Source organism: Primorskyibacter marinus, assembly GCF_003313245.1.
Lineage (GTDB): Bacteria > Pseudomonadota > Alphaproteobacteria > Rhodobacterales > Rhodobacteraceae > Primorskyibacter > Primorskyibacter marinus.
In genome coordinates, this window is the sequence record NZ_QJSD01000003.1 from 1 (window position 1) to 224,112 (window position 224,112).

Below are 224,112 nucleotides of genomic sequence, written 5' to 3' on the forward strand. Positions count from 1 at the left end.
TAGGCAGCACACCCATTAATTCTTGTTTAGGAGCATAAGTTTGTGATTCATTTCGTCTAAACAACGGGCGGGAGGATGGAAGTGGCACGATCAGACATGAGCGATCTGGAATGGGAATTCATCAAAGCTGTCTTACCTAACAAAACGCGCGGCAAGAAGCGGGTGGATGACCGCCGCGTGATCAACGGTATTTTCTACGTCCTGCGCACCGGCATCCCTTGGGCCGATCTGCCCAGCGAATATGGCCCACCGACAACGGTCTATAATCGCTTCAACCGGTGGAGCTATGCGGGCCACTGGGACCGGATCATGGACGCCATCGCCGACGCGCATAACGTGGACACAGTGATGGTCGACGGGACCAGCGTGCGCGCGCATCATTCCGCCACGACTCTCAAAAAAAGACCCGCGCCGCTGTTTAGGTCGCTCACGGGGCGGATTAGGAACGAAAATACATGCACTTACCAATCAGGATGGGCTGCCGATCCGATATGAATTGACACCCGGCCAAGCTCATGACGCGCCGCCGTGCAAGGCGCTACTGGACAATTTGCAACCTGGCCAACATGTGCTCGCGGACAAAGCATATGACGCAGACTGGATCAGAGACTTGATCTGGGAACAGGGCGCTATCGACGTGATCCCTCCCAAGGCCAACCGCAAACTACCCGCCGAATTTGATGCTGCAATCTACCGGGAACGCAACAAAATCGAGCGTTTCTTTGGCAGGCTGAAAGCCTCGTTCCGCCGTATCGCAACCCGATACGAGAAGACGTCACGCAATTTCCTGTCGATGATCAAATTGGCATCGGTCAGGCTGTGGATCGAGTTTTATGAGTCGGCTGCCTAGTTGATGCGCGCAATGAGACGGTGAAGTCGGGTGTCAAGAAAATGCCGCTGATTGATATTGCACTGGCTGCCGCGAATGTCGTGTATGTTGATACATCTGTCGCACATGACGAGGCAAGTTTGCTGGCTCTGGGTGTTCTAGATGCCGATACCGTGGTTTACCATGGTGGTGGAAATGTCGACATTACCGATATTCTTGGCGTGAATGCCTTGAATGGCGCCAACATCGTCGCAACGGGTGGCAGCACCGTCACTATTGATGCCGGTCTTCTGGATCTCAATGTGCTAACCCAAACAAATCTATTGATTGATGGCGATAGCAATATTTCTTTGTCCGCTGGGGATGTTGGCTTACCGGGCCTATTAACCAACCTTCTCAGCAACGTAACGGTCGCTTTTTCAGGATCCGAAGATGGTACGTTTACCTACGTTCCTCCTACATTAGGCATCCTGGCAAGCACAGGTATCACGATAGATGAAATGGACCCCGGGGATGCAATCGTCGTCCCTTTTCCGGGCAGCGGCCTGCTTGGAGTGAATGAACTTAGAGAAAACGATACGTCTGGAATATTTAGTCCCGACAACTCATATCGGGATGGTTATCTACACCTCAAGAACGGAGGGGCTCTTAACCAAGTCGACTTTCGAATTAAGATGTCGCCAGAAGAATACGCCATATATTCAGCAGATAAAGACGCGTATCTTTTAGCAAGCCAAGACAAGTTTATTTTTCCCGGAGACGACAGTGACGAGCCACCTTATGCGGTTTGCTTTACTATCGGGACCATGATCGCAACTCCAGATGGGTTGCGTGCGATCGAGGACTTGGTGCCCGGAGATCTGGTGTTAACACGGGACAACGGTGCCCAGCCATTGCGTTGGATCGGCGCAAGTAAGCTCGATATCATTGATCTGCGCCTGCATGAAAACTTGCGTCCCATTAGAATCAGGGCAAACGCGCTGGGTGACAACATACCAATAGAAGATCTGGTCGTTTCCCCTCAGCATAGAGTTCTGGTTCGCTCCATTATCGCTGAAAGGATGTTCGGGGTTTCCGAAGTTCTGGTGGCCGCAAAACAGCTGTTACATCTTGATGGGGTGGACATCGAAGTTGATATGACCGACGTGACTTATGTGCATATCCTATTGGACAGGCACGAGGTGGTGCTGGCGAATGGGGCCCCTGCTGAAACCCTGTATTTAGGACCGATGGCACGTCAATCAGTAGGTCCAACTGCGTTAGCCGAAATAGAAATGTTATTTCCAAAGCTTCTGGAAGATGCATTTGAGCCGGAGAGAGCGCGTTATTTCCCATCCGGACGAGAAGGGCGGCGGCTGGCGATGCGGCACTCAAAAAACCGCAAGCCGCTATATATGCAATAGCCTGATCCTGTGCCGACTTGCCGCGGATCGTGGTTTGGGGCGGGCATGTTGGACGGTTGGGCCACTCGCGCGGGACGCTGCCCGGCAAGGAAGTGCCCGTGCGCGGGTTATGCAGTTGAAACGCGGCGCGCTTCGCGGCAAACAGGGGGCATGCACCCTCAACAGGATTGTCCCGACGTGACCGCTCGCCTTTATCATGTTCCGCTGTCGCCATTTTGCAGAAAAGTGCGGCTGAGCCTTGCCGAAAAGAAGATCGAGGTTGAACTGGTCGAAGAACGCTACTGGGAAAAAGACCCGGATTTTCTGCGCCGCAACCCGGCCGCCAAGGTGCCGGTGCTGAAATTCGACGGGCGGATGATGGCGGAAAGTTCGGCCATTTGCGAATATATCGAAGAGGTCAGCCCGGAACCGCCGCTGATGCCGCGCTCTGCCGAGAATCGCTATGAGGTGCGCCGTCTGGTCAGTTGGTTCGACGACAAGTTCCACAATGAGGTGACCTCGAAGCTGCTATATGAGCGGGTGAACAAGAAGGTGATGAAGCTGGGCTTTCCCGACAGCCGAAACGTCAAGGACGGGGCCAAGGCGATCAAGTATCATCTGGATTATCTGGCCTGGCTGCTGGAGCATCGGCGCTGGCTGGCCGGTGAGACGATGACGCTGGCGGATTTTGCCGCCGCCGCGCATTTGTCGTCGCTGGATTATATCTCGGATGTGGATTGGAACCGGTCGGACGTGGTCAAGGACTGGTATGCGAAGATCAAGTCGCGCCCGGCCTTCCGGTCCATTCTGGCCGATCAGGTGTCGGGTTTCCCACCGCCTGCGCATTATTCCAACCTCGATTTCTAAGCGGCTTCGGGGGCGCTTCGGGCCGGTTGTCCGGCGAACCCGCTATGCCGAAAAGGGGGCCGCGTCGCGATGCAGGATCTCAAGGACAGGTTGATCGCGCAGGCACTGGCCGACGGGTTTGACGCCTGCCGGATTTGCAGGCCGTGGGATGTGCCGCAGGTGGCCGGGCGTCTGGCCGCGTTTCTGGAATCGGGCGCGCATGGGCAGATGGGCTGGCTGGCGGAGCGGTCGCATTGGCGGGGCGATCCGGCGGCTTTGTGGCCCGAGGCGCGGTCTGTCATCATGCTGGCGGAAAATTACGGCCCCTCGCATGATCCGCTGGAGGTGCTGAACCAGCGCGACCGGGCGGCGATTTCGGTCTATGCGCAGAACCGCGATTATCACGATGTGGTCAAGAAACGGCTCAAGCGGGTCGGGCGCTGGTTGATCGATGCTGCGGCAAAGTCGTCGTCAGAGGCGCCGGAAATCAAGGTCTTTGTCGATACCGCTCCGGTGCCGGAAAAGCCGTTGGGCGCGGCGGCGGGGCTGGGCTGGCAGGGCAAGCACACCAATCTGGTCAGTCGCGACTTGGGAAGCTGGTTCTTTCTGGGGTCGATCTTCACGACGCTGGACCTGCCTGCCGACGCGGCAGAGCGGGATCACTGCGGGTCTTGCCGGGCCTGTCTGGATGTCTGCCCGACCAATGCCTTTCCTGCGCCCTACCGGCTGGATGCGCGGCGCTGCATTTCCTATCTGACGATCGAACATCACGGCCCGGTGGATGAGGAATTGCGCCCGCTTCTGGGCAACCGGATCTATGGCTGTGACGATTGTCTGGCGGTCTGCCCGTGGAACAAGTTCGCGCAGACCGCCGCAGAGGTGAAGTATCACCCACGGGCCGAGCTTCTGGCACCAAGGCTGGCCGATCTGGCGGTGCTGGACGATGCGGCATTCCGCGCGCTGTTCAGCGGCAGCCCGGTCAAGCGCATCGGACGGGGCCGTTTTGTGCGCAATGTGCTGTATGCGATTGGCAATTCCGGTGATGCGGGATTGCGCGGCGTGGCGCAGGGGCTGTGCGACGACGCGGATGCCACGGTTGCCGATGCGGCGCTTTGGGCTGTCTCAAGGCTGGAATAGGGGGCTGGCCTGAAAGCGCCGACCGGAGTGATCCGGCCGACGCCCACAAGGTCGTGTCTTGGGTAACAGAGGGAAAATCTGCTACACTGAATTATGGGCGTATTCGGCTGATAATCAACCTGCCACGCGATTTCGTGATCGAGATTGCAGCAGAGTTTGAATTTCGCGCGGCTGCCCCATTTACCTGTTAGGAGCAATCCGCAATGGACAGGCCAGGAGGAAAGTCATGGCGAAGTATGAAAAGAACCCCGATGTGATCGCAACGCTCGACCCCGAGCAGTACCGCGTGACCCAGGAAGATGGCACGGAACGGCCCGGCACCGGGGCCTATCTGTCCAACAAGGAGCCGGGGATATATGTCGATGTGGTCAGCGGAGAGCCGCTGTTTGCCAGTTCCGACAAGTATGAAAGCGGCTGCGGCTGGCCCAGCTTCACCAAGCCGATAGAGCCTGCGCATATCGCGGAGTCGCGCGATGTCTCGACGGGGATGGTCCGCACCGAGGTCCGTTCGACCCATGGCGACAGCCATCTGGGACATGTGTTTCCGGACGGGCCGCAGGACCGGGGCGGCTTGCGCTATTGCATCAACTCGGCCTCGCTGCGCTTTGTCCATCGCGATGACATGGAGGCCGAAGGCTATGGCGAATATCTGGGTCAGGTGGAGGATGTGGCATGAGCGAACGCGCTGTACTGGCGGGGGGCTGCTTCTGGGGCATGCAGGATCTGATCCGCAAGCTGCCGGGGGTGGTGTCCACCCGCGTCGGCTATACCGGTGGGGATGTGCCCAATGCGACCTATCGCAACCACGGCACCCATGCCGAAGCGATCGAGATCACCTTTGATCCGGCGAAGACCAGTTACCGGCAATTGCTGGAGCTGTTTTTCCAGATCCACGACCCGACCACGCTGAACCGGCAGGGCAATGATGTCGGGCTAAGCTACCGTTCGGCGATCTATTACTGCTCCGAGGAACAGCGCGCCGAGGCGTTGCGCACCATCGCCGATGTCGAGGCGTCGGGCCTGTGGCCCGGCCGCGTGGTGACAGAGGTCGAGCCGGCGAGCGACTTCTGGGAAGCCGAGCCAGAGCACCAGGACTACCTTGAACGCATCCCCAACGGCTACACCTGCCACTTCCCCCGCCCCGACTGGGTGCTGCCGAAACGATCCGCGGCGGAGTGAAGCGCCAAGGTGACGACGCCATGCGCGCGAAAAACAGCGCGCATGGCTTAATGCGCTGATTGTCGGCGGTCAGCAAAAAAAGGACATTCGTCAGAGAATTTTTTACCGTATACGGCGCGAATGGCACCTTCCCTTCATATTCCTTCTTCCATAGAAATGATGCGTAAGAAATAGCTAAAGGTTCTTTTAACCTATACATGACTGAAGAGTTGCCCCCAGCCGCCCTACCAACGCTTTACATTTTTCTTGATGAAGGGGGAAATTTCGACTTTTCCAAGAGAGGTTCGAAGTATTTTACGTTGACATGCGTCAGCCTCTACCGTCCATTCAAGCTTCATACTGACCTAGACACCTATAAGTACAACCTCATCGAACATCGGATAGCGCCGCGCATTGCGATGGAGTATTTTCATTGTGCGGACGATAACAGATACGTTCGTGGTAAGGTTTTTTCTATGCTTGCGACTTCGGTTCCACACCAAGTCGTCGATTCAGTCATCGTTGAAAAAAGCAAAACCGGCCCAGCTTTACAGCCGCCGGAAAGATTCTACCCAAAAATGTTGGGCTATCTTCTGCGCTATGCTGTAGAAAGGGCTGCGCATGGTGTCGGTGAGGTTGTGGTGATTACGGACAGTCTACCAGTTGCAAAGAAGCGAAAAGCTATTGAAAAGGCAGTAAAGACAGTGTTGGCCAACATGCTTCCGGCAAGCGTACCTTACAGAGTGATGCATCACTCTTCCCGCGCTCATTACGGTTTGCAAATCGCCGACTATTTCAACTGGTCTATATTTCGCAAATGGGAGCATGGCGACGCCAACTCGTACACAGAAGTTGCATCACAGATACGAAGTGAGTTCGACATTTTTAGAAGTGGTGTTCGACACTATTACTAAAGTGTGACCCCCCCGACTACCTACCGGAGAACCCCTTGGGTTCTTATCATCGAGGGGGAACCTTTGCATTCGCAATATAGACACATGTTGGTGAAAATCAAGCGAAGAGGTGGCGCGGTTAAGGGCCGTGCGAAAATCCCGCCTCTTCCCGTCCCAAGCGCCCTACAGCGCGGCGGCGATTCTTGTGCCTTGGTTGATGGCGCGTTTGGCGTCGAGTTCGGCGGCGACGTCGGCGCCACCGATCACATGGCAGGGGGTGCCTTCGGCCTCCAGCGCGTCGGCAAGGCTGCGGTCGGATAGCTGGCCTGCGCAAAGAACGATAGTGTCGCAGGCGATCAGTTCGGGTCGCTCGCGCGCTTCGCCGTATGAGATGTGCAGGCCGTCCGCATCAATGCGTTCGTAATTCACGCCCGCCTTCATCTCGACCGATTTCATTTGCAGCCCGGCGCGGTGAATCCACCCGGTTGTCTTGCCCAGACGCTTGCCGGGGCGTTCGGATTTGCGCTGGAGCAGCGTGACCTGACGCGCGGCGGGATCGGGCTGCGGGCCTTCGGGGGCGAGGCCGGAACGGGCTTTTTCGGGATCGGTGACGCCCCATTCGCGCATCCATTCGGGCAGGTCTGTGGTGGGGCTGTCCGTTGTCACGAGAAATTCGGAAACGTCAAAGCCGATGCCGCCCGCGCCGATCACGGCCACGCGCTTGCCCACATCCGCGCCGTTCAGCACATCGATATAGCTAAGCACATTGGGGCCGTCCTGACCGGGGATCTGCGGATCGCGGGGGATGACGCCGGAGGCGATGATGACCTCGTCAAAACCGGCCAGGGTGGCGGTGTCGGCCTCGGTTTCCAGCCGGGTGGTGACGCCCACCTCTGCCAGCATGGTGCGATACCAATCGACGAGGCCCCAGAATTCCTCTTTGCCCGGCACCTGCTTGGCCATGTTGAGCTGGCCGCCGATTTCCGGGGCGCGGTCGAAAAGGGTCACGTCATGGCCGCGCTGCGCCGCCGTGATGGCCGCGGACAGGCCCGCGGGGCCAGCGCCGACAACGGCCACGCTGCGCGGGCGTTGCGTGGGGGTGACGGTCAGTTCGGTTTCATAGCAGGCACGCGGATTGACCAGACAGGTCGAGATCTTGCCGCCGAACGTATGGTCCAGACAGGCTTGGTTGCAGGCGATGCAGGGCGCGATGGTCTCGGCGCGGCCCTGGGCGGCCTTGTTCACGAAATCGGGATCGGCAAGGAAGGGCCGCGCCATGGAGACCATGTCGGCGCAGCCTTCAGCCAGCACGGAATCCGCCACATCGGGCATGTTGATCCGGTTGGAGGTGATGACGGGGATGCCGACCTTGCCCATCAGCTTTTTCGTGACCCAGGCAAAGGCGGCGCGGGGCACGGATGTGGCGATGGTGGGAATGCGCGCCTCGTGCCAGCCGATACCGGTGTTGAGGATCGTGGCGCCCGCCGCCTCGATGGCCTTGGCCAGTTGCACGACCTCGGCATGGGTAGAGCCGTTGGGCACGAGGTCGATCATCGACAGGCGGTAGATCAGGATGAAATCCGGGCCGACAGCCTGCCGCACGCGGCGCACGACCTCGACCGGCAGGCGCATGCGGTTCTCGTAGGAGCCGCCCCAGCGGTCCTCGCGCTTGTTGGTATGGGTGACAAGGAACTGGTTGAGGAAATACCCCTCGGAGCCCATGACCTCGACCCCGTCATAGCCCGCTTCGCGCGCGCGGGTGGCAGAGGTCACGATGTCGGCGATCTGTTTCTCGATGCCGTCCTCGTCCAGCTCTTTGGGGGGGAAGGGCGAGATGGGGGATTTTACCGCGCTGGGGGCCACACAGTCGGGGCTGTAGGCATAGCGCCCCGCATGCAGGATCTGCATGGCGATCTTGCCGCCCGCGTCATGCACCCGGTCGGTGACGATGCGGTGGTTGGCGATGTCCTGCGGCGTGTAAAGCCCGGCGGCTCCGGGGAAAACGCCGCCTTCGGGGTTGGGGGCCATGCCGCCGGTGACCATCAGCGCCACACCGCCACGGGCGCGGGCGGCGTAGAATTCGGCGACGCGGTTCCAGTCCTTGGTTTCCTCCAGCCCGGTATGCATGGACCCCATCAGCACGCGGTTCTTCAGCGTGGTAAAGCCGAGATCGAGAGGTGACATGAGGTGCGGATATTCGGTCATACGGAGGCTCCCTTGTTGCGGCGCATCACACCCGATCAGAAACGGGTTGTCACCGTCAAACGCTGCGTCACCGTTTGGGCTTCGGCGTTTCCATGTCGCGAACAATACATGCAATCAACATGGCATTGGCGCATTTGCGCCTGATTTGTTCTGCAAGACCGTTCCTGTCAAACACATAAGGGAACATCGCATGGACCGATTGTCGGAAATGGAGGCATTCGCCACGGTCGTGGATCAGGGCGGGTTCACCGATGCGGCGCGCAAGCTGGGCCTGTCAAAATCCGCGGTATCGAAACATGTGTCTTCGTTGGAGGCTCGGCTGGGTGCGCGCTTGCTGAACCGGACCACGCGGCGCGTCAGCCCGACAGAGATCGGCCTTGCCTATTACGACCGCGCCCGCCAGGTGCTGAATGACGCGGAAGAGGCCGATGTTCTGGTCACGTCGATGCAGTCGGCACCCTCGGGTCTGTTGCGGATCAGCGTGGCCACGGATTTCGGGGTCAATCGCCTGTCGCCCGTTCTGGGCGCGTTCCTGTCGGAATTTCCCGACATCACCGTCAATATGGTGCTGAGCAACCGCTATGTAGAGTTGATCTCGGAAAGGTTCGACATGGCGGTGCGGATCGGTGATCTGGAGGACGGCACCCTGCGCGCCCGCAAGCTGACGAGCACGGCGCAAAGCATGATCGCCAGTCCGGGTTATTTCCGAAAATACGGACATCCGCAAAAGATCGACGATCTGACCGAACACAAATTGCTGCATTATTCGCACCAGTCCGGGGGCAATGTCTGGAAGGTGACCGCGCCCTCGGGCGAAAAGCGTCAGATTCGCACCGCCGGTTGGCTGAGCGTCAATGACGGGCAGTCACTGCTGAACGCAGCGATTTCCGGGCTGGGCATCGCCTATCTGCCTGCCTTTCTTTACGCGGATGCGATGGCGCGGGGGCTGGTCGAGGATGCGATCCGGGATCTGCCCGCCGAAACGCTGGACATATACGCGGTCTATCCGCCGGGTCGGTTCACCCAGCCCAAGGTCCGCGCCTTCATGGATTTTCTTGTGCATGAGTTCGGACAGAAAGGTCCGACGGATTGGTGACAAAACCATGCCTGGGAGCGAAGTTTTAACGAGTGGCATGTTTAATAGTAGGAGTGGTGAAGAGTGATATTGAGTGATGAGTGGAATGGTGACGAGTGACCTGTTTGCAAGGTTGAGGTGCCCCGGTTCTGCCGGGGCACTTTCGCGCGCAATAGCCAAATTTCAGGCCGTTGCTGAAGATGCGCGTGCATTCTTATTTCGGCAGAAGCACGGCCTCCACGCGGCGGTTTGCTTCGCGCCCGCTATCGGTCAGGTTGCTGGCGATCGGCGCGAGGTATCCCATACCTTCGGCATCCAGCCTGCTTGCGGAAATTTCATACGCGCTGACCAGACGGTCCTTGACCGATGCCGCCCGCCTGCGGGACAGCGCAACATTGATCGCCAGTGACCCGGTGGCATCTGTGTGACCCACCAGCACGATCCGGCGGTCGGGATTGGCGCGAAGATATGCGGCCAGCGCTTCGAGAGAGGCGAAATTGCCAGTGCCAAGCGCGGCAGCGCCGGTGTCGAAGATCAGATCGGTCAGGATGACGTGACCATTCCTGTCCAGCCGGGTCGCGATGTCTCCGGGGGCGTCGGGGGGCGCGGTGACTGCGCCTGTCGTGGTCGGTTGCGCGGCAAACGTGCCGATCTGCGGCGCGGCGTCCGCCCCCGGTGCCGTGACGCGAATGACCTGCACGAAACCGGCGGCGGCGCTGCGGCTGACAAGCAGGCTGAGATGTTCGGTCTGATCGGGTGCGGCGGCGGCAAGAAAGCGGTAATCGGTAAGATCGACATACATGGCCGGGCCGGGCAGCACCTCTGTCCCGAAGCGGAAGTCGAACCCGCCACAGGCGGTTGCGGCGCATTCAAACAGCACATCATAGCCCTGATCCGCGATTTGCTGCCGCAACGGCGCAAGGATTTGCAAGGTGGTGGCACCCGCGCCGCCCACGCGGAATGCCTGCCGCGAGATTTGTCCTTCGAGCCGTTGCGCAGGCACGGTGGTTCCGTCCCAGGGGGCGGTCGGCAGGCGGTAACTGTCCAGCGTGGCGACCGTTTCAGCGGTGTTTCGGCTGCCCGTGGGCAGGTCGAGGACAATCGCGGCTTTGCCGGGCATGGCAAGCACGCTGGCTGCTGCGAGGATCAGGAGTGGCCAAAGAAGCCTAGCGCGATTGCGCGTGATAATCGTCATTCGGTCGCATATCCGTGGCGCTGGCCACACGGTTGGTCATGTTGAAGAACCCGGTCACATTGGCGATGTCCCAGATGTCACGGTCGGAAAAGCCGACATCGCGCAGGGTTTGCCGGTCGGGTTCCTCGATCTCGGCGCTGGCGGTTGTCGCCTTGGCGGCAAAGTCCAGCATGGCGCGGGTGCGCGCATCCAGCGGGGCCACGCGGTAGTTCATCACCAACATCTCGCCCAGCTTCGGGTCGCCCGACAGATCGCGGACGGCCTGCCCATGGGCCGTCAGGCAATAGTAGCAGCGGTTGATGGAAGAGACGACCACGGCGATCATCTCACGCTCCAGCTTGGTCAGGCCGCTATCCGCCAGCATCAGGTCGTTATAAAGCGCGGTGAAGGTGTTCAGCTTATCGATGTCGAACGCATGGGCGCGCAGCACATTCGGCACCATCCCCAGCTTTTCCTGGCAAATGTCGAAGTATTTCTGCGTTGCGGGTGGCAGCGGGTCGACCATGGGCAGGTCGAGGGCCGTGGGGCTGTCTGGGTCGGTCATGTGTCAGGGTGTCCGGTCGTCAGGGTGAATGCGATAGTGGTACTGTCCCACAAGCGCAAAGCCCATGGAAACATATAATTGGTTGGCGGCTTCGTTGGCCTGCACGCAAAGGGCCGTGATCTGCTCGGCACGCTGCGCGCGGGCCCATCGCGCAGCGTGGCGCATCAGCCAGCGGGCAGAGCCATGGCGGCGCTGGGCGGGACGCACATGCAGCGCGTGGACCATGGCCATGCCGTCATGCACCGCGACATAGCCGGTGCCGCAGGGGTGATCGTTGGCGCGCCCGAACAGGCCCGTCTTTGGGCATTTGCAACGTTCCATCACCGCAATCCGGTCGGCGGAAACCTCGCCCTCGGCCCAGATCTCGCGCATGATGGCGAGGGGGGGCCAGATGTCGAAGGTGGTGACAGGCGGGATCGGCCGGTCGTCAATCAGGTCGACCGGTGCCACATAGAGGTTCACCGGGTCGATGATCCGGTAGCCGCGCGCGTCAAGCGCGTCATCCAGCGCGGTCTCGGCCTGCCGGACCATGAACAGGCGCGGCTGGTTCAGCGCCTGCATGTCGGCCTCGGCGGTTTGGAAATCGGCACCGCTGAAGGCGGCCTGGGCCGTGGTGGCGCAGACGCGCTTGCCCCCACCTGCACCGTCGCGAATGGTCCAGGGGCCACGGCGCCAGTGACGCGCAGCGGGCCAGGTTGCCTCTGTCACCGCATGGATCCGCTGCGCCGCGTCGGTCATTCGGGAAACAGATCCGACAGTTTCGTCATGGCGGCATCGATCCGGGTGCCATCCGTGCCCCGGATCACGATGTTCGATCCGTGAGCGCCGTCCTTCTGGAACGGATAAGAGCCGATCATCAGGTCGGGATATTCCTGCGCCAGTTCAAAGAGCGGCCCCGCGATTTCGCCTTCGCCCTGATTGATCCGCAAGGTCTGGCTGAGCAGCGGCGCGCCCCCGGTCAGCGTGGGCAGGATGCTGGCCACCATCGACTCGAAAATCGAGGGGACACCGGCCATGACATGCACGTTTTCCAGCGTGAAGCCGGGCGCGACGGAGACTGGATTTTCGATCAGCGTCGCACCGTCGGGGATGCGGGCCATGCGCAGACGCGCCTGATTCAACGTAGAGCCGCTGCGCTCGTAATGCGCGGCCAGAAGGGCGCGGGCGTCGTCGCGGACATCAATGTTGCGGTCGAACGCGGCGGCGATGCAATCGGCGGTGATGTCATCATGCGTGGGGCCGATACCGCCAGAGGTAAAGACGTGATCATGCGTAGCCGACAGGTGCTTGACGGCCGCCACGATGGCCGCGTGATCGTCCGAGACCATGCGCGCCTCTTTCAGGTCGATGCCGTGTTTGGTCAGTTCGCCGGCCAGATAATGCATGTTGCTGTCGCGGGTCCGCCCCGAGAGGATCTCGTCCCCGATGACAAGCATTGCGGCGGTTGGGTTTGCCATGCGCAGGACTCCTTTGCTGGTGTTCATGCAGGTATAGGCCGCGCCAGTTGGCTTTCAAACCCCGCAAGTGTGACTGCGTCAAAAGCATGTTGTCGATGCAAGGCGCTGTGGTGTCTTGTTGACCTGTTTTCGGGGCTGAAGAGCGGTGGGTGAATCCCGGTTTTGTCGATAAACACGGTCCAGGTGTCAGATCGCGCCCGGCTTTGTCGGCAAGGGGCCGGCCCCCAAGAGAGGTGTTGATGTCACTGGCTTCAGGCAATATCAGCTTTTCAAACGTCCAGCCGGGGGATCTGTAGATGGCGCCAATACGACAGGCCCGTGCCCGCGAAACCAGCGTCGATCTGGTTTTCAATCACCTTTATGAACAGATCCTGACGCTGGAGCTTTTGCCGGGTGACAAGATTTCCGAAGCCGAGATCGCGTCGAAATTCGGCGTGTCGCGTCAGCCGGTCCGGGATGCGTTCAACCGGCTTGTCAGCCTTGATCTTCTGGTGTCACGCCCGCAGCGCGCGACAGAAGTAAAGCGGATCTCGCTGCGCGAGATTGCCAAATCGCGTTTTGTCCGGGCCGCGGTTGAGGCCAAGGTGCTGCGGCTGGCTGCATTGAACTGTGATAGCGAAGGTTCCAAGCTTCTGAAAACGCATATTGCAAAGCAGGTCAAGGCGGTTGAGGCGTCCGATATTGCCGCCTTCGGGGTGCTTGATTACGGCTTCCACGAGGCCCTGTGCGGTATCGCGAAGACGGATTTCGCCTTTGAGGTCATCGCGGAAGAAAAGGCCAAGGTTGACCGGCTGTGCCTGCTTGGCCTGACCACGGGCGACCGGATGCCGGAGCTTCTGAACGACCATAAAACCATTGCGCTTGCGGTGGAACAGGGCGATGCCGATGCCGCGGTCGAAGCCGGAATGATACATCTGACGCGGCTGGACGAGACGATCACCTCGGTCTGCGAAACGCGTGCACGGTATTTCGATCCGTAGCACACGCGTCTGCAAGTTGATCAAAGTTCTGAAATGCTGTTATTGCAGGCTGCGCAAACAAGGCGTGCCTCTGGCATTGCCGATATATTATGCTATATTGCCACGGCAATTTGGACATGACGGAGCAATGGCTTGAAAATGGACACACGCGGTCGGCTGACGCGGGACGGGATTCGCATTTATGATCACGGCGATTTCGCCGGGATGCACAAGGCGGGTGCCTTGGCCGCGCGCATTCTGGACGATGTGGCCGAATTGGTGCAGCCCGGCGTGTCCACGGGGGCGTTGGATGCATTTATCGAAGAGCAGGTGAATGCGGCCGGGGCGATTTCCGCCACCATCGGCTACAAGGGGTACAAGCACGCCAGCTGCATCAGCGTGAACCATGTCGTGTGTCACGGCATCCCCGGTGACAAACTGCTGAAGGATGGCGACATTCTGAACATCGACGTCACGGTGATTGTCGATGGTTGGTTTGGCGATACCAGCCGGATGTATGTCGCGGGCAAGCTGAACCGCAAATCAGAGCGGTTGATCCAGGTCACCCATGATGCCCTGATGAAGGGCATCGAGGCGGTCAAACCCGGCAATACATTCGGCGACATAGGCCACGCGATTCAGGCCTATGTCGAGGCGCACCGGATGAGCGTCGTGCGCGATTTCTGCGGGCACGGGCTGGGCCGGGTGTTCCATGCGCCGCCGAACGTGCTGCATTACGGCCGCCCCGGCACGCGTGAGCGGCTGGAGGAAGGTATGCTCTTCACGATCGAGCCGATGGTGAATCTGGGCCGTCCGGAAACCAAGGTTCTGTCGGATGAGTGGACAGCCGTGACACGGGACAAATCGCTTACCGCGCAGTTCGAACATTCCGTGGGTGTGACCTCTGACGGGGTCGAGGTGTTTACCTTGTCACCCGGCGGGCTGTTTCATCCGACCTACGCGGCCAGATGAACAGCCCATAAGGCGGATCACTCGGCTTCGTAGCTTACGGCGCGCCGGTACAGGTGCCATGTTGCGTGGCCCAGCACCGGCAAAACGACGATCAGACCCAGAAAGAACGGGATGCTGCCAAGTGCCAGCAGGACCGCGACTGTCAGCCCCCAGCCTGCAACCGCAACCGGATTGCGACGGCAGACAGCCACCGAGGTCATCACGGCGACGGGCAGGCCGATCTTTCGGTCAACGATCATCGGAAATGTTGTCAGGCTGACGACCAGAACGGCCAGCGCGAAGACAAAGCCCACAGCAAAGCCGAGAATGATCATCGTCCAGCCCGGACCCGTGCGCAGCACGTCTGTCAGAAAGGCGCTGGCAGAGACCGGGGCGGCCGGGCCAAGCGTTGCGTCATAGATGACCACGGCGGCGTACATCCACAGAAAGAACAGGCCCAGCAGATATGCGCCCAGCGTCAGGACGCGCCCCATGATGTCCGAGCGGAACAGTGACAAGACGTGGTTCCAGCCCGCATCCTGCCCGGCCTCGCGGCGGCGGCTCAGTTCGTAAAGCCCGATACCGGCGACGGGACCAAGCAGGGCAAAGCCGGCGGCCATCGGAAAGATCATCGTCATCAGGCCGCGATTGAAGGCCATATAGGCCAGCGCGATGCCGATCAGCGGGTACAGCACCACCAGAAACACCACATCGCTGCGGAAATGGGTGAAATCATCCATGCCGGATCGCAACGCCGCGCGGACATCACCCATGGTGATGTCGTTGACCACCGGGCGGGATTTGCTTTCGCCGCCGACGGATTCCGCCGCGTGGCCAAGGCTTTGGCCCGTGCCATGCAGAGCATTTGCAGCCCAGCTCAGGGGATTGCCGATTGTTTGCGCCATGATGTCCTCCTTCTTGCGGGAAAGAGCCTTTGGCGCGGTCCGGTCCGCCTGGTTTCAAGCGGGCGTGGCCGCGTTGGCCCTGACCTTGAAGATCAGCATATCAGAAATACGCTGCAAAAGCAGTCACGTTCCGGGGGGGACGCAAGTCAGTGATGCCGTCAGGCACCGCTTGGCGCGCGTCAGGGAGTGAATTGCCAGAGGGCGGGAATGAAACGGTGGGTGTCGCCCTCGCGCATGATGTGCCCGACGCCGGGGAAGGGAAAGTGGTAGCCCAGCACCGCCATACGATCTGCGGCGGCCATATCGGTCAGCCGTCGCCGGGTGGCCACGGTTGTCTCGCCGTCCATGTCAAAGGCGTTGTACCAGTCGGGATGCGTGAAATTCATATAGGCGTGGGTCATGGCATCGCCGAGCGCCATGAGTTGACGGCCGCCGCTTTCGACCACGACGCTCATATGCCCCGGCGTGTGGCCGGGCGTGTCGATGACGCGGATGCCGGGGGCGATCTGCTGGTCGTTCGAGGCCAGCGTCCAGTCCAGCCCGTCTGCCGTGATCGAGTTCACCGCGCCGAGCACGAATTGCTGCATCTCTGCCGGAACCTGATTCACCAGATCGTCCTGCATCCAGTAGGCGTGTTCCGTGTCGCCAATGATGTATTCCGCATCCGGCAGGATCGGTTCGTCGAAATCGTCCCGGATGCCCCAGATATGATCGGGATGGGCATGGGTGATGACAACATGGGTGATCGCGCCGGGGTCGATCCCGGCGGCCTCCAGATTGGTCAGAAGCCTGCCTGCGGTGTTGAGGAAACGGCTGCCAGAACCCGTATCCACAAGAACGCGCGCCTCGCCCAGTTCCACATAAAGATGGTTGGTGTGGGAATAATTCTCTTCTTGGGAAAGGAAGTGTTGTTCCAGAAAGGTCTGCACCTCTGCCGGGTCGGCATTCACGCCCAACCCGGTCGCGGGCGTGGTGAAGAACCCGTCCGACAGCACGGTGATGCGTGCCTCGCCCAGAGTAAAACTGAAATGGCCGGGATTGGTTGTTGCCGGTGCGCCAAGCTGCGCCCGCGCCATCGTGGCAGGCAGGGCAAAAGCGGGCATCGCCGCGGCGAGTCGAAACATGTCCCGGCGGGTGGGGCGGTGAAGCGTCATGGTATCCTCCCATTCATATCATTGAATGCATCTTGGCATGGCAGGCGCGCAGGGCCAAGTGTGTCGATGCCCTGTCAGGGCGGAAGCCTTGTGGCTGGGTTCGGGAGTGAGGGGCCGGCCCCTCACACTCCCCGGAGTATTTTCGCCAATGAGAATGGGAAGAGCCTTTGGCGGGCACCGTCAGGTGGGGGCCGTCAGCAGGGTGATGTGGCTGTCGCCATAGGGCCGGGATTCGAGCAGGGCGAAACCCGCAGGGGGGCTTTGTGGCGTGTTTTCCTCCCATACGATCAGCGCGCCGGGGGCGAGCCAGCCCTGCGCCTGCGCCGATGCAAGGGCGGCTTCGCCCATCGCTTTGCCGTAGGGCGGGTCGAGAAAGACCAATGCTGCGGGACAAGGCGCAGGCGGCAGGCGGCGGGCGTCGCGGGCAATGAGCGTGGTTTGCGGCTCTGCCTTGAGAAGGGTGATGTTCTGGCGGATCAGCGTCTGCGCCTTGCGGCCACTATCGGCAAAGCTGACATGGGACGCGCCGCGCGATAGTGCCTCCAGCCCCAGAGCGCCCGTGCCGGCAAAGAGGTCGAGCACATGCGCGTCGGAGATCGGATCGCCAAAGCGGCCGCCGGTCAGCATGCCGAACAGGCTTTCGCGGACGCGGTCGGTTGTGGGGCGCAGATGCGCGCCAGCGTCGCCCTTGCCAACGCTGGCCAGGGCGCGGCCACGGTGGAGGCCCGCGACGATCCTCACGCTTTCAGCAGGGCCTTGAGGTCGGATGCAGGATCTGCGACCGTCGCGGCATCCGGCGATTTCCCCATCTCTATCAGGCGTTTGCCGACCATGTAGGCGCGGGCGTCATTCATTGCGTCAATGGCCAGAAGCCTGTCGCCTGCGTAGTACCAGAATGACATGCCGTCGCCGGTTCCTTTGCGGGTGACGATGCGGTCGTAGCCGCTGTTCAATCCGGCGATTTGCAGTTTGCAATCGTACTGATCGGACCAGAACCAGGGTTTCGCCTGATAGGGGCGATCCGCCCCCATGATGTTATCGGCCACGCATTCGGCCTGATCAATGGCATTGCCAACGCTTTCCAGCCGTATGCGGCCGCCATCATGAGGGAAGGACGCGCAATCGCCGGCGGCCCAGATTGCCGGATCGGAGGTGCGGCCCAGTGCGTCGGTGTGGATGCCGTTGTCGATGGTCAGTCCGGCAGCCTTTGCCAGCCCGGTCGCGGGGGTGATGCCGACGCCGACGATCACGAAATCCACGTCGGGATGGCTGCCATCTGTCAGCTCTGCGCCGGTGACTTTGCCTTCGCCCGTCAGGCGGGTCAGGCCGATGCCTTCGCGAATGTCGACACCGTGGCTGCGGTGCAGGTCGCGAAAATAGTCGGAGGTTTCGGGGGCAGCGACGCGTTGCAGGATGCGGTCGGCCATTTCGACCAACGTGACGGTCAGGCCCAGTTTGGCAGCCACAGCGGCGGCCTCTAGCCCGATATAGCCGCCGCCGACAATCAGCACGCGGGCATGCTGGCGAAAGCGGGGTTCCATCGCGTCGACATCGGCCTTGGTGCGGACCACGCAGACACCGTCCAGATCGCCACCGATGCTGGCAGGCAGCCGACGCGGATCCGATCCGGTGCACAGGACAAGATGGTCATAGACCAGAACGCCATCTTCAAGCTGTACCGTGCGGCTGGCCGCGTCGATGCCGGTGACGGTGGTGTCGGTGCGCAGGTCAATTGCGTTTTCGGCATAATACGCCTCGGGGCGCAGCAGCAGGCGGTCGGCCCCCATCTCGCCCATCAGATAGGCCTTGGAGAGCGGCGGCCGCTGATAGGGGGGCACTGGTTCTGCGCCCAGCAGGGTGATTTTACCGTCGAACCCCTTGGTGCGCAGCCGTGCGACCAGGGACGATCCGGCCTGACCCGCCCCGATGACTACCACATGCGACATGATCCACCCTTTCAGAATGTGTTTGCTGCCTCAAGGGAGCAGCCTATAACGGCAGGGACCGATAACGCAATTCACGGAGACCACTCAAGATGGCTATTTCTCAAGGCGAAAACCTTCCCGATACGCGTTTGCTGCGGATCGGCGCAGAAGGGCCAGAGCAGGTCGCGTTGGCAGAGCTGACAAAAGGCCGCAAAGTTGTGCTATTCGCGGTGCCGGGTGCCTATACGCCGACCTGCCATTCCGCACATGTGCCCAGCTTCACCCGCAATGCCGATGCGTTGAAGGCCAAAGGCGTGGACGAGATCATCTGCGTCAGCGTCAATGACCCCTTCGTGATGAAGGCCTGGGGCGAGGCGACGGGTGCCGATGCGGCGGGTCTGGCGCTGCTGGCGGATTCCGACGGCAGTTTTACCAAGGCCATCGGCATGGATTTTGACGCGCCGCCTGCGGGCCTGTTGGGGCGCAGCCAGCGCTACGCGATGCTGGTTGAGGACGGCGTCGTCAAGGTGCTGCATCTTGAGGAATCGCCGGGCGTTTGTGAGGTCTCGGGCGGCGAGGCGATGCTCGCGGAACTCTGACCCGGATCAACGAATAGTGGAACGGCCCGGCATATCCTGCCGGGCCGCTTTCCGTTGGGGTGCCGGGCCGCGCTTTTGATCCTTGCGCGGCGCGTCAGAACCCTAGGCTGACGAACCTGTTCTATCGGCCCTATTCGGCGGCCTGTATCATGGTCCGCGTCGGGAAGGGGATAGAGATACCGGCACTGTCCAGCGCCTCTTTGACCTTGCGTTTCATATCCGCCTGATACTGGAAATAATCGTCTGAGGAGACCCAGACCCGAACCAGAAAATCGACCGAGAAATCGCCCAGATTGTTGACCTGAATGAACGGTTCCGGGTCGGTCATGGAGCGCGGATCGGCCATGATCGTTTCGCGAATGACCGTCTCTGCCGTTTTCAGGTCAGACCCGTAGCTGACCCCGAACACCCATTCCGACCGCCGCGTATCGTAGATCGAATAGTTGGTGATGATGTTTCCCCAAACCTCGGAATTGGGAACGATGATCTGGGTGTTGGACAGGCCGGCCAGTTCGATCGTGTTCAGCGTGATGTCCTTGACAGTGCCCATGACGCCTGCCACTTCGACAAAATCGCCCAGTTTGATAGGGCGGAAGATGATGATCATCACGCCCGCCGCCACGTTGGACAGCGTGCCCTGCAAGGCCAGACCCACGGCCAGACCCGCCGCACCGATCGCCGCCACGATCGAGGTTGTCTGCACGCCGAACGTGTTCAGCACGAACAGTGCGGCGAACCCCAGAATGATGTAACGCGCAATGTTGCCAAGAAAGTGAAACAGGGTTTCGTCAAGGCGCGCGTGCCTCTCGGACACTTTCACGATGCGGCGCTTGACCCAGCTGCCGATCAGAAGCCCGACAAACAGGATCAGGAAGGCGGCAAGGACGTTGCCGACGATACTCGCCAGAAATTCCAGTGTCAGCAGGTCCGACAGCGATTTGCCACCGTAGATTTCGGTGGTCATTAACGAATTGATCGAGTTCATGTCTTATCCGGCCAGTTGATCCATTTTGCGGGCAAGCTTGGCGTCCAGTGACGACAGGCCGTCCACGTCATGCGTTGTAAGCGTAACCTTGACCGTGTTGTAGGTGTTTTGCCATTCCGGGTGGTGATTCCATTTTTCGGCCCAGATCGCGGCTTGCGTCATCCAGCCGAACGCACTGACAAAATTGTCGAATTTGTAGGTCTTGGAGATTGCGTCGCGGTCCTCTTCCAGGGTCCAACCCGCTTCGGTGAGGGCGGGGAGCATGGTCTTGCGCCCGGTATCGCTGAGTTTCTCTGTCATTGCTGTTCCTCGATTTCGGTTTTTCTGAACGGACCATAGCTGGTCAGAATCTCGATATCCTCATTCACGGCGGCCCGTTCGGCGTCTAGGTAACGCGCGATTGCATCGGCAAACCCTCGGTCGCCCACCCAATGCAGGGAATGGGTTTCAACCGGAAGATAGCCACGCGCCAGTTTGTGTTCGCCCTGTGCCCCGGCCTCGACCCGGCTCAGGCCCAGAGCGATGGCAAGGTCGATGGCGCGATAGTAACACAACTCGAAATGCAGGCAGGGATGATGTTCCGTGCAGCCCCAATATCGTCCGTAAAGCGTATCCCTACCAATGAAATTCAACGCCCCCGCGATATCTTCGCCGTCACGGCTGGCCAAGATCAACGCCATATCGTCCCGCATGGTTGCATGCGCGATCTCAAAAAATTCGCGGGTCAGGTAGGGGGTGCCCCATTTGCGCGCGCCGGTGTCCTGATAAAACGTCCAGAACGCATCCCAATGATGCGGCTGGATGTCATCGCCGGTCAATGTGCGGATCTCGCCGCCAAAGCCCTGCGCCTGTTTGCGTTCCTTGCGGATCGCCTTGCGCTTGCGGCTGCTGAGACTGGCCAGAAAGCTGTCGAAATCCGCGTAATCTGCGTTCAGCCAGTGAAATTGCTGCGACGTGCGGGACATCAGCCCCATCTGTTGCCCGGCCTCGGCCTCTTTTTCGGTGCAAAAGGTGATGTGCAGCGACGACAGGTCATTATCCGCCGCCAGTTGCACAGCACCTTGCACAAGCGCCGCCATCCCGGCCTCGGCATGGCCGGGCCGGATCAGCAACCGCCGTCCCGTGGCAGGTGTGAAGGGCACCGCGATCTGGAGTTTGGGGTAGTAATGCCCGCCTGCGCGCTCATAGGCATGGGCCCAATTGTGATCGAAAATATACTCGCCCTGGCTGTGCGACTTGACGTAAAGCGGGGCGGTGGCGATCACGGTGCCGTCGATATTTGCCGCAAGGTAGCGCGGCTCCCACCCGGTGCGCGGCCCGACAGAGCCGCTATCCTCCAGCGCCTTGAGAAAGCGATAGGTGGTGAAGGGGTCGCGTGGACGCCCGTCGCGGGCCTCGGGGCAGGCGCAGGCGTCCCACGCGTCTTCGCCGATCTGCGCCAGCGATTCGACAACGTTGATCTCTATGGTCTGCCCGGTCATATCGTCCCCGTTTCAACCGCTTAGATGGGCTCGGGTGTCCGGCTGTCAAGCCAGATAGCCCTCGAAGGTGATGTTATGCGCTATTTCGCGGGCGGCGGCCTCTTGCTGGGCAGAACGGACGGTCCAGCACAGAATCGCGCCGCCGTCTTCGGCCAGCGCGGCGACGCGTGGGGCGGTCAGATCATTGCGGTCATGGCTGACAAAGCAGCAATCGGCCCGGTCATAATCGACAATCAAACGCAATTCGGTGCGCCGGGCGGCAGGGACCAGTTTCCAGTCCTCGGCGTCAAAGGCGCAGGTTGTCAGCCCGCGTGGGCGCTGGGGGGCAAGTTTGGCAAGCGTGATGACCGAATGCGGGTTGAAAGACATCAGCGCAGCGGCACCTTGATATGCGTGCAAATCCTGCGCGACCGCAGCCTCAAGCGCGCCGATATTCGGGCCAAGCGCGCTGTCCTGATCCTTCAGCTCGATCAGCAGCGGAACCCGGCCAGCCACCCGCGTCAGCACCTGGGCCAGCGTCGGGATGCAGGCACCTTCGCCATCCTTCAACGCGATGCGCCCCAGTTCCGCAGCCGTGCGGGTGGCCAACGCGCCTTGCGCCCCGGTCAACCGATCCAGCGCATAGTCGTGGAACACCATGGCCACACCGTCGGCCGACAGTTGCAGGTCAAGCTCTATCCCGTAGCCTGCGCTGATCGCCGCTTCGAAGGCCGTCAGCGAGTTTTCGGGCTGTCCGGCAGACAGCCCATGCAACCCCCGATGCGCGATGGGGCGATCAAGGAAGGCGGATGGCAGCGGTCGCATCAGGCGATCTCGAAAATGCCTTCGATTTCAACGGCAACGCCCAATGGCAAAGAGGCCGCGGACACCGCAGAACGGGCGTGACGCCCGGTATCGCCCAGCAACTCGACCATAAAATCAGAGCAGCCGTTGATCACTTTTGGCTGGTCGGTGAAATCAACGGTCGAGTTGACGAAGCCGGTCAGTTTGACCACCCGCTTCAGCCGCGTAAGATCGCCATCACAGGCGGCGCGGACTTGCGCCAACAGCGACAAGGCACAGTGCCGCGCCGCACGCGCGCCGTCCTCTGCTGTCATGCCATCCCCAAGCTTTCCCTTGATCAAGCCGTCCGGTCCGTTGGAAATTTGTCCGGAAACATACAATATGTTGCCCTGCTTCACGAAAGGCACATAGTTCGCGGCCGGTGCAGCCGCGTCAGGCAGCGTGATCCCCAGTTCATTCAAACGGTCTTCGATAGCATTGGACATGGCGTGCTCCTGCATTGGGTTTCTGGCCGCACGCTAGGCCTGATCCCGCGGATTGAAAAGCCTTTACCGTCGGTTTCGCGCTCTGTCTTCACGGTTGCCGTCCCGCGCCCAACCCTTTCCTTCCGCGCGGCGATTGCCCAGGCAATCGCATGGGGCGTCAGCGCCATTTGCTGCGTGCCAACGCAAAAATGAACGGCGCGCCCGGCAAGGGCGCACATTCAGGTCAAGCGTGGGCCGCAGGTCAGCTTTCGCGGAAGGCCTTCGCAAAATAATCCGCAAACGGTTTCACCAGATAGGCCAACGGGGTCCGGTCATCCGTGCGGATGAATGTCTCGACCGGCATGCCGGGGATCAGCACGGTGTCTTCAGGCAGCCGGTCGATTTCGCCTTCGCTCAGCACGATTTCCGCACGGTAATAGCTGGCCCGCGAATTTTCATCGGTGAATGCGTCTGCGGAAATCTGTGTGACGCGGCCAAACAATTCCGGTGTTTCGCGCTGATCCAGCGCCGAAAAGCGCAGGGACACGTTCTGCTCGACGAACAGCTTGTCGATATGGATCGTTTCAACCTGCGCCGCGATCACCAATGGCCGGTCCTGGGGCACAATATAAAGCACCGGGTCTGCGGCACGGATCACCGAACGTGGTGTGAAAACCTGCAAGCCGTAGATCACCCCGGACACGGGGGCCCGGATTTCCATCCGTGCCAGTTGCTCGACCAATGCGCGTCGCTGCTCGGCCAACTCGCGCTCGCGGTATCCAAGATCCCGTAGAGTGGTGATCGCCTCTTCGCGGCGGCGCGTGGTAAGTTTCAGGATCTCGATTTCTGTTTCGGTAATCCGTCCGGCAGCCTGCGCTTTCTGCGCCGTCAGTTCACCGACAGTGCCGGATAGTCGCGCGCGTTCACGTTGAAGCGACAGCACGCGGGTTGCCTGTGCCAAGCCACGGTCCAGCAATGACTGCTGATCTGCCAGTTCTTCTTCTATCAGCGCAAGCTGTTCGGTCAGGGCGTCCTGCTGCGCGTCAATGCCGATGATCTGGTCAGAGATCTGATCGCGGCGTTTGCCAAGCTGTTCAACCTCGCGGGCGATGGAGTCTCGCCGGGCGGCGAACAGTCTTTGCTGACCCTGGACCAACTCGTTGATTTCTTCGTCCTCGGCAGCGCGTGCCAGTAATTCTTCGGGAAAGTCCAGCGTGTCGCTTTCATCCCGTTCGGCGTCCAGGCGTGCGCGCCGTGCCATGAGTTCGAAAAGCTGACCTTCGATAATCGACAGTTCCGACCTCCGCAGGGTCGGGTCCAGGCGAATCAGAATATCGCCCGCCGCGACCGTGTCGCCCTCGTCGACCAGAATTTCCTCGACCACGCCCCCATCGGGATGCTGAACGATCTGACGGTTCTGATCGACCTCGATTTGTCCCGGTGCGATGATCGCGCCGGAAATCTCTGTCGTGGCGGCCCAATAGCCAAAGCCACCCACCAACACCACAAGTGCAAGGATGCCAAGGAACATGGGGCCTTTCAGCGGAAACTCATTCGAAGGTTTTTCCATTTAGCGCACCCCTCCGGCGGTCCCGGCTTTCTGGATCTGCTGGTGGTTCTGCACCATGGCTTTCAGAACCTCCTCCTTGGGTCCAAAGGCCGCGCGGCTGCCGCCCTCCAGCATCAACAGCATATCGCATTCCTTGATGGCGGCTGGCCGGTGCGCCATGATCAGCACCGCCTTGCCTTGTTCCTTCATCTGGCGGATCGCGGAGTTCAGCGCTTCAGAGCCTTCATTGTCGAGGTTGGAGTTGGGTTCGTCCAACACCAGAAGCACCGGGTTGCCATACATCGCACGGGCCAGTCCGATGCGCTGGATCTGACCGCCTGACAGCCGTCCGCCATTGGCGGAAACACGCGTGTCATAACCGTCGGGCAGCTTCAGGATCATCTCATGCGCGGCGGCTTTCTTGGCGGCTTCGACGACCTTTTCACTATCAGGTTGCATCGACAGCCGGGCGATATTCTCTGCGATGGTGCCATCAAAAAGCGTCACACGCTGTGGCAGATAGCCAATATGCTGCCCCAACGTGTCGGGACCGTATTGATCCAGCGAGGCACCGTCGAGCCGGATCTTGCCGCCCGCTGGCCGCCACACGCCTGTCAGTGCGCGTGCGAGCGTCGATTTGCCGGCACCCGAAGGGCCTATGACGCCCACCGCCTGACCAGGATTGACGTTGAAGCTGATCAGACGCAGCGACGCCTGTTGTTCGCCCGGCGGCACGACGGTGATCTGCTGGATGTCCAGTTTCGCGCGCGGTTGTGGCAGTTGTGTGCGCGGCGCTTCGGCCGGGATCTCTGTCAGCAGTTGGGCAAGGTTGTCCCAGCCCTTGCGGGCGCGCTGCACAAGTTGCCATTGCCCGATGGCCATTTCGATCGGTGCCAGCGCCCGGCCCATCAGGATCGACCCTGCGATCATCGCGCCCGGCGTCAATTCGCCTTTCAGCACCAGATAGGCACCCAGACCCAGCATTGCCGACTGCAAGAACAGGCGGAACGTCTTGGTCATGGAACTGAACGTCCCCAACAGGTCGGCGGATTTGATCTGACCCTTGAGCGAGGCATCCCGCGCCACCTGCCAGCGCCGGAACGCGGCACCGCGCATGCCCATGGATTGGACCATCTCGGATTCGTTGCGGATCTGGTCAGAGATCGTCTCGGCCTGATGCACGGCGATATTCGATTTCATCGTCGGATTGCGGGTGGTCATCTGGTTGACCACCGTGACAAGGATCAGAACCAGTCCGCCGCCAATGGCGAGATAGCCAAGCCAGGGGTGGAATATCATGATCCCCACAAGGAAAAACGGCGTCCAGGGAATATCGAAAACGGCCATCAGAACCGGAGAGGCCATAAGGCGCTGCACCGATTCCAGATCGCGCAGCCCGGTTGCGGCCAACTCGTCCGGCATGACCGCAGACCGTCGCACCACGGCGTCGAACACGCGCAGATCAAGCCGCGACTGGAACCGCGCGGCGACCCGGCCCATGATCCGACCACGGGTGTAATCGAGAATCCCCATCATGCCGTAGAGAAACGCGACCAGCACCGACAGCGCGATCAGCGTTGCAACGGACCGGCTGCCCAGAACCCGGTCATAGGTCTGGAGCATATAGATCGGCCCGGTCAGCATCAAAAGGTTCACAAAGAAGCTGAAAACTGCCACGAACCAATAGTAGATGCGGCTCTCGCGGCGGGCGGCCTTGAGCTCTTCCAGCCCTTTGTCATTTCGATTTCTTGTCATCAGCGAGTTTCCGCTCGTCCACAAATAGGTTAGGTGTTGGATACGACACAGGTCATTAAGTTATCGTCAATGTAGCCATTCTGCCACAAATGCCTGTGGTGAAATAGAATCGGTTGGGCAATGAGGACAGCCTACATAAGTAGGGGCCGCAAGACAGGTCATGAATTCCAGACTCGGGTTAACACATGAACAATCTTCGCATCTTACCGTTCTTCGCTCTTGGTTTTCTTGTCGCATGTTCCGTGCCGGGGCCGGGGGGCGCGCCAGACGGGATGCATGATCCGCATGAAGCGTCGAACCGACAGGTACATGAATTCAACCAGAACATCGATAAGCGGTTTTTCGGCGGCGGAAAAGAGCGCGCCCCGGCCAAGCCCAACGCGTTCCGCGATGGCGTGCAGGACAACGTGACCAACTTTGCCGGGAATTTTGCGACGCCCGGTTATGTGGTCAATCAGGTCATGCAGGGCGATCTGGCCGGAGCGACGCGCAATACGTTTCGCTTCGCCGTGAACTCGACGCTTGGCTTTGCTGGGCTGATGGATATTGCGTCAGATATTGGCGTCGGCGAGGACGAAACGGATTTCGGTGAAACATTGCATGTCTGGGGTGCGCCCGAGGGTGCCTATCAGGTGTTGCCCATCATCGGCCCGTCGACAGAGCGCGATACGGCGGGTCGGGTGGTCGATCTGTTCACCAACCCGCTGGGCTACGTTCTTGACAAGCCCGAGAAATACTCTGGTACGGTGGCCAAACTGGTGTCGCGGGCGGGCAAGCGTCGGCAATATGGCGCAACAGTGGATTCGGTGCTGCATGACAGCGCGGACAGCTACGCACAGACCCGGATCATCTACCTTCAGAACCGTCGATTTGAATTGGGTCAGGACGCGCCCGGAGGTGGCGTGGACCCTTATGAAGAGCTTTACGGGAGTGATGATGTTTCACAATGAACGGATGAATCGCCGCAATCTGATCGGGGGTCTCGCGGCCGGGGTGATGCTGCTGCCTGTTCCGGCGCTGTCATTGACGGATGCAGGTGCGCGGCGGCTGGTTGACAGTCTTGTGGGTGAAATCAACCGGGTCATCGGCTCTGGTCAATCCGAAAGCGCGATGATCCGCGCATTCGAACGCATTTTTGATCGCTATGCCGATGTTCCGACGATCGCGCGCTATGCTTTGGGTGTCGATGCGCGAAGCGCCAGTGCGGCGCAGATGCGCAGTTTTACCGATGCGTTCAAAGGCTACATCGCGCGGAAATACGGCAAGCGGTTTCGGGAATTTGTCGGCGGCCGGATCGAGGTTGAAAGCGTGTTTGTCGAGAAAACCTATCACGTCGTCCGCTCGACGGCTTTTCTGCGCGGAGAGGCACCGTTTATCATTGATTTCATGGTCTCGGACCGGTCAGGACGCGACCTGTTCTTCAATATGAAGGTCGAGGGCGTGAATATGCTGTTGACCGAGCGTACAGAGATCGGGGCGATGCTGGACCGCCGTCGCGGCGACATTGACGCCATGACCGCAGATCTGAGGCGGGCCGGTTAAAGCAGCGCGCAATCGGGTAGAAGCGGCTGCTGCTCGTCCGACCCGATTGCTTCTGCCGGGGCGGACGGGCAGGCGGGAGCGCCGCCGCCATCGGACAGTTTTCCCGCAGGCGTTCTGATTACAGAAAGCCGCCAAGCTTCCGCCCTAGTTTCCGCCAAGCAGATCCTGGAGCAACTGTTGCAATACGGTCGGTCTACGCTGTTGCTGCTGGCGCTGCGGGGCCGGTTGGGGCGCAGGTGCGGCGCGGGGCGGTTCCGGGATGATCATCGGCAGCGGGCGGGCGGGCAGGCCTGAATGGACACGCTCCATCGTTTCGCGCCAGATCTCGGCGGGCAGTCCACCGCCGGTCACGCCAGTCAGCGGCGTGTTGTCATCATACCCCATCCAGACGCCGGCGACGTAATCTGCGGTGAAGCCCACAAACCAGGCATCGCGCGCCGCCTGCGTGGTGCCGGTCTTGCCGGCGGCCTCGCGCCCCTCAAGGCGCGCCCGTCGCCCAGAGCCTTCGCTGACGACTTTCTCCATCATGAAGATCAGCTGCTTGGCTGCTTCCTCGCGGATCACACGTTCACCAATGCCGCCGCCGCTGTCCATCAGCGTCTCGGTCTCGCCTTGCAGGCGCAGTTCGACCAACCCGTAGGGCGTCACCGACGATCCGCCGTTCAGAATGCCCGCATAGGCACCGGTCATTTCCAGCAAGGTGGATTCCGATGACCCAAGCGCCATGGCCGGAGTGTTGGCGATATTGTTGCCGAAACCAAAATCCTCGGCCACGCGGATCACATTTTCCCGTCCGACGCTTTCAGAAATCTTAACCGCTGGGATATTGAGCGATTTTTTCAGCGCCTCGATCAGTGTCACGCGGCCCTGGAAGGTTCTCGTGTAGTTCTGCGGCGACCATTTCCCAGAGCCGGGAATGTCGAGCGTCAGTGGCTCGTCCACCACCGTGTCATAGGGGCTGTGGCCCAATTCCAGTGCAGTGGCGTAGATAAAGGGTTTGAACGCCGATCCGACCTGCCGCAACGCCTGTGTCGCGCGGTTGAAGGCACCGGTGACGCGGATCTTGCGGCCGCCCACCATGGCGCGCACCGCCCCATCCGAGGACATGACCACGATCGCCGCCTGTGCCTTGGACCCTTCGCGCACCTTTTCGGAAAAGACCGCGACCATCGCATCCTCTGCTGCCTTTTGCAGGCGCTGGTCCAGCGTCGTGCGGATAATGACATCTTCGGACGTCTTGCGGGTAAAGAAGTCTGGCCCGGAATCCATCACCCAGTCGGCAAAGTAGCCACCGGCCTTGGCCTCGGCGGCCTCGGACAGGACTGCAGGGTTGGCGCGCGCGCGGTCCGCCTCTGCCTTTGTCAGATAGCCCTGATCCTGCATGAGACCAAGCACGACGCCTGCGCGGTTCTGCGACCGTTCAAGGTTGTTTGTCGGCGACAGCGTGGTTGGGGCCGTCAAAAGCCCCGCGATCATCGCTGCTTCGGACGCGTTCAGCGCAGAGGCGGGCTTGCCGAAATAGCGTTGTGACGCGGCTTCGGCCCCGTAGGCCCCACCGCCAAGATAGGCGCGGTTGAGGTAGATCGACAGGATCTCGTCCTTGGTGAACTTGACCTCCATTGCCAGCGCATAGACCGCTTCCTTCAGCTTGCGCGCCAGCGATCCGCGGCGACAATCCTGCACATATTCGGCCTCGTCCTTCCATTGGGTAGAATCGTATTCGACGCCGAGGCACAGCAATTTGGCGGTCTGCTGCGACAGGGTGGATCCCCCATGCCCGGACAGCGGGCCACGGCCCTCGCTCAGGTTGATGCGGACGGCACCGGCAATGCCGCGCGGGTCGATGCCCGGATGCCAGTAGAACCGCTTGTCCTCTGTCGCGACGACGGCATTCTTGAGATGTGGCGACACGCTGTCAGCCGTCACGACCCCGCCAAACTGGTCGCCGCGCCACGCAAAGACATCCCCATTGCGGTCCATCAAAGTGACAGAGCCCCGCGCCCGCCCGTCCAGCAGGGCGTCTATATCGGGCAGCTTGGTATAGAAATAGCCGACGGACAGCGCCAGCAGAAGCACCACCACAATCCCGATGCGGAAGGTCAATCGCCAGAACAGACGCCATATCCAGGCGAATATGCCGATGACAAAAGCGACAATCGGATTGCGACGGCGGGTGGACGTCCGTTTTCTGACGGTCTTTTTCGATGCGGTCTTGCGGCGCACGGGTTTCTTGCCCGCCTTGGCGGGTGCCTTTGACTTCGAGTAGCGGCGGTCCGCCACAAGACGTCCGCGTCCCTTACCTGAATCACTCATTACTTGCTCTGCCCGGCATTGTTGTTTTCGGCCACATTACCCCTATCGGTCCGCAATGTTGACTGCAAACCCGACGCCCATCACATTTCAATGACGCGCAAAAATTAGGCACTTGTAGATATTCGCCTATAAATTACGCATGTATTGCGAAATTTGACGCGGCCATCGCGGCACATTCTTTCAAAACCCATGCTCCATCCGCCCTTCTGCAAATGCAAAGACGGGGTGCTGCCCCGATAACCGAAAGGGAAACGGGTGAAACTCATCATTGCAACGATCAAGCCGTTCAAGCTGGAGGAGGTCCGCGAGGCGCTGACCTCTGTCGGGGTGCGCGGCATGATGGTGAACGAAATCAAAGGCTTTGGCGCACAGTCGGGGCACACGGAAATCTATCGCGGCGCGGAATACGCGGTGAACTTCGTGCCCAAGATCAAGCTCGAAATCGTCGTGGCGGCGGCAATGGTCGATCAGGTGGTCGAGACCATCACCAGAACCGCACAGACCCGCAAGATCGGCGACGGCAAGATTTTCGTACTGGATGTGGAACAGGCCGTGCGCGTGCGTACCGGCGAAATGAACGAGGACGCCCTTTAAGGGCCGCCCGAGACAGAGGGAAACGAATACATGAAGTTTTTGAAAACACTTGCCCCGGCTGCCGCGCTGATTGCGCTGCCCAGTCTCGGCCTCGCGCAGGAAGCCGAGGCCGCCGCGCCCGGTTTCGACGAGATCGGCCCGTATATCATGACCACCCTGCTGTTCTGCATGGCGGGCTTTCTGGTGTTCTTCATGGCCGCTGGTTTTGCCATGCTCGAAGGTGGGCTGGTGCGGTCCAAGAACGTCACCATGCAGATGACCAAGAATATCGCGCTCTATTCCATCGCTGCGATCATGTACTGGCTTATCGGTTTCAACCTCATGTATCCGGGTGATGCGTGGATCATGCCCGGCTGGGTCGGGCCGCTCTTTGTGCCGACGACTCTGGATCCGGTCGGTGTGGCCGCCGCAGACGCTGCGTTGGATTATGCGTCGATCGGTTCGGACTTCTTCTTCCAGCTGGTGTTCGTTGCGGCAACCGCGTCGATCGTATCGGGTGCCTTGGCCGAGCGTATCAAGCTTTGGCCGTTTCTGGTGTTCGTCATTTTGCTGACCGGCGTCATGTACCCGATTTCCGGTTCCTGGCAGTGGGGCGGCGGCTGGCTGTCCGAGATGGGCTTCTCTGACTTTGCCGGTTCCACCGTTGTGCATTCTGTCGGCGGCTGGGCTGCCTTGGCAGGTGCCATCGTTCTTGGCCCCCGTATCGGCAAATATGCCAAGGATGGCCGGGTCACACCGCTTCCGGGGTCCAACCTTGCGCTGGCCACTCTGGGTACATTCATCCTGTGGCTGGGTTGGTTCGGCTTCAACGGCGGCTCGCAGCTGGCAATGGGCACCGTGGGTGACATATCTGATGTATCGCGCATTTTCGCCAACACCAACATGGCTGCTGCCGCCGGTGCCGTTACCACGCTGATCCTGACGCAAATGCTGTACAAGAAGCCCGACCTCACCATGGTTCTGAACGGTGCCTTGGCGGGCCTGGTGTCCATCACTGCGGAACCGCTCGCGCCGTCGCTGTTCGGGGCGCTGTGGATCGGTGCAATTGGTGGTGTGATCGTGGTTTTCGCCGTGCCGATGCTTGACAAGTTCAAGATCGACGACGTGGTTGGTGCCGTGCCGGTCCACCTGTTCGCAGGTATCTGGGGCACGATCGCAGTCGTGTTCTACAACGGCGATGCGCATATCGTCACCCAGATCGTCGGTATCGTCGCGTATGGTATCTTCACCTTCGGGGCGTCGCTGATCCTGTGGATGATCCTGAAAGCTGCCTTGGGTATCCGTGTCAGCGAAGAAGACGAGATCAACGGGCTCGACATGGCCGAGTTGGGGATGGAGGCCTATCCCGAATTCTCCAAGGGCTGAGTGCGTCCTGCTACCAGTTCCAAAAATCTTGTGTCCGGGCATTCGTGTCCGGACTTTTCGTTATCCGGACATGGGGTCGGGTGGCTTTCCATCGTTTCAGAATCACCGGACCCATGCTAGGACTAGTGGCATGAATACGCACACCCCCAATATCCGCCCTGTTATTCGACAGTTGGACGAATCCGCCATCAACCGTATCGCGGCGGGCGAGGTCGTGGAACGTCCCGCCTCTGCGGTCAAGGAACTGGTCGAAAACGCCATCGACGCGGGTGCGCGGCGCATTGACATCGCGCAGGCGGATGGCGGCAAGACGCTGATCCGCGTGGCGGATGACGGCTGCGGCATGACCGCTGCCGAATTGCCAATGGCGCTGTCGCGTCATGCAACGTCAAAGATTGACGGTTCGGACCTGCTGAACATCCATTCTTTCGGCTTTCGGGGCGAGGCGCTGCCATCGCTTGGCGCGGTCGGGCGTCTGACGATCACCAGCCGGGCCGAGGGCGCAGAGGCTGCCGAGATCGCTGTCGCGGGTGGTCAGATGTCGGGTGTGAAACCGGCCGCCCTGAACCGTGGCAGCGTCGTGGCGTTGCGGGATCTGTTCTATGCCACGCCTGCGCGGCTGAAATTCATGCGCACCGACCGGGCCGAGGCGCAGGCCATCGGGGATGTGATCAAACGGCTGGCGATGGCGGAGCCTTCGGTCGGCTTCACCTTGCGCGATGTGACCGGCGGTGGCGACCGGGTGAGTTTTCGCGCCGATCCGCAGACCGGCGATCTGTTCGACGCCTTGCGCGGCCGTCTTGGTCAGGTGATGGGGCGCGAATTCATCGAGAACGCGCTGGCCGTGGATGCCGAACGCGAAGGGTTCCGTCTGACCGGCTATGCCGCGCTGCCGACCTATTCGCGCGGATCTTCGGTCGCGCAGTATCTTTTCGTCAATGGCCGTCCGGTTCGCGACAAGCTGCTCATTGGGGCGTTGCGCGGGGCCTATCAGGATTTTCTCAGCCGTGACCGCCATCCGGCGGCGGCGCTGTTCATTGATTGCGATCCGCATAAGGTGGATGTCAACGTGCATCCCGCCAAGTCCGAGGTGCGGTTTCGCGATCCCGGTCTGGTGCGCGGGCTGATCGTGTCGGCGCTGCGTCACGCTCTGGCCGAAGCCGGGCACCGCGCCTCTACCACCGTGGCCGGGGCAACGTTGGGCGCGATGCGGCCCGAACAGACAGCGCCGCGCGTCTACCAGATGGATCGGCCCTCGGCGGGCGTGCGGGCCGCTGCCTTTCAGGCGCAGGCACCGGGCTTTGCCGAGTTGCGTGACAGCTGGTCCGCGCGGGTGGAAACCGTGGTGGAGCCTGAAGAGGCGCCCGCCCAGCCGACAGAGGCGTTGCCGTTGGGTGCCGCGCGCGGCCAGGTCCACGAAAACTACATCATCGCCCAGACCGCTGACGGTATGGTGATTGTTGACCAGCACGCGGCGCACGAACGGCTTGTTTATGAAAAGCTGAAACGGCAGATGGCGGAAAATGGCGTGGCCGTGCAGGCCCTGCTGATCCCCGAAGTCGTGGATCTGTCGGCTGACGATGCCGGGCGGTTGCTTGCCGTGGCCGAAGATCTGGGCCGCATGGGGCTGACCTTGGAGCCGTTCGGCGGGGGGGCTGTGGCGGTGCGTGAAACCCCCGCGATCCTTGGCGAGGTGAACGCGAAGGCGCTGGTGCTCGATATTCTGGACGAGCTTTCCGATCAGGGTGCCAGCGGGCTGGTGCAGGAAAAGATCGAGGCGATCCTCAGTCGCGTCGCCTGTCATGGCTCGATCCGCTCTGGTCGCCGTATGCGCGGTGAAGAGATGAACGCGCTGTTGCGGGAAATGGAATCCACGCCGCATTCCGGACAATGCAACCATGGCCGCCCAACCTATGTCGAGTTGAAGCTGGCCGATATTGAGCGGCTGTTCGGGCGCACATGATCACGCTGAACGGGCAAACCTATGACCTGAACGATTCCGTGGTGCTGGCCACATTGGCTGGCGCAGCGGTGGTGTTGCTGATCCTTTTCATGCTGGTCGTGACGATGCGGGCAGCGGGACGGTCGGCGCAGATGGCGCAGCCGCTGGAAATGCAGCTCAGCCAGCTTGGCGGGCGTGTGCAGGCGCTGGGGGACGGGCAGGAACGGCTGGCCGGCGGATTGCATCATGTGTCCGAGGCGCAGGCGACCCAGCAAACCAAGATGCTGCAACTGATGGAGCAGCGGCTGGCCGACGTGCAGGAGCGGATGAACGAGAACCTGCACGGATCGGCCCGGCGTACGGCGCAAAGCCTGGGCGATCTGCAACAGCGGCTAACGGCCATCGACAAGGCGCAGGACAATATCACCAAACTGTCGGGCGATGTGCTGTCGTTGCAGGATATTCTGTCGAACAAACAGACCCGTGGGGCGTTCGGCGAAATCCAGTTGAACGACATCGTCAGCAAGGCGCTGCCCTCGGACAGCTACAGCCTGCAATCGACCCTATCCAACGGGCGGCGCGTGGATTGCCTGATCCATTTGCCCAACCCGCCGGGGCCGATCTGCGTGGACAGCAAATTCCCGCTGGAGTCCTACGAGGCTCTGCGCCGCGCGGACACGAAAGAGCAACTTGCCCGTGCGGCGCAATCGCTGCGTCTGTCCGTGCGCAAACACATCCGCGATATATCCGAACGCTACATCATCGAGGGCGAAACCGCCGACGGCGCGCTGATGTTCCTGCCGTCAGAGGCTGTCTATGCCGAACTGCATGCAAATTTCCCGGAATTGGTGCGCGCCGGTTTCGATGCGCGAGTCTGGATCGTCTCTCCGACGACCTGCATGGCGACACTGAACACCATGCGTGCGATTCTCAAAGATGCCCGGATGCGCGAGCAGGCGGGTGCGATCCGCAAAGAGCTGGGGTTGCTTTTCGCGGATGTGGAACGGTTGGGAACACGGGTTGAAAACCTCGACCGGCATTTCAGTCAGGCGTCCAAGGACGTGTCGGAAATCAAGATAAGTGCCGATAAGGCAAGCCGTCGCGCCCGGCGGCTGGACAACTTCGATTTTGAGGAGCTGGCCGGCGATCCGGTCGAGCCATCCAAAATCGCACCCGTTTCCGTGGAATAGTCCAGTCAGGCCCATCGCGGCCCCGATAAGCTGGCCTTCGGCGCAATGCGCAATGTGCAATGCGTAATGTGCGATGCGCAATCGATTGCGTAACTGCGCCTTAATTCTCCGGTTGACGAATTGCCCATATCTGTCAACTTTCAAGACAGTGCATGGGAAACAGAATGAAATTTCTGGACGTAATGAACATGGCGGGCGGCAAATGTTTAGCTTTAAACATTAAGCCATGCGTCACGTGCAAAGAGGATATGCGTCAGCCCATCTTTTTACGGACACCATGCCTGTGCTACTCGATGTGCAGTTTTTACCCGACAGAAAAAGCCGCTGTTGGAGAAAATGGTTTAATGCTAAACGAAAATAGCGGCAACGCTGTTGCCGGGACCTAGGGAAGAGGATGCATGACCGAACATCAGAAAGATCTTGATCCGATCGAAAGCCAGGAATGGCAGGATGCCATAGAGGATGTGATACAGCGGGACGGTGCCGATCGCGCGCATTACCTGTTGGACAAGGCCGTAAGCCAGGCGCGCGCCGCGGGCGCGATGCTGCCGTTTTCCTCCACGACGCCGTATCAGAATACGATCGGTATGGACGACCAGCTTGAAATGCCGGGCGACCAGGAAATGGAGTGGCGGATCCGGACGATCAACCGCTGGAATGCCATGGCGACGGTCGTGCGCCGCAACAAGGAAAGCAGCGAATATGGCGGGCATATCGCCAGCTTTGCGTCTTCGGCGGCGATGTACGACATCGGGCTGAACCACTTCTGGCGGGCAAAATCGGCGATCCACGGCGGCGATCTGGTATTCTTTCAGGGCCATGTGATTCCGGGCATCTACGCGCGCAGCTTCATGGAAGGCCGCATTACCGAAGAGCAGTTGGAAAACTTCCGCTCCGAGGTGAACGGCAAGGGCCTGTCGTCTTATCCGCACCCTTGGCTGATGCCGGATTACTGGCAGTTCCCGACCGTCAGCATGGGCCTTGGCCCGTTGATGGCGATCTATCAGGCGCGGTTCATGAAATACATGCACAACCGCGGCCATATCGACATGGCGGACCGCAAGGTCTGGTGCTTCCTTGGCGATGGCGAGATGGACGAGCCGGAAAGTCTTGGTGCGATTTCGCTGGCGGCGCGCGAAGGGTTGGACAACCTGATCTTCGTGGTCAACTGCAACCTGCAACGGCTTGACGGCCCGGTGCGCGGCAACGGCAAGATCGTGCAGGAGCTGGAGGGCAACTTCCGCGGGTCCGGTTGGAACGTCATCAAGCTGCTCTGGGGCAAGGGCTGGGACGCGTTGCTGGAAAAAGACGTCTCTGGTCGTCTGCGTCAGTTGATGGACGAGACTGTGGATGGCGACTACCAGACCTTCAAATCGAAGGATGGTGCCTATATCCGCGAGCATTTCTTTGGCAAATACCCGGAAACCGCCGCGCTGGTCGAAGACTGGACCGACGAACAGATCTGGTCGCTGCGCCGTGGCGGGCACGACCCGCAAAAGGTCTACACGGCTTTCAAGCGCGCGACGGAAACCAAGGGGCAGCCAACCTGCCTGCTGGTCAAGACGATCAAGGGCTACGGTATGGGGACGGCTGGCGAGGGGCAAAACACCTCGCACCAGCAAAAGAAGATGGTCGAGGATCAGCTTCGCGCTTTCCGTGACCGCTTCAAGATTCCTGTCTCGGACGAAGACCTGCCCAAGGCGCCGTTTGTCAGCCTCAACAATGCGCAAAAGGCCTATCTGACCGAGCGTCGCACAGAGCTTGGCGGCGAATTTCCCAAACGTCACTGGCGCGATGTGCCAAGCCTTGAAATACCCGGTCTCGACAAGTTCAAGGCGCAGTTGGAAAGCACGGGCGACCGCGAAATCTCGACCACGATGGCGTTTGTGCGCATCCTGACGACGCTGCTGCGCGACAAGAAGATCGGCAAACAGGTTGTGCCGATCGTACCGGATGAGTCGCGCACATTCGGCATGGAGGGGCTGTTCCGCAGCGCCGGGATCTACAACCCGCTGGGGCAGAACTACACGCCCCAGGACGCCGACCAGATGATGTATTACAAGGAATCCAAGGACGGTCAGGTGCTTCAGGAAGGCATCAACGAGGCCGGTGCCATGGCTGACTGGATCGCCGCCGCGACGGCCTACAGCAACCACGGCGTTCCGATGATTCCGTTCTACATCTACTACTCGATGTTCGGGTTCCAGCGGGTTGGTGATCTGGCATGGGCGGCGGGCGACAGTCGCGCGCGCGGCTTCATGCTGGGCGGCACCGCCGGACGGACCACGCTGAACGGCGAGGGACTGCAACACCAGGATGGTCACAGCCATGTCCTTGCGAGCACGATCCCCAACTGTATCAGCTATGACCCGACCTTCAGTTATGAGGTTGCCGTCATCGTCCAGCACGGGCTGAAGCGGATGTATCAGGATCAGGAAGACGTTTATTTCTACCTGACTTTGATGAACGAGAACTATCAGCATCCCGAAATGCCGATGGGCGTCGAAGAGGGCATCATCAAGGGTCTCTACCGGATGAAGAAAACCGCGCGTCCGGGCAAGAAGCATGTCAACCTGCTCGGCTCTGGCACGATCCTTGTGCAGGCGATGAAGGCGGCAGAGATGCTGAAGGAAGATTTCGGCGTAACCTCTGACCTGTGGTCGGCCACCAGCCTGAACGAACTGGCGCGTGATTGTCAGGACGTGGCGCGGTGGAACCGTCTGAACCCGCTGTCGGAGCCAAGGCAGGCTTATGCCGCCAAGGTTCTGGACGGGGTCAAGGGGCCGATCATTGCAGCCACGGACTATATGAAGAACTACGCCGAGCAGATCCGCGCCTGTGTGCCGGGCCGGTTCACCGTTCTGGGCACCGATGGCTTTGGCCGGTCGGACAGCCGGGTGAACCTGCGGCGCTTCTTCGAGGTGGATGCAAATCACATCGCCGCCGCCGCCATGGTGGATCTTTTCCGCGAGGGTGCCGTGTCCGAGAAAGACCTGAAATCCGCGCTGAGCAAATATGACATCGACGGCGAAAAGCCGAACCCGCGCCTTGTGTGACCAGCGGGACGAGAGGAGACAAGTAATATGACAACCGAAGTCAAAGTACCCGATATCGGCGATTTCAACGATGTCCCCGTGGTCACGGTTCTGGTCAGCGTTGGCGATACCATCGCCGAGGAAGACCCGATCGTGGAACTGGAATCCGACAAGGCGACGATGGAGGTTCCGTCCTCCGCCGCAGGCGTCGTCAAGGAGATCAAGATTGCCGAAGGCGACAAGGTATCCCAAGGCGCGGTGATCCTGATCCTTGAAGGTGACGGTGCCGCCGACGCCCCCAAGGAAGAGCCGAAATCCGAAGCGCCTGCATCTGCTCCGGCTGGTGCGCCTGCATCCGCCCCGGCCGCCGCGCCTGCGGCTGCACCGGTGACGGATGCGGGATTTGGCAAGGTGCATGCCTCGCCATCCGTGCGTGCGTTTGCGCGCAATGTCGAAGTCGATCTGACGAAGGTCAACGGATCAGGCCGCAAGGGACGTATCCTGCGCGAAGACGTGATGAAGGCGCTTAAATCCACTGCTGCCCCGGCGGCGGCTGCGGCAGGTGGTGCGCAGGGCGGTATGGGCATCCCGCCGATCCCGGCTGTGGATTTCTCGAAATTCGGACCTGTCGAAGACGTGGAGATGTCGCGGATCAAGAAGCTGTCTGGTCCTGCGCTGCACCGGTCCTGGCTGAACATCCCGCATGTGACGCATAACGACGAGGCCGACATCACCGAGCTGGACAAGTACCGCAAGGAGATGGACACGCAGGCCAAGGAAGAGGGCTACCGTGTCACGCTGTTATCCTTCGTCATCAAGGCAAGTGTTTCGGCGCTGAAGCAGCATTGGGAATTCAACAGCTCGATCCATCCGGATGGGGACAAACTGATCAAGAAGGATTTCTACAATATCGGTTTTGCAGCCGATACGCCCAACGGTCTGATGGTTCCGGTGATCAAGGATGCCGATCGCAAGGGGCTGGTCGAGATCTCGAAAGAGCTGATGAGTCTGTCGAAGGCAGCCCGCGATGGCGAGTTGAAGTCCAAGGACATGCAGGGTGCCACCTTCACGATCTCTTCGCTTGGCGGCATTGGAGGTACATCCTTCACCCCTATCGTCAACGCGCCGGAAGTGGCGATTCTGGGCCTTGCACGGTCCAAGATGGCGCCGGTCTGGAATGGCGAGGAATTTGTGCCGCGCCTGATGCAGCCACTGTCGCTGTCTTATGACCACCGCGCGGTGGATGGCGCCTTGGCTGCACGGTTCACCGTGACGCTGAAGACCCTGCTCGGCGATATGCGCAAGTTGATGTGGTAAGGAGATCGCAAGATGGACATTAAAGTTCCCGATATCGGCGATTTCACCGATGTGCCCGTGGTCAGCGTTCTGGTCTCGGTCGGCGACACTGTCGCCGCCGAGGATCCGCTGATCGAAATTGAAAGTGACAAGGCCACGATGGAGGTGCCCAGCCCCGCGGCCGGCACCGTCAAGGAAATCAAGGTCAGCGAAGGCGACAAGGTTTCCGAAGGCGCTGTGATCATGGTCTTCGAAGGGGCCGATGCTGCCGACGATGCAGGGGCTGCCCCGGCGTCTGGCAAAGAGGCTGAGCCGAAAGGTGCCGGATCAAGTCCGGCACCGGAATCGGTCGCTGCGACCGGCACCGCGTCGGGCAAGGGCGATCTGCATGCCGAGATTGTCGTTCTGGGCTCTGGTCCCGGCGGCTACACGGCTGCCTTTCGTGCGGCGGATCTGGGCAAGAAGGTCATCCTGATCGAGAAATACCCCTCGCTTGGCGGTGTTTGCCTGAACGTTGGGTGTATCCCGTCCAAGGCGTTGTTGCATGTCGCCAAGGTCATCACCGAGGCCGAGGAAATGGGTGCGCATGGTATCTCCTTCAGCAAGCCGAAGATCAATCTGGACGACTTGCGCGGCTTCAAGGACAGCGTTGTCGGTCAGTTGACCGGCGGTCTGAAGGGGCTTTCCAAGGCTCGCAAGGTCGAGGTTGTGCACGGTTACGGTAGATTCACCGGGCCTAACATGATCGAGGTCACCGGCGATGACGGCGTGAAGAATGTCAGCTTCGATCAGTGCATCATCGCCGCCGGATCCGAGCCCGTGAACCTGCCGTTCATTCCGCAGGATGATGATCGGGTGATCGATTCCACCGGTGCCTTGGAACTGAAAGACATCCCGAAACGGATGCTGGTTCTGGGCGGCGGGATCATCGGTCTGGAAATGGCCTGCGTCTATGATGCTTTAGGCACCAAGATTACCGTAGTAGAGCTGATGGACCAGATCATACCAGGTGCCGACAAAGACATCGTCAAACCTCTGCACAAGCGCATTGAGGGGCGGTATGAGAAGATCATGCTCAAGACCAAGGTAACGGACGTCAAGGCCCAGAAAAACGGGCTGAAAGTCACGTTCGAGGATGCCAAGGGCGAAGAAAGCGCCGGCATCTTTGACAAGGTTTTGGTCGCCGTGGGTCGCAAGCCCAACGGCAAGCTGATTGATGCCGACAAGGCCGGTGTGGCCGTGGACGACCGCGGATTTATCGCCGTGGACGGTCAGCAGCGTACCGGCGTGCCGCATATCTTTGCCATCGGAGACGTCGTGGGCCAGCCGATGCTGGCGCATAAGGCCGTGCATGAAGGCAAGGTCGCGGCAGAGGTCTGTGCCGGTCAGAATCGTCACTTCGATGCGCGTCTGATCCCGTCGGTCGCCTATACCGATCCAGAGGTTGCATGGGCCGGCGTGACCGAAACAGAGGCCAAGGCCAAGGGCATCAAATACGAAAAGGGCGTGTTCCCATGGGCCGCGTCGGGCAAGGCGCTGTCGAATGGCCGCTCCGAAGGCATGACCAAGCTGCTCTTTGATCCCGAGGACGACCGGATCATCGGCGGGCTGATCGTCGGCACCAACGCGGGCGACCTGATCTCCGAGGTGGCGCTTGCCATCGAGATGGGCGCGGATGCTGTCGATCTTGGCCATACAATCCACCCGCACCCGACCCTGTCGGAAACGGTGAACTTCGCGGCCGAGATGTTCGAGGGCACGATCACCGATCTGATGCCGCCGAAGAAGAAAAAGCACTAGGCCTAATTTGGATCGAGCTTCAAAATACGAAAAGGACCGGGCATTCCCCGGTCCTTTTCCTTTGTCGGAAAGGATCGCAGAAGCAGTTTTCCGCGAAAAAGGCGTGCTGCGATTACTGCCGCATGAAGAAAATGACGGTCATTGTCAGGCCAACCATGACAATGCCTGCGCGCAACAGCGCCTTGTTTGTAATCCGTTGCGCGGCCCAGCCACCAAAGAAACCACCCGCCGTGGTTGCCACCGCCATCACCAGCGCCTGTGGCCACCAGATCAGACCGGCCAGTGCCAGAACTCCGGCTGAAATTACCGAAATTACCGCCGACATCAGGTTCTTCAGGCCGTTCATTCCATCCAGATTGGTAAAGCCGATCAACCCCATCGTCGCAAGAAGGATGATCCCGAGCCCCCCGTTGAAATAGCCGCCATAAGTGCTGACGACGCTGAAGGCAAAGATCGAAAGCGCCGGACCCGCCGCGCCAATCCCTGCCTTTTGCAGGCGCTTGACGAACCATGGGCCGACTGCGAACAGGACCGTCGCGACCAGCAGCAGCCACGGTACAAGGCCCGAGAACAGCTCTGACGGGGTGATCATAAGCAGGACGGCACCCACCAGTCCGCCAGCCAGTGCGATCAACAGGATGATACGGACCTTCAAAACGCCTTCTTTAGCAATGTTGCTACGATAGGCATAGGCGCTGGCGATGTAGCCGGGCAGGGCAGCCACGGTTGCCGTCGCATTGGCTGCGATCGGCGGGACGCCTGTAAAAACCAGCGCGGGGAAAGTGATGAACGTGCCACCGCCGGCAACGGCGTTCAGCACGCCGGCGGCAAATCCGCTGACGACCAGCAGAATGATTGTTTCAAATGTCATGAGTCCGTCCCGTGTTCGCGTCAACCCGGTCTAGACTGACCGGAGGTGCAAGGGCAAGCGCAGCGCGAAGTGACCGGTTTGCAACCTCGTGGCGGCACGCTGTGATGACATCGGGCCAAGCTGCCCGCCTGTCGGCGGTTAACGGTTTGCTTACGCTCTTTCCGGCATGCTCCATCTATGACACATCGCCAGAACTTCTCTGAACCGCCACTTCCGATCTTCTTTACGGATGAGGCCGAACCGGTCGCCATCCGCTCCGGCGGCAAGGTACCATCCTATCTGGCTGACCATCGCAAGCGGCTGCGTGACAGGTTCATGGCAGGCGGTGCGGATGCGATGCCGGATTACGAATTGCTGGAACTGGTGTTGTTTCGCGCCATTCCACGGCAGGATGTCAAACCCCTTGCGCGGCAGTTGATCGACGTTTTCGGCGATTTCAACCGGGTCGTTTCGGCACCCGCCGCGCGGCTGGAAGAGCTGAAAGGCGTGGGCCCCGCCGTGGTGCAGGAGTTGAAAATTGTCGAGGCCGCGGCGCACCGATTGTCGCGGGCGCGCGTCATTCAGCGCCCGGTCGTGTCAAGCTGGGATGCGCTTCTGGATTACTGCCACACAACGATGGCGCATCGCGAGACAGAGCAGTTTCGCGTTCTTTTTCTGGACCGCAAGAACGTGCTGGTCGCGGATGAGGCGCAGGCGCAGGGGACCGTCGATCATGTGCCGGTCTACCCGCGCGAAGTGGTCAAGCGCGCACTCGAACTGAATGCCAGCGCGCTTATCCTTGTGCATAATCACCCGTCGGGCGATCCGACACCGTCACAATCGGATATCGACATGACACGACAGGTTCAGGCGGCGGCTGATGCGTTGGGGCTTACCTTGCACGACCACCTGATCGTTGGAAAATCGCGCGAGTTGAGCTTTCGGGCGGAGGGATTGTTGTAGCTAAACCCGCCGCACTGCGTGCCTGTCAGGTCAGTTTGCCATGGCAATGCTTGAACTTGCTTCCCGATCCGCAAGGACAGGGATCGTTGCGGCCCGGATTGCCCCATGTTTCGGGATTGGACTCGTCGAACCCTGATATGGCGGCTGTGCCATCCTGCGCGTCAGGCGCGCTGTCAGGCTGCGGTGCGGATGCAGCAGCGGCAGCTTCGGCCTGACGCTGGATCATTGCTTGTTGCGCGGCGATCTGCTGGGCCATCGCCTTCTGCTCTTCCTCGGACATCGGGCGGACCTGGCCCAGCTTTTGCGTCACTTCGGCGCGCAGGCTGTCGAGCATCGATTCGAACAGCTGGAAGGCCTCGGTCTTGTATTCATTCAACGGGTCACGCTGCGCATAGCCGCGGAACCCCACGACCGAGCGCAGATGTTCCAGCGTCAGAAGATGCTCGCGCCACTTGCCGTCGATGGTTTGCAACAGGAGCTGCTTTTCGATCTGTCGCATCGTGTCTTCGCCAAAGGCCTCGGTCTTTTCGGCCATGCTCTTTTCGGCGGCTTCTTCCAGTCGCTCGCGGATCACCTCGTCGTCCACGCCTTCCTCTTCGCCCCAGCCAATCACCGGCACATCGAGGTTCAGCTCTGCAATCACAGCGGCATAAAGCCCCTGCATGTCCCACTGATCGGCATAGGTCTTGGGCGGGATATACTGGGTCACGAGATCGTCGATCACCTGTTCACGCATATCCTGCGTGATCTCCGACAGGTCTTCGGTTTCCATGATCTCGCGGCGCTGGCTGAAGATCACCTTGCGCTGGTCGTTCATCACATCGTCGAATTTCAGCAACTGTTTACGAATATCAAAGTTGCGGCCCTCGACCTTGGCCTGTGCGCGTTCCAGCGATTTGTTCACCCAAGGATGCACGATCGCCTCGCCTTCCTTCATCCCAAGGGTGGACAGCACTTTTTCCAGCCGTTCGGACCCGAAGATCCGCATCAGATCGTCCTCAAGCGACAGGAAGAACGAGGACCGTCCGGGGTCGCCCTGACGGCCGGATCGGCCGCGCAGCTGGTTGTCGATGCGGCGGCTTTCGTGGCGTTCGGTTGCCAGTACGAAAAGCCCGCCTGCTTCCTTGACCGCAGGCTCGTCGGCGGCGTGATCGGCCTCGATGCGGGCGCGCACCTCGTCGGGATTGGCATCGGGATCGGCGGCGATGGCTTCCATCACCTTGAAGTCGAGATTGCCGCCCAGTTTGATGTCGGTTCCGCGCCCCGCCATGTTCGTGGCGATGGTCACCGCGCCCAGCTTGCCCGCATCGGCGACGATCTGTGCCTCCTGCTCGTGCTGACGGGCGTTCAACACGTTGTGCTTCAGGCCCGCCGTGGTCAGCAGTTGCGACAGCATCTCGGATTTCTCGATCGAGGTCGTGCCCACAAGCACCGGCTGGCCCTTTTCATGCGCCAGTTTGATCTCTTCGACGATGGCGTCGTATTTCTCGCGGGCTGTGCGGAAAACCTTGTCGTCTTCGTCAATCCGCGCAATCGGCTGGTTGGTCGGAACCTCGACCACGCCCAGCCCGTAGATTTCGGCAAATTCCTCGGCCTCGGTGGTCGCCGTCCCGGTCATGCCTGCAAGCTTGTTGTAAAGGCGGAAGTAGTTCTGGAAGGTGACGCTGGCCAGGGTCACGTTCTCGGGCTGGATCTTGCAGCCTTCCTTGGCCTCGATTGCCTGATGCAGACCTTCTGACAGCCGGCGTCCCGACATCATCCGCCCGGTGAACTCGTCGATCAGCACAACATCGCCGTCGCGGACGATATAATCCTTGTCCTTCTGGAACAGTTTATGCGCGCGCAGACCCTGGTTGACGTGATGCACGACGGTCGTGCTTTCCGGATCATACAACGATTGCCCCTCGGGCAGGATACCGCGAGCCAGCAGCTGCTTTTCGAGAAATTCGTTGCCCTCATCGGTGAAGGTCACGTTGCGGGTTTTTTCGTCAATGGTGAAATGTTCGTCGGTCAGATCGGGAATCAGCCGGTCGATGCTGACATAAAGCTCGGACCGGTCCTGTGCCGGACCAGAGATGATCAACGGGGTGCGCGCCTCGTCGATCAGGATGCTGTCGACCTCGTCCACAATCGCGAAATTGTGTTCCTGCTGGTTCATCTGGCTCAGCTCTGACTTCATGTTGTCGCGCAGATAGTCGAAGCCAAGCTCGTTATTCGTGGCGTAGGTGATGTCACAGGCATAGGCCGCCCGCTTCTCGTCCTCGGGTTGCTGGGGATAGACAACACCGGTGGTCATGCCGACGGCCGCATAGACCTTGCTCATCCAGTCGGCATCGCGCCGTGCGAGATAGTCGTTCACGGTGACGATATGCACACCCTTGCCCGACAGCGCGTTCAGATAGGCCGGGAAGGTCGCGACCAGCGTCTTGCCCTCGCCGGTCTTCATCTCCGAGATATTGCCTTGATGCAGGAAAATGCCGCCCATCAACTGAACGTCAAAGGCCCGCAAGCCCAAGGCACGCCTGGCGCCCTCGCGGCAATTGGCAAAGGCTTCCGGCAAAAGATCGTCCAGCTTGGCACCGTCCGCCAGCCGTTTGCGCAGCTCTGCGGTTTTCTCGATCAGCCCCTCGTCGGACAGTTTCTCGAAATCCGGCTCCAGCGCGGTGATCTTTTCGACAAGCGGGCGTGTCGCTTTGATCTTGCGGTCATTCGGCGTTCCGAACACCTTCCGCGCGAGTTTTCCGAATCCGAGCATGGTCTCTCCGTCGCTTTCTGACGCCATCGTGTGTGGCATCCTGCTTGCCCGCCTCGCACACACCCCATATGAGTCGGGTGAATGATCGGTCTGGCAATAGCCCCTCGGCGATGTAAGGGTCGGTCGGAAAAGTGTCAACGCCGCCCAAGGGCGCATCCGCCCAGGAAGGACGAATCAATGCCAAAACACCTCACCAAACTGTCGACTATTGCGCTGATCTGCATGATGGGGATGCCTTTGCAGGCCCAGGATACCCCCAGCGCCGATACGGTCGTCGCCACGGTGAATGGCACCGAGATCACGCTTGGCCACATGATCATGGTCCGTGCCACGCTGCCCGAACAGTACCAGCAGATGCCTGCCGAGGCACTGTTCGACGGTATTCTTGAACAATTGGTGCAGCAGGAAACGCTTGCCCAATCAGATGACGCCACGGAAACCCGGCGTGTGAAAATCGCGCTTGATAATGAACGCCGGACCCTTCTGGCCAGCGAAGCGATCGAGATGGCCGCAACAGATGCCGTGACCGACGAAGCCATTCAGTCCGCGTATGACGCCAAATATGTCGGTGTCGAGATGGGCCCGGAATTCAACGCGGCGCATATTCTGGTGGAAACAGAAGAAGAAGCCACAGCCCTTGTGAAAGAGCTGAATGGCGGTGCCGATTTTGCAGAGCTTGCCCGCGAAAACTCCACCGGACCTTCCGGCCCGAATGGTGGTGAGCTTGGCTGGTTCAGCGCAGGCATGATGGTCGAGCCCTTCCAAGCGGCCGTTGAGGGTATGGAAAACGGGACAATTTCCGACCCGGTGCAAACCCAGTTTGGCTGGCATGTCATCAAGCTGATCGAGACCCGCACAAAAAGCGCACCTGAACTGGATGCCGTGCGCGAAGAGCTGTCGGGCACAATCCAGCGCGCCGCGGTCGAGGCAAAGATTGCTGAACTGGTCGACGCGGCAGAGATCACCCGCACCGACAAGGCAGATCTCGACACAGACGCGCTCAACGACCTCTCCCTGCTAGAGGACTGACCCATGGCGAAGACGCTCGCGGTTTCTCCGCTCGCACCGGCTGCATTTCCTAAACTCCCGGTGATTGGTGGCGTTGAATTCGCCGTCGCAGAGGCCGGCGTTCGTTACGCTGGCCGGACGGATGTGATGCTGGCACGGCTGGCGCCGGGCAGCACGGTCTCGGGCGTCTTCACGCGGTCGGCCACCCGCTCGGCCCCGGTGCTGGATTGTCAGGGCAAACTTGGCGGCGACCAGACGCCCGGCGCGGCAATCATCGTGAATTCCGGGAATTCCAACGCCTTCACTGGCCGCAACGGGGTCGAGGCGACGCAAGCCGTGACCTCCGCCGTGGCCGATGCGCTGGACTTGCCGGAGGCCCGCGTGTTCAGTTCATCCACCGGCGTGATCGGCGAACCGCTGCGCCATGACCGGATCACCGCCAAACTTGATGAACTGACGGCCTCCCTGTCTCCGGATGGCATCGCAGATGCGGCGGGCGCCATCATGACCACCGACACCTTCCCCAAAGGCAGCGCTGCCACTGTCGACCTTCCGGGTGGCCGCGTGCAGATCGCAGGCATCGCCAAAGGTTCCGGCATGATTGCGCCCGATATGGCGACGATGCTGGTCTACATCTTCACCGATGCGCAGATCGGCTTTGACGCCCTGCAACAGATGGTATCCGAGATCAACCATGCCACATTCAACTGCATCACCGTGGACAGCGACACATCGACCTCCGACACGCTGCTGATGGCCGCGACCGGCGCATCGGGCGTACAGGTAGAGGCGGGCAATGACGCCTTCCGCGCCGCGCTGCACAAGGTCATGCTGGACCTCGCACATCAGGTTGTGCGCGACGGCGAAGGTGCCACGAAATTTGTCGAGATCAACGTGACCGGTGCGGTCTCGGATGCCGATGCGCGCACGCATGCATTGGCAATCGCCAACTCGCCGCTGGTGAAAACCGCTATTGCGGGCGAAGATCCCAACTGGGGCCGCATCGTCATGGCCATCGGAAAATCTGGTGCCGCGGCGGATCGCGACCTGCTGACCATTCGTTTCGGCGATGTTCTGGTGGCGGAAAACGGCTGGGTTTCGCCCGATTACCGCGAAGACCAGGGCGCGGCGATTATGAAACAGTCCGAAATCTCGATTAATGTCGGACTGGGTCTCGGCCAGGGCGCGGCGACAGTCTGGACCTGCGATCTGACCCACGGCTATATCTCGATCAACGCGGATTATCGCTCTTAAGCTTCTTCTTGGCGAAAATACTCCGGGGTTCCAGGGGCTGGCCCCTGGCCCTGTCTTCAACACAAGGACGCCGATGAAAACCATTCTCGTTTCCGCCGTCGCGTTGATCGACCGTGACGGGCGCGTGTTGTTGGCACAGCGGCCCGAGGGCAAGTCGATGGCGGGCCTTTGGGAGTTTCCCGGCGGCAAGGTCGAACCCGGAGAGACCCCCGAAGCGGCACTGATTCGCGAGCTTCAGGAAGAGTTGGGCATCGACACTTGGCAAAGCTGTCTTGCGCCGCTGACCTTCGCCAGCCACAGCTATGATGATTTTCACCTTCTCATGCCGCTTTTTGCTTGCCGAAAATGGCAGGGCATTGCGCGTGCCCAGGAAGGTCAGACCCTCAAATGGGTGCGGCCGATAGAGATGCGCGACTATCCGATGCCTCCGGCAGATATCCCGCTGATCGCGATGCTGCGCGACTTTTTATAGGCGATTATCTGCCGTTAGGTCAGCTGTCTCCCGAAAATCTGGACAGGGCTGTTCAAATACTTTCAAATCGCTAAAACTTGTTTCTAGTTCATTAACCATTGCTTCGTACTTTCTATATGTCGTTGAAATCGGGAAGGAACTGACATGTTAAGAACGATTGTCGTTGGAAGCTGCGTCTCGGTACAGGGCACAGTCGAAAACACATTGCCTGACGGGCGCATCGCTGTGCGGGTCGGCGATCAGGTGTTCACAGGAATTCCTGTATAATACGCGGCCCGATTGTCGGCACCACTCGGCTGACAGATGACATGGCTTATACAAAAAGGGGAGGCATCTGCCTCCCCTTTTCCAATTGCTTATCCTGTCCGACGTCAGTCCAGCTTGCGCTCGACTTCTTCGCGTTCGAAAATCTCGATGACATCATCAGGACGAATGTCGTCGTAATTTTCAAAGGCCATGCCGCATTCCTGACCGGAAATCACTTCGGCGACTTCGTCCTTGAAGCGCTTGAGCGTCTTCAGCGTGCCTTCGTGGATCACCACGTCGTCGCGCAGCAGGCGCACACCGGCAGAGCGGCGGGCGATGCCTTCGGTGACCAGACAGCCTGCAACTTTGCCGACGCCGGTAACCTTGAAGACTTCCTTGATCTTGGCGTAGCCGATAAAGCGTTCGCGGATCTCGTTGGACAGCAGGCCAGAGGCCGCCGCTTTCACGTCATCCACAAGATCGTAGATCACCGAATAGTAGCGGATCTCCACACCCTTCTGGTTGGCGGTGTTGCGAGCAGTGGCATTGGCACGCACGTTGAAGCCCATGATCGGGGCCCCGGATGCTTCGGCCAGGCCGACATCGGTTTCGGTAATCGCGCCGACACCGTAGTGCAGCACGCGCACGCGCACCTCGTCATTGCCGATTTTTTCCATCGCCTGGAAAATCGCTTCGGCAGAGCCTTGCACGTCAGCCTTGAGCAGAATCGGCAGCTCGCTGACATTCTCGTCGTCCTTGGCCTTGGCCATCAGCTGTTCCAGCGTCGTCGCGGCACCGGCTGCGGCGCGCTTTTCTTTCGCGGCACTGGCACGGTACTCGGCGATTTCGCGGGCCTGCGCCTCGGTCGAGGTGACGTTCAGCACGTCGCCTGCCTCGGGTGTGCCGTTGAGGCCAAGAACCTCGACCGGAACCGAAGGGCCGGCTTCGGTAACGCGTTCACCCTTGTCGTTGATCAGCGCGCGAACCTTGCCGTATTGCTCGCCCACGACGAAGATATCGCCCTGGCGCAATGTGCCGTTCTGAATGAGGACGGTCGCAACCGGGCCGCGACCCACATCCAGCTGGGCCTCGATCACGGCACCTTGGGCGGCGCGATCCGGATTGGCCTTGATGTCGAGGATCTCGGACTGAAGCGCGATAGCCTCCAGCAATTCGTCCAGACCCTTGCCGGTCTTGGCCGAAACCTCGACGTCCTGCACGTCACCGGACATCTTCTCGACGACGACCTCATGCTGAAGCAGGTCCGTCCGGACCTTGTTCGGATCTGCGGCAGGCTTATCGATCTTGTTGATCGCAACGATCATCGGCACGTTTGCCGCCTTGGCATGGGCGATCGCCTCGATGGTCTGCGGCATGACCGCGTCATCGGCGGCTACCACTAGAACCACAATATCCGTGACCTGCGCACCACGCGACCGCATGGATGTAAAGGCGGCGTGGCCCGGCGTGTCGAGGAAGCTGAGCACAGTGCCGCTATCCGTCGTCACCTGGTAGGCACCGATATGCTGCGTGATACCGCCAGCCTCGCCCGCGACAACCTTGGCGTCACGGATTGCGTCCAGCAGAGAGGTCTTGCCGTGGTCGACATGGCCCATGATCGTGATGACCGGGGGACGCGGCTTGAGGTCTTCGGGCTTGTCGTCGACCTGTTCGATGACCTGCTCGACATCGGAATCGGACACGCGGGTTACCTTGTGGCCAAATTCTTCGATGATCAGTTCCGCGGTATCGGCATCAATGCTTTGGTTCTGGGTCGCCATGATGCCGTTCTGCATCAGCGCCTTGACCACATCGGCCGTCCGTTCGGCCATGCGGTTGGCCAATTCGCCGACCGAGATTGCCTCGGGCAGATTGACATTACGCACGATCTTTTCGCGCACGACCGGACCGCCCATTGCCTTCTGGCGGGCACGTTCCTGCTTGCGCTTCATCGCGGCCATGGATTTCTGGCGTCCGCCTTCGCCCGACAGGGCCTGGTTCAGCGTCAGTTTGCCGGAACGGCGGCCATCGTCGCGATTCTTGTTGCGGTTGGAGCGGTCATCGTCGTCGCGACCTTTCTTGCGAGCGGGCGAGGGGGCTGCCGGGCCACCTGCGGGCCGCGGTGTGCGTGCGCCAGCGTCGGCCTTCGGCGCGGCGGGTTCCTCGGCGGCCTTGGAGGCGGCTGCGGCGGCGTCGCGGGCGCGACGTTCTTCGTCCTCCGCCTTCTGGCGGGCCCTTTCCTCGGCCTCGCGCTGTTCGCGCTCTTTCTGTTCTTTTTCGGCACGCATACGTTCGCGCTCTTCGGCGCGGGCCTTTTCATCAGCCTCGCGCTTCGCGGCCTCTTCAACCTCGCGCGCCCGTGCGGCCTGAACGGCCTTCAGGCGGCGTTCCATTTCCGCATCGGAAATCCCGGCGGGGCGTGGGCCCTTATTGCCTGACGTGGCACCGCCGCCCGCGGGCTTGGACGCACCGGGCTTGGGGACCACAACGCGCTTGCGCTTGGTCTCAACCACGACGTTCTTGGTCCGCCCATGGCTGAAGCTCTGCTTCACATTCCCGGACCGGGGACCACCGCGCAAACCCAAAGTCTTTTTACCGTCGCTATCGCTCATGAAGTTCTCTTATCCTTTCCGACGGCCCCTGCCGCCGCGATCTGCATCGGATGCGCCGATGCGCATGCCCTTCAGTCGTTGGGCTTCCTCTACAACACGTTTGGTGAGTCCACCAGCGCCAAGCGCGCCATGTATCACAGTTTGTCGCCCAAAGGCCAAGCCCAACTCTTCAGAGGTGAGCCAACCGATAAAATTGCCATAGTGCGGCGTGCTGAGCTTGGACTTTCCGCGCTCGGACCCGTCGCTGGCCTGAATAAGGACTTCGGCCTCTTCTTTTGACAGCCAGTCCTTCACCTTTTCATACCCGGTGACTGCGTCTCCGGACTTTCGCGCGAGGCTGATCAGATCCACCACCCGACGCGCCAGTAATTTGTCGACCAGTTCGGCCAACCCTTCGGGCACCTGCACCGGTTGCTTTGCGGCGCGGGAAAACAATCCCTTGGCCGCGGCCTTTTCAATCGCCGCCTTGTCCGCGGACACATAGATCCCCCGACCGGGAAGCCGCCCCAGAATGTCGGGGACGACCTGATTGTCCGGCCCGATGACGAAACGTATCAGCCCCGACGCGGGCTGTGCTTCGCCCGTGACGATACATTTACGTTCCGGACCATCGTCATGGTCCTTTTGGCGTCCGCCGCGAGTCATGCCCGGCCCCAGTTCCCGGCGCCTTAAGCGCCAGTTTCCTCTGTAGCGTCCGTGTCATCCTCGGCGTCGTCACCGGCAGCTTCGTCCTCATCGACTTTCGGGTCCAATTCCGACGGATCGACCCAACCAAGCAGAACACGGGCTGTCATCACGAGGGTCTGCGCCTCTTCCAGCGACATATCGAAGGGTTCCAGAATGCCGTCATCCTTGACGCGTTCGCCATTGTCGGTGGTCCAGCCGCCTGCCAGTTCCCAATCGGCGCAGGTTGCAAAGTCCTCCAGCGTCTTCACGCCGTCCTTCGCCAATGCCTCTACCATTTGGGGTGTGAGGCCCTCAAAGTCAATAAGGCTGTCCTCGGCACCCAGTTCGCGTGCTGTTTCCAGCGCCTTGCGGGCCTGCGCTTCGAGGTTTTCACGGGCGCGGGTCTGAAGTTCCAGCGCGGTGTCGGCATCGACCCCGTCGATGACCAGCAGTTCGTCCTGATCGACATAGGCCACCTCTTCGAGGTTTGTGAAGCCTTCGGCGACCAACAGTTGCGCAAAGAACTCATCCAGATCGAGCGCGTCCATGAACAGCTTTGTGCGTTCCTCGAACTCTTTCTGGCGGCGCGCGGATTCCTCTTCCTCGGTCATGATGTCGATATCAAGACCGGTCAGCTGGCTGGCAAGGCGCACGTTCTGACCGCGACGGCCAATGGCCAGCGACAGTTGTTCGTCAGGCACCACGACCTCGATGCGCTCTGCATCTTCGTCGAACACCACCTTGGACACCTCTGCCGGTTGCAGCGCGTTCACAAGGAAGGTGGGAATATCTTCGTTCCAGGGGATGATGTCGATCTTTTCGCCCTGAAGCTCGTTGACGACGGCCTGCACACGGCTGCCGCGCATACCAACGCAGGCACCGACAGGATCGATGGAACCGTCATAGCTGATGACGGCGATCTTGGCGCGCGATCCCGGATCGCGGGCCACGGCCTTGATCTCGATGATGCCGTCGTAGATTTCCGGCACTTCCATCTTGAACAGTTCCGCCATGAATTGCGGATCGGTGCGCGACAGGAAGATCTGCGGTCCACGGACTTCGCGGCGCACATCCTTGATGTAGCAGCGGATGCGGTCGTTCGGGCGATAGCTTTCGCGGCCGATCTTTTCATTGCGGCGCAGGATTGCTTCGCCACGACCCACATCGACGATGACGTTGCCGTATTCCTCACGCTTGACCTGACCGTTGATGATCGTGCCTGCGCGGTCCTTGAATTCTTCGTATTGACGGTCACGCTCTGCTTCGCGGACCTTTTGCAGGATCACCTGCTTGGCCGATTGCGCGGCGATCCGGCCCATTTCCACCGGCGGGACTTCCTCGACAAAGGTGTCGCCGATTGCGGGATCTGCCATGTATTGCTTGGCCTGATCGACAGTCATCTCTGCCTGATAGTTTTCCAGCTCTTCTTCCTCGACCACGGTGCGGACGCGGGTGAATTGCGCACGCCCGGTCTTGCGGTCGATATGGACGCGGATGTCCATTTCGGCACCGTAGCGGCTCTTGGCGGCACGGGCGAGGGATTCTTCCATCGCCTCGACGACCAGACCGGGATCAATCATCTTTTCGCGTGCGACCGCTTCGGCGGTTTGCAAAAGCTCAAGCTGGTTGGCAGAGGTGATTGCCATCTATTATGTCTCCTCTTCGGGCGTTTCCGCCTCGATAGTGTCAAACTCGTCTTCGTTCACGGCCGTTGCCTTGCGGGCCTTCAGCATTTCCTTGATCAGATCATCGGTCAGCACCAGCTTTGCATCCGACAACCAGTCGAATTGCAGCCCCACAGTACCCTCGGCGATATTGATCAGCACTTCCGATCCCTCGACGCCTGCCAATTCGCCCTTGAAGCGGCGGCGGCCGTCGATCAGCTCGGTGGTCTCGATCTTGGCTTCGTAGCCCTCATATGTGTCGAAATCCTTGATCCGTGTCAGCGGCCGGTCGATGCCGGGACTGGAAATTTCCAGCGTGTAGCCATCAAGGATCGGATCCTCTACATCCAGTATTGCGCTGACCGCGGTGGAAATATCCGCACATTCGTTGACTTCGATGCCGCCCGCGGGACGTTCGGCCATGATTTGCAATGTAGGCGTGTTGCCGCCCATCAGACGGATGCGCACCAGCTCGAATCCCATGTCCTCGATGACAGGGGTCACGATTTCGGCCAGGCGTTTGTCCATGGCGGCTTTGGCGATCAGATCAGACATGCGTATCGGCGTTCCAGACACAAAAAAACGGGCGCGCGGCCCGTTCGGAAATCCCGGTGGTGCTTTCGGATCAGGACCCGAACGCGCCGCTGTTGAGGGCCATATACGCCCCTCGCCCCGAGTCTGCAAGGGCTTTGCGCAATCCGCGTGTCATTAGAAGATCTCGACAAGGCCATCCACCTTCGCTGCACGCCAAGGTCATGGCCGTCGCTTATTTCGAGGCCCCGCCAGTGCAGAGTTGCCGGCCCGCTGGACCGCCGGTGCAAAGGATGATGAAATAGTGAGACTCGACGACTTTGGGTTGATAGACAGCACAGCAGACAAATTGGGGAGGGGCCCAGATGCCCGACGACGCAAATCAGATGCCAGCAGGCGCGAAGAAGGCGGATGGCCAGTCCTTTGTCTGGGCGGATCCGTTCCTGCTTGACGATCAACTGACCGAGGACGAGCGGATGATCCGCGAGGCCGCCGCCGCCTTCGCCGCTGACAAGCTGGCACCGCGCGTGACGGATGCGTACCTGAATGAAATCGCCGATCCCGACATCTTCCGCGATATGGGTGCTGCGGGTCTTTTGGGCATTACCGTGCCGGAGGAATATGGCGGTTTGGGCGCGGGCTATGTCAGCTACGGTGTCGTTGCGCGGGAAATCGAGCGGGTGGATTCCGGCTACCGCTCGATGATGTCGGTGCAATCGTCGCTGGTGATGTATCCGATCCATGCCTATGGCAGCGAAGAGCAGCGCCGCAAATATCTGCCAAAGCTGGCCTCTGGCGAATGGATCGGCTGTTTCGGATTGACGGAACCCGATGCCGGGTCGGACCCCGGCGGAATGAAGACGCGCGCCAAGAAAACCGACGGCGGCTATGTGCTGAACGGGTCCAAGATGTGGATCTCGAACGCGCCAATGGCGGATGTTTTTGTGGTCTGGGCGAAATCCGACGCGCATGACGGAAAGGTGCGCGGCTTTGTGCTGGACAAGGGTATGAAGGGGTTGAGCGCGCCCAAGATCGGCGGCAAGCTGTCGCTGCGCGCCTCTGTCACCGGCGAGATCGTCATGGACAGTGTCGAGGTGCCCGAGGATGCGATCCTGCCAAACACCCAAGGCATGAGCGGGCCGTTCGGCTGTCTCAACCGGGCGCGCTATGGCATCAGCTGGGGCGTGATGGGCGCGGCCGAGGATTGCTGGCACCGGTCGCTGCAATATGGGCTGGACCGCAAGCAGTTCAAGCGCCCGCTGGCCGCGACACAGCTTTACCAGAAAAAGCTGGCCGATATGCAGACCGAGATCAGTCTTGGCCTGCAAGCCTCGCTACGCGTCGGGCGGCTGATGGAAGAAGGCCGCCACGCACCCGAGATGATCTCGATCGTCAAGCGCAACAATTGCGGCAAGGCGCTGGACATCGCGCGCATGGCCCGCGACATGCATGGCGGCAACGGTATCCAGATCGAATATCAGGTGATGCGCCACGCCCAGAACCTTGAAACGGTGAACACCTACGAGGGCACGCATGACGTTCACGCGCTGATCCTTGGCCGTGCGCAAACCGGTATTCAGGCGTTTTTCTGACCGCTTGCACGCATCCATGGTCCGGACGCTGCAAGCGCCCGGACGCCCTGCCTGGGCGGTCCGGGGCTGGCGCTTGCGCCATTGGTGAGCGAAATATACCCGGACTGGCGGACAAAATTTCTTGTGACGGGTGACGGTTTCAGCACAAAACGCTTGTAGTATGCTTGCGCAAGCCTCCGTGATTTCGCAATTTAACGCGCGCCTGTTTCGTCTTAATTCATCCGAAAGGTAGTTTATCCGGCCACATGGATATCGTCATCGTCACCACGATCATCGCGTCGTTATTTATCATTATCGGGGTGGCAGAGCCGTTGGCAGCGCGTTTGCGCCTGCCTTATACCGTGATCCTCGCCGTGCTGGGCATGATGATCGGTGCGGGCGCGATCTTTTTTCTTCGTACGGATATAATTGACGCGCTGAACCCGGTATCCGCGGCGATCTTGAACCTGCCGATCCGGTCCAATGTGTTCCTTTATGTGTTCCTGCCGACCCTGCTGTTTCAGGCCACGCTGGGCATGAACCTGCGCCGGATGCTGGATGACTGGGTACCGATCCTTGTTCTCGCCGTGGTGGCCGTGGTCGTGGCAACCCTGTCGGTGGGGTATGCGCTGGCCTGGGTCAGCTCTATCCCGCTGGTGGCGTGCCTGTTGATCGGTGCGATCGTGTCAACCACAGACCCCTCGGCGGTGGTCAGCATCTTCCGGTCAATCTCGGCGCCACGTCGGCTGGCCCGTATCATCGAGGGCGAAAGCCTGCTGAACGATGCCGCGGCCATTGCGCTGTTCGGCCTGTTCATGGGGTTTGTCATGCTGGGCGTGCCAAATCCGACCTTGACTGCGGCATTGGGGCAATTCCCGATGCTGATCTTTGGAGGGGCGCTGACCGGCTGGGTGGCAGCACAAATCGCGATATGGGTCATGTCCATGTTCGCGCGCTATGAACTGGCGCAGATCTCGATCTCTGTCGCGTTGCCCTATCTGGCCTATATCGGGGCAGAACAAAGCGTTGGCGCATCTGGCGTGATTGCCGTGGTCGCGGCTGGGTTGACGCTGAACCTGACCGGCCCCGGTCGGCTGCCGCCCGAATCCTGGGTCAACCTGCGCGAAGTCTGGGATCTTCTGGCGCATTGGGCCGGGGCCTTGATCTTTATCCTCGCGGCGCTGTTGATCCCGCGCATGCTGGAAGAGGTCCGCGTGTCGGATTTCGCGCTTTTGGGCGTGGTGATCCTGGCGGCGATCGCGGCGCGCGCGGCAATCATTTTCGCGCTTATGCCGTTGCTGACCGCGCTGCGCATATCACCGAATGTCGAGCGCCCCTACCGCGCCGCGATCCTTTGGGGCGGCTTGCGCGGGGCCGTGACCCTGGCGCTGGCACTCGCTGTCACCGAAAGCTTTCGTGTGCCCGGCGAGGTCAAACGCGTCGTGGCGATCCTTGCCACCGGTTTTACCCTGTTCACGTTGTTGGTGCAGGGGACGACGCTGCGCATGGTGATCCGTTGGCTGGGTCTTGACCGGCTGTCGCCTCTGGATCAGGCCCTGTCCCGGCAGGTCGTTGCCGTTGCCTTGCAGACCGTTCGCGAAGATGTGTCCCGCACCACCGAAAACTACGAGCTGACGCATGACATCATCCGGTCCGAGGCCAAAATATTTGGCGAAAGGCTCGACGATGCGGTGAAATCGGCGGAAGAAAGCGGTGAAATTCTGGATCGGGACCGCATCACGCTGGGCCTGATTGCGCTGGCGGGCGCAGAGCGTGACACGATCCTTGAAAGCATGCGCGAACGCACGATCTCGGCCCGGATGAGCGAACAGGTGCTGTCCCATGCCGACCGGGTGATCGAAGGGGCGCGAACCGGCGGGCGCAGCGGGTATCGCCGCGCCGCCAATCGAACCTTGACCTATGGCCGCATGTTCCGCGCGACCGTGCTTTTGCACAATCGGTTCTGGCTGTCGGGGCCGCTTGCCGCGCTGACCGCCGACCGGTTCGAACTGCTGCTGTCACAAAGGCTGATCCTGCGCGATCTGGGCGGCTTTATCGACGGGCGCATCCGCCGCATCCATGGTCGCCGGGTCGCGGAGCTGCTGCACGAGCTGCTCGGCCGCCGGATTGAAAACGTCGAGGCCGCCCTGGAGGGCCTTAGGCTGCAATATCCCGGCTATGCCGAAGAACTGGAGCGTCGCTTCATCCGCCGCACCGCGCTGCGTCTGGAGGAGCGCGAATATACCTTGATGCGTGAGGACGCCCTGATCGGGGCAGAGGTTTACACCTCGTTGATGCAGGATGTTGCCGCGCGCCGGGCCAAGGCGGAAGAACGACCCCGGCTTGATATCGCGCTTCAACGGTCGGAACTGGTGCAGCAATTCCCGCTGTTCGAGGATCTGGACAAGGCCGCGCTGAAACGGTTGGGACGGGCGCTTCGGACCCATTACGTCAATGCGGGCGATATTGTCGTGACCAAGGACAGCCCGGCCAAAAGCGTGTTTTTCATTTCGTCCGGCGCGGTGGAGCTGGAAAGCGCCGGCCAGACCTGGCGTCTGGGGCGGGGCGAGATGTTTGGGCAGATGGCGGTTCTGATGCAGCGGCCGCGCCGCGTCGAGGTTCGGGTCATGGCACCCTCGACCATCCTTGCGCTGGACGAAACCCGGTTTCGGCGGCTTTTGAAACGCAGCAAGGCCTTGCAGGATGCCGTGCGCGCCAGCGCTGAGAAACGCGGAATTGATGCCGCGATTCTGGTGCCGGAACTGGCCGAGGCCACATCTAAACACTGAAGGGCCGGGGTTGGTCCGCAGCGGATCAGCGGGACGTTTCGGCCTTGCTCAGCGTGATGATCGGGCCATTTGTGGCTTCGGCATCTTCCGGGTCATGGGTGACCATCAGCGTCGGGATCTCGCGCTTGCGGATATGGGTGAAGGTAAAACCGCGCATCTCGTCGCGCAGTCCTGCGTCCAGCTTCGAGAACGGCTCGTCCAGCAGCAAGGCCGCAGGGTCTGCAAGAAGGGTGCGCATCAGGGCCGCTCGGGATTTTTGGCCGCCTGACAGGCTGGCGGGATCACGGTCATACATGCCAGGCAGGCCCGCGTCAGTCAGCGCCTCCTGGACAGTGTCACGCCGCACCCGCCGCCCTTTGACAGTCCGCGACAAGCCAAAGGCCAGATTGTCCCCGACGCTGAGATGCGGAAACAGCACCGCATCCTGAAACATCAATCCGATGCGCCGCGCCTCGGCGGGCAGGGGGCTGATGTCGACGCCGTTCAAGGTGATCTGTCCCGACAGGATGAACGTGGGTGATAGCAGCCCCGCCACCGCGTCCAGCAACGTCGATTTGCCCACCCCGGAGGGCCCCATCACCGTGGCAACCTCGCCCGGTTCGATACACAGGGTCAGCGCCGGGAAAAGCGGCGGCGTTTTTTTCAGGCGCACCGTCAGGTCGGTCAGACACAGGCTCATGCCGAAGCTCCTTTCAGGACGGTTCGATCGCGGTGCACCAGCGCGGGGATCAGAAAGGCGGCGGCATAGGCGGCCAGCGGCAACCCGGCTTGCAGGCTGGCATAGACGCCCGTCACGCGCCGGTCGGACCCCGAGGACAAGGTGACGGCCTCTGTCGTCAGGGTGGCCACCCGGCCTGCACCCATGAACAGTGTCGGCAGGTATTGCGCGACGGACACGGCAGTGCCGATGGCGGCGGCTGTCAGGATCGGCATCGCCAGCACCGGCAGCTTCACCGCGAACAGGCGTCGCCACGGCCCCGCCCCAAGCGATGCGGCGGCGCGGGTCAGGCGCGGATCCAACGCGCGCCACGGATCGGACAGGGTGATCATCACATAGGGAAAGACGAACAGCGCCTGCGCCCAGATAACCGCGACGTGGCCGCCGCTGATTCCCAGTCGCAGAAACAGGATGTTCAGCCCGTAGAGAAAGGCAATCTGCGGGACCAGAAGCGGCAGGTAGATCAGCGCCTCGGCCCAGGCCGCTCGGCCACGCCGGGCGCGGTCCTCGCCCTCCAGCCAGGCGATGGCGAGGGTCAGCGAAATAGCGGTCGTCGCACCGGCCAGAAGCAGCGTATTGCCAAGCGCATGCGCCCAGCCAGCACCGGGGCTGCCCCAGGCCTTCAGCGACCAGCTTTGTGGCAGGGCGGCAGGCCAGGGCCAGCGCCAGGCCAGCGACCAGATCACCAGCGACAGCATCGCCAGCGTCCCGATTGCGAACAGCGCCATGACCAGCGCCGTGGCCGCCCTCAGCAGCGGTTCCGCAGAGCTGCCGCGCCCGCCACCGCGCACCCACCACAGGCCCAGCCTGCGCGTGGCAAGCTCGGCCAGCCACAGCAAGGCAAACGCCGCCGCGACCAGCAGCCCCTGCATCAGCGCCCCGGCAGAGGCGGGCAGGATGCGCGCGATGTCCGGATCGGAAAACAGCCGCGTCAGCAGCACCGCCAGCACCGGCGGGTTGGATGGCCCGAGGATCAGACCCATATCAACGGTCGACAGCGCATAGGCCAACACGACCATCACCGGCAGGCGAATGAGGGGCCAGACCTGCGGCGCAATGATCTTCATCCAGACCAGCCCGCGCCCGTAGCCCAGCATCCGCCCCGCCGCCATGTTCTGCCGCAAAGGGATCTGGGTCAGCGCCGACAGCATGACAAGCAGCAGAAACGGCACCTCCTTGACCATCAGGCCAAGGATCAGCGCGATGCCCCAAGGGTCGTTCACGATGGCCAGATCCGGCGGATTGCCCCATCCCATCAGCGGTGCCAGCAGGCGCGCGATCCAGCCAGAGGGCGCCAGCACGAAGGCCAGCCCGATGGCCATGGCGGCATGGGGAGCTGCCAGAAACGGCGTCAGCCAGCGCGCGGCGGCAGAATTGGACATGCGTTCATGCGCGACGGCGCAGAAGCCCACCGCCAGCATCAGTGACAGCAAAGTTGCCGCCAGGCCGGTCCACAACGTCAGTTTCACCGAGGTCCACAGCCCCGGAATGGACGATAATTCGCGCCACGGTCCCAGACCCGGATCAACCGCGCCAAGCTCCGGCATCACGCCAAAGGCGGCACGGGCCGTTTGTCCCAGCCCCGCCGCGATCGGCCCCAGAAGGCCGAGTGCAAGCACCGCCAGAACGGCGATGCGCAGCCCTCTGCCATCGCGTGCGGTCACCTTGTGTAGCGCTTTGCCCAGTCGGCGGTCAGACGCTCCATCCAACTGGCATGGGGTTCCAGAAGGGTTGGCCCCAGCGATGCCAGATCGGGTAGGGCAGGCGCCGTCGGCAGGGCGTCAAACGCGGCCCGTGCATCGGCGCTGAGCTTGGCCGGGTCGAGGACGGCGTAAGAGCCGAGAACCTCGATATTCTGCATATGCGCCTGCGTTGCGGGGTCCAGCAGGAAGTTGGCGACGACCATCGCACCTTCGCGGTTGGCCGCATTATAGGGGATGGCGACAAAGCTGACATTGCCGATGGTGCCGCCTTCGGGCACGAAAACGCGGGCGCTTTCGGGCAGCAACCCTTCGGCAATGGCACCGGCGGTCGAGGCGGGATCAAAGGACATCGCCATGTCGATTTCGCCGTCATTCATCAACTGTTGCTGAACGGATTGATTTTCCGGAAACGCCTTACCCTTGCGCCAAAGGTTGGGGCGCAGCGCGTCATACCACTGCCAAAGCGGCGCGGTGGCCGCGTCGTAATTGCCATCCGTCGCGGGCTGTTGCAGCACCGAGGCGTCGGGCGTCAACTCGATCAGCGCCTGTTTGAGAAACGTGCCGCCCATGAAGTTCGACGGATCGGGATGGGTGAACCGGCCGGGATTGTCCGCCGCCCAGTCGACAAATGCCGCCATGCTGGCGGGCGGCGCATCCACCCGCGCACTGTCATAGTTGAACACGAATTTCGCCAGCCGCCACGGGCTTTCCATGCCATCGACGGACGTGGTGAAGTCGACCGAATTGGCCGAGGTGGGCGACAGGTCGAGATATTGCGCATTCGGCAGGTCGGCCACGAAAGGCCCGTGCAGCAAGCCTTGTTCCTTCATTGCCAGAAAATTCGGCCCGTTTATCCAGATCATGTCGACCGATCCGCCCTGATCCTGCCCGGCCGCCTTTTCCGAGATCACGCGGGTGACGGCCTCTGCCGTATCGGTCAGCTTGACCTGCCGGACAGAGACGCCATGACGCGCCGATGTCTGCTCGCCCACCCAGGCGATAAAGGCGTTGGTCCGCTCATCCCCGCCCCAGGCGTTCCAATAGACGGTCTGGCCACGGGCCGCGTCCAGCGTGTCTTGCCAGCTATCGGCCAGAACCGGGGTGGCGAACAGGGCAGCGACAAGGGCCGCTGTCAGGGATGGGCGCATATGCAAAGTCCTTTATCGTGGTCGTCTATGTCAAAAAGTGCCCTGCGTCATACGGGCGGTTGGGCAAAAGCCTGCCACCCCTGCCACCAGCGTGTCAGGGTCGTGATCGCGCAGGCCGCAGCGAAGATCAATGCCAACACAGGGAACAGGTCCGGAAACAGGCACATGGCGACAAACAGACCGATGGTTTCGGCCCCTTCGGTCAGCCCGCCAAGGTAATAGATGCCTTTGGAGGGATAGGAATCGGGCCGCAGCCCGCGTTGGCCTGCGATGACGGCAAAGGCCAGAAAGGACGACCCGGTGCCAACAAAGGCTGCGATCAACACGGCGGCGGGCAAGGCGTTCTGCGTCGGATCGGCCAGCGCAAAGCCCAGCGGCACCAATGCGTAGAAGGCAAAATCCAGCGCGATATCAAGGAAGGCACCGCGATCGGTCGGGCTTGTCAGGCGCGCAACGGCACCGTCCAACCCGTCGAACAGCCGGTTGAGCGCGATCAGCGTCAAAGCCACGCCATAAGATCCGAAGGCCAGCGCGGGTATCGCCAGAAGACCGATCCCGAAACCCGCCAGTGTCAGATGGTCGGCACTGATGCCGCGGGCGGCAATGGCCTTGGCCAGCGGTTCAAGAAGACGTCTTTGCAACGGCAACAGGGCTGCGTCGATCATTCGCAGCCCACCTTGCGCGGCGGCCCTGCACGGTCGGCGCAACGCAACGCCGGGGCATCAAAGCTGGCCATGATGCCCAAAACGGCCGACGCGTGTGTGCAACGGCTTGCAGTCCGGCGCATGGCCGGTTCGCGTCCAACCGACGGCAAGGCGCAAAGCCCTGTGGATGTCATTGCAAGGCGTCTCAGACGTGCGGTTCCTTTTCTCGTTATGCCCAGCATTGGGCGACCTGTGCTATCATGTCTTGTCGAAACGGCGGGTCTTGCCGTGCCGGACCGGACAATGCCGCACATTGGCATGATCGGAGCCGTGCAATCCAGCGGCTTCACGACATGGTGTTCCGAGCGGAGGTGTGGTGAGCACTGTCGGCAAGGCATATGGACCCGGTTTGCCATGTCGTGCTAATTCGTCGGACCGGAACAGCAGTGCGGCCCCGCGAGGGACGTCGGACAAGGAAAGCGGCAGCCAAATGGAAATGATGATCCCCGCATGGGTGGACGGCACGCTGTGCCCTGTCGAAAAGCTGGAGGTGCATCGCCGTGGACTGCGCCACAAGGCGGTGTCGGTTTTCGTGATGCGTGGATCGCAGACGCTGATCCAACGACGCGCGCTGACGAAATACCATACGCCGGGGCTTTGGGCGAATGCCTGCTGCACGCATCCTTACTGGGACGAGGCGGCAGAGGATTGCGCGCCGCGACGGTTGCAGCAGGAACTGGGCATCGAGGGCCTGCCAATGCGCCATCGCGGGCAGGTGCATTATCGCGCCGATGTGGGCGGCGGCCTGACCGAGGATGAGGTCGTCGAGATATTCACCGCCGAGGCATCGGAGGACACTGTATGTGTTCCGAATCCGGCAGAGGTGGCAGAGGTCGCGTGGATCGATCTTGACGCATTGGTCGCGGACACCACCCGCAGGCCAGAGCGGTATACCCCGTGGCTGCGGATCTATCTGCGCGACCATATCAACGATATCTTCGCGGTCTGAAACACTGCGCAAAACGGCCGGAACAGGCCAGATCTTTCAAACGCAGTCCGAGGCTCTTTGCCCCAGGCACCAGTCAGCGACCGCCGTGACATTCGGTTCCAGCGGCTCTGCCAGATCCTCGGCATAGGTCAGGAACGCGTCAAGCGATCCGGGATTGACCGCAACCAGCACCGGTATATCGCGCGAAAGCGCCTCGGCGATCACCGGACGAAAGCCGCGCCCGTCCATTTCCTGCTTGCCGAATTTGTTCACCACCAACAGGTCCGCGCCATCGTCAAGCCCTGCGGTGACCAGGCCGACAGCCCGCTCCAGCCCGTCGGGATCCAGTCGGCAGCCTTGCGAGAATGTGCCAAGATCCTGACTGATCCGCACCACGTCTGTTCCTGAAAGGATATGCAGGTCCATGTGGCATTTATGCGCCGGTTTGCTCTCTGGATTGACCTGCACCGCCCCTGTCAGGCGCAGCCCTTTGTCCCGCAGCCGCACGGCGACATCCCGGATCAACCGATCCGCCGCTCCGCGCCCCTCAGCCACTACATAGCCCAGCATGTTACGTCCCTTGCAACTCTGCCGACCCGCATACATGATGCCCGCCGAACAGGAAAGTGACCGCATGATACAGCCGCCTGATTATCCCGTGCTGCCCAATCCCGGCGACCCGCGACTGACGCGCCGGATCACCGGGGTGGACCATACCGGCGCGGCCACGGAAATTGCCGTGGTCGAAGAACGCCCCCTGACCATGTATCTCAACCGGCAAGAGATCGTGACGGCAATGACCATCGGCGATCACCCGGAATATCTGGCGCTGGGGTTTCTGCGCAATCAGGGCATGTTGCGCGCCGACGATGTGGTCACTGGCGTCGATTACGATGAAGAGATCGAGACCGTGGTGGTGCGCACCGCGCGCGAGACGACCTATGAAGAGAAACTCCAGAAAAAGACCCGCACCAGCGGTTGCGCGGTCGGCACCGTTTTCGGTGACATGATGGAGGGGCTGGAGGGGCTGACCCTGCCCGCCGCCCGGATCCGGACAAGCTGGCTTTATGCGCTGGCGCGACAGATCAATACCACGCCGTCGCTATACCTTGAGGCGGGTGCGATTCATGGCACGGTGCTGTGTCAGCAGGATCGCCCGCTGGTCTATATGGAGGATGTCGGTCGGCACAACGCTGTCGACAAGATCGCCGGGTTCATGTTCCGCCATGACGTGCCAGCGGGCGACAAGATCCTCTATACGACCGGGCGGCTGACATCTGAAATGGTCATCAAGACCGCGCTGATGGGCATTCCTGCGCTGGCCTCTCGGTCGGGTTTCACCGCATGGGGGGTGGAGATTGCGCAGCAGGTCGGCCTGACCCTGATCGGCCGAATGCGCGGGCAGCGGTTTGTCTGCCTCAGCGGCGAGGATCGGCTGGTGCGCGATGTCGACCCTGCCAGCGTGCCAGAGGAAAGCGCCCGCTCGCGGCGCAAGTCAGCCACATGAAACAACCTTACGGGATCATTCTGGCGGGCGGGCAGGCGACCCGTATGGGCGGTGGCGACAAGGCGCTTCTGGAACTTGGCGGTGCGCCTTTGTTGTCGCATGTCATCGACCGGCTGGCACCGCAGGTGGCCGGGCTGGCCTTGAACGCGAATGGCGACCCCGCGCGCTTTGCGGATTTCGGCCTGCCGGTTGTGCCTGACAGCCTTCAGGGGTTTCTTGGCCCATTGGCCGGGGTGCTTGCGGGGTTGGACTGGGCAGCAGAGCAAGGGGCTGATGCCTTGATTTCCGTCGCCGCGGATACGCCGTTTTTCCCCTGTGATCTGGTGCCGCAGCTTTTGCTGGCCTCCGAAGGGCAGGCGCATCCGCTGGTACTGGCCGCAACAAAGGGCGATGCGCAGACCAAGTCAAAATCGCGCTCGGGCCTGATCCGGCATCCGACTTTTGGTCTGTGGCCCGTTGCGTTGCGCGATGATCTGCGCGCCGCGTTGCAGGATGGGCTGAAGAAGGTCGTTCTGTGGACCGATCGGCATAACGGCCGCGAGGCGCTGTACCCTTCGGACGGGCTTGATCCGTTTTTCAACGTCAACACGCCAGAGGATCTGGCCCGCGCGCAGGCGCTGGTATGAAGGTGTATGGCGTCACCGGCTGGAAGAATGCCGGAAAGACCGGGCTGATGGAGCGTCTGGTCGCCGAAATCTCGGGGCGTGGACTGACCGTCTCGACGGTGAAACACGCGCATCACGATACGGATGTGGACCAACCGGGCCGTGACAGTTTTCGTCACCGCGCGGCTGGCGCGCGCGAGGTGCTGTTGGCTTCGCCACATCGCTGGGCCTTGATGCACGAGTTGCGCGACATGCCAGAACCTTCGCTTGCCGACCTGATGACGCGGCTGTCTCCGGTCGATCTTGTGTTGATCGAGGGCTACAAGCGTGAGCCGCATCCCAAGATCGAAGCCTTCCGCGCACAAAACGGCAAGCCGCCGCTGGCGGGTCGGAATGACACCATACGCGCGGTGGCGTCGGATGTTCCGCATCCCGATTTGTCATTGCCCTGCATTGATCTGAACGACACCGCAGCGATTGCGGATTTCATCCTGCGCGAGGTCGGGCTGTGAAGGTGGATCGTGTCGCAATTCTTGATTGGTCCACGGCCGGCAAACCCCGGCTGGGCAAGGATTCGATCTGGCTGGGCATTGCGGATAACACGGGTGTCACAGCCGAAAACCTGCCAACGCGCGCGCAGGCCGAAGAGCGGCTGGTTTCTCTGATCGTAGACACAGTGGCCGCGGGTGAGCGGCTGCTGCTTGGCGTGGATTTCAATCTGGGCTATCCCGTTGGCTTTGCACAGCACCTGACTGGCGAAGCGCAGGCACAAGCGGTCTGGGCATGGCTGGCGGCCCGTGTGCTGGACGGGCCTGACAATGCGCATAACACGCCGCATGTCGCCGCCGAGGCCAACGCAGCTTTTCCGGGACTGGGGCCCTTTTGGGGCAACGCGCGCAAGGCCGACATACCTGATTTGCCACGCATGAAGCCCGCCCTGCCTGACGGGCTGGCCGCCGCGCGCAGGGCAGAAACGGCGGCTACCGGGCCGGGCGCGCGGCCAAAATCCGTCTGGCAACTGTCAGGTGCCGGGGCGGTCGGCGCGCAAGGCTTGATGGGCATGGCAATGGTCCATCGCCTGCGGGCGCGGTGTGCCGGGCAACTGGCGGTCTGGCCGTTCGATCCGGCCGATGCGGCCGTAACGGTTGCAGAGGTCTACCCTTCGATGCTGTCGGCCGAATGCAAGGCGCTGTGTGTTGCCAATCCCGACATGGTAATGGATGAAGCGCAGGTTCGGCTGCTCGCACAGGCGCTTTACGCGCTGTCTGCGCAGGGGGATCTGGCGTCCCTCATGGACCCGCCTCAAGACGCGGGCCTGCTTGCTGAGGAAGGCTGGATTCTGGGCGCAGGACATCAGATGGCGTTGCGTCAGGCTGTGCCTGCCACGCAAGAGCCTCCGCGTTTGCGGGATGATTGCTTTGCCATGCCGCAGGGGGTGGATTGGGTGCCGGTGGATGACGCGTTGGACCGGTTGCGCGCGGCGTTGAGGCCGATAACGATGCAGGAAACCTGCCCAACGACACAGGCCGCCGGGCGTGTCCTTGCTGCCGACTGCCTGGCCCGGCGATCCAATCCGCCCCGGCCGAACTCTGCCGTTGATGGCTACGGTTTTGCCCACGCCGCGACAGGGGACGGGCCACAGCGCCTGCCGCTGGTCGAGGGGCGCGCCGCCGCTGGCCAGCCGTTTGACGGGACAGTGCCGCAAGGTGCCGCCATCCGCATCCTGACGGGCGCGGTCCTGCCCGATGGCGTCGATACGGTGGTGCTGGAAGAAGACACTGCCAGCGATGGTGCGGCGGTCGTCTTTGACGGGCCGGTGAAGCCGCGCGCCAATACGCGCAAAGCGGGCGAAGACGTGGCCCAAGGCGCGCTTGCGCTGCCCGCAAGCCATCGTTTGCGCGCGCCGGATCTGGCGCTGCTGTCGGCGCTTGGCGTGGCCGAGGTGCAAACCTTCAGGCCGCTGCGCGTCGGGGTGCTGTCCACGGGTGATGAGATCATCGCCGCGCCCGACCTGCCTGCCTTGCCGCATCAGATTTGGGATGCCAACCGTCCGATGCTGCTGACACTGGCGCAGAATTGGGGGTATCAGGCCGTCGATCTTGGTCATGCAAACGACGACCCCGAAAAGATAGCAGCCCGGCTGAATGATGGGGCGGCGCGGGCCGACGTGATCCTGACCTCGGGCGGCGCGTCGGCAGGGGATGAGGATCACGTCTCGGCCCTGCTGCGTGCGCGTGGGGCGCTGTCCAGCTGGCGCATCGCACTGAAACCGGGGCGGCCGTTGGCGCTGGCGCTCTGGGGCGGCACGCCGGTATTCGGTTTGCCGGGCAACCCGGTGGCGGCGCTGGTCTGCGCACTGATTTTCGCCCGGCCCGCGTTTTCGCTGATGGCGGGGGCCGAGTGGCTGGTGCCGCAAGGCTTCACCGTTCCGGCGGCTTTCACGAAGTTCAAGAAACCGGGCCGCCGGGAATACCTGCGGGCCCGGCTGAACAAGGACGGCGCGGCCGAGGTCTTTGCCTCTGAAGGATCGGGCCGGATCAGCGGGCTTTCCTGGGCGGACGGATTGGTGGAACTGCCCGACGAGGCGATGCAGGTCACGCCCGGCACAGCGGTCAGATACCTGCCATATGCGAGCCTTGGATTGGTCTGAACGTTCAGACGCGGCGGATCAGGTAAACCTGTGGTTCGCTTCCCTCGTCCATGCCGATCAACTCATGCCCTGATTCTGCACAGAAATGCGGAACATCCACGACCGCAGCCGGATCGGTGGCGAGTATCTTCAAGACCTGCCCCCGCGCCATGCCTTGCAGACGTTTGCGTGCTTTCAGCACGGGCAGCGGGCAAAGCAATCCGCTGGCGTCGAGTTCGTCATCCCATTCCATGTGCACAGACATATGGCCGTCGGGTGGCGCTGTCCATCACTGCCATGAGAAATGAGAATCTTCTCGGAACAAGGATTTCCTCCCCAAGGGCAAGCTTTCAGTCCGGTCGGTGAAGTACGGCTGACCGAACAGGGGCTCAGAGTTGCAGGAGAAGAACTGTAAAATGTCCCGGAAGCCGACAGCGATATTCGACCTCAAGCAAATCATGCCGTTGCCCACCCCATGAATTGGATGAGGGTTGAGCAGTTCGGATGACTGCTGCGTGCAGGATGGCCGCCGTGATCGCAACCCGCCCCGGGCTTGACCCGGGGCCTTTGGACTGGCCGACCGCGAGGCCCCGGGTCACGCCCGGGGCGGGTCTGGTCCATCGTCGACCGTTTCCTCATCTGGATCCGCCGCCGGCAGCCAAACAGTGAATTCTGCACCGCCAGCGGATCGGTTGCGCACATTGATGCGGCCTCCCGCGCGTTGCACCAGCGTTTGAGAGATGGACAAGCCCAAGCCGGTGCCCAGCCCGCGCTTTGTCGTGAAGAATGGGTCGAATACCGAAGGCAGGATATCTTCGGGCACACCCGGTCCAGTGTCGCGGACGCTCAGGTAAGCTCCGGCGGTGCCATCGCGATGTTGTTGTCCAAGCTCCAACTCCAGCCGCCCGTGTCGGTTCATCGCCTGTATGGCGTTGACGATCAGATTGATGATGACCTGCTGCATTTCACCCGCGTCGACGCAGACCAGCGGGGCGGGATGAAACGTTGTGCAGACGGCGATCTCACCCTTTGAAATCGCGTGTCTGACCAACACCAGACAGTCAATCACCACGGGTTTCAGATCATTCACCTCGGCCTGGTCACCGCCTTCACCGGGACCGGCGAAATGCAGCAGCTTGCCGACGATCACCGCAATCCGGGTGACTTGGTCATCTATCAGGTTCAGCTCTGTTTGCACCTTCGCGCTGCCGTCGCCCAAAGTCTCGCGGATCACATCGACATTGCCCTGAATCACGGCAACCGGGTTGTTGATTTCATGCGCGACACCGGCGGTGATCTCGCCGATCGAGGCCAGTTTCTCGCTGACCACAAGCTGACGGTAGGTGTCCTCAAGCCTGTCATTCGCCTCGCGCAGCTGCGCGGTGCGATCATCGACGCGTTGGTTCAGTTCATCTGCCCAGGCGCGCAGGCGGCGATCCCGATCCTGTACCTGATCCAGCAGATCGTCGAGATGTCCCGCGACGGCACCGATCTCGCCCTTCGCGTTTACCTGCCCGATGCGGGCCGACAGGTCGCCCTCGCCCACGCGGCTCATCGTTTGGGTCATGCGTTCCAACGGCGCGAAAATACCCTTGGCCATCCATAGAAATACCGGCGCGGAGATCGCCAGAACGGCCGCAAACGCCCCCAGCATCCACAGAATCGCACCGCGTTTTGCTGCGGCGAAAGGGGCTTCCAGAAAGCCTACATAAAGCATGCCGACGCGTTCCCCGAAACTGTCGGTCAGGGGCATGTAGCCGGAAATATACCAGTCATTTACCACGAAGGCGCTGTCCAGCCAGGTGCGCCCCTCGTCCAGCACGGTGCCGCGCACGACGGCCGAGACGCGGGTGCCAAGTGCCCGCACGTTTTCAAACAGACGCACATTGGTCGAGATCCGCACGTCCTCCAGAAACAGCGTCGCAGTCCCTTGTCTGTCTCCGCCGGTCACGGCGTTGAGGTAGACCAGGTCGTTGATCGCATCTATGAAATCCAGGTTGCGGTTCAGAAGGATGCCGCCCACCAGCACGCCTTGCTGGCCGGCCAGCTGCACCGGGCTTGCCGAATGCACCACCATTCCGCGATCTTCGGCCGTGCGATCGGTGGGCACGGCGGCCTCGGTGTCGATCAGGTCGATCCGGGCGCGGCGGGTAAGATCACCGGGCAGGGCTGCCAGCGTTTCGACGTCAAAAATGTCGATGCTTGTCTTGGCCCTGCCAGCCAGCGCCTCTGCGATGACCGGCCAGCGGGTCGCCGCGTTCCGGGCGCTGTCGCGTGGCAAGTAGGACAGAAAATCCAAACCAAGTTCTGCGCGCTTTTGTGCAAAAAAGGAGTGCTGTGCAGATGATCCTTCCGCCAGCTTGCGTGCAAATTCGACAGAGCCCGCGATTCCCAATAATTCGTCGCCCGTTCTCTCGGTAAGCTGCGCGAGGTATTGCTCTGCGATCCGCAAGTCGCTTTCGACATTTGCGATCAGAAGCTTGTCGTAATCCGCCGTCCAGCGTGTCATGCCGATCACAAGCAGCAAGGGCATCAACAGAACCAGCGGGGCAAGCGCCAGAACAAGCAGGCGCAGGCGAACTGAGGTCATGCGGGGAACTCTCCTCGGGCCACCAAAGCCTACGCGTTACGGCAACCCGGTGCAAACCTGCGCTGGGGCGCTTCCGATCAAAGCCGAACGGGGCCGTTGATCCTGTCTTGTTCAATCAAAACACTTATCTCAAACTGGATGACCACGCGCAGAATGCGGCAAATGTGGGGTACGTTTGACAGTGCTTGTGCGTTGATCAAGGGATGCACGAGCGATGGTGAGACGCCGTTTTCGTCTCCCGCTGGGGCCGTCAGAAGCTTTTCAATGTGACCCCAAACTGGTCAGCCTTCGACATCGCCATGGATGGCGAACTGGTCCAGCCCGGCATCCTGAACCTCGATCACCCGGAATGCTTCGCGCACGCCTGCTTCGGTCAATTCGCGGGCGACGGTCAGCAGCGTGTTGGGCGCGTGATCTTCGCACAGGTCGGTCATCTGCGCGATTTCTTCGGCAGCAACAGGCCGCGCGGCCTCGGGCGAGGGGGCACCGTAATAGGTCACGAAATGCTGTGCCAGAAGGCCGGTCAGTGTCTCGACCTCGGACGGTTCAACCGCCGTGACCGCGACAAAGGTCACGCGCCCGCCGGTTTCCAGCCCCAGCCAGCCGTTGGCGAAGGCCTGGCGCGCTTTGCCGGACAGGTCGGCCTCGGTCCAGTTGGAAAACTCGAACCCGCCGGAGATGCACCATTCGCCGGTCCGGGCCGGGCTGGCAAAGACGCGTTGATCGCTTTCGTCGAAATGGATGGCGCGGGCGAGTTTCATGGCGGGCTCTCCAATAGCGTCGTTAGTGGGATCAGGCGGGTGTCGGCACCGGTGCGCAGCAGCATGCCGAAATCTTCGTCGATGCCCAGAAAAGTGCCGCTCTGGCCCTCGGGGGCGGCGGGCTCGCCGATGCCAAATGCAAGCCCGCGCCATTCGGCATGCAGAGGTTGCGGACCTTCGGCTTCCCATCGGTTGATCCAGCTGAGCGTGTGGCGCGACCAGCTTTCGATCAATGCGGGCGACGCAATATCGGCACATCCCTCTGCATAGAGCGCGGTCCGGTCCGGCGTGGCACCTGCATCGTCTTCCGGCAGCAGCGGGATTGCAAAGCCCACGACCAACCAGTCCACCACGGCGTCCGGATCGACATCCGAGGCCATGACGCGAAACCGGCCACAGCCCGCGCCGTTGACACGAATGCCGCCTTCCCATCCCAGATGCACGGCGACTTCGGGCGGGGCCAGCGCGCCAAGCGCGTTCTGCAACCCCACACCGCAGAGCGGCAGCATCGCCATGGCTTTGCCAAGCGGGACTTCGGGGGCGAAAACCAACGCTGCCTCGACCTGAAGGGGGCCAAGCACATAGGCCACCAGACCCGCGTCGCAGCCCATCGTCGCGCGCATGCAGGCGTGATCGAATGCGTTACCTTGCGCGGGCTCCCCCCACATCAGCGGCGGGAATGTCGGCGCGTCGTGCTCTGACGTCATGCCACGCCCTTTGCCACAAGCGCGGCGGCGATGTCGTGGAACGCGCGGGCCTGTTTGCCGTCGGGCTGGCTGACGGCAATGGGCGCGCCACCATCTGCGGCGAGACGGATTTGCAAGTCCAGCGGCACTTCGGCCAGCAGCGGTACGCCCAGCTTCGCCGATTCCGTCGCAACGCCGCCATGGCCGAAAACATGCTCCTCATGCCCGCAGGCGGAACAGATATGTGTGCTCATATTCTCGATCATGCCAAGGATGGGCACGTTTAGCTGGTTGAACATGTCGATCCCCTTGCGCGCATCCAGCAGCGCGATGTCCTGCGGCGTGGACACGATGATCGCGCCGTCGACCTTTGCCTTCTGGCTCAGCGTCATCTGCACGTCCCCGGTGCCGGGCGGCAGGTCCACCAGCAGCACATCCAGCGCGCCCCATTGGACCTGCATCATCATCTGCTGCAATGCCCCCATCAGCATCGGGCCGCGCCAGACCACGGCCTGATCCTCGTTGGTCATCAGCCCGATCGACATCATGGTGACGCCGTGGTTGCGCATCGGCAGGATGATCTTGCCATCCGGGCTGGCGGGACGCCCGGAAATGCCCAGCATGCGCGGCTGTGACGGCCCGTAGACATCGGCATCCAGCAAACCCACGCGGCGGCCCTGCTGGGCCAGCGCGCAGGCGATATTGGCCGCCACGGTGGATTTGCCGACGCCCCCCTTGCCAGAGGCGATGGCGATGATGTGATCCACCCCCGGTATCCGTTCCGGTCCCTTGGGTTCGGCGGGCCGTTGCGGGCGCAGATCGGGCGGTGCCTTTTCAGTATGCCCGGTCATCACGACAGAGACCTGAGACACCCCGTCAAGCGCCATCAGCGCCGCCTCTGCCTGCGTCTTGATTTGCGTATAGGCATCTGCGTGGCTTGGCGCGATCTCCATTATAAAGCGCACGGTGCCTGCGTCCACATTCAACGCACGCACCACGCCGCTTGCCACGATGTCGTCGCCTGCGACAGGGTCGTCGAAAGCCTTGAGGGCTGCCAGAACGGCCTCTCTGCTGGCGGTCATGGGGTCAGTCCTGATTGGTGATCTTGCCGGTGACCTCGTGGGTCACGTCCAGCTCTTCGATGGTTACAACGGCTTTGACGGCATAGGATTTTCCCGGCGCTCCCTTGTCGCGCATCGCCTCTTCGATGGCCTGCTGCGAGGTCACGCCAACCTGTTTAAGAAACTTCCGCATCGACATGTTGAAATCTTCGCTCATATCCTGATCTCCTTTGCTGGTGATTGACGCACCCCACAATGCAGGCCTAACCTGCCCTCATGCCGTGGCGCATCCTGATAGTTGCTCTGGTCCTTGGTATGACGCCAATGACAGGCCGGGCGCAAGACAAGCTGGTGCAGCTTTATGCTCCGCCCGCATTGGTCGAAACCGGCCTGCTGCGTCACATCCTGCCGCGCTTTTCGCTCAAAACGCAAGTCAAGGTCGCGTTGCTGGAGGGGGCCGAGGGCGCTGACATCGTTCTGGGCGATGAGGGCCGGGCGCTGTTTCATGGCGCGGGCCGGACATGGCACATGGGGGTGGGCCGCCCGGATCATCCCGGCACCAAGCGGTTGGCCGATTGGCTGACGTCGCAGGTGGGCCAGCGCACGATTATCGGTTTTGCGCCCGAAGGTACGCCGCTCTTCGCGCCGCCGAAAGTGGCCGCGCCGCAAGTTGCCCGCGTGGAATTGGCCGGGGATCCGGCACTGGGTCAGGCGGTCTCGCGTCGGGAATGCGGGCGTTGTCACGTCGTTGACGCGACGGCGCGTGGCGGCATCGGATCCACCCCCAGCTTTGCGGTGCTCCGCAGCCTGCCGGACTGGGAGGAACGGTTCATGGGTTTTTACGTCCTCAATCCGCATCCGGCCTTCACCCTGATTGATGGCGTCACCCCGGACTTCCCGATCGACAGACCGTCGCCCATCGTGCCCGTCACCCTGACACTGGACGAGGTCGAGGCGGTGCTGGCCTTCGTCGCCACAATGGCGGCGGCCGATCTTGGGGCCCCTTTGCAACATCAGTGATCGCGACGCTTGGACAGGTAATCCTCGGTGGTGCGCACACGCGGGCGTTCCTTGCCTGCAAACGGATTGTCGGTGGAATGAAACTGTGCGTTCACCCGGCAGTTGTCACACATCTGGATCATCTTGAGCTTGTCGCCCCCCGCGAACATCGCGTGATCTTGCAGCTTTTCGGTGATCCGGTCGATGGTGGATTTCACCCCGAATAACGCGCCGCATTCGATACAGGCAAAGGGTTCTTCTTCGTTGAGGACTTGCTGCGTCAGTGCGGTTTCCGTCAGGTCCAGCCGGGGCTCTAGGCGCAGCGCATCTTCGGGGCAGACTGTGACGCACAACCCGCATTGCAGGCAGGCATCCTCTTGGAACCGCAGTTGCGGCAGGTCCGGGTTGTCGGCAAGCGCCCCGGATGGGCAGAGCGACACGCAGGACAGGCAAAGCGTGCAGGCATCGGTATCCACCACAACCGCGCCATAGGGTGCGCCTTCCGGCAACGACAAGGATTGCGCGTCGGGATGCAGCGCGCGGGCGGCCTGACGGGTGATCTGGCGACGGGTTCCAATCGGGCGGACGGGCTGGTCCAGCGTTGCGGGCGCGGTTTCGGCATAAAGCGCATCCGACAGCGCATCGGGGTCCGCCAGATCAAGGATCTTTGTGCGGTTATCGCCAGCAATTTCCGTCGCCAGCGCGACCTGTGCCGCCAAAGCATCCATTTCGGCCCCCGGTCCGGGCAACAGACTGACCGAGGCGAAACCAGCGGCAAGGCCCGCGACAACTTCGGCATGGCCGAAAGCGCCGATCGCGGGCAGTTCCAGCGGGATCACATCGGCAGGCAGGCCACGCCCGTGCCGGGCCGATAGGCGGATCATCTCGGCCCCGTGCGCGTCATGCACCAGAAGGCGCGGCGCGGTGCCGCCCGCTGCCAGATAGGCCTGCGCCAAGGTCTGCACCCGGCGGAACGTCTCTGCCACCGGCGGCGCGTCATAGCTGACAGCGCCCGAAGGGCAAACCGCCGAACAAGCGCCACATCCGGCGCAGATCATCGGATCGATGCTGACATGGTCGCCATCGGGTGAAATCGCGCCTGTCGGGCAGATGTCGAGGCATCGGGTGCAGCCGGTCTGCTCGGCCCTTGAATGCGCGCAAAGCAGCGGCTCTGTCATCACATAAAGCGGCTTTTCAAACGTGCCCACCAGATGCGATGCTGCGAGGACCGCAGCCGCGACGCCGGAGGTATGGCCGGGATCGGCGCGCAGATAGCCTTCGCGCTTTTCATGGGCTGGAAACAGGGGCGTCCCACCCGTCAGATCAAGGATCACGTCGCATTGCGATACACCGCCATCGCGCGGCTCGGTGAGGGAAAACGCGCCGCGTCCGCCCGGTTCAATCTGTTGCAGCGCGTCGATCTCAACCTCGAATTGGCCAAGCGCGCCTTTTGCCTTGCGCAACCGGCCAGCAATCACGTCAAAGCTGCGGGTGTCGGGGATCTCTGCCGCGCCGTCGAGCAGGACGGTGACGCCCAAATGCGCGCATAGCTGATCTGCGGCTTGTAGGGCGATGTCGGTCGGCCCAAGGATCAGGCAAAGACCTTCGGACAGGATATCGACGGTTTTGTCGGGGGTCGCTGGCAACAGCGCCTCGGCGATCAGCGCGGACATTTTGGGCACGGTTGAGCCCTTGTCGGCGGTCCATCCGGCCCGGTCGCGCAGGTCCAGAAATGCAGGAGGTTCGGTGCCCAGTTCATCTGCCAGCGTCTCGAATACACGCGACTCCTGGGTGCAGCAGAAAATCGTATCACCGTGGGTCAGAGCGGCAGCGGCGCGGTCTACCTGGTGAGTGCAAAGCGCCGAACAGGGGGCCCGGACGTCCTGCCCGGTTGCCGCACTCAGGGCCTTGTGGTCGATGGCCTGGCTGCCCAGACAATCGCATGTTATCAATGTTTTGGACAAGTTTATGCCTCCCTTGCGCGGTGGCGTATTCCTCGTTTCGCCATGCCTCGCACGTCCAAAGCCTAGACCTCTTTGGCGGCGCGCGACAACCGCAATTCTATCCTTGTTCATCGTGTCGCCAGGAAATCGCCACGCCGCAGGAATGTGTTGAGTCGGTTGGTCGGGGGAGATCAGAAATCAGAGGGAAATACTCGGATTGGACAAATCGTCCCTTGATCTGCCATGTGCGGGCCGGACCTCCCCTTTTTGTCCAAAGCAAGCCTAAAGCGCGCATTTGCATGAAAAAAGCGTTTTGTCGGCACGTCTTGCTGGCGCATGGTAGGGGGGGGGGAGGCCAAGCGACTTGATGCACAATCCGAATAAGTATCGGACCATGCCGTTAGGAGTTGTTCTGCGCAAAGCGCCGGGCGTGACGCGCTGGGTGCCCTGGTGCTGGACGGCGACGGCAGTGTTGCCTGGCGCGGGACCAGCGCAATGGCACGAGTTGCGCCGCGAAGGCGACGCCGTGGAGTATCATGCTGCAACCGTTGTGCTGGAACTTCACGGCTCTGATACCGAAGCGTATCTGCACGGGCTGACAGCGGCGATTCCCAGTGTCTATGTGGTGATGCGTGAGGGCGAAAGCGATATGCCGTTGGATGTGCTGCTGGTCACGGCCTCACCTTACGAGGCGCAGGATTACACGGATAGCGGAGAAGAGATCGTCGAAAAGGTTCCGATGCCGCACGGGCTGGTGGCATGGGTGCGCGACTTCATTGAAGAATTTCATCAAGATGAGATTTTCGTCAAGCGCAAGCGTGACAAATTGCGGGTGGATCTGGTGCAGGACGGTGTTGGCGATCCCCGCATTGACAAAGAAGCGGATATTTACGCCTCGCCAACGCTGAAGCGGAGGCGTTTGCAATGAGTGATTTCTGGACCCGCCGAAAATCCGCTGTTCAGGCAGAGGAACGCGCCCAAGAGGCCGCACTGGCAGAGGCCGACGCGCTGGCCCGAGAGGCGGAGCTGGCTGAACGCACGGACGAGGAATTGCTGGCGGATGCCGGGATGCCCGATCCCGATGCGTTGATGAACAGCGCTCAGGTGCGGGCCTTCATGCAATCGACACTGCCGGATCGGCTCAAGACACGCGCGCTACGGCGTCTCTGGCGGCTTGATCCTGTGCTGGCGAATGTCGATGGTCTGGTGGATTATGGCGGTGATTTTACCGATGCCGCCAATGTGGTGGAGAAACTCCAGACGACCTATCAGGTCGGCAAGGGCATGCTGCGAGCCATTCAGGCGCGCGCAGCGGACGCTGAGCAGATGCGCGAGGAGGAGGGCGACGTCGCAACGGCGGCGGAGGTCCCGGATCAAGTCCGGGACGGGTTGGCTGTGCTGCCCGCGTCCGACGACGAAGCTCAACCTGTCGTCTCTGCCGACCCTGCCCCGGCCCCCGAGCCGGGGCCTTGCATCGACATCGCCGGAACATACGACACTGAACAGGCCGCACCAACAGCGCGGCGCATGGCGTTTTCCTTCAAGGAAAACGCCACATGACCGAGGAAGCAATGACCGCCACGCCCGACATCATCGCCATCAATGAAGAGGACCGCCTGCGCGCGGACCTGTACAATTTTCTTGGGCTGCTCCTGTCGCGCCCACCAGATGAGGGCTTATTGATACAGACCGCAGGATTGTCTGGCGATGACAGTGATTTGGGTCAGGCGATCTCGACCCTTGCCAAATTGGCAAAGCTGACGCGGCCCGCAACGGTCGAAAGCGAATACAACCGCCTGTTCATCGGATTGGCGCGTGGCGAATTGCTGCCCTATGCCAGTTACTACCTGACTGGCTTTCTGAACGAAAAGCCGCTGGCCACCCTGCGGCAGGACATGTCGGCGCGGGGGCTGGCAAGGGCCGATAACGTCTTCGAACCGGAAGACAATATCGCCAGCCTGATGGAGATGATGGGCGCGATGATCGTTGGCCGTTTCGGCGTGGCGGCGGATCTCGGCGCACAAAAGAGCTTTTTCAACAAACATATCGCGCCTTGGGCAGGGCATTTCTTTTCCGATCTGGAGGCGGCGAAAAACTCTGTCTTCTATGCGCCTGTCGGGACGGTCGGGCGTATCTTCATCGGGGTCGAGACTGACGCCTTTCGGATGAGCGGGGGCTAGTTCCCTCGACATAACATGTCTGCGGGGATTGCCTGCGGGCTCAGAGTGGCGGGAAACCGCCAGAACCAGTGAGGAGGTACTCACGATGACACGGAAACCCGAGGAGGCAACAAGCCGCCGCGATTTCCTGAAACTGGCCGGAACCACGGCACCGCTTGCAGCGGTGGCGATTGCGACCGGTGCGACGGAAGCAGAGGCCGCAGCGCCTGACCTGACATCGGAAAAGATGCAGGATACCGCGCATACCCGCGCTTACTACGCCAGCGCCCGGTTCTGAACCGGATGCAGGATTTGGCCTGAGAACGACTGGTTGCGTGACGCCCGACTGTTCCGGCCTTCTTGTAAACCAAGCGCGCAAGAGGCGCGTGAAGGGAGAAAACCATGCTTAGGAAAAAGACCAACGGGGTTGCGCGACGCCCCCAACGGACCAGTATCCTGTCGGATGTGACACAGACATCCGTCGACCGGCGCGCATTTCTGCGCGGGTCCGGTCTTGCGATCGGGGGCCTGACGGCGATTGCCGCCACGGGCGGAACGGTCACACAGGCCAGCGCCCAATCCGCCGTGAGCGGTGCAGTAGAGCTGCGCAAATCCGTCTGCACCCATTGTTCGGTCGGCTGTACCGTTCAGGCCGAGGTGTCGAACGGCGTCTGGATCGGGCAGGAGCCCGGCTGGGACAGCCCGTTCAACCTGGGCGCGCATTGCGCCAAAGGGGCCTCGGTGCGCGAACATGCGCATGGCGAACGCCGTCTGAAATACCCGATGAAAAAAGAGGGTGGAGAGTGGAAGCGCATCAGCTGGGAGCAGGCGATCAACGAGATCGGCGACGGCATGATGCAGATCCGCGAGCAATCCGGCCCGGACAGCGTCTACTGGTTGGGCAGTGCCAAGCACAGCAACGAACAGGCCTATCTGTTCCGCAAATTCGCCAGCTACTGGGGCACGAATAACGTGGACCACCAGGCGCGGATCTGCCATTCGACCACGGTTGCGGGTGTTGCGAACACATGGGGCTACGGTGCCATGACCAACAGCTATAACGACATCCATAATTCCAAGGCGATGTTTCTGATCGGGTCAAATCCGGCAGAGGCGCATCCGGTGTCGTTGCTCCACCTGCTGAAGGCGAAGGAAGAGAACAACGCGCCGCTGATCGTATGCGATCCGCGCTTCACCCGCACCGCGGCCCATGCCGACGAATATGTCCGTTTCCGTCCAGGCACCGATGTGGCGCTGATCTGGGGCATCCTGTGGCACATCTTCGAGAACGGGTGGGAGGACAAAGAGTTCATCCGCACCCGCGTCTGGGGCATGGATCAAATCCGCGAAGAGGTCGCCAAGTGGAACCCCGATGAGGTCGAGCGTGTCACCGGCACCCCCGGCAGCCAACTGGGCCGCGTCGCCCGGACATTGGCCAACAACCGTCCCGGCACGTTGATCTGGTGCATGGGGGGAACCCAGCATTCGACCGGCAACAACAACACGCGCGCTTATTGTGTGCTGCAACTTGCGCTGGGCAATATCGGAACCCAGGGCGGGGGTGCCAATATTTTCCGTGGACATGACAATGTGCAGGGGGCCACGGATCTGGGTGTTCTGTCGCATACGCTGCCCGGATATTACGGGCTTGCAAAAGGGGCGTGGCAGCATTGGGCGCGTGTCTGGGAAGAGGACTTTGACTGGTTGAACGGTCAGTTCCAGACCGTGAAGGGTGCCGACGGCAAGGACAAGAACCTGATGTACGAGACCGGGATACCGGTGTCGCGCTGGATCGACGGGGTGCTGGAGGACGCCGAAAACATCGACCAGCCCAACAACCTGCGGGCGATGGTTCTGTGGGGGCATGCACCGAATTCGCAAACCCGCATGGCCGAAATGAAGACAGCGATGGAAAAGCTGGACATGCTGGTCGTGGTTGACCCGTATCCCACGGTCTCTGCCGTGCTGCATGACCGGACCGACGGCGTCTACCTGCTGCCGGCCGCAACCCAGTTCGAGACCTACGGATCGGTCACCGCGTCCAACCGGTCGCTGCAATGGCGCGAGAAAGTGGTCGAACCGCTGTTCGAATCCAAGCCGGATCAGGAAATCATCGGCCTGTTCGCCAAGAAGTTCGGCTTTCACGACCGCATGTTCCGCAACATCGCGATCGAGGAGGACGGCGTCACACCCAATGTCGAGGATACGCTGCGCGAGCTCAATCGTGGCATGTGGACGGTGGGTTATACCGGACAAAGCCCCGAGCGGCTGAAACTGCATATGGCCAACCAGCACACGTTTGACCGCACCACGCTTCAGGCGATTGGCGGTCCGGCGGATGGCGATTATTACGGTTTGCCATGGCCTTGCTGGGGTACGGCAGAGATGAACCATCCCGGCACGCCGAATCTGTATGACATGTCCAAGCCGGTGGCGGAGGGCGGTTTGTGCTTCCGCGCCCGTTTTGGCGTTGAAAGGGACGGTGACAACATGTTGGCCGAAGGCGTGTTCAATCCTGGCTCGGAAATTCAGGACGGCTATCCGGAGTTCACCTATCAGATGCTGGTGGATCTGGGCTGGGATGGCGACCTGACAGATGCCGAGAAACGCTCTATCGCGGGGGTGGTCGGTGTCCAGATCGACGGTGGCGTTGGTGAAAGCGACGACGGCGACGATGGTGCCCCTGGGGGTTTGGCCGCTGCCGATGGAACGCAGGGCGCTGCCGAAGAGGTGGGCGAACAGTCCATGTCGCCCTTCCCGTCGGATTTCAACGCCAAGGCCAAGGGCGTCAACTGGAAGACCGACCTGTCGGGTGGCATCCAGCGGGTCGCGATCAAGCATGGCTGCGCCCCTTTCGGCAATGCCAAGGCCCGCACAGTGGTGTGGACCTTCCCCGATCCGGTGCCTGTCCACCGCGAGCCGCTTTATTCGCCGCGACGCGATCTGGTGGCCGATTATCCGACCTATGAGGACCGCAAGTTCTATCGCTTGCCGACCATGTATGCCTCGATCCAGAAGCAGGATTTCAGCAAGGATTATCCGATCATCCTGACCTCTGGTCGTCTGGTCGAATATGAGGGCGGGGGCGAAGAAACGCGGTCCAACCCATGGCTGGCGGAGCTTCAGCAGGACATGTTCGTCGAGATCAACCCGCGCGACGCCAACAATCTGGGTGTGCGTGACGGGGCGCAGGTCTGGGTCGAAGGTGCCGAAGGGGCAAAGGTCAAGGTGATGGCGATGGTGACACGACGGGTGGGCGAGGGCGTGGCTTTCATGCCTTTCCACTTCGGCGGCCATTTCCAAGGTGAAGATCTGCGGTCCAAATATCCGGACGGGGCCGACCCCTATGTGCTGGGCGAAAGTTCCAACACCGCCCAGACCTATGGCTATGACAGCGTGACCCAGATGCAGGAGACGAAATGTACTCTCTGCAAGATCATGCCAGCGTAAGGAGGAAAACAGAATGGCCAGAGCTAAATTCCTGTGTGACGCCGAGCGCTGCATCGAATGCAACGCCTGCGTCACCGCGTGCAAGAACGAGCACGAGGTGCCGTGGGGCATCAACCGACGACGGGTCGTGACCATCCAGGATGGCGACCCCGGTGAAAGGTCAATCTCGGTCGCGTGCATGCATTGCTCAGACGCGCCCTGCATGGCGGTCTGTCCGGTGGATTGCTTCTACCAGACCGAAGACGGCATCGTGCTGCATTCGAAGGATCTGTGCATCGGCTGCGGCTATTGCTTCTACGCATGCCCGTTTGGTGCGCCGCAATATCCGCAGGCCGGCAATTTTGGATCGCGCGGCAAGATGGACAAATGCACCTTCTGTGCCGGTGGCCCCGAGGAGAACAACTCGACCGCTGAATTCGCCAAATACGGGCGCAACCGGATCGCGGAAGGCAAGCTGCCGATCTGCGCCGAGATGTGTTCCACCAAGGCGCTGCTGGCAGGCGATGGCGATATCGTGTCGGCCATCTACCGCGAGCGTGTGGTGGCCCGCGGCTTTGGTTCGGGCGCTTGGGGTTGGGGCACGGCCTACGATCAGAAGGGCGGGTGATCCTTGCGACAGGCTGGCGGGGGCGTGGCTTTCGCCGGGGCTTGTTCGAACCAAGTTGCGCCATGGTTTCGCGACGGGCGTTTGATATGTCAGACGTCGGCGCAGGTTGAAAGTGACGGAAGCGAGGGGCCAGCCCCTCGCGCTCCCCGGAGTATTTTTACCAAGAAGAAAGGGTGGGGTCATTGATGGCTCTGCGGCCTGTTTTCTTTGGAGTCTGGAGAAGTGGACAATGTTGCGTCATTTGATGACCGTTCTCATGCTGGTTTTTCTGACCTTGCCCGCTGCGGTGCGTTCGCAGGAAGCTGAAGCACCCCCGATTGATCGGTCCGCCACGGGCGGGGCGCAGACGCTGGAAGATATTCTGCGACGCCAGAACGGCGAGCCGGTGGATGACATGTTTCGCCGTGAAGCGATTGGCGGGGATGCGGTGACCGCGCCCGGACTGGGGCCGTTGGGCGGCGCGTCCGATCCGGAGCTTTGGCGCGCTTTGCGCTATAACGAAGCGGACGTCACCACCTCGACGCGCGGTGATCTGGGTAAGGTGCTGGTGCAGGATGGCGGCATGCGGTGGTACGAGGTCCGTCGCGGCCCGCTTGTGACCTATGGCGGCTGGTTGCTGCTTGGCACGATCGCTGTTCTGGCGGTGTTTTTCCTGCTCCGTGGGCGCGTCCGCATCGAGGGCGAGCAAACCGGCAGGACGGTCACGCGGTTTCAGGCGTTCGAGCGGTTCTCGCACTGGCTGGTGGCCGGGTCATTCGTGCTGTTGGGGGTGACGGGTCTGGTCACCCTGATGGGCCGGATGTTCATTGCGCCCTATCTGGGGCTGGAGGCGAACGCGACCCTGCTGACGATTTCCAAGCTGATTCACAACAATGTGGCCTGGGCCTTCATGCTGGGGCTGATCCTCGTATTCGTCCTGTGGGTCTGGCACAATATTCCCAATCGGCTTGACCTGGTCTGGATTTCGCAGGCGGGCGGCATCATCGGCAACAAGCACCCGCCCGCGAAGAAATTCAACGCTGGACAAAAGCTGGTGTTCTGGTCGGTGATCATCCTGGGGGCGTCCCTGTCGGTTTCGGGCTTGTCCCTGTTGTTCCCGTTCGAAATGCCGCTATTTGCCAAGACGTTTGGCATCCTCAACGATATGGGTGCGCCCGGTTGGTTTGGTATGGCCCCCTTGCCTGCGTCGCTGGCCCCGCAAGAGGAAATGCAACTGGCGCAGCTATGGCACGCCATCGTTGCCTTCGTGATGATGGCGATCATTCTTGGGCATATCTACATCGGCACTCTGGGGATGGAGGGCGCATTTGACGCCATGGGGTCTGGCGAGGTGGACGAAGCCTGGGCGCATCAGCACCATTCGATCTGGCTGAAAGAGGTAAAGGCAGAAGAAAAGTCCCCGGCCAGCGACGCCACGCCAGCGGAGTAGGCAGGTGCAACGCGCGCTTATCCTCGCCATCTGGCTCTGTGCGACCTCTGCGGTGGCACAGGATTTCACCACGCTGAAGGGGCATGGCGGCCCGATCATGGGTATTGCCGTGGATGGTGACGGGCGCGTCGCGACTGCCAGTTTCGACAATTCCATAGGCATTTGGGAGGGTGGCATCCCTGATTGGCTGGAAGGGCACGCGGCTGCTGTCGGCGTGGTGGCGTTTCGCAGCGACGGGTTGCTGGTGTCAGGCGGCGATGATTTCAGCGTGCGTCTTTGGTCCGAAGATGGCGTGAGCCGCGTGCTGGGCGAGCATCAGGGAAAGGTCACGGATGTCGCCGTCTCGACCGAAGCCGGGCTGGTCGCGAGTGCGTCCTGGGACGGAACCATCGGATTGCTGCCGTTGGACGCAGACCGGGCGCCGGCGCTTTACCCGTCGCTGGACGAGCCTGAACCACGGTTTCTGGAGGCACCGGGCGCGGTGAATGCGGTGGCGTTTCACGGGCCGGATATGCTGTATGCCGGGACGTCCACCGGCGAGTTGATGCGCTATGACCTTGCGGGCGATGCGATGCTGCCTCTCGTCCGTCACGGCTTTGGTATCAATGAAGTGATCGTGACCGACGGCTGGATTGCTTATGGCGCGGTGGATGGTGCAACCCGGATTGTCGATCACGACGGAAGCGAGATTGCCGATTTCACGCTCGACCGCCGCCCGATCCTGTCGATGGCCTATCATGCGGACACGCATCAGCTCGCCGTTGGGGATGGCCATGGCTATATCATGATGCTGGATACAGCCGACTGGCGCATCTCGCGCGATTTTCGGGCCACGCGCGAAGGCCCGGTCTGGGCGCTTGCGTTTTCGCCCGACGGCGCGACAATTTGGGCGGGGGGGCTGGATGATGTGGCGTTCGGCTGGCCCGTCGCCGCATTGGATGCGTTCGAGCCGGGGATTTCCGGCGCGCGCAGTTTCCTGCGCCCCGCCGAGGACATGAGCAATGGCGAGCGGCAGTTCATGCGCAAATGTTCGATCTGCCACGCGCTTGGGGCGGACGCGTCCCGCAAGGCCGGGCCGAGCTTGCACGGGCTTTTCGGTCGGCGTGCCGGGACCGTGCCGGGTTACAATTATTCCGCGACACTGACCGGATCGCCGATCCTCTGGGATGAGACAACCGTGGACGCGCTGTTCGATGAAGGCCCGGACCACTATGTTCCGGGGACAAAGATGCCGATGCAGGTGATCGCAGCACAGCAAGACCGGACCGATCTGATAGAGTTCCTGAAACAGGCCACGCGCGCATCGGTCGAACATGAGGAGTAGGGCAAAATGAAATCGATGTTGACCGCCTTTGTCGCCATCGCCGTGATCGGTGTGGGCGCGCATTTCGCGCTGCAAGAGGTGGGGTTCTCGGCGCAAGAGGTCTTTTCCGGGCCGAGCGTCCGGCTTGACTGACCTTCACAGGCGTTACGAAGGGGGATCTTTGCGATGAAGGGTCCAATCAACGCGGCTGACGAATATAGCGCGCCATTGTCCGGGGCGTCGATTCTGGTGATCGACGACGAACCCGGAATGCGCAATTTCCTGAAGAAAATTCTTGAACCCAGGGTCAAGCGGGTGGAGCAAGCCGCGAATGCGAATGAGGCGTCGCGCAAGCTGGATGAGACGCATTTCGATCTGGTGATCGTGGATAACATCATGCCCGGAATGTCCGGGCTGGAATGGGTCACCGAACAACAACGGCTGGGGTTTTTCGCGGACACGATCCTGATGACCGCCTATGCCGATTTGGAAACCGCGATTGCCGCCCTGCGCGCCGGGGTCAGCGATTTTGTGTTGAAACCGTTCCGCGCCAATCAGATCCTTGGCGCCGTGGCGCGCACGCTGGATCGCAAATACCTGCGCCGGGACAACACGCTTTTGCGGCGCGAGCTGTTGTCGGATGTCGGTTACGGGCAGTTGCTGGGCAAGTCCGAGGCGCTTGGCGCCGTGCGCACGCTGCTGCACAAGCTGGCACCTTTGCCGACGCCGGTGCTGTTCACCGGGGCCAGCGGCACCGGCAAGGAGTTGGCAGCGCGGCATCTGCACAAGCTGTCGGACCGGGCCGAAAAGCCGTTTGTCACCGTCAATTGCGCGGCGATTTCCCTGGATCGGATTGCCGCGGAACTGTTTGGCGTGGTCGAAGAGAACGACCGGCTGCGCCCCGGTCTGTTGCTGCTGGCTGACGGCGGGACATTGTTTCTGGACGAGGTCGCCCAGATGCCCGAGCAGCTTCAGGTCGCGCTATTGCGGGTGCTGGAGGATCAGCGCGTCCGCCCGGTCGGTGCCGAGCGCGAGCTGATGCTGAACCTGCGGTTCCTGTTTGCCACGAATGCCGATCTGGAACAGGCTGTGGCCGATGGCAGGTTTCGCGCCGATCTTTACCACCGCATCAACGTGTTCGAGATTTCCATGCCACCTTTGCGGGACCGGTCAGAGGATATTGTCGAATTGGCGGCGCTGTTCATGGATCAGTTTGCCGTGACATTGGGCATGCCGGGGCTGGATCTTGATGCGGAAACGCTGTTGAAGATGCGGCGCTACGACTGGCCCGGCAATGTGCGCGAGTTAAAGAACCTGATCGAGCGGTCTGTGATCCTTGGCGCGTTCCCCAAGGGGTTCACGGGCGGTGCTGCCATCTCGGGGGCGCAGGCCATCGAGAATCTGGATATGGTCACGCAACGCCACATCCTGCATGTTCTGGATCTTTGCGATGGCAACCGGGCCGAGGCCGCGCGCCGTCTGGGCGTGTCGCGCAAGACCATCGACCGCAAGGTTGCCAGCTGGGAGGCCTGACCTCAGACGTTGTAGTAGTCGCGATACCAGCGCGCGAACCGGTCGATCCCCTCGCGAAAACCCGTTTGTGGGCGATAGCCGGTCAGCCTGTGCAGCAATGAGGCTTCGGCCCAGGTGGCAGGCACGTCGCCTTTCTGCATCTCCATGTAGTTGCGCTTTGCCTTGACGCCCAGGCTGTCTTCGATCGCCTCGATGAAATCCAGCAGCCGCACCTTGTCGGAATTGCCGATATTGACGACGCGGTAAGGTGCGACCGGTGACAGGCTGTCGCCCTCGGGCACCACACCATCTTCGGGCCGCACGGGTGCCGCGTCTATCAGCAGGCGAATGGCGCGGACCAGATCCTCGACATAGGTGAAGTCGCGATACATGTCGCCCTGATTGTAGATGTCGATCGGGTCGCCCTTCAGCATGGCGTTGGCAAATTTGAAATAGGCCATGTCGGGCCGTCCCCATGGGCCGTAAACGGTAAAGAACCGGAACATGGTCGTGGGCAGGTTCCACAGATGCGCATAGGAATGGCCCATCGCCTCTGTCGCCTTCTTGGTGGCGGCGTAGATCGTCATCGGCGTGTCGGCCTTGTCGGTCTCGCGGAAGGGCATTTCGGTATTGGCGCCGTAGACAGAGCTGGTCGAGGCCATCAACAGGTGATCGACCTCGTGCCGGCGCGCGGCCTCCATCACGTTGAACGTGCCGGTGACATTGGCATCGACATAGGCGCGCGGGTTTTCAAGGCTGTAGCGCACCCCCGCCTGAGCGGCCAGATGCACGATCACGTCGGGGCGGAAATCGTCCGCCGCAGTGTCGAAGGCGGTCACATCCTCCAACATCGCCTCGGTCATCGAGAATCGGTCCGATTGCAGCAGCATCGCGTTGCGGCGCTGTTTCAGGGTGACATCGTAATAATCGGTCATCCCGTCATAGCCGTGTACCGCGAACCCTTCGGCCAGCAGAAGCTGCGCGAGGTGAAAGCCGATGAACCCAGCGGTTCCGGTGATCAGGATGCGGCGCATAGTCAGGTCTCCACGGTCTGTTTCTCTGAAGGCGCATGAAGGATGCGGATCTGACGCGTATCTGCCAGAGGATCGGGCCGGTGTCGATGTCAGAGCGTCCGCAAGACGCGTGTTTATGCGCAACGGTTTTGGGACAACCACATGCACGCGGCACCTTTCAACCGTCCCGGCACCGCGCTAGGCTTTGTTCACCGGCATCTCGAAAAAGGACTACCTGGATGAAACCGATCCGCTCATTTCTGTTCGTACCAGCCAATAAGGAGCGGATGATCGACAAGGCCGCAGATGCGGGTGCCGATGCGATTATCCTTGATCTCGAAGACAGCGTGCCGCCCGATGAAAAAGCGCAGGCCCGCGCGCTGGTGGCAGGCAAGATCGAAGGCTTGGCGGTAAAGGGGGCGCGCGTCTGGGTTCGGGTCAACAAATCCGCGCATCTTTATGATTACGACGATCTGATGGCGGTGGTGCAGCCGGGGCTGGTGGGCATCGTCGTCTCCAAACCCTGGGGGCCGGAAGATGTGCACACCGCCGCCTGCATGGTGGCCGAGGCCGAGAGCCGCAACAATCTGGAGATCGGCTCTGTCCGACTGATCCCGATCCTTGAAACCGCCCGGTCGATGCAGCTGTGTTTTGAAATTGCCGAACATCCGCGGGTTGCCGGGATTGTCGGATGTACGGCCAAGAATGCCGATGTGGCCCGCGCGTTGGGGTTCATCTGGACCGTGGAGGGGCGGGAGACCGATTATCTGAAGTCTCGCGTGGTCATGGCTGCCCGCGCCGCCGGAAAGCTGCCGATTGGCGGGCTATGGCAGCAGGTCAAAGACCTTGACGGGTTGGAAAGCTTCACGAAATACGACCGCCAGTTGGGCATGGCGGGGGATTTGATCTTGCACCCCTCGAATGTGGAGGTGGTGAACCGCATCTTCACCCCTACGCCCGAGGAAGTCGCCCATTACAGGGGCATGGTCGATGCGCTGGACGCGGCACAGGCGGCCGGGCGGGCATCGGCCATGTATGATGGCGAGCATATCGATATTGCCCATGTGAAGACCGCCCGCGACATCATTGCGCTGGCAGAAGGCTTTGCCGAGAAAGGTTGAGTTAGGCCGTGGCCGCGGATGATTTCAGTTGCAGCCCGCTGCGTTTGCACTGGGCAACCAGCACGTCGTTCTGATTGTAGGCACGGTGGATGAAGGTGACAATCCCGGCATTGGGACGCGATTTGCTGTCGCGCAGTTCTGCCACCTCGGTCTCTATCCGCAATGTATCGCCGTGAAACACCGGGGCGGGAAAGCGTACCTCGTCCCAGCCCAGATTGGCAATGGCCGTACCCAATGTCGTGTCGCCAACGGAAATGCCGACCATCAGCCCCAGAGTGAAGCCGCTATTGACCATGCGCTGGCCGAACTCGGTCTCTTCCTGGCAGTATTTCTCGTCCAGATGCAGCCGCGCGGGATTATGCGTCATTGCGCAAAACATCACGTTATCCGTCTCGGTGACGGTGCGATGCAGCGCATGTTTGAAAACCTGCCCGACCTCCAGCTCATCGAAATATAGACCTGCCATCTGTTGCCCCTTATTTACGGTGCCGGTCGCGCGGATCACGCGGCCGGATTGGTAAATCAGACATTAGCAAGCGTCGCGCCGGTTGTCTTGTGGTGCGAAAGGCGACATGCGTAGCGCGCGCGTCAAGGCCCCGGTTCAGTTGACCGGGGCAGGTTGCGCAAACTTCGCGCGGGCTTGACGAAAGGTCAGCAGGCGGCGCGTTTCTTCATCCCACAGATGCATCCGCGCGTTGCGAAAGCTGTCGCGGATGGTCATGCGGTTGCCATCGGCCAGTTCTGCATGGTCACGCAGGACTTCGGGCAGCCGGTAGAACGGGATGCGGCTATAAAGATGGTGCACATGGTGGATGCCGATATTGGCGCTCAGCCATTGCAGGACCGCAGGCATGACATAATGCGAGCTTCCGTGCAGCGCAGCATCATGCAGTTGCCAGTCTTCGTCCGTGTCCCAGTGAGCCGTTTCAAACTGGTGCTGGACGTAGAAAAGCCAAACGCCCGTGGTGGCCGCCAGCAGGGTCGAGGGCAAAAAGATCAACAGAATCGGCATCACGCCGCCGAAATACAGGATCAGGCCCAACCCGATCAGCACTGCCGCGTTGTTGCACATCGCGCTGATCCAAAACCGCGCACGCCCCATCAGCCCAAGCGGCACGCGGTTCTGCACCAGAAAGATATATCCCGGCCCCAAGCCGAACAGGATGACGGGGTGTCGGTACAGCCGGTACATCAGCCGGTGGAATGGCGTCAGTGCGCGATATTCTGCAACTGTCATGGTATGGATGTCGCCCATGCCTCGCCGCCCCAGATTGCCAGAGCTGCTGTGGTGGACGGAATGGGTGTGTCGCCAGACGCCGTAGGGGGTCAGGGTCAGCACGCCGATCACCCGGCCCAGCCAGTCGCTCATCGAGCGGTTCTTGAAATAGGCACCATGCCCACAATCATGTTGAATGGCGAAAAGACGCACCAGGAATGCGGCATTGACCACCGAGATCGCCAAGGTCAGCCAATAGCTGATCCCCAGTGACCACCAGGCCAACGCCCATAGCAAAACGAAGGGACCAAGCGTCACGCCAAGTTCAAAAAGGCTGCGGGATGTGTCAGGCTCACGGTATCCTGAAAGGATTTTGACCCATTCTCTTGCAGGTCGTTTGGCGGCCTGAAGCCGGGTCGGGTCAGTTTGATCGAACATGTGCCTGCTTTTTTTTATCGTTGCCGGTCGATGCCATAGACCAATACATCGCAGTCGGAAACTGTGCATTTTAGCCATGATCGCAGAATCGCGCGCGTTGATGCCATATTTATCGCCGCTTTCGGGCATACATCGACATCTGGTTGAGTCCGCTGCCTGTAATACGCCTCAGGGTGCGGTCAACACCATGCGCCTTGGCCTTTGAGGATATTGCAACTAGCTCTTCAAGGCGGACAGAAACCGCGTGACATCTTGCTCTGACAGGGACCAGTCGCATACCAGTCTGGCGGTCAGGAATTCGTCGGGATCGTTACCATCCTGCGTGCCTTCCCACAGGTGATAGATCGCACCGGCGTCTTGCAGACGCTTATGCGTCGGGCGGGTCAGCTTTGCAAAGACCATGTTCGCGGCAGGCTCAAAGGCAAAGTCCACGCCGCGCTTGCGCAGCCCATGGGTCAGCTGTGTCGCCCTTTCGTTGGCCTGGCGCGCCAGGCGCAGCCACAGATCGTCCGTCAGATAGGCTGCCATCTGCGCTGAAAGATATCTGTGTTTGGAAAACAGATGCCCGCCGCGCTTGCGCCGATACTCGAATTCCTGTGCGCGCTCCGGATCGAACAGGACAACGGCCTCGGCACCCATCAGGCCGTTTTTGGTGCCACCAAAGGACAGCACGTCGATGCCCGCCCTCCAGGTCATCTCTGCCGGAGAACAATCCAGCGCCACCAGGGCATTGGCAAAACGTGCGCCATCCAGATGCACGGGCAGGCCGTAGCCATTGGCAACGGCAGAAAGCGCCTGCAACTCGTCCAGACTGTAGAGGGTTCCGCATTCGGTGACCGAGGTAAGCGAGACACATCCCCGCTGTGGTCCATGGACGCCGCGAGTGCCCTCGGCCTCGATTGCCGCCTGCAAGGTTTCCGGCGTCATCCGGTCCGCGTCGCCCACCAGCGTCAGCTTTGCCCCGCCGGTATAGAACTCTGGCGCATTGCATTCGTCCTGATGGATATGCGCCACCGGGGTGCAAAAGATCGTCTGCCAAGGCTGCGTGACTGTCGCCAGACCCAATACATTGGCCGCCGTCCCGGTTGCGACAAGATAGACCGCCGCATCGGGTGCCTCAAAAACGTCTCTGACGCGCGCCTGAACCTCTGCGGTCAGCGGATCGTCGCCATAACCCATCGCATAGCCACTGTTGGCCTGCGCCAATGCGTCCAGCACCTCTTGGGCCACCGGGCCGGAATTGTCTGATGCGAAATACATCTTCTAGATCGGCTCCTCGATGATGTGGTCTTCCCAGTCGTCCTCGTCGATTTCAAACTCGGGGACGGTGCGATGTTGCATGGACACGCCTGCGGCATGGACGGTGTCGGGATCACCTGAAATCAACGGATGCCAATCGTAAAGCGGCTTTCCCTCCCACAGCAGCCGGTAGGCACAGGTGCGCGGCATCCAATAGGCGTGGCTGTCGATGTTTTCGGGTTTGAGCACGATGCATTCAGGTACAAACTGGTGTCGGATCTCGTATTTTGCGCAGCGGCAGGTGGCGTCGTCAAACAGCCGGCAAGCAACGCGGGTCAGCTCTACATGGCCGGTATCCTCGTCCTCCAGCTTGTTCAGGCAGCACTTGCCGCACCCGTCGCAGAGCGCCTCCCACTCTGCGACCGTCATTTGCCGCAGGCCTTTGGTCTCCCAAAAGCGTGGAGCCAAACCAGTCCGGTCGATGGGGTCCTTGGACGGCTTCATGCCTGAACCAGAATTTCGCGTGCCCGGATGCAGTCCGTGTCCATTTGCGCGATCAAAGCGTCCAGGCTTTCGAATTTCTCTTCGCCACGCAGGAATTCCACCAGCCCGACGGACAGCGTTGCGCCGTATAGATCGCCTGAAAAATCGAACAGGAAGGTTTCCAGATTGGGCTTTTCGCCGTTGAACATGGGTCTGATCCCGATAGAGGCCGCGCCGTGATATTGCCCGGCATGAGGCCCGTCCAAGACATCGACCAGCACCGCGTAAACGCCGAATTTTGGCCGGTGCAGCCCGTCTATGGACATGTTGGCCGTTGGATAGCCCAATACACGGCCACGTTGTTCGCCCCCGATGACGCGCCCTTCGATGCGGTGCCAATGGCCCAGTTGCGCCGCGGCGTCACGCGGGCGACCCTCTGCCAAAGCGGCGCGAATCGCAGTCGAGGAGACCTGCCCGCCTGTGCCTTCCAGCAGTTTGGCCACCGTCACACCGAATCCCATTTCTTGTCCGAATTTTTGCAGATCGCTGACATTGCCAGACCTGCCCTTGCCAAAACAGAAATCGGCGCCGATCACGACATGCCGCAAGCCAAGCCCGTCATGGATGACCCGCCGGGCAAATTCGTCAGGCGTCAAGCAGGCGAGGGCGGCGTTGAAATTCAGCTCGTACAGCCGTTCAACCCCCAGTTTTTCCAGGCGCGACGTGCGCGCCGTGCGACGCATCAACCGGAAAGGCGGGCTTTCGGGGGCGAAATATTCACGCGGATGCGGCTCGAAGGTCAATACGCCCAAGGGCGCATCCGGCGCGGCCTCCTGTGCCATGCGGATCACCGCTTGGTGGCCAAGATGCACGCCGTCGAAATTTCCGATCGCGACGCTGGCGCCGCGATCTTCAGGGGCTACAAACTGATAGTCGCGGATGATCCTCATCCGGTTGGCCTATCCGCCCCGCGCGCCGTGTTCAAGCGAGAGATGTGGCGTCGCGGCCAACTATGGACGTCTGTGACGGGCCGGCTGCCATGTGTCATGCCGCAAAAGCTGTACCTTCGGTCAGTCGAACTTGCGGGACGGTGCCAAAACGACAGCCTCACCGATCAGGACTTTCTTGCCATCGACCGCGCAGTGACATTCCAGCGTCACACGCCGCTTGCCATGATCTATCCCGGCCACTTTGACCTCTGCATAGACCATGTCGCCGGGGCGCACAGGTGCGAGAAATTTCAGCGTCTGACCCATGTAGACCGTGCCATGTCCGGGCAATTGTTCGCCAATCACCGCAGAGATCAACCCGGCGGTCAGCATCCCATGTGCAATCCGACCCTCGAAAATCGTATCCTGCGCATAGTCATCATCCAGATGCACAGGGTTCCGGTCGGTAGAGACCTCGGCGAACAGCTCGATATCGCGATCCGTCACCTGTTTGCGCAGGTGGCGCGTCATCCCCATCTCGATATCTTCGATGCAGATGGTTCCGCGAGGCAAATTGTCGAACATCCGGCCCTCCATGGCAAGCTGCCTTGTAATATTCAGACGGTAAGTCGCCCTTCTGGGAAACTTTATTACTTCGCAGGCGCAGAAAAGCAAGTCTTTTTAAGGTCAGCGAAGCTGTCCAATAGTATAGGTTGGAGACACCTGTTCCTTTGAAAGATAGGTTTTCAGCGCCGATTCGTCGGGTTGATGAGAGGTTTTGGTCTCTTCTGCCGCAATCCCACCGGAAATGAACAGCGAATCGATATCCTCGCCCATGGCACCCTGAATGTCGGTCAACACGCCGTCCCCGACAGCAAGTATCCGGGAATCGGCCACATCCTTGCCAAGTTCCGCCAATCTGCGCCGCGCCAGATCATAGATCGGCGGGTAGGGCTTGCCGAAATAGAGGCTCTCGCCGCCCATTTCAGTATAAAGTCTGGCAAGTGCGCCTGCGCACCATTCGCGCTGGTCCCCGCGGTCAACGATGATGTCGGGATTGGCGCAAAGCAGCGGTAGCCCCTTGGTCTTTGCCTTCAGAAACGCGGGTCGCATGACGTCGGGATCGGCGTGGGGGTCTTCGGGCCCGCAACAGACTATGCCCTCGGCCTCGTCCAGTTCGACCTGAATGATCTCGACCGGATCATCGACCAGATGCAGAGGGTCGAAAAAGCTCAGGTCATGCGGCTGGCCGATGAACCAGACCTTGCGACCGACGGCACCACGGAACATCGCAGCCCGAGCGGAATCGCCCGACGTGGCAATTGTGTCATAGGCATCTGCCGGGACACCAAATTTCTCAAGCTGCTTTGCAATCTCGTTGCGAGCTCTTGGGGCGTTGGTCAGCAAAACCACCGCGCCACCACGCTGCCGGTAAGCCTGCAACGCCGCGACCGCGTCCGGCAAGGCCTTTATGCCATCATGCACGCATCCCCAAAGGTCCACGAACATCGCGTCATAGGTATCGGAAATCTCGGAAAGCGCAGAGATGATCTGGGTCATGGAAGGGGCCTTTCGGTGAAAGCATCATGTTCACCGATCTATGCCGTAGCCCGTGCGGTTTGACCACACCATTGCAAAAGTCCGCGCATAAGATGTTTTGTCTGAAACGCGCGCAAACCGTTCAGTAATCGTCAGAGCGGAGCGGATGGGTCCATCGACGTGCTGAAAACAAACAGGGCACCCGTGGGTGCCCTGATGCAATTCTGAAATCCTCGCGGTTCAGACCTTGAGGTTCGGAATGATCTGCTTTTTGCGGCTCATTACGCCGGGCAGCACGACTGTGTCACCGTTGACTGACGCGCCAAAGCTCTTTTCGGCCACGGCCTTCACCAGATCGTTCGGCACCAGCAGCGTCGCCTCTTCGTTCAGGATGTCCACGACGAAAAGCAGCACCTGATCTACGCCGTCTTCCTTGGCCACGTCGGTCATTGCAGCCATCAGGCTGTCCTTGCGCGACAGAACCTGAGCCGGCGCGGTGGTTTCCAGAACCGAGACCCGGAACTTGGTGTCGCCGACACCGTACTCCTTGGAATCCATGCGCAGCAACTCGGCATCCGAAAATGCGCTGACATCGGATTTGGCCGCGAACATTTCGGCGGCATATTCAGGAATGTTGACGCCGAGCTGCTCTGCCAGAGTTTCGGCCACGGCGCGGTCGTGATCTGTCGTGGTCGGCGAACGGAATTCCAGCGTGTCCGACAGGATGCAGCTGAGCGCCGCGCCCTTGATGGCGTCGGGCATCTTCGCGGCGTCTTTGCCCATCAGATCGACCATGATCGTGGCCGTGCAAGCCAGCGGGCGCACGGTAATGTCGATCGGGCCTTTGGTTTCCAGACCGCTGACCAGTTTGTGATGGTCGATGATGCCGACGATATCCGCCGCGTTGATGTTGTCGGGCAGTTCGGCGGGATTATTGGTGTCGACGATGATCACAGGCGCCCCTTCGGCCACGTCCGAGATGATCTCGGGTTTGTCGAGGTTCCAGCGTTCCAGCATGAAGGCGGCTTCGGTGTTGGGCTCTCCCAGAAGCTTGGGGGCCGCAGCCTCGCCCTTCACCTCATTGAGATACCAGGCCCATATGATCGGCGAACCGGTCGAGTCGGTGTCGGGAGATTTGTGGCCAAAAACCTGCGTGGTCATATGATGCGTCCTCTTGATGTCCCAAGGCAATTTGCGCGCCTTATAGGCAAGCGCTGGAGGCTTGTCACCCGTCGCCGGCGGGGTGCGACATCGCAGTGCGGACAGGTTTGTGATTGTGCAGGGGACGGAGCGAGGGGCCAGCCCCTCGCGCTCCCCGGAGTATTTTGGCCAAGAAGAAGGTTGGCCGTATCAGAAGGTTTGGTCATAGGCACCGACGTCCGGCTCTGTGCGGATAATTGCGTCGATATCTTCGAAGATCGCGCGCAGATCCGCCTCGCTTCTGGTGCTTTCGCAGACGACCACGAGATTCGGTGTATTGGAGCTGGCGCGGACCAGCGCCCAGCTGCCGTCTTCCAGCAATACGCGCGCGCCGTTCACGGTGACGATACCGGAGATTGGCCGCCCGCCCAAGGTGCCGCCTGTTTCTGTCATCTCTTCCAGTCGGGTGACGATGCGGGCGAGGATGTCGCGCTTTTGCGTATCGGCGGCGAAGGGCGACAGTGTCGGGGTCGTCCATGTCTGCGGCAGAGCGCGGCGCAGATCCGAGATTTTCTTGTCGGGGTTGCGGTCCATCAGCTTGCAGATCTCAACGGCGACGCGGAGCCCGCAATCATAGCCGCGGCCCAGGGGTTCGGCCAGAAAGTAGTGGCCCGATTTTTCAAAACCGGCCAGCGCGCCCAGCTTTTTCACGCGTCGTTTCATGTGGCTGTGGCCGGTTTTCCAATAGTCGGACCGCGCGCCATTCTTCTGGAGCACGGGGTCCGAGGCGAAGAGGCCGGTGGATTTCACATCTGCCACGAACATGGCGCCCGGATACAGCCCTGACAGATCGCGCGCCATGATCACGCCCATCTTGTCGGCGAAAATTTCTTCTCCTTCGTCATCCACGACGCCGCAACGATCGCCGTCGCCATCGAAACCCAACGCCAGGTCAGCGTTGCTGTCGCACAGGCAGGTTGCCATGTCATGCAACATCTCCAGCGCCTCTGGGTTGGGGTTGTAATGCGGAAAAGTATAGTCGAGCGCGCAGTGTCTTTCGACCACGTCGGCACCGATACGGCGGAGCACTTCGGGCGCGAAGGCACCGGCAGTGCCATTGCCGGTGGCGCAAACCACGCGCAGCGGGCGAGTGAGGCGGAAGTCGCCAGCAAGATCGTCGAGATAGGCCTCGCGCACGCCTTCAACCACCTCCCATGAGCCACCCGGAGATGCGATGCCGCGGCCTTCCAGCACGATGTCGCGCAGCTCTGCCATGTCTTCGGGACCATGGGTCAGAGGGCGTTCAAACCCCATTTTCACTCCGGTCCAGCCGTTCGGATTATGTGACGCGGTGACCATCGCCACCGCAGGCACATCCAGATGAAACTGTGCGAAATAGGCCATTGGTGACACGGCCACGCCAATATCCAGCACCTTGATGCCAGCCTGCACCAACCCCAGTATCAGGGCGTTCTTCACCTCTTGCGAATAGGCCCGGTAGTCGTTGCCCACGGCGATCACCGGCGCGATCCCGCGCGTGTGCATCTGCGTGCCCAACCCCAGCCCGAGCGCCGTCATGCCAGGCAGATTAATCTCTGACGGGTATTTCCACCGCGCGTCATATTCACGAAAGCCGGTCGGTGCGATCATCGGCTGGCTGAAAAAGGCCCAACAGTTGGGCGTTACGGTTTCCAATGGCTTCATGGGATCACTTTCTGGATGTCGGGTGCCGCATCGGGACCGCAGGTTCGGTTAAGAGGAAATCTGTTCGCGCAGAATCGACGCGGTAAGAGAGATCATCAGATAAATTCCGCCAAAGATCAGGAATGCCAGCACGGTGTTTTCGAATTTGCGTGGATAGCTGGGATCTTCGGAGGCGACCGGCACAACGCTGGTGGTCAGGTAGCGTGCCTGACTGCTGGCATCGCGCCGCGAAGTTTCCAGCGTGACCAATGCCGATTGCAGCACCTCGTTGGCGGCGGCCAGATCAGCCTGCGCCAGTTGAATTTGCACGGCCAGTTCGGCCAATGAGTTTTCGCCCGAAACAGTTGCCGTCATTTGTGACCTGAGGTCCGCCAGCAATGCTTGGAGCCGCCGCACATCGCCGCGCGTGCCCTCGACCCGGCTGCTGTTGGGACGATCGTTGTCCAGAAGCGCCTGAAGTTCCAGTTGCTTTTCCTGCAACAGCACCTCGACATTGTTGATCTGCCCGCGCAGAGCGGCAATGCGTCCCTCGGGATCAAGGATCTGCCCTTCGTTCTGCATTCGAACCAGCCGTTCCTGGGCGTTGCGCCGTTCGGCCTGCGCCTTTTCCAGGGCCTGCTCAGCATCCTGCACGGCGTTGGACCGCTTGCGCAAAGACAGGTTATCAACCCTTTCTTCGGCATAGGCGATCAGGGCGCGGCTGAATTCAGCGCCGAGGACCGGGTCTGCGGCCACCACCTCCATCCGGATCACGCCTTCTGTGGGATCATAGCCGATCTCGATGTTGCGCTTGTAGACCTTGTAGGCCTGTTCGTTCGATGGGTCCGCTTCCAACCTCTGGATCGGGTCGATGGCCGGATCGCTGAAATGCGCCTTGAACCCTTCATCCTCATTCAGTCGCAGCATGGCGTCCTTTGATTGCAGATAGGATTGCACCGCGATCGCGTCCTGGTTGGTCGCGAATTGCGTGCCGCTGAAAAAGCTTGATCCGCCACCGCCACCGCCATCGGATTTCAGGATCAGAAATTCGGATTTCGTCGAGTACATGGGCGTGGCGATATTGTAGAAATAGTAGCCCACCAGAATCGTCGGCAGCAGCACGAAAAAAGCCAGCCGCGTCAACAGCAGGGCGGTCCGCCGCCGCCGCCGTTTTGCGATGTCGCGCTGAACCTTCATGATCTCGCGAGAGCGGCGTTCGGCCGGGCTGATCTCGGTCGAGGGCAGGGTATTGCCTTTTTCGGGCAGGGTTTGAGGCAGGTGCACGCGGTCGTCCGGCGATTTTTTGTCGGATGGCGGCACGCCTGCCCCGCCATCGCCCTCTGCTTCCGGGGCGGTGCGGCCCGCCATCACCAGTTCCAGGGTGTTTGCGCGGGAAAACGGATCAATCCCCTTGATGCGCAGCAGACGCACGGCATCGTGGTCGGTGGGTGGCGCAAGCCCGTGTTTCTGCGCAAGACGACGTGCCATGCGCAATTGTCGCCCGGTCAGCCCTTCTTGGCGTATCTCTTCCAGATCGGTCGAGCCCAGCGGGTTTTCATTCTGCTGCTCTGTTGGCGAAGGGGCTGCGCCTTCGGCAACGGCCTCTGTCTGCGCCGGCGGCTCATCGCCGGGGACAGGTCGCTGTGGAATGCGAAATTTTCTAGCCTTGGGTTTCGTAGTCATAAAGCTGCTTCGCCTCTTCCAAGGTTTCAAACATATGTAGCTGGCCATCCATCAAGACGGCAGCCTTGCGGGCGAATTTCTCCAGCACCTTGGCCTGGTGCGAGACGATGATGATCGTGGTTGTGCGCAATCTTTCCGCCAGAAGATCGCCTGCCTTGCGATTGAACGCCACATCCGTCGAATTCGGCATGCCCTCGTCGATCAGGTAGATGTCAAAATCCAGTGCCAGCATCAATGCAAAGGTGAACCGCGACCGCATGCCCGATGAATATGTCCCCAGGGGCTGGTCGAAATATTCCTCCAGCCCGCACAGCCAGCGACAGAAGGCTTCGACATAGTCGGGGTCCAGCCCGTAAAGCCGGGCGATGTAGCGCGAATTTTCCATTGCCGAGTGTTTGCCCACCACGCCGCCCATGAAACCCAGCGGAAACGACACCCGGCAGCTGCGGCGAATTTCCCCCTCATCGGGTTTTTCCAGCCCTGCCATCATCTTGATCAACGTGGTCTTGCCGGTGCCATTCGGCGCAAGAATGCCCAGGCTTTCGCCCAAGGGAACCTGGAACGAGACCTTGTCGAGGATCACCTTGCGTTGCGTGCCTGTCCAGAAGGACTTGCTCACATTGTCGAATTCCAGCATCGAATGCTCCGGCGCAAATGCGCTTTGCCTGTAGGGTGCCTGACCATATTGCACGAAACAGGTGTGTACACGGCCCTTATATGACGGTTTGGTTGATCAATTGGCAACATCCTGACGAATTGTTTCGATTGCAGACGTACATAACGCGGCGCAGGCGACGTTGGCACGGGGTTCTTTCTTGCCTGACATTGAAAAAACCAGCCGGCGCGATACGATTCAGGACAAGAGAACCCAACGATGATCTGAAAATGCACCGCACAACGCCAGGCGCCCATATGGCCACTGACCCGCCCTTGACCGATCAGATCCGCAATTGCACGATCTGCAAAGAACGTTTTCTTGCCACTGCCACGCGCCACACGCCACGTCCCGTTGCCTGGTTCCAGCCGGGCGTTCGCATACTTGTTGCCGGTCAGGCACCCGGCAAGCGGGTGCACGAAACCGGCCTGCCGTTTTTTGACCGGTCAGGTGACCGGTTGCGTGACTGGATGGGGATCGACAAAGACACGTTCTATGACACTGACCGGATCGGCGTGCTGCCGACAGCGTTTTGCTTTCCCGGCTATGATGCCAGGGGCGCGGATCTGCCGCCACCGCCGATCTGTTGGGAAACATGGCACGACCGCGCCCTGGAAGAGATCGGCGAGGTCAGCCTGACCCTGATTGTCGGGGGCTACGCAATCCGGCGACATCTCGGTTCAACCGCGCCGATGACGCAAGTGGTGGCCGGATGGCGCAGCCACGCCCCGGCCACATTCCCTCTGCCGCATCCATCCTGGCGCAATAATGCCTGGATAAAGCGCAACCCATGGTTTGAGGCCGAACTTCTTCCGGAATTGCAGGCTGCGGTGAAAAATGTCCTGACTTAGGCGACCAGGCAACACCCGCGACTTGGATGCGCCGATGGATTTCAGGCGATCCTCAGGATTCCTGACGCGACGGCGTGTCAGACAGGTTCCTCTTGTCGCAAAGCCAAAGGCGGAATACATCGTCGCGAAGTAGTGTGCCGGTTCCACCTCCCTTGTCGGAACCGTGCCAAAGCAGAATGAGGTTCGGGATGACTGAGACCACTCCGCTCGACGTCGCCCATGCGACCATGCAGGCCGCACCGCAGGACGACACCTTGCGTCTGAGCTTCTTCGAAACCCTCGCCTCGACAGAGCTGTTCCTGATGCTGACTGAAGAGGCCCAGGGCGACTCGATCTCGCCAGAGATCTTCGAGATTTCAGACAACGCCTTCGTTCTCATTTTTGATCGCGAAGATCGGCTTGCGGGATTTGTCGGCCGGGCCGTACCCTACGCCGCCCTGCCGGGCCGGGCCATTGCCGGACTTCTGGCGGGCCAGAATATCGGGCTGGGCCTGAACCTCGAAACCGCGCCTTCATCCATGTTGCTTCCCCCTCAGGCGGTGGACTGGCTGGCGCAAACCCTCGCCCACGCACCGCAGACCGCGCAAGGCAGGCCGCGCCAATTCCACGCCCCCACGGATGTGCCCGAGGCGCTGAACACGGCGCTTGATACCAAGCTGGCCAGCGCGGCGGGATTGGCGCAGGCCGCCTATCTGGTCGGCGTCACCTATGATGACAACCGCAAAACCCACCTTCTGGCATTCGCGGGGGCAGCGCAGGGGGCCGAGCACGCGCTTGCAGGCGCGGTCAATCAGACGCTCACCTTTTCGGGGATCGAAGCCGGGGCACTTGATATCGTCTTTCTGGCGCAGGATGACCCGATGCTTGGGCGTCTGATACCGCTCGCCCGCCCGTTTGACCTGCCCGCAACACAACCTGCGCCGTCTCGCCGTCAAGATGCTCCGGCAGCGCCGGGTTCGGACCCTGAAAAACCGCCAATCCTGCGGTAACCAATCGCGCGCGGTCGCCCAGAATCTCCGATCATGCTGTCAAAATTGTAAAAAATTGCCACCCGCAATCTTCGCATCACCACTGCGGGAACGTAAGAACGCGGTTCCAGCCGCGCTCATCGGTCTCCTTCTTCTTGGTAAAAATACTCCGGGGAGTGCGAGGGGCTGGCCCCTCGCTTCGGCGGCCATTCTTGGGGCCTGTTCTTATCTGCGATAGCACGGCAGCGCGTCGCCCGGCTTCGGCTCGGCTTCGTAGACACCCCGTGCAATGGCCCGCGACAGGCAAAGCGCGGCGGCGTGTCCAATCTCGGCCAGCCCCCCAACCGGATCTTCGAGCGGCCGGGCAGCAGTGGACGCGGCGAATACCAAGTCGCCATCCACCGGCGCATGGGCCGGCACGATGGCACGGCCTATCCCGTCATGTGCGGCCAAGGCCATGCGTTTCGCCTGTGTCTTGGTCAGGGCGGCATCGGTGGCAACAATGGCAATGGTCGTGTTTGCCCCCTGTGCGCCGCCGATCAACGCAGTCTTTCGACTGTCGGTCTTTCGGCCCAACCCGCGACGCAGGTCCGGGCCCAGCCCGCCGAACTCTGTGCCAATCTCGAACGGGGCGGCCCAGAAATGCCGCTCTCCATCGGTGGTAACCGATCCCATCGGGTTCACGGCCACCAGCGCGCCCACCGTCACGCCGTTGTCCAGCACCAGCGAAGCCGACCCCAGCCCGCCCTTGTGCATCGCTGTCAGCGCGCCGGTTCCCGCACCAAAGCTGCCCAGATCAAACGCCTGGCCCGTTTCTGCGTAGGCCTGTGCTCCGAGTGCCGGATAGGGATTTTCGGTCCAATCCTTGCACCCGCCATTCACCAGATCAAAAATGATCGCCGCAGGCACCAAAGGCACCCGTGCCGGGCCGACGGCAAAGCCGCGACCTTCCGCGCGCAACGCTTCCATCACGCCGGTCGCGGCGGCAAGGCCGAAAGCCGATCCGCCCGACAACACCAGCGCATCGACGGCAGGGGCAGTCTTGTCAGGCTCCAGAAGGTCGGTCTCGTGGCTGCCGGGCGCACCGCCCATGACGGCGTAGGAGGTCACGAAAGGCGCATCGGCCGTGAGCACCGTGGTGCCGGATTTCAGCACCTCGTCCTGCGCGTTGCCGACCCGCAGGCCGGTGACATCGGTGATCAGGTTTCGCGGTCCGGGGATCATGGAACAGCTCCGTGATAGGCGGGCGATGGCCCGCTGAACAAAAGGCACCGCGTCAAGCGCGGTGCGGGTGTCTCGTGGTTCAGATACAGCGCCCGCCATCGACTTCCATGCAGATGCCGGTGATCAGCCCGGCCTCGTCAGAGCACAGGAAGGCCGCTGCATTGCCCATGTCTTCGGGGGTGGAAAAGCGCCCCATCGGGATGCTCGACAGAAATTTCGCGCGCATCTCTGGCGTGTCTTCTCCCATGAAGCTGGCCAAGAGCGGCGTCTCGCCCGCGACCGGGTTCAACGCATTGACGCGGACGCCTTTGGGGGCCAGCTCTACCGCCATCGCCTTGGTCGCCGTGTTCACCCAGCCCTTGGATGCGTTGTACCAGTTCAGACGGGGGCGCGGGGACAGACCAGCGGTGGAAGAGATATTGAGGATCACACCCGCCCCCTGCGTCTTCATCAGGGGCACCGATGCGCGGGCGGCCAGGTAGATCGCCTTGCAGTTTACGGCAAAGACGCGGTCGAAATCCTCTTCCGTCACATCCTCCATAGCTGCGGGCAGATGCGTGACGCCGGCATTGTTCACCAGAATGTCGACCTTGCCGAAACTGGCCTGAGCCGCCGCGATCATCGCGTTGACGCTGGCACCATCGGCCACATCGACAGTGTGCGCCTTGCCACCGATCTCCTCGGCAATTTTTGCGGCCGCATCCGTATTGATGTCGGCCACCATGACGCGGGCACCCTCGGCGGCAAATTTCCGCGCGATCCCGGTGCCGAAGCCGGATCCGGCACCGGTGACGATGGCAGTCTTGTCGCGAAGCCGCATGGAATCCTCCTTTGGTCAGGACAGGTCAGGGGCAGGGTGGCTCAGCCGATAAACGCCACGATGTTCCAAGCAAGCGCGAGGTTCAAGGGCGAGGCAAGCGGTTGCTTGCGGGTCTTGTGTTGAAACATCATCTGTGCGGCGGTCAGGGCGGGGTCACTCTTTGCGGCATCCCCGTGTGCCCTGTCGCACAGAATGCTGTTGTCCATCGCGGGCTGACGGCAAGGCCCCCAATGACTGGACGGCAGAAGCCTGGGATCGGTACAGGCGCGAGACTGTAAGCCATGTCAGGCAGGGGCATGGCGCATTTCCGGGGGGATGTCCGGCAGGCGCGGGGCGGCGTCCAGCAATTGCCGTGTATAGGGGTGCTGCGGCTTCGTGTAGACCTGTCCGGTCGGACCATCCTCGACGATCTTGCCTTGGCGCATGACCAGAACGCGGTCGGTGATCGTGCGGACCACGGACAGGTCGTGGCTGATGAACAGATAGCTGAGCCGATATTGTCGCGACAGATCGGCCATCAGATCGAGTATCTGCGCACGGACCCGGACATCCAGGGCCGAGACCGCCTCGTCGAAGATGATCAGTTCCGGCCGGATGATCAACGCGCGGGCGATTGCGAGACGCTGTCTCTGCCCGCCGGAAAAGGCGTGAATGTACTTATCTGCATCGTCGGGCGACAGGCCCACGGCGGACAAAGCCTGGGCGATGCGGTCTTTTCGTTCGGCTGCGCCGGGTTGCTTTTCCAGCAGATGAAACGGTTCGGTGATCAGCTTGCCGACCCTGTGGCGGGGGTTGAAACTGCCATAGGGGTCCTGAAAGACCACCTGCATCTTGCGGCGGACCTCTGGATTGGGCCGCCCGTGCGAGAAGACCGGCGCGCCGTCCAGCGCGATCTGCCCTTCCTGAACCGGTTCCAACCCGAGGATAGCGCGGGTGAGCGTGGACTTGCCGCAACCGCTTTCACCGACAAGACCGATACGTTCCCCTGCCCGCAGGGTGAAGCTGACATTGTCGACGGCGCGAAACGTCTGGCGCGGGGCAAACGGAATGTGGCGCGGCAAAGGATAATCGCGCGATACCGAGTGGACCTCTAGCAGCGGTCGGGCGGCGGATGGCTGCGGCGGCAGCGACGCGCGGTGGCCGGACGCTGCAAACAATTGCCGTGTATAGGGGTGCTCCATCCGCGCAAAAAGCTGGCGTGTCGGTCCGGTTTCGACCACCTGGCCGTTCTGCATGACCGCAATCCGGTCTGCCATGTCGCTGACCACGGCCAGATCATGGGTGATCATCAGCAGCGCCATGCCTTCCTCGCGCACGAGACTCTTCAGCAGGTCAAGGATCTGCGCCTGCGTCGTGACGTCCAGCGCGGTGGTCGGCTCGTCCGCGATCAGAAGTTTGGGGCGCAGGGCAATGGCCATTGCAATCACGACGCGCTGGCGCTGCCCGCCGGACAGTTCATGCGGATAGCGGCCAAGCGGAAAGCGGTCCTGCGGCAGGCCGACACGCGCCAGCACCTCTGCCGCGCGGCTCCGGGCGGCCCTGCGGTTAGCTGCCGAGTGGATCAGGATTGTCTCGGCCACCTGATCGCCGATGGTCTGCACCGGGTTCAGCGCTGTCATCGGTTCCTGAAAAACCATGCCGATGTCATTGCCGCGAATCCGACACATCTGCGCTTCGGTCCTGGACAGAAGGTCGGCACCATCCAGTCGAAGGGTGCCGGTCGCCCGCATCCGTCCGGGCAACAGCCCCATGACCGCTAGGGCGGTCATCGACTTGCCTGATCCGCTTTCACCGGTGAGCGCCAAAATTTCCTTTCGCCGGAGGGTCAATGAAACGTCTTTCAGGATTGTCTTGCCAAAGAACGCCACATTCACCCCATCAAGGATGAGCATAGGTGTCGCGGAAGACGCGGAACCGGTCATGTCCGTGTGACCCGGATGCGCGGATCAAGCGCGTCGCGCAGCCCGTCACCCATCAGGTTCAGCCCCAGCACGGTCAGCACGATGGCAAGGCCGGGCACCAGCGCCAGATGCGGCGCAAAGCTGACCATGGTTTGCGCCTCTGCCAGCATCCGGCCCCAACTGGGCGTCGGCGGCTGCGCGCCAAGGCCCACATAGCTGAGGCCAGCCTCGGCAAGGATGCCAAGGCTGAACTGGATCGTCCCCTGCACGATCAGCAGGTTGGTGACGTTGGGCAGGATGTGTTCCACGCTGATGCGGGTCCGGGACTTGCCGCAGACGCGGGCGGCAAGGATGAATTCACGCTCCCACAAGCTAAGCGCGGCACCACGGGTCAGGCGGGCGAAGACGGGGATGTTGAAAATGCCGATGGCGATGATCGCGTTGATGGCCCCCGGCCCGGCAATGGCGGTGATCAGGATCGCGATGACAAGGCTGGGGAAGGCGAAGATCAGGTCATTGCCGCGCATGATGACCTCGTCCAGCCAGCCGCCTTTGCGCGCCGCTGCCGTCAATCCCAACGGGACACCCACGCCCATGCCGATCCCCACTGCGACAAGCGCCACGGCGATGGAGGTCCGCGCGCCGACCATGATCATCGAAAACACGTCCCGACCGAAATGATCCGTCCCCAGCCAGTAGGACGCGCCCGGTGGCTTCAGCTTTGCACCGATATTCAGGCTTTCGACATCAAAGGGCGTCCAGACGAACGAAATCAGCGCCAGCGCCACGAAAAACAGGCTAAGCGTGGCGCCAAGCAGCAGGTTACGGCTGTACCATAGGGTCATGTCCGCGCCCTCAGCCGCGGATCAACGGCGGCATAGGTCAGATCGACGGCAAAATTCACGACGATCACCGCAAAAACCAGCAACATGACGACGGATTCCACGACGATCAGATCGCGCTGGGTGATGGCCTGAAAAACCAGCCGCCCAAGGCCCGGCAGGAAGAACACCTGCTCGATGATGATGGCACCTGCCAGCAGGAAGGAAAATTGCAGCCCGATGATGGTCAGGACCGGGATCAGGGCGTTGCGCAACCCGTGCCGCCAGATCGCCTGACGCGCGCTTAGCCCCTTTGCGCGGGCCGTGCGCATGAAATCCTCGCCCAGAATGTCCAGCAGCGCGGATCGCATCACCCGTGTCAGGATGGCGGCCTGTGGCAGCGCAAGTGCGATGGCAGGCAGGGTCAGCGCCTTGAGCGCCAAGAGCGGATCATCCCACCCCGGAAAGCCGCCTGCCGAAAACCAGCGCAGGTTGATGGCGAAGACCAGCACCAGCATCATCGCGAACCAGAAATTCGGGATGGCGACGCCCAGCTGCGTGGTCCCCATAACACCCATGTCGCCAGCACTGCCGCGACGAGCGGCGGCGAACAGCCCGGCGGGAAAGGCGATCAACGTCGAAAGCGCCAGCGCCATCAGCGACAATGGCATCGAGACCCAGAACCGGTCGGCAATCATCTGCGCTACCGGCGTCCTGTAGGTATAAGACATGCCAAAATCGCCCGAGATCATGCCCGACAGCCAAGCGAAATACCGTGCGTATCTTGGCACGTCCAGGCCAAGCTCGGTGCGCAGCGCCGCGACGGTATCGGGCTGGGCGTTCAGCCCCAGCATGAACGAGGCCGGATCGCCGGGGGCCACCTCGACAACCAGAAAGATCACCAGACTGGCGACCAGCAGCGAGATTACCAAAGATGTCAGGCGCTTGAGAAGGTAGGTCAGCATCGTGTCATGCGACGCCGGACCGAAGCGCCACGAGATTTTTCAGCGCGGTGGATGGATCAGGTTGCGCTGAATTTGCGAACAGGCCGCATCCGCGCGCAACTACACGCGAATGGGCGAAGTATCGGGTGGAAACCATGCGGGTCATTCCGTCCAGCGCACCCCGGTCAGGTCTGTGGCTTGCGTCGGCTGGTTCTCCCACAGCCCGTCGATCTTGGCATTGGCGATGGTGGGAAAAGCCAGTTGGAACAGGTAGCCGTTGACGTGATCTTCGGCAATCATGCGCTGTGCGTCTTTCAGCAGGGCAGAGCGGGCATCCGGATCTGTTTCGGCGTTGAGCGTCTCCATGATCGTCACGAAGTCCGGCTTGCCGTATTGGAAATAATAGTCGGGCCGGGCATAGATGCCGATATCCATCGGCTCGGTATGGCTGACGATGCTCAGTCCGAAATTCTTGCCGCGAAAGACCTCTTCCAGCCATTGTGCCCATTCCAGATTGGTAATCTCGGTCTGGATGCCGACCTCGCGCAATTGCGCCGCGATGATCTCGCCGCCGCGCCGCGCATAAGAGGGCGGGGGCAGTTTCAGCGTTGTGGTGAAGCCATCGGCCAGTCCGGCCTCTGCCAGAAGTTGCCGGGATTTTTCGGGGTCAAAATTCGACAGATCAATCAGATCGACATAATTCGGATTGTGCGGTGCAAAATGCGTGCCAATGGGCGTGCCAAGGCCAAACATCGCGCCGTCGATGATCGCCTGACGGTCGATGGCATGGGCCACGGCTTTGCGCACCAGCGGATTGTCGAAGGGCGGTTGCTTGTTGTTCATCGCCAGAATGGTTTCGCCCTCGGTGGACCCGACGATGACCTGAAACCGCGGATCAGCTTCGAATTGCGGCAGGTTTTCGGGCGCAGGGAAGCCGACGAAAGCGTCCACATCCTCGGCCATGACGCTGGCAAAGGCCGCTGTCGGGTCCGAGATGAAGCGGAACGTGGCCGTTTCCAGCGCAGGCGCGTCACCCCAGTAGGCAGAGTTGCGTTCCATCTCGATCCGGTCGCCTTGCACCCAGTTGACGAATTTGAAGGCACCAGTGCCGATGGGACGGGATTTGATGTCGTCGATGCTTTCGGGTGCCACCATCACCGCGTCGCCCCATGCGAGGTTGAACAAAAGCGCGCCGGTGGGTTGGCTGAGCGTGACGCGCACGGTCAGCGGATCCACGACCTCGACCGTATCCATCGACTCGAACAGGGCTTTTTGTGCGTTGGTGCTGTCCTCGGCGCGGGCGCGATCAAGGCTGAACTTGACGTCGCTCGCCTCGAACTCTGTGCCGTCGTGAAAGGTCACGCCCTCTTGCAGATGGAAGGTGTAGGTCAGCCCGTTTTCGGAAATCTCCCAGTCTTTGGCCAAACCGGGAATGACGGCCCCATCTGCGTCGAACCGTGTCAGCCCTTCGAAGACGTTGGAGTACAGAACCGAGTCGATGGCACCCGCCGCCGCACTGGTCGGATCAAGATGCGGAGGCTCCAATTGCATGGCAACGGTGATGTCGGTCTGGGCCGCATGGGCCGCCGCGCCCGCACAGATTGAAATGGCCGCAAAGGCCCCGAGGTTCAGTCGCTTCATCGTCGTTCACTCCGCTGTCTTGGGCCGTAAGATCCTCTGTCAGCAGTAAGTGTTGACGCGAATCGCAGCATGATCAAGCGGATGCTGCATTTGTGCAGTAGCAAGATGGTGCAGGATTTGCTATTTCGCACATGCAGCATCTCAGGCGGAGGAAACCAGGATGAGCGCTACAGCAGCCAAGAAAAGACCGTTGCCCGTTGATATCCGGGCACGCAAGGGCGGCGTACCACTGGTCAGCCTGACCGCCTACACCACCCCGATGGCGCAGGTCATGGACGCGCATTGCGACTTTGTTCTGGTGGGGGACAGCGTCGGTATGGTGCTGCACGGGCTGCCCTCGACACTGGGCGTGACGATGGAGATGATGATCCTGCACGGGCAGGCGGTGGAGCGCGGATTGGAACGGGCGATGATGGTGATCGACATGCCGTTCGGATCCTATGAGGAAGGCCCGGCACAGGCATTCCGCAACGCCGCGCGCCTGATGGCCGAAACCGGCGCAGGCGCAGTGAAGCTGGAAGGCGGGCAGGCCATGGCCGACACCATCGGCTTTCTTGTTACGCGCGGGATTCCGGTGATGGCGCATATCGGGCTGACCCCGCAATCGGTGAACACGCTGGGCGGTTACCGTGTGCAGGGGCGCGACACGGAAGGCGAGGCAGTGGTGGCGGATGCGCGTGCCGTGGCGGATGCCGGTGCCTTCGCGGTCGTGCTGGAAAAGGTGCCGCAGGGGCTGGCGGACCGGATCACGGCGGATATTCCGATCCCGACGATTGGCATCGGGGCATCGGCGGGCTGTGACGGGCAGATCCTTGTCGTCGATGACATGCTGGGGCTGTTCACGGCCTTCAAGGCGAAATTCGTGAAACGCTATGCCGCGCTGGGCGAGGATGCAGAGGCCGCCGTTGCCGCCTATGCCGAAGAGGTCCGCGCACGGGACTTTCCCGCGCCCGAGCATGTGTTCGCCGACACGACGCCCGTGAAGGCACGCCATTCATGAGCGGCGTGCCGATTCTTCGCAGCCGCACGGATTTGCAGAAGGCGGTGCGAGGCTGGAAGGCAGCCGGAGAGGTTGTCGGGGTGGTGCCGACCATGGGGGCGTTGCATCAGGGGCATCTCAGCCTTGTCCGCGCGGCAAAGGAAGTGTGCGACCGGGTCGTGGTGACTCTGTTCGTCAATCCCAAGCAGTTCAACAACCCCGAGGATCTGGAGAATTACCCCCGTACTGAAGCGGGTGATGCGGCGAAGCTGGCCCCCTTCAAGGTGGACGTGTTGTACGTTCCTGATGGCGGGCAGATGTATCCGGATGGTTTTGCCACCACCGTATCGGTCGAAGGGCTGACGAATGTGCTGTGCGGGGCGCATCGGCCCGGACATTTCGACGGTGTGGCAACAGTCGTGACCAAGCTGTTTTTGCAATCCGGCGCCGACAAGGCGTTTTTCGGGGAAAAGGATTACCAGCAATTGCAGGTCGTCACACGTCTGGCGCGCGATCTGGATATTCCGGTCGAGGTTGTGGGCTGCCCCACGATCCGCGAGGAGGACGGGTTGGCCATGTCGTCGCGCAACCTGTTGCTGTCCGACCGCGCGCGCATCCCTGCACCGGTGCTGCACGAGGTCATGCAGGATGTGGCCAAAGGCTTGTCGCGGGGCAAGGCCTTCGGTGAGTTGAAAGCCGCCGCAGAAGCCCGCATTCTGAGCGCAGGATTTACCAAAGTGGACTACTTCGATCTGCGCGCCTGTGACGATCTTTCGGTTCTGGATGCCCCGGACCGTCCGGCACGTCTGCTGGCGGCGGCGTGGCTGGCCGGCGTTCGGTTGATCGACAATATTGCGGTTCCGGCACTTCTGGACTGACGGCAAGTGTGGAAAGTCCGGGAGCGAGGGGCCAGCCCCTCGCGCACCCCGGAGTATTTTTGCCAAGAAGAAGGGCAGGGCGCGGGCCCTCTGTCAGGTTGCCTGGTTTGGTCGTGGCGGCGGCGGGGTCAGGGCACCAGCAGGGTTCGGAGGCTATGGGCCATCACCTTGGCGCTGTCGATCATGTCATCGACGCCGATCCATTCGTCAGGTTTATGGGCGAGTTCCAGCACGCCGGGGCCATATGCTATGCAGTTTTTCAGCTTGCCGATCCGGTCGATATGCTTCTGGTCATAGCTGCCGGGTGAGGCGACATAGGTCGGGTCTTTGCCCATCACCGTGCGGATCGCGGCCTCGACCGTGGTGACGACGGGTGCCGCACGGTTGGTCATGGACGGGATCACGCGGTTGATCTCGCGTAGGGCGTAATCAAAGTCCGGGCGCGTGGCTTTCAGCCCTTCAAGAAGGTCGGTGATTTCTGCCTGGACGGAGTCTGCGTTCTCCTCGATCAGAAAGCGGCGGTCGATCACGATGCGGCAACTGTCCGGGACACAATGAGCGGGCAAGCCGGTGTAATCGGACGATTGTTCGGGTTGCCCGCCATGGATCGAATTGATGTTCATGGTCGATTGTCTGGCACCATCCGGAACCACGGGCATATCAGTGTATCGCGCGGCCATGGCAGGGAAAAGCGTCTCCTCAAACGCATCAAGGATCGCCCCCATGTGTCGGATCGCACAATCGCCGAGAAAAGGCATGGAGCCATGCGCGATCTCGCCCTTGGTCTCGATTTCGGCCCACCAGCCGCCGCGATGCCCCAAACAGATCCGATCCTTGTTGAGCGGTTCGGGGATGATAACGTGCTGCACACGCGACGGGTCGAAAAAACCCTGTTCGGCGAGATAGGCCACGCCGCCGTAACCGCCGGATTCTTCGTCCGCCGTGCCCGAAATTTCGATGGCACCGGCGAAATCGGGGCATTCGGCAAGAAATGCCTCTGCCGCGATGATGGACGTGGCGAGGCCGCCCTTCATGTCGCAGGCCCCGCGACCGTAGATGCGCCCGTCGCGCAGTTCGCCGCCGAACGGATCGCAGGTCCAGCCCTGGCCGACCTCGACCACATCGGTGTGGCTGTTGAAATGCACGCAATCCCCGGCGCGCGCGCCTTCGCGACGGGCCACGATGTTCCAGCGTGGAAAGTGGTCGCTGTCTCCGGGTGCGCCGGTCGCGCGGATCAGTTGCGTTTCAAATCCCGAAGCCTTGAGGCGACGGTCCAGGTAGTCACAGATTGCGGCATAGTTCTCGCCCGGCGGATTCAGCGTGGGAATGCGGATCAGATCCTGAGCAAGCGCGATCAACGCGTCCCGCATGCCGTCGATCCGGTCAGAAAGGTGCACGCCCAGAACAATGTCAGTGCTGGTATCCGCCATGAAATGCCTCCCGAACGGTGGGGTGTGATGTCCAGTGTCTCTGCCTTTCGTGCAAGGTTCAAGAGGGGCATGTCTGGGAGTTGTTTGCCGGATGGGTTTGCGTTGACAGCTTGCGGTTCGCCATCGCCCCGGACTTGATCCGGGGCCTTGCGGACGGCCCTTGGAGTGTCGCGATCGAGCTTCAAGACGAACCTCGTTGGGTCGTCTTATAGGCCGAATAACGCGGGTGGAGGGACGTGCAAAACCAGGGGCGTTGGGCATTGTTGCAGCACGACAGGGTTGCTTGACAGCAATGGTGCTGGAGCTAAGGAAGCCTTGGAGCCGAACCGAGGGGGATCATTCCGAGCCAGGTTCGCCCGCGCTTGAAATCAAGCGTAAGATCCAATGTATTTTTATTGCCCGAAAGGTTGGAGGCCAGATCCAAAGCCTGTTCCAGCATTCCGGCAACCCCCTGCGGTAGAGTTCCCGATATCGACGAAAGGCGCATCATCTCGCGCCAGTTGACGGCGCGCACCGTCATCTGGCCATCAAGGTGGCCCGATGCGGTGACGTCGGCCGCGCCTGCCAGTTTCAGCTCCAGCCCACCCCAGATCGCCTCGGCAAGACGCAGGTCCAGACGGGTGGGGCGAGGCGGGCTGGCTTCAAGCGTCGTCAGGCCCAGCGGAGCGTTCAACGCAACGGTCAGGTCTGCACGCAGCGCCGACAGGCTGTCGGGTAGGGGCAGGTCTGCGGGAAGCGGGCCGCCGGGGGCATAGCCCGTTGCCGAGGCGGTGATCCGGTAAAGCTCGGGGCCTGTATCTGCCAGTGCGATGTTCAGCGCGGCCATGGCCGCCGCACCTTGGTCGGAAGTGAGGTTCAGCACCTCTGCCTCGAAATTGGCACGGGACAGGCTTTGTGCCGCGTCGCCCTCCAGAATGACGCTGGCGCGCATTCTGTCGCTGTCTATGGTCCAGTCGGTTCCCGAGAGCGTGAGCGTCTGGCTGTGCGGCCAGACCAGGATGGCATGGTCGGGTTTGTAGCTGAGCATCAGGACCTGAAACAGGGGCGCGCGCCAGACCGTGCCGTTTTCGGGATTGGCCAGCGTGAGCCCGGTAAAGGTGGCATCCAGCCGGTTGGGGAAGCCGCGGACCTGAAGGCTTTGATACTCGGCGGCCCAGCCATCGGCGCGGCGGGCTTCAAACCAGCCTTCCAGCGCGGCCTTGTGTTTATGGGCGGCGTAGAACCACCATCCCGACCATGCCAGCCCGGCAACGAGCACCGCGATCACCAAGCGTTTCATTGCCATCCCCTTTTCAGCCCGTCCGGAATGGTGTTTACAGCCGTTATGCCACAAGGACCAGATGACATGTCGCTATGGGTTTTCGCCTACGGATCGCTGCTTTGGAACCCCGGATTCAAGGTTCTGCGCCAGGAACCTGCGACGCTACCGGGCTATTCACGCAGCTTTTGCATGCGTTCCATACACCACCGCGGCACCGAAAAGGACCCCGGTCTGGTGCTGGCGCTGGACGAGACGACGGGCGCGGCCTGTTCGGGTGTTGCCTTGCAGGCGGGCGGCGACCATGACGCAGTTTTGGCCTATTTGCGGGAGCGGGAGTTGGTATCTTCCGCCTATTTGGAAAAAGTGCTGGAAGTGCAACTTCCCGGCGGCCAGCAGGTGACGGCAGTGACCTATGTGATCGATCCCGATCATGTGCAATATTGCGGTGCTCTGCCGTTGGAAGAACAGGCGCAGATCATCGCGCGCGCGGTCGGCGGGCGGGGGCCCAACAGCGAATATCTGTACAACACGGCCCGCCATCTGGACGAGATCGGCATTCGCGATGCAGAACTGCAATGGCTATCGGATCGCGTCAGGGTGCTATGTGGATAACCGCTTGGCTTGCAGGGGTATCCGCACTACGGTCTGGCCGATAAAAGCGTTGTAGAACAAAGGCAGGAACCGCCCAGATGAAGCAGCCGGACCTGGAGGCACAGGCACATTTCTCGCAGCCCGTCCGGCAGGTGATCCTGATGCTTGTGGTTCTGGGGCTGACCGGGGCAGGGGCGTTTCTTGCGTTGCCGCGGGTTCTGCCGGTATTCCAGTCGAACCTCTATCTGAACGGCTTTATCCTGTTTGTCTTTGGCCTGGGCGTGCTGGCGTGTTTCTGGCAGGTCGGACAGCTTGTCAACTCGGTCCGCTGGATCGAGGAGTTTGTTTCCGAGCGCGAGTCGCGCAAAGCCCCACTGTTGCTGGCACCATTGGCCACGCTGCTGCGGATGCGCGGGCGGCGGATGCAAATCAACACAACCTCAACACGCTCTATCCTGGATTCGGTTGCCACCCGCATCGACGAGGCGCGCGAAATAACGCGCTATATCGTCAGCCTGCTGATCTTTCTGGGGCTTCTGGGCACGTTCTACGGGCTTGCGACCACCGTGCCCGCGCTAGTTGACACCATTCGTTCGCTTGTGCCGCAAGAGGGCGAAAGCGGCGCGGACCTGTTTTCGCGGCTGATGAACGGACTGGAATCGCAGCTGGGCGGCATGGGCGTGGCGTTTGCCTCGTCGCTGCTGGGGCTTGCAGGATCGCTGGTGGTGGGCTTGCTGGAATTGTTCGCGGGTCACGGGCAGAACAGGTTCTACCGCGAGCTTGAGGAATGGCTGTCGTCGATCACCCGGCTTGGCTTCGCCTCGGGCGACAGCGACAGCGACGGCGAAGGTGCCGGAACATCGGCTGGCGGCGCTTACGCACTCGACCAGATCGCGGACCAGATGCTGGGCTTGCAAGAGATGTTCGCGGCCTCCAACGAGAGCCGCTCCGAGGTTGACGACAAGTTGGGACGGCTGGTGGATGCGGTGGAACGCATGACCGAACGTGTCGAAGCGTCAAGCCCGTCGACCACAGCGCTGCTGCGGGTCGCCGAGGGACAGGAAAGGCTGGTCGAAGCCATGCACGGACAAGGTGTCAGCGAAGGTCTGGATGCCGAAAGCCGGATGCGCCTACGCTCGATCGACGTGCAGATGCTGCGCATCCTTGAGGAAATCGCCGCCGGACGTCAGGAAAGTATGGCCGAGTTTCGCACCGATCTCGCAGGGCTGAATCGTACTTTGCAGCAGTTGGTCGCCCCGAAAGCCGATCCTGTTCAGGCCCGGTTCCGGCCCACGGACCCGGTGCCCAAACCGCGTGGCGGCACGGAGGAGAACTGATCCATGGCCCTTTCGCGTCGCACCGGACAGCGGTTTCAGGCCTCGATCTGGCCGGGATTCGTGGATGCGATGACGGGTTTGTTGCTGGTTCTGATGTTCGTTCTGACGATCTTTATGGTCGTACAATTCGTGCTGCGCGAAACCATAAGCGGTCAGGAGACGCAGCTTGACTCGCTGTCGTCCGAAGTGGCGGAACTGGCCCGCGCGCTGGGGCTGGAACGACAGACCACCAGCCGGTTGCAGGCCGATATCGGGTTGCTTTCGTCAACGCTGACCGATGCCGAAACCCGTGCCGAGGAGCAAGCCGCCCTGATCGCGTCCCTGACCAGCGAACGGGACGCGCAGGATGCGGCGCTGACACAGGCGCAGGGCCGGATCAGCAGCTTTGAGGCACAGGTTGCATCGCTGATCGCTGCGCGCGACGACGCGTTGGCAAATGTCTCGCAGCTTCAGGGCGATCGCGACGCGCTACAGGCAGAGCGTGCGGAGCTGCTAACTGCGCAGGAACAATTGAACCTTGCCCTTGCGACGGCGCGCGATGAGATCGACACGCAAGCCGAGGAAGCCCGCCTTGCGGCCGCCCGCCGAGAAGCGTTGCAGGCGCTGGTGGAAGATTTGCGGGCGCAGAATGCCGATGCCGCGCAGAGCAACGCCGCCTTGACCGCACGCTCTGAAGAGTTGCAGCAAGCACTGACCGAAGAAGAGGCGCAGCGACTGGCAGAGGCAGAGGCCGCCGCCGCCCTGCGCGCCCGGTTGGAAACCGCCGATGCAGAGTTAAGTGCGATGACGCTGGCATTGGAACAGCAACGCCAGAAGGCTGAAGATACGTTGACCCTGCTGGCGGCGTCCCGCAAGGCCAAAGAGGATCTGAACGTCCAGCTTGCCGCCGCCTTGCTGGAGGGCGAGGACGCGGCATCACAGTTGCGCGCGCAGACGCAGACGCAATCCGAAACGCAGGCCGCGATGGACGCACAGGCCGCCCGCGCTGCCGAACTTGCACAAAGCATCGAAGAGGCAGAGACGCAACTGGCTGACGAGCGTCAGGCCAATGCAGACATGCGGGCCGCATTGGCCGAAGCCCAAAGCGCGGGCGATGACGCCCGGTCGCGTCTGACGGAATTGCAAACCGCGCTGGCCGAGGCGTTGTTGCGCGCGGATGGCGCGCGGGACGAGCTTCAGCGTCTGGCGGATGTCGAGGCGCAAAACCGGCAACTGACGGCGCAGGTCGAAACGCTGACCGACCGCGACGCCCGCCGCGACACGATGGTCGGCGATCTGCGTGCCCGCATTGCCGAGGCCGAAAGCGCGCTGGCCTCTGCCCGGCAGACTGCGCTGGATCAAAGCGCGGCACAGGACGCGCAGGCCGAGGATATGCGCAGCCGACTGGCAGAGGCCTTGGCCCGGTTGGAGGCTGCAACCCGCGAAACCCAGACCCAGACAGCGCGCGCCGCAGAGGCGGAGGCTGCGCGGGATACTGCCCTAGCGGCGCAGGAGGCGTCAGCCGCGGATCTTGACCAGACCAATGCCGCGCTTGAGCGTGCGCAACAGGATCTGGCGGCCTTGCGCGACGGGCTGAAGACCACGGAATCCGAACTGATGGCCGAGAAGGCAGAGCTTGAAACCGCGCTGGCGCAGGCTTTGGGAGATGCGGCCACGCTGAAGACCCGGCTTGACGAGACCCGGGCCGCACTGTTTCGTGCCGAGGCGGATGCTTTGGCGCGGGCCGAAACGCTCGAAGATGACAACCGGACGTTGGAGGAACGCCTTGCCGCCGCGCTGGCCGCCAAGCTGACCGTCGAACAGACTGCCGCCGAAACCCGCGAGAAACTGGCTGCAGCGTTGGCGCAGAAACGTGCGGCAGAGCAGACCCTGAATGTTGAAATGACCGAGGCCGAAACCCGCGCGCAGCTATTGGCCACGGCCAAGCAGGAACTGGCCGATGAGCAACAGCGGGCGTCGCAGGCCACCCGTCGGACCGAAGCACTGTCCCAACAATTGACCGCCCTGCGCGACCAACTGGGGCGTCTGCAAACGATCATCGACGAGGCGAAAGATCGTGACGTTGCCTCGCAGGTGCAGATCCAGAATCTGGGGGCGGAACTCAATACCGCGCTGGCGCGGGCCGCGGCCGAACAAAAACGCCGGGCGGAACTGGAAGCCGCCGAACGTGCGCGCTTGCAAGCCGAGGCCGAGAACCTTGAACGCTATCGCTCGGAATTTTTCGGTCGGCTGCGCGACCTTCTGGACAATACCGAAGGCGTACGGATCGAGGGCGACCGGTTTGTGTTTTCATCCGAGGTGTTGTTCGCGCTTGGCCAGGCGGATCTTTCGCAAACGGGAGAGCAGGAAATTGCCAAGGTTGCCCAGATCCTGCGCGGCGTCTCGGATCAGATTCCGGACAGCATCGACTGGGTGATCCGCGTCGATGGCCATACCGATGACGTGCCGCTGCGTCCGGGGGCCGCCTTTGCCGACAACTGGGAGCTTAGTCAGGCGCGGGCGCTGTCGGTGGTCAAATACATGATCGATGTGCTTGGCATTCCGCCGGATCGGCTGGCTGCCAACGGGTTTGGTCAGTTCCAGCCGGTCGAGGATGCGGATACGCCACAGGCGCGGGCACGCAACCGCCGGATCGAAATGAAGCTGACAGAGAAATAGCCGCCAAACAGACAGCGCGCCGGGCAGCGATCTGCCCGGCGCGCCGATTGTATGGGTCAGGCTGCGATGGCCGCAACGCCCTCATTCGCCGCTTTCAACGAGCTGTCGGCATCAAGCGCGTAATGATCGGAGGCGACGAACTGCACATCGGTGATGCCAAAGAAGCCAAGCATGTGCCGGACATATGCCGATGCGAAATCGATGTCGGACCCCAATCGCGTGCCGTTGGAGCTGAAGGCGATAATGGCGCGGGTGTTTTTGACCAGGCCTTCCGGGCCGGTTTCGGAATATCGGAACGTCTCGCCGGCGCGGGCCATCTGGTCGAGCCATGTCTTTAGCTGTGCCGGGGCGGCGAAGTTGTAGATCGGCAGGCCGATCAAAATTGTATCGGCATCCTTGATTTCGGCAATCAACGTGTCGGAAAGCGCCACGGTTTCAGCCTGCGCCGGGCTGCGTTCATCAACCGGCGTGGCGAAAGACCCCAGCCAATGAGCATCCGTCGGGGGCAGCGGATTGGCCCCCAGATCACGGGTCACGACCTCTGTATCCTTGTAGGACGATTTCAGCCGGGCGAGAATATCGTCGGTCAACTGCCGGGAAATAGAGCCTTCGGATTTTATGCTGGAGTCGATGCGGAGTATTTTATGTGTCATGGGGTGGCCTTTGCGGAATGAATCACGAATTGCCTCATAAATAGACCTTGCAAAAACAAACTCAATCCCATCATATGCGCAGCACCTGTGAGCAGGCGCACAGATAAAAAAGGTTTGCAATGGAAAACTGGGATGAAATCCGGACGGCCTATCAGGTGGCGCGTTTGGGCACTGTCAGCGGGGCCGCAGAGGTGTTGGGCGTGCATCATGCGACCGTGATCCGACATATCGATGCGCTGGAAACCCGCATCGGGGTCAAGCTGTTTCAACGACATGCGCGGGGCTATACCGCCACAGAGGCGGGGCAGGATCTGGCCCGCGTGGCGCAGGCGACCGACGACCAGCTCAGCCAGCTTGCAGGCCGGATCAAGGGCCGTGGTGCCGAGGTTTCGGGAGAGCTTGTCGTCACCTCATTGGTTGGCTTCTCTGCCCTGATGACCCCGGTGATCGCTGACTTTCAACGCGCCTATCCGGATGTCACCGTGCGCTACCTGACCGGAGAGCGGCTGTTCCGGCTGGAATATGGCGAGGCCCATGTCGCCGTGCGCGCCGGGCGGGCACCCGACCAGCCGGATAATGTCGTCCAGCCGTTCTGTTCCGTAGTACACGGCCTGTTTGCGAGCCGTGACTATGTCTCGCGTCATGGACAGCCCTCCGGGACAGACGATTTTGCGGGCCATCGGTTTGTGGCCTTCGACGATCTGGATGTGCGGGCCGGATTCCAGCAATGGCTGCGTCAGCATGTGACGACGGATCAAATCGCGTTTCGGTCCAATGAAAAACGCGCCATGGATGCGGCGATCCACGCAGGTATCGGCATCGGTTTTCTGGATACGTCCAAAGCCGGGAATGATGACAACCTGGTCGAGATCATGCCACCCCAGGAAAGCTGGGCCTCGGCGCTTTGGCTGGTCACGCATGTGGATCTGCATCGCACGGCCAAGGTGCAGGCGTTCCTGGGCTTTCTCAAAGACTATGCCGCGGGCGCCAAGCGATGATGACCCGTGCCGCACAAGGGCATCTGGCGATGCTGGGATTCTCGGCGCTGGTCGCGGGGTCTTTTTCGCTGGGCAGCCTGGTGGCCAATGAGATCGCGCCTGCTGCCTTGAACACGGTGCGGTTCTTCATTGCCGGGGCGGCGCTAGGTGCAGTGGTGTTTGCCACCGGTGGAATCCCCAGAATGGCGCTTCGCGCGCCGTGGCGGTATCTGGTGCTTGGCGGGCTGTTCGCGTTCTACTTTGTGATGATGTTCGAAGGGCTGAAGACCGCAAACCCGGTCAGCACTTCGGCGGTCTTTACGCTTAATCCGCTGATGTCGGCCATATTTGGCTGGCTTATATTGCGGCAGGTAACGACGCCACGCATGGCGCTGGCGCTGGCCATCGGGGCTGCGGGGGCGCTTTGGGTGGTGTTTCGGGCAGATCTGGACAGGTTGCTGGCGTTCGAGGTCGGACAGGGCGAGTTGATCTTCTTTGTCGGCAGCATCGCGCACGCTCTTTATACGCCGATGGTCCGGCTGCTGAACCGCGGTGAATCCGCGTTTGTTTTTTCGTTCTGCACGGTTGCCGCAGGATTTTTCATGGTCAGCATCTGGGGATGGCGCGACATCCTTGCAACCGACTGGCTGGCACTGCCTTGGCTGGTCTGGTTCACGATCTTCTATGTGGCGATCGCCGCCAGTGCGCTGACTTTCCTGTTGTTGCAATTTGCGGCGCTCAGGCTGCCCTCGGCCAAGGTGTTGGCCTATACCTATCTCACGCCCAGTTGGGTGCTGCTGTGGGAATTGGGGCTGGGCCACGGCATTCCTCCCGCGCTGGTGATCTGCGGGGTCGGGTTGACAATCCTGGCGCTGGTTTTGCTTCTCAAGGACGAAGAGAGGGTGCCGCTCAGGGTTTGACGTTCAGGCCGTGTCCTCACCGTCAATCTCGCTGGCCAGAAACCGCTCGAACGCCTCCAGATTGACCGGCTCGAACTGGCCAAAGCCCTGCATCCAGACGCTTGCTTCGCGAAGTGCGTCCGGCTCCAGCTTGCACCATTTTACCCGGCCGCGCTTTTCCTGGGAAATCAGGCCCGCGCGGGTGAGGATGGCCAGATGCTTGGAAATCGCCGCGAGGCTGATCTCGAACGGCTCGGCCACATCCGTCACCGCCATGTCATCCTCCAGCAGCAACGACAGGATCGCGCGACGGGTTGGATCGGCCAGGGCCGCAAAGACGGTATCGAGATCAGTAACCATCCCCGCATAAGCCGACATCGCCCAAGCCGCGTCAAGGCGGTGATGATGCGCGGAGCGGCCAGAAAGTTCCATGCGATTTTGCACGCAGATCAGCATAGGCGAAGATTGGCCGCAAAAGCATCGACCCAAAAGCGAATTTGCGCCGATGTTGCGCGGTGCGCGGAACATTGACCTTTCCGGCGGAGTTTCTCCTACAGTAGCGTGGTAGCAAGCGTTCCAGCACTGACGTCGCGCGCAAGAGCCTCTGGCGCTGCGCTTTGTTGGTGCGGGGCGACTTTTGCCGCCGATGGGTGATCCGCAAGAGGCGGACTGGAAACATAGCATCGAATGGAGACTTTCATGTACAAACATTTTTTAGGATGCGCGACTGCCGCCGGACTTGGTTTGCTTACTGCCGGGGGGGCTGCGGCGCAGACCCAATGCGGTGTGATCCTTTTTTTCGCCAGCGGTCAGACAGCGTTGTCCGGCGCTGAACAGACAGCACTGGCGGCAAATATCGCTGCCAATCCCGGCGCGTATTCCTTGGTCGGATACACAGACTCCACAGGATCTGCCGCCGCGAACGCATCGGTATCGCAGCGTCGCGCCGAGAGCGTTGCTTCGATCGTCAGTGCCGTATCCGGTTCGAGCGTGACGAGCGCTACAGGAGAGGGCGAGGCGACTCGTCCCGGAACGACCGGCCCCGCAGACCCCCGCAACCGGCGCGTTGAGGTCATCAAGGATGGCTGTGTCGGTCCGGGTGCGCCCCAAACTGCTGGTGACGCGAGCGCAGGGCTGGGCGTCGCTGCCACTGTTGGCGCGTTGGGCGTGTTGGCCGTAATGACCGACGACGATTCGTCCTCGGGCAGCACATCGGGCACGGGCGGTGTAAACTAGTCTTGCGCGACTTCGTGCCTGCCTGACCGCCCGCTCCAGACCGGGCTTGGTCATGCAGAGCGAAAAGATCCGGGACACGCTGGTCGCGTCCCGGATTTTTTGTGTGTCGTGATGACATGCAGGGCCAATTTGTCACTCAACCATCTGGTTGAATGACGCCAGACGGGCCCGCAGCAGCAAACGGGCAGTGTGACAGGTTGTCCTTTGGTGGTGGATGGGTCAATAATATCATTATTTATCAACGCCGTATAGGCGCGTCGGCGCGGTGCCAAGGGCGCTTGACTCACTGACCCCCTCGACATAGCAACAGCGCAACCGATTGAAGGGGCACAGGTGTGACCGATCCCGATCAGACACGGCGTCTTGCCGAGCTGGAAAAGCGGATCGAGGCGGCGAAATCCGCCAAGGCACCAAAGCCTCATCAGGAAGAACACTACAGTCAGGCCAATATCGCCTGGCGCATGGTGATCGAACTTGTTGCCGGTCTTGGGATCGGTTTCGGCATCGGATACGGGCTGGACCATCTGTTTGGGACATCCCCGTTCCTCATGGTGCTGTTTGTAATGCTGGGCCTTGCCGCGGGCGTGAAGACGATGCTTCGCACAGCGCAGGAGATCCAGAAAAACACTGAGGCCGAACAGGCCCGCGACGACGAGAGGATAGAGGATGGCGACTGAAGCGCAGGGCGAAGAGGGCGGTCTGGTTTTCCACCCGATGGATCAGTTCATCGTCAAGCCGCTGTTCGGCGATGGCGCTGTGGGCATGTTCACCATCACCAACGTGACGCTTTGGATGGCGATTGCCGTTCTGGCAATCGTCGGCCTGATGGTTCTGGCAACCTCGCGCCGTGGTGTGATTCCGTCGCGCGGGCAGTCGATTGCAGAGCTTGCCTACGGTTTTGTCTACAAGATGGTCGAAGACGTGGCTGGCAAGGATGGCGTCAAGTTCTTCCCCTATATCATGACCCTGTTCATGTTCATCGTGACCGCCAACTTCCTTGGTCTGGTGCCAATGGCCTTCACCACGACTTCGCATTTCGCTGTGACCGGCGTGCTGGCGCTGCTGGTGTTCTTCACCGTGACAATCGTGGGCTTCGTCAAGCACGGCACAACCTTCCTGGGTCTGTTCTGGGTCGCTTCGGCCCCGCTGGCGCTGCGCCCGGTTCTGGCGATCATCGAGGTGATTTCCTACTTCGTGCGCCCGGTCAGCCACTCCATTCGTCTTGGTGGCAACCTGATGGCCGGTCACGCGGTGGTCAAGGTGTTCGCAGGCTTCGCCGCAATCGCAGTTGTCAGCCCGCTTTCGGTGGTCGCGATCACCGCCATGTACGGCCTGGAACTGCTGGTGGCCTTCATTCAGGCCTATGTCTTCACGATCCTGACCTGCGTGTACCTCAAGGATGCGCTGCACCCGTCACACTAACGACCGTGGTGGCGGGACAGCCCGCCCTACGCCCGACACTCTGACAATACTCAACTTCCAATCGTAAGGAGAATTCACATGGAAGGCGATCTCGCACATATCGGCGCAGGCCTGGCAGCAATCGGTTCCGGCGCAGCCGCTATCGGTGTTGGTAACGTGGCTGGCAACTTCCTGTCCGGCGCCCTGCGCAACCCGTCGGCAGCCGCTGGCCAGACAGCAACGCTGTTCATCGGTATCGCGTTTGCAGAAGCTCTGGGGATCTTCTCGTTCCTCGTCGCTCTGCTGCTGATGTTCGCAGTCTAAACCGCACGGATCTGATCCTTACGAGCGGGCGGAGCCACCACGCGTGGGCCGCCCGTTGTAGCGAAATTTCCGACGGAGGACGGTGACATGGCAACCGAAACGCATGAGGCCGTAGGCGAGGGCCTTGCGGACGCCACCGGGGTTGCGGCGCATGGCGCCGATGCCGCTCCGGGGATGCCGCAACTCGACTTCTCGACCTTCAGCAACCAGATCTTCTGGCTGATGGTCACGCTGGTCGTAATCTATTTTGTCCTCTCGCGCATTGCGTTGCCACGCATTGCCGCGGTTCTGGCGGAACGTCAGGGGGCAATCACGAATGACCTTACCGCGGCGGAGGATCTGAAACGTCAGGCCGTCGAGGCCGAGGACGCCTATAACAAGGCCTTGGCCGACGCCCGCGCCGAGGCGCAGAAAATCGTAGCCGAAGCCAAGGAAGAGATTCAGGCAGAGTTGGACGCGCAAATTGCCAAGGCCGACGCTGAGATCGCTGCCAAATCTGCCGAGTCGGAAAAGGCAATCGCCGAGATCCGCGCCACGGCGATGGAAAATGTCGAGGTTGTCGCAAAGGACACCGCAGGCGAGATCGTGCGTGCACTGGGTGGCAAGGCGGATGCCTCCACCGTGGATGCCGCCGTCAACAACCGGATCAAGGGGTAAGAGACATGCGCAAGCTGACACTGACTGCCCTTCTGGGACTGACCGCTGCTCCGGCACATGCCGCGACGGGGCCGTTCTTCTCGCTTCACAACACGGATTTTGTCGTGTTGCTGGCCTTCCTGCTTTTCCTCATCGTGCTGGTCTATTTCAAAGTCCCGTCGATGCTGGGCGGTATGCTGGACAAGCGCGCCGAGGGCATCCGCGACGATCTGGACGAAGCCCGCGCCTTGCGTGAAGAAGCGCAGACCTTGCTGGCCTCATACGAGCGCAAGCAACGCGAAGTGCAGGATCAGGCCGATCGTATCGTTGCCCACGCCCGCACCGAAGCAGAGCTTGCGGCGGAACAGGCCAAGGTCGATCTGGAAAAATCCATCGCCCGCCGTCTGCACGCTGCCGAAGAGCAGATCACCTCTGCCCAGGCGGCTGCCGTGAAGGATGTGCGCGACAAGGCAATCACCATTGCCGTTGCTGCGGCGCGCGATGTGATCGCCAAGCAGATGTCCGAAGCAGACAGCAAAAAGCTGATCGACGATTCCATCAGCGTTGTTGGGCAAAAGCTGCATTGAACGGACGCTTCACGCTGACAAAGATTGTGACAAGGCCCGCCTCATAGCGGGCCTTTTCGCGTTCTCACCATGGGATGTGAGTGATGGGTCAGAAGCCGCCAAGCCGCTTGAAGCTCATCGAGATATGGGCGCGCCGCAAAAGTGCTACGGCCCGAAGGTCGCCTGTGCTCAATGCCGTATGGATCTGCCAGATTTCGGCCGCGAAAATCTGGACCTCTGACAGCAGATCCAGATCCGGGATCGCGAGCAGCCAGATACGCGCTGTCTGGTAATACAGCCGGTCTGACACCTCACACAGCGCGGCGTTGCTTGTCAGGCTTGTCAGGAATTGATGCAGATGCATGTTCAGGACCGCAAAGGCGCGCGGGTCCGGCGTTGCAACCAGCGCCTCGGCCTGACGGCAAAGCGCATCAAGATGTTGCAGGTCGGCGGGCTGCACGGGGCGGGGTGAAAGCTGTCCTGCCAACTGCGCCAGTTCCATCCGCAATTCGTAGGTTTGGGCCATTGTCCGAATATCGGCATCGGTCACGATGGTGCCGATCCCGTGTCTGGTCTGGACCAGCCCTTCGTCTTCCAGCCGGGCCAATACACGCCTGACCGGGGTTCGGGAGGTCTTGAACTCTGTCGCCAGTTCGGCCTCTGACAGACGGGTGCCGGGCGTGTAGTCCAGAAGGCAAATTCGGTCGCGAAGGGCCGCGTGCAGGCGTGTGAACCGTTCCGATGCCTCGGTCACGCGGCGCAGCTTTCGCCAAGGCGCTCCAACATGGCCAGGCATTGCGATAGCTGGTCGAGGGCAACAAATTCATCGGGTTTATGGGCCTGTGCAATAGAGCCCGGCCCACAAATCACCACCGACATGCCCAGCGATTGAAACAGCCCTGCTTCGGTGCCGAAGGACACGACATCGGCGCTGTTGATCCCGGTCAGTTCGGCGATCAGGTGCCGCGCGGCGTTGTCGTCCACCGGCGCTAATCCCACGACCTCGCCCACCGTTTCGGTCGAGATGTCGGCATCCGGCCAGATCCGCCGCATTTCCGGCAGCAACTCCTTGGCCACCAGATCATGCAGCGCCTGTTTGACGAAGGCGGCATCCGCATCCCGCACCGGGCGCATCTCCCATTCCAGCTCGGCCTTGCCGGGGATGACGTTATGCGCGACACCGCCTGACAGACGCCCGACATTTACCGTGGACCAAGGCGGATCATAGCGGCTGGACGCAGGCGCGCGGGCGCGCAGTTCATCGGCCAACTGCATCAACCGCGTAACGTAGCGCACTGCGTATAACACCGCATTCACGCCGCGGTCGGGGGCGGAGCCGTGGCCCTCAAGTCCTGTGAACCGGGTGGTGTATTCGCAGCAGCCTTTGTGACCCTCGATCACACCCATCATCGTCGGTTCGCCCACGATGGCGACGGATGGCAGGGCGTCACGGCCACGCAGAACCTCGACCAGCGATTGCGCACCAAGGCACCCAACCTCTTCGTCATGGGTAAAGGCGAAATGGATCGGGCGGCGCAGATTGCGCGCCGCAAAGGACGGTGCCAGTGCCAGTGTGGCGGCGATGAAGCCCTTCATGTCGCAGGCACCGCGCCCAAAGAGGTGCCCATCCTTTTCCCACATGTCCCACGGATCGCCTGACCAGTCCTGATCGGTGACGGGGACCACATCGGAATGGCCCGACAGCACGACGCCGCCGCCGATATCAGGTCCGAGCGTGGCAAACAGGTTGCATTTGTGGCCCGTCTCGTCGTGCATCAGATCGACCCGCGCGCCAAATGCCTCCAACCGGTTGGCCATATAGGCCATCATGTCGAGGTTGCTGTCGCAAGAGACGGTCGGAAAGCCGATCAGGTCGCGCAGGATAAGTTGGGTGTGGGCGAGGTTATTCATGGTTTGACATATAGTTTGCGTGGTCGGTTGCAGAAGGTCTCGGCCGGGCCGTTATCGCGGATCAGGATCGACTCGGTGATCTCCAGCCCCCAATCCTCCATCCACAGGCCGGGCATGAAGTGGAATGTCATGCCTGCTTGCAAAACGGTTTCGTCTTCGGCCCGCAGCGAAATTGTGCGCTCGCCCCAGTCGGGCGGGTAGCTGAGGCCAATCGGATAGCCGCATCGGGCGCTGCGCGCGATCCCCGCGCGGTCCAGGGGGGCGGCAAGTGCCGCGGCGATGTCGCTGGCGCGGGCCCCGGGGCGCGCGACGTCCAGCCCGGCTTCCAAACCTTCGACCAATGCGGCCTCGGCCCGCAGGATGGTATCATCGGGTTGACCTAGAAAGATCGTCCGGCAGAACGGCGCGTGGTAGCGCCGATAGCAGCCGGAAATTTCAAAAAAGGTCGCCTCGCCATTGGCAAATGGACGCCCGTCCCATGTCAGGTGCGGGGCGGCGGCATCCGACCCGGAAGGCAGCAGCGGCACAATTGCCGGATAGTCGCCCCAATGCCCGTCGATACCGTGCAGCGCGTCACGGTACACCCCGGCCACGATCTCGTTCTTGGGGATGCCGGGTTCGACACGTTCCACCAGCCCGTCGATGATCTTTTCGGAAATCGCGGCGGCGCGGCGCATGAACAGGATCTCTTCGTCGGACTTGATGCCGCGTTCCCAATTCACCATCGCTGTTGCGTCAACCAGTGTCGCCTTTGGCATTGCGGCACTCAGCGCTGCGTGAGCCTTGGCGGAATAATAATAATTCTCCATTTCCACGCCGAGGCGCGCCCTTTCCAGACCGATATAGACCAGTCGTTCGGCAAGATCGTCCATCGGGTGGATCTCGGTGGATTGCACAAAACTGTCGGCATAGCCCCAGACGCGTTCGTCGGCCATCCAGACAGTCCGAACCGCGCCGTTGCTGTCCTGCCGTCGGCCCCACCAGACCGGATCAAAGTCGTGTTGAATGACGACGCCTTGATGCACATAGAATGACCAACCGTCATACCCGGTCAACCAAGCCATATTCGAAGGATCCGTGATCAGCAGCGCGTCCAATCCCGCACGGTCCATCGCGGCGCGCGTCTGGGCCAGACGCCGACCGTATTCCGCGGCGGTGAAGGGAAGTTCTTTGTGAAAACGGTGAAATGCCATTGCGGTGTCCATAGCCTGAGGTTTCACAAGTTTGCCGTACATGTACACAACCCCGATCATCCAAAAACGACATGAGGCTTCGAATTTGGCGGATTCGTGTTAAAATTTGCGCAAATCCACAAGCAAATTCAGGGTGTGCGCCTTTAAGTTGTGCGCATCAACTGAAGAATTGTGATTCTCGGACTGCCCTGCGGACAAACACGGCCAAAGATCGTCCGCCAATCGCAGAAATACGCCATGAATTGCGTACAAAACACGCAGAATCGGCCTGAATTGCGTAAGACTGACATACGCTTAGCCTATTTCCAGCCAAAGCAGTTGCAACGAAAGGCCTTAGCGGGTTTAGTTGAGGGAAGATAAAGCGGAACGAACCGCGAAAAAATATGGGGAGCCAAGTTTGGTTGATACAGCGAGCCGCGAGGCGTTCGTAGAATTTGAACGAGTGCAGAAGAGCTATGACGGCGAGACGCTCGTCGTCAAGGATCTGAACCTGGCTTTGCCCAAAGGCGAATTTCTTACAATGCTCGGGCCATCCGGGTCCGGCAAGACGACCTGTCTGATGATGCTGGCGGGGTTTGAAACCGCAACCCACGGCGATATTCGTCTGGACGGTGTGGCCATCAACAACATTCCGCCGCACAAACGCGGCATTGGCATGGTCTTTCAGAACTACGCGCTGTTCCCGCATATGACCGTCGCCGAGAACCTGTCCTTTCCGCTGGAGGTGCGCAAGATCGGCAAATCCGACCGCGAGAAAAAGGTCAAACGCGCACTGGAGATGGTGCAGATGGGCGACTTCGGGGGGCGCCGTCCGGCGCAGCTTTCAGGCGGTCAGCAGCAACGGATCGCTCTGGCGCGTGCGCTTGTCTTTGAGGCAGAGTTGGTCCTGATGGACGAACCGCTTGGCGCGCTGGACAAGCAATTGCGCGAACATATGCAATTCGAGATCAAGCGCATCGCGGACGATTTGGGCATCACGGTCGTTTATGTGACGCATGACCAGACCGAGGCGCTGACCATGTCGGACCGCGTTGCGGTGTTCAACGATGGCAAGATCCAGCAACTTGCGCCGCCCGACACGCTGTATGAAGCGCCGGAAAACAGCTTCGTCGCGCAGTTTATCGGCGAGAACAACACGCTTGAGGGCAAGGTTCGGGAAATCACCAACGGTGTTGCGCTGGTTGAACTGGATAATGGCGATCTGATCGACGCCAAGCCGATCAACGTATCACAGCCCGGCGAACGCACCCGCGTCTCGATCCGTCCCGAACGTGTCGAGTTCAATCTCGACCGGCTGGAAGAAGGCTCGCACACGTTGAAGGCCGAGGTGCAGGAATTCATCTATATGGGTGACATTTTCCGGACCCGCCTGAAGGTTGCGGGCAAGGATGATTTCATCATCAAGACACGGAACGCGCCCGATCAGGTTCGCCTGAAACCGGGCGAGGTCGTCGAGATTGGCTGGCAGGCAGAAGACTGCCGCGCGCTCGACGCGAACTAGGGCTGACAATCGCCGGAGACACCGCATTGGCGTGTCCGGCTGGTCCGGGGCCGGCTGTTGCCCGAGCACGAGCCCCCCCTTTACGAATTGGGCAAACTGGGAGATTCTAATGAAACTGACGAAAACCCTACTGGCAACTTCGGCACTTACTGTTGCCGCTGGTGCGGCATTTGCTGAAAGCCACATGGCCAGTGAAATGACACTCGTGTCCTGGGGCGGAGCCTACCAGAATTCGCAGCAAAAGGCCTATTCAGAGCCTTACATGGAAATGCATCCTGACGTTTCGATCGTTTGGGACGAAAGCTCCAACGAGGCCGTCGCCAAGCTGCGCGCGATGAATGAAGCCGGTAACGTGACCTGGGATCTGGTCGATGTGACAGCGGGCGACGCAATTCGCCTGTGCGACGAAGGCCTGGCGATGGAGTACGATCCCGAGGAACTGCTGGCCGCCGCACCCGATGGCACCAGCGCCGAGGACGATTTCGGCGACCTGCTGGTCAGCGATTGCTTCATCCCGCAGATCGTCTATTCGACCACTTTCGGATATCGCACCGATATGGTGCCCGAGGGCGTCGAGCCGCCGAATGACATTTGCGACGTGTTCGATCTGGAAACCTATCCCGGCAAGCGGTCGCTGGAAAAGCGTCCGATCAACACGATGGAATGGGCGCTGCTGTGCGACGGTGTGGCCAAGGACGACATCTATGACGTGCTGGAAACCGACGAAGGTCAGGACCAGGCGCTGGCCAAGCTGGACACGATCAAGGATCAGGTGATCTGGTGGTCGGCTGGTGCCGACACGCCGCAGCTTCTGGCAGATGGCGAGATTTTCATGGGTTCGACCTATAACGGTCGTCTGTTCAGCGTGATCGAAGAGCAGGACCAGCCGGTTGCCATGATGTGGGACGCGCAGGTCTACGATCTTGACGGTTGGATCATTCCCGCCGGGCTGCCCGAGGAACGTCTGGCCCGTGTGAAGGACTTCTTGAAGTTCGCGACGGACACTCAGCGTCTGGCGGATCAGGCCAAGTACATCTCTTACGGTCCGGCGCGCGCGTCTTCGGCTCCGCTCGTGGGTCAGCATGCCGAATTGGGCATCGACATGGCACCGCATATGCCGACGGATCCGGCCAACTCCGAGAACACGTTCCTTCAGAACTATTCATGGTGGGCTGACTACCGCGACGATATCGACGCGAAATTCCAGGCATGGCTGGCGCAATAAGCCGCCTGTAATACGGAAAGAGGCCGCGTGCCGGCCTCTTTCACGCCATTCGTTTTGACCTTTGATAACAAAAAACAACGGGGACGATATGAGCAACGCGAGCGAAGCACCGACGCCGGATGACGGGCTCAAATTGACCGACAGCGAAAACACCGGCCCCGTACTTGCCGCCGATGGTACGCCGCTGAAGCGCAGCCTTGGGCGCGCCTTGCGCAGACAAAAGCTCCGGGCGCTGATGTTGATAGCGCCGCTGCTGATATTTGTCCTTTTGACCTTTATCGCGCCGATCGCGGATATGCTGTTCAGGTCCGTCGAGAACCAGATCGTCAGTGAAACACTGCCGCGCACCGTCGTGGCGCTGGACGATTGGGACAGCACGACCGGCGATCTGCCCTCCGAGGCAGTTTATGAAGCCGCCTATTATGACATTTTCATTGCCGCCGAACGCAAGTTGCACACGCGATTGGGGTCGCGTCTGAACTATGAACTCACCGGCGCATCGTCGTTGTTTCGAAAATCCGGTCGCGGGTTGGACGATCTTGGCGAAGTCTACCAGGATCAATTCGAGGATCTGAACGAGGCCTGGGAGGACGGTGAAACCTGGGCGCTGCTGATGGGGTCTGGCGATTGGCAGGACAAGGCTTACGCATGGGAGAAAAGTTCCGGCGATCTCGCACCGAAATTGGAACTGCGCGAGGGTATTGAAGAACTGCTGCCGAAAACCGCCGCAGCCTATAGCAGTTTTGCAAACTTCGTCCGGGTAGATGACGGCGACAATCCGGCGACCGAGGATCCCTGGTCACTGGTCTACACGGCCTTTTGGCAAGACTTGACCGGCGGAGCGAATGTTGCCTCCTACTCTGGTCCAGAGGCGGAATTGCTTATGGAAGCCGCAAATGCGGCGAGTGGGTTCGAGTCCACGACATTCGCTGAGGGGTTCGCGGATATCGACAAAGATTGGGCAAGCACGCCAATCTGGCAGACGATCAAGACCTACTCGCCCAAATATACTTCCGGGTATTTTCTCAACTCCGTCGATATGCAAAAGACCCCGGACGGGCCAGAACTGCGCGACGCGAATGAGCGGATCTATGGCATCCTGTTCAAACGCACGATGTTCATGTCAATGGTCATCACGATCAGCTGCATCATGCTGGGATATCCGGTCGCCTGGATCCTGGCGAACCTGCCTGCGCGCACCGCCAACCTGCTGATGATCCTCGTGTTGCTGCCATTCTGGACCTCACTACTGGTGCGAACGTCGGCGTGGAAGGTGATGCTGCAACAACAGGGCGTAATTAACGATGTCCTTGTGTGGTTGGGGCTGGTCGGTGACGGGGATCGACTGGTGATGATCAACAACCAGTTCGGCACGATCGTGGCGATGACGCATATCCTGCTGCCCTTCATGATCCTGCCACTGTATTCGGTGATGCAGACCATTCCGCCAAGCTATCTGCGCGCGGCAAAATCACTGGGGGCAACAAACTGGACGGCTTTCTGGCGGGTGTATTTCCCGCAATCTGTGCCGGGTATTGGCGCGGGTTCGATCCTCGTGTTCATCCTGTCCATCGGTTACTACATCACGCCCGAGATTGTCGGCGGCACGACGGGTACGTTTATCTCGAACCGGATCGCCTATCACATCTCGTCCTCGCTCAACTGGGGTTTGGCGGCAGCGTTGGGAACCATTCTGCTGGCGGTCGTGATGATCCTTTATTGGGCCTATGACAAGATTGTCGGCATCGACAACGTGAAACTGGGGTAGAAACAATGGCTGCACTTACACCGATTTCACGCAAACCCCTGTCCTTCGTGGCACCTGTCATGGCGGCGGCGGGGGCGTTCTTCGGCATCTTCGTCGGCACGGCGAACGGATCGACCCTGCTGGGGTTCCTGATCGGCGGCGTCCTTCTTGCCGCCATCGCGGTTGTCATCATGAAGATGGATCTGCCGGAAAAACCGGTGCGGTGGGCACTGATAGTTGTCTTTGCCGTGCTGGGGTTCTTCCTTGCGGGTATTCCAAGCGCCGTGCTTGGCGGGCTTTTCGGCTGGTTTACCGGCTGGTTTGCCTACTGGCTGTACGAAGGCCGGTATCGCGCCAAGATTGCACCCTATCTGACCCCCGGACAGGTGTTGTGGCATTTCGCTTTCCGCGTCATTTGCGGTGCGATCTTCTTCTTCCTGATCACGCCCATCGTGGTCGTCATGCCGCTGAGCTTCAATGCCGAGAGCTTCTTTACCTTCACGCCTGAAATGCTGCGCTTTGACCCCGAGGGTTATTCGCTGCGCCATTATCGCGATTTCTTCACCTCTGATGCCTGGCAGCAGGCGTTGTGGAATTCGGTGACGATTGCGCCAATGGCGACGATCCTTTCCGTGGGGTTTGGCACATTGGCGGCGATCGGCCTCAGCCAGCCGCATGTACCGTTCCGGCGCGCGATCATGGCAATCCTGATTTCACCGATGATCGTGCCTCTGATCATCTCGGCGGCGGGGATGTATTTCTTCTACTCGCGGATCGGGTTGCAGGGCACCTATCTGGGCGTCGTCCTGGCACATGCCGCGCTTGGCATTCCCTTCGTCATCATCACGGTCACTGCAACGCTGGTCGGTTTTGACAATTCCCTGACACGGGCGGCGGCAAATATGGGGGCCGATCCGGTCACGACCTTCTTTCGGGTGCAGATGCCGCTGATCCTGCCGGGTGTGATCTCGGGTGGGTTGTTCGCCTTCATCACCTCGTTCGATGAAGTTGTGGTGGTGCTGTTTGTCGGCTCGGCCAGTCAAAAAACCTTGCCGTGGCAGATGTTCATCGGGTTGCGAGAACAGATCTCGCCGACGATCCTTGCGGTGGCGACCATCCTTGTGGCGATCTCTATCTGCTTGTTGACGGTTGTTGAATTGCTGCGGCGGCGTTCCGAGCGCCTGCGCGGGATGAGCCCCGGCTAAGAGCGGATAATTTCAGACAACAAGGCGGGCGCATTTGGCACCCGCCTTGTTTTGTTTTCCACTCTCACATTGTGTGGCAGAGGCGCCGGGTCAAAGCCCGGCGCGGGTGTCAGCTTCGCACCAGCTTTTCGTAGCTTTCGGAGATGTCGCGCGCCATTGCGCCAACCTCGAAATTGTAATCGCCGATCTGTCCCACGGGCGTCACTTCGGCGGCGGTGCCGGTCAGCCAGCATTGCTCGAAGCTTTCCAGCTCTTCCGGCATGATGTGGCGTTCATGCACGGGGATCTGACGGTCCTTGAGCATGCCGACCACGGTTTGCCGCGTGATACCGTTCAGGAAACAATCGGGCAGGGGCGTGTGGACCTCACCGTCCTTGACGAAAAAGATGTTGGCCCCGGTCGCTTCGGCCACATAGCCGCGATAGTCGAACATCATCGCGTCCGAACAGCCCTTGGCCTCGGCCGCATGTTTGGACATCGTGCAGATCATGTAAAGACCGGCGGCCTTGGCATGGCTGGGAATGGTCTCGGGCGAGGGGCGTTTCCACTTGGAGATGTCGAGCTTGGCCCCCTTCATCTTCGCGTCACCATAATAGGCACCCCACTCCCACGCGGCGACTGCCATACGCACAGGGTTTCGCGACGACGCGACGCCCATATCTTCGCCAGCGCCGCGCCATGCGATGACCCGCACATAAGCGTCATCCCAGCCATTGGTCTTCAACACATCATATTTGGCCTGTTCGATCTCTTCGACCGAATAGGGGATCGGCATATCCAGAAGGCCGCCGGAGGTGTGCAGCCTTTCCGAATGCTTGACCGATTCGAAGATCTTGCCGTTGTAGCAACGTTCGCCTTCAAACACCGAGGACGCGTAATGCAGGCCGTGCGTCAGAATATGTACGTTGGCACCGCGCCAATCGACCAGTTTCCCATCCATCCAGATCTTGCCGTCACGATCATCATATGCTGCGGCCATAGCTTGCTCCCGCTTTACCTTTTCAAATATTGCGCAGATTGCGACCGATGCGGACGTAAAATTACGCGAAAACTGAGATTCGCTACCAGTTGGGGCTTGGAATGTCAATAAGGCTGACTTAAAATTGCCAGCAGGAAACGTGCCCTGAATGCCGGAGAACAGCCATGTCGGAAATACGAAATCTAGGCGGACAAGGGGGGGAGGCATTGCTTTATCTGACGGATGAGCAACTCCGTCAGGGCATTGAGGCGATGTTCTTCGCCTATCGGGGGTTCACAGCCGATCCTGATCGCATTTTGCAGGGAATGTCTTATGGGCGGGCGCATCATCGCGCATTGCATTTCATCCATTGCGCACCGGGAACAACGGTCAACAATCTGCTGAACATTCTTGGCGTGACCAAACAATCGCTCAACCGGGTGTTGCGCACGCTTATTGCCGACGGTCTTGTTGAAAGCCGCGTCGGGCGCATGGACAAGCGCGAACGCCACCTGCACCTGACCGAGCAGGGCAAGGCGTTGGAGCAGAAATTGTCCGATGCCCAACGCGCCCGGATGCGTGCTGCATATCGCGATGCCGGGCCAGCGGCGGTGGCAGGTTTCCGTCAGGTTCTTGAGGCGATGATGGACAGTGACATGCGTCACAACTACCGTGCGCTCAGGGAGGGACGCCTATGAGTGATCCGGACGCGCATCTGCTGATCGTCGATGATGACGAACGCATTCGCGGATTGTTGCAAAGATTCTTGGTCCGGCACGGCTTTCTCGTGACGGCCGCGCGCGATGCCGCGCATGCCCGGCGCGTCCTGTCGGGGCTGGAATTCGACCTGATCGTGCTGGATGTGATGATGCCGGGTGAGGATGGCGTCAGCCTGACGCGTGACCTGCGCAAGACGTCGCAGACGCCGATCCTGCTGCTGACCGCCAAGGCGGATACGGATGACCGGATCGCTGGCCTCGAAGCCGGGGCCGATGATTATCTGTCCAAACCGTTTGAGCCCAAGGAATTGTTGCTGCGGATCAATGCGATCCTGCGGCGGATGCCGGAAACCGAAGCCGATGCCAAGGCACCAAAACTGCTGACTCTCGGCCCTGTCCGCTATGACATCGAACGTGGCGAGATGTGGCGTGGCGAAGATCTGGTGCGCTTGACCGCGACCGAAGCCCAGTTGATGCGGATTTTCTCGGCCAGTCCGGGCGAGGCCGTCAGCCGTGCGCAACTGGTCGAGGATCTGGGGCGCGATCGCGACCAAAGCCAGGAACGCGCTGTGGATGTGCAGATCACCCGCTTGCGCCGCAAGATCGAGGCTGACCCGAAGCAACCGCGTTACCTTCAGACGGTGCGTGGTGCGGGCTATATGCTGGCACCCGACTGATCGCCGATCCCTTGTAAGTATATGAAAAAGCGGAGGATGCCTTGGCCACTGCCCTGATTACCCATGCGGCCTTTCTGGAGCATGTCACACCCGAAGGACACCCGGAGCGGGTGGCGCGGTTGGAGCATGTCCTGCACGCGCTTGAAGGGGTGGAGTTGCAGCGGGTGACCGCGCCGATGGCGGCAGAGGATGATCTGCTGCGCATCCACCCCAAGGCCTATCTGGAGGAACTGCGCGCCGCCGCCCCGGACAAAGGTCTTGCGCAACTGGACGGCGACACGTTCCTGTCGCCCGGATCGCTGGAGGCCGCGACGCGGGGCGCGGGGGCGGTTGTGCGGGCGGTGGACATGGTGCTGTCGGGCGAGGTGGCGAATGCCTTCTGCGCGATCCGGCCTCCCGGTCATCACGCGGAAAAAGACACCGCCATGGGGTTCTGTCTGTTCGGCAATGCTGCGCTGGCTGCGAAACATGCACTGGATCATCATGGACTGTCGCGTGTCGCGGTGGTGGATTTCGACGTGCATCATGGCAATGGCACGCAGGACGTGCTGTGGGATGAAAAGCGCGCATTGCTGATCACCAGTCAGCAAATGCCGCTTTGGCCAGGCTCTGGCAAGCCGGACGAAACCGGCGCGTTTGACAATGTGCTGAATGTCACGCTGGCCCCGGACACGGATGGCACCGTGATGCGCGCTGCTTACGAGTCGCAGGTCTTTCCCCGGCTGCGCGCCTTCAAGCCAGAGATGATCGTGATCTCGGCAGGGTTCGACGCCCATCGCGATGATCCTCTGGCGGGGCTGAATTGGGACACGGATGATTTCCGCTGGTTGACCCGGCAGCTTTGCGCAATCGCGGCAGAGCTTTGCGATGGCCGGGTGGTCTCGACACTGGAGGGCGGCTATGATCTTGAGGCGCTTGCGCAAAGCACCCGTGCGCATGTCGAGGAATTGCTGGAGGCAGGCAAATGAGCGAAACCCCTGTGAACGAAATGAGCTTTGAACAGGCAATGGCCGAGTTGGAGCAGGTCGTGGGCAAACTGGAACGCGGCGATGTCGCGCTGGAGGATTCCATCAAGCTGTACGAACGCGGTGCCGCGTTGAAAAAACGCTGCGAGACAAAGCTGAAAGAAGCCGAGGAAAAGGTCGCGGCCATCACGTTGAACGCCGATGGCCAGCCGACGGGAACGACGCCGGTCGAAGGGCTGTAGATGTCCGGGATACGCGCACCGGGGCAACAGGACCGCGTGCCGGACACTGGTTTACTTCCGTTCAACCCTGCTTTGACGCGCGCGGCGGAACTTGCGCAAACACAGATCGCCACATCCCTTTCGGGCCTCGACAGCGATGTGGTGCAGGCGATGCTTTATGCGGTCGAGGGCGGCAAGGCGCTGCGCGCGTTTCTTGTGGTCGAAGGTGCGCGCTTGCACGGCATGGACCGGCAGGATGCAGCACCGGCCGCCGCCGCGATAGAGGCGCTTCATGCCTATAGTCTTGTGCATGACGATCTGCCGTGCATGGATGATGACGACCTGCGCCGCGGCAAGCCCACCGTACACCGGAAATGGAACGACACCGTGGCCGTTCTGGCGGGCGATGCGTTGCAGGCGCTGGCGTTTCAACTGGCCGCGCAATCGCCCTGTCCGGCCGAGTCTCGCGTGGCTTTGATGCACGGGCTGGCCGTCGCGGCGGGTGCGCACGGGATGGTTGGCGGGCAGGCGATGGATATTGCCGCCGAGACCGCGAAGACGCCGCTGACCCTTGATCAAACCACGCAGTTGCAGGCAGGCAAAACCGGAGCCCTGATCACTTGGTCGGCCACTGCCGGACCGGTGATGGCCGGGGCCGCGCCTGACAAGCTGCGTATCTACGGAGAATGCCTTGGCCTTGCGTTCCAGATCGCCGATGACATTCTGGATGTGATCGGTGATGCGGCGACCGTCGGCAAGGCGGTGGGCAAGGATGCGGACCGGGGCAAGGCCACCTTTGTCAGCCATCTGGGTCTGGACGGGGCGAAACGCCGCGCGCAATCCCTCGTGACCGAGGCCAGCGATGCGCTATCTGTTTATGGTGCAGCGGCGGAATGCTTGCGGGAGGCCGCACGTTTCGTTATCTCGCGCAAGAATTGACACAAGCCTCCGGAGGCTCCCCAATGTCGCCGAACCCTGAAACGCCGCTTCTGGATCGTGTTCACGCGCCGGCCGATTTGCATCATTTGTCGGATGCGGATCTTGCGCGTCTGGCAACGGAACTTCGTGCCGAAACGATCTCGGCTGTGTCGCAGACCGGCGGGCACCTTGGTGCGGGTCTGGGCGTGGTCGAACTGACCGTGGCGCTGCATGCCGTATTCGATGCGCCGCGCGACAAGATCATCTGGGACGTCAGCCATCAATGTTACCCCCACAAGATCCTGACCGGGCGACGCGACCGCATGCTCACGCTGCGCCAGAAGGACGGGCTGTCGGGGTTCACGAAACGCAGCGAAAGCCCCTACGATCCGTTTGGTGCTGCGCATAGTTCGACGTCTATCAGTGCCGCGCTGGGATTCGCCGTGGCGCGCGATCTGGGCGGTGCCTGTGACACTGGCCATGGTGACGCGATTGCCGTGATCGGTGATGGCGCGATGAGCGCGGGCATGGCCTATGAGGCGATGAACAACGCAGGCCACCTGAAAAAGCGCCTGATCGTCATCCTGAACGACAACGAGATGAGCATCGCGCCCCCCGTCGGGGCCATGTCCACATATCTCAACCGGCTTTATACCGAGGCACCGTTTCAGGATTTCAAACAGGCCGCAAAAGGCGCCGTCAGCCTGTTGCCGGAACCGTTCCGCGAAGGTGCCAAGCGCGCCAAGGACATGCTGAAAGGCATGACCTTGGGCGGCACGCTGTTCGAGGAGTTGGGCTTCAGCTATATCGGGCCGCTGGACGGGCATGATCTGGGCCAGCTTCTGCCGGTGCTGCGCACCGTCCGTCAGCGCGCCACCGGGCCGATCCTGATCCATGTGCTGACCAAGAAGGGCAAGGGCTATGCCCCGGCAGAGGATGCATCGGACCGTGGCCATGCGCGCGCCAAGTTCGACGTTGTCACAGGCCAGCAGAAGAAATCCCCCTCCAACGCGCCCAGCTATACCAAAGTGTTTGCCGAGGCGCTGTTGCAAGAGGCTGCCGATGATCCGCGTGTCTGCGCCGTGACAGCGGCAATGCCCGATGGCACCGGGCTGGACCTCTTTGCCGAACGCTACCCCAGCCGCTGTTTCGACGTTGGCATTGCCGAACAGCATGGCGTGACCTTTGCAGCCGGCCTTGCGGCGGGCGGTATGCGGCCGTTCTGCGCGATGTATTCGACATTCCTGCAACGTGGTTACGATCAGGTCGTGCATGACGTGGCGATCCAGCGTCTTCCGGTGCGGTTTGCCATCGACCGCGCGGGGCTGGTCGGGGCAGACGGTGCCACCCATGCGGGCAGTTACGATGTGGCCTATCTTGCCAATCTGCCCGGCTTTACCGTCATGGCCGCGGCCGATGAGGCGGAACTGAAGCATATGGTCGCCACCGCCGCCGCGCATGACGAGGGGCCGATTGCCTTCCGTTATCCACGGGGTGAGGGCACTGGCGTCGAGATGCCGGAACGCGGCGAAGTGCTGGAGATTGGCAAGGGCCGGATGATCCGCGAAGGCAAGGGCGTGGCGATCCTGTCCTTCGGCACGCGTCTGTCCGAAGTCATGTCGGCCTGCGAGGCGCTTGGCGCGCGCGGAATCACGCCCACCGTGGCAGATGCCCGCTTTGCCAAGCCGCTGGACCGGGCGTTGATCCTGCGTCTGGCCGCAGATCACGACGCATTGATCACCATCGAAGAGGGCGCCGTGGGCGGCTTTGGCAGCCATGTCGCACAGCTTTTGGCCGAAGAGGGCGTGTTCGACAGCGGTTTGAAATATCGCTCCATGGTGCTGCCGGATGTGTTCATCGACCAATCCTCCCCCGCGGATATGTATGCCACGGCTAAGCTGAGTGCGGCGGATATTGAAGCCAAGGTGCTGTCGGTTCTGGGGGTGGGCGCGATCCGGTCGGACAGCGCCTGAGCGCTACTGCGCCGCTGCCATACCCGCACTGACGAGGGTGACGGCAACAGCGACGACAGCGGCGGTAAACACATAGCCTGCCGCCACATAGATGCCGTCTCGTGTGACCATGCCGATGCACAGCAGTGACACGGCGAAGGCACCGATGCTGGTGACCATCGGCAGCAATTCAAGCGGTGGCCAGGCGGCGGTGATCAGAATGATGATCACCAATGCGACCTGACGAAACGGCGATCTTGTCAGCATCCGCAGCCTGTCGCCCGTGTGTCGGTCAACCCAGCGCGCAGGTTTTTCCAGCCAGGTCAGCGCGCTTTGCAGCTTGGCGACCGACAGCCGTCTTCGCATCAGAAAATCCGGCAGCCAAAGGTGGTCGCGCCCAAAAAGATCCTGCACGGCGATCAGCATGATCAGAAGGCCACCCAAGGTGGGCAATGTCGGGATGCCTGAAAGGGGCGAGACGAGGATCAATGCGGGAATCAACATCAGCGGGGCAAAGGCGCGTTCCCCGATCTTCTGGATCAGATCGCGGACTGACATGCTGTCGACGTCGCCTTCGGGCTCCAACGTGTTCAGCAGCGCGGTGAGCGTCTGGCGAGAGGCCGTTTCAGTCATGCAAGGTCTCCCGCAAGTGAAGAAGCGGTCAGCGGCTCTGCTCCTCTGCCTTCAGAAGTGCCGCCAAGCCGCTGCGATAATCCGGGTATCGAAGGCAAACGCCCAGTTCGGTCTTGATGCGGTCGTTTCGGACCCGCTTTGATTCAGCATAGAAACTCCGCGCCATGGGGCTGAGTTCCGCGTCCTCAAAAGGAATGGGTTTCGGCACCTCCATGCCCAACAGGCCCGCCGCATGGGCGATCACGTCCTGCGGCGGGGCCGGGTCGTCGTCGCACAGGTTGTAGATGCCACCCGGACGCGGCGTCGCGATGGACGCGGCAAGGGCTTGCGCGATGTCGTCGACATGAATGCGGCTGAACACCTGTCCGGGCTTGATGATCCGCCGTGCCGTGCCCGCGCGCACCTTGGAGAACGGGCCGCGACCGGGGCCGTAAATGCCGGCAAGCCGGAAGATGTGCAGTGGCAGACCGGGAATGGCGCTCCAGCCCGCCTCGGCCTGTTTGCGCCAGCGGCCGCGCCGGGTTGACGGGGCAAGGGGCGTGTCCTCGTCCACCCAGCCGCCTTGATGGTCGCCGTAAACGCCTGTCGTGGACAGATACCCGACCCAGTCGAGCCGCGCCGCTTCGGCCGCGAGTGCCGAGGCCAGCGCGCGCAGGACAGGGTCGCCATCTGCGTCCGGAGACACGGAGGACAGGACATGCGTTGCCTGCGCCAAAGCCTGTGTCAGATCCTCTCCCGGCCAGACCAGCGCTTCGATCCCGTCGGCCTTCAGTCGCGCGGCTTTTTCCGCGCTGCGGGTGGTGCCGATGATGCGCCATCCGCCCTGCGCAAGCAGAACCTTCGCCAGCGCCTGCGCACTATAGCCGTGACCGATGGAAAGAAGTGTGCGTGTCATGCCGGGCAAGGTGGGCCGCTGATGGCAAAATGGCAAGGGCAACCCCCGCGATCCGATGCGTCGTTTTGCCATTCGCCGTCTTGGCCAAAAAACGCTTATGCCGCGCGCTTTCGGCGCAAATCTGCCGCTGCGGGCGCGGCGTGCTTTGCCGGGCAGGAATTTCACGCTAAGCGGAGCGGGATCAACAAGCCATGAGCTGACCATGTCCCGCATCCCCAGCCTTTTGCTTTTAACGATGTGCCTCGCCCTAGCTGCCTGCGCCAGCCCCTCCGACCAGATGTCTTTTGCCGCCGCGTCCAAGGCACCGCCGCTCTATCCCAACGAAACACCGGAACTGCGCGAACTTATCAATGAATATGCCGACCACTATGACGTGCCGCGCCCATTGGTGCACAGGGTGGTCATCCGCGAAAGCACGCACCGTCCCGGCGCGCGCAACGGGCCTTACTACGGGCTGATGCAGATCCTGCCTGCCACGGCGCGTGGCATGGGGTTCCGCGGCCAGAACGCGGACCTTCTGGATGCCGAGACCAACCTCAAATACGCGGTGAAATACCTCCGCGGCGCGTGGATGCTGTCCGACGGCAGCTATGACACTGCCGTCAAATGGTACTCGCGCGGATATTACTACGAGGCAAAGCGCCAAGGCATGCTGGAAGAGACGGGCCTGCGCTGAACGCACCGCCTAATGCGCGTAGTCTGACCCTTCATCGTCCAGAATTGCCTTCAGTTCTGCCAGGTGGCGCAGATCCTGTTCCGGATATTCTTCGATCTCGCGCGCCGTTTTCTCGGCGATCTCGTCGGATAGCACGCTGAGCGGTTGGCCGGTTTGCAAGGCGCGGATATAGGTCTCGGCCGCGCGTTCGAAGTAGAACAGCCGGTTGAACGTGTCGGCCACCGTGTCGCCGATCACCATCACGCCATGGTTGCCCATGACCAGCACTTTCTGTTTTGGATCGCACAGCAATTCGGCACAGCGCGCGCCCTCATCCTCAAACGCCAACCCGCCATAATCACGGTCGATTGCGTGGCGGTTGAAGAAGGTGGCGCAGTTCTGGTCGATCGGGGGCAGGCGCGGGTCTTTCAGGCAGGCAAGCACCGTGGCATGGATGGAATGCACATGCATGGCGCAGCGCGCGTGCGGGCAATGCCGATGCAACCCGCCATGCAGCCCCCAGGCGGTGGGGTCGGGCGCGTTAGGCCCGCTTAGCGTGTCGGGGTCATCGGCATCCACCATGATCAGATCGCTGGCCTTGATACGCGAGAAATGCACCTGGTTCGGGTTCATCAGGAACCGCTTGCCATCGTCGGACACGGCCAGGCTGAAATGGTTGGACACGGCCTCGTGCATGTTCAGCCGGGCGGTCCAGCGAAAAGCGGCGGCAAGATCGACACGTTCTTGCCAGTGATCAAGGTTGGGGCGCAGGTCGGGCGCGTGCATGGCGGTCTCCTTTAGGCATGTGTTTGCGGCGCAGTCTGCGTCAGGGAGGCTTGATTGGCCAGAGCTTGCCGTGATGCTGCCGCTTGATCCCCTTGCCGGTTGGTGTCAGGTTGCGGCAACAACGGCCAAGGGGCGCAGAAGCGATGCAGGATCAGGGCAACGGAATCGATTTGGTGACGCCGGATCTGCCAAAGGCAGAGCTTTTCAGCGATGCGCAGGCGGCGGTGGATCGGCTGGTCGAACTGTATACCGGTGCGGCGGACTTCCTTTGCGTGCGTTTTCGCGAAGCGATGGAGACAGGCCATCCGGGCTGTCGGTACCGGGCCTTTTACCCCGAGATCCGCATCACCACCACCACCTTTGCCAAGGTCGACAGCCGCCTCAGCTTTGGCCATGTCGCCTCGCCCGGCACGCATGCCGCAACGATCACCCGCCCGGATCTGTTTCGGCACTATCTGGAGCAGCAGATCGAGTTGCTGACCCAGAACCACAAAGTTCAAGTTCAGATCGGTGTGTCCGACACCCCGATGCCGGTGCATTTCGCGGTCGCCAGCGATCAGACCATCACCGTGCCCCAGGAAGGGGCGGCGGATTTCATCCTGCGCGATGTGTTCGACGTACCGGATCTGAGCACGACCAATGACGACATCGTCAACGGCACGTTCCTAGCCAAGCCAGACGGAACAGAGCCATTGGCGAATTTCACGGCGCAGCGTGTGGATTACAGCCTTGCGCGGCTGGCGCATTACACCGCGACGGACCCAGCGCATTTCCAGAACCATGTTCTGTTCACCAATTACCAGTTTTATGTCAGCGAGTTCGAGGCCTATGCCCGCGCGCAGCTTGCCGACCCCGCCAGCGGATACACGGCGTTTGTCAGCACCGACAATACAGTTATCACGAAGGCCGATCAGCCGCTGCCGCCGGCTTTGAAGATGCCGCAGATGCCGACCTATCACCTGAAACGGGCGGATGGGCAGGGAATCACGCTGGTCAATATCGGCGTCGGCCCGTCAAACGCCAAGACTGCGACAGACCACATCGCCGTGCTGCGCCCGCATGCGTGGATCATGGTCGGTCACTGTGCCGGGTTGCGCAATTCGCAGTCGCTGGGTGACTTCGTTCTGGCCCATGCCTATCTGCGCGAAGACCGTGTGCTGGACGATGATCTGCCGGTCTGGGTGCCGATCCCCGCGCTGGCCGAGATCCAGATCGCGCTGGAAAGCGCCGTGGCCAAGGAAACCGAAATGGACGGCTATGACCTGAAGCGGGTGATGCGGACCGGCACCGTTGCCAGCGTCGACAATCGCAATTGGGAGCTTCGCGATCATACCGGTCCGGTGCAGCGTCTCAGCCAGTCGCGGGCCATTGCGCTGGATATGGAAAGCGCCACGATTGCGGCTAACGGCTTTCGCTTCCGCGTGCCTTACGGAACCTTGCTATGCGTCAGCGACAAACCGCTGCACGGCGAGTTGAAGCTTCCCGGAATGGCCTCGGATTTCTACAAAACCCAAGTCGCACGGCACCTGATGATCGGAATCCGGGCTATGGAAACATTGCGCGAAATGCCGCTGGAACGCATCCATAGTCGGAAATTGCGGGCGTTTGACGAAACAGCCTTCCTTTAACCTAGCGTAAATCGGCTAAAACCGCACTATTTTTGCCAGTTTTGTGCCACTATTCGTTGTGTTGCCCCGCAAGATGAAGTTAGATATGCGCCACGAGGCCCAAGACGTCGGGCGGATAAAGGAGACCATGAAATGGCGAAACCCATGACAAAGACCCAACTCGTCGCCGCCTTGGCCGATGAAATGGATACTGACAAGAAAGCTGCGGGCGCAGCGCTGGATGCGGTGTGTGCATTGATCACCCGCGAAGTCGCAGGCGGCGGTGCCGTGACCCTGCCGGGCGTTGGCAAGATCTATTGCCGCGAACGCCCCGAGCGTATGGTGCGCAACCCTGCGACCGGTGAACAATTCAAGAAAGAGGCCGACAAGGTGGTCAAGATGACCATTGCGAAGGCTTTGAAGGACAGCGTCAACGGCTGATCCGCCGGACCTGTTTGCACGCAAGACCAAGGGGGCGCATTCGCAGCCCCCTTTTTCGTGGCGCGATGTGATGATGTCATAAGATGCACGGCGCGCGGGGTGGTCCGAAGCCGACCGCTTTTGCCACCGCTATTTCGACTCGGCCTTCACGTTTGTCGGTCAGGCTCGCGGTTATCGCACTGGGACAGTTATCTTGGCATCGGATTTCGGGCCTTGTTGTAGGGCTCCCAATCGGTGATTTCGGGGTAGTAGCGCACGCGCCATTCCCGGACACGCGGGTTCATGATCCGTCGCCAGAGCGGTGGTATCATCGCGACCATGGTCATGACCGGATAGCCAAAGGGCAGTTGCGGCGCATCGACCCCGGAGTGGTTCTGCAAAAGAGGAAAGCGCCGGTCGGGTTTGTAGTGATGGTCTGAATGGCGTTGCAGGTTGATCAGCAGCCAGTTCGAGGCCTTGTGCGCCGCATTCCACGAATGGCGCGGTTTGACATGTTCATACTTGCCGTCGCCCAAATGTTTGCGGGTCAGGCCGTAATGTTCGATATAATTGACCAGTTCCAGTTGCCAGATCGCGACCCCGGCCTGCACCAGGAACAGCCCCAAACCCAGCCAGCCACCCAGCAGCGCCGCAAGCGACAGCATCGCGGCTTGAAGCGCCCAATAGCGCCAGAACGGGTTGGCACGGTCTGTCCAGGGTTTGCCTTTACGGGCCAGCATCGCCTTTTCCGCGCCGAAGGCAGAGCGCCAGCATTGGCGCAGGACACGCGGATAAAAGCGGTGAAAGCCTTCATTGTAGCGCGCCGTCACCGGATCACGCGGCGTGCCGATATAGCGGTGATGCACCAACAGATGCTCTGATCGGAAATGCGAATAAAGCACCATGGCCAGCAACAGATCGCCCAGCCAACGTTCCCACCGGGCCTTTTGATGCATCAGCTCGTGGCTGTAATTGATGCCGACTGTGCCGGTCATCACGCCCACCCCGAAGAACAGCGCAATCTTCTCGCCGCCCGACAGGTGGTCTGTGCTTGCGGCGTACCAGATCAGCGCAAATAGCGAGATGAATTGCGCAGGCACCCAGATCAGCGTGACGAGGCGATACCAGAACAGGTCAGCGTCGGACGTCTCCGGATCCGCGTTCTGGCTGTTCAGTCCGAAGGCCACATCCAGCGCTGAAAACAGGAACCATGACGACACGGGCGGCAGGATCAGCCACCACCCGCCTTGCGTTGCGGCCAGCCAGACTATCGGGATCAGCGCAAGCGAAAGCCAGAACGGCAATGCACGGCCGATCTTTGCCACCTCGGATGCTGGGAGTGTCGTCTGATCGGTCATGCCAAGCCCCTTGTCGCGCCAAGTCTAGCGTCTGGATACGGTCGGGCAAAGGCCCGGATCATGCATCTTTCGCAAGGTCAAACGCCTTGCGCATGACTGTTGGCAGGTCGGTCGGGCTGAAATCTGGCAATTCCACGAAGTCGCCGCGCAAGGGCGCGCGGTCCATTGGGACCAGCGCAGTCTTGACGGTCAGACGCAGGTGGAAATGCGTGAACGTATGGCGCGCCTCGGCTGGCACTTCACGCCATTCCGCGCGAATCGGCGGATCCTCTTGCGGGGCCTCGCCCCAATCCGAACCGGGCCAGCCCAGCATTCCGCCCAGCAGACCCTTGTCGGGCCGCCGTTCCAGCAGCCAGGCACCATCGACGCGCCGCGCCAGATAGGCGATGCCCAGCCGGGTGGGTTTGCGTTTTTTGGGCAGTTTCTTGGGGAGGTCTGCTGCGGTGCCTGCCTCCCACGCGGCGCAGGCCGTTCGCCAGGGGCAGATCCCGCAGGCAGGTTTGCGCGGGGTACAGATCGTGGCCCCCAGATCCATCACCGCCTGCGCATAATCGCCGGGCCGGTCCTGCGGTGTCAGCGCAGTGGCCATCTGGGTCAGGATCGGTTTGGCAGTGGGCAGTGGCGTGTGTTCGTCATGCAGGCGCGCCATGACGCGTTCGACATTTCCATCCACCACGGTTTCGGGCAGGTCAAATGCAATCGCCGAGACAGCCGCCGCCGTATATGGTCCGATGCCGGGCAGGGACAGCAGCCCTTCGCGGGTATCGGGAAACACGCCTGCGTGATCTTCCGCGACGGCGCGCGCGCATTTCAGCAGGTTCCGCGCGCGCGCGTAATAGCCAAGCCCGGCCCAGGCGGCCATGACATCTGCATCCTCGGCAGCGGCCAGATCGATGACCGTGGGCCAGCGCGAGGTAAACACCTCGTAGTAGGATTTTACAGCCGCGACAGTGGTTTGCTGCAACATTACCTCGGACAGCCAGATGCGGTAGGGATCGGGGCGGACGCCTGCGCGCCGATCCGACGGGCTGATGCGCCAGGGCATCCGCCGTGCGTTGCGGTCGTACCAGTCAAGCAGGTCGTGCACCGGGGCAGGATCACGCAAACTTTAGCCTCCTTCAGGCGGGTAGGGCAGAACGGGGCTGGTATGCGCCGCTCGGCCCACTACAATAGTGTCGAGGCAAGGGATTCAAGGCATGAGCCAACGCAACACCAGCACTTACGGATTCGCGCGCACATCGTCCTTGTTGCGCAGCCGGATCAGCAAGGCCAGCGAAAGCCGCGGTTTTGCGCAATCGCGGGTGCTGACCCATTGGGCCGAGATCGCCGGCGAGGATGTCGCCGCGATGTCCCGTCCGGTCGAGATCAGCTATGGCCGTGGCGGCATGGGCGCTACACTGACCTTGCTGACCACGGGCGCGCAGGCTCCGATGCTGGAAATGCAGAAGGAAACCATCCGGGGACGGGTCAACGCGGTCTACGGTTTCAATGCCATCGCGCGGATCCGGGTCACGCAAACGGCGGCCACCGGGTTTGCCGATGGTCAGGTGCAGTTTGCCCATGCGCCCAAAGCCGCGCCCAAGGCACCCGATCCGACCATCACCCGCGCCGCCGCAGAGACTGCGGACGGTGTCGCTGACGAGGGGCTGCGCGCCGCTCTCGAACGGCTTGGGCAGAATGTTCTGTCCCGGCCCAAACGCTAAAACACCAAACTGGAGGTCACGCATGACCCGTATCCTTTCCACCGCAGCCGCTGCGCTGTTTCTTGCAACCGCCGGGCTTGTCGCCGTTCTGCCCGGCGCGACACGCGCGCAGACCGCAGCCGAAGACCCCCAGATCGAGATTGTCGAAATGGTGCAGGGTGCCGAGGACGCGCCGGTGACCCTGATGGAATACGCATCCTTCACCTGCCCGCATTGCGCCAACTTTCACGAGGGTCCGTATAAGCAGCTCAAGAAAGACTACATCGATACCGGCAAGGTCAAGTTCGTCTTCCGCGAGGTCTATTTCGACAAATACGGCGTCTGGGCGTCGATGATCGCGCGTTGCGCGGGGCCAGAGAAATTCTTCGGCATTACTGAGCTGATGTTCAAGGGCCAAAGCGAATGGGCCCGTGCGGGCGGCGATGGGGCCATCGCCGGAGAGCTGCGCAAGATCGGTTTGCTGGCTGGCATTGAAAACGATGCGCTTGACTCCTGCCTGAACGATGCAGGCAAGCTGCGTGCGCTGGTTGCGTGGTATCAGGAAAACGCAACCGCCGATGATGTCAGCTCGACGCCCACGCTGTTCATCAATGGTGAAAAGCACCCCAACATGAACTACGCAGACCTGTCGGCCCTGCTGGACGAAGCACTGGCGGAATGAGCGTTTCGGCCCCCAACGGGCCGCTGGCCGGTCTGAAGGTCATCGAACTCGCCCGTATTCTGGCCGGCCCCTGGGCCGGTCAGACGCTTGCGGATCTGGGTGCCGACGTCACCAAGATCGAGGCTGCGTCCGGCGATGACACCCGCGCTTGGGGCCCGCCTTTCATCGACCGCGAAGGCGAGCTTACAGCGGCCTATTTCCATGCTTGCAATCGCGGCAAATCCTCTGTCGTGATTGATATTGCAAGCGCCGATGGTCAGGCGGAACTGCGCGAATTGGTCAAGGATGCCGACATCCTGATCGAGAATTTCAAGGTCGGCGGTTTGGCGAAATACGGGCTGGATTATGCCAGTCTTTCGCAGGTCAATCCCGGCCTTATCTATTGTTCGATCACCGGTTTCGGGCAGGACGGTCCCTATGCGCACCGGGCGGGCTATGACTACATCATTCAGGGCATGTCCGGTCTGATGTCGATCACCGGCGATCCCGATGGCCAGCCGCAGCGCGCGGGCGTGGCGATCACCGATCTGTTCACCGGGTTGTATTCGGTCACCGGCATTCTGGCGGCGCTGCACCAGCGCGGCCAGACCGGCAAGGGACAGCATATCGACATGGCGCTTCTGGATTGCGCGGTGGCTGCCACGGCGAATCAGGCAATGAATTATCTCGCGACAGGTACGTCGCCGGGGCGCATCGGCAATCTTCATCCCAACCTGACGCCCTATCAGGTGTTTGATTGTTCGGATGGTCATATCATCATCGCCACCGGCAATGACGGGCAATACCGAAGGCTTTGTGCGGCGTTGGGATTGGACGCGTTGGCCGAAGACCCTGCCTACCTGACCAACGCGGACCGCGTGCAAAACCGCGAGGAACTGACCCGGCACCTGACCGAGGCGACGCGCCGTTTCGACAAGCTGTCCCTGCTGGCGGCCTGCGAGGCTCAGGGCATACCGGCGGGCCCGATCAACGACATGGCCGAGGTCATGGCCGACCCCCAGGTCCAGTCTCGCGGTATGCAGATCGCACCCGATGGCATACCCGGCATCCGCTCGCCCTTCCGCTTCTCGGATGCCGATCTGGCGCTGGATCGGGCCTCGCCAAAGCTGGGCAAGTCCTGACGGACGGCCGACTGTAATCACCGAACCCGTTTAGTGCGGACCAGATGGCGCGACGCAAACGCATCATATTCGTGGCGACGCAGGTGCAAGACGCATGAACAGCAGAAGGCTGGGCGTAGGCAGACCCTAAAGATGCGTCTGTGCAAACTGGCGATCAGGGGTTTCCAGATGCGGCGTCGCGTTGAACTGTGTCAGCGCAAGACCGGTGGATAGCGGCTGCCACGCATGCAGCGACGTGTTCTTGATGGCCAGACAGGCATGCGAAAACGCCGCCATGTCCAGCCGCATCGTCACCCGCATTGCCATGCCGATCAGCCCGCCCGAGGTCACGACAATGGCCCGGCCGTCACCTGCGGAGATCTCGTGCAGCGCTTCACCGACGCGGTTTTCGAAATTGTCAAAGCTCTCCGGCGCGCCCTTCAGCATGCCATCTTTCCACGCCCCGAAAAGCTGTGGCAGGTGGTCAATGAACCGTTCGCGGTCCTCTGGCACCGTTTGACCGTGCTGTTCGGCAAATAGCTGCGCCATGGTGAAATATTCCAGCTCGTTCAGGCGCGGATCGCGGATTGTTTCCGCGACACAATCAGGGTCGATCCCCTTGTTGGTCTCGACATGCCGCGTCAGCGTCCCGGTATAGCTGCGGGCAAACCGCTCGCCCGATCCGCGCAGATGCGCGCCCAGCCACCGGGCTTGCTGCCAGCCCAGATCGCTCAGCCGATCATAGTTGCGTTCGTCGCGGGCGGCGGTGTTGGCCTGACCGTGCCGGATCAGAATGACATGCGACATATGGGTGCTCCGTTTCGTTGCGCTGACGCAATAGGGGAGCGTCGCGCGGAAGGGAAGGGTGGCAAAGGAATCCAGTTTCCGTTTGCGTCCCCACGGTCCGCCGGTGTTATGTCACACTCAGCAATCCGTCATGTTGGTTGTGGGTTGCGCTGTCAGCCCGGTGTCGGAACGCGTCCATAAGGAAAGTGCCATGAAACAGGATGTAACGCTTCTGGATGGCTCTATCGGGCAAGAGCTGGTCATTCGTTCGGCCGAGCCGCCAACGCCTTTGTGGTCTACCTCTGTCATGGCCGACCATCCGCAGCTTCTGCGAGAATTGCACGATGCGTATTTCAATGCGGGTGCCACCGTGGCCACGACCAACAGCTACCCGGTCGTCGCCGACCGTCTGCGCGCGGCGGGGATAGAGGATCAGTTGGACGCCTTGCTGTACCTTGCGGGCGGCACGGCAGCGGCGGCGCGCGATGCTTATGGGGCAGGGCGCGTGGCCGGTGCGTTGGGGCCACTGGCCGCGTCCTACCGTCCGGATCTGTGCCCGCCTGCGGCAGAGGCAGCAAAGGCGTATCGCCCCACCGTCGCGGGACTTGCGCCTTTCGTGGATCTGTTCATCGCCGAGACCATGTCATCGGTCGATCAGGCCGATGGGGCGCTGCGCGCGATTGCCCGCAGCGGCAAGCCCGCCTGGCTTGCGTTGAGCGTGATGGATGAGGACGGCACGCGCCTGCGCTCTGGCGAGCCATTGGAAGAGGTGGCACCGATTGTCGTTCGCCACGCCCCGCAGGCCGTGTTGATCAACTGCACACGGCCTGAATCCGTGGCCCCCGCGCTGGAAATCCTGCGTGGATTCGGCACGCCGTTCGGTGCCTTTGCCAACGGCTTTGTGCGGATCACGGAGGCGTTCCTGCAAGACCGCCCGACAGTGGATGCGCTTCAGGATCGCGTGGATCTGACACCCGCCGCCTATGCCGATTTTGCCATGGGGTGGGTCGATCAGGGTGCCAGTATTGTCGGCGGCTGCTGCGAGGTTGGTCCTGCCCATATCGCAGAGCTGGCCATGCGGCTGCGTACCGCAGGACACCGCATCGTTTGACAGAGAAATGATAATGCCCCGTGCATTTTTGACACGCTGACGCATTGGGGGCAGGACACAGGTTGTGAGGATGCAGGTGAACAGCGGCGTTATTCCGTGGGGCTGTTGACGGTGCCGCTGGACGCTGCTGACCATGCGCAGTAAGCACACGGCCATGGCCAGCGATTACACCCCCCCGACCGATCCGCTAAATATCCTGCATGAAGATCATCAGATCCTGGTCGCCGACAAGCCAGCGGGCCTGCTGTCTGTGCCGGGCAAGGGCGAACATCTTGCTGACTGCCTGCTTACCCGCTTGCAAGAGGCCTTTCCTCAGACGCTGCTGGTGCATCGGCTGGATCGTGACACCTCGGGCGTCATGGTATTTGCGCTGACCCCGCATGCGCAACGCCATCTTGGGCTGCAATTTGAGAAGCGCCAGACGAAAAAGACCTATCTGGCCCGCGTCGCCGGACGGCTGGAGCCAAAAACCGGCACGATTGACCTGCCAATCGGCGTTGACTGGCCAAACCGTCCGCGCCAGATGATCGACCATGAAAACGGACGCAATGCGCTGACCGATTGGCGGGTGGTGCGGGCAGATGATACCGAAACCCGCGTCCACCTGATGCCCAAGACGGGGCGGAGTCACCAATTGCGGGTGCATATGTTGTCGCTCGGCCACCCGATCCTTGGCGATCCGCTTTATGCCGCTGACAGCGTTGCAGAGCATTCCCGCATGATGCTGCATTCCGAAGAGCTACGTCTGCGTCATCCCGAAGGCGGCATCGGCATGAAATTCCGCAGCCCGGCACCGTTCTAGGCACGGCCTGCTTGTGGCGCGCCTTTGTCCTGCACGGTCCCTGACGCCGTCGCCGCGTAGGACGGGGGCATAACCCCCGTACCGGAACGCGAGTCGTTTATTCGGCAGCGTCGTTGGACCAGCCCCCGACGGCTTTGACCTCCAGGAAATCCTCGATCCCCCAGACGCCGCCTTCGCGGCCATTGCCGGATTGCTTCATGCCGCCAAAAGGTGCCCCGGCACCCCGGCTTTGGCCGTTCATCTCGACCATGCCGGACCGAAGCTGCCGCGCCAGGCGGTTGGCGCGTGTGCCATCCTGCGTCTGGACATAGTTGGTCAGACCGTAAGGCGTGTCATTGGCAAGACGAACCGCGTCTTCTTCGGTATCGAACTTCATCATCGACAGGACCGGGCCAAAGATCTCTTCGCGGGCGATGGTCATGTCGGGCGTCACGTCGGCAAAGACGGTGGGGCGCACGAAAAAGCCCCGGTTCATGCCATCGGGCCGTCCCGGTCCGCCTGCCACCAGCCGTGCACCTTCGTCGATGCCCTTCTGGATCAGATCCTGGATCTTGCCGAACTGGGTCTCGTTCACGACCGGCCCGATATGGCGACCCTCTTCCGATGCAGGCCCCACGGTGACGTTGTTGGCAACCTCTGTTGCGGTTTCGACAGCGCGATCATAGGCGGAGGCCTCGACCATCATCCGGCTGGGCGCGTTACAGCTTTGCCCGGTATTGTTCATCATGTGCAACACGCCGCGCTTCACGGCCGTCTCGTCCGCATCGGCGAAAATCAGGTTGGCACCCTTGCCGCCAAGCTCCAGATGCACGCGCTTGAGCGTATCGGCGGCGGATTTCGAAATCAGCTTGCCCGCGCGGGTCGAGCCGGTGAAGCTGACCATGTCCACATCCTCATGCGCCGAAAGCTGAGAGCCAACGCCCGCGCCATCGCCATTCACAAGGTTGAACACGCCTGCCGGGAACCCGGCCGCATCCACCATCTCGGCAAACAGCAGTGCGTTGAGCGGGCTTTCCTCGGACGGCTTCAGCACCATCGTGCAGCCCGCAACAGCCGCAGCGACCACTTTCAGCGTGACCTGGTTCATCGGCCAGTTCCAGGGGGTGATCAACGCCGCCACGCCCACCGGTTCATAGATGATACGGTCGTTCGGCGATTTGTCGTTGAGCTTGCGGACGAAATCGAATTCCTTCGCGGCCCGGATGAAATTCTGGGTGTGGAAGGTTCCCGCGCCAACCTGTTGGCTGCGCGCCATGTCAATCGGCGCGCCCATCTCGACGCTCATGGCCTGTGCCATTTCTTCCGCACGGTCGTTGTAGATCTCCAGCAGCTTCTCGACCAACGCGATGCGCTGCGCGGGATCGGTGGCCATCCAATCGGGAAAGGCAGCCCTGGCGGCGGCGACGGCGGCATCGGTGTCAGCCTGCCCCCCCAGCGAGATCACCGCGCAGGGTTCCTCGGTCGTGGGGTTGATGACCTGGTGATCGCGGCCTTCTTTCGGGTCTACCCATTCACCGTTGATGTAGAATTGTCTTTTCTCGATCATTGCTTGACCTCCTGATTTTCCGCGGCACTCTGTCACTGCAAGACATAACCCGCAAGCGGCCGGTTTTAACCCGGCTGCGGATAAATATATCATTGCTACAACGTTTCGCCTTCACACCCGCAAAGGAGTTTCCTCATGGGCTTGCGCATCAACGATACAGTGCCTGATTTCACAGCAGAAACCGATCACGGAACCATTCAGTTCCATGACTGGATCGGTGACAACTGGGCAATCCTGTTCAGTCATCCCAAGGATTTCACCCCGGTCTGCACGACCGAGTTCGGGGCCGTTGCTCAGCTTGCCGAGGAATGGGAAAAGCGCGGCACCAAGGTGATCGGCGTGTCCGTCGATGGCGTCGAAGAGCATAAGGGCTGGAAGAAAGACATCGAGAAGGTCGCGGGCACCGATGCCGGGTTCCCGATCATCGCCGATGAGGGGCTGGAAGTGTCCAAAGCCTTCGACATGCTGCCTGCCGAGGCCTATATGCCCGATGGCCGCACCCCGAATGACAGTGCCACCGTGCGCGCCGTCTTCATCATCGGACCGGACAAGCAGCTGAAACTGTCGATGACCTACCCGATGAATGTGGGCCGCAACTTTGCCGAAGTGCTGCGCGCGCTGGACGGGTTGCAGACAGCGGCAAAGCATACGGTCGCGACTCCGGCCAACTGGAATGTCGGCGATGACGTCGTCATCCCCACCAGCTTTGACGAGGCTGCCGCGAAAGAGAAGTTCGGAGAGTTCAAGACCGTCCTTCCCTATCTGCGCATGGCCAAGACACCGAGCTAAACCAAGTGTGACCTGACCGGCCCGAAGCGCGCAGAGAAGCACGCTTCGGGCTGTTTTGTATTGTGATTGCGGCATCGCCCTGATTCTATCCTCCGACCGATTGGGCCCACACGGAGGAACGCAATGACACGCGACAGCATGCAGCTTGGCGATGCGACGATCGCACCGGGAACGCGCCAGACGGTGGATCTGCCGGTCAGCGTGTTGTCGGATCACACGCCGGTCAATATGTCTGCGCATGTCATTCACGGGCGCAAGGATGGTCCGGTGATGTTCGTGTCGGCGCTGGTACATGGGGATGAGGTGATCGGCGCAGAGATCGTGCGTCGTCTGTTGCGCGCGGCCCCGGTGCAACGTCTGTCCGGCACGCTGATCGCGGTGCCGATCGTGAACGCATACGGGTTCATTTCGCAATCGCGCTATCTGCCCGACCGTCGCGACCTGAACCGCTCTTTTCCCGGCCATTCCGAAGGATCACTGGCCGCGCGACTGGCGCATCTGTTTCTGACCGAGATCGTTCAACGCTGCGATGTGGGCATTGACCTGCATTCTGCCGCTGTGGGCCGCACCAACCTGCCGCAGATCCGTCTGACGCCCGGCAATGACCGGCTGCGCGAATTGGGCGAGGCTTTTGCCGCCCCGGTCACCATGACATCGAAACTGCGCGATGGTTCGCTGCGGCAAGAGGCAGAGGCGCTTGGCGTTGACGTGTTGCTATACGAGGCGGGCGAGGGCCTGCGTTTTGACGAATATGCCGCGCGGGCAGGGGTGTCCGGCATCCTGCGGGTCATGCACAGGCTTGGCATGGTCGGGGCAAAAGGCGTGCCCCGTGCACGACGCCAGCCCGTCTATTGCGAGCGGTCAAGCTGGTCTCGGGCACCTATGGGCGGTTTGCTGCGGACGTTGAAGGCCAGTGGAGACTATGTCGAAGAGGGCGCGGTTCTGGGTCTGATCTCTGACCCGTTCGGCGAGGCCGAGACCGAAGTGATCGCCGATGCGCCGGGCATCGTGATCGGCCGAACCAACCTGCCGATTGTCAACGAGGGCGACGCGCTGTTTCACATCGGATTGGCGAAGAAGATCGCCCATGCCGAAGCCGCGTCGCAAGGCATTGCCGAGACGATGGACGCAGCACCGCTGTTTGATGAGGACGAGATTATCTGAACGCGCGGAGGTGGATTTAAGACGACCAGCAAGCCGATATTCATTGTTGTGGAAGTGTTTGGCCCCGGCGTGCCTTCCGGGACCAATGGCGCGCCCTTCCCTTGGGTGGAAGATTGCGCCGGTATCCTGCTGAGTGTTGGCAGACAACATGGCAGCATTTTCGAACATGAGTTCTGCCCCAACGTTGCGATGATTTGGTTAGCAAAGGGTTAGAAAACCGCATCCGTCGATGCAAAAAGGCCCCGGTTTTTCCACCGGGGCCTTTCGTGTCACTCAAACGGAGCGGCTTCAGCCGTCGGCGTTTTCGTTCTTTTTCTCTTCGACGACCTCTTCGCCGGTTTCCTGATCGACCATCTTCATCGCCAGACGCACCTTGCCGCGATCGTCAAAGCCCAACAGCTTGACGAACACTTCCTGGCCTTCCTTCAGAACGTCCGAAGGATGGTTCAGGCGGCGGTTTTCGATCTGGCTGACATGCACAAGGCCGTCACGCTTGCCGAAGAAGTTCACGAAGGCACCGAAATCGACGATCTTCACGACCTTGCCCTTGTAAACCTTGCCCTCTTCCGGCTCTGCCACGATCGAATGGATCATGTCATAGGCTTTCTGGATCGCTTCGCCATTGGGCGATGCGATCTTGATGATGCCGTCATCGTTGATGTCGACCTTGGCACCCGACACTTCAACGATCTCGCGGATAACCTTGCCGCCGGACCCGATCACTTCGCGGATCTTGTCGGTGGGGATCTGCATGGTCTCGATGCGCGGCGCGTGGACAGAGAATTCCGCAGCACCGGTCAGCGCCTTGGACATCTCGCCCAGGATGTGCATCCGGCCGTCCTTGGCTTGCGCCAGGGCTTTCTGCATGATCTCGGGCGTGATGCCCGCAACCTTGATGTCCATTTGCAGCGACGTGATACCGTTTTCAGTACCCGCAACCTTGAAGTCCATGTCGCCGAGGTGATCCTCGTCGCCAAGAATGTCGGTCAGGATCGCGTAAGAGCCGTCATCCTCAAGGATCAGACCCATCGCAACGCCGGCAACAGCCGATTTCAGCGGAACGCCCGCATCCATCATCGACAGCGAGCCGCCGCAGACCGACGCCATCGAGCTGGAGCCGTTGGATTCGGTGATCTCCGACACGATACGGATCGTGTAGGGGAAATCCGTCGCGGCAGGCAGAACCGCCTGAAGCGCGCGCCAAGCCAATTTACCGTGGCCAATCTCACGACGGCCCGGTCCGGACACGCGGCCCACTTCGCCCACCGAATAGGGGGGGAAGTTGTAATGCAGCATGAAATTCGACTTGTAGGTGCCGTGCAGCGCGTCGATCATCTGTTCGTCGTCGCCGGTGCCCAGCGTGGTCACGACAAGACCTTGCGTCTCACCACGGGTGAACAGGGCAGAGCCATGCGTCCGCGGCAGGAAACCGGTTTCGCTGACAATCGGGCGGACGGTGTCCAGTGCGCGTCCGTCGATGCGCTTGCCTGTCTTGACGACATCGCCGCGCAGAACCGACGCTTCCAGCTTTTTCAGCGCGGAACCGAGGTTCGCATCCTCAAGCTGCTCTTCACTCAGGGCCGCCTTGATCGCGTCCTTGGCATCGGCAACGGCTGTGGTGCGTTCCTGCTTGTCGGTGATCGCATAAGCGGCACGGATCTTGTCCTCGCCCGCCGCCTTGATCGCAGCATAAAGGTCCGAGTAATCCGGTGCCTGGAAGTCGAACGGCTCTTTTGCCGCCTCTTCGGCCAGGCTGATGATCAGGTCGACCACCGGCTGGATCTGCTCATGCGCGAAAGTGACGGCGCCCAGCATTTCCTCTTCGGACAGCTCATAGGCTTCCGATTCCACCATCATCACGGCATCTTTGGTGCCGGCAACAATCAGGTCGAGCCGCTGCTCGGGATTGTTGCGCAGGTTCTGCATGTCCTCGACTTCGGGGTTGAGGATGTAATCGCCATCCACATAACCCACGCGGCAGCCGGCAATCGGGCCCATGAACGGCGCGCCGGAAATGGTCAGGGCCGCAGAGGCCGCGATCATCGCAACCACGTCGGGGTCGTTGACCAGATCGTGGCTAAGGACGGTGCACATCACCAGAACTTCATGCTTGAAGCCCGGAACAAACAGCGGGCGGATCGGACGGTCGATCAGGCGCGCGGTCAGCGTTTCCTTCTCGGTCGGACGCGCTTCGCGCTTGAAGAAGCCGCCGGGCACTTTGCCCGCAGCGTAGTATTTTTCCTGGTAATGCACGGTCAGCGGAAAGAAGTCCTGACCGGGCTTGGGCGCCTTTGCGAAGGTGACGTTGGCCATCACGCTTGTTTCGCCCAAAGTGGCGATGACCGTGCCATCCGCCTGACGGGCAACCTTGCCCGTTTCCAGTGTCAGCGTTTCCTCGCCCCACTGCATTGATTTCGTCGTTACATTAAACATATATCGTTTCCTGTAGGGAGCACTCCCGGCCCTCCGGGTCTCCCGATTGCATAGCGGCCCCATTGCCGCCGACCCCATCATCATCGCATGCGCCAGGGTCAGGGCGTCACGTCTCAGATGCGCGGGCCATACATCAAGCGAGGCTTGATGGGAAGGGTTCATCGAAAGAGAGGCTTCAAAGGGCTTTGTGTCAGGCGCGGCGTGACAAGGATTGGGGCGGCATTGCCAACTACACTTGTCCGCTGGCTGGTTTCATGCGGTCGCGCTATGAGCATCTGCAAAGCTCGCAGTCAGAAGGTTCTGTATGCGTTTGATCCAGCGCAAGCTTCTGTAGTGCTTTGCCAAGGCGTATAATCAGCGAGTCGCTGGAGCCTGCCAATGCATGAACGTATCGATGCGCTTGGCAAGCCGGTTATGGAAAAGGCGCAGGCTTGGGCCAAGGACGCCGGGCACGAAGCGGACGCGACCAGTCTCCTGACCGGTGACACGACCGAGTCCATCCTCGGTTACGCCGAGCAGAACGGCGTGGACCTGATCGTTTCGGAAAGCCGTGGTCTTGGAAACCTCCGCGGCCTTCTACAGGGCGAATATCTCGCAGTAGCTAACTGCGCATTCGTCCTGTCCCGTTCTGACGGTCAGATAAACGATCTTGTGCAGATGTCGGAACGGCGGTCGGATGGGGTTTTTATCGCCGTTTTGATGCCACGCCTGACTTTCGGGGGGCGCTGTCAAGCAAACGCCCGCGCGGCGGCGGGCGTTTCCAATAGCAAATCCAGATTACGTCCGCTCGGCGAAGTGCCGACGGGGGCGTGCCTTAGCGGCGGATGCCCAGACGCTTGATGAGATCCTGATAGCGGGCCTCGTCCTTGGCCTTGAGGTAGTCCAGCAACTTGCGGCGCTGTGCAACCATCATCAGAAGGCCACGACGCGAGTGGTTATCCTTCTTGTGGGTCTTGAAGTGCTCGGTCAGCGTGGTGATGCGCGAGGTCAGAATGGCAACCTGTACTTCGGGCGAACCGGTATCGCCTTCCTTGGTCGCGTATTCTTTCATCAGGCGTGTTTTTTCTTCAGCAGTGATCGACATCGGGGTCTCCTTTAGGGTTTGTGTGAATGGCGCGAGCCGGGATGTCGTCCAGCAAGGCCCGTGGAGCAGTTTCGCCCAGACAGATGCCGGGGCGAATGCGCGCGTATAGGGCAGATCGAAAAGGATGGAAAGAGAAAACGCGAGGCTTTTCCTGTACCGTGACCGGCGGCCGGTCTATGTGCCGAACAAGCTGTTGGCGCTTGCCTCTGACATAAGGACGATTTGATTGACCGAAGGGGCGTCGTCACCGTTCATCCGGGCCACGACCACGCCGTTAATGGTCAGATTGACCTGCGAGGCATCCTTATCATCCGGTTCGATCTGTATGTCCGGATCGTCCTCCGCCACGTCGTCGTACAGAACAACCAGCATATCTTCGGCGGGGTCAAAATCCATCAGTTGGGCTGCGTCCTTGCCGGCCTCTATCTCTGAAAAGTAGAAGCTGTCCGCGCCTTCGCCACCGCTTGCGATGTCATCAGCCGCAGCGCGAATATGATCGTCGCCATCCCCGCCGTTCAAGTAATCACGCTGGTCGTCCCGCCCGTCGAGCGTATCGTCGCCCCATCCGCCAAACAGGGTATCTTCGCCTTCGCCGCCAGTGAGTCGATCGTCATCATGCCGTCCGTGCAGCGCGTCGTTGCCGCTTCCGCCGTCAAGCGTATCATTGCCAAGGCCGCCATTTACGGAATCGGCACCCTGTTCGCCGAATATCATGTCGGCACCGTCATTTCCGTAAAGATCGTCCGCCCCGGTGCCACCATGCAGCACGTCGTTCTCGTCGCCGCCATGAAGCGTATCGTCGCCTTCACCGCCGTTCAGCGTATCATCGCCGCCTTCCCCGCGTATCTGATCCTCGCCATCGGTGCCGTCTATCATGTGGTGCCCGGCGAAACCGTTCATGATTTGGTCTGCGTCCTTGCCGTCGATAACGTCGGCGGAACCTTCGTTGGCATAAGCTGGGGGTTCCGTGCGAATGCACTGATCGAGGATTGAGGTACCATCAGTCGAAGGTTCAGGAGTGTCCGTGCCGTCCTTGTTGACAACGACTGAAAACACATCCGCGCCGTCGGGTCTGTTAGTCTCTTCCTCTTCCTCATCATCTTCGGGCGGCTCCTGGTCGGTCAAACCGTCATCCGAAACCAAAACAACGGAACCAAGCACCATCATCCCCATCAAACCCGCCAACATAAGCATGACACACCCCGTAAATACCCGCTGACATGATTTCGCTGAGTGTCGAAAATTTCAACGCCCACTATATAAGCAGGTAAATAGCGCGTTTAGGTATTGGTCATCTGTCAGATTCGCGGGCGACCCGTTTGGGGTGAGAGATGGTCCGCCCATGTCGGGAACACTTCCAGGCCCGTTGGAGAAACCCGACATGCGCGCGCCTTTCTTTGGTGGTCATGGTGGAAGGCGTGGATGGGACTGGCCGGATTTCTTTGAGATCGGCTTGTCAGGCCTCGGGAAATGGAAAACGCTCGGTCGTGCTGCTGATATAAAGAGGATGGCCAGCGGACCCGTCCTTGTTCAGCTTCAAACAGTTGAGCGGCTTTCCGGTTTTTCTGAGCGCGTCCAGCGTCTTCCCGACGATTGGCGCGAAGCGTTTATGTAGTTTTCCGTAGGCCAGCAGAATTTCCTCGGCATCCTCCACTTCGCGAAGAATGGCCGCAAGATTTTCTTGGCTGCACGCCTGTCGGGGGTCGTGAGGAACGTTCTTCGGCTCGGTGGCGCGCCAGTCCAACATGTTGGTCTTCACATATCGGGTGAAGCCCCACCGTCTGGCAAAGCCAACTTCCCTGTCACAGGTCGGGTCCGAAACCTCGGCCGTGGCGACAGAGGGGTTTTGGCCGACGAACATGATGGTTCGCGGTTCTGTGCCCTCTGGCGTCCAGTCGCGGGTCAAGACCTGTCGGTATCGGCCACATGAGGAGTAGGTCGCGCCACCGATCACACCGTCCGGAAGAGTGATTCGTACCTTGCCGCCGGGATCGTGCAGCATATGCGCCTCGTCGCCGAGATGCTTTTTCTTCGATTTCGTCATTCTTTCCTCCAATGAAGGAAACAGTCAGTAGCACAGGGGTTTCGTTTCATGCCCATGAAATTCATGGAAGAAACCACATTTTGGTGCGTGGAATGCTTCGCCCGCCGCGATAGGGCGCGCCGTCAGAATAATTCGCCACTGACCGGCAGCCCGCAATATCGTGTTCACGGCGCAACATGGGTCAAGACCTGACCTGCGGGGCTGATAAATGCAAGCCGGAACGCGGAGTGATGCTCAGCGAACAAAAACGCGGCTTGGATGCAGTTCGCCGGATTTGTAACGGCCGACTGCGACGGCTTCGCCATCCATCGCCGCCCAGCATTCCTCGCCGTATTCCACGCCGCTGGCCAATACCAGGGCCGGATTGCCATTGCGCAGACGCGCGGCGGATTCGGCGGGGCAGGTCACGCAGGGCAGATCGGCCAGACCGACCTCCAATGGACGCAAATGCGCATCAAGCGCGGGATCCTGCGCCAGCTTTTCAACCTCTTCCATCGTCAGCGCGCCGTCCAGATCGAAGGGGCCGGACCACAGCCTGCGCAGGCTGACGACATGGCCGTGGCATCCAAGGGCCGCACCAAGATCGCGCGCGATCGAACGCACATAACCGCCCTTGCCGCAGGTCATTTCAAGCACCGCAGTATCGGCATCCGGACGGTCGGTCAGGAGCAGTTCCTCGACCCAAAGCGGGCGGGCCTCGATCTCCATCTCTTCGCCGTCGCGGGCACGCTTGTAGGCGCGTTCGCCGTCGATCTTCACGGCGGAGAATTGCGGCGGCACCTGCATGATGTCGCCGACAAAACCGCTCAAGGCGTCCTTGATGTCCTCGTCCGTGGGGCGCGCGTCGCTTTGCGCGATCACTTCGCCTTCGGCGTCGTCGGTATTGGTGGATTGACCCAGCCTGACAGTGAACTCATAGGCCTTGAGCGCGTCGGTGATATACGGCACCGTTTTGGTTGCCTCGCCCAGAGCCACGGCCAGCAACCCGGTTGCTTCGGGGTCCAGCGTGCCGGCATGTCCGGCCTTTTTGGCCTGCATCGCCCAACGGACCTTGTTGACCACGGCGGTCGAGGTCAGCCCGGCGGGTTTGTCGATCACCAGCCAGCCGGAAATATCGCGCCCCTTGCGTTTGCGTGCCATAAGTTCCTCAAGTCTGTGTGGACAGAAAACGCGGGCCTAGCGGATGCCCGCTGCGGCGTCAATTCCGTTCAACAACGCCGATGATGGGGCCAAGCCGCCAGCCAAAATCACTGCGGTCCAGCTGTGGTGAATACATCCGCGAAATGTTGCCATCCAGAAACAGCGCATTGGGCACGTCCAGCACATCCCGGAACAGCAGGCCGAATTCGTGAAAGGTGACGGCATTGTTGGAAATCGCAAAGACCACGCGCTTGCCGTCTGGGCCGGTGCCAACGCCGTTGCGGATATAGCGCGACGTGCTGTCCGGCAGAAAGCGTGGGTGCAGATCGCCGTCTATTACCAGCATCGGGCCGGATTGCGTGGCAAATCGGCACTCCGGAGCGTTGTCCACATAGTCCAGCGTTTCAAACACATCTGCACGACCGTCGCGGACGCAGAACACGCCATTGGGCAGAAGGCCAAAGTTGCCGGGACCGGCATTGGGGATGACGCGCATCTGTTCCTGCCCGTTTTCGACATAATGGCCGACGGGCGAACGGTCGTCATGGTACATGCCGCCATTCATCGCAAAGCCAAGTGTTGCGCCCTCTTTGGCCAAAGCGTCGGAGATGGTGGAGAAATGCCCGTAAAGAGACCCGTCAGGCGCGTTGAGAAACAGACGGATCTCGTCTTTCGACGCATCCGCCTCGCAGATCGTATAGTCATTGCCTTCATGCGACAGGTCGCTGCATTCCAAGGCCAGAGCCGGACCGGCGATCAGCCAGGTAAACAGTGCTGCAAGGATTCCGCGCTTAGTCTTCGACATCGCGACGCACGTCGTCCTGAGCAAACAGCCGGCGCGTGTCATCCATCCGGTCGAATGTCTCGTCCAGACGGAACCGAAGCTCTGGCGCGTATTTCAGCGTCAGCTTCTTGGAAACGGCGCGGCGCAGCTCGCCCTGATTGCGTTTCAGCAGGTCCAGCACCACGTCCTGCCCCTTGCCGCCAAGCGGCAGCACATAGGCTGTTGCCACTTTCAGGTCCGGGGATGTACGCACCTCGCCCACCGTGATCGACATGCGATTGAGGTCGGGATCGTGGATGTCGCCGCGCGCCAGCACGTCCGACAGGGTGCGCCGGATCAACTCGCCGACGCGAAGTTGCCTTTGGGACGGGCCAGCGCCCTCGGAGAAACGGTTCTTTGCCATGATTGGGCACATATGCCTTTCACGGGGCTTTGCCAAGCGGTCGCAGCTTCGATATGCAGGCGCAAAGCGAAGGAGAGCGGATGATGACGGACCTGCCGGGAATTGTGGTGACGGGGGCTTCTGGTCGCATGGGGCAGATGCTGATCCGGATGATCGGCGACAGCGACAAGATGAAGCTGGTGGGTGCGTTGGAACGCCCCGGCCACGACTGGGTGGGTCGTGACGTGGGCGAAGCGATGGGCGGTTCAGCGGTCGGCGTGCTGGTCGAGGATGATCCGCTGGAAGCGTTTGCCCGCGCGCAGGCGGTTGTGGACTTCACCTCGCCCGCCGCGACCGTGGAATTCGCGGGTCTCGCGGCTCAGGCCCGTGCGGTGCATGTGATCGGCACAACCGGCTTGGCCCCCGAGGATCTGGAAGCGATCAAACACGCCGCGCATCACGCGGTGATCGTGCGGGCCGGCAATATGAGCCTTGGGGTTAATCTTCTGGTGCAGTTGACCAAACGGGTTGCCGCCGCTCTGGATGAAGAGTTCGACATCGAAGTGGTCGAGGCGCATCACAACCGCAAGGTCGATGCGCCCTCCGGCACGGCCCTGATGCTGGGCGAGGCCGCCGCCGAGGGGCGCGGCGTGTCGCTTGATGATGTCTCGGATCGCGGTCGCGACGGCATCACCGGGGCGCGCAAAAAAGGCGATATCGGGTTTTCGGCGATCCGGGGTGGCGATGTCGTGGGCGAACATGACGTGATCTTTGCCGGGCCGGGCGAACGGTTGGTTCTGCGCCACCTCGCGTCGGACCGGTCGCTTTTTGCCCGTGGCGCGCTGCGTGCGGCGCTGTGGGGACAGGATAAGGCACCCGGTGAATATGACATGATCGACGTGCTGGGGTTGAACGACTGACGCCCAAACGCGATGCGCGCCGCCGTGTCGGGCGGCGCTGTATTTATGCGCGTTTTGGGCGGCCAACCGCCCCACGGTGTTGTGCCGCTTAGAACCAGTTCAGGCAGCGGGCCAGATTTCCTCGGGCCGTCCGGTCCCAATACTGCCGCAATCTGGCGCGCTCAGAAATCGACCGCCAGCCCCTTGTTTTCCCAGTCGCCATAGCGCACGGGTTCAGGCCCATCTCTGCCGCCAAGTTCCTTGGGAAATGAGTTGCCGCTTGCTTCCGCCGCCTTGCGACGTTCTTCCGCCTCTGCCAATGCGCGCAGCGCAGCGGGTGGCAGGTTTGGCTTTTGGGACTCGGTCATTGCATATGTTCCCTTGTGGTCTGCCCCCTGATATACGCCCGCTTCATCCGGGAGCAACCCCGGCCCTTGCCCGGAGAAAAGCCATGAGCCAGCCCCCAAAGCCGATGAGCGCGCGTCGTATGGCCTTGCGCCTGCTCGAACAGGTGTTGGAACACCGCAACCTTTTATCCGAAGCGACCCAAGGCCCGGCCTGGCAGGCGATGGCCCCGCAAGACCGGGCGACCGCGCAGCGGCTGGCCTTGGAGGTGCTGCGCGGATTGGAACGGGCCGACCGCCTTTTGAAGCCCCATTTGCGCAAGGCCCCGCCGGTTTTCGTACAGAACGTCTTGCGGCTTGCCGTTGTGGAACTGTGCATGGGCGGCGCGGCGCACGGCGTGGTCAACGAGGCGGTGACGCTGGTGGGGGGCAACGCAAAGACCCGCCACATGAAAGGGCTGGTCAACGCGGTCCTGCGCAAACTGGTCGACAAGGCACCGGAAGAATGGACCATCCTGCGCGTGCCGCGTCTGCCGAAATGGCTGCGCGGGCCACTGGTTTCGGCCTGGGGCGGCGAGGCGGTGCTGGCCATGGAAGCAGCGCATTTCGCGGGTGCCCCGCTGGATCTGACAGCAAAAGGCGACCCTCAGGCACTGGCCGAGGCGACGGGCGGCACGGTCTTGCCCACCGGGTCGGTTCGGTTGGCGTCAGGCGGGCAGGTCTCGGCCTTGCCGGGCTATGATGCGGGCGATTTCTGGGTGCAGGATGCTGCGGCTGCCTTGCCCGCCCGCCTGCTGAACGCGCAGCCGGGCGAGGCGGTTCTGGACATGTGCGCGGCACCCGGCGGCAAGACCATGCAACTGGCCGCGACCGAAGCTACCGTGACTGCATTGGATGCGTCGGAAACCCGGATGGGCCGGGTGCGCCAGAACCTTGCGCGCACCGGGCTGGACGCCACGATTGTTGTCGGGGACGGGCTGGAACATGAAGGCCGTTACGATGCCATCCTGCTGGACGCGCCCTGTTCCGCAACCGGCACCATCCGGCGTCATCCGGACCTGCCATATGCCCGTGAAGGCGACGACATAGCTGCGTTGATCGCGCTGCAATCGGCGCTTCTGGACCATGCCATCGGTCTACTGAAGCCCAATGGACGGCTGGTTTTCTGCACCTGCTCGCTGATTCCCGACGAGGGAGAGTGCCAGATCGAAGAGGCGCTTTCCCGCCATCCGGGACTGAAGATCGTCACGCCCGAAGGGCACGGTATCGACCCGGATTGGATAACAGAAGAAGGCGGGCTGCGGCTGCGGCCCGATTATTGGGCCGAACAGGGCGGTATGGACGGGTTCTACATGGCGCTTCTGACACGCGCCTGAATCGCGCAAATTTGCCCTGCATTCCAAGGTGACTTTACGGCGGCTCGCGGCTAGACTTCGCCCGGAAAGCGGCACGGTAGAGGCCGCCACGAAATTGAGCGCAGGGCGATCAATGGCCGACCCCGAAAGCTGGTCAGCGCGGCGAACGCGCTGGATGAACCAATTGCACGCGCGTCTGAGCGCGCGGGCCGCAGCAGCCACGGCATTTTCTCAAAAGCCAGAGCCTCGCACCATCGGCAGCTATGCCAAGGGACGCCAGTTGATCGCGGGGAACCTGCAATTCGCCGGTCATCTGCTAGAGGCCAAGGGCGCGATGCTCTGGGATCTAGATCCGCCCGATGCCGCCTTCGAGGAAGAAATCCACGGCTTCGTCTGGCTGGACGATCTGGCGGCGGTCGGGGATCCGGCAGCACGAGAGCTTGCGCAGCGTTGGCTGTGGGGCTGGGTCGCGCGCTACGGGCGTGGCAAAGGTCCGGGCTGGGTGCCGGAGCTGACGGGGCGGCGGCTGATTCGCTGGATACATCATGCGCTGTTCCTGCTGCACGGGATCGAGCGCCCGCAAGCGCAACAGTTTTATCAAAGCCTCGCGCATCAAAGCAATTTTCTGGGCCGTCGCTGGCAGGCCGCGCCCCCCGGCGTGGCGCGGTTCGAGGCGCTGACCGGGCTGCTTTATGCCGGTCTGGCGCTGGACGGCATGGGGCGCTACGTCCTGCCAGCCCGATCTGCGCTTGGTGTCGAATGCCGCAGTCAGGTTGATGCGCAGGGCGGCATTCCGACCCGCAATCCTGAAGAGTTGCTAGAAGTCTTCACCTTGCTGACCTGGGCAAGTGCCGCATTGGACGAGTGCGGCAAGCTGCCGGAAGCGCCGCATCTGGATGCGATTGATCGCATCGCGCCGACGCTGCGCACGTTGCGCCACGCAGATGGCGGGCTTTCGCGGTTTCATGGCGGCGGGCGCGGCCTTGACGGGCGGCTGGATCAGGCGCTGGCCACGTCAGGTGCCAAGAACCGGCACGCGGACGGGCTGGCGATGGGCTATGCACGACTGTCAGCCGGACGCACCAGCGTGATCGTCGATGCCGCAGCGCCACCCTCGGGGACCGCGTCGCTCAAGGCGCATGCATCCACCCTTGCGTTCGAGCTGACCTCGGGACGCCGTCCGTTGATCGTCAATTGCGGCTCTGGTGCGGTCTTTGGTGAGGATTGGCGGCGGGCCGGACGCGCCACCCCGTCGCATAGCACGCTGACGCTGGACGGCTATTCCAGCGCGCGGTTGGGCAAGGCGGGAAAGATCGGCGCGGCGCGGCTTGAGGCGTTGGCGGACATCCCGCGCGACGTGCCGATCCAGATCACGCACGCCCCCGATGGCATCCGGTTCGAGGGTGGGCATGACGGCTATCGCCGGACACACGGGCTGACCCATGCCCGCACGCTGGAACTGACCTTTGACGGAAGCGGACTTGTCGGCGAAGACCTGTTGATCGCCCTAGACGAAACAGACGAGCGGCAATTTGACAGGCGATTGAGTGCGGCGAAGGCCAAGGGCATCCCGTTCAGCCTGCGCTTCCACCTGCATCCAGAGGTCGACAGCGCCGTTGATCTGGGGGGATCTGCCGTGTCGATGGCGCTGCGATCTGGCGAAGTCTGGGTGTTTCGGCACGAGGGAAGCGCTGAATTGGCGCTTGAGGCGTCGGTTTATCTGGAAAAAGGTCGCCTGAGGCCCCGCGCGACGAAACAGATCGTTTTAACTGGCAGAAGCATGGGGTATGCGACGCGCATCCGATGGTCGCTGGCCAAGCCGCAGGACACCAAAGTCGCGATTCGCGATCTTGCCCGCGACGACATCGAGGTATCGACCTGAAGCTGATCTGGGACCGCTGACATATGACCGAACACGCCACTACCCTTGCCCCCGATACTGCCCCTGTGCAACGCGCATTGATCTCCGTTTCCGACAAGACCGGCCTTGTGGATCTGGCCCGTGCGCTGGCGACACGCGGCGTGGAGCTGTTGTCCACCGGCGGCAGCGCCAAGGCGATCCGCGATGCGGGAATTGCCGTCCGCGACGTGGCCGAGGTGACAGGCTTCCCCGAGATGATGGATGGCCGGGTCAAGACATTGCACCCGATGGTGCATGGTGGCCTGCTGGCGCTGCGCGACAATGCCGATCATGTGTCCGCGATGGACGAACACGGCATCGGCGCGATCGACCTGCTGGTGGTGAACCTCTATCCGTTCGAGGAAACCGTTGCCAAGGGGGCCGATTATGACACCTGCATCGAGAATATCGACATTGGCGGCCCGGCGATGATCCGCGCTGCGGCGAAGAATCACGGCTTTGTCACCACGGTCGTGGATGTCGAGGATTACGATGCGCTTCTGGCCGAACTCGATGCCAATGACGGCCAGACCACCTATACGTTCCGCCAGAAGATGGCCCAGATCGCCTATGCCCGCACGGGGGCCTATGACGCAGCCGTGTCCACCTGGATGGCCGATGCGCTGGGCGAGGCAACCCCGCGCCGCCGTGTCTTTGCCGGGACGCTGGCGCAGTCGCTGCGCTACGGCGAAAACCCCCACCAGTCGGCAGCCTTCTACAAGGATGGCGTGAACCGGCCCGGCGTGTCCACGGCCCGGCAACATCAGGGCAAGGAACTGTCCTATAACAATATCAACGACACCGACGCGGCCTTTGAACTGGTCTCGGAGTTTCTGCCCGAGGGTGGCCCTGCCTGCGCGATCATCAAACATGCCAATCCCTGCGGCGTGGCGCGCGGCGACACGCTGAAGGACGCCTACCAGCGCGCCTTCGACTGTGATCGCACATCGGCTTTTGGCGGGATCATCGCGCTCAACGGCGTGCTGGATGGGGACACGGCCGAGGTGATTTCCGAGATCTTCACCGAAGTGGTGATTGCCCCCGGTGCCGATCAGGCCGCGCGTGACATCTTTGCCAGGAAAAAGAACCTGCGTCTGTTGACCACCGAGGCGCTGTCTGACCCGGCGCTTGGCGGCCTGACATATCGGCAGGTCTCTGGCGGGATGCTGGTGCAGGACCGTGACAATGGCGCGATCACGCTGGACGATCTGAAGGTGGTGACGAAAAAGGCTCCCACGGATGCCCAGCTTGCCGACCTGCTGTTTGCCTGGAAAGTCGCCAAACACGTCAAATCGAACGCCATTGTCTACGTCAAGGACGGCGCGACGGTCGGTGTGGGCGCGGGCCAGATGAGCCGCGTTGACAGCACCCGCATTGCCGCGCGCAAATCGCTGGATATGGCCGAGGTTCTGGGGCTGTCCGCGCCGCTGACGCAAGGCTCTGTCGTGGCGTCGGACGCGTTCTTTCCCTTCCCCGACGGTCTGTTGACTGCGGCAGAGGCGGGTGCCGTGGCGGTCATTCAGCCCGGCGGGTCCATGCGCGATGATGAGGTGATCAAAGCGGCGGATGAGGCGGGCCTCGCGATGGTGTTCACCGGTATGCGGCATTTCCGGCATTGACGGGGTGCCGCGCATATCTGGCCAAACGAAAGGCGATGGCATGAAACTGGTGTTCTGGGCGGGATTCTGGACCTTTCTGCTGGATCAGGCCACCAAATGGCTGGTCGTGCATGTGCTGAACCTGCGCACGCTGGGCGAGATCGATGTGCTTCCGCCGTTGCTCAATTTCCGCATGGCGTGGAACCGGGGCGTCAACTTTGGCCTCTTTCAGGGCGACAGCGATGCAGGCCGGTGGCTTTTGATCGGTATCGCCGTGGCGATCGTCCTGTTCGTGCTGGTCTGGATCTGGCGCGACCCGCCGGCAAAATGGGGCAAGATCGCGGCCGGGATGCTGATCGGCGGGGCGCTTGGCAATGTCGTTGACAGGGTGCTGTATGGTGCCGTTGCGGATTTCCTGAACATGAGCTGTTGCGGGATCGAAAACCCGTTTGCCTTCAACGTGGCGGATATCGCGATCTTTGCGGGGGCTTTGGGGCTGGTGCTGTTTCCGGGAACACGCAAGCCCTCGGGCAAGTCTGGAAACGACACAGGCAACACAAGACGAAAAAACGCCCCGTGACCTTGGGCAAGCAATCGGATATGGCTGGCATAACGACGATCAGGAGGGTGGCGATGACAGGGCCGCGCATTTGGGTGATGCTGGGAACGATGGCGGCGCTGACCGCCTGTGGCGGCTATGAACGTGACATAACCCTGCACGATTTGCGGACCAATCGGGGCACGCCCGAGGAATTCGCGATCGAGCCGAAAAAACCTTTGCTCGCGCCTGAAAGCGTTGCGGCACTGCCCACCCCTACACCCGGCGGTGCAAATCGTACCGATCAGACACCCAAACAGGATGCGGTGGCGGCACTTGGCGGCAACCCATCGCGCCTGACGCCGACCGCAGGCGTTCCTGCGGGTGACGGTGCGCTGGTCAACCATGCCAGCCGCATGGGCCGCGATGGGAATGTCCGCGCCGACCTTGCGACCGAAGATCTGGAATTCCGAAAGCGCAAATCGCTGTTTTCCTGGCGGCTTTTCAAGGAAGACGAATATGACCGCGCCTATCGCCGCGAGTCTTTGGACCCCTACGGCACGCTGAATGCGTCTCGTCGGGCGGGCGCACGCACACCCACGGCCCCGCCAGGGGGCCGCTGAGGCAAATCCCGCCTGTCACAATGACGTGGCCCGGCTTGAATCCGGGCGCAATACGCGTAGCTTCCTGTCAAACCGATGGAGGAATTGCATGCGCATTGCCGTCAAGGGGGCCGCCCTGGCCCTGATGCTGGCCACGGGGCTTGCCCAGGCTGACACCGTGCCCACGCCGCAGGACGATGTAACCACGTTCGCACTGGACAATGGCATGGAGGTTGTGGTGATCGAAGATCACCGCGCGCCGGTCGTCGTCAACATGGTGTGGTACAAGGCCGGATCAGCGGATGAACCCGAGGGGGCCTCGGGTGTGGCGCATTTTCTTGAACATCTGCTGTTCAAAGGCACCGACACGCTGGACCCCGGAGAGTTTTCGCGCACCGTCGCGCGCAATGGCGGGTCCGACAACGCCTTCACCAGCTATGACTACACCGCGTATTTTCAGCGCGTCGCCGCCGACCGGCTGGATCTGATGATGCGGATGGAGGCGGACCGGATGGTCAATCTTCGGCTTGACGAAAAGGACATCCTGACCGAGCGTGAAGTGATTATCGAAGAACGCAACCAGCGGACCGAGAATGATCCCGGCGCGCTGTTTGGCGAACAACGCAACGCGGCGCTGTACATGAACCATCGCTACGGCGTGCCGATTATCGGCTGGCGGCACGAGATGGTGACGCTCGATCTTGATGATGCGCTAAGCTATTACCGGAAAAACTATGCGCCCAATAATGCCATTCTGGTGGTGGCCGGAGATGTGAAGCCCGATGATGTGCGCAGCATGGCCGAGCAGCATTTCGGCGTTCTGCCGCCCAATCCCGACCTGATGGATCGCGCCCGGCCCGATGAGCCGCCGCAAAGGGCAGAGCGGCGTCTGACCTACCGGGATGCCCGTGTCGCACAGCCCTATGTCAGCCGGGTATATCTGGCACCGTCTCGAAACCATGACGATCAGAAAACCGCCGCGGCTCTGGTGTTGCTGTCGGAAATCCTGGGCGGCGGACAGACGTCGAAACTGGTGCGTGCGCTCACTTTTGACAGCCAGACCGCCGTCTGGGCAGGCGCTTTTTACGATGCGACCCGCCTTGACGAAAGTAGCTTCGGCATTGCGGTCGTACCCAGCGAGGGCGTGTCGCTGCAAGAGGCAGAAGACGCGATGGATCGCGTGATCGCAGAGTTCCTGGTCGACGGCGTTGATGAAGCTCAGCTTGACCGCATCAAGATGCAGCTTCGCGCACAGGCGATCTATTCGCGCGACAACGTGGAACGTCTGGCCAACCGCTACGGAAAGGCGCTGGCAACCGGACTGACGGTCGCGGATGTGCAGGCCTGGCCCGACATTTTGCAATCCGTCACCGGAGAAGAGATTGTCGCCGCAGCCCGTGATGTGTTCGACCGTAATCAGGCCGTGACTGGCTGGCTGACCACACCAGAGGAGGTCACGCAATGAAGTTTGTAGCAACCCTGCTGACATCGCTTTTGCTGGCCTTTCCGGCATGGGCAGAGATCGACATTCAGGAAATCACCACCCCCGGCGGTTTTGACGCCTGGCTGGTCGAGGAACAGGATATTCCCTTCGTCGCGCTGGAACTGCGCTTCAAAGGGGGCGCGTCGCTGGACCGCGACGGCAAACGCGGCGCGACCAATCTGATGATGGCACTGCTGGAGGAAGGCGCGGGCGACATGGATGCGCGCGCCTTTGCCGAACGCACCGAAGAGCTTGCCGCGCGCTTCAGCTATGACGCCTATGACGACGCGGTGTCGGTCTCGGCGAAATTCCTGACCGAAAACCGTGACGAGGCCGTGGCCCTGCTGCGCGAAACGCTGATCAACCCGCGCTTTGACGAGGACGCCATCGAGCGCGTGCGCGCACAGGTCGCATCGAGCATCCGGTCCGATCTGAAAGACCCCAACAGCATCGTCAGTCAGGCTTTTGACGCAGCGGCCTTTGGCGATCATCCGTATGGCTCATCGGCTGACGGCACGCTGGACAGCGTCGCCGGGCTGACGCGTGACGATCTGACCGCGGCCCACAAGGGTGTGATGCGGCGCGACAACGTCTTTATCGGCGCGGCAGGCGACATTTCTGCCGAAGAATTGTCAACGTTGATCGACGATCTACTGGGCGATTTGCCTGAAACCGGTTGGGACATGCCCGCCCGTGCGGATTTCGCCCTTGAGGGTGGTATCGATGTCGTGCCCTTCGAGACGCCTCAGTCGGTTGCCTTGTTCGGCCACGAAGGCATCGAACGCGACGATCCGGATTTCTTCGCCGCCTATGTGATGAACGTGATCCTTGGCGGCGGTGGTTTCGAAAGCCGCCTGATGGACGAGGTGCGCGAGAAACGCGGCCTGACCTATGGCGTTTATTCCTACCTCGTGCCCAAGGACTATGCGGCCCTTTATCTGGGCCGCGTCGCCAGTGCGAATGACCGCATCGCCGAGGCGATTTCGGTAATCCGCGACGAATGGTCGAAGCTGGCGGAAAACGGTGCCACGCAGGAAGAACTGGATCAGGCCAAGACCTATCTGACCGGTGCCTATCCCCTGCGCTTTGACGGCAACGGCCCGATCGCGGATATTCTTGTCGGGATGCAAATGGACGGACTGCCGACGGAATATGTGGTCAACCGCAACGCCAAGGTCGAGGCCGTGACGCTGGAGGACGTGCAACGCGTCGCCAAACGCCTGCTGCGCCCCGAGGATCTGCACTTTACCGTCGTGGGCGAGCCCGAAGGTCTGGAGGCCGAAGCGCCGGGACAGTAGCCTTGTTCGTTACAGGGACAAGGCTGACATTTGCTCGTTGTTGGAAAACTCCCGCGAAGCTTGTCATCGAAACCAAAAAAAACGGCGCACGAGACTACCCGTGCGCCGTTTCGAATTTCCAGGCGTCGCGCCTTAACTCAGTTCAGCAAGCCCGCGTGCCGCAGACCGTAATCGACCAGTTCCTTGGTGCCGTCGGTCAGAGGCACCAGAGGTGAGCGAACGTCATCGCTGCACAGGCCCAGACGCGACATGGCGTATTTCACACCGCAGACGCCGGGTTCGGTGAAGATGGCACTGTGCAGCGGCATCAGGCGGTCCTGGATGGTCAGCGCTTTGGCATAGTCGCCCGCCAGCGTCGCCTCTTGCAGTTCGGCGCAAAGACGTGGTGCCACATTGCCGGTGACGGTGATGCAACCGACGCCGCCTTGGGCATTGAACCCGTGCGCGGTGCCGTCCTCGCCCGAGATCTGGATGAAGTCGGTGCCGCAGGTGATCCGCTGGGCACAGACCCGCGCCAGATCGCCAGTGGCGTCTTTCACCCCGACAATGCGCGGCAGCTTTGCCAGCAGACCCATGGTGACGGGGCTCATGTCCACGGCGGACCGGCCGGGGATGTTGTAGATGATGATCGGCAGTTCGCAGGCGTCATGCAGCGCGGTGAAATGTGCGATCAGCCCTTCTTGGGTCGGCCTGTTATAATAGGGCGTCACCACAAGCGCCGCGTTGGCGCCAACCGATTCGGCATGCTGCATGAAGCGCAGCGATTCGGACGTGTTGTTCGATCCGGCCCCGGCGATCACCGGAATGCGCCCGGCAGAGGCTTCGACAACGGCTTCGACCACGGCCATATGTTCGGCATGGCTCAGCGTCGGGCTTTCGCCTGTCGTGCCCACGGGGACAAGCCCGTGGCTGCCCTCATCCACATGCCAATCCACAAGTTTCTTGAGCGTCACCATATCCACTGCGCCGTCCTTGAACGGCGTGACCAGGGCAGGCATAGACCCCTTGAACATGACACGCTCCTTTTTCTGTTTCACTGTCGTCATCATTGACGGGTTCGGGATGGCGTTCTGCCGGGAATGTGAGTTGCAGGCGCGGCGAGCCACGCTATCCTGTTGCAGGTCTATCTATTTTCGGCAGGGAAATTGCAAGATCATGTGGCGCATTCTCCTGACAGTCGTGGCTTGTATGTGTGTGTCCTTGCCAGCCTTGGCGCAAACGCCGGGCGCTACGCGGCCTTTGCAAGGGGCGCTGGAGGCGATGCGCGCTGGCAACTGGGCGCAGGCGCGCATCACCGCGCGGGGCGAAGGCCAGCAGGCCGTGGATGTCATCAACTGGATGAATCTGCGGGCTGGCAATGGCAGCGCCGCCGAAGTGCAGGACTTCCTGAAACGCAACGCCGATTGGCCGGGCCTGCCCTATCTGCGCATGAAAAGCGAAGAGGCGATGGCCGACGCGAGCGATGCCGAAGTGCTGGCTTTCTTCGCCGATGATCTGCCGCAAACCGGGTCTGGCGCGCTTACTCTGGCGCGCGCGCTTGAAGCGAACGCAGAGCAGGGGGCCGCAGAGGCGGATATTGTCATGGCGTGGCGCACGCTGGCGCTGTCGCAAAGCGAGCATTTGACCTTTCTGGCGCAGTATGGCGACATCCTGAAACCGCACCACGTCGCCCGCATGGATATGGCCCTGTGGAAAGGTTGGGATGGAACGGCAAAAATGATGCGCGGCCTGGTCAGCGAGGATCGCCGCGCGCTCGCCGATGCGCGCATCGCACTTTATGCGCTGGGTCCGGCCGTCGATACGCTGATCGAACGCGTGCCGCAGGCGTTGCAGAATGATCCGGGACTCGCACATGCGCGGTTTGACTGGCGGGCCCGCAAGGGGCGTGACGATGCCGCGATTGAATTGCTGCTGCAACGCTCGGTCAGTGCCGCCTCGCTGGGCGAGCCCTGGGCCTGGGCGAACCGCCGTCGCCTTCTGGCACGCGGATTGATGCGCAAGGGTGACTGGGAAACGGCTTACGAGGTCGCCTCCAGCCATCATTTGCACGAGGGCAGCGCCTATGCAGCGCTGGAGTGGATCGCGGGCTATGCTGCGTTGAAACGCGAACGGCCAAGCGTGGCCGTGCAGCATTTCCAACAATTGCAATCGGGTGTCGATACGCCGATCTCGCTGGGGCGCGCAGGCTATTGGCTGGGCCGTGCCTATGAGGCGGCCGGCGACACTGCCGCTGCGCAAAAAGCCTATGCCCAGGGCGCGAAATACCAGACCAGCTTTTACGGATTGCTCGCGGCGGAACGCGGCAACGTGCCGTTCAATGCCGCCCTGACTGGCGGCGATCTGCCGGAATGGCGGGGGGCGGAATTCACCCAAAGCTCTGTGTTCAAGGCAGCGGTGCTGCTGCTCGCGGCAGGCGAGGATGATCTGGGCGAGCGTTTTCTGACCCACCTTGCCGAAACCCAACCGCCCGAGGCTATCGCGCAGATGGGCGCAATGATGGAAGAGCTGAACCGCCCGCATATTCAGGTCATGCTGGGCAAACGCGCCGCGCAATACGGGATCGAGGTGCCGCGCCCCTATTACGCCCTGCACGATCTGGTGAAAGGCGATTATCCAGTGCCGGCAGAGATCGTGCTGGCCATTGCGCGTCGGGAAAGCGAGTTCGACCCGAAGGTGGTCAGCAGCGCCGGTGCGCAGGGGTTGATGCAGGTGATGCCCGCTACGGCGCAGGCCGTAGCCTCGCGGCTCGGGATTGCGCATCAGACGGAGATGCTGACGCGGAACTGGAAACACAATGCCACGCTTGGGGCGGAATATCTTGCATGGATGTCGCGCCGGTTCGACGCCAACCCGGTGATGATGGCCGCCAGCTATAACGCGGGGCCGGGGCGTCCGACGCGCTGGATGGCCGATTACGGCGATCCGCGCAAAGGCGATATCGACGTGATCGACTGGATCGAAATGATCCCCTTCGATGAGACCCGCAACTATGTGATGCGTGTCACCGAAAGCCTGCCTGTCTACCGCGCGCGTCTGGGCAAGGCCCCGCATCCGGTGCCGTTCAGCAAGGAACTTGTCGGCTCAACCCTTCCGGCGCGCCCGCCAGAGGGTGAATAGCCCCGCCGCCACGATGATCGCCGTGCCGATGGCCACGTTCGGACGGATCGTCTCGGCAAAAAGAACCACGCCGATTGTCGAGGCAAAGACCAGTTGCAGATAGGCAAAGGGCTGGACCGCGCTGGCCTCGGCGACCTCGTAGGTCTTGATCAACAACCAGTGGCCGGCCACGCCCGTCAGGCAAAGCGCGCCCATCCAGATCCAGTCCGGCCCGGTCATCGGTTCCCAGAACCACAGGCCCGCAGCGGTCATGGCGACCGCGCCAGTCGTGCCGGTCCAGAAAAAGCTGGTCGCCGCCGTGTCGGCCCGCGCCACATAGCGCGTCAAGAGGCCGTAAAGCGCGAACATCGTCGCCGCAGCCAGCGGGATCAGCGCGAGGGGCGAGAAGACCCCGAAGCCCGGTTCCAGAATGATCATCACCCCGACAAAGCCGATCCCGATCGCCGTCCAGCGCCGCCAGCCGACGGATTCGCCCAGCACCGGCCCGGACAGCGCCGCGACCAGCAGCGGATAGCAGGCAAACACCGCATGGCTTTCGACAAGGCCAAGATAGGTGAAGGCCGCGACCATGACGCAGATCTCTGCGGCCAGAAGAAAGCCGCGAAACCCCTGCACCAGCGGCTGCGTTGTTGCGGCCGCCGCGCGCAAGCCACCCGCCTGACGGGCGGCGATGGTCATCACGAAGGCCGCGAAGAACCAGTAGCGGATCATCACCACCATGATGACGTTGTATTCGCTCGCCAGATGCTGCGAGATCCCGTCCTGCACCGCGAAGACAAGCGTGGTGGCGACCATGAACCAGATGCCAAGGGATGTGTCGTTGCGGGTCATGGGGCTTTCCGTGCGATGGTCATATGTCTCTTGCGGCCGTATCCCGGCACGCGCGTCGTCACAAGCCCCGCCGCGTCCAGCGCGCGCCGTACGGCCCCCGCCGCCGAATAGGTCGCCGCCGTGCCACCCGGTTTGGTATGCGCGGCAACCTCTGCCAACAGGGCAGGCTCCCAGAGTTCGGGGTTCTTCGCGGGGGCAAACCCATCCAGAAACCAGGCATCCGCCAGCCCGTCATGGGTGGGCAGGGTTTCGCGGGCATCGCCCTCGACCATGCGAAAGGCCAGATCAGGCAGATCGATCGCGCGTGCGTTCGCCTGCCAGAACGGTGCCAGTTCGGCCGCAATGCCTTGCAGTTCCGGGAAACCAGCCTGTGCGCGGGTCATGTCGGCACCGCTTAACGGGAACGCCTCGAATGTGGTGAAATGCAGCCTGCCTTGGATTTTGGCCTGCCGCCAGAGCGCCAGCGCCGCCAAAAGGTTCAACCCGGAGCCAAAGCCAAGCTCCATGATGTGGAACCCGTCCCGAAAGCGTTCCGGCAGGCGGTTTCCGGCCAGAAAGACATGCCGGGTCTCGGCCAGCCCGTCCTCCAGCGAGTAATAGGGGTCGTCAAACCGCAAGGACACGGGAATGTCGCCTGCGCGCCAGTCCAGAAAGTCGCTTTGGCTGTTCAGCGGATCGTCGCTCTGGCTCTGCATGGGTTCCTGCCCTAAAAGACATCGCTATGGCGACACCAATCAGAAGGGATGTGAATTGACAATGGTCGATGTCACGGTGCGCGGTGCGGGGATCTTCGGATTGGCCTGCGCCTGGGCCTGCGCAAAACGCGGCGCGAGGGTTCGCGTGGTGGATCCGCATGGCATAGGTGCCGGGGCAAGCGGTGGCATCGTGGGCGCATTGGCCCCGCATGTGCCGGAAAACTGGAACGACAAGAAGGCCTTTCAATTCGAGAGTCTGCGCATGGCAGAACCGTTCTGGGCCGATGTCGCGGAAGTCGGCGGTGGCGATCCGGGCTATGCGCGCACCGGCCGTTTGCAACCCGTCGCGGACGAGGCGGCGCTGGTCTTGGCGCGGACACGGGCGGCGGGGGCTGCGGATCTGTGGCAAGGCTTCGCGGATTGGTCAGTCGAGCGTTGTGAGGACGATTGGGCCCCGACCTCGGCCACCGGCTGGGTGATCCGCGACACATTGAGCGCGCGCTTGCATCCGCGCCAAGCCTGCGATGCGCTGGCCCGCGCGCTGGCCGCGAAAGGGGCCGAGATCGTCAGCGAAGCCCCCGATGAAGGTCTGGTTCTCTGGGCCGCTGGCTGGCAAGGGCTGGAGGCGCTGTCAGAGGCGTTGGGTCGCAGGGTGGGCAATGGTGTCAAAGGGCAGGCGCTGCTGCTGCGCCATGACGCGCGGGACGCGCCGCAACTCTTTGCAGACGGGCTGCATATCGTGCCGCATGCCGATGGGACAGTGGCCGTGGGATCGACGTCAGAGCGCGAATTTGTCGATCCGACATCAGTGGATGAGCAATGCGATGCGCTGCTGGGTCGTGCGTGTGAGGCATTGCCATTGCTGCGGAATGTCGAGGTTCTCAAACGCTGGGCCGGGGTGCGGCCACGGGCGCGGTCCCGTGCGCCGATGCTGGGACGGCATCCGCTGGCGGAAGGCGCTTTCATTGCGAATGGTGGGTTCAAGATCGGTTTCGGCATGACGCCCAAGGTTGCGGAGGTGATGGCCGATCTGGTGCTGGAGGGGCGCGACGGTATTCCAGATGGGTTTCGGGTCGAGGCGTCTTTATAGGGCGTGCAAGTCCGTGCGGGTGGAGGCGGCGGGAGCGAGGGGCCAGCCCCTCGCGCTCCCCGGAGTATTTTCGCCAATGAGAATGGGCAGGCTCAGGTCAGGGCGGCGGCGAGGCGGCTGATACCTTCCGGGATGAGATCTGCCTGGATGGAGGAATAGCCCAAGCGGCAGAAATTGGTGGGGGCATCCGCGCCGACAAAGAAGGGTTGGCCGGGTTCGATCAGCACGTCGCGGTGGCGCAGCGTTTCCGTGAGTTGGGCGGTATCAATGCCATCGGCGAGTTCGATCCAGACGCTTGAGCCGCCATGTGCGCTTTGCCCTGCGACGGTCAGGCCGTGGCGTGTGAGTTCGGCGTTCAACACCTGACGTCTTGCGTGAAGCGCCTTGGCGGTGCGCTTGATCAGGGCGTCGTAATGGCCCAGCCGCAGGAAATAGGCCGCGGTGCGCTGCATGTGGCCCGGTGGATGGCGCAACACGGAGGCCCGGAGGGCGCGCGCCTCCTGGATGAATTCCGCAGATCCGACGAGATAGCCCAGCCGCAGCCCCGGAAACAGCGATTTGGAGAAGCTGCCCGCGTAGATCACCCTGCCGTCGGTATCGAGCGATTTCAGCGCGGGGCTGGCCGGTGCGAGATATGCGGTTTCGAATTCATAATCGTCCTCGACGATCAGTGCATCAAGGTCGCGGGCGCGGGAAAGAAGCACGCGGCGTCGGTCCAGCGGCATGGTGACGGAGGTCGGGCAATGGTGGCTGGGCGTGGTAAAGATCACATCCGCCCCCTGTGGGATCGCGTCCGGGGGCAAGCCCTGCGCGTCGACGGGAACGGGAGCCAAGCGGCAGCGCGACAGGGTCAGGATATCGCGCAGGGCAGGATAGCAGGGGGTCTCTATCGCTGCGGTCCGGCGCGGGTTCAACAGCACCTGCGTGGTCAGCCAAAGGGCGTTCTGCGCGCCCATCGTCACGAGGATTTCGTCCGGTTTGGCGATGATGCCGCGCCGGGGCAGGGTGTGGCGGGCGATGAACTCGATCAGTTCGGGGTCGTCCTGATCGTAATAATCCGTGGTCAAGGCCCGGAAATTTGGCACCCCAAGCGCCTGAATGGCGCAGAGGCGCCAGTTGGCGTGGTCAAACAGCGTGGGATCGGTCTGCCCGTAGATGAACGGGTAGCGGTAGCGCGCCCAATCCGACGGTCTGCGCGGCGTCACCCCGCCTGAAAACCGCTGTCCGATGGCGCGCGACCAGTCGACAGTTTCATGCCGCTTTTGCGGCGCGGAAAACGCGGGCGGCTCTGGTGCGCTGTCGGAGACGTAATAACCCGACCGGCCGCGCGAGGTGAGATAGTCGTTGGCCTGAAGTTCCGTGTAGGAGAGCGTCACGGTGATGCGGCTGACGCCCAGATGACGGGCAAGCGCGCGGGTCGAGGGCAGGCGTTCGCCGCGCTGAAACCGACCCGACAGGATGCCCTCGGCCACCATCTGCTGGATCTGCGCCTGCAAGGTGCCTTGTGCGTCAGGCGTAAGGAAAAAGGTTTCAACGGGGATGGCCATGGGCGTCAGGATAGGCTGGCGCTATGGCGGTTGCAATCTGGACTTATCGCAATGGATTGGTCGCGCCTGCGGCCGGGTGGGCGGCCGCAGGCAGAGGTTTCAGCCGAACACCTTGGTCAACGCCTTGTCCACAGCATCGGTGATCTGGTCGATATCATCGGGCGTGGCGATCAACGCAGGCGAGAAGCACAACACGTTGTTGAACCTCGGCACCGAACGGTTCATCGCCCCGATGATGACGCCTTGGGCATTGCAGGCTGCGACCACCGCGCCAACCTGTTTTTCGGTCACCGGTTCCTTGCTGCTGCGATCCGCGACCAGTTCGGCCCCAAGAAACAGCCCCTTGCCGCGGACATCGCCAATCACCCGGTGCTTTTCCATCAGCGCCTGAAGATTGCCCAGCATCCGGTCCCCCATGGCCACGGTGTTGTCGAGCAGGTTCTCGTCTTCGATGATGCGCATGTTCTCCAGCGCGGCGGCAGGCCCGGCGGTGCAGCCGCCGAAGGTCGAGATGTCGCGGAAATAGTTCAGCGGATCGTCAACGTCATCCTTGAACATCTCGAACACGCGTTCCGTGGTCACGCAGCACCCGATTGCGGCATAGCCCGAAGCGACGCCCTTGGCCATGGTCACGAAATCCGGTTCGATCCCGTAATGCTGGTAGCCAAACCATGTGCCGGTCCGGCCGAGACCGCAGACGACCTCGTCGATATGCAGCAGGATGTCATATTTGCGGCAGATCTCCTGCACCTTTTGCCAGTAGCCTTCGGGCGGGACGATCACGCCGCCGCCCGCAGTCACCGGTTCAAGGCAGAGCCCGCCGACCGTGTCGGGGCCTTCGCGCAGGATCACCTCTTCGATGGCCTCGGCGGCGCGTTCCCCATAATTCTCGACATCCCATTGCGCGCGGTATTCCAGACAATGCGGGACGCGGATGAAATCGGGGGCGAGTGGCCCGTAATGTTCCACGCGCTGATCCTGGCCGCCCGCCGACATCGTGCCGATGGTGCCGCCGTGATAGTCGCGGTCGCGATACAGGATCTTGGTCTTCTTGCCGCCATAGCGCTTATGCGCGATCTGGCGGATCATCTTGAAGGCCTTCTCATTCGCCTCGGAGCCAGAGTTGGCGTAGTAGATCCGGCTCATCCCCGGCATCTTCTCCATCAGCTTTTCGGCGAAGATCGCACTTGGAATGGATCCTGCGGCACCGGAGAAAAAGTTGAGCTTGATCAACTGGTCGCGCACAGCGTTGGCGATGCTCTCGCGGCCATACCCTACGTTGACGGTCCAGACCCCGCCGGACACCGCGTCGAGATGTTCCTTGCCGTGCTGGTCCCAGACCCGCATGCCCTTGCCTTCGACAATGATCCGCGGATCGGTTGTCTCGAAGCCTTTGTGCTGAATCAGATGATGCCAGACATGCGCCTTGTCGGCAGCCACGACATGGCTGAGATCATTGTCTTTATACGTTCCGTCCATAGCGATTTTCATCCTTTCCTGACCGCGCGCGGTCAGGGCGCTGAGGTCAGACTGAAGCATCATGTTCTGAATATATCAAATGCCTCAAAAACTCATAAGCGCTAGGTCCAGAATGAGTATGTATATAATGCCAGAGGGCGTGGATGCCGGGTGACATGAAGCGATCCACGGCGTTTTGCACGGCTTCAGGTTGCGACAGCCGAAATTGGGCCAAGTTTCAGACCACCAGATTGCCCAAAAGTGCCGCTTTATTTTCCGCCATCTGCCCAGAGGCCGTGTTCGCAACAGGACTGCTGATGCAGAAAAAGGCGCGGTGATGAGGATCAAGGTTGCCTCCGGAGGTCTGCTGACTGATATTGCGCCGACGAGGATTGGTCCTATCGGTGTGATTGGCATTTTGATGCGCAAGGCGGAACGTATCCTCGTGCCGTAGAGAGGAAAGGGCTGAGCCAGTGGATCAAAACATAGAGAGCTTTCTGACCGACCTGTTCGAGGCGGCTGTAGATGCCGCCGATCCGCTGCGGGCACTTGGCCGGGCTTTGCCAGAGCGGCCATCGGGCAAGACTGTGGTGATCGGCGCTGGCAAGGGGGCGGCGCAACTCGCGCAGGCGTTTGAGAAGCTGTGGGACGGGCCGCTGGAAGGGGTTGTCGTCACGCGCTATGGGTACAGCGCGCCCTGTAAGCATATCCGCGTCATGGAGGCCGCGCATCCGGTTCCCGACGAGGCAGGGCTGGCCGCGACCGATGCCTTGTTCGGGGCGGTCGAGGGGTTGGGGCCTGACGATCTGGTGGTCGCGCTGGTGTGCGGCGGCGGGTCGTCCCTGCTACCCTGTCCGGCAGAGGGGCTGACCTTTGAAGATGAGATTGCGCTGAACGAATGTCTGTTGGCCTCTGGCGCGCCGATCGGTGTGATGAACATGATCCGCAAGCAGATCAGCGGCATCAAGGGCGGGAGGCTGGCGCTGGCAGCGCATCCCGCGCGGGTGGTGACGCTGGTCGTGTCGGACGTGCCGGGGGATGATCCGGCGCAGGTGGCCTCTGGCCCCACCGTCCCGGACCGCACCACGCGAGAGGCCGCAAAGGCCGCGGCGCGCACCTACGGGATTGATCTGCCACCGAAAATTGCGGCCTTTCTGGACGGAGATACGAACCTGCCGCCATTGCCGGACGATCCCGGATTTGATGGCAACGATGTGCGCGTGGTCGCGTCGGCGGCGCTGTCACTGGAGGCCGCCGAGAAGGCAGCCCGCGCGGCGGGGGTCGAAGCGGTGATCCTGTCCGACGCCATCGAAGGCGAAGCCCGCGAGATTGCCCGGATGCATGCCGCGATGGCACGCGAATGCGCGGCGAAGGCGCGACCTTTCCCGCCCCCTGTCGTGCTGCTGTCGGGCGGTGAGACGACCGTGACCCTGCGCGCCAAGGGGCGTGGTGGGCGCAACACCGAATTCCTGCTGTCCTTTGCGCTGTGTATCGACGGGCAGGCAGGCATATCGGCGCTGGCAGCGGATACGGACGGCATCGACGGGTCAGAGGACAATGCAGGTGCCTTTGCCGATGGCGATACAGCGGCTTCCATTCGCAAGGCAGGCGTCGATCCGGCAGAGATGCTGTCGAAAAACGATGCCTGGGGGGCGTTCGATGCGGCGGGCTCGCTGTTCGTGCCCGGCCCGACAGGCACGAATGTCAACGATTTCCGTGCAGTCCTGATTGGTGCGCTGCCCTAGCGCATCAGCCCTTTCCGGTCACGACAGCACCGGCGCGGCGAACCTTATTGCGGGTTCGCCTCAGAGGACATTCCGTCCAGCCATGCCAGCAGATCCTGTGTCACGCCGGCAAACCAGATACGCAAGGCGTCGATCTGGCCGACATAGGCATTCACGGCGTCGCTCAGGCCCGGCACGGCGTCCTTGATCTGCGGTGCCATCACATAAATCGCGATCAGGACGACCATCAGCAGCAGCATGGCAAAGAAGCCGCGTGCAAAGCCCGATCCGCTGTCTTTCAGCGTGCCTTGCGGGGTTTCCAGCGCCTGGGCGTCGGACCCCGCGCGCAGGGTAGAGTTGATCTCTTCAATATCCGGCAGCGCGGCGTTGCGCGTTCCGGCAGCGCCAACCCCGGCAGCCGTGGTTCCGGCGGCGATTTCCGCGCCTGCATCCTGATTGCGAATCCGCGCCATACGTTCACGCGCGATGCGGGCCCGTCTGCTGGCGGCATCATCATGCTGGGCAGCTTCAAGCCCCAGTTCCTGCTGGCTTTCCAGCCCTTCGGCAGAGCGGACGCGCGCTTCGCGTTCGGCTTCTTCGCGCAGCAGGTCCGCGACACTCGGATCAAGACTGCGGCGGGGCGGTTGCGGCGGCGCGGCCTTGTCGACCTCTTCGGCCTCATCCTCGAAATCATCGGCCCATGTGTCCGGGCTTAACGTTGCCGATGCGGCGGCATCCGGTTCATCCGGCGCATCGCCTGAAGAAGCGTCGTTCCGGGCGTCATTGTCGGCAGGTTCGGGCGCGTTCGGCATTTCATCTGCAAGGACGGGGGCATCGGTCGCGTCGCCCTGAAACCATGTATGCCCGCAGTCCGAGCATTGCACATCGCGGCCACCCTCCGGGATCACCTCGGCCGGTACTTCGTATTGCGCGCCGCAATTTGGGCAAATTAGCCGCATGGTTCCCCCAGTCTTGCCTGCTCGTTCCTTTACGGACCCTTGAACTTGCATCATAAGGCCGCCAATGCCCTTGGAAAAGGTCGAATTGGCCGCGAGACGCATTGAAACCGTTTCTATGCTCGGGCACAACAAGGCGTTTCGGGGCGAGCCGTGAAAGAGAGTATATTTTGATCGAGCTGGAGAACGTGGCCTACAGCTATGGCGGGGGCGAGTTGTTTTCGGATATCTCGCTAACGCTGTCGCGTGGATCGTTCCATTTCCTGACGGGGCCGTCGGGCGCGGGCAAGACCACCTTTCTGAAACTGTGTTACGGTGCGCTGGTTCCAACCGCGGGCCGTGTCGGCCTGTTCGGCACCGATCTGCATGGCATGAGCCGCGATGACGTCGCCCATTGCCGCCGCCGTATCGGCGTCGTGCATCAGGATTGCCAGTTTCTGGATCATCTGCCGGTGGCGGAAAATGTCGCCCTGCCATTGACCGTGTCCGGGCAGGACAAGCCGACCGAACTGGTCAACCTCAAGGAATTGATGTCCTGGGTCGGGATCACCTCTCGTGCGGGGGCCCTGCCGCCTGAACTGTCGGGCGGTGAGCGGCAGCGCGTCGCGTTGGCGCGGGCCCTTATCATGTCGCCGGACGTGATTTTGGCGGATGAGCCCACGGGCAATGTCGATTGGGAAATGTCCCAGCGGCTGATGCGCCTGCTGATAGAGCTGAACCGCATGGGCAAGACCGTGGTGATCGCCACCCATGACCTTGGCCTGATCCGCGCCACGAAAGCGCATGTCCAAAGCCGGGTTCTGCGGATCAGCGACCGGCGGATGCATTTGGCGGGGGCGGATCTGTGAAACAGTATCTTTCCGTGCTGAAGCGGGTGTTCACCCGCGATGCGGCCGCCGACCGGGTGGTTCCGCCCACCGGGATCACCGCAAGGCTGACCCTGTTCTCTGCCGGGGCGATGGCGTTTCTTGCGGTGTTTGCGCTGGCACTGTCACTGGCTGCTGGCCGGCTGGCGGACCGTTGGGGCGAAGACCTTGCACGCTCATCCACCATCCGCATTTCCGCCCCGGTAGATCAATTGCCCGCCCAGACCGCCGCCGCCTTGCGCGTGCTGGAGGAAACGCCGGGCATTGCCAGTGTCCGCGCGCTTGATGCCGAGGAACAGCGCGCCCTGTTGGAGCCGTGGTTCGGTCCCGATCTGCCGGTCGAGACGCTGCCCATCCCGCAACTGATCGAGGTGGTCGAGGCCGATGTCGGCCTTGATGCCGAAGGGTTGCGCCTGCGCCTGTCGGCAGAGGTTCCCGGTGCCGTGCTGGACGATCACACAAGGTGGCGGCGTCCAATGATCGCGGCGGCGTCTCGGCTGCGGCTGATGGGCTGGGTCTGCATTCTTCTGCTGGTCGGCGCGGTGGCGGCGATGATCACACTGGCCGCCAATGCCGCGTTGGCGGCGAATGCGCGGGTCATTTCCGTCCTGCGGCTGGTCGGCGCGACGGATGACTATATCGCCGATGCCTTCGTGCGGCGCTTTACTCTGCGCGCCTTGACGGGCGCGGGCCTTGGCACGCTTGCCGGTCTGCTGGCGATTATGGCACTGCCGGGCGTGGGAGAGACCGGCGGCATCCTGACCGGGCTGGGCTTTCAGGGCTGGCACTGGATCCTGCCGCTGCTTGTCCCGCCGCTGGCGGCAGGAGTGGCGTTTCTGGCCACCCAGATCGCTGCCCGCCGCGTCCTGACGGAGCTTGCCTGACATGTCACATGCAATCCAATGGCTCCGCTCGCTGCTTTTCGTTGTGCAGATGTATCTGATGATGGCCGTGCTGGCGGTGTTCTTCACCCCTTGGGCCATATTCAACCGCAGCGGGGCCTATGCGGGTGTACGGACCTATTGCCGCTGGGTGCGCTGGACGGCGGGTTGGATGTGCGGGCTGCACAGCGAAGTGCGCGGCGACGTACCCACGGAGGAGGTGCTGGTCGCCTCGAAACATCAAAGCTTTTTCGACATCATCATCATCGTCAGCGTGCTGCCGAAGCCCAAATTCATCATGAAAGCCTCGCTGCGCCGCGCGCCGATCCTTGGCTGGTATGCCAAGCGTATCGGTTGTATCGCCGTTGACCGTGGCAAACGGGCAGAGGCGATGCGCCAGATGATCCGCGACGTGACCCGTGGCGACGCGCCCGCTGGCCAGCTTATCATTTATCCGCAAGGAACGCGCGTCGCGCCGGACGCCACCAAGCCCTACAAGATCGGCACTGCGGTCCTCTACCGCGAAACAGGGCAGGATTGTGTGCCTGCCGCGACAAATGTCGGTGTGTTCTGGCCGCGTACCGGGATCTACCGCAAGCCGGGTCTGGCCGTGGTTGAGTTTCTGGAGCCGATCCGCGCCGGATTGGATAATAACAGCTTCATGGCGCAGCTTGAAGATGTGGTTGAAAGCCGATCAATCGCGCTGATGGCAGAGGCTGGGTTCGACGCGAGTCCCGTTGAAAAAAGAACCGACTGAGACGCACTAAGCCAGGTTGGGGGCTGCATCGTTGTGCAAGCGCGGGCCGATTGAGGGCACTCTTGCCGCGTTTGGTGGACGGGATTGCGTGACCGGCAATGCCTCTGAAATTTGCCGGGACGCAGGAAATGACGCCCCGGCAAAAGATCACATATGGATCGCACCGTCACCGCAGGCGAGCGCGGCCTCGCGCACAGCTTCGGAGAAGGTTGGGTGGGCGTGACAGGTCATGGCCAGATCCTCGGCGCTGGCGCCGAATTCCATAGCGACGCAAACCTCATGGATCAGATCGCCGGCCGCCGGACCGATGATATGCGCGCCAAGGATACGGTCGGTTTCCTTGTCGGCAATCAGCTTGACGAAGCCGTCCGCCGCGAACATCGCCTTTGCCCGACCATTGCCCATGAAAGAAAACTTGCCGACCTTGTAGGCGCGGCCGCTTTCCTTGACCTGCTCTTCGGTCTGGCCGACGGTGGCGACCTCGGGGTGGGTGTAGACCACGCCGGGGATGACGCCATAGTTCACATGACCGTGCTTGCCCGCAATGGTTTCCGCAGCGGCCATGCCCTCATCCTCGGCCTTATGCGCCAGCATCGGGCCTGCGATGGCATCGCCGATGGCGTAGATGCCCTTGACGTTGGTCTGCCAATGATCGTCGGTTTCGATCTGGCCGCGATCCGTCATATTGACACCGAGCGCGTCCAGTCCAAGGCCGTCCGTATAGGGTTTGCGGCCTGTGGCCACGAGGACCACATCGGCATCCAGAACCTCCTCGCTGTCGTCTTTCTTCAGCTTGTAGGTGACCTTGGCCTTGGTCTTGGTCGTCTCGACCCCCTGCACGGCTGCACCGAGGATGAAGTTCAGCCCCTGCTTGGCCAGGATCTTCTGGAATTGCTTCTGTACCTCGGCGTCCATGCCGGGGGTGATCGCCTCCAGATATTCAACCACGGTTACCTCGGTGCCGAGGCGGGCATAGACCGAGCCCATCTCCAGCCCGATGACGCCCGCGCCGATCACCACCATCTTCTTGGGGATTTTTGCCAGTTCAAGCGCGCCGGTGGAGGTCACGACGATCTTTTCGTCCACTTCGACACCCGGCAGGCTGCTGGCCTCGGACCCGGTGGCGATGATGATGTTTTTGGCGTCATGCACCTCGTCGCCGACCTTGACCTTGCCAGCCTCGGGGATGGAGGCCCACCCCTTCAGCCAGTCGATCTTGTTCTTCTTGAACAGGAATTCGATGCCTTTGGTATTCTGGCCGATCACCTCGTCCTTGTAGGAAATCATCTGCTTCCAGTCGACAGAGGGGGATTTCCCCTTCAGGCCCATCTTGGCAAAATTATGTTCTGCCTCATGCAGCTGATGTGTGGCGTGCAGCAGCGCCTTGGACGGGATGCAGCCCACGTTCAGGCAGGTGCCGCCCAGGGTGTCACGCCCTTCGACGCAGGCGGTTTTCAGGCCCAGCTGCGCCGCGCGGATTGCCGCGACATAGCCACCGGGGCCGGAGCCGATGATGATGACATCATAATTCGCCATGGGAAGTTCCTTTCTTATGAGGGGGGAGGGGGGCGCTGCCCCCCGTCGCCATACGGCGCCTCCCCCCGGAGTATTTTCGCCAAGAAGAAGGGTGGGGCCGGGTGTTGTGTCCGGCGGGATGGCGGTGTTGTTTCATAGCAGGGTCAAAACGAGCATAAGAGTTGTGGCCACAAAGCCGATGAACCAGATCAGCGAGCGCCAAGGAGTCCACCCGAGCAGATAGGCGGGGATATAGAGAAGGCGGGCGGCAAGGTAAGCGAGGGCGCAGAGCGCGGTCAGCTTGCCGCCCTTGTCGGCATAGGTGACGACGAGGCAGGCGATGGAGAAGAGGATCAGCCCCTCGAAATGGTTGTTCATCGCCCGCTGCGCGCGGCCTGCGAAGCCGGTGAGTTGGCGTGGCTCGTCGCGCGGGGAGGCCGCGTATTTGCGGCCGACCTGTTTTTGGGCGCTGATCGAGTAGATCAGGAAGTGAACGACCTGAAGCAGGGCTGCGAGAGTGAGGGCGGTGAGTTCTGGGGTCATGTCACTCGTCTTTGCTGCTTCCGGCGGAGACACCCGTGATCTTGCCCTGAAGGACAGCGCCAAGTATCGAGTTTGATGCCCCGTTTTCAATGAATTCTATCATGTCAGGTTGCATGGCTTGGATCTTCTGAATCAATTCCAGCTTTCGCTGTGCGAGTTCTAAATGCCGTTCGTCTCTCTCAAGATGCCTGTCATTCCGAGCGATCCAAAGATTGATCAAAAACTCCAAAAATAGCCTGATTTGTTCGATGATCTTCGCTGCTCCAAGCACGTCGAATGATCCAGGCGACGCATAGGAAAAACGAGAAAGATACAGGTGGTGTCGGAATATAGTGTTTGGAGCGAGGGTAGCACTTCCATCGAAAGGATCAACTTTCGGTGGATATAGTCCAAAACGTACAATACTCCCGTCGATGAAATAACCTGCGAGAGCTTCGAAGCTATCCAAAACCTCAGCAAGCTCTCGCACAGACCATTCTCCATCAATATCGATGGTTAGCAGCATTACAAATCCATCAACAACCGCCGAGGATCCTCCAGCGCTTCCTTGACGCGCACGAGGAAGGTCACGGCTCCTTTGCCGTCGACGATGCGGTGATCGTAGGACAGTGCCAGATACATCATCGGGCGGATCTTGATCTCGCCGTTCACAACCATCGGACGGTCCTGGATCTTGTGCATGCCAAGGATACCCGATTGCGGCGGGTTCAGGATGGGCGAGGACATCAGCGAGCCGTAGACGCCGCCGTTGGAGATTGTGAACGTGCCGCCCTGCATCTCTGCCATGGACAGCTTGCCGTCACGGGCGCGCTTGCCTTTTTCGCCGATGGCCTTCTCGATCTCGGCAAAGCTCATCTGGTCGGCATCCCGGATCACCGGGACCACCAGACCCTGCGGGGTGCCGGCCGCGATGCCCATATGTACGAAGTCCTTGTAGACAATGTCGGTGCCGTCGATCTCTGCGTTGACCTCGGGGACCTCTTTCAACGCGTGGCAGCAAGCCTTGGTGAAGAAAGACATGAAGCCCAGCTTGACGCCGTGCTTTTTCTCGAACAACTCCTTGTATTCCTTCCGCAACGCCATGGTCTCTGTCATGTCCACCTCGTTATAGGTGGTCAGGATGGCGGCGGTGTTCTGCGCGTCCTTGAGGCGGCGGGCAATGGTCTGGCGCAGGCGCGTCATCTTCACGCGCTCTTCGCGTGACGCATCGTCGGCGGAAACGGGGGCACGCGGGGCGGGCGCGGTCGCCGCAGGCGCCGGGGCCGATGCCGCAGCAGCAACAGCCTTTGCCACGTCCTCCTTCATCACCCGGCCGTCCCGGCCAGAGCCGCTGACCTGGTCGCGGCCGATGCCCGCTTCGGCCATGGCCTTCTTGGCAGAGGGCGCGTCCTCGACATCCTTGCCTGCTTTGCTGGCAGGTTCCTCTTTTGCGGGGGCTTCTTCAGAGGATGCCGCCGCGCCTGCGCTGTCGCCGATCACGGCCAGCTTGGCAGAGGCATCGACGGTGGTGCCTTCGGGTGCCACGATTTCTGACAACACACCGGCGGCCGGGGAGGGCACCTCGACGGAGACCTTGTCGGTTTCCAGCTCGCAGAGCATTTCGTCCTGCGCGACGCTGTCGCCGACCTTCTTGAACCAGGTCGAAACCGTCGCCTCGGACACAGACTCGCCCAGCGTGGGGACCATGACGTCAACAGACTTGCCGCCGCTCTTGGTCGCCTCCGCGGCCTTTCTCGCCGTCTCGGATGGGCGTTCCTCAGGGGTTTCGGGACCGGCTTTGCCCGCTTCGGCGATATTGGCCAGTAGCGCGTCAACGCCGACGGTCTCGCCCTCTTGTGCCACAATATCGGCCAGCTTGCCGGCAGCGGGCGACGGCACTTCGACCGTCACCTTGTCGGTTTCCAACTCGCACAGCATCTCGTCAACGGTCACAGTGTCACCGGGTTTCTTGAACCAGGTTGCGACGGTGGCCTCTGTCACGGATTCGCCCAAGGTAGGGACGCGTACTTCGGTCGTCATCGGTTATTTCCCTTCAATGGTCAGCGCCTGATCGACGAGCGCTTCTTGTTGTGCTTTGTGCTGGCTTGCCAGGCCGGTCGCGGGCGAGGCCGTGGCCGAACGGCCCGCATAGACCGGGCGCAGATGCTTGGCCTTGATCCGGCCCAGCACCCATTCGATATTGGGTTCGATGAAGTTCCAGCCGCCCTGGTTCTTGGGCTCTTCCTGACACCAGACCATCTCGGCCCCCTTGAAACGTTCAAGCTCCTTCACAAGGCTGATCGCCGGGAAGGGGTAGAACTGTTCGATCCGCAACAGGTAGATGTCGTCGATGCCACGGGCGTCGCGCTCTTCCAGAAGGTCGAAGTAGACCTTGCCGGAACACATCACCACGCGCTTGATCTTGTCGTCGGCGACCAGTTCGGTGTCCGAATTGCCCTTCTCGGCATCGTCCCACAGCACCCGGTGAAAGCTCGACCCGGTGATGAAATCTTCTCTGGTCGACACCGCCAGCTTGTGCCGCAACAGCGATTTGGGCGTCATCAGGATCAGCGGCTTGCGGAAACTGCGATGCAACTGGCGGCGCAGGATGTGGAAATAGTTGGCCGGTGTCGTGCAGTTGGCCACGATCCAGTTGTCCTGCCCGCACATCGTCAGAAAGCGTTCCAGTCGCGCGGAAGAGTGTTCCGGCCCCTGACCTTCATAGCCGTGTGGCAGCAGACAAACGAGACCTGACATCCGCAGCCATTTCGATTCACCGGAACTGATGAACTGATCGAACATGATCTGCGCGCCATTGGCAAAATCGCCGAACTGTGCCTCCCACAGGGTCAGCGCGTTGGGTTCGGACAGTGAATAACCGTATTCGAAACCCAGCACCGCATATTCCGACAACATCGAATCGATGGCGTCGAAATGTGCCTGCCCGTCGCGGACATGGTTCAGCGGATAGTAACGCTCTTCGGTTTCCTGATTGACCAGCCCGGAATGGCGCTGGCTGAACGTGCCGCGCGTGCTGTCCTGACCCGACAGGCGCACCGGATAGCCCTCGGTCAGCAACGAGCCAAAGGCCAGCGCCTCGCCGGTTGCCCAGTCGAACCCTTTGCCGGTCTTGAACATCTCGGCCTTGGAGTCCAGCAGCCGCCCCACGGTCTTGTGCAGCGGAAACCCCTCGGGCACAGCGGTCAGAGCCTTGCCGACATCGTCAAAGGTCTCTTCCTTGATCGCCGTTTTCCCGCGCTGGTATTTGCCCTCTTTATGCTTGTCGAGATGCGACCAGCGCCCGTCCAGCCAGTCGGCCTTGTTGGGGCGGTATTCCTTGCCTGCCTCGAATTCTTCGTTCAGCTTGGCCTGGAAGGCGGCCTTCATATCCTCGATCTCGCCCTCGGGGATCAAACCATCCTTGACCAGCCGTTCCGTATACAGGCTGAGCGTGGTCTTGTGACCCTTGATCTTCTTGTACATCAAGGGGTTGGTGAACATCGGCTCGTCGCCTTCGTTATGTCCGAAGCGGCGATAACAGATGATGTCGAGCACCACATCCTTGTGGAATTTCTGGCGGAACTCCGTGGCCACCTTGGCGGCGTGAACCACGGCCTCCGGGTCGTCACCGTTGACGTGGAAGATCGGTGCCTCGACCACCAGCGCGTTGTCGGTGGGATAGGGGCTGGAGCGGCTGAAATGCGGCGCGGTGGTGAAACCGATCTGGTTGTTCACCACGATATGCATCGTGCCGCCGGTGCGGTGTCCGCGCAGGCCGGACAATGCAAAACACTCCGCCACCACGCCTTGCCCGGCAAAGGCCGCATCGCCGTGCAGCAGCACCGGCAGAACCGTTTTGCGGTCGGTATCTTTCAACTGATCCTGCTTGGCGCGGGCCTTGCCCAGAACGACCGGGTTCACCGCCTCCAGGTGGCTGGGGTTGGCGGTCAGCGACAGATGTACATTGTTGCCGTCAAATTCGCGGTCGGAACTGGCACCGAGGTGATATTTCACGTCGCCCGACCCGTCGACATCCTCGGGCTTGAAGCTGCCGCCCTGGAATTCGTTGAAGATTGCACGGTAGGGCTTGCCCATCACGTTCGCCAGAACCGACAGACGCCCGCGGTGGGGCATCCCGATAACGATGTCCTGTACGCCAAGCGCACCGCCGCGTTTGATGATCTGCTCCATCGCCGGGATCAGCGACTCTCCGCCGTCCAGACCGAAGCGCTTGGTTCCCATGTATTTGACATGCAGGAATTTCTCGAACCCCTCGGCCTCGACCATCTTGTTCAGGATCGCCCTGCGGCCTTCACGCGTGAACTCGGTCTCCTTGCCGAAGCCCTCGATGCGTTCCTTCAGCCAGGCGGATTGTTCGGGATCGGAAATATGCATGTATTGCAGCGCGAAAGTGCCGCAATAGGTGCGTTTCACGATCTCCAGAATCTGCCGGAGCGACGCGATCTGAAGTCCCAGCACGTTGTCGATAAAGATCGGGCGGTCCATGTCCGCCTCGGTGAAGCCATAGGTTTTTGGATCAAGCTCAGGATGTGGGGTCTCGTCCCGGATGTCCAGCGGATCAAGGTCGGCGGCCAGATGGCCGCGGATCCGATAGGCGCGAATGATCATCAGTGCCCGAATGCTGTCGAGCACTGCGCGCTTGATCGCATCATCCGAAACCGCAACGCCGGTGTCGACCGCCTTGGATTTGATCTTGTCGCCCGCGCCTTTCAACTCGGACGTTTCAGGCCATTCTCCGGTCAGTGCCGATGTCAGGTCGTCGCCCGGTAGTGGCGGCCAGTCAGCGCGCGCCCAGGACGGACCGGCCGCATCGGCCTTGATGCTCAGGTCATCGTCCCCCAACTGTCGGAAAAACGCCTGCCATACCTCGTCGACCGCGGCGGGATCGTTGGCATAGCGGGCATACATCTGTTCAAGGTATTCCGCATTGTGCCCCTGCATGAAGCTGGAAGCGTGGAAAAGGTCGTTCGGGCTTTGGTCGGTCACTGGAGGTCCTCCAACCTTGTTATTGAAAGCAGCCAGAAAGAGGATCGCCTGCGATCCGCTGTCTAGCGGCTTTGGCTTTTGGCGGTCACGCGCCCCGGGCTTGACCCGGGGCCTCGTGGGTGTCGTGGTGCCCATGAAGGGCGAGGTCCCGGGTCAAGCCCGGGACGGGTATCCCTACCCTTTGCTGATGGCTTCCAGCACGGCTTCGCCCAGCGTGGCGGGGCTGTCGGCGACGACGATGCCTGCGGCTTTCATCGCTTCGATCTTGTCCTCGGCACCACCCTTGCCACCGGCGACAATGGCACCTGCGTGGCCCATGCGGCGGCCCGGAGGCGCTGTGCGCCCGGCAATAAAGCCTGCGGTCGGCTTCCAGCGGCCTTTCTTGCGTTCGTCGGCAAGGAACTGCGCGGCGTCCTCTTCGGCGGAACCGCCAATCTCGCCAATCATGATGATCGACTGGGTTTCGTCATCCGCCAGGAACATTTCCAGCACGTCGATATGCTCTGTCCCCTTGATCGGGTCGCCGCCGATACCCACGGCGGTGGACTGGCCCAGACCTGCATCGGCGGTCTGCTTGACGGCCTCATAGGTCAGCGTGCCGGAGCGTGACACAACGCCGACGCTGCCGCGCTTGTGGATATGGCCCGGCATGATGCCGATCTTGCAGGCATCGGGCGTGATGACACCGGGGCAGTTCGGCCCGATCAGACGGCTTTTGGACCCTTCCAACGCGCGTTTGACACGCATCATGTCCAGCACCGGGATGCCTTCGGTGATGCAGACGATCAGCTCCATCTCGGCGTCGATCGCCTCGAGGATCGAGTCCGCAGCAAAGGGCGGCGGCACATAGATCACGCTCGCATTCGCTTCTGTCACCTGCCGGGCCTCATGGACCGAGTTGAAGACGGGCAGATCCAGATGCGTCTGGCCTCCCTTGCCGGGGGTCACGCCGCCGACCATCTTGGTGCCATAGGCAATTGCCTGTTCAGTGTGGAATGTGCCCTGCGAGCCGGTGAGGCCCTGACAGATCACCTTGGTATTTTCGTCTACGAGTACGGCCATATCAGGCTTTCCCTTGGTTTTGCCTGTTCACCTCAGGTTGACAGCTCTTACAGATGTCATTGTGGTGATCAGGCTTAGTTTGATTGTGATAAAAGTCGTCCAAGCCCTTGTCGATCTTGCATCGCGAACAGACTTTTTGAGTGCGGCGGGATTGCCTTACCCCTTCACCGCCTTCACGATCTTCTCGGCCCCGTCGCTCAGGTTGTCTGCGGCGATGACGTTCAGGCCGGAGCTGTTGATGATTTCCTTGCCCTTTTCGACATTGGTGCCTTCAAGGCGCACGACCAGCGGAACCTGAAGGCCCACTTCTTTCACGGCTGCCACCACGCCCTCGGCGATGACGTCACAACGCATGATGCCCCCGAAGATGTTCACAAGGATGCCTTTGACCTGCGGGTCAGAGGTGATGATCTTGAACGCCTCTGTCACCTTTTCCTTGGTCGCACCGCCACCAACGTCCAGGAAGTTGGCAGGTTCCGCACCGTACAGCTTGATGATGTCCATCGTCGCCATCGCCAGACCCGCGCCGTTGACCATGCAGCCGATCTCGCCATCCAGCGCGATGTAGTTGAGGTCATATTTCGACGCTTCGAGTTCCTTGGAATCTTCCTCGGTCGTGTCGCGCAGCTCAGCAATATCGGCGTGGCGGTAGACCGCGTTGCCGTCAAAGCTGACCTTGGCGTCCAGAACCTTCAGATCGCCGCTATCGGTGACGATCAGCGGGTTGATCTCCAGCATTTCCATGTCTTTTTCGATGAATGCCTTGTACAGCAGACCCATCAGACCGACGCATTGCTTGACCTGCTTGCCGGACAGACCCAGCGCAAAGGCGATGCGACGTCCGTGGAACGCCTGATAGCCGGCTGCCGGATCAACGCTGAAGGACAGGATCTTTTCCGGGGTCGAGGCTGCGACCTCTTCAATATCCATGCCGCCCTCGGTCGAGCAGACAAAGGACACGCGGCTGGTCTGACGATCCACCAGAAGCGCCAGGTAAAGTTCGGTCTCGATGCCGGAGCCGTCTTCGATATAGATGCGGTTGACCTGCTTGCCCGCCGGGCCGGTCTGATGCGTGACCAGCGTGCGGCCCAACATGCGCTTGGCCTCATCGGCGGCTTCTTCGACCGATTTGGTCAGACGGACACCGCCTTTGTCGCCCGCGTCAGCCTCTTTGAAAGAGCCCTTGCCGCGGCCGCCCGCATGGATCTGCGCCTTGACCACCCAAAGTGGGCCGTCCATTTCGCCGGCCGCCGATTTCGCTTCTTCGGCGCGCAGTACAACGCGGCCATCCGAAACCGGAGCCCCGTAGCTGCGCAAAAGCGCCTTCGCCTGATATTCGTGGATGTTCATTGATAAACTGTCCCGTCTTGCTGCGATTACCCTGTTAGTGGCACAAGCTTTCACAGCTATTAAGTGCTTTCTGCCGAAAAGTGAGCATTTGCTACTGATTTGACGCGTTTGTGATCACAGCTCCGAATGGTGTGATCACAAAGTGTCGATCAAGGCTAATATGGTAGCGAGAACACCAGATCAGAATCATCCGCATGGCCTCCGTCATTTGTTGAATGCCGCTTCCCGTCAGGATTTGATGCGATCTCAGCGTGGCACCGCAACTGTGCGGTGTCAAACGCTGCAACACGCGGATCAAAGCGTTGGCCGACAGCGTTTATTGTCGGCAGCGGAACAACGACATGATTGCAAATCAACCGGCACCATACGTCGTCCGGCGATAGGCCTTCGCAGCCTGCGATGCCGGTTCTGATGATCTGTCTGTTGCTGTTTGCGTGCCAAAACGCATTGCTCTGCCAAACCCTTGTCAACGCCACAGAGTCGCGTGGAATCTCGCAGGGGTTTCAACCAGCCAAACGCTTTGACGACCCGCATGCCATGCGGCCCGCAGCATGGCGGGATTTGTGGGTTCTCATGTCAGGATATGGGGATTCTGGCGCGGCATATCGCAGCCAAAAAGGCGCGGATCTGCCAGAAATGGAACCGTCGGCGAAGCCTGTTCGCCGACGGCTTATTCAAATCGGCTCAGGCGAGCGAGGAGTCGATTTCCTTGCAGGCTTTGACAAGCCCCTTCACCGCGTTGACGGAATTGTCGAACATTGCCTGCTCGTCCTTCGTCAACTTGATGTCGATGATCTTTTCGATCCCGTTCGCCCCAATCACCGTCGGTACGCCGACATAGAACCCGTTCAGGCCAAATTCGCCGTCACAATAGGCCGCACAGGGCAGGACGCGCTTTTGGTCTTTCAGGTAGGCTTCGGCCATTTCGATGGCGCTGGTGGCAGGCGCGTAAAAGGCCGAACCGGTCTTCAGCAGGCCGACGATTTCGGCACCGCCATCGCGGGTGCGCTGGATGATCGCGTCCAGCTTTTCCTGCGTGGTCCAGCCCATGCTGACCAGATCGGGCAGTGGAATGCCTGCAACGGTGGAATAGCGCGCAAGCGGCACCATCGTATCGCCGTGGCCACCCAGAACAAAGGCCGACACGTCGCGCATCGACACGCCGAATTCGAGGCTGAGGAAATGGCGGAAGCGCGCCGAATCCAGAACGCCAGCCATGCCGACGACCTTGTTATGCGGCATTCCCGAAAATTCGCGCAGCGCCCAGACCATCGCATCCAGCGGATTGGTGATGCAGATCACGAACGCGTCGGGCGCATTGGCAGCGATGCCTTCACCGACGGATTTCATCACTTTGAGGTTGATGCCCAGCAGGTCGTCGCGGCTCATGCCGGGTTTGCGCGCGACACCGGCGGTGACGATGCAGACGTCTGCGCCGGCGATGTCTTCGTAGGACTGCGTGCCCGACATTGCCGCGTCAAAACCCTCGGAAGGGCCGGATTCGGCGATGTCGAGCGCTTTGCCCTCGGGTGTGCCTTCGGCGATGTCGAACATAACGACGTCGCCCAGTTCCTTGAGTGCAGCGAGGTGAGCAAGCGTGCCACCGATCTGTCCCGCGCCGATCAGCGCGATCTTGGGTCTGGCCATGGAAGGTCTCTCCGGTCCGTTGAAATTCTGCCGCTTGGCCTAGAACTTTCGGGCCGGGCTGGCAAGAGTGCGGCAATGGCGCATGATTTCGCTGAAATGCCGTGTTCGCGTGAGTGACGCCAATTAAGCCAATCACAATTGAGAGTTATGCCCACAAGACGGACGGCATTCAGCCCATGATTAATCTGCTGGCTGCCTTGTTTCGGCCGATACGAACCGCTCAAGCACGCCTCCAAACTGCGGAATGATGCCTTGATGATGCGTAGGCGATGCTGCGTAATCCCGATTTTTCTGCGATGCGGCGAAAATAGTCTTGCACTTATCGGCAAAAAATGCCCCATTCTGCGCAACATTCTTTCGCTAGGAGATTCAGATGGACATGCGTGCCCGCCCCTACCGTTCGGTACTCTATATCCCCGGCTCAAAGGGCCGGGCGCTGGACAAGGCGCGCAGCTTGCCGGTCGACGCGATCATCATGGATCTCGAAGATGCCGTTTCCGTCGATGAGAAACCCAATGCCCGCGCCACTCTGGCGGCGGCGCTTGCCGAGGGTGGCTATGGCGCGCGCATGCGGATTGTCCGGATCAACGGCCTGGACACTGAATGGGGGCAGGACGATGCCCGTGCCGCCAATGAGATGGAGTGCGACGCGGTTCTGCTGCCTAAGGTCGAAACCACCGAACAGCTGGATGCGCTGGCCGCCCTGACGGACAAGCTGCTTTGGGCGATGATGGAAACGCCCAAAGGCATGCTGAACGCCGCCGCAATCGCCGCCCATCCGAAACTTGCTGGCATGGTGATGGGCACCAATGATCTGGCGAAAGAGCTGCAATGCCGCTTCCGTCCCGACCGTTTGCCGATGGCCACCTCGCTTGGCCTGTGCCTGCTGGCCGCCAAGGCTCATGGCACGATCATCGTCGATGGCGTCTATAATGCCTTCAAGGACGAGGACGGGTTGCGCGCCGAATGCGAACAGGGCCGCGACATGGGCTTTGACGGCAAGACGCTGATCCACCCCGCGCAGATCGACATTGCCAACGCCGCCTTTGCACCGACGGACGCGGAGACCGACCTCGCCCGCCGCCAGATCGCTGCCTTTGAAGAGGCACATGCCGAAGGGCAGGGGGTGGCCGTGGTGGATGGCAGGATCGTCGAGAACCTGCACATCGTCACCGCCCGCGAAATCCTTGCGAAAGCGGATGCAATCAGCGCGCTGAACGGCTAGCAATAGGCCAACGCAGCTGACGAAAGGGCACCGCATGGCACTTCTCATTCTTGGCGTCCTGCTTTGGGCCGCCGCACATTTCTTCAAACGCGCCGCCCCCGATTGGCGTGCCAGCCTTGGTGACAAGGGCAAGGGGATGGTTGCCCTTGTCCTCGCCCTGTCGGTTGTCCTGATGGTGCTGGGGTATCGCATGGCCGATGGCGCGGTCTTCTGGGGCCGTCACCCGGCCACGGTGGGCATCAACAACCTGCTGGTGCTGGTCGCCATCTTCATGCTGAGCCCCGCACCCAAGAAAGGCAAACTGCTTGCCGGGATGCGCCACCCGATGCTGACCGGCTTTGCCCTTTGGGCGGCAGCGCATCTGCTGGTCAATGGCGATGTGCCGTCCTTCATCCTGTTCGGCGGGCTGCTGGTCTGGGCCTTGGCCGAGATGATCGTCATCAACCGGGCAGAGCCCGCATGGACCCCGCGCACCCCCGGCCCGATCTCGAAGGATCTCATCTTCCTTGGGGCCAGCATCGTGCTGCTGGTGGTGATCGGCTACATTCACGGCCTTCTGGGCTACCCCGTATTTGGATAACGCCATGAAACTCTATCGCTTTCTGACCGCTGACGACACATCCGCCTTCTGCCACAAGGTCACCGCCGCCCTGAACAAGGGCTGGGCGCTGCACGGCGATCCCACCTACGCCTTCGACGCGGCCAATGGCGTCATGCGCTGCGGTCAGGCCGTGGTGAAGGACGCCGACGGCACCTACAGCCCCGACACCAAGCTGGGAGAGCAGTGATGGTCAAGACCAATCCGGGATGGTTTTTCGAGGATTACACGCTGGGGCAGGTGATCCACCACGCGGTGCCGCGCACCGTGGGGCCGGGCGAACGCGCGCTCTATCATGCGCTTTATCCGGCCCGCCACGCGCTTTATTCCTCGGATCAATTCGCGCGCGCCAGCGGTCTGCCGCAAAGCCCGTTGGACGATCTGGCGGCCTTTCATGTGGTGTTCGGCAAGACCGTACCGGATGTGTCGCTGAACGCCGTGGCCAATCTGGGCTATGCCGAAGGCCGCTGGCTGAAACCGGTCTATCCCGGCGATACCTTGCGCTCCACCTCCGAGGTGATCGGGCTGAAGCAGAACTCCAACGGCAAGACCGGGGTGGTCTGGGTCCGCACGCGCGGGCTGAACCAGAATGACGAGACGGTCATTTCCTTCGTCCGCTGGGTCATGGTGCGCAAGCGCGACGTGGGCGCGCCCGCACCCGAAACCGTCGTGCCGGATCTCAAAGCCGCGCTTGCCCCGGCCGATCTGACAATTCCGGAGGGGCTGGATTTCAGCGATTACGACCTGACCCTCGCGGGTGAGCCGCACCGGATGGCCGATTACGAGATTGGCGAGCAGATCGACCATGTTGACGGCGTAACGATAGAAGAGGCCGAACACATGATGGCCACGCGCCTGTGGCAGAACACCGCCAAGGTGCATTTCGACGCCACCAATCGCGAGGACGGCAAGCGGCTGATCTATGGCGGACACGTCATTTCAATGGCCCGCACGCTCAGCTTCAACGGGCTGGCCAATGCGCAGATGATCGCCGGGCTGAACGGCGGGGCGCATGCCAATCCCTGCTTTGCAGGCGATACCGTCCGGGCGTGGTCCGAGGTATTGGACAAGGCACAAACCGTGGCACCGGGTGTCGGCGCGATCCGTTTGCGACTGGTCGCAACGCGCGGCGGTGCGCCTTTCGTGTTGAAGGGGGAAGACGGCAAATACCTGCCGCATGTTCTGCTTGATCTCGACTATTGGGCGCTGATGCCGGTCTGAGAGAAGCGAACCGTGCAGGTGCAGAATCAGCTGGGACGCGCAGCGTATCGGATCGCCCCTGTTAGCGCCAAAAATGTGATCACACCCGTCTATAGTGTGATCACAAATCCTTCACAATCCGCCTGATGCGCCAAAAAACCGCGTTTTGCATGGCGCTTGACGGGTGACACTGGCGCAAAAAAAGGTATCAACGATGGAAGAGAACCGAAAGGACTTGCACCATGGCCGAATTTAAACAGGGTGACCGCCCGCTTTCGCCATTCATGTTCGGGGCGTATTATCGCCCGCAAATGACATCGATGTCCTCGATCATGGTCCGTATCACAGGGATCGCCTCGCTGGGCACCGCGTTTCTGCTGGTGCTTTGGCTGCTGACGGCGGCCACATCCGAAACGGCCTTTGCCAGGGTGGACTGGTTTTTGACCAGCTTTATCGGCGATGTGATCCTGCTGCTGGCAACATGGGCCATCTGGTATCATGTGCTGGGCCGTCTGCGTCATGTGATCTGGGATCTGGGCTACGGGCTTGAGATCGGCATCGCCGAGAAAATGGGCATGGCCATGTTCATCGGTGCCACCGTCCTTGCCCTTCTGACCGCCATCATCGTCTAAGGAGACTTCGCATGCGTTATATCACCGATCGCAAACGCGCGCAGGGACTTGGCTCCGGACGCAGCGGCACGCATCACCACTGGCACATGCTGGTCAGCTCCATTTGTCTGGTCATCCTCGTGCCGCTTTTCGTGTTCACTTTCGGATCGGGTCTGGGCCGTGACTACGCCGATGTGCTGGCGTTCTTCTCGCGCCCCTTTCCCGCAATCGTCACCGGCTTGATGCTGATCGTCGGCATCAACCACTTCATGAACGAGGCGCGCGAAGCGATCGAGGATTACATGCATGGCGTCGCAGAGCGGCTGGCAACGGTTGCCGTCTCCGCCTTCGGCTACACATTGATTGCGGCAGGGCTGTTCGCCCTCGTGAAACTCGCCCTGTAACCGCGCCCCCAAGGACAAGAAAAAATGACAGCAGCATACGAATACGAGACGCATGAATATGACGTCGTGGTCGTGGGGGCGGGCGGTGCTGGCCTTCGCGCGACGCTTGGCATGGCCGAACAAGGCTTGCGCACTGCCTGCGTGACCAAGGTTTTCCCGACCCGGTCGCACACGGTTGCGGCACAGGGCGGCATCGCCGCCTCGCTGTCGAACATGGGGCCGGATCACTGGCAGTGGCATATGTATGACACCGTCAAGGGGTCGGATTGGCTGGGCGATACGGATGCGATGGAATACCTCGCCCGCGAAGCCCCCAAGGCCGTGTACGAACTTGAACATTACGGCGTGCCCTTCAGCCGCACCGAAGAGGGCAAGATCTATCAGCGCCCCTTTGGCGGCCACACCACCGAATTTGGCGAAGGCCCCGCCGTGCAGCGCACCTGTGCCGCCGCCGACCGCACCGGCCATGCCATCCTGCACACGCTTTATGGTCAGTCCCTGAAAAACAACGCTGAATTCTACATCGAGTATTTCGCGATCGACCTGATCATGTCCGAGGACGGGCAGTGTCAGGGCGTCGTCTGCTGGAAGCTCGACGACGGCACCATGCATGTCTTCAACGCCAAGATGGTCGTGCTGGCGACGGGCGGCTATGGCCGTGCGTATTTCTCTGCGACCTCTGCCCATACCTGCACCGGCGACGGCGGCGGCATGGTGGCGCGCGCGGGCCTGCCGCTTCAGGATATGGAATTCGTCCAGTTCCACCCCACCGGTATCTACGGCTCGGGCTGTCTGATCACCGAAGGCGCACGCGGCGAGGGCGGCTACCTGACCAACTCCGAAGGCGAACGGTTCATGGAACGTTACGCGCCGCAGTACAAAGACCTCGCCCCTCGCGACTATGTCTCACGCTCCATGACGATGGAGATCCGCGAAGGGCGCGGCGTCGGCAAGGACAGCGATCACATCCACCTCAACCTGTCGCACCTGCCCAAGGAAGCGCTGCATGAGCGTCTGCCCGGCATTTCCGAATCCGCCCGCATTTTTGCAGGCGTCGATGTCACCAAGGAACCGATCCCGGTCATCCCGACGGTGCATTACAATATGGGCGGCATCCCCACGAACTACTGGGGTGAGGTGCTGAACCCCACCGCCGATGACGCCAACGCCGTCGTGCCCGGCCTGATGGCCGTGGGCGAGGCGGGCTGCGCCTCTGTGCATGGGGCCAACCGTCTGGGCTCAAACTCGCTGATCGACCTCGTGGTGTTTGGCCGTGCTTCCGCGATCCGTGCGGGCAAGGTGGTGGACCCCGACTCCGCCAACCCGGTGCTGAACAAAGCCACGATCGACAAGGCGTTTGACCGCTTTGACGGGCTGCGCAACGCGGATGGTGGCACCCCCACCGCAGAGCTGCGGCTGGAGATGCAAAAGACGATGCAGGCCGATGCCGCCGTGTTCCGCACCGCCAAGACCATGGCCGAGGGCGTCGAGAAGATGACCGCCATCGCCGCGAAGCTGGACGATCTGAAAGTCACCGACCGCAGCCTTGTGTGGAACTCCGACCTGATGGAGACGCTGGAGCTGACCAACCTGATGCCCAACGCGCTGGCCACCATCGTCGGTGCCGAGGCGCGCAAGGAATCCCGCGGCGCCCATGCGCATGAGGATTTCAGCAAACGCGACGACGAAAACTGGCGCGTCCACACGATCAGCCGGGTGGATGGCAATAAGGTCGATCTCAGCCACCGCCCGGTTGTGACCGATCCGCTGACCACCGAGGACGAAGGTGGCATCGCGCTTAAGAGGATCGCGCCCAAGGAACGGACGTTCTGATGCACTTGGCCGGTGTCCTTGGCATGGCCCTTACGCTGTCAGGCTGCGCCGTCGCCAATGACGTGGCGGATCAGCTTGCGCGGGACCGGGCGAAATCGGTCGTCAATTCGGTCGTCGCGCGCAACCTTCCGGGCGTCGATGCCGCGCCGGTGACAGACTGCATCATCGATGCGGCCACGGCGTCTGAGATCATCGCCATCGCGGGCGATTCCGTCACCGGTGTCACCGACACCACCGCCGCCAAGGTGCTGGACATCGCGCAACGCCCGCAAGCGGTCGAATGCATCGCCTCGGTCGCCATAAGCGGCCTGCTGCGATGAACTGCACGCTTGACCGGCGCACAGACACATTCTGCGCGGGCGCTGGCCGCCCGCCGCTTCATCCACGAACGGCCCACCGGGGCCCTTGTTCATTGCACGGGGTAGAGACATGGTACAACTGACACTTCCCAAGAACAGCCGCATCAAGACGGGCAAGACATGGCCCAAACCTGCCGGTGCCACCAATGCCCGCAAGGTGCAGATCTACCGCTGGAACCCGGAAGACGGCGACAATCCCCGGCTGGATACCTATTTCGTCGATCTGGACGATTGCGGGCCGATGGTTCTGGACGTGCTGATCAAGATCAAGAACGAGATCGACCCCACGTTGACCTTCCGCCGGTCCTGTCGCGAAGGCATCTGTGGCTCCTGCGCGATGAATATCGACGGGATCAACACGCTGGCCTGCATCTACGGGCTGGACGAGATCAAGGGCGACATCAAGATCTACCCGCTGCCGCATATGGAGGTGGTCAAGGACCTGATCCCCGACCTCACGCATTTCTATGCCCAGCATGCCAGCATCATGCCCTGGCTGGAAACCAAGACCAACCGGCCCCAGAAAGAATGGCGCCAGTCGATCGAGGACCGCAAGAAGCTGGACGGGTTGTATGAATGCGTGATGTGCGCGTCCTGCTCGACGGCCTGCCCGTCCTATTGGTGGAACTCTGACCGCTACCTTGGCCCCGCAGCCCTGCTGCACGCCTATCGCTGGATCATCGACAGCCGCGACGAGGCGACGGGCGAGCGTCTGGACGAGTTGGAAGACCCGTTCAAGCTGTATCGCTGCCACACCATCATGAACTGCACCAAAACCTGCCCCAAGGGTCTGAACCCTGCAAAGGCGATTGCCGAAATCAAGAAAATGATGGTCGAACGCGCCGTTTGACCCGCAAGCGACAGCCCGCCGCAACGCGGGCTGTGATGCTGACGGATTGCGGCACCCTGCCTTGCATGTGGCACGCGGGGTGCCTTGTACCTGTTGTGCCGCAAATGCGCGCTATGCGTGTCAAAGCCCGAAATTACATCATAAAACGGGGCCGCCTTGCAGCCACGGCATGGCGGGGCTGTTCTTTTGGCCGATGCGCTTTGATGGCCGAATGCGCATATAGCGTGGCAAGGGAGAGCATGAGTAAGGCACAGAGGCACACATGTCACAAACAGCAAACACCCCAACCCGCAGCGCACAGGACGCGCTAAAGCACCTTGAGCAATCGCTGGCCTATTATTCCCCCGAACCGCAGACCGAGACCCAGCCTGCGGCACGGGCCCAGCCAAAGCCTGCATATGACGCTTTCGCTGCACGGCTGGCGTCATGGTTTTCGGCCTACAAGGCTGCCTGAGCCGTTGCCTTGATCCGGCGCGCCGCCTAAGTCCTGTACCAGGAGGTCAGGTTGTGGCGGGCGCATACAAAACACACGGAAGGCGACGACAGGCATGGTGATCGTACTCGGCCTGATCGTCGCATTCATCCTCGTGGCGCTGTTTTCCAATCGCGCGACACGGGGCTGTCGGTGGCGGGAATATCCCGGAGAGGACCACAGCGTCTGGCGCTGCGCATTCTGCGGAGAGCAGACCACCGGCCCGCGTGGAAAACCGCCGAAACTCTGTTTGCGTCCGCGTGACTGAGCATTGCTTGCCGGATGTGGCCGATGTCGGAGCGAGGGGCCAGCCCCTCGCGCTCCCCGGAGTATTTTTGCCAAGAAGAAGTTGGAACGGGACGGGGCGATAGTGTCGGGGGCTGTCTGTTATAGATTGCCTGACAAGGGTGGTATGTCTTGTTCCGGAGGCCGAAATGTCGAAAATACCTGAAGATGCCGCAGAGCGCCGCGCCATTGCGCCGGTGATCTGCTATCCGGTCGAGACGCTGCCTGCGCCCGATCTGGGGTTGTACCGCGCGGCGCGGGCCGGGGCGCGAAAACTGGCCGAGTGGCGCGTGCCGCCAAGAGAGGCATCGGATTTCAGCGTTTCAGCCGGGCAATTCTTTCGGATCAGCTGTATCGAAGGGCCGCAGGTCGGCGATCTGAACCTGTGGAACGCCGATGATCTGGCCGAGCGGTTTTATTCCGGCAAGACGCGGGCGCTGCATGGCACGCATGTGACCGAAGGCCATCGGCTGTGGTCGTCTTTTCCGGCGCTGCGCCCGATGGCGACGGTGGTGACGGACAGTCTGGCCTGGTACGGTGTGGATGCGTTTGGGGGTCGGGTGCATGACGTCATTGGTACGCGCTGCGATCCTTATACCGGCACTCTTTTATCGGGAGCGCAGTATCATCACTGCTGCCATTCCAACCTGACGCGCGCCGTGGCGGATGCGCGCGGTATGACATTGGAGGATGCCGAGACGCATGTCCACGATGTGCTCAACGTGTTCATGTGCACCGGCTTCACGCGCGACACCGGACAGTATTTCATGAAGGCCAGCCCGGTGCGGCCCGGCGATCATCTGGAGTTCTTTGCCGAGATTGATCTTCTGGGCGCGCTCAGCGCCTGTCCCGGCGGTGATTGCGGCGATAAGCATTCAAGCGACGCTGCCACCTGCCACCCGCTTCTGGTCGAGGTCTTTGCGCCGGAAGACGGGGCATTGCAGGGCTGGGTGCCGCCCGCGCGCAACGGATATGACCGCAGTCACGGGCGGTAGATCGAGGAGCCGTCAGGCGAAGGCGGATTCCAGCGCGATTTCGACCATATCGCCAAAGGATTTCTCGCGGTCCTCCGAAGGCAGCGCCTCGCCGGTCAGCAGGTGGTCGCTGACCGTCAGCACCGCCAATGCGCGCGCGCCGTGCCGGGCGGCAACATTGTAAAGTTCCGCCGCTTCCATCTCGACCCCCAGAATACCGTGGCGGGTCATCTGTTCATTCAGGTCGGGCCGTTCGTCATAGAAGACATCGGCCGAATATATTCCGCCGACATGGGTCGTGACGCCTTTGGCTTCGGCCGCCGCAACAGCCGCGCGCAGCAATGACCAATCCGCACAGGGCGCGAAATTCAATTCGCGAAAGATCCCGCGCGACGGTGTTGATACGGAACTCGCGGTCATGGCCACGATAACATCGCGGATGCCGACGCTTTTCTGCATTCCCCCGCAGGAACCGATACGGATCAGCGTCTTTGCATTGTAATCGCGGATCAGCTCATTGGCATAGATTGACAGCGAGGGCATTCCCATACCAGAGCCGTGAATCGTCACCTCATTGCCGCGCCATGTGCCGGTAAAGCCCAGCATCCCGCGAACTTCATTGACCAGTCGCGGAGAGTCCAGAAATGTTTCCGCCGCCCATTTCGCGCGATATGGATCGCCCGGCATAAGCACTGTTTCCGCAATGTCACCGGGTTTGGCACCGATATGGATTGTCATCTGTCTTGCGTCCTTGCCGGGTCAGAGTGCGAGGTCTTCCAAAGGCTTTCCCGCATCCAGATGAACGACAACCCAATTCGGCTTGCGCCCGCGCCCGGTCCAGGTTTGGCTGGGATCTTCGGGGTTCACGAATTTCGGGGCACCTTTGGTTTTCTTGCTGTTTGCAGTGGCGGTATTCAGTTCGCTCAGGGAGAACCCGAATTCCTTTGCCGCGTCTTCAGCCGCTTTCAGCGCTTCGGCCCTGCGGCGGGTTTCAAGCGTATCAAGGGCTTTATCGACATTCTTTCTCAAGGCCGTCAGTTCCTGGCGGGACAGTGCGGACAAATCAATAGTCATTCTTCTCTCCGTCTTTTTGGAGATGAATAAAAAGATTGGCTTAACAGAATACAAGAGCACATTTTGTGTCATCTCCCCGCTACCGCTATGAGTCTAGCCCGAAAAAAATGGCCGACACATCCAAAAGGAGATGTCGGCCAAAGAGATAACAATTATAGGCTGATTTTCGCCGATATGCCTATTCGGCGGCAACGGCTTCAGGATCTACCAAGGTCACTATATCCTGCATGATCGTATTCAATTCGAAATCTTTTGGCGTATAGACACGGGTCACGCCCATTTCCAAAAGGCGGCGGGCGTCATCAGTGGGAATAATGCCGCCAACAATAATCGGAATATCGCCAAGCCCTGCGGCCTGCATGCGCACGATCAGATCCTCGACCAGCGGGATATGGCTGCCCGACAGGATCGACAGGCCCACCACATGCGCGCCGTCCTGTGCCGCCTCGACAATCTGTTCCGGCGTCAGGCGGATGCCCTCATAGTCGATTTCCATGCCGCAATCGCGGGCGCGGAATGCGATCTGCTCGGCCCCGTTGGAATGCCCGTCCAGCCCCGGCTTGCCGACCAGGAAACGCAGCCGCTTGCCCAGCCGGTCGCTGACCGCATCCACGGCGGCGCGCAGCTCGTCCAGCCCCTCAATGCGGTTGCTGACCGACCGCGACACGCCTGTCGGCCCGCGATATTCGCCATGTACGGCGCGCATCTGCTGTGCCCATTCGCCGGTGGTGACACCTGCCTTGGCGGCGGCAATCGACGGCACCATGATATTGCGGCCCTCGCGCGCGGCGGTGCGCAGATCGGCCAGCGCCTTTTCCACAGCACCGGCATCCCGTTCGGCACGCCAGAGGGCCAGCCGGTCAATCTGTTCCTGTTCCACCGCCGGATCGACAACCATGATGCCGCCGTCTTCGTCCATCAACGGGCTGGGTTCGGTTTGTGTCCAGCGGTTCACACCCACAACCACGGTTTCATTCCGTTCAATCCGGTTCACCCGTTCGGCGTTTGATTCCACCAGACGCGATTTCATGTACTCAATCGCCCCGATTGCGCCGCCCATACTGTCGATATTGGCCAGCTCTGCCCGCGCGCCCTCTTTCAGCGCCTCGACTTTGCGTTCAACTGCCGGGTTGCCCTCGAACAGATCGTCATATTCCAGAAGATCGGTTTCATAGGCCATGATCTGTTGCATGCGCATTGACCATTGCTGATCCCACGGACGGGGCAGGCCGAGCGCCTCGTTCCAGGCAGGCAGTTGCACGGCGCGGGCGCGTGCATCCTTTGACAGGGTGACGGCCAGCATCTCGATCAGGATACGGTAGACGTTGTTTTCCGGCTGCTGTTCGGTCAGACCAAGCGAGTTTACCTGCACGCCATAGCGGAAGCGGCGGAATTTCGGGTTCTCGACGCCGTAGCGGTCCAGCAGGATCTCGTCCCACAGATCGACAAAAGCGCGCATCTTGCACATCTCGGTCACGAACCGAATACCTGCATTCACGAAAAACGAAATCCGCCCGCAGAGCGCCGGGAAATCCGCCGCCGGAACCCGTGTTTTCAATTCGTCCAATACGGCAACGGCCGTGGCCAGCGCGAACGACAATTCCTGTTCCGGCGTCGCACCCGCCTCTTGCAGGTGATAGGAACACACGTTCATCGGGTTCCATTTCGGCACATGGGTGTAGCAGTATTCCGCAACATCGCCGATCATCTTCAGCGACGGTTTTGGTGGGCATATATATGTGCCGCGCGACAGGTATTCCTTTATCAGGTCGTTCTGCACCGTGCCTTGCAGCTTCGACACATCCGCGCCCTGCTGTTCGGCCACCGCGATATACAGCGCCAGCAGCCACGGTGCCGTCGCGTTGATCGTCATCGAGGTGTTCATCTGCTCCAGCGGGATCTGGTCGAACAGCGCCGCCATATCGCCAAGGTGGCTGACCGGCACGCCGACCTTGCCAACCTCGCCGCGCGCCAACACATGATCGCTGTCATAGCCTGTCTGTGTCGGCAGATCGAACGCCACCGAAAGGCCGGTCTGGCCGCGCGAAAGGTTAGATCGGTACAACTCGTTCGAGGCCTTGGCGGTAGAGTGGCCGGCATAGGTGCGGATCAGCCAGGGTTTGTCCTTCGGGCGATCAGTCGGCTTATCGGTCATGCTTGATCCTCGCGTTTCGGGCGTCGCAAATTAAGCGCGTAACATTATTTCGTCAAAGGATGGTTATGCGAAACTTTATGGCAATGTCAATTCGCCGCGCCGCGGCATCATGCGAATTTTGGGCTTTTGTACGTTTCAAAGGTACAAAAAGCACAAAAGGCCCGAAACGCGGGCGCTATCTACGGGCTTGCCCTGTGACGCCGGGCCTGCAACTTTGCCAACATGACGCGCATTGTCGTGCTGCCGCTATGGCTTTTTCTGTTGATCCTCCTGTTCGCGGCCGTCACCGCGGCAAGCCATCTGCTGTTTCCGTCTGTGCGCTGGTTCTTGCGGCGGCGGATGGAACGCGCCGTTTCCAAATTAAATCAACGGCTTGCGCGTCCGATTGAGCCGTTCAAACTGCTGCGCCGCACGGATGCGATAAAGCGTCTGATCTACGATCCCGAAGTCACCAAAGCAATTGTCGAACATGCCCGTGATACCGGCGAAAGAGAGGACGTCGCCTTTCAACGGGCCACCCGTTATGCACATGAAATCATTCCATCTTTTTCGGCATTCGCCTATTTCAGCATAGGCATTCGCGCCGCGCGATGGCTGTCCAACGCCATCTACAACGTCCGTGTCGGGCAGTTCGACGAGGCGACGTTTCACAGTATCGACAGAGAATCGACGATTGTGTATGTCATCAACCACCGTTCCAACATGGATTATGTGCTGGTGACATATCTCGCCGCGCAACAATCCACGCTCAGCTATGCGGTTGGCGAATGGGCGCGGATCTGGCCTTTATCGTGGCTTATCAAAAGCATGGGTGCCTATTTCGTCCGCCGCAGGTCGCGCAATGCGCTTTATCGCAAGGTCATGGCCCGCTATGTGCAGATGGCGACGCAAGCCGGCGTCACCCAAGCGATATTTCCCGAAGGTGGCCTTAGCCTGACCGGCGCGCCGGCGCAGCCGAAACTGGGACTTCTAAGTTATATATCAGGGGCTTACGATCCTGATGGGCGCGATGTCGTCTTTGTGCCGGTGGCCCTGAACTATGACCGTGTGCTTGAAGATACCATTCTTGTTGCGGCAAATCGGTCCGGCGAGCGTCGGTTCCGCGCCAAGCTGTGGGAGATCGGCGGCTTCATTCTGCGGCAGGTCTGGCGCAAGCTGCGCGGACGGCTCAAACCATTTGGCAATGCCGTGGTGAATTTTGGCAAGCCATTGTCCATGCGGGATTATCTGACGCAGGAAGGTGCACAGAATACCGACGAGCTGGCCGAGATATTGATGGAACGTATCGCCCGCGCCGTCCCGATCCTGCCCATTCCCGCGATCTCGACCTGCCTTCTTGCGCATCCGCACAGCCGCGACGAATTGATCTCGGCGATCTCCACCATGCTGAAGGTCGAGCATGATGCGGACATTGGTTTATCGTCAGAAAACCTTCACGAAGAGGTGGATCTGGCACTTGAGCAATTGCTCGGCCGCAAACTGATCGACCTTCAGGGAAACCAATTCACCCCAACCCCCGACAGCATTGACATCCTTCGGTTCTACGCGAATTCCATCGCGCATCTGGTGCCTGCTGACGCTGCGGCTGCACAGTAGTTTCTGCGTTGGCTCGGTCATAAAGTTCCAAAATATACGCTAATGTTGTTGCATAATTTCGCGAAGGCCGATATTTCCGTGGAGACGCCGCGATTCTGCATTGCGGCACGGATATCAGCAGCGAAGGAGGCTCACATGGCTCTGGATACACAAAGCGGCATTGCGGCCTACGATGCCCCGGAAAAAGATCTGTATGAAGTCGGCGAAATGCCCCCGATGGGCTATGTGCCCAAGCAGATGTACGCGTGGAATATCCGTCGCGAACGTCATGGTGAGCCCGACGTGTCGTTCCAGCAGGAAGTCGTGGACACATGGCAAATCGACAGCCATGAGGTGCTGGTTCTGGTGATGGCAGCGGGCGTCAACTATAACGGCGTCTGGGCCGGACTAGGTCAGCCCATCAGCCCGTTCGACGTGCACAAGCAGGATTATCATATCGCGGGATCCGACGCCTCCGGCATCGTTTGGGCGGTGGGCGACAAGGTGAACACCTGGAAAGTCGGCGACGAGGTCGTGATCCATTGTAACCAGGATGATGGCGACGACGAGGAATGCAACGGTGGCGACCCGATGTTCTCGCCCACGCAGCGGATCTGGGGCTACGAGACCGGCGATGGATCCTTCGCGCAGTTCACCCGTGTGCAGGCGCAGCAGTTGATGCCGCGCCCCAAGCACCTGACCTGGGAAGAAAGCGCCTGCTACACGCTGACGCTGGCCACCGCATACCGGATGCTGTTCGGTCACCATCCGCACGAGCTTAAGCCCGGTCAGAATGTGCTGGTCTGGGGCGCGTCTGGCGGTCTTGGTTCTTACGCGATCCAGCTTGCCAACACTGCCGGTGCCAACGCGATCGGCGTGATCTCTGACGAAAGCAAGCGGCAGTTCGTCATGGACCAGGGTGCCAAGGGCGTCATCAATCGCAAGGACTTCAAATGCTGGGGACAATTGCCGACGGTGAACAGCCCCGAGTATAATGAATGGCTGAAAGAGGCGCGCAAGTTCGGCAAGGCAATCTGGGAAATCACCGGCAAAGGCGTCAGCGTCGACATGGTGTTCGAACATCCGGGCGAAGCGACTTTCCCGGTCTCGACCCTTGTGGTCAAGAAGGGCGGCATCGTCGTGATTTGTGCGGGCACCTCTGGTTTCAACTGCACGTTCGACGTGCGGTACATGTGGATGCATCAGAAGCGTTTGCAGGGCTCGCATTTCGCCAATCTCAAACAGGCTGCGTCAGCGAACCGTCTGATGATCGATCGCCGCCTTGATCCTTGCATGTCCGAAGTGTTCCCCTGGGATGAGATTCCCGGCGCGCATATGAAGATGCTCCGCAATGAGCACAAACCCGGCAACATGGCTGTTCTGGTGCAGGCACCGCGCACCGGTTTGCGTACCTTCGAAGAAGCGCTCGCCGCCAAAGGCTGAACTATCGGTCTTCGGACCGACAATAATCGCCCGCGAATCGGCTGCTGCCGTCGCGGGCGATTCGCGTTTTTGGGGGCCGGTGCTTGTCGTCCAGAGGGTTAGAATTTGCCGTCTCACCATTTTTGGGGAGTTGGAATTCGCGAATTTATTAACGTCAATTGCTCGTGGTATAGTTGTGTTAACCTTTCATTAACTGGCGTAAAAGAGAGTCAACCATGAACCACGACTGGATACTCGACGTACTCACGGATCTGACAACTTTCGCCCAGTCAAACGGACTGGACGGACTGGCCCAACAACTGGACGATACCCAGAAGTTTGCGTTGGCAGAACTGGCGTCACGCGCGAAAGGGAAACCGATTGGGCTATGCGGCAATGACGCAGCGGCTGGACACCATCCTGCACGGATTGGAGCAAGCCGATCAGCATGACGCGCTACAACGCGCAATCGAGGCATTATGCGCCTTCTACGGCGTTGACCACATGGTCTATCACTGGGTCAGCGGCAGCGGCGAGCAATACGGGTGCGGAACCTATGACGACGTCTGGGTGCAGCACTATATCGATAAGCAATACCTGCGCGTCGATCCTGTAATTTCCGGGTGTTATCAAAGGTTTCACCCGGTTGACTGGAAACGTCTGGACTGGTCGAGCAAGGCGGCACGGGCCTTTCAGAAAGACGCAATTGCACATGGGGTAGGCAACCAGGGTTTCTCTATCCCGATCAGGGGGCCGAACGGACAGTTTGCGCTGTTCAGCCTCAGTCATAATTGTACCGATGATGAATGGGATGCGTTCACCGAAACCAATCGTCGCGACCTGATCCTTGTCGCGCATTACTTCAACAAGAAAGCCCTGGATCTGGAGCCCGGGCGCAGCCCTGAACCATCGCAACCTCTGTCGCCCAGAGAGATTGATGCGATGACCCTTCTGGCGGTGGGGTACAGCCGCGCTCAGGTGGCCGAGACGCTGACGATTTCGGAACACACGCTGCGGGTTTACATCGAAAGTGCGCGGTTCAAACTGGGCGCTTTGAACACCACACATGCAGTGGCACGCGCCCTTGCAAGGGGCATTATCGTGGTCTGAAAGGTTAACGCCCCGAACAAGACGCAAAGCGCGTGTTAACGAATTGCGGACAAGGCTGATCCTGCTCAGACAGGAGAAGCTGCAATGATACGTTACATCTATGCCAACGATCTGGACCAGGAACCGAAGCTGCGCGACAGCATGTTCCGCGACCGTGCCGACCAGTTCAAGGCGCGCTTGGGGTGGAAGGTCGCCGTCGACGCGAAGGGCTATGAGCGCGACGAATATGACGACCTGAACCCGCTTTATGTGATTTGGCAGAAACCCTGCGGTTCGCACGGCGGTTCGATGCGGCTGTTGCCGACGACCGGGCGCACCATGGTCAACGACCATTTCAAGGACATCACCGATGGCGTTCATATCGAAAGTCCGCTGATCTGGGAATGTACGCGGTTCTGCCTGGCGCGCGATACGGCCCCCGGCACGGCTGCGGCGTTGATGCTGGCGGGCGGCGAGGTGATGAACGGTTTTGGTCTGCGCCACTATGTTGGTGTGTTCGACGCGCGCATGGTCCGCATCTATCGGCTGATCGGCGCGCAACCCGACGTGCTGGGCACGTCCGGATCGGGGCGCGATGCGATCAGCGTCGGCCTATGGGAATTCACGCCGGAATCGCAGGCTCGCGTCGCTGCGCGCGCAGGTTTGTCGCCCAGCGTTTCGCGTCAGTGGTTCGAAGCGGCGTTTGGTGCTGCTGTTCCGATCGCGCAACACTACGCAGCTTGACTCTGGTGCCTGTCCTGCGGGCGCTGTAGGGTCCGCCGCATGACCGTTCCAGCCCTGCAATTTTCCGATGATCAGGCAGAAGCCTATGACCGAGTGGCGGATATCCTCCGCGCCTCGGGGATCGACCTGACCGATGGCCTTGTGCTGCCCGCCCGCGATGCCGGCGACCGATTGATGGCGCTTATGGGCAAGGCCGGATCGGGCAAAACGCTTTTGCTGGCAGAGCTCTATAAGGCGTTGGAGGCTGCGGGGGTCGAGATTGTCTCGGGCGATTACGAAAGCCGCCGTCGCAAGGAACGCCGGACGCTGGCCATTCTGGCACCCACCAACAAGGCGGCGAGCGTGTTGCGGATGCGCGGTGTGCCCGCGACCACGATTCACCGCATCCTGTATACGCCGGTTTATGATCCGGAATACGAACGCATCGCCGAATGGCTGATGGGCAATGGGGAACGCCCCGACATCGAAGCGTTGACCGACGCGGCGCTGGACCGGGCCGCGACATCCTTTGCCGGTCACAAATCGGTGCCTGCCGCGCTTGCTGCGGCGGGGCTGCGCGGGTCGGACTTCATCACCGGATGGAAACGGCGCGAAGAGCCGCTGGATGTCGGGTTTGTCGACGAATCTTCGATGCTGGACGACCGCCAGTTCGACGATCTAAAAGAGATTTTCCCCACCCTCGTGTTGTTCGGTGATCCGGCACAGCTTGCCCCGGTGAACCAGTCCGGAACGATGGTCTTTGACAAGCTGAAAACCACCCAGAAGATGGAGCTTCACCGCATTCACCGGCAGGACGTCGGCAACCCGATCCTGGATCTGGCCCATGCGCTGTCCGACCCGGCGCTGGAGTTCCACGATTTCGAACGCATGATCCAGGAAAAGGCCGCGCAGGATGACCGCGTGGTCTGGGGCCAGCGGGTAGAGGTTGATCTGATGGCGCGCAGTCCGGTTCTGGTTTGGCGCAATGCCACCCGTATTCGCCTGATAAGCGCCTTTCGTGCCGTTCACGGCGCCCCGGAGACCGAGCTTCTGGAAGGCGAGCCGCTAATCTGTGACGGGATCGAACTTCCGCTCAAACATCGCAAGAAACGGCTGGATCTGGAAGCGCGCGGCCTGATCAAAGGCGCGCAAGTGGTCTATCTTGGCCCCGGTCGCAAGCCGGGGTTTTCCCGTTTGCATGTAATGGGTGCCGAAGACCCGCAGGTCAGTGCGGCCTCCATCGTGAAGATCGAAAAACCGGACGAGGAAGAACCGTTCATTCCCTTTGCCGCCCGCATGGGGGCCACCTTTCTGCATGGCGCTGCCGTTACGATCCACAAGGCGCAGGGGTCGCAATGGGAAACCGTGCAGGTCTTTGCCCCTGATCTGTTCGTCGCCGCCCGCATGGGCCGGGTCGAGGCGGGCCAGCCGCTTTGGAAACGTCTGGCCTATGTCGCCATCACTCGCGCGCAAGAGCGGCTGATCTGGGTTGTCCGCAACCGGCTGTCGCGTCCGACCGGGCCTTTGAGTGTCGCGGATCTGAAGGCCCCGGTCGTGCCGCTGGAATTGCAAATCGAGACGGACCCCGGAGCGGAGGTCGACGGCGCAAGTTAAAGGTTGGCAATCACCCTGCCAGTCCGCATGTTGTTCTCCACATGGCACGACAGGCAAGGGAGGGTCGGAAATGCTAGGCCAAATGATGACGCGTCCGCTATCGATCATCGAGATTTTGCGCTACGCTGCGGAGTGTCACCCGGGGGGAGAGGTCGTCTCGGTCCGCACCGAAGGGGACGTCCACCGCGAAACTTACGCCGAGGCTTTTGAGCGCGCCGCGCAACTGGCGCATGGGCTGGCAAAGCTGGGGGTGCAGGAAGGCGACCGTATCGCCACGCTGGCCTGGAACGGATATCGCCATTTCGAGCTATACTACGCTGTTTCGGGGATGGGCGGCGTTTGCCACACCATCAACCCGCGACTGTCGGGCGAGCAGATGGGCTATATCATCAACCATGCCGAAGACAGCGTGCTTTGCGTGGATCTGACCTTTCTACCGATCATCGAGGCATTGCGCCCGCATCTGCCAGACGGGCTGAAGCTGGTGGTGCTGACTGACCGGGCGCATATGCCGGAAAGTGACCTTGATTTGCTGTGTTATGAGGAATTGCTGGACGGCCAGCCCAGCTCATACGACTGGCCGGATCTGTCTGAGGACACCGCCGCCTCGCTTTGCTATACGTCGGGAACCACGGGAAACCCGAAAGGTGCGCTGTTTTCACACCGCTCCACGGTTCTACATGCGATGACCGTGTCCATCGCCCTGCAAGACGGGTTGAAAGAAGGCGCGCGCATATTGCCCGTCGTGCCGATGTTCCATGTCAACGCCTGGGGGCTGCCCTATTCCGCGCCATTGGTTGGCGCGTCGCTGATCATGCCGGGCGCGCAACTGGATGGCGCATCGCTTTACGATCTGATGGAGGATGAAGGCGTGACCGCGGCCTGGGGTGTGCCGACAATCTGGCAAGGCCTGCTGGCGGAGATCAAGAAACGCGGCAGCAATCCTTCGGCGTTTCGTCAGGTCGTGGTGGGTGGCTCTGCGGCGCCAGCCAGCATGATCGAAGCATTCGAGAAAAGCGGTGCCGAAGTGTGCCACGCCTGGGGAATGACGGAAATGAGCCCGGTTGGAACCCAAGGCCTGCTATCCGCGCCGATGAAGGATCTGCCCTGGGATGAACAGATGCGCCTGAAGACCAAGCAGGGACGGCGCCTCTTTGGTGTGGATCTCAAGATCGTTGATGATGACGGCAATACGCTGCCGCATGACGGCACCGCTTCGGGAGAGTTGTATGTGCGCGGCAACACGGTCGTGTCGGGCTATTTCCGCAATGACGCGGCAAGTGCTGCGGCGATTGACGCGGAAGGCTGGTTCGGGACGGGCGATGTTGCCGCGATTGACGAGCTTGGCTTTGTATCGGTGCAGGACCGCGCCAAGGATCTGATAAAATCGGGTGGCGAATGGATCAGCTCGATTGATCTGGAAAACATCGTCATGGGCAGCCCGAAGGTGGCAAGCTGTGCGGTGATCGCCGTGCCGCATCCGAAATGGGGAGAGCGTCCTTTGCTTGTGGTCGTGCCCGAGAAAGGCGAGACGCCGGAACTGGCAGAGCTGCACGAGCTTTTGATGAAACACGTCGCGAAATGGCAGTTGCCCGATGACATGGTCATTGTCGACGACCTGCCGCTGACGGCGACGGGCAAAGTGTCCAAGCTGGCATTGAGGGACCGCTTTGGCGACCATAAGCTGCCCGATGCAGACTAGGATCCCATTGGCGCAATTGCGCGCGATGGCGGGGACAGAGGTGGGCCGTTCCGACTGGCAGCTGCTGGATCAGGCCCGCATCACCGCCTTTGCCGAGGCGACCGGCGATCATGCCGACATCCACGTTCGGCCCGACAGCCCCGCTGCGCAGGAGCTGGGCAGCACCATCGCGCATGGGTTTCTGACGCTGTCGCTTTTGCCGTCAATGATCTACGCATTCCTGCCAGGGGTTGAGGGCTATACCGGATTGAACTCCGGTCTGGACCGTGTGCGTTTCGTCAGCCCGGTGCCCGTCGGATCGCGTGTGCGGGGACGGTTCACGCTGGATCGGCTGAAAGATGCGCCGACCGGGGGGCTGGCGCTGCGGTGGACCGCCACGGTTGAGATCGAAGGCCAGACCCGGCCCGCACTGGTGGCCATCTGGCTCAACCGGTTTATTCAAAACAAGAGCGCCTGAACACGGTGCCAAAGGAGGCAATACATGGATCTGGGAATTTCAGACAAGGTTCGTCCGCTGATCGCGCAGGTCCGCGCGATGGTCGAGACGGAGATCGCGCCGCTTGATGCAGAGTTTCACGCAGAGGTCGGCAAGCATCCTTCGGGCGACCGGTTCAAACATACCGACCGTCAGTTGGAAATCCTGAACGGGTTGAAGGCACTGGCGCGGGAGCGCGGCTTGTGGAACTTCTGGTTGACCGGCAGTGATCGCGGCTATGGTCTCAGCACCGTTGAGTATGCCTATCTGGCCGAGGAAATGGGCAAGGTCTCCATCGCCGCCGAAGTTTTCAACTGCAATGCGCCTGACACGGGCAACATGGAAGTGCTGGAACGCTACGGCACGCAGGCCCACAAGGACCGTTGGCTGGGACGGCTGCTGGAGGGCGAAATCCGGTCGGCCTATGTGATGACCGAACCCGGCACTGCCTCGTCCGATGCCGCGCAACTGTCCTTCGAGGCGCGGCGCGACGGCGACGACTGGGTGCTGAACGGCGAAAAATGGTGGATCAGCGGCGCAGGCGATCCGCGCTGTGGCTTGTATATCGTCATGGCCTGTTCTGACCCCGACGCCGCCAAGCATCAGCGCCACACGATGTTCGTGCTGGACCCCGACACGCCGGGAATAGAAGTTTTGCGCCCGATGCAGGTTTTCGGGCAGGACGATGCGCCGCATGGCCATATGCATCTGCGGTTCACCGACGTCCGGATCGGCGCGGATGCCGTTGTGCTGGGCGAAGGGCGCGGGTTCGAGGTGGCACAGGGACGTTTGGGGCCGGGCCGTATCCACCATTGCATGCGCGCCATCGGACAGGCCGAAAAGGCGCTGGAAATGATGTGCACGCGCGGGTTGCAGCGTGAAGCCTTTGGCAAGCCCTTGGTCGAACTGGGTGCCAACTACGACATCATCGCCGACGCCCGGATGGAGATCGAGATGGCGCGGCTGCTCTGCCTGAAGGCCGCGTGGATGATGGACACTGCGGGCGTGCGGGCCGCGCAGCCGTGGATTTCCAAGATCAAGGTCGTGGCTCCGCTGATGGCGGGGCGGGTGATCGACGAGGCGATCCAGATGCATGGCGCGGCCGGGATCAGTCAGGATTTCGATCTGGCCCATATGTGGACACATGTGCGGACCCTGCGCTTTGCCGACGGGCCGGATGCGGTTCACCGTCGACAGGTGGCGCGGGCGGAACTGCGCAAATATGCGGATCAGTAGCGATGGATAAGGCCGAACGTGACGCCGTGGCACAGTGGATGGCGACGCATATCGACGGCTTTCGCGGGCCTTTGACGGCGCGGAAATTCGATGTCGGACAATCCAACCCGACCTACCTGCTGCACGCGGAATCCGGTGCCTATGTGCTGCGCCGCAAACCGCCCGGTGTGCTGCTCAAATCCGCCCATGCCGTTGACCGGGAATTTCGTGTCCAGCACGCCTTGTCGGACAGCGAGGTGCCCGTGCCGCGCATGTTGGCGCTTTGTGAAGACGACAGCGTGCTGGGCGCGATGTTCTATGTGATGGAGCATGTCGAAGGCCGCAGCTTTCTTGATCCGACCCTGCCCGATATGTCGCCCACGCAACGTCGCGCGGTGATTGACGAGATGAACCGCGTTCTGGCCGCGATCCATTCGGTCGACATCACGGCGGTTGGATTGGCAGATTACGGCCCCGAAGGCAGCTATTATGCGCGCCAACTTCGCCGTTGGACCAAGCAGTATCGCGCCTCGGAAACCGGGTCACTGCCGGATATGGACCGGCTCATATCCTGGCTGGAAACGCATCTGCCGCCTGATGATGGCCAGCGCACGCTGGTGCATGGCGACTACCGGATCGACAATCTGCTGTTTGCGCAGGACGGCGCGGATATTCGTGCCGTGCTGGATTGGGAGTTGTCGACCATCGGACATCCCTTCGCCGATCTGGCCGGGGTTCTCATGCAGTGGCAACTGCCGCCGGGGCCAGAGGGGCGCGGGCTGGCAGGGGTGGATCGCGCCGCGCTCGGCCTGCCGACGGACGCGGAATTTGTCGCCGCCTATTGTCAGCGCCGGGGGATCGACCGGATCGACAACCTTGGCTTTTACGTCGCTTTCGCATTTTTCCGCATGGCGGCGATCCTGCAAGGCGTGAAAAAGCGCGCGCTTGACGGCAATGCGTCAAACCCTGACAAAGCGTTGAAACTGGGCGGGTTCGTCCCGCGCTTTGCCGAACTGGGGCTGGAGGCCGCCGAGACATGACAGCCGAAGATCCGCTTTTGGGCGAGACCACCTATGCGTTTTCGCGCCATCTGGGGCTGGAACTTGTGGGCTGGTCCAAGGATTACGCACGGATGAGCCTGCCGGTCGAGGCGTTTTTGCGCAACCGTCATGGCGCGATACATGGCGGCGTGCATGCCAGTATGCTGGACACGGTCATGGGCTATGCCGGGTGCTGGACCGGAGACCCGGATCAGCCGCAGATGTGCCTGACGCTCTCGCTCAATGTGCAATATCTGTCGCGACCGCTTGGCACCGTGCTGTTTGCCGAAGGCCGCAGAACCGGCGGCGGCAAAAGCACATTCTTCGCCGAAGCCGACATCAAGGACGACACTGGTGAGCTGATCGCCACAGGCACAGGCGTTTTCCGCTATCGCAGGCGCTAGGGGTTTCCACCCAAGTCTCGATCGTTTCGGCGTTAAACCGGGTGGGCTAGACGCTATGGCAGCAAGGTTTCCAGCGCCTTGCGCGCGGCCTCGGGCAGGGGGCTTGGACGGTTGTCAGCATCGGTATGAACCTGGGTAAAGAAGCCTTCGGCGCAGGCTATTGTGTCGTCGTTACGAAACAACCCGACCTCATACCGGAAAGAACTGCGGCCGATATGCGCCAGTCGCAGCCCGCAATGAATCAGGTCCGGAAACGCAGCCTCGGAATGATAGCGGCAGCCGTTTTCGACCACGACGAAGCGATAGGCATCCGGTCCCACAATCGGCAGGCCGTTGGCATTTTGCCACTGGCTGAGGGCCGTGTCGAACAGCGCATAGTAAATGGCGTTGTTCAGATGGCCGTAGGCATCATTGTCATGCCAGCGCGTCGGCAGTTCGACGAAAGCGCGATACTCCGTGCGTTTGCCGGGGGCGGTCCGTGCCATCAGCCATTCCTCAACATGCGAAACGCGGTTGAGGCACCCCAACCGGCAAGGATTGCGATGGTCAGAGATAACAGCCCGTAAGCCATCGGATTGCTGCGTGACAGGCTGAACAGCCAGCGTTCGAGGCCGACTTTCTGCACGTCGATCACCGTCTCGAACTGGTTGATCACGCGGCCTTCGCGGGTCAGAAAAATACGGGTCTGATACGCGCCTTCGGTCAGGTTGGCGGGCATTTCGATCGAGGTGCGAAACAGCGTCTGCTGATCGACGGCGACCGTATTTTCCAACAGTTGATACAGACCATTTTTTTTACGAATGCGAATGATCGCGTCGGAAAAGGACTGGGAATTCATCACTGACATCGGCGCGCCCACCGAACGGATCGCCCGCAGGATGGAGATCCGGTAACGCAGATCTTCTACCTGGGTAATGGTCTCGTTCCAGGGCGCGCTGGTGGCCACGGCGTAAAAACTGGGCGCGGCGTCCACGACAACGGACTCCGTGTTCACCCAGATGCCGAACCGCCGTTCCTTGCGGCGCACGGTTTCTTCCCTGGAAGGGCCGGCCAAGGACACGATGACCTGAAGCGGCGGACCTTCGGGAATTTCCGTTTCGCGTTTGATCGCGCCGAAGATCAGGATCTCGGATCCGTTGAAATCGGCGGTGATCGACACACGGTCATGGCTGAGCCCCAGCACGACCTCTTCTTCGGCCAGTGCGGGCAGGGCCATCAGCACAAAAAGGAACAGCCAGCGCATCATGCCCCCCCGACCCCGGCGATGGAGAACAGCTCATTGGGTTGCAGCACCAGTTCTAGACCGAGTTTGGCGCAGACCAGCATCACCAGAAGGGCCAGCAAGATGCGCAACTGTTCGGCCTTCATCCGCAATCCGATAACCGTGCCGATCTGTGCCCCCACGACCCCGCCCAGAAGCAGCAGAACCG

213 protein-coding genes (1 of these 213 only partly in view) are annotated in these 224,112 nt (G+C 61.2%); 116 read left to right on the forward strand and 97 right to left on the reverse strand.

The features are described 5' to 3' along the window. The first annotated feature begins 81 nt into the window (after window positions 1-81). From DMZ65_RS06815 to DMZ65_RS06845, 7 genes are all read left to right on the forward strand, one after another. A protein-coding gene (locus tag DMZ65_RS06815) for an IS5 family transposase (protein ID WP_114963763.1) occupies window positions 82-850 on the forward strand; the annotation gives its coding sequence in 2 pieces (ribosomal slippage) (window positions 82-404 and window positions 403-850; 771 coding nt in all). Window positions 851-891: 41 nt separating this feature from the next. Further along, window positions 892-2,232: a Hint domain-containing protein gene (locus DMZ65_RS19835; protein WP_232824915.1), complete on the forward strand. Its 1,341-nt coding sequence runs from the start codon at window positions 892-894 to the stop codon at window positions 2,230-2,232. 150 nt (window positions 2,233-2,382) lie between these two features. Next, entirely contained in the window at window positions 2,383-3,078 is a 696-nt protein-coding gene (fzlA, locus tag DMZ65_RS06825) for an FtsZ-binding protein FzlA (RefSeq protein WP_116598173.1), read from the forward strand. A 69-nt stretch (window positions 3,079-3,147) separates the two neighbouring features. After that, the gene (queG, locus tag DMZ65_RS06830; RefSeq protein ID WP_116598174.1) at window positions 3,148-4,194 is read left to right on the forward strand and encodes a tRNA epoxyqueuosine(34) reductase QueG; all 1,047 of its coding nucleotides are present in this window, start codon (window positions 3,148-3,150) and stop codon (window positions 4,192-4,194) included. 226 nt (window positions 4,195-4,420) lie between these two features. Further along, on the forward strand, window positions 4,421-4,870 hold the full coding sequence (msrB, locus tag DMZ65_RS06835; RefSeq protein ID WP_116598175.1) for a peptide-methionine (R)-S-oxide reductase MsrB: 450 nt from the start codon (window positions 4,421-4,423) through the stop codon (window positions 4,868-4,870). Continuing rightward, window positions 4,867-5,373 (forward strand): peptide-methionine (S)-S-oxide reductase MsrA, encoded by a 507-nt coding sequence (gene msrA, locus DMZ65_RS06840; protein WP_116598176.1) that lies wholly within the window; start codon window positions 4,867-4,869, stop codon window positions 5,371-5,373. The genes msrB and msrA overlap by 4 nt, the downstream gene beginning before the upstream one ends. Before the next feature lie 197 nt (window positions 5,374-5,570). Then, on the forward strand, window positions 5,571-6,266 hold the full coding sequence (locus DMZ65_RS06845; protein WP_116598177.1) for a DUF3800 domain-containing protein: 696 nt from the start codon (window positions 5,571-5,573) through the stop codon (window positions 6,264-6,266). Window positions 6,267-6,428: 162 nt separating this feature from the next. Here the strand turns inward: DMZ65_RS06845 and DMZ65_RS06850 are convergent, their stop codons facing one another. Then, window positions 6,429-8,450 (reverse strand): NADPH-dependent 2,4-dienoyl-CoA reductase, encoded by a 2,022-nt coding sequence (locus DMZ65_RS06850; protein WP_116598178.1) that lies wholly within the window; start codon window positions 8,448-8,450, stop codon window positions 6,429-6,431. A 190-nt stretch (window positions 8,451-8,640) separates the two neighbouring features. Between DMZ65_RS06850 and DMZ65_RS06855 the strand changes: the two genes are divergently transcribed. Beyond that, window positions 8,641-9,546, forward strand: a complete 906-nt coding sequence (locus tag DMZ65_RS06855) for a LysR family transcriptional regulator (RefSeq protein WP_116598179.1) — start codon at window positions 8,641-8,643, stop codon at window positions 9,544-9,546. 193 nt (window positions 9,547-9,739) lie between these two features. Here DMZ65_RS06855 and DMZ65_RS06860 read toward each other — a convergent pair whose 3' ends face one another. Genes DMZ65_RS06860 through DMZ65_RS06875 form a run of 4 tightly spaced genes read right to left on the reverse strand, consistent with a single transcriptional unit; the run spans window position 9,740 to window position 12,721 of the window. Beyond that, on the reverse strand, window positions 9,740-10,720 hold the full coding sequence (locus DMZ65_RS06860) for an OmpA family protein (RefSeq protein ID WP_232824916.1): 981 nt from the start codon (window positions 10,718-10,720) through the stop codon (window positions 9,740-9,742). Beyond that, window positions 10,692-11,264 (reverse strand): peroxidase-related enzyme, encoded by a 573-nt coding sequence (locus DMZ65_RS06865; RefSeq protein WP_116598181.1) that lies wholly within the window; start codon window positions 11,262-11,264, stop codon window positions 10,692-10,694. The genes DMZ65_RS06860 and DMZ65_RS06865 overlap by 29 nt, the downstream gene beginning before the upstream one ends. Window positions 11,265-11,267: 3 nt before the next feature. After that, a complete protein-coding gene (locus DMZ65_RS06870; protein WP_116598182.1) occupies window positions 11,268-12,002 on the reverse strand; it encodes a GNAT family N-acetyltransferase in 735 nt (244 codons plus the stop codon). Then, entirely contained in the window at window positions 11,999-12,721 is a 723-nt protein-coding gene (locus DMZ65_RS06875) for a competence/damage-inducible protein A (RefSeq protein ID WP_116598407.1), read from the reverse strand. The genes DMZ65_RS06870 and DMZ65_RS06875 overlap by 4 nt, the downstream gene beginning before the upstream one ends. Window positions 12,722-13,017: 296 nt before the next feature. Here DMZ65_RS06875 and DMZ65_RS06880 point away from each other — a divergent pair, with 296 nt between their 5' ends. Next, entirely contained in the window at window positions 13,018-13,701 is a 684-nt protein-coding gene (locus DMZ65_RS06880; protein ID WP_116598183.1) for a GntR family transcriptional regulator, read from the forward strand. Window positions 13,702-13,839: 138 nt separating this feature from the next. Beyond that, window positions 13,840-14,652, forward strand: coding sequence for a type I methionyl aminopeptidase (gene map / locus DMZ65_RS06885; RefSeq protein WP_116598184.1), 813 nt, complete (start codon window positions 13,840-13,842; stop codon window positions 14,650-14,652). Window positions 14,653-14,669: 17 nt separating this feature from the next. Here the strand turns inward: map and DMZ65_RS06890 are convergent, their stop codons facing one another. The 4 genes from DMZ65_RS06890 to DMZ65_RS06910 form a co-directional block, all read right to left on the reverse strand. Beyond that, a complete protein-coding gene (locus DMZ65_RS06890) occupies window positions 14,670-15,536 on the reverse strand; it encodes a DUF2189 domain-containing protein (protein WP_116598185.1) in 867 nt (288 codons plus the stop codon). A gap of 179 nt (window positions 15,537-15,715) precedes the next feature. After that, a complete protein-coding gene (locus DMZ65_RS06900) occupies window positions 15,716-16,690 on the reverse strand; it encodes an MBL fold metallo-hydrolase (protein ID WP_116598187.1) in 975 nt (324 codons plus the stop codon). A gap of 180 nt (window positions 16,691-16,870) precedes the next feature. Continuing rightward, window positions 16,871-17,431 carry a 16S rRNA (guanine(966)-N(2))-methyltransferase RsmD gene (gene rsmD / locus DMZ65_RS06905; RefSeq protein ID WP_116598188.1) on the reverse strand — a complete coding sequence of 187 codons (561 nt, stop codon included), beginning with the start codon at window positions 17,429-17,431 and terminating at the stop codon, window positions 16,871-16,873. Continuing rightward, window positions 17,428-18,636: an NAD(P)/FAD-dependent oxidoreductase gene (locus tag DMZ65_RS06910; protein ID WP_116598189.1), complete on the reverse strand. Its 1,209-nt coding sequence runs from the start codon at window positions 18,634-18,636 to the stop codon at window positions 17,428-17,430. Before DMZ65_RS06910 ends, rsmD begins: the two co-directional genes overlap by 4 nt. Before the next feature lie 89 nt (window positions 18,637-18,725). On the opposite strand from DMZ65_RS06910, the gene DMZ65_RS06915 reads away from it, so the two are divergent. After that, the gene (locus tag DMZ65_RS06915; protein WP_116598190.1) at window positions 18,726-19,214 is read left to right on the forward strand and encodes a peroxiredoxin; all 489 of its coding nucleotides are present in this window, start codon (window positions 18,726-18,728) and stop codon (window positions 19,212-19,214) included. Window positions 19,215-19,344: 130 nt separating this feature from the next. On the opposite strand, the gene DMZ65_RS06920 is transcribed toward DMZ65_RS06915, so the two are convergent. The 7 genes from DMZ65_RS06920 to DMZ65_RS06950 all read right to left on the reverse strand — a co-directional run bounded on the left by DMZ65_RS06920 (window position 19,345) and on the right by DMZ65_RS06950 (window position 26,231). Further along, the gene (locus DMZ65_RS06920) at window positions 19,345-20,199 is read right to left on the reverse strand and encodes a mechanosensitive ion channel family protein (RefSeq protein WP_116598191.1); all 855 of its coding nucleotides are present in this window, start codon (window positions 20,197-20,199) and stop codon (window positions 19,345-19,347) included. Window positions 20,200-20,202: 3 nt separating this feature from the next. Beyond that, entirely contained in the window at window positions 20,203-20,499 is a 297-nt protein-coding gene (locus tag DMZ65_RS06925) for a 4a-hydroxytetrahydrobiopterin dehydratase (RefSeq protein WP_116598192.1), read from the reverse strand. Beyond that, entirely contained in the window at window positions 20,496-21,680 is a 1,185-nt protein-coding gene (locus DMZ65_RS06930) for a GNAT family N-acetyltransferase (RefSeq protein ID WP_116598193.1), read from the reverse strand. Before DMZ65_RS06930 ends, DMZ65_RS06925 begins: the two co-directional genes overlap by 4 nt. Window positions 21,681-21,725: 45 nt before the next feature. Next, a complete protein-coding gene (locus tag DMZ65_RS06935; protein ID WP_198662647.1) occupies window positions 21,726-22,487 on the reverse strand; it encodes a glycerophosphodiester phosphodiesterase family protein in 762 nt (253 codons plus the stop codon). Continuing rightward, the gene (locus DMZ65_RS06940; protein WP_116598195.1) at window positions 22,484-22,948 is read right to left on the reverse strand and encodes a RidA family protein; all 465 of its coding nucleotides are present in this window, start codon (window positions 22,946-22,948) and stop codon (window positions 22,484-22,486) included. Before DMZ65_RS06940 ends, DMZ65_RS06935 begins: the two co-directional genes overlap by 4 nt. Window positions 22,949-23,189: 241 nt before the next feature. Then, window positions 23,190-24,497, reverse strand: coding sequence for an HlyD family type I secretion periplasmic adaptor subunit (locus DMZ65_RS06945; protein WP_116598196.1), 1,308 nt, complete (start codon window positions 24,495-24,497; stop codon window positions 23,190-23,192). Beyond that, complete coding sequence (locus DMZ65_RS06950) at window positions 24,498-26,231, reverse strand: type I secretion system permease/ATPase (RefSeq protein WP_116598197.1); 1,734 nt, start codon at window positions 26,229-26,231, stop codon at window positions 24,498-24,500. It abuts the gene before it with no gap. A 185-nt stretch (window positions 26,232-26,416) separates the two neighbouring features. Between DMZ65_RS06950 and DMZ65_RS06955 the strand changes: the two genes are divergently transcribed. Further along, window positions 26,417-27,181 (forward strand): MlaA family lipoprotein, encoded by a 765-nt coding sequence (locus tag DMZ65_RS06955; RefSeq protein WP_116598198.1) that lies wholly within the window; start codon window positions 26,417-26,419, stop codon window positions 27,179-27,181. Then, window positions 27,168-27,773 (forward strand): MlaC/ttg2D family ABC transporter substrate-binding protein, encoded by a 606-nt coding sequence (locus tag DMZ65_RS06960; protein ID WP_232824917.1) that lies wholly within the window; start codon window positions 27,168-27,170, stop codon window positions 27,771-27,773. The genes DMZ65_RS06955 and DMZ65_RS06960 overlap by 14 nt, the downstream gene beginning before the upstream one ends. A gap of 144 nt (window positions 27,774-27,917) precedes the next feature. Here DMZ65_RS06960 and DMZ65_RS06965 read toward each other — a convergent pair whose 3' ends face one another. After that, window positions 27,918-30,086, reverse strand: a complete 2,169-nt coding sequence (locus DMZ65_RS06965; RefSeq protein ID WP_116598200.1) for a transglycosylase domain-containing protein — start codon at window positions 30,084-30,086, stop codon at window positions 27,918-27,920. 255 nt (window positions 30,087-30,341) lie between these two features. On the opposite strand from DMZ65_RS06965, the gene DMZ65_RS06970 reads away from it, so the two are divergent. The 7 genes from DMZ65_RS06970 (at window position 30,342) to lpdA (DMZ65_RS07000) (ending at window position 41,308) form a co-directional block, all read left to right on the forward strand. Beyond that, on the forward strand, window positions 30,342-30,680 hold the full coding sequence (locus tag DMZ65_RS06970) for a P-II family nitrogen regulator (RefSeq protein WP_116598201.1): 339 nt from the start codon (window positions 30,342-30,344) through the stop codon (window positions 30,678-30,680). Between the two features lie 30 nt (window positions 30,681-30,710). Then, window positions 30,711-32,045, forward strand: coding sequence for an ammonium transporter (locus DMZ65_RS06975; RefSeq protein ID WP_116598202.1), 1,335 nt, complete (start codon window positions 30,711-30,713; stop codon window positions 32,043-32,045). 130 nt (window positions 32,046-32,175) lie between these two features. After that, on the forward strand, window positions 32,176-34,008 hold the full coding sequence (gene mutL / locus DMZ65_RS06980) for a DNA mismatch repair endonuclease MutL (RefSeq protein WP_116598203.1): 1,833 nt from the start codon (window positions 32,176-32,178) through the stop codon (window positions 34,006-34,008). Further along, on the forward strand, window positions 34,005-35,177 hold the full coding sequence (locus DMZ65_RS06985) for a DNA recombination protein RmuC (RefSeq protein WP_116598204.1): 1,173 nt from the start codon (window positions 34,005-34,007) through the stop codon (window positions 35,175-35,177). The genes mutL and DMZ65_RS06985 overlap by 4 nt, the downstream gene beginning before the upstream one ends. A gap of 398 nt (window positions 35,178-35,575) precedes the next feature. Next, a complete protein-coding gene (gene aceE, locus DMZ65_RS06990) occupies window positions 35,576-38,233 on the forward strand; it encodes a pyruvate dehydrogenase (acetyl-transferring), homodimeric type (RefSeq protein ID WP_116598205.1) in 2,658 nt (885 codons plus the stop codon). 27 nt (window positions 38,234-38,260) lie between these two features. Further along, window positions 38,261-39,529, forward strand: a complete 1,269-nt coding sequence (gene aceF, locus DMZ65_RS06995) for a dihydrolipoyllysine-residue acetyltransferase (RefSeq protein WP_116598206.1) — start codon at window positions 38,261-38,263, stop codon at window positions 39,527-39,529. Between the two features lie 12 nt (window positions 39,530-39,541). Beyond that, on the forward strand, window positions 39,542-41,308 hold the full coding sequence (lpdA, locus tag DMZ65_RS07000; RefSeq protein WP_116598207.1) for a dihydrolipoyl dehydrogenase: 1,767 nt from the start codon (window positions 39,542-39,544) through the stop codon (window positions 41,306-41,308). 112 nt (window positions 41,309-41,420) lie between these two features. Here lpdA (DMZ65_RS07000) and DMZ65_RS07005 read toward each other — a convergent pair whose 3' ends face one another. Continuing rightward, entirely contained in the window at window positions 41,421-42,179 is a 759-nt protein-coding gene (locus tag DMZ65_RS07005; protein WP_116598208.1) for a sulfite exporter TauE/SafE family protein, read from the reverse strand. A 177-nt stretch (window positions 42,180-42,356) separates the two neighbouring features. On the opposite strand from DMZ65_RS07005, the gene radC reads away from it, so the two are divergent. Continuing rightward, complete coding sequence (gene radC / locus DMZ65_RS07010) at window positions 42,357-43,121, forward strand: RadC family protein (protein WP_116598209.1); 765 nt, start codon at window positions 42,357-42,359, stop codon at window positions 43,119-43,121. A gap of 25 nt (window positions 43,122-43,146) precedes the next feature. On the opposite strand, the gene secA is transcribed toward radC, so the two are convergent. Next, window positions 43,147-45,876, reverse strand: coding sequence for a preprotein translocase subunit SecA (gene secA, locus DMZ65_RS07015; protein ID WP_116598408.1), 2,730 nt, complete (start codon window positions 45,874-45,876; stop codon window positions 43,147-43,149). 177 nt (window positions 45,877-46,053) lie between these two features. Here secA and DMZ65_RS07020 point away from each other — a divergent pair, with 177 nt between their 5' ends. The 3 genes from DMZ65_RS07020 (at window position 46,054) to mutT (ending at window position 48,610) form a co-directional block, all read left to right on the forward strand. After that, on the forward strand, window positions 46,054-46,905 hold the full coding sequence (locus tag DMZ65_RS07020) for a peptidylprolyl isomerase (RefSeq protein ID WP_116598210.1): 852 nt from the start codon (window positions 46,054-46,056) through the stop codon (window positions 46,903-46,905). Between the two features lie 3 nt (window positions 46,906-46,908). Further along, the gene (gene argJ, locus DMZ65_RS07025; protein WP_116598211.1) at window positions 46,909-48,138 is read left to right on the forward strand and encodes a bifunctional glutamate N-acetyltransferase/amino-acid acetyltransferase ArgJ; all 1,230 of its coding nucleotides are present in this window, start codon (window positions 46,909-46,911) and stop codon (window positions 48,136-48,138) included. A 73-nt stretch (window positions 48,139-48,211) separates the two neighbouring features. Next, the gene (gene mutT / locus DMZ65_RS07030; RefSeq protein WP_116598212.1) at window positions 48,212-48,610 is read left to right on the forward strand and encodes an 8-oxo-dGTP diphosphatase MutT; all 399 of its coding nucleotides are present in this window, start codon (window positions 48,212-48,214) and stop codon (window positions 48,608-48,610) included. A gap of 371 nt (window positions 48,611-48,981) precedes the next feature. Here mutT and infB read toward each other — a convergent pair whose 3' ends face one another. From infB to rimP, 4 genes are read right to left on the reverse strand one after another with little or no spacing between them, the layout of a single operon-like run. Next, on the reverse strand, window positions 48,982-51,468 hold the full coding sequence (gene infB, locus DMZ65_RS07035) for a translation initiation factor IF-2 (RefSeq protein ID WP_116598213.1): 2,487 nt from the start codon (window positions 51,466-51,468) through the stop codon (window positions 48,982-48,984). 9 nt (window positions 51,469-51,477) lie between these two features. Further along, a complete protein-coding gene (locus DMZ65_RS07040; protein WP_116598214.1) occupies window positions 51,478-52,113 on the reverse strand; it encodes an RNA-binding protein in 636 nt (211 codons plus the stop codon). Window positions 52,114-52,136: 23 nt separating this feature from the next. Continuing rightward, window positions 52,137-53,780: a transcription termination factor NusA gene (nusA, locus tag DMZ65_RS07045; RefSeq protein WP_116598215.1), complete on the reverse strand. Its 1,644-nt coding sequence runs from the start codon at window positions 53,778-53,780 to the stop codon at window positions 52,137-52,139. Between the two features lie 3 nt (window positions 53,781-53,783). Continuing rightward, a complete protein-coding gene (gene rimP / locus DMZ65_RS07050; protein WP_116598216.1) occupies window positions 53,784-54,353 on the reverse strand; it encodes a ribosome maturation factor RimP in 570 nt (189 codons plus the stop codon). A gap of 341 nt (window positions 54,354-54,694) precedes the next feature. Between rimP and DMZ65_RS07055 the strand changes: the two genes are divergently transcribed. Both DMZ65_RS07055 and DMZ65_RS07060 read left to right on the forward strand, forming a co-directional pair. Continuing rightward, window positions 54,695-55,921, forward strand: coding sequence for an acyl-CoA dehydrogenase (locus DMZ65_RS07055; RefSeq protein WP_232824918.1), 1,227 nt, complete (start codon window positions 54,695-54,697; stop codon window positions 55,919-55,921). A 245-nt stretch (window positions 55,922-56,166) separates the two neighbouring features. After that, entirely contained in the window at window positions 56,167-58,689 is a 2,523-nt protein-coding gene (locus DMZ65_RS07060; protein ID WP_116598217.1) for a cation:proton antiporter, read from the forward strand. A gap of 25 nt (window positions 58,690-58,714) precedes the next feature. Here the strand turns inward: DMZ65_RS07060 and DMZ65_RS07065 are convergent, their stop codons facing one another. The 4 genes from DMZ65_RS07065 to DMZ65_RS07080 are packed head-to-tail and all read right to left on the reverse strand — an operon-like array spanning window position 58,715 to window position 62,923. After that, window positions 58,715-59,368 (reverse strand): ATP-binding cassette domain-containing protein, encoded by a 654-nt coding sequence (locus DMZ65_RS07065; protein ID WP_116598218.1) that lies wholly within the window; start codon window positions 59,366-59,368, stop codon window positions 58,715-58,717. Continuing rightward, window positions 59,365-61,071: an ABC transporter permease gene (locus DMZ65_RS07070; RefSeq protein ID WP_232824919.1), complete on the reverse strand. Its 1,707-nt coding sequence runs from the start codon at window positions 61,069-61,071 to the stop codon at window positions 59,365-59,367. The genes DMZ65_RS07065 and DMZ65_RS07070 overlap by 4 nt, the downstream gene beginning before the upstream one ends. Continuing rightward, entirely contained in the window at window positions 61,068-62,258 is a 1,191-nt protein-coding gene (locus DMZ65_RS07075) for an ABC transporter substrate-binding protein (RefSeq protein ID WP_116598219.1), read from the reverse strand. Before DMZ65_RS07075 ends, DMZ65_RS07070 begins: the two co-directional genes overlap by 4 nt. 47 nt (window positions 62,259-62,305) lie before the next feature. After that, window positions 62,306-62,923: a CDP-alcohol phosphatidyltransferase family protein gene (locus tag DMZ65_RS07080; RefSeq protein WP_116598220.1), complete on the reverse strand. Its 618-nt coding sequence runs from the start codon at window positions 62,921-62,923 to the stop codon at window positions 62,306-62,308. A 469-nt stretch (window positions 62,924-63,392) separates the two neighbouring features. On the opposite strand from DMZ65_RS07080, the gene idi reads away from it, so the two are divergent. Next, window positions 63,393-63,911 carry an isopentenyl-diphosphate delta-isomerase gene (idi, locus tag DMZ65_RS07085; protein WP_116598221.1) on the forward strand — a complete coding sequence of 173 codons (519 nt, stop codon included), beginning with the start codon at window positions 63,393-63,395 and terminating at the stop codon, window positions 63,909-63,911. A 36-nt stretch (window positions 63,912-63,947) separates the two neighbouring features. Here the strand turns inward: idi and DMZ65_RS07090 are convergent, their stop codons facing one another. Continuing rightward, window positions 63,948-64,460 (reverse strand): DUF2478 domain-containing protein, encoded by a 513-nt coding sequence (locus DMZ65_RS07090; protein WP_116598222.1) that lies wholly within the window; start codon window positions 64,458-64,460, stop codon window positions 63,948-63,950. A 64-nt stretch (window positions 64,461-64,524) separates the two neighbouring features. On the opposite strand from DMZ65_RS07090, the gene DMZ65_RS07095 reads away from it, so the two are divergent. Genes DMZ65_RS07095 through DMZ65_RS19660 form a run of 4 tightly spaced genes read left to right on the forward strand, consistent with a single transcriptional unit; the run spans window position 64,525 to window position 68,652 of the window. Beyond that, a complete protein-coding gene (locus DMZ65_RS07095) occupies window positions 64,525-65,397 on the forward strand; it encodes a formate dehydrogenase accessory sulfurtransferase FdhD (RefSeq protein ID WP_232824920.1) in 873 nt (290 codons plus the stop codon). Further along, a complete protein-coding gene (gene mobA, locus DMZ65_RS07100; protein WP_116598223.1) occupies window positions 65,394-66,023 on the forward strand; it encodes a molybdenum cofactor guanylyltransferase MobA in 630 nt (209 codons plus the stop codon). Before DMZ65_RS07095 ends, mobA begins: the two co-directional genes overlap by 4 nt. Further along, complete coding sequence (gene mobB, locus DMZ65_RS07105) at window positions 66,020-66,514, forward strand: molybdopterin-guanine dinucleotide biosynthesis protein B (RefSeq protein WP_116598224.1); 495 nt, start codon at window positions 66,020-66,022, stop codon at window positions 66,512-66,514. The genes mobA and mobB overlap by 4 nt, the downstream gene beginning before the upstream one ends. Continuing rightward, window positions 66,511-68,652, forward strand: coding sequence for a molybdopterin-binding protein (locus DMZ65_RS19660; protein WP_198662643.1), 2,142 nt, complete (start codon window positions 66,511-66,513; stop codon window positions 68,650-68,652). The genes mobB and DMZ65_RS19660 overlap by 4 nt, the downstream gene beginning before the upstream one ends. A 4-nt stretch (window positions 68,653-68,656) precedes the next feature. Here the strand turns inward: DMZ65_RS19660 and DMZ65_RS07115 are convergent, their stop codons facing one another. From DMZ65_RS07115 to DMZ65_RS07140, 6 genes are all read right to left on the reverse strand, one after another. Further along, window positions 68,657-68,884: a sulfurtransferase TusA family protein gene (locus tag DMZ65_RS07115; RefSeq protein ID WP_116598413.1), complete on the reverse strand. Its 228-nt coding sequence runs from the start codon at window positions 68,882-68,884 to the stop codon at window positions 68,657-68,659. A 342-nt stretch (window positions 68,885-69,226) separates the two neighbouring features. Beyond that, complete coding sequence (locus DMZ65_RS07120; protein ID WP_116598225.1) at window positions 69,227-71,221, reverse strand: sensor histidine kinase; 1,995 nt, start codon at window positions 71,219-71,221, stop codon at window positions 69,227-69,229. A gap of 281 nt (window positions 71,222-71,502) precedes the next feature. Beyond that, window positions 71,503-71,982, reverse strand: a complete 480-nt coding sequence (locus DMZ65_RS07125) for a DUF6505 family protein (protein ID WP_116598226.1) — start codon at window positions 71,980-71,982, stop codon at window positions 71,503-71,505. Next, window positions 71,979-72,689, reverse strand: coding sequence for a biotin/lipoate--protein ligase family protein (locus tag DMZ65_RS07130; RefSeq protein ID WP_116598227.1), 711 nt, complete (start codon window positions 72,687-72,689; stop codon window positions 71,979-71,981). Before DMZ65_RS07130 ends, DMZ65_RS07125 begins: the two co-directional genes overlap by 4 nt. Further along, window positions 72,686-73,750, reverse strand: coding sequence for an Mrp/NBP35 family ATP-binding protein (locus DMZ65_RS07135; RefSeq protein ID WP_116598228.1), 1,065 nt, complete (start codon window positions 73,748-73,750; stop codon window positions 72,686-72,688). The genes DMZ65_RS07130 and DMZ65_RS07135 overlap by 4 nt, the downstream gene beginning before the upstream one ends. Window positions 73,751-73,754: 4 nt before the next feature. Further along, window positions 73,755-73,946: a DUF6494 family protein gene (locus DMZ65_RS07140; protein WP_084351345.1), complete on the reverse strand. Its 192-nt coding sequence runs from the start codon at window positions 73,944-73,946 to the stop codon at window positions 73,755-73,757. Between the two features lie 59 nt (window positions 73,947-74,005). Here DMZ65_RS07140 and DMZ65_RS07145 point away from each other — a divergent pair, with 59 nt between their 5' ends. Further along, the gene (locus tag DMZ65_RS07145; RefSeq protein WP_116598229.1) at window positions 74,006-74,749 is read left to right on the forward strand and encodes a cytochrome c family protein; all 744 of its coding nucleotides are present in this window, start codon (window positions 74,006-74,008) and stop codon (window positions 74,747-74,749) included. On the opposite strand, the gene DMZ65_RS07150 is transcribed toward DMZ65_RS07145, so the two are convergent. Beyond that, window positions 74,743-76,692, reverse strand: a complete 1,950-nt coding sequence (locus tag DMZ65_RS07150; RefSeq protein WP_116598230.1) for a 4Fe-4S binding protein — start codon at window positions 76,690-76,692, stop codon at window positions 74,743-74,745. The genes DMZ65_RS07145 and DMZ65_RS07150 overlap by 7 nt on opposite strands. A gap of 373 nt (window positions 76,693-77,065) precedes the next feature. On the opposite strand from DMZ65_RS07150, the gene DMZ65_RS07155 reads away from it, so the two are divergent. The 10 genes from DMZ65_RS07155 to DMZ65_RS07195 all read left to right on the forward strand — a co-directional run bounded on the left by DMZ65_RS07155 (window position 77,066) and on the right by DMZ65_RS07195 (window position 87,152). Further along, the gene (locus DMZ65_RS07155) at window positions 77,066-77,599 is read left to right on the forward strand and encodes a DUF3305 domain-containing protein (RefSeq protein WP_116598231.1); all 534 of its coding nucleotides are present in this window, start codon (window positions 77,066-77,068) and stop codon (window positions 77,597-77,599) included. Beyond that, window positions 77,596-78,231, forward strand: a complete 636-nt coding sequence (locus tag DMZ65_RS07160; RefSeq protein ID WP_116598232.1) for a DUF3306 domain-containing protein — start codon at window positions 77,596-77,598, stop codon at window positions 78,229-78,231. Before DMZ65_RS07155 ends, DMZ65_RS07160 begins: the two co-directional genes overlap by 4 nt. After that, complete coding sequence (locus tag DMZ65_RS07165; protein ID WP_116598233.1) at window positions 78,228-78,851, forward strand: TorD/DmsD family molecular chaperone; 624 nt, start codon at window positions 78,228-78,230, stop codon at window positions 78,849-78,851. The genes DMZ65_RS07160 and DMZ65_RS07165 overlap by 4 nt, the downstream gene beginning before the upstream one ends. 85 nt (window positions 78,852-78,936) lie before the next feature. Further along, window positions 78,937-79,128 carry a twin-arginine translocation signal domain-containing protein gene (locus DMZ65_RS07170; protein WP_116598234.1) on the forward strand — a complete coding sequence of 64 codons (192 nt, stop codon included), beginning with the start codon at window positions 78,937-78,939 and terminating at the stop codon, window positions 79,126-79,128. Window positions 79,129-79,232: 104 nt separating this feature from the next. Beyond that, window positions 79,233-82,280, forward strand: a complete 3,048-nt coding sequence (locus DMZ65_RS07175) for a formate dehydrogenase subunit alpha (RefSeq protein ID WP_116598235.1) — start codon at window positions 79,233-79,235, stop codon at window positions 82,278-82,280. Between the two features lie 13 nt (window positions 82,281-82,293). Further along, entirely contained in the window at window positions 82,294-82,887 is a 594-nt protein-coding gene (fdh3B, locus tag DMZ65_RS07180) for a formate dehydrogenase FDH3 subunit beta (protein WP_116598236.1), read from the forward strand. Window positions 82,888-83,116: 229 nt separating this feature from the next. Continuing rightward, window positions 83,117-84,316: a formate dehydrogenase subunit gamma gene (locus DMZ65_RS07185; RefSeq protein WP_116598237.1), complete on the forward strand. Its 1,200-nt coding sequence runs from the start codon at window positions 83,117-83,119 to the stop codon at window positions 84,314-84,316. Window positions 84,317-84,320: 4 nt separating this feature from the next. Continuing rightward, complete coding sequence (locus DMZ65_RS07190; RefSeq protein ID WP_116598238.1) at window positions 84,321-85,640, forward strand: c-type cytochrome; 1,320 nt, start codon at window positions 84,321-84,323, stop codon at window positions 85,638-85,640. Between the two features lie 6 nt (window positions 85,641-85,646). Beyond that, entirely contained in the window at window positions 85,647-85,772 is a 126-nt protein-coding gene (locus DMZ65_RS20010; RefSeq protein WP_269801541.1) for a hypothetical protein, read from the forward strand. Window positions 85,773-85,805: 33 nt separating this feature from the next. Next, window positions 85,806-87,152 (forward strand): sigma-54-dependent transcriptional regulator, encoded by a 1,347-nt coding sequence (locus tag DMZ65_RS07195; protein WP_116598239.1) that lies wholly within the window; start codon window positions 85,806-85,808, stop codon window positions 87,150-87,152. A 2-nt stretch (window positions 87,153-87,154) separates the two neighbouring features. Here the strand turns inward: DMZ65_RS07195 and DMZ65_RS07200 are convergent, their stop codons facing one another. Next, window positions 87,155-88,165: an NAD-dependent epimerase/dehydratase family protein gene (locus tag DMZ65_RS07200; RefSeq protein WP_116598240.1), complete on the reverse strand. Its 1,011-nt coding sequence runs from the start codon at window positions 88,163-88,165 to the stop codon at window positions 87,155-87,157. Between the two features lie 218 nt (window positions 88,166-88,383). On the opposite strand from DMZ65_RS07200, the gene DMZ65_RS07205 reads away from it, so the two are divergent. Continuing rightward, a complete protein-coding gene (locus DMZ65_RS07205; RefSeq protein ID WP_116598241.1) occupies window positions 88,384-89,265 on the forward strand; it encodes an HpcH/HpaI aldolase/citrate lyase family protein in 882 nt (293 codons plus the stop codon). A 1-nt stretch (window position 89,266) separates the two neighbouring features. Here DMZ65_RS07205 and DMZ65_RS07210 read toward each other — a convergent pair whose 3' ends face one another. The 11 genes from DMZ65_RS07210 to DMZ65_RS07260 all read right to left on the reverse strand — a co-directional run bounded on the left by DMZ65_RS07210 (window position 89,267) and on the right by DMZ65_RS07260 (window position 100,252). Next, window positions 89,267-89,731, reverse strand: a complete 465-nt coding sequence (locus tag DMZ65_RS07210) for a MaoC family dehydratase (protein WP_116598414.1) — start codon at window positions 89,729-89,731, stop codon at window positions 89,267-89,269. 135 nt (window positions 89,732-89,866) lie between these two features. After that, a complete protein-coding gene (locus DMZ65_RS07215) occupies window positions 89,867-90,919 on the reverse strand; it encodes a fatty acid desaturase (RefSeq protein ID WP_116598415.1) in 1,053 nt (350 codons plus the stop codon). A 216-nt stretch (window positions 90,920-91,135) separates the two neighbouring features. Then, window positions 91,136-92,179: a threonine aldolase family protein gene (locus DMZ65_RS07220; protein WP_116598242.1), complete on the reverse strand. Its 1,044-nt coding sequence runs from the start codon at window positions 92,177-92,179 to the stop codon at window positions 91,136-91,138. Window positions 92,180-92,182: 3 nt separating this feature from the next. Further along, window positions 92,183-92,662, reverse strand: coding sequence for a YcgN family cysteine cluster protein (locus DMZ65_RS07225; RefSeq protein ID WP_116598243.1), 480 nt, complete (start codon window positions 92,660-92,662; stop codon window positions 92,183-92,185). Next, a complete protein-coding gene (locus DMZ65_RS07230; RefSeq protein ID WP_116598244.1) occupies window positions 92,659-93,591 on the reverse strand; it encodes a bifunctional riboflavin kinase/FAD synthetase in 933 nt (310 codons plus the stop codon). Before DMZ65_RS07230 ends, DMZ65_RS07225 begins: the two co-directional genes overlap by 4 nt. Before the next feature lie 120 nt (window positions 93,592-93,711). Beyond that, entirely contained in the window at window positions 93,712-94,155 is a 444-nt protein-coding gene (locus DMZ65_RS07235) for a MaoC family dehydratase (RefSeq protein ID WP_084351392.1), read from the reverse strand. Window positions 94,156-94,257: 102 nt separating this feature from the next. Beyond that, window positions 94,258-95,130, reverse strand: a complete 873-nt coding sequence (locus tag DMZ65_RS07240) for a TIGR01459 family HAD-type hydrolase (protein WP_116598245.1) — start codon at window positions 95,128-95,130, stop codon at window positions 94,258-94,260. 219 nt (window positions 95,131-95,349) lie between these two features. Continuing rightward, window positions 95,350-96,270 carry a manganese-dependent inorganic pyrophosphatase gene (locus tag DMZ65_RS07245; RefSeq protein ID WP_116598246.1) on the reverse strand — a complete coding sequence of 307 codons (921 nt, stop codon included), beginning with the start codon at window positions 96,268-96,270 and terminating at the stop codon, window positions 95,350-95,352. Between the two features lie 189 nt (window positions 96,271-96,459). Further along, the gene (locus DMZ65_RS07250; RefSeq protein ID WP_232824921.1) at window positions 96,460-97,953 is read right to left on the reverse strand and encodes a phosphomannomutase/phosphoglucomutase; all 1,494 of its coding nucleotides are present in this window, start codon (window positions 97,951-97,953) and stop codon (window positions 96,460-96,462) included. Between the two features lie 48 nt (window positions 97,954-98,001). After that, complete coding sequence (locus DMZ65_RS07255; RefSeq protein ID WP_116598247.1) at window positions 98,002-99,615, reverse strand: KpsE/RkpR family capsule polysaccharide export protein; 1,614 nt, start codon at window positions 99,613-99,615, stop codon at window positions 98,002-98,004. Then, entirely contained in the window at window positions 99,593-100,252 is a 660-nt protein-coding gene (locus DMZ65_RS07260; protein ID WP_116598248.1) for an ABC transporter ATP-binding protein, read from the reverse strand. The genes DMZ65_RS07255 and DMZ65_RS07260 overlap by 23 nt, the downstream gene beginning before the upstream one ends. 275 nt (window positions 100,253-100,527) lie before the next feature. On the opposite strand from DMZ65_RS07260, the gene DMZ65_RS07265 reads away from it, so the two are divergent. Together DMZ65_RS07265 and DMZ65_RS07270 are read left to right on the forward strand one after the other, a co-directional pair. Then, window positions 100,528-101,121: a uracil-DNA glycosylase family protein gene (locus DMZ65_RS07265; protein WP_116598249.1), complete on the forward strand. Its 594-nt coding sequence runs from the start codon at window positions 100,528-100,530 to the stop codon at window positions 101,119-101,121. A gap of 188 nt (window positions 101,122-101,309) precedes the next feature. Further along, a complete protein-coding gene (locus DMZ65_RS07270; RefSeq protein WP_116598250.1) occupies window positions 101,310-102,110 on the forward strand; it encodes an SseB family protein in 801 nt (266 codons plus the stop codon). A 204-nt stretch (window positions 102,111-102,314) separates the two neighbouring features. Here DMZ65_RS07270 and DMZ65_RS07275 read toward each other — a convergent pair whose 3' ends face one another. From DMZ65_RS07275 to DMZ65_RS07300, 7 genes are all read right to left on the reverse strand, one after another. Next, window positions 102,315-103,313, reverse strand: a complete 999-nt coding sequence (locus DMZ65_RS07275) for a P1 family peptidase (protein ID WP_116598251.1) — start codon at window positions 103,311-103,313, stop codon at window positions 102,315-102,317. Between the two features lie 79 nt (window positions 103,314-103,392). Then, on the reverse strand, window positions 103,393-104,133 hold the full coding sequence (locus DMZ65_RS07280) for an SDR family oxidoreductase (RefSeq protein ID WP_116598252.1): 741 nt from the start codon (window positions 104,131-104,133) through the stop codon (window positions 103,393-103,395). 41 nt (window positions 104,134-104,174) lie between these two features. Then, entirely contained in the window at window positions 104,175-104,339 is a 165-nt protein-coding gene (locus DMZ65_RS19440) for a DUF1294 domain-containing protein (RefSeq protein WP_157960580.1), read from the reverse strand. 78 nt (window positions 104,340-104,417) lie between these two features. Continuing rightward, window positions 104,418-106,025, reverse strand: coding sequence for an ABC transporter ATP-binding protein (locus tag DMZ65_RS07285; RefSeq protein WP_116598253.1), 1,608 nt, complete (start codon window positions 106,023-106,025; stop codon window positions 104,418-104,420). Between the two features lie 26 nt (window positions 106,026-106,051). Next, complete coding sequence (locus DMZ65_RS07290; protein WP_116598254.1) at window positions 106,052-106,879, reverse strand: ABC transporter permease; 828 nt, start codon at window positions 106,877-106,879, stop codon at window positions 106,052-106,054. Beyond that, window positions 106,876-107,820 carry an ABC transporter permease gene (locus DMZ65_RS07295; protein ID WP_116598255.1) on the reverse strand — a complete coding sequence of 315 codons (945 nt, stop codon included), beginning with the start codon at window positions 107,818-107,820 and terminating at the stop codon, window positions 106,876-106,878. The genes DMZ65_RS07290 and DMZ65_RS07295 overlap by 4 nt, the downstream gene beginning before the upstream one ends. A gap of 141 nt (window positions 107,821-107,961) precedes the next feature. Further along, window positions 107,962-109,440: an ABC transporter substrate-binding protein gene (locus tag DMZ65_RS07300; RefSeq protein WP_116598256.1), complete on the reverse strand. Its 1,479-nt coding sequence runs from the start codon at window positions 109,438-109,440 to the stop codon at window positions 107,962-107,964. Window positions 109,441-109,600: 160 nt separating this feature from the next. On the opposite strand from DMZ65_RS07300, the gene panB reads away from it, so the two are divergent. Together panB and panC are read left to right on the forward strand one after the other, a co-directional pair. Further along, the gene (gene panB / locus DMZ65_RS07305; protein ID WP_116598257.1) at window positions 109,601-110,440 is read left to right on the forward strand and encodes a 3-methyl-2-oxobutanoate hydroxymethyltransferase; all 840 of its coding nucleotides are present in this window, start codon (window positions 109,601-109,603) and stop codon (window positions 110,438-110,440) included. Continuing rightward, on the forward strand, window positions 110,437-111,297 hold the full coding sequence (gene panC, locus DMZ65_RS07310) for a pantoate--beta-alanine ligase (RefSeq protein WP_116598258.1): 861 nt from the start codon (window positions 110,437-110,439) through the stop codon (window positions 111,295-111,297). Before panB ends, panC begins: the two co-directional genes overlap by 4 nt. Before the next feature lie 128 nt (window positions 111,298-111,425). Here panC and DMZ65_RS07315 read toward each other — a convergent pair whose 3' ends face one another. Both DMZ65_RS07315 and DMZ65_RS07320 read right to left on the reverse strand, forming a co-directional pair. Continuing rightward, window positions 111,426-112,727 carry an acetylornithine deacetylase/succinyl-diaminopimelate desuccinylase family protein gene (locus DMZ65_RS07315; protein WP_116598259.1) on the reverse strand — a complete coding sequence of 434 codons (1,302 nt, stop codon included), beginning with the start codon at window positions 112,725-112,727 and terminating at the stop codon, window positions 111,426-111,428. 304 nt (window positions 112,728-113,031) lie between these two features. Next, a complete protein-coding gene (locus DMZ65_RS07320) occupies window positions 113,032-114,006 on the reverse strand; it encodes a DUF2125 domain-containing protein (protein WP_116598417.1) in 975 nt (324 codons plus the stop codon). Window positions 114,007-114,072: 66 nt separating this feature from the next. Between DMZ65_RS07320 and DMZ65_RS07325 the strand changes: the two genes are divergently transcribed. The 3 genes from DMZ65_RS07325 (at window position 114,073) to DMZ65_RS07335 (ending at window position 118,574) form a co-directional block, all read left to right on the forward strand. Next, window positions 114,073-114,600 carry a gamma-glutamylcyclotransferase gene (locus tag DMZ65_RS07325; RefSeq protein ID WP_116598418.1) on the forward strand — a complete coding sequence of 176 codons (528 nt, stop codon included), beginning with the start codon at window positions 114,073-114,075 and terminating at the stop codon, window positions 114,598-114,600. A 77-nt stretch (window positions 114,601-114,677) separates the two neighbouring features. After that, window positions 114,678-115,916 (forward strand): biopolymer transporter ExbB, encoded by a 1,239-nt coding sequence (locus DMZ65_RS07330; protein ID WP_232824922.1) that lies wholly within the window; start codon window positions 114,678-114,680, stop codon window positions 115,914-115,916. 3 nt (window positions 115,917-115,919) lie between these two features. Further along, a complete protein-coding gene (locus DMZ65_RS07335) occupies window positions 115,920-118,574 on the forward strand; it encodes a peptidoglycan -binding protein (RefSeq protein ID WP_116598260.1) in 2,655 nt (884 codons plus the stop codon). 56 nt (window positions 118,575-118,630) lie between these two features. Here DMZ65_RS07335 and DMZ65_RS07340 read toward each other — a convergent pair whose 3' ends face one another. After that, window positions 118,631-119,227: an FMN-dependent NADH-azoreductase gene (locus DMZ65_RS07340; protein ID WP_116598261.1), complete on the reverse strand. Its 597-nt coding sequence runs from the start codon at window positions 119,225-119,227 to the stop codon at window positions 118,631-118,633. A gap of 119 nt (window positions 119,228-119,346) precedes the next feature. Between DMZ65_RS07340 and DMZ65_RS07345 the strand changes: the two genes are divergently transcribed. Both DMZ65_RS07345 and DMZ65_RS07350 read left to right on the forward strand, forming a co-directional pair. Further along, a complete protein-coding gene (locus tag DMZ65_RS07345) occupies window positions 119,347-120,225 on the forward strand; it encodes a LysR family transcriptional regulator (RefSeq protein ID WP_116598262.1) in 879 nt (292 codons plus the stop codon). After that, entirely contained in the window at window positions 120,225-121,124 is a 900-nt protein-coding gene (locus tag DMZ65_RS07350) for a DMT family transporter (protein WP_116598419.1), read from the forward strand. The genes DMZ65_RS07345 and DMZ65_RS07350 overlap by 1 nt, the downstream gene beginning before the upstream one ends. A 3-nt stretch (window positions 121,125-121,127) precedes the next feature. Here the strand turns inward: DMZ65_RS07350 and DMZ65_RS07355 are convergent, their stop codons facing one another. Beyond that, window positions 121,128-121,463 carry an ArsR/SmtB family transcription factor gene (locus DMZ65_RS07355; protein WP_116598420.1) on the reverse strand — a complete coding sequence of 112 codons (336 nt, stop codon included), beginning with the start codon at window positions 121,461-121,463 and terminating at the stop codon, window positions 121,128-121,130. 426 nt (window positions 121,464-121,889) lie between these two features. Between DMZ65_RS07355 and DMZ65_RS07360 the strand changes: the two genes are divergently transcribed. The 6 genes from DMZ65_RS07360 to DMZ65_RS07385 all read left to right on the forward strand — a co-directional run bounded on the left by DMZ65_RS07360 (window position 121,890) and on the right by DMZ65_RS07385 (window position 125,287). Further along, complete coding sequence (locus tag DMZ65_RS07360; RefSeq protein WP_232824923.1) at window positions 121,890-122,339, forward strand: OmpA family protein; 450 nt, start codon at window positions 121,890-121,892, stop codon at window positions 122,337-122,339. A 335-nt stretch (window positions 122,340-122,674) separates the two neighbouring features. Further along, window positions 122,675-123,016, forward strand: a complete 342-nt coding sequence (locus tag DMZ65_RS07365; RefSeq protein WP_116598264.1) for an AtpZ/AtpI family protein — start codon at window positions 122,675-122,677, stop codon at window positions 123,014-123,016. After that, window positions 123,006-123,761 (forward strand): F0F1 ATP synthase subunit A, encoded by a 756-nt coding sequence (locus tag DMZ65_RS07370; RefSeq protein WP_116598265.1) that lies wholly within the window; start codon window positions 123,006-123,008, stop codon window positions 123,759-123,761. The genes DMZ65_RS07365 and DMZ65_RS07370 overlap by 11 nt, the downstream gene beginning before the upstream one ends. A 78-nt stretch (window positions 123,762-123,839) precedes the next feature. Continuing rightward, window positions 123,840-124,064, forward strand: coding sequence for a F0F1 ATP synthase subunit C (locus DMZ65_RS07375; RefSeq protein ID WP_084351458.1), 225 nt, complete (start codon window positions 123,840-123,842; stop codon window positions 124,062-124,064). Window positions 124,065-124,151: 87 nt separating this feature from the next. After that, the gene (locus DMZ65_RS07380) at window positions 124,152-124,721 is read left to right on the forward strand and encodes a F0F1 ATP synthase subunit B' (RefSeq protein WP_116598266.1); all 570 of its coding nucleotides are present in this window, start codon (window positions 124,152-124,154) and stop codon (window positions 124,719-124,721) included. Between the two features lie 5 nt (window positions 124,722-124,726). Further along, window positions 124,727-125,287 (forward strand): F0F1 ATP synthase subunit B, encoded by a 561-nt coding sequence (locus DMZ65_RS07385; protein ID WP_084351463.1) that lies wholly within the window; start codon window positions 124,727-124,729, stop codon window positions 125,285-125,287. An 88-nt stretch (window positions 125,288-125,375) separates the two neighbouring features. On the opposite strand, the gene DMZ65_RS07390 is transcribed toward DMZ65_RS07385, so the two are convergent. Genes DMZ65_RS07390 through DMZ65_RS07400 form a run of 3 tightly spaced genes read right to left on the reverse strand, consistent with a single transcriptional unit; the run spans window position 125,376 to window position 128,370 of the window. Next, window positions 125,376-126,020: a GntR family transcriptional regulator gene (locus DMZ65_RS07390; protein ID WP_198662644.1), complete on the reverse strand. Its 645-nt coding sequence runs from the start codon at window positions 126,018-126,020 to the stop codon at window positions 125,376-125,378. Beyond that, on the reverse strand, window positions 126,017-127,177 hold the full coding sequence (argE, locus tag DMZ65_RS07395; protein WP_116598268.1) for an acetylornithine deacetylase: 1,161 nt from the start codon (window positions 127,175-127,177) through the stop codon (window positions 126,017-126,019). Before argE ends, DMZ65_RS07390 begins: the two co-directional genes overlap by 4 nt. Beyond that, on the reverse strand, window positions 127,174-128,370 hold the full coding sequence (locus DMZ65_RS07400) for a M24 family metallopeptidase (protein WP_116598421.1): 1,197 nt from the start codon (window positions 128,368-128,370) through the stop codon (window positions 127,174-127,176). Before DMZ65_RS07400 ends, argE begins: the two co-directional genes overlap by 4 nt. A gap of 397 nt (window positions 128,371-128,767) precedes the next feature. Between DMZ65_RS07400 and DMZ65_RS07405 the strand changes: the two genes are divergently transcribed. The 4 genes from DMZ65_RS07405 (at window position 128,768) to DMZ65_RS07420 (ending at window position 134,048) form a co-directional block, all read left to right on the forward strand. Further along, entirely contained in the window at window positions 128,768-129,871 is a 1,104-nt protein-coding gene (locus DMZ65_RS07405) for an ABC transporter ATP-binding protein (protein WP_116598422.1), read from the forward strand. A 109-nt stretch (window positions 129,872-129,980) separates the two neighbouring features. Further along, complete coding sequence (locus DMZ65_RS07410; protein ID WP_084351474.1) at window positions 129,981-131,096, forward strand: extracellular solute-binding protein; 1,116 nt, start codon at window positions 129,981-129,983, stop codon at window positions 131,094-131,096. Window positions 131,097-131,184: 88 nt separating this feature from the next. After that, on the forward strand, window positions 131,185-132,864 hold the full coding sequence (locus tag DMZ65_RS07415) for an ABC transporter permease (protein WP_116598269.1): 1,680 nt from the start codon (window positions 131,185-131,187) through the stop codon (window positions 132,862-132,864). Window positions 132,865-132,869: 5 nt separating this feature from the next. After that, entirely contained in the window at window positions 132,870-134,048 is a 1,179-nt protein-coding gene (locus tag DMZ65_RS07420) for an ABC transporter permease (protein WP_116598270.1), read from the forward strand. A gap of 109 nt (window positions 134,049-134,157) precedes the next feature. On the opposite strand, the gene DMZ65_RS07425 is transcribed toward DMZ65_RS07420, so the two are convergent. Beyond that, entirely contained in the window at window positions 134,158-135,027 is an 870-nt protein-coding gene (locus DMZ65_RS07425; RefSeq protein ID WP_116598271.1) for a branched-chain amino acid aminotransferase, read from the reverse strand. 164 nt (window positions 135,028-135,191) lie between these two features. Between DMZ65_RS07425 and DMZ65_RS07430 the strand changes: the two genes are divergently transcribed. The 6 genes from DMZ65_RS07430 to dxs are packed head-to-tail and all read left to right on the forward strand — an operon-like array spanning window position 135,192 to window position 140,479. Next, window positions 135,192-135,704, forward strand: a complete 513-nt coding sequence (locus DMZ65_RS07430) for a MarR family winged helix-turn-helix transcriptional regulator (protein WP_116598272.1) — start codon at window positions 135,192-135,194, stop codon at window positions 135,702-135,704. Further along, complete coding sequence (locus tag DMZ65_RS07435) at window positions 135,701-136,402, forward strand: response regulator (protein WP_116598273.1); 702 nt, start codon at window positions 135,701-135,703, stop codon at window positions 136,400-136,402. Before DMZ65_RS07430 ends, DMZ65_RS07435 begins: the two co-directional genes overlap by 4 nt. 41 nt (window positions 136,403-136,443) lie before the next feature. Continuing rightward, a complete protein-coding gene (locus tag DMZ65_RS07440) occupies window positions 136,444-137,370 on the forward strand; it encodes a histone deacetylase family protein (protein WP_116598274.1) in 927 nt (308 codons plus the stop codon). Further along, window positions 137,367-137,609, forward strand: coding sequence for an exodeoxyribonuclease VII small subunit (locus DMZ65_RS07445; protein WP_116598275.1), 243 nt, complete (start codon window positions 137,367-137,369; stop codon window positions 137,607-137,609). Before DMZ65_RS07440 ends, DMZ65_RS07445 begins: the two co-directional genes overlap by 4 nt. Continuing rightward, window positions 137,610-138,527 carry a polyprenyl synthetase family protein gene (locus tag DMZ65_RS07450; protein WP_116598276.1) on the forward strand — a complete coding sequence of 306 codons (918 nt, stop codon included), beginning with the start codon at window positions 137,610-137,612 and terminating at the stop codon, window positions 138,525-138,527. 23 nt (window positions 138,528-138,550) lie between these two features. After that, entirely contained in the window at window positions 138,551-140,479 is a 1,929-nt protein-coding gene (gene dxs, locus DMZ65_RS07455) for a 1-deoxy-D-xylulose-5-phosphate synthase (RefSeq protein WP_116598277.1), read from the forward strand. Between the two features lie 3 nt (window positions 140,480-140,482). Here the strand turns inward: dxs and DMZ65_RS07460 are convergent, their stop codons facing one another. Then, window positions 140,483-141,091, reverse strand: coding sequence for an exopolysaccharide biosynthesis protein (locus DMZ65_RS07460; protein ID WP_116598278.1), 609 nt, complete (start codon window positions 141,089-141,091; stop codon window positions 140,483-140,485). A 28-nt stretch (window positions 141,092-141,119) separates the two neighbouring features. Beyond that, entirely contained in the window at window positions 141,120-141,986 is an 867-nt protein-coding gene (locus DMZ65_RS07465; RefSeq protein ID WP_116598279.1) for an SDR family oxidoreductase, read from the reverse strand. 202 nt (window positions 141,987-142,188) lie between these two features. On the opposite strand from DMZ65_RS07465, the gene DMZ65_RS07470 reads away from it, so the two are divergent. Continuing rightward, window positions 142,189-142,662, forward strand: a complete 474-nt coding sequence (locus DMZ65_RS07470; RefSeq protein ID WP_438942706.1) for a transglycosylase SLT domain-containing protein — start codon at window positions 142,189-142,191, stop codon at window positions 142,660-142,662. A 9-nt stretch (window positions 142,663-142,671) separates the two neighbouring features. Here DMZ65_RS07470 and DMZ65_RS07475 read toward each other — a convergent pair whose 3' ends face one another. Continuing rightward, entirely contained in the window at window positions 142,672-143,427 is a 756-nt protein-coding gene (locus DMZ65_RS07475; RefSeq protein WP_116598280.1) for a class II aldolase and adducin N-terminal domain-containing protein, read from the reverse strand. A 143-nt stretch (window positions 143,428-143,570) separates the two neighbouring features. On the opposite strand from DMZ65_RS07475, the gene DMZ65_RS07480 reads away from it, so the two are divergent. Both DMZ65_RS07480 and DMZ65_RS07485 read left to right on the forward strand, forming a co-directional pair. Then, window positions 143,571-145,055, forward strand: a complete 1,485-nt coding sequence (locus tag DMZ65_RS07480) for an AMP nucleosidase (RefSeq protein ID WP_116598281.1) — start codon at window positions 143,571-143,573, stop codon at window positions 145,053-145,055. A 132-nt stretch (window positions 145,056-145,187) separates the two neighbouring features. After that, a complete protein-coding gene (locus tag DMZ65_RS07485) occupies window positions 145,188-145,475 on the forward strand; it encodes an HU family DNA-binding protein (protein ID WP_084351508.1) in 288 nt (95 codons plus the stop codon). Window positions 145,476-145,663: 188 nt separating this feature from the next. Here DMZ65_RS07485 and DMZ65_RS07490 read toward each other — a convergent pair whose 3' ends face one another. Together DMZ65_RS07490 and mutY are read right to left on the reverse strand one after the other, a co-directional pair. Then, window positions 145,664-146,812, reverse strand: a complete 1,149-nt coding sequence (locus tag DMZ65_RS07490) for an alkane 1-monooxygenase (RefSeq protein ID WP_116598282.1) — start codon at window positions 146,810-146,812, stop codon at window positions 145,664-145,666. Window positions 146,813-146,870: 58 nt separating this feature from the next. Continuing rightward, window positions 146,871-147,917 carry an A/G-specific adenine glycosylase gene (mutY, locus tag DMZ65_RS07495; protein ID WP_116598283.1) on the reverse strand — a complete coding sequence of 349 codons (1,047 nt, stop codon included), beginning with the start codon at window positions 147,915-147,917 and terminating at the stop codon, window positions 146,871-146,873. A 91-nt stretch (window positions 147,918-148,008) separates the two neighbouring features. Here mutY and DMZ65_RS07500 point away from each other — a divergent pair, with 91 nt between their 5' ends. The 3 genes from DMZ65_RS07500 to DMZ65_RS07510 are packed head-to-tail and all read left to right on the forward strand — an operon-like array spanning window position 148,009 to window position 150,297. Beyond that, window positions 148,009-148,515, forward strand: coding sequence for a DUF721 domain-containing protein (locus DMZ65_RS07500; RefSeq protein WP_116598284.1), 507 nt, complete (start codon window positions 148,009-148,011; stop codon window positions 148,513-148,515). Window positions 148,516-148,537: 22 nt separating this feature from the next. After that, entirely contained in the window at window positions 148,538-149,176 is a 639-nt protein-coding gene (locus tag DMZ65_RS07505; RefSeq protein ID WP_116598285.1) for a DsbA family protein, read from the forward strand. After that, on the forward strand, window positions 149,173-150,297 hold the full coding sequence (locus tag DMZ65_RS07510; RefSeq protein WP_116598286.1) for a CaiB/BaiF CoA transferase family protein: 1,125 nt from the start codon (window positions 149,173-149,175) through the stop codon (window positions 150,295-150,297). Before DMZ65_RS07505 ends, DMZ65_RS07510 begins: the two co-directional genes overlap by 4 nt. Window positions 150,298-150,423: 126 nt before the next feature. On the opposite strand, the gene DMZ65_RS07515 is transcribed toward DMZ65_RS07510, so the two are convergent. Next, window positions 150,424-151,083 carry a histidine phosphatase family protein gene (locus DMZ65_RS07515; protein ID WP_116598287.1) on the reverse strand — a complete coding sequence of 220 codons (660 nt, stop codon included), beginning with the start codon at window positions 151,081-151,083 and terminating at the stop codon, window positions 150,424-150,426. A 190-nt stretch (window positions 151,084-151,273) separates the two neighbouring features. Between DMZ65_RS07515 and DMZ65_RS07520 the strand changes: the two genes are divergently transcribed. Beyond that, window positions 151,274-152,173, forward strand: coding sequence for a homocysteine S-methyltransferase family protein (locus DMZ65_RS07520; protein ID WP_116598424.1), 900 nt, complete (start codon window positions 151,274-151,276; stop codon window positions 152,171-152,173). A 154-nt stretch (window positions 152,174-152,327) separates the two neighbouring features. Beyond that, on the forward strand, window positions 152,328-152,975 hold the full coding sequence (locus DMZ65_RS07525; protein WP_116598288.1) for an RluA family pseudouridine synthase: 648 nt from the start codon (window positions 152,328-152,330) through the stop codon (window positions 152,973-152,975). Window positions 152,976-153,072: 97 nt separating this feature from the next. Here DMZ65_RS07525 and DMZ65_RS07530 read toward each other — a convergent pair whose 3' ends face one another. After that, window positions 153,073-154,521 (reverse strand): aldehyde dehydrogenase family protein, encoded by a 1,449-nt coding sequence (locus DMZ65_RS07530; protein WP_116598289.1) that lies wholly within the window; start codon window positions 154,519-154,521, stop codon window positions 153,073-153,075. Between the two features lie 135 nt (window positions 154,522-154,656). Between DMZ65_RS07530 and DMZ65_RS07535 the strand changes: the two genes are divergently transcribed. Then, complete coding sequence (locus DMZ65_RS07535; RefSeq protein ID WP_116598290.1) at window positions 154,657-155,310, forward strand: peroxiredoxin; 654 nt, start codon at window positions 154,657-154,659, stop codon at window positions 155,308-155,310. 123 nt (window positions 155,311-155,433) lie between these two features. Then, a complete protein-coding gene (locus tag DMZ65_RS07540; RefSeq protein WP_116598291.1) occupies window positions 155,434-156,474 on the forward strand; it encodes a succinylglutamate desuccinylase/aspartoacylase family protein in 1,041 nt (346 codons plus the stop codon). A 288-nt stretch (window positions 156,475-156,762) separates the two neighbouring features. Here DMZ65_RS07540 and pnp read toward each other — a convergent pair whose 3' ends face one another. Continuing rightward, complete coding sequence (gene pnp / locus DMZ65_RS07545) at window positions 156,763-158,907, reverse strand: polyribonucleotide nucleotidyltransferase (RefSeq protein WP_116598292.1); 2,145 nt, start codon at window positions 158,905-158,907, stop codon at window positions 156,763-156,765. A gap of 378 nt (window positions 158,908-159,285) precedes the next feature. Here pnp and DMZ65_RS07550 point away from each other — a divergent pair, with 378 nt between their 5' ends. Further along, window positions 159,286-159,747 carry a universal stress protein gene (locus DMZ65_RS07550; protein ID WP_116598293.1) on the forward strand — a complete coding sequence of 154 codons (462 nt, stop codon included), beginning with the start codon at window positions 159,286-159,288 and terminating at the stop codon, window positions 159,745-159,747. On the opposite strand, the gene rpsO is transcribed toward DMZ65_RS07550, so the two are convergent. From rpsO to rbfA, 6 genes are all read right to left on the reverse strand, one after another. Then, window positions 159,722-159,991, reverse strand: a complete 270-nt coding sequence (gene rpsO / locus DMZ65_RS07555) for a 30S ribosomal protein S15 (protein WP_116598294.1) — start codon at window positions 159,989-159,991, stop codon at window positions 159,722-159,724. The two genes, DMZ65_RS07550 and rpsO, sit on opposite strands and share 26 nt — an antisense overlap. A 174-nt stretch (window positions 159,992-160,165) precedes the next feature. Beyond that, window positions 160,166-161,185, reverse strand: coding sequence for a calcium-binding protein (locus DMZ65_RS20015; protein WP_116598295.1), 1,020 nt, complete (start codon window positions 161,183-161,185; stop codon window positions 160,166-160,168). 262 nt (window positions 161,186-161,447) lie between these two features. Continuing rightward, the gene (locus DMZ65_RS07565; protein ID WP_232824924.1) at window positions 161,448-162,035 is read right to left on the reverse strand and encodes a DUF1643 domain-containing protein; all 588 of its coding nucleotides are present in this window, start codon (window positions 162,033-162,035) and stop codon (window positions 161,448-161,450) included. 234 nt (window positions 162,036-162,269) lie between these two features. Beyond that, window positions 162,270-163,175 carry a tRNA pseudouridine(55) synthase TruB gene (truB, locus tag DMZ65_RS07570; protein ID WP_116598296.1) on the reverse strand — a complete coding sequence of 302 codons (906 nt, stop codon included), beginning with the start codon at window positions 163,173-163,175 and terminating at the stop codon, window positions 162,270-162,272. Window positions 163,176-163,233: 58 nt separating this feature from the next. Beyond that, complete coding sequence (locus DMZ65_RS07575; RefSeq protein WP_116598297.1) at window positions 163,234-163,980, reverse strand: phosphodiester glycosidase family protein; 747 nt, start codon at window positions 163,978-163,980, stop codon at window positions 163,234-163,236. Further along, complete coding sequence (gene rbfA / locus DMZ65_RS07580) at window positions 163,967-164,362, reverse strand: 30S ribosome-binding factor RbfA (protein WP_116598298.1); 396 nt, start codon at window positions 164,360-164,362, stop codon at window positions 163,967-163,969. Before rbfA ends, DMZ65_RS07575 begins: the two co-directional genes overlap by 14 nt. 83 nt (window positions 164,363-164,445) lie before the next feature. On the opposite strand from rbfA, the gene dapB reads away from it, so the two are divergent. Next, the gene (gene dapB, locus DMZ65_RS07585; protein ID WP_116598426.1) at window positions 164,446-165,261 is read left to right on the forward strand and encodes a 4-hydroxy-tetrahydrodipicolinate reductase; all 816 of its coding nucleotides are present in this window, start codon (window positions 164,446-164,448) and stop codon (window positions 165,259-165,261) included. A 161-nt stretch (window positions 165,262-165,422) separates the two neighbouring features. On the opposite strand, the gene DMZ65_RS07590 is transcribed toward dapB, so the two are convergent. After that, entirely contained in the window at window positions 165,423-165,608 is a 186-nt protein-coding gene (locus tag DMZ65_RS07590; protein WP_116598427.1) for a DUF1674 domain-containing protein, read from the reverse strand. 83 nt (window positions 165,609-165,691) lie between these two features. Here DMZ65_RS07590 and DMZ65_RS07595 point away from each other — a divergent pair, with 83 nt between their 5' ends. The 7 genes from DMZ65_RS07595 to DMZ65_RS07625 all read left to right on the forward strand — a co-directional run bounded on the left by DMZ65_RS07595 (window position 165,692) and on the right by DMZ65_RS07625 (window position 174,358). Further along, on the forward strand, window positions 165,692-166,960 hold the full coding sequence (locus DMZ65_RS07595) for an RsmB/NOP family class I SAM-dependent RNA methyltransferase (RefSeq protein ID WP_116598299.1): 1,269 nt from the start codon (window positions 165,692-165,694) through the stop codon (window positions 166,958-166,960). Window positions 166,961-167,072: 112 nt separating this feature from the next. After that, on the forward strand, window positions 167,073-168,821 hold the full coding sequence (locus DMZ65_RS07600) for a heparinase II/III family protein (RefSeq protein ID WP_116598300.1): 1,749 nt from the start codon (window positions 167,073-167,075) through the stop codon (window positions 168,819-168,821). Between the two features lie 23 nt (window positions 168,822-168,844). Further along, window positions 168,845-170,458 (forward strand): bifunctional phosphoribosylaminoimidazolecarboxamide formyltransferase/IMP cyclohydrolase, encoded by a 1,614-nt coding sequence (gene purH / locus DMZ65_RS07605; RefSeq protein WP_116598301.1) that lies wholly within the window; start codon window positions 168,845-168,847, stop codon window positions 170,456-170,458. 40 nt (window positions 170,459-170,498) lie between these two features. Next, window positions 170,499-171,017, forward strand: a complete 519-nt coding sequence (lspA, locus tag DMZ65_RS07610; RefSeq protein WP_116598428.1) for a signal peptidase II — start codon at window positions 170,499-170,501, stop codon at window positions 171,015-171,017. A 53-nt stretch (window positions 171,018-171,070) separates the two neighbouring features. Further along, the gene (locus DMZ65_RS07615; protein ID WP_116598302.1) at window positions 171,071-171,598 is read left to right on the forward strand and encodes a DUF3035 domain-containing protein; all 528 of its coding nucleotides are present in this window, start codon (window positions 171,071-171,073) and stop codon (window positions 171,596-171,598) included. Window positions 171,599-171,686: 88 nt separating this feature from the next. Then, window positions 171,687-173,042: a M16 family metallopeptidase gene (locus DMZ65_RS07620; protein WP_116598303.1), complete on the forward strand. Its 1,356-nt coding sequence runs from the start codon at window positions 171,687-171,689 to the stop codon at window positions 173,040-173,042. Beyond that, on the forward strand, window positions 173,039-174,358 hold the full coding sequence (locus DMZ65_RS07625; RefSeq protein WP_116598304.1) for a M16 family metallopeptidase: 1,320 nt from the start codon (window positions 173,039-173,041) through the stop codon (window positions 174,356-174,358). Before DMZ65_RS07620 ends, DMZ65_RS07625 begins: the two co-directional genes overlap by 4 nt. Window positions 174,359-174,495: 137 nt before the next feature. Here the strand turns inward: DMZ65_RS07625 and dapA are convergent, their stop codons facing one another. Next, window positions 174,496-175,371 carry a 4-hydroxy-tetrahydrodipicolinate synthase gene (gene dapA, locus DMZ65_RS07630; RefSeq protein ID WP_084352195.1) on the reverse strand — a complete coding sequence of 292 codons (876 nt, stop codon included), beginning with the start codon at window positions 175,369-175,371 and terminating at the stop codon, window positions 174,496-174,498. A 142-nt stretch (window positions 175,372-175,513) separates the two neighbouring features. On the opposite strand from dapA, the gene DMZ65_RS07635 reads away from it, so the two are divergent. After that, window positions 175,514-177,475 (forward strand): lytic transglycosylase domain-containing protein, encoded by a 1,962-nt coding sequence (locus DMZ65_RS07635; protein ID WP_116598305.1) that lies wholly within the window; start codon window positions 175,514-175,516, stop codon window positions 177,473-177,475. On the opposite strand, the gene DMZ65_RS07640 is transcribed toward DMZ65_RS07635, so the two are convergent. Both DMZ65_RS07640 and mnmC2 read right to left on the reverse strand, forming a co-directional pair. Beyond that, on the reverse strand, window positions 177,440-178,306 hold the full coding sequence (locus DMZ65_RS07640) for a DMT family transporter (protein ID WP_116598306.1): 867 nt from the start codon (window positions 178,304-178,306) through the stop codon (window positions 177,440-177,442). The genes DMZ65_RS07635 and DMZ65_RS07640 overlap by 36 nt on opposite strands. Beyond that, window positions 178,303-179,001 carry a tRNA (5-methylaminomethyl-2-thiouridine)(34)-methyltransferase MnmC2 gene (gene mnmC2 / locus DMZ65_RS07645; RefSeq protein ID WP_116598307.1) on the reverse strand — a complete coding sequence of 233 codons (699 nt, stop codon included), beginning with the start codon at window positions 178,999-179,001 and terminating at the stop codon, window positions 178,303-178,305. The genes DMZ65_RS07640 and mnmC2 overlap by 4 nt, the downstream gene beginning before the upstream one ends. Window positions 179,002-179,056: 55 nt before the next feature. Here mnmC2 and DMZ65_RS07650 point away from each other — a divergent pair, with 55 nt between their 5' ends. Next, window positions 179,057-180,091 (forward strand): NAD(P)/FAD-dependent oxidoreductase, encoded by a 1,035-nt coding sequence (locus tag DMZ65_RS07650; protein ID WP_116598429.1) that lies wholly within the window; start codon window positions 179,057-179,059, stop codon window positions 180,089-180,091. A gap of 92 nt (window positions 180,092-180,183) precedes the next feature. Here DMZ65_RS07650 and pdxR read toward each other — a convergent pair whose 3' ends face one another. Both pdxR and DMZ65_RS07660 read right to left on the reverse strand, forming a co-directional pair. Next, the gene (gene pdxR, locus DMZ65_RS07655) at window positions 180,184-181,638 is read right to left on the reverse strand and encodes a MocR-like pyridoxine biosynthesis transcription factor PdxR (protein ID WP_116598308.1); all 1,455 of its coding nucleotides are present in this window, start codon (window positions 181,636-181,638) and stop codon (window positions 180,184-180,186) included. Between the two features lie 99 nt (window positions 181,639-181,737). After that, the gene (locus DMZ65_RS07660) at window positions 181,738-183,117 is read right to left on the reverse strand and encodes an aminotransferase family protein (protein ID WP_116598430.1); all 1,380 of its coding nucleotides are present in this window, start codon (window positions 183,115-183,117) and stop codon (window positions 181,738-181,740) included. A gap of 190 nt (window positions 183,118-183,307) precedes the next feature. On the opposite strand from DMZ65_RS07660, the gene DMZ65_RS20080 reads away from it, so the two are divergent. After that, window positions 183,308-183,550 carry a hypothetical protein gene (locus DMZ65_RS20080; protein WP_198662645.1) on the forward strand — a complete coding sequence of 81 codons (243 nt, stop codon included), beginning with the start codon at window positions 183,308-183,310 and terminating at the stop codon, window positions 183,548-183,550. 19 nt (window positions 183,551-183,569) lie between these two features. Beyond that, on the forward strand, window positions 183,570-184,841 hold the full coding sequence (locus tag DMZ65_RS07670; RefSeq protein ID WP_116598310.1) for a glycerate kinase type-2 family protein: 1,272 nt from the start codon (window positions 183,570-183,572) through the stop codon (window positions 184,839-184,841). A 44-nt stretch (window positions 184,842-184,885) separates the two neighbouring features. Here the strand turns inward: DMZ65_RS07670 and DMZ65_RS07675 are convergent, their stop codons facing one another. Further along, the gene (locus DMZ65_RS07675; protein WP_116598431.1) at window positions 184,886-185,779 is read right to left on the reverse strand and encodes a zinc-ribbon domain-containing protein; all 894 of its coding nucleotides are present in this window, start codon (window positions 185,777-185,779) and stop codon (window positions 184,886-184,888) included. A 167-nt stretch (window positions 185,780-185,946) separates the two neighbouring features. Here DMZ65_RS07675 and DMZ65_RS07680 point away from each other — a divergent pair, with 167 nt between their 5' ends. Genes DMZ65_RS07680 through DMZ65_RS07690 form a run of 3 tightly spaced genes read left to right on the forward strand, consistent with a single transcriptional unit; the run spans window position 185,947 to window position 188,280 of the window. Further along, on the forward strand, window positions 185,947-186,624 hold the full coding sequence (locus tag DMZ65_RS07680) for a cell division ATP-binding protein FtsE (protein WP_116598311.1): 678 nt from the start codon (window positions 185,947-185,949) through the stop codon (window positions 186,622-186,624). Beyond that, a complete protein-coding gene (locus DMZ65_RS07685; protein ID WP_116598312.1) occupies window positions 186,621-187,526 on the forward strand; it encodes a cell division protein FtsX in 906 nt (301 codons plus the stop codon). Before DMZ65_RS07680 ends, DMZ65_RS07685 begins: the two co-directional genes overlap by 4 nt. A 1-nt stretch (window position 187,527) precedes the next feature. Next, window positions 187,528-188,280: a lysophospholipid acyltransferase family protein gene (locus DMZ65_RS07690; RefSeq protein ID WP_116598313.1), complete on the forward strand. Its 753-nt coding sequence runs from the start codon at window positions 187,528-187,530 to the stop codon at window positions 188,278-188,280. 147 nt (window positions 188,281-188,427) lie between these two features. On the opposite strand, the gene lpdA (DMZ65_RS07695) is transcribed toward DMZ65_RS07690, so the two are convergent. From lpdA (DMZ65_RS07695) to mdh, 8 genes are all read right to left on the reverse strand, one after another. Continuing rightward, window positions 188,428-189,816, reverse strand: coding sequence for a dihydrolipoyl dehydrogenase (gene lpdA, locus DMZ65_RS07695; protein ID WP_116598314.1), 1,389 nt, complete (start codon window positions 189,814-189,816; stop codon window positions 188,428-188,430). A gap of 132 nt (window positions 189,817-189,948) precedes the next feature. Beyond that, window positions 189,949-190,338 (reverse strand): MAPEG family protein, encoded by a 390-nt coding sequence (locus DMZ65_RS07700; protein ID WP_116598315.1) that lies wholly within the window; start codon window positions 190,336-190,338, stop codon window positions 189,949-189,951. A 1-nt stretch (window position 190,339) separates the two neighbouring features. Beyond that, window positions 190,340-190,843 carry a hypothetical protein gene (locus DMZ65_RS07705; protein WP_116598316.1) on the reverse strand — a complete coding sequence of 168 codons (504 nt, stop codon included), beginning with the start codon at window positions 190,841-190,843 and terminating at the stop codon, window positions 190,340-190,342. Beyond that, window positions 190,843-192,357: a 2-oxoglutarate dehydrogenase complex dihydrolipoyllysine-residue succinyltransferase gene (gene odhB / locus DMZ65_RS07710; protein WP_116598317.1), complete on the reverse strand. Its 1,515-nt coding sequence runs from the start codon at window positions 192,355-192,357 to the stop codon at window positions 190,843-190,845. Before odhB ends, DMZ65_RS07705 begins: the two co-directional genes overlap by 1 nt. A gap of 3 nt (window positions 192,358-192,360) precedes the next feature. Then, entirely contained in the window at window positions 192,361-195,324 is a 2,964-nt protein-coding gene (locus DMZ65_RS07715; protein WP_116598318.1) for a 2-oxoglutarate dehydrogenase E1 component, read from the reverse strand. A gap of 174 nt (window positions 195,325-195,498) precedes the next feature. Next, a complete protein-coding gene (gene sucD, locus DMZ65_RS07720; protein WP_084351606.1) occupies window positions 195,499-196,386 on the reverse strand; it encodes a succinate--CoA ligase subunit alpha in 888 nt (295 codons plus the stop codon). 156 nt (window positions 196,387-196,542) lie between these two features. Further along, window positions 196,543-197,736: an ADP-forming succinate--CoA ligase subunit beta gene (gene sucC, locus DMZ65_RS07725; protein ID WP_116598319.1), complete on the reverse strand. Its 1,194-nt coding sequence runs from the start codon at window positions 197,734-197,736 to the stop codon at window positions 196,543-196,545. A gap of 684 nt (window positions 197,737-198,420) precedes the next feature. Continuing rightward, on the reverse strand, window positions 198,421-199,383 hold the full coding sequence (gene mdh, locus DMZ65_RS07730; protein ID WP_116598320.1) for a malate dehydrogenase: 963 nt from the start codon (window positions 199,381-199,383) through the stop codon (window positions 198,421-198,423). Window positions 199,384-199,756: 373 nt separating this feature from the next. Here mdh and DMZ65_RS07735 point away from each other — a divergent pair, with 373 nt between their 5' ends. The 12 genes from DMZ65_RS07735 (at window position 199,757) to DMZ65_RS07790 (ending at window position 208,215) form a co-directional block, all read left to right on the forward strand. Then, the gene (locus tag DMZ65_RS07735) at window positions 199,757-200,608 is read left to right on the forward strand and encodes an HpcH/HpaI aldolase/citrate lyase family protein (protein ID WP_116598321.1); all 852 of its coding nucleotides are present in this window, start codon (window positions 199,757-199,759) and stop codon (window positions 200,606-200,608) included. A 34-nt stretch (window positions 200,609-200,642) separates the two neighbouring features. Beyond that, window positions 200,643-201,188 carry an NnrU family protein gene (locus tag DMZ65_RS07740; protein ID WP_116598322.1) on the forward strand — a complete coding sequence of 182 codons (546 nt, stop codon included), beginning with the start codon at window positions 200,643-200,645 and terminating at the stop codon, window positions 201,186-201,188. Window positions 201,189-201,192: 4 nt separating this feature from the next. Then, entirely contained in the window at window positions 201,193-201,396 is a 204-nt protein-coding gene (locus tag DMZ65_RS07745) for a DUF1737 domain-containing protein (RefSeq protein WP_116598323.1), read from the forward strand. Next, the gene (locus DMZ65_RS07750) at window positions 201,396-202,427 is read left to right on the forward strand and encodes a MaoC family dehydratase (RefSeq protein WP_116598324.1); all 1,032 of its coding nucleotides are present in this window, start codon (window positions 201,396-201,398) and stop codon (window positions 202,425-202,427) included. The genes DMZ65_RS07745 and DMZ65_RS07750 overlap by 1 nt, the downstream gene beginning before the upstream one ends. A 221-nt stretch (window positions 202,428-202,648) precedes the next feature. Next, a complete protein-coding gene (sdhC, locus tag DMZ65_RS07755) occupies window positions 202,649-203,038 on the forward strand; it encodes a succinate dehydrogenase, cytochrome b556 subunit (RefSeq protein ID WP_116598325.1) in 390 nt (129 codons plus the stop codon). Window positions 203,039-203,049: 11 nt separating this feature from the next. Next, window positions 203,050-203,421 carry a succinate dehydrogenase, hydrophobic membrane anchor protein gene (gene sdhD / locus DMZ65_RS07760; RefSeq protein ID WP_116598326.1) on the forward strand — a complete coding sequence of 124 codons (372 nt, stop codon included), beginning with the start codon at window positions 203,050-203,052 and terminating at the stop codon, window positions 203,419-203,421. A 24-nt stretch (window positions 203,422-203,445) separates the two neighbouring features. Further along, entirely contained in the window at window positions 203,446-205,254 is a 1,809-nt protein-coding gene (sdhA, locus tag DMZ65_RS07765) for a succinate dehydrogenase flavoprotein subunit (RefSeq protein ID WP_116598327.1), read from the forward strand. Continuing rightward, window positions 205,254-205,574, forward strand: a complete 321-nt coding sequence (locus DMZ65_RS07770) for a succinate dehydrogenase (protein ID WP_116598328.1) — start codon at window positions 205,254-205,256, stop codon at window positions 205,572-205,574. Before sdhA ends, DMZ65_RS07770 begins: the two co-directional genes overlap by 1 nt. Before the next feature lie 109 nt (window positions 205,575-205,683). Then, complete coding sequence (locus DMZ65_RS07775; RefSeq protein ID WP_116598329.1) at window positions 205,684-206,463, forward strand: succinate dehydrogenase iron-sulfur subunit; 780 nt, start codon at window positions 205,684-205,686, stop codon at window positions 206,461-206,463. A gap of 262 nt (window positions 206,464-206,725) precedes the next feature. Next, window positions 206,726-206,917 (forward strand): hypothetical protein, encoded by a 192-nt coding sequence (locus tag DMZ65_RS07780; protein WP_116598330.1) that lies wholly within the window; start codon window positions 206,726-206,728, stop codon window positions 206,915-206,917. 94 nt (window positions 206,918-207,011) lie between these two features. Continuing rightward, window positions 207,012-207,203, forward strand: a complete 192-nt coding sequence (locus tag DMZ65_RS07785) for a hypothetical protein (RefSeq protein ID WP_116598331.1) — start codon at window positions 207,012-207,014, stop codon at window positions 207,201-207,203. 166 nt (window positions 207,204-207,369) lie between these two features. Next, entirely contained in the window at window positions 207,370-208,215 is an 846-nt protein-coding gene (locus DMZ65_RS07790) for an urea carboxylase-associated family protein (RefSeq protein WP_116598332.1), read from the forward strand. Window positions 208,216-208,227: 12 nt separating this feature from the next. Here the strand turns inward: DMZ65_RS07790 and deoD are convergent, their stop codons facing one another. The 3 genes from deoD to DMZ65_RS07805 all read right to left on the reverse strand — a co-directional run bounded on the left by deoD (window position 208,228) and on the right by DMZ65_RS07805 (window position 211,423). Then, window positions 208,228-208,932 (reverse strand): purine-nucleoside phosphorylase, encoded by a 705-nt coding sequence (deoD, locus tag DMZ65_RS07795; RefSeq protein ID WP_116598333.1) that lies wholly within the window; start codon window positions 208,930-208,932, stop codon window positions 208,228-208,230. Between the two features lie 21 nt (window positions 208,933-208,953). Beyond that, window positions 208,954-209,340, reverse strand: a complete 387-nt coding sequence (locus DMZ65_RS07800) for an H-NS histone family protein (protein WP_332871569.1) — start codon at window positions 209,338-209,340, stop codon at window positions 208,954-208,956. Between the two features lie 106 nt (window positions 209,341-209,446). Continuing rightward, window positions 209,447-211,423 (reverse strand): methylmalonyl-CoA mutase family protein, encoded by a 1,977-nt coding sequence (locus DMZ65_RS07805; protein WP_116598335.1) that lies wholly within the window; start codon window positions 211,421-211,423, stop codon window positions 209,447-209,449. Window positions 211,424-211,645: 222 nt separating this feature from the next. On the opposite strand from DMZ65_RS07805, the gene DMZ65_RS07810 reads away from it, so the two are divergent. The 10 genes from DMZ65_RS07810 to DMZ65_RS07860 all read left to right on the forward strand — a co-directional run bounded on the left by DMZ65_RS07810 (window position 211,646) and on the right by DMZ65_RS07860 (window position 222,682). Continuing rightward, window positions 211,646-213,019, forward strand: coding sequence for a 1-acyl-sn-glycerol-3-phosphate acyltransferase (locus DMZ65_RS07810; protein WP_116598336.1), 1,374 nt, complete (start codon window positions 211,646-211,648; stop codon window positions 213,017-213,019). Between the two features lie 135 nt (window positions 213,020-213,154). Next, window positions 213,155-214,441, forward strand: coding sequence for a crotonyl-CoA carboxylase/reductase (ccrA, locus tag DMZ65_RS07815; protein WP_116598337.1), 1,287 nt, complete (start codon window positions 213,155-213,157; stop codon window positions 214,439-214,441). A gap of 375 nt (window positions 214,442-214,816) precedes the next feature. Continuing rightward, window positions 214,817-215,530, forward strand: a complete 714-nt coding sequence (locus DMZ65_RS07825) for a helix-turn-helix transcriptional regulator (RefSeq protein WP_116598339.1) — start codon at window positions 214,817-214,819, stop codon at window positions 215,528-215,530. Between the two features lie 84 nt (window positions 215,531-215,614). Next, window positions 215,615-216,253, forward strand: coding sequence for an acyl-homoserine-lactone synthase (locus tag DMZ65_RS07830; protein ID WP_116598340.1), 639 nt, complete (start codon window positions 215,615-215,617; stop codon window positions 216,251-216,253). 39 nt (window positions 216,254-216,292) lie between these two features. Then, window positions 216,293-217,846 (forward strand): ATP-dependent DNA helicase, encoded by a 1,554-nt coding sequence (locus DMZ65_RS07835; RefSeq protein ID WP_116598341.1) that lies wholly within the window; start codon window positions 216,293-216,295, stop codon window positions 217,844-217,846. A 70-nt stretch (window positions 217,847-217,916) separates the two neighbouring features. Next, window positions 217,917-219,548 (forward strand): long-chain-fatty-acid--CoA ligase, encoded by a 1,632-nt coding sequence (locus tag DMZ65_RS07840; protein ID WP_116598342.1) that lies wholly within the window; start codon window positions 217,917-217,919, stop codon window positions 219,546-219,548. Continuing rightward, on the forward strand, window positions 219,538-220,005 hold the full coding sequence (locus DMZ65_RS07845) for a MaoC family dehydratase (protein ID WP_116598343.1): 468 nt from the start codon (window positions 219,538-219,540) through the stop codon (window positions 220,003-220,005). The genes DMZ65_RS07840 and DMZ65_RS07845 overlap by 11 nt, the downstream gene beginning before the upstream one ends. A gap of 24 nt (window positions 220,006-220,029) precedes the next feature. Then, entirely contained in the window at window positions 220,030-221,259 is a 1,230-nt protein-coding gene (locus DMZ65_RS07850; RefSeq protein WP_116598344.1) for an acyl-CoA dehydrogenase family protein, read from the forward strand. Window positions 221,260-221,261: 2 nt separating this feature from the next. Further along, a complete protein-coding gene (locus DMZ65_RS07855) occupies window positions 221,262-222,278 on the forward strand; it encodes a phosphotransferase family protein (RefSeq protein WP_116598345.1) in 1,017 nt (338 codons plus the stop codon). After that, window positions 222,275-222,682, forward strand: coding sequence for a PaaI family thioesterase (locus DMZ65_RS07860; protein WP_116598346.1), 408 nt, complete (start codon window positions 222,275-222,277; stop codon window positions 222,680-222,682). The genes DMZ65_RS07855 and DMZ65_RS07860 overlap by 4 nt, the downstream gene beginning before the upstream one ends. 53 nt (window positions 222,683-222,735) lie before the next feature. Here DMZ65_RS07860 and DMZ65_RS07865 read toward each other — a convergent pair whose 3' ends face one another. The 3 genes in view from DMZ65_RS07865 to DMZ65_RS07875 are tightly spaced (each overlapping or abutting the next) and all read right to left on the reverse strand, a layout consistent with a single transcriptional unit that may run on beyond the window. After that, a complete protein-coding gene (locus DMZ65_RS07865; RefSeq protein WP_116598347.1) occupies window positions 222,736-223,167 on the reverse strand; it encodes an acyl-CoA thioesterase in 432 nt (143 codons plus the stop codon). Continuing rightward, complete coding sequence (locus tag DMZ65_RS07870; RefSeq protein WP_116598348.1) at window positions 223,167-223,928, reverse strand: TIGR02186 family protein; 762 nt, start codon at window positions 223,926-223,928, stop codon at window positions 223,167-223,169. The genes DMZ65_RS07865 and DMZ65_RS07870 overlap by 1 nt, the downstream gene beginning before the upstream one ends. Further along, a protein-coding gene (locus tag DMZ65_RS07875; RefSeq protein ID WP_116598349.1) for a sulfite exporter TauE/SafE family protein crosses the window boundary here: on the reverse strand, window positions 223,925-224,112 show its final stretch. The gene runs 727 nt beyond the window's last position; 188 of the gene's 915 nt are visible here — the last part of the coding sequence; its start codon lies off the right edge, out of view; it ends in the stop codon at window positions 223,925-223,927. Before DMZ65_RS07875 ends, DMZ65_RS07870 begins: the two co-directional genes overlap by 4 nt.

What these genes read in the sequence shown, in the direction of transcription:
- DMZ65_RS19835 (WP_232824915.1), top strand. Translation starts at nt 892, where the DNA reads ATGCCGCTGATTGATATTGCACTGGCTGCCGCGAATGTCGTGTATGTT.
- fzlA (WP_116598173.1), top strand. Translation starts at nt 2,383, where the DNA reads ATGCACCCTCAACAGGATTGTCCCGACGTGACCGCTCGCCTTTATCAT.
- queG (WP_116598174.1), top strand. Translation starts at nt 3,148, where the DNA reads ATGCAGGATCTCAAGGACAGGTTGATCGCGCAGGCACTGGCCGACGGG.
- msrB (WP_116598175.1), top strand. Translation starts at nt 4,421, where the DNA reads ATGGCGAAGTATGAAAAGAACCCCGATGTGATCGCAACGCTCGACCCC.
- msrA (WP_116598176.1), top strand. Translation starts at nt 4,867, where the DNA reads ATGAGCGAACGCGCTGTACTGGCGGGGGGCTGCTTCTGGGGCATGCAG.
- DMZ65_RS06845 (WP_116598177.1), top strand. Translation starts at nt 5,571, where the DNA reads ATGACTGAAGAGTTGCCCCCAGCCGCCCTACCAACGCTTTACATTTTT.
- DMZ65_RS06850 (WP_116598178.1), bottom strand. Translation starts at nt 8,450, where the DNA reads ATGACCGAATATCCGCACCTCATGTCACCTCTCGATCTCGGCTTTACC.
- DMZ65_RS06855 (WP_116598179.1), top strand. Translation starts at nt 8,641, where the DNA reads ATGGACCGATTGTCGGAAATGGAGGCATTCGCCACGGTCGTGGATCAG.
- DMZ65_RS06860 (WP_232824916.1), bottom strand. Translation starts at nt 10,720, where the DNA reads ATGACGATTATCACGCGCAATCGCGCTAGGCTTCTTTGGCCACTCCTG.
- DMZ65_RS06865 (WP_116598181.1), bottom strand. Translation starts at nt 11,264, where the DNA reads ATGACCGACCCAGACAGCCCCACGGCCCTCGACCTGCCCATGGTCGAC.
- DMZ65_RS06870 (WP_116598182.1), bottom strand. Translation starts at nt 12,002, where the DNA reads ATGACCGACGCGGCGCAGCGGATCCATGCGGTGACAGAGGCAACCTGG.
- DMZ65_RS06875 (WP_116598407.1), bottom strand. Translation starts at nt 12,721, where the DNA reads ATGGCAAACCCAACCGCCGCAATGCTTGTCATCGGGGACGAGATCCTC.
- DMZ65_RS06880 (WP_116598183.1), top strand. Translation starts at nt 13,018, where the DNA reads ATGGCGCCAATACGACAGGCCCGTGCCCGCGAAACCAGCGTCGATCTG.
- map (WP_116598184.1), top strand. Translation starts at nt 13,840, where the DNA reads ATGGACACACGCGGTCGGCTGACGCGGGACGGGATTCGCATTTATGAT.
- DMZ65_RS06890 (WP_116598185.1), bottom strand. Translation starts at nt 15,536, where the DNA reads ATGGCGCAAACAATCGGCAATCCCCTGAGCTGGGCTGCAAATGCTCTG.
- DMZ65_RS06900 (WP_116598187.1), bottom strand. Translation starts at nt 16,690, where the DNA reads ATGACGCTTCACCGCCCCACCCGCCGGGACATGTTTCGACTCGCCGCG.
- DMZ65_RS06910 (WP_116598189.1), bottom strand. Translation starts at nt 18,636, where the DNA reads ATGTCGCATGTGGTAGTCATCGGGGCGGGTCAGGCCGGATCGTCCCTG.
- DMZ65_RS06915 (WP_116598190.1), top strand. Translation starts at nt 18,726, where the DNA reads ATGGCTATTTCTCAAGGCGAAAACCTTCCCGATACGCGTTTGCTGCGG.
- DMZ65_RS06920 (WP_116598191.1), bottom strand. Translation starts at nt 20,199, where the DNA reads ATGAACTCGATCAATTCGTTAATGACCACCGAAATCTACGGTGGCAAA.
- DMZ65_RS06925 (WP_116598192.1), bottom strand. Translation starts at nt 20,499, where the DNA reads ATGACAGAGAAACTCAGCGATACCGGGCGCAAGACCATGCTCCCCGCC.
- DMZ65_RS06930 (WP_116598193.1), bottom strand. Translation starts at nt 21,680, where the DNA reads ATGACCGGGCAGACCATAGAGATCAACGTTGTCGAATCGCTGGCGCAG.
- DMZ65_RS06940 (WP_116598195.1), bottom strand. Translation starts at nt 22,948, where the DNA reads ATGTCCAATGCTATCGAAGACCGTTTGAATGAACTGGGGATCACGCTG.
- DMZ65_RS06945 (WP_116598196.1), bottom strand. Translation starts at nt 24,497, where the DNA reads ATGGAAAAACCTTCGAATGAGTTTCCGCTGAAAGGCCCCATGTTCCTT.
- DMZ65_RS06950 (WP_116598197.1), bottom strand. Translation starts at nt 26,231, where the DNA reads ATGACAAGAAATCGAAATGACAAAGGGCTGGAAGAGCTCAAGGCCGCC.
- DMZ65_RS06955 (WP_116598198.1), top strand. Translation starts at nt 26,417, where the DNA reads ATGAACAATCTTCGCATCTTACCGTTCTTCGCTCTTGGTTTTCTTGTC.
- DMZ65_RS06960 (WP_232824917.1), top strand. Translation starts at nt 27,168, where the DNA reads ATGTTTCACAATGAACGGATGAATCGCCGCAATCTGATCGGGGGTCTC.
- DMZ65_RS06965 (WP_116598200.1), bottom strand. Translation starts at nt 30,086, where the DNA reads ATGAGTGATTCAGGTAAGGGACGCGGACGTCTTGTGGCGGACCGCCGC.
- DMZ65_RS06975 (WP_116598202.1), top strand. Translation starts at nt 30,711, where the DNA reads ATGAAGTTTTTGAAAACACTTGCCCCGGCTGCCGCGCTGATTGCGCTG.
- mutL (WP_116598203.1), top strand. Translation starts at nt 32,176, where the DNA reads ATGAATACGCACACCCCCAATATCCGCCCTGTTATTCGACAGTTGGAC.
- DMZ65_RS06985 (WP_116598204.1), top strand. Translation starts at nt 34,005, where the DNA reads ATGATCACGCTGAACGGGCAAACCTATGACCTGAACGATTCCGTGGTG.
- aceE (WP_116598205.1), top strand. Translation starts at nt 35,576, where the DNA reads ATGACCGAACATCAGAAAGATCTTGATCCGATCGAAAGCCAGGAATGG.
- aceF (WP_116598206.1), top strand. Translation starts at nt 38,261, where the DNA reads ATGACAACCGAAGTCAAAGTACCCGATATCGGCGATTTCAACGATGTC.
- lpdA (WP_116598207.1), top strand. Translation starts at nt 39,542, where the DNA reads ATGGACATTAAAGTTCCCGATATCGGCGATTTCACCGATGTGCCCGTG.
- DMZ65_RS07005 (WP_116598208.1), bottom strand. Translation starts at nt 42,179, where the DNA reads ATGACATTTGAAACAATCATTCTGCTGGTCGTCAGCGGATTTGCCGCC.
- radC (WP_116598209.1), top strand. Translation starts at nt 42,357, where the DNA reads ATGACACATCGCCAGAACTTCTCTGAACCGCCACTTCCGATCTTCTTT.
- secA (WP_116598408.1), bottom strand. Translation starts at nt 45,876, where the DNA reads ATGCTCGGATTCGGAAAACTCGCGCGGAAGGTGTTCGGAACGCCGAAT.
- DMZ65_RS07020 (WP_116598210.1), top strand. Translation starts at nt 46,054, where the DNA reads ATGCCAAAACACCTCACCAAACTGTCGACTATTGCGCTGATCTGCATG.
- argJ (WP_116598211.1), top strand. Translation starts at nt 46,909, where the DNA reads ATGGCGAAGACGCTCGCGGTTTCTCCGCTCGCACCGGCTGCATTTCCT.
- mutT (WP_116598212.1), top strand. Translation starts at nt 48,212, where the DNA reads ATGAAAACCATTCTCGTTTCCGCCGTCGCGTTGATCGACCGTGACGGG.
- infB (WP_116598213.1), bottom strand. Translation starts at nt 51,468, where the DNA reads ATGAGCGATAGCGACGGTAAAAAGACTTTGGGTTTGCGCGGTGGTCCC.
- DMZ65_RS07040 (WP_116598214.1), bottom strand. Translation starts at nt 52,113, where the DNA reads ATGACTCGCGGCGGACGCCAAAAGGACCATGACGATGGTCCGGAACGT.
- nusA (WP_116598215.1), bottom strand. Translation starts at nt 53,780, where the DNA reads ATGGCAATCACCTCTGCCAACCAGCTTGAGCTTTTGCAAACCGCCGAA.
- rimP (WP_116598216.1), bottom strand. Translation starts at nt 54,353, where the DNA reads ATGTCTGATCTGATCGCCAAAGCCGCCATGGACAAACGCCTGGCCGAA.
- DMZ65_RS07055 (WP_232824918.1), top strand. Translation starts at nt 54,695, where the DNA reads ATGCCCGACGACGCAAATCAGATGCCAGCAGGCGCGAAGAAGGCGGAT.
- DMZ65_RS07060 (WP_116598217.1), top strand. Translation starts at nt 56,167, where the DNA reads ATGGATATCGTCATCGTCACCACGATCATCGCGTCGTTATTTATCATT.
- DMZ65_RS07065 (WP_116598218.1), bottom strand. Translation starts at nt 59,368, where the DNA reads ATGAGCCTGTGTCTGACCGACCTGACGGTGCGCCTGAAAAAAACGCCG.
- DMZ65_RS07075 (WP_116598219.1), bottom strand. Translation starts at nt 62,258, where the DNA reads ATGCGCCCATCCCTGACAGCGGCCCTTGTCGCTGCCCTGTTCGCCACC.
- DMZ65_RS07080 (WP_116598220.1), bottom strand. Translation starts at nt 62,923, where the DNA reads ATGATCGACGCAGCCCTGTTGCCGTTGCAAAGACGTCTTCTTGAACCG.
- idi (WP_116598221.1), top strand. Translation starts at nt 63,393, where the DNA reads ATGGAAATGATGATCCCCGCATGGGTGGACGGCACGCTGTGCCCTGTC.
- DMZ65_RS07090 (WP_116598222.1), bottom strand. Translation starts at nt 64,460, where the DNA reads ATGCTGGGCTATGTAGTGGCTGAGGGGCGCGGAGCGGCGGATCGGTTG.
- DMZ65_RS07095 (WP_232824920.1), top strand. Translation starts at nt 64,525, where the DNA reads ATGATACAGCCGCCTGATTATCCCGTGCTGCCCAATCCCGGCGACCCG.
- mobA (WP_116598223.1), top strand. Translation starts at nt 65,394, where the DNA reads ATGAAACAACCTTACGGGATCATTCTGGCGGGCGGGCAGGCGACCCGT.
- mobB (WP_116598224.1), top strand. Translation starts at nt 66,020, where the DNA reads ATGAAGGTGTATGGCGTCACCGGCTGGAAGAATGCCGGAAAGACCGGG.
- DMZ65_RS07115 (WP_116598413.1), bottom strand. Translation starts at nt 68,884, where the DNA reads ATGGAATGGGATGACGAACTCGACGCCAGCGGATTGCTTTGCCCGCTG.
- DMZ65_RS07120 (WP_116598225.1), bottom strand. Translation starts at nt 71,221, where the DNA reads ATGACCTCAGTTCGCCTGCGCCTGCTTGTTCTGGCGCTTGCCCCGCTG.
- DMZ65_RS07125 (WP_116598226.1), bottom strand. Translation starts at nt 71,982, where the DNA reads ATGAAACTCGCCCGCGCCATCCATTTCGACGAAAGCGATCAACGCGTC.
- DMZ65_RS07130 (WP_116598227.1), bottom strand. Translation starts at nt 72,689, where the DNA reads ATGACGTCAGAGCACGACGCGCCGACATTCCCGCCGCTGATGTGGGGG.
- DMZ65_RS07135 (WP_116598228.1), bottom strand. Translation starts at nt 73,750, where the DNA reads ATGACCGCCAGCAGAGAGGCCGTTCTGGCAGCCCTCAAGGCTTTCGAC.
- DMZ65_RS07140 (WP_084351345.1), bottom strand. Translation starts at nt 73,946, where the DNA reads ATGAGCGAAGATTTCAACATGTCGATGCGGAAGTTTCTTAAACAGGTT.
- DMZ65_RS07145 (WP_116598229.1), top strand. Translation starts at nt 74,006, where the DNA reads ATGCCGTGGCGCATCCTGATAGTTGCTCTGGTCCTTGGTATGACGCCA.
- DMZ65_RS07155 (WP_116598231.1), top strand. Translation starts at nt 77,066, where the DNA reads ATGCCGTTAGGAGTTGTTCTGCGCAAAGCGCCGGGCGTGACGCGCTGG.
- DMZ65_RS07160 (WP_116598232.1), top strand. Translation starts at nt 77,596, where the DNA reads ATGAGTGATTTCTGGACCCGCCGAAAATCCGCTGTTCAGGCAGAGGAA.
- DMZ65_RS07165 (WP_116598233.1), top strand. Translation starts at nt 78,228, where the DNA reads ATGACCGAGGAAGCAATGACCGCCACGCCCGACATCATCGCCATCAAT.
- DMZ65_RS07170 (WP_116598234.1), top strand. Translation starts at nt 78,937, where the DNA reads ATGACACGGAAACCCGAGGAGGCAACAAGCCGCCGCGATTTCCTGAAA.
- DMZ65_RS07175 (WP_116598235.1), top strand. Translation starts at nt 79,233, where the DNA reads ATGCTTAGGAAAAAGACCAACGGGGTTGCGCGACGCCCCCAACGGACC.
- fdh3B (WP_116598236.1), top strand. Translation starts at nt 82,294, where the DNA reads ATGGCCAGAGCTAAATTCCTGTGTGACGCCGAGCGCTGCATCGAATGC.
- DMZ65_RS07185 (WP_116598237.1), top strand. Translation starts at nt 83,117, where the DNA reads ATGTTGCGTCATTTGATGACCGTTCTCATGCTGGTTTTTCTGACCTTG.
- DMZ65_RS20010 (WP_269801541.1), top strand. Translation starts at nt 85,647, where the DNA reads ATGAAATCGATGTTGACCGCCTTTGTCGCCATCGCCGTGATCGGTGTG.
- DMZ65_RS07195 (WP_116598239.1), top strand. Translation starts at nt 85,806, where the DNA reads ATGAAGGGTCCAATCAACGCGGCTGACGAATATAGCGCGCCATTGTCC.
- DMZ65_RS07200 (WP_116598240.1), bottom strand. Translation starts at nt 88,165, where the DNA reads ATGCGCCGCATCCTGATCACCGGAACCGCTGGGTTCATCGGCTTTCAC.
- DMZ65_RS07205 (WP_116598241.1), top strand. Translation starts at nt 88,384, where the DNA reads ATGAAACCGATCCGCTCATTTCTGTTCGTACCAGCCAATAAGGAGCGG.
- DMZ65_RS07210 (WP_116598414.1), bottom strand. Translation starts at nt 89,731, where the DNA reads ATGGCAGGTCTATATTTCGATGAGCTGGAGGTCGGGCAGGTTTTCAAA.
- DMZ65_RS07215 (WP_116598415.1), bottom strand. Translation starts at nt 90,919, where the DNA reads ATGTTCGATCAAACTGACCCGACCCGGCTTCAGGCCGCCAAACGACCT.
- DMZ65_RS07220 (WP_116598242.1), bottom strand. Translation starts at nt 92,179, where the DNA reads ATGTATTTCGCATCAGACAATTCCGGCCCGGTGGCCCAAGAGGTGCTG.
- DMZ65_RS07225 (WP_116598243.1), bottom strand. Translation starts at nt 92,662, where the DNA reads ATGAAGCCGTCCAAGGACCCCATCGACCGGACTGGTTTGGCTCCACGC.
- DMZ65_RS07230 (WP_116598244.1), bottom strand. Translation starts at nt 93,591, where the DNA reads ATGAGGATCATCCGCGACTATCAGTTTGTAGCCCCTGAAGATCGCGGC.
- DMZ65_RS07235 (WP_084351392.1), bottom strand. Translation starts at nt 94,155, where the DNA reads ATGTTCGACAATTTGCCTCGCGGAACCATCTGCATCGAAGATATCGAG.
- DMZ65_RS07240 (WP_116598245.1), bottom strand. Translation starts at nt 95,130, where the DNA reads ATGACCCAGATCATCTCTGCGCTTTCCGAGATTTCCGATACCTATGAC.
- DMZ65_RS07245 (WP_116598246.1), bottom strand. Translation starts at nt 96,270, where the DNA reads ATGACCACGCAGGTTTTTGGCCACAAATCTCCCGACACCGACTCGACC.
- DMZ65_RS07250 (WP_232824921.1), bottom strand. Translation starts at nt 97,953, where the DNA reads ATGAAGCCATTGGAAACCGTAACGCCCAACTGTTGGGCCTTTTTCAGC.
- DMZ65_RS07255 (WP_116598247.1), bottom strand. Translation starts at nt 99,615, where the DNA reads ATGACTACGAAACCCAAGGCTAGAAAATTTCGCATTCCACAGCGACCT.
- DMZ65_RS07260 (WP_116598248.1), bottom strand. Translation starts at nt 100,252, where the DNA reads ATGCTGGAATTCGACAATGTGAGCAAGTCCTTCTGGACAGGCACGCAA.
- DMZ65_RS07265 (WP_116598249.1), top strand. Translation starts at nt 100,528, where the DNA reads ATGGCCACTGACCCGCCCTTGACCGATCAGATCCGCAATTGCACGATC.
- DMZ65_RS07270 (WP_116598250.1), top strand. Translation starts at nt 101,310, where the DNA reads ATGACTGAGACCACTCCGCTCGACGTCGCCCATGCGACCATGCAGGCC.
- DMZ65_RS07275 (WP_116598251.1), bottom strand. Translation starts at nt 103,313, where the DNA reads ATGATCCCCGGACCGCGAAACCTGATCACCGATGTCACCGGCCTGCGG.
- DMZ65_RS07280 (WP_116598252.1), bottom strand. Translation starts at nt 104,133, where the DNA reads ATGCGGCTTCGCGACAAGACTGCCATCGTCACCGGTGCCGGATCCGGC.
- DMZ65_RS19440 (WP_157960580.1), bottom strand. Translation starts at nt 104,339, where the DNA reads ATGGACAACAGCATTCTGTGCGACAGGGCACACGGGGATGCCGCAAAG.
- DMZ65_RS07285 (WP_116598253.1), bottom strand. Translation starts at nt 106,025, where the DNA reads ATGCTCATCCTTGATGGGGTGAATGTGGCGTTCTTTGGCAAGACAATC.
- DMZ65_RS07290 (WP_116598254.1), bottom strand. Translation starts at nt 106,879, where the DNA reads ATGACCCTATGGTACAGCCGTAACCTGCTGCTTGGCGCCACGCTTAGC.
- DMZ65_RS07295 (WP_116598255.1), bottom strand. Translation starts at nt 107,820, where the DNA reads ATGCTGACCTACCTTCTCAAGCGCCTGACATCTTTGGTAATCTCGCTG.
- DMZ65_RS07300 (WP_116598256.1), bottom strand. Translation starts at nt 109,440, where the DNA reads ATGAAGCGACTGAACCTCGGGGCCTTTGCGGCCATTTCAATCTGTGCG.
- panB (WP_116598257.1), top strand. Translation starts at nt 109,601, where the DNA reads ATGAGCGCTACAGCAGCCAAGAAAAGACCGTTGCCCGTTGATATCCGG.
- panC (WP_116598258.1), top strand. Translation starts at nt 110,437, where the DNA reads ATGAGCGGCGTGCCGATTCTTCGCAGCCGCACGGATTTGCAGAAGGCG.
- DMZ65_RS07315 (WP_116598259.1), bottom strand. Translation starts at nt 112,727, where the DNA reads ATGGCGGATACCAGCACTGACATTGTTCTGGGCGTGCACCTTTCTGAC.
- DMZ65_RS07320 (WP_116598417.1), bottom strand. Translation starts at nt 114,006, where the DNA reads ATGAAACGCTTGGTGATCGCGGTGCTCGTTGCCGGGCTGGCATGGTCG.
- DMZ65_RS07325 (WP_116598418.1), top strand. Translation starts at nt 114,073, where the DNA reads ATGTCGCTATGGGTTTTCGCCTACGGATCGCTGCTTTGGAACCCCGGA.
- DMZ65_RS07330 (WP_232824922.1), top strand. Translation starts at nt 114,678, where the DNA reads ATGAAGCAGCCGGACCTGGAGGCACAGGCACATTTCTCGCAGCCCGTC.
- DMZ65_RS07335 (WP_116598260.1), top strand. Translation starts at nt 115,920, where the DNA reads ATGGCCCTTTCGCGTCGCACCGGACAGCGGTTTCAGGCCTCGATCTGG.
- DMZ65_RS07340 (WP_116598261.1), bottom strand. Translation starts at nt 119,227, where the DNA reads ATGACACATAAAATACTCCGCATCGACTCCAGCATAAAATCCGAAGGC.
- DMZ65_RS07345 (WP_116598262.1), top strand. Translation starts at nt 119,347, where the DNA reads ATGGAAAACTGGGATGAAATCCGGACGGCCTATCAGGTGGCGCGTTTG.
- DMZ65_RS07350 (WP_116598419.1), top strand. Translation starts at nt 120,225, where the DNA reads ATGACCCGTGCCGCACAAGGGCATCTGGCGATGCTGGGATTCTCGGCG.
- DMZ65_RS07355 (WP_116598420.1), bottom strand. Translation starts at nt 121,463, where the DNA reads ATGGTTACTGATCTCGATACCGTCTTTGCGGCCCTGGCCGATCCAACC.
- DMZ65_RS07370 (WP_116598265.1), top strand. Translation starts at nt 123,006, where the DNA reads ATGGCGACTGAAGCGCAGGGCGAAGAGGGCGGTCTGGTTTTCCACCCG.
- DMZ65_RS07375 (WP_084351458.1), top strand. Translation starts at nt 123,840, where the DNA reads ATGGAAGGCGATCTCGCACATATCGGCGCAGGCCTGGCAGCAATCGGT.
- DMZ65_RS07380 (WP_116598266.1), top strand. Translation starts at nt 124,152, where the DNA reads ATGGCAACCGAAACGCATGAGGCCGTAGGCGAGGGCCTTGCGGACGCC.
- DMZ65_RS07385 (WP_084351463.1), top strand. Translation starts at nt 124,727, where the DNA reads ATGCGCAAGCTGACACTGACTGCCCTTCTGGGACTGACCGCTGCTCCG.
- argE (WP_116598268.1), bottom strand. Translation starts at nt 127,177, where the DNA reads ATGAATAACCTCGCCCACACCCAACTTATCCTGCGCGACCTGATCGGC.
- DMZ65_RS07400 (WP_116598421.1), bottom strand. Translation starts at nt 128,370, where the DNA reads ATGGCATTTCACCGTTTTCACAAAGAACTTCCCTTCACCGCCGCGGAA.
- DMZ65_RS07410 (WP_084351474.1), top strand. Translation starts at nt 129,981, where the DNA reads ATGAAACTGACGAAAACCCTACTGGCAACTTCGGCACTTACTGTTGCC.
- DMZ65_RS07415 (WP_116598269.1), top strand. Translation starts at nt 131,185, where the DNA reads ATGAGCAACGCGAGCGAAGCACCGACGCCGGATGACGGGCTCAAATTG.
- DMZ65_RS07420 (WP_116598270.1), top strand. Translation starts at nt 132,870, where the DNA reads ATGGCTGCACTTACACCGATTTCACGCAAACCCCTGTCCTTCGTGGCA.
- DMZ65_RS07425 (WP_116598271.1), bottom strand. Translation starts at nt 135,027, where the DNA reads ATGGCCGCAGCATATGATGATCGTGACGGCAAGATCTGGATGGATGGG.
- DMZ65_RS07430 (WP_116598272.1), top strand. Translation starts at nt 135,192, where the DNA reads ATGTCGGAAATACGAAATCTAGGCGGACAAGGGGGGGAGGCATTGCTT.
- DMZ65_RS07435 (WP_116598273.1), top strand. Translation starts at nt 135,701, where the DNA reads ATGAGTGATCCGGACGCGCATCTGCTGATCGTCGATGATGACGAACGC.
- DMZ65_RS07445 (WP_116598275.1), top strand. Translation starts at nt 137,367, where the DNA reads ATGAGCGAAACCCCTGTGAACGAAATGAGCTTTGAACAGGCAATGGCC.
- DMZ65_RS07450 (WP_116598276.1), top strand. Translation starts at nt 137,610, where the DNA reads ATGTCCGGGATACGCGCACCGGGGCAACAGGACCGCGTGCCGGACACT.
- dxs (WP_116598277.1), top strand. Translation starts at nt 138,551, where the DNA reads ATGTCGCCGAACCCTGAAACGCCGCTTCTGGATCGTGTTCACGCGCCG.
- DMZ65_RS07460 (WP_116598278.1), bottom strand. Translation starts at nt 141,091, where the DNA reads ATGACTGAAACGGCCTCTCGCCAGACGCTCACCGCGCTGCTGAACACG.
- DMZ65_RS07465 (WP_116598279.1), bottom strand. Translation starts at nt 141,986, where the DNA reads ATGACACGCACACTTCTTTCCATCGGTCACGGCTATAGTGCGCAGGCG.
- DMZ65_RS07470 (WP_438942706.1), top strand. Translation starts at nt 142,189, where the DNA reads ATGTCCCGCATCCCCAGCCTTTTGCTTTTAACGATGTGCCTCGCCCTA.
- DMZ65_RS07475 (WP_116598280.1), bottom strand. Translation starts at nt 143,427, where the DNA reads ATGCACGCGCCCGACCTGCGCCCCAACCTTGATCACTGGCAAGAACGT.
- DMZ65_RS07480 (WP_116598281.1), top strand. Translation starts at nt 143,571, where the DNA reads ATGCAGGATCAGGGCAACGGAATCGATTTGGTGACGCCGGATCTGCCA.
- DMZ65_RS07485 (WP_084351508.1), top strand. Translation starts at nt 145,188, where the DNA reads ATGGCGAAACCCATGACAAAGACCCAACTCGTCGCCGCCTTGGCCGAT.
- DMZ65_RS07490 (WP_116598282.1), bottom strand. Translation starts at nt 146,812, where the DNA reads ATGACCGATCAGACGACACTCCCAGCATCCGAGGTGGCAAAGATCGGC.
- DMZ65_RS07500 (WP_116598284.1), top strand. Translation starts at nt 148,009, where the DNA reads ATGAGCCAACGCAACACCAGCACTTACGGATTCGCGCGCACATCGTCC.
- DMZ65_RS07505 (WP_116598285.1), top strand. Translation starts at nt 148,538, where the DNA reads ATGACCCGTATCCTTTCCACCGCAGCCGCTGCGCTGTTTCTTGCAACC.
- DMZ65_RS07510 (WP_116598286.1), top strand. Translation starts at nt 149,173, where the DNA reads ATGAGCGTTTCGGCCCCCAACGGGCCGCTGGCCGGTCTGAAGGTCATC.
- DMZ65_RS07515 (WP_116598287.1), bottom strand. Translation starts at nt 151,083, where the DNA reads ATGTCGCATGTCATTCTGATCCGGCACGGTCAGGCCAACACCGCCGCC.
- DMZ65_RS07520 (WP_116598424.1), top strand. Translation starts at nt 151,274, where the DNA reads ATGAAACAGGATGTAACGCTTCTGGATGGCTCTATCGGGCAAGAGCTG.
- DMZ65_RS07525 (WP_116598288.1), top strand. Translation starts at nt 152,328, where the DNA reads ATGGCCAGCGATTACACCCCCCCGACCGATCCGCTAAATATCCTGCAT.
- DMZ65_RS07530 (WP_116598289.1), bottom strand. Translation starts at nt 154,521, where the DNA reads ATGATCGAGAAAAGACAATTCTACATCAACGGTGAATGGGTAGACCCG.
- DMZ65_RS07535 (WP_116598290.1), top strand. Translation starts at nt 154,657, where the DNA reads ATGGGCTTGCGCATCAACGATACAGTGCCTGATTTCACAGCAGAAACC.
- DMZ65_RS07540 (WP_116598291.1), top strand. Translation starts at nt 155,434, where the DNA reads ATGACACGCGACAGCATGCAGCTTGGCGATGCGACGATCGCACCGGGA.
- pnp (WP_116598292.1), bottom strand. Translation starts at nt 158,907, where the DNA reads ATGTTTAATGTAACGACGAAATCAATGCAGTGGGGCGAGGAAACGCTG.
- DMZ65_RS07550 (WP_116598293.1), top strand. Translation starts at nt 159,286, where the DNA reads ATGCATGAACGTATCGATGCGCTTGGCAAGCCGGTTATGGAAAAGGCG.
- rpsO (WP_116598294.1), bottom strand. Translation starts at nt 159,991, where the DNA reads ATGTCGATCACTGCTGAAGAAAAAACACGCCTGATGAAAGAATACGCG.
- DMZ65_RS20015 (WP_116598295.1), bottom strand. Translation starts at nt 161,185, where the DNA reads ATGCTTATGTTGGCGGGTTTGATGGGGATGATGGTGCTTGGTTCCGTT.
- DMZ65_RS07565 (WP_232824924.1), bottom strand. Translation starts at nt 162,035, where the DNA reads ATGACGAAATCGAAGAAAAAGCATCTCGGCGACGAGGCGCATATGCTG.
- truB (WP_116598296.1), bottom strand. Translation starts at nt 163,175, where the DNA reads ATGGCACGCAAACGCAAGGGGCGCGATATTTCCGGCTGGCTGGTGATC.
- DMZ65_RS07575 (WP_116598297.1), bottom strand. Translation starts at nt 163,980, where the DNA reads ATGTCGAAGACTAAGCGCGGAATCCTTGCAGCACTGTTTACCTGGCTG.
- rbfA (WP_116598298.1), bottom strand. Translation starts at nt 164,362, where the DNA reads ATGGCAAAGAACCGTTTCTCCGAGGGCGCTGGCCCGTCCCAAAGGCAA.
- dapB (WP_116598426.1), top strand. Translation starts at nt 164,446, where the DNA reads ATGACGGACCTGCCGGGAATTGTGGTGACGGGGGCTTCTGGTCGCATG.
- DMZ65_RS07590 (WP_116598427.1), bottom strand. Translation starts at nt 165,608, where the DNA reads ATGACCGAGTCCCAAAAGCCAAACCTGCCACCCGCTGCGCTGCGCGCA.
- DMZ65_RS07595 (WP_116598299.1), top strand. Translation starts at nt 165,692, where the DNA reads ATGAGCCAGCCCCCAAAGCCGATGAGCGCGCGTCGTATGGCCTTGCGC.
- DMZ65_RS07600 (WP_116598300.1), top strand. Translation starts at nt 167,073, where the DNA reads ATGGCCGACCCCGAAAGCTGGTCAGCGCGGCGAACGCGCTGGATGAAC.
- purH (WP_116598301.1), top strand. Translation starts at nt 168,845, where the DNA reads ATGACCGAACACGCCACTACCCTTGCCCCCGATACTGCCCCTGTGCAA.
- lspA (WP_116598428.1), top strand. Translation starts at nt 170,499, where the DNA reads ATGAAACTGGTGTTCTGGGCGGGATTCTGGACCTTTCTGCTGGATCAG.
- DMZ65_RS07615 (WP_116598302.1), top strand. Translation starts at nt 171,071, where the DNA reads ATGACAGGGCCGCGCATTTGGGTGATGCTGGGAACGATGGCGGCGCTG.
- DMZ65_RS07620 (WP_116598303.1), top strand. Translation starts at nt 171,687, where the DNA reads ATGCGCATTGCCGTCAAGGGGGCCGCCCTGGCCCTGATGCTGGCCACG.
- DMZ65_RS07625 (WP_116598304.1), top strand. Translation starts at nt 173,039, where the DNA reads ATGAAGTTTGTAGCAACCCTGCTGACATCGCTTTTGCTGGCCTTTCCG.
- dapA (WP_084352195.1), bottom strand. Translation starts at nt 175,371, where the DNA reads ATGTTCAAGGGGTCTATGCCTGCCCTGGTCACGCCGTTCAAGGACGGC.
- DMZ65_RS07635 (WP_116598305.1), top strand. Translation starts at nt 175,514, where the DNA reads ATGTGGCGCATTCTCCTGACAGTCGTGGCTTGTATGTGTGTGTCCTTG.
- DMZ65_RS07640 (WP_116598306.1), bottom strand. Translation starts at nt 178,306, where the DNA reads ATGACCCGCAACGACACATCCCTTGGCATCTGGTTCATGGTCGCCACC.
- mnmC2 (WP_116598307.1), bottom strand. Translation starts at nt 179,001, where the DNA reads ATGCAGAGCCAGAGCGACGATCCGCTGAACAGCCAAAGCGACTTTCTG.
- pdxR (WP_116598308.1), bottom strand. Translation starts at nt 181,638, where the DNA reads ATGGCCATCCCCGTTGAAACCTTTTTCCTTACGCCTGACGCACAAGGC.
- DMZ65_RS07660 (WP_116598430.1), bottom strand. Translation starts at nt 183,117, where the DNA reads ATGGACGGAACGTATAAAGACAATGATCTCAGCCATGTCGTGGCTGCC.
- DMZ65_RS07675 (WP_116598431.1), bottom strand. Translation starts at nt 185,779, where the DNA reads ATGCGGCTAATTTGCCCAAATTGCGGCGCGCAATACGAAGTACCGGCC.
- DMZ65_RS07690 (WP_116598313.1), top strand. Translation starts at nt 187,528, where the DNA reads ATGTCACATGCAATCCAATGGCTCCGCTCGCTGCTTTTCGTTGTGCAG.
- lpdA (WP_116598314.1), bottom strand. Translation starts at nt 189,816, where the DNA reads ATGGCGAATTATGATGTCATCATCATCGGCTCCGGCCCCGGTGGCTAT.
- DMZ65_RS07700 (WP_116598315.1), bottom strand. Translation starts at nt 190,338, where the DNA reads ATGACCCCAGAACTCACCGCCCTCACTCTCGCAGCCCTGCTTCAGGTC.
- DMZ65_RS07705 (WP_116598316.1), bottom strand. Translation starts at nt 190,843, where the DNA reads ATGCTGCTAACCATCGATATTGATGGAGAATGGTCTGTGCGAGAGCTT.
- odhB (WP_116598317.1), bottom strand. Translation starts at nt 192,357, where the DNA reads ATGACGACCGAAGTACGCGTCCCTACCTTGGGCGAATCCGTGACAGAG.
- sucD (WP_084351606.1), bottom strand. Translation starts at nt 196,386, where the DNA reads ATGGCCGTACTCGTAGACGAAAATACCAAGGTGATCTGTCAGGGCCTC.
- sucC (WP_116598319.1), bottom strand. Translation starts at nt 197,736, where the DNA reads ATGAACATCCACGAATATCAGGCGAAGGCGCTTTTGCGCAGCTACGGG.
- mdh (WP_116598320.1), bottom strand. Translation starts at nt 199,383, where the DNA reads ATGGCCAGACCCAAGATCGCGCTGATCGGCGCGGGACAGATCGGTGGC.
- DMZ65_RS07735 (WP_116598321.1), top strand. Translation starts at nt 199,757, where the DNA reads ATGGACATGCGTGCCCGCCCCTACCGTTCGGTACTCTATATCCCCGGC.
- DMZ65_RS07740 (WP_116598322.1), top strand. Translation starts at nt 200,643, where the DNA reads ATGGCACTTCTCATTCTTGGCGTCCTGCTTTGGGCCGCCGCACATTTC.
- DMZ65_RS07745 (WP_116598323.1), top strand. Translation starts at nt 201,193, where the DNA reads ATGAAACTCTATCGCTTTCTGACCGCTGACGACACATCCGCCTTCTGC.
- DMZ65_RS07750 (WP_116598324.1), top strand. Translation starts at nt 201,396, where the DNA reads ATGGTCAAGACCAATCCGGGATGGTTTTTCGAGGATTACACGCTGGGG.
- sdhC (WP_116598325.1), top strand. Translation starts at nt 202,649, where the DNA reads ATGGCCGAATTTAAACAGGGTGACCGCCCGCTTTCGCCATTCATGTTC.
- sdhD (WP_116598326.1), top strand. Translation starts at nt 203,050, where the DNA reads ATGCGTTATATCACCGATCGCAAACGCGCGCAGGGACTTGGCTCCGGA.
- sdhA (WP_116598327.1), top strand. Translation starts at nt 203,446, where the DNA reads ATGACAGCAGCATACGAATACGAGACGCATGAATATGACGTCGTGGTC.
- DMZ65_RS07770 (WP_116598328.1), top strand. Translation starts at nt 205,254, where the DNA reads ATGCACTTGGCCGGTGTCCTTGGCATGGCCCTTACGCTGTCAGGCTGC.
- DMZ65_RS07775 (WP_116598329.1), top strand. Translation starts at nt 205,684, where the DNA reads ATGGTACAACTGACACTTCCCAAGAACAGCCGCATCAAGACGGGCAAG.
- DMZ65_RS07780 (WP_116598330.1), top strand. Translation starts at nt 206,726, where the DNA reads ATGTCACAAACAGCAAACACCCCAACCCGCAGCGCACAGGACGCGCTA.
- DMZ65_RS07785 (WP_116598331.1), top strand. Translation starts at nt 207,012, where the DNA reads ATGGTGATCGTACTCGGCCTGATCGTCGCATTCATCCTCGTGGCGCTG.
- DMZ65_RS07790 (WP_116598332.1), top strand. Translation starts at nt 207,370, where the DNA reads ATGTCGAAAATACCTGAAGATGCCGCAGAGCGCCGCGCCATTGCGCCG.
- deoD (WP_116598333.1), bottom strand. Translation starts at nt 208,932, where the DNA reads ATGACAATCCATATCGGTGCCAAACCCGGTGACATTGCGGAAACAGTG.
- DMZ65_RS07800 (WP_332871569.1), bottom strand. Translation starts at nt 209,340, where the DNA reads ATGACACAAAATGTGCTCTTGTATTCTGTTAAGCCAATCTTTTTATTC.
- DMZ65_RS07805 (WP_116598335.1), bottom strand. Translation starts at nt 211,423, where the DNA reads ATGACCGATAAGCCGACTGATCGCCCGAAGGACAAACCCTGGCTGATC.
- DMZ65_RS07810 (WP_116598336.1), top strand. Translation starts at nt 211,646, where the DNA reads ATGACGCGCATTGTCGTGCTGCCGCTATGGCTTTTTCTGTTGATCCTC.
- ccrA (WP_116598337.1), top strand. Translation starts at nt 213,155, where the DNA reads ATGGCTCTGGATACACAAAGCGGCATTGCGGCCTACGATGCCCCGGAA.
- DMZ65_RS07825 (WP_116598339.1), top strand. Translation starts at nt 214,817, where the DNA reads ATGACGCAGCGGCTGGACACCATCCTGCACGGATTGGAGCAAGCCGAT.
- DMZ65_RS07830 (WP_116598340.1), top strand. Translation starts at nt 215,615, where the DNA reads ATGATACGTTACATCTATGCCAACGATCTGGACCAGGAACCGAAGCTG.
- DMZ65_RS07835 (WP_116598341.1), top strand. Translation starts at nt 216,293, where the DNA reads ATGACCGTTCCAGCCCTGCAATTTTCCGATGATCAGGCAGAAGCCTAT.
- DMZ65_RS07840 (WP_116598342.1), top strand. Translation starts at nt 217,917, where the DNA reads ATGCTAGGCCAAATGATGACGCGTCCGCTATCGATCATCGAGATTTTG.
- DMZ65_RS07845 (WP_116598343.1), top strand. Translation starts at nt 219,538, where the DNA reads ATGCAGACTAGGATCCCATTGGCGCAATTGCGCGCGATGGCGGGGACA.
- DMZ65_RS07850 (WP_116598344.1), top strand. Translation starts at nt 220,030, where the DNA reads ATGGATCTGGGAATTTCAGACAAGGTTCGTCCGCTGATCGCGCAGGTC.
- DMZ65_RS07855 (WP_116598345.1), top strand. Translation starts at nt 221,262, where the DNA reads ATGGATAAGGCCGAACGTGACGCCGTGGCACAGTGGATGGCGACGCAT.
- DMZ65_RS07860 (WP_116598346.1), top strand. Translation starts at nt 222,275, where the DNA reads ATGACAGCCGAAGATCCGCTTTTGGGCGAGACCACCTATGCGTTTTCG.
- DMZ65_RS07865 (WP_116598347.1), bottom strand. Translation starts at nt 223,167, where the DNA reads ATGGCACGGACCGCCCCCGGCAAACGCACGGAGTATCGCGCTTTCGTC.
- DMZ65_RS07870 (WP_116598348.1), bottom strand. Translation starts at nt 223,928, where the DNA reads ATGATGCGCTGGCTGTTCCTTTTTGTGCTGATGGCCCTGCCCGCACTG.